Here is a 224,919-nt window from a genome sequence, read left to right as displayed (position 1 = left end):
GTTTTGGCCCGTGGGGGGGCCCTGTTGTGGGGGGGGGGGGGGGGTGCGGGGGCCCCCCCCCCCGGCGGGGGGGGTTTTGTTTTCCCCGCGGGGGGGGGGGGGGCCCCCCGGAACCCCTGCCTGGTCGGGCTGCGTTCGACGGTTCGGGTCTTTCAGGCGGGGCGGCGCATTTGGAGTTCTTGGAGGGTGGGGATGGTGGGGTGCGGGACGCGTACGCCGGTGTCCACGAAGCCCAGTCGCTGGTAGGCCCGGTAGGCGCGGTCGTTGCCGACCACCACTTCGAGCATCAGTTCGTCGCGTCGTTCGGCGCGTGACCAGGTAGCCACGGCCGCGACCAGATCCGCCAGCAGGCCGGTGCCGCGCCAGGCCGGGGTGACGTAGATGGCGTAGAGCAGGGTGACCCCGGGCTCTGCGGGGTGGGCTATGCCGCCGGCCTGTCCGACCAGGCGATCGCCCGGATCGGCGATGAACTGGGCGTTTGTGCGGCCCGTGGAGGTCTGGCGGATCCGGGCCGCGTACTCGGCGTGCGGGCGGGCGGCTGCCTCGGCGAGGGTCTCCAGGAAGGCCAGCGGCGAGTCGGCGAGCATCTCCAGACGCAGCGCACGCATGCGACCGGCGTCGGTGGGCCGGACCCGCCGCACCTCGGTCCGCGGACGAGCCACCCCGCCCGGAGCGCTGATCATGTCCGCATACCTATCACAATGACAGGCGACGATGTGGCTACTCGGATTATGCCCGATTTGCGGTCGTGCGCCGTCGTCACGCTTCGTGTACCGTGCGATTTCGGTCACCCTATTCCGCGGTCGTCGATGACTGCCGAGTGGGTGAGTTTCCGGGTGATCCGGCGTGCCGCCGGCCCCGGGTAGTGGAACGCCGTGCAGAGTGAGGACAACACCGTGGCACAGGGCACCGTGAAGTGGTTCAACGCTGAAAAGGGCTACGGCTTCATCGCCGTCGACGGCGGGCAGGACGTATTCGTCCACTTCTCCGCGATCGAGATGGACGGCTACAAGGCGCTGGACGACGGCCAGCGGGTGGAGTTCGAGATCGCCCAGGGCCAGAAGGGGCCCCAGGCGGAGCGGGTACGCCTCATCGCCTGAGTGCATCCCACCCAAGCCGGCAGATCGCCGGCACGGGTGCGTGGTCGCGGCCGGAGGGGGGCTGCGGGACGGAAACCTCACAAGGGAAGATCATGGACCGGATCCAGCTGTCGCTGAGGAGGGTTCATGTCCGACCAGCCACCCCCGGCAGGTCCGCCGCATTCGTCGCCTGAGGAACCGCCGCCGTCTGTCGGCGCCTCCGGTTGGCAGCCCACTGACCCGACCACGCCTGCCTCACCGCCCGCGGATCCGGCCGGGGTCGGCCCGTTCTCGCCACCGCCCCCTGGTGGGTCCGGTCAGCCCGGGGTCCCGCCAGCGGGTAGCCCACCACCCCATCCCGGCTATTCCGGCCAGCCAGTCCCGCCGGCCCAACCGTGGTACCCAGGTCAGCCGCCCTATCCGAACCAACCGGTGTATCCGGCCCAGTCGCCCTATCCGGGTCAGCCGGTGTATCCAGGTCAGCCGGTGTATCCGGGTCAGGCGGCCTATCCGGGGCAGCCCTTCCATGGCTGGTACGACCCGGCGGCGCACGGGTTCGACCCGGCCGATCCCCTGGTCACCCCGCCCGGGGTGGGGCTGGGTGCGTGGTTCGCCCGCTGCCTGGGTGCGGTGCGCCGGGGTTGGCAGCTGCTGTTGCCGATTCTCCTGGTGACCCAGGTGCTGCCGGCGGTGGCGCTGTCGGTGCTCGGGCTGATCTTCGATCCCTCGGCCCGGTGGGATGCCGAACTCACCGCCGACTCCACGGCCCTGCCCGCCAACTTCGGGATCGACCTGGCCATGTGGCTGGTGGTGCTGCTCGGCGGAAGTCTGATCTTCGGGCTGGTGCAGTGCGTCGGCTGGGCCGCCGGCACCTGGGTGGTCACCCGACAGGCGGCCGGCGAGCATGTCACCCTCGGCGGCGCCTTCGGTTATGGCCTGCGCCGGGCGCTGGGCCTCTGGGGCTGGACGTTGATCTTCACTTTGATCATGACCCTCGGCTTCTGTCTCTGCTTCCTGCCCGGTGTCTACGCGGCCTTCGCGCTGGCCATGGCCGGCCCGGTGTACCTGTTCGAGCGCCGTGACCCGATCGGTCGCTCCCACCGGATGTTGCGTGACCGGCTGGGGCTGCTGCTCGGCCGGGTGGCACTGACGGGCGGGGCGGTGATCGCCCTCGGGATCGCCGTCAGCATGGTGGAGGCGGCGGGGCTGACCCCGTTCGGCACCGAACCCCTCGCCGCCATGGACACCGCCGTCGGTGCGGTTCTGGCGATCAGCGGGGCGGCCCTGCTGGGGCTGCCGGCCTACCTGGCTCAACTGGTCGGGCTGCTGGTCACGTACGCCGAGCAGCGGGCGCACGAGGGGCCGGTGAACAGCGGGCAACTGGCTGCCGAACTCGGCTGAGCCGGGCCATCGTGCTTGCACTCGGCAGGTGAGAGTGCTAAACAAGTCATTGGCACTCGCATGGCGTGAGTGCCAACTGGTCGGGACGGTGGGGCTGCGGTCGCACTCGTGGCATAACTACGGGTGAGCACGTGGCCGGTCGTCGCGGGCTATCCGGCCCGGCCGAGGAGACGTCGTCGTCGCCAGGTGGCGACGTCCCAAGGTGCGTACACCAGACGGTTCATCCGGGGCACACACTCGGGTGGCCCGTGAGTGTCCAGGAGGACAACGCCGTATGGCCAAGATGATCGCGTTCGACGAAGAGGCGCGCCGCGGCCTCGAGCGGGGCATGAACCAGCTCGCCGACGCCGTGAAGGTGACGCTCGGCCCCAAGGGCCGCAACGTGGTGCTCGAGAAGAAGTGGGGTGCCCCCACCATCACCAACGATGGTGTGAGCATCGCCAAGGAGATCGAGCTCGAGGACCCGTACGAGAAGATCGGCGCTGAGCTGGTCAAGGAGGTCGCCAAGAAGACCGACGACGTGGCCGGTGACGGCACGACGACGGCGACCGTCCTGGCCCAGGCTCTCGTGCGCGAGGGTCTGCGCAACGTGGCCGCCGGTGCCAACCCGATGGCCCTGAAGCGGGGCATCGAGGCTGCCGTGGCCAGCGTCTCGGAGGAGCTGCTGAAGCTCGCCAAGGACGTCGAGACCAAGGAGCAGATCGCCTCCACCGCCTCCATCTCCGCCGGTGACAACACCGTCGGCGAGATCATCGCCGAGGCGATGGACAAGGTCGGCAAGGAAGGCGTCATCACCGTCGAGGAGAGCAACACCTTCGGGCTGGAGCTGGAGCTCACCGAGGGTATGCGCTTCGACAAGGGCTACATCTCGGCCTACTTCATGACCGACCCGGAGCGTATGGAGGCCGTCTTCGACGACCCGTACATCCTGATCGCCAACAGCAAGATCTCCTCGGTCAAGGACCTGCTCCCGATCCTGGAGAAGGTCATGCAGTCGGGCAAGCCGCTGCTGATCATCGCCGAGGACCTGGAGGGCGAGGCCCTGGCCACCCTGGTGGTCAACAAGGTCCGGGGCACCTTCAAGTCGGTCGCCGTCAAGGCGCCGGGCTTCGGTGACCGCCGCAAGGCCATGCTGACCGACATCGCCATCCTCACCGGTGGTCAGGTCATCAGCGAGGAGGTCGGCCTCAAGCTGGACGCCGCCGGTCTCGACATGCTGGGCCGCGCCCGCAAGGTCGTGGTGACCAAGGACGAGACCACCATCGTCGACGGTGCCGGTGACGCCGAGCAGATCCAGGGCCGGGTGAACCAGATCCGGGCCGAGATCGACAAGAGCGACTCCGACTACGACCGGGAGAAGCTGCAGGAGCGTCTGGCCAAGCTGGCCGGCGGTGTTGCGGTGATCAAGGTCGGCGCGGCCACCGAGGTCGAGCTCAAGGAGCGCAAGCACCGCATCGAGGACGCCGTCCGCAACGCCAAGGCCGCTGTCGAGGAGGGCATCGTCCCGGGTGGTGGCGTCGCGCTGGTGCAGGCCGGCAAGACCGCCTTCGACAAGCTGGACCTGACCGGCGACGAGGCGACCGGCGCGCAGATCGTCAAGATCGCGCTGGACGCCCCGCTGCGGCAGATCGCCGTCAACGCCGGCCTTGAGGGCGGCGTCGTGGTGGAGCGGGTTCGCAACCTCGACGCGGGTCACGGCCTCAACGCCGCCAGCGGCGAGTACGTCGACCTGCTGGCCGCCGGCATCATCGACCCGGCCAAGGTGACCCGTTCGGCGCTGCAGAACGCCGCGTCGATCGCCGCGCTGTTCCTCACCACCGAGGCTGTGGTGGCGGACAAGCCGGAGAAGACCCCGGCCGCCCCGGCTGGCCCGGGTGGCGGGGACATGGACTTCTGAGTCCAGCTCCAACGCCGAGAAGGGCGGGCCGCGTCAGCGGTCCGCCCTTCTCGTCATCTCGGCAACGGGCGCTGGTTACGCCGCTTCTGCGCCCGGTCGTACGGTGGGCGGTGCGGCACCGGCTCGTCCACCAGGATCAGTGGCTCCTCGGGTGGTTCGGCCGTCCCGGTCATCTCCGCCAGCTGCTCGGCGTCGCCGTAGTCCAGCCGGTCGATCGGAAGTGTGCCCGGCAGTTCAACCGGGACCCAGCTGACAGGCGACGCCTCGTGGGCCTGATCGTCGTCCGTGGTCATGGCTGCCTCCTCTATCCGAAACGGTAGGGGGCGTCGATGATCTGGGCGGGTGAACGGTGCTATAAGCGCTTATGTGCGGTTCACATGCTATGTCTGATCCGAGGTGCAGCGGCACGAAGGCCACTCATGGTGGAGTGCTGATGCCCCCACGCTAGCGAACATCTTGTGACCCCTTGGCGAAGGGCGCTCACGTTGGGTGAGGTCAGTCGCGGGCGGCCCGCACGGCCGCGTAGGCGTCCACCAGGCCGGCGCCGATCACGTTCTGCCTGCCACCGCAGGCGTCGGTCCGCTCTCCCGAGTCGGTACCGGCCTGCACGTCGGTGGCCGTGGCCCGCAGCAGTTGCCGGGTCCGGTCCAGATCGCCGACCAGGTCCGGATTGGCCGACCACATCAGCGCGACCACCCCCGCCACCTGGGGGGTGGCCATGGAGGTGCCGTCCAGCCTGGCGTACCCGCCGCCGGGCATCGCGGAGAGCACCTCCGCTCCGGGGGCCATCAGGTCCGGCTTGGCGGCGCCGGTGGAGGTCGGGCCACGGGAGGAGAAGGCGGTTACCCGGCGCTGCTGGTCCACCGCACCGACCGTGAGCACGTCCGGGTACGGCGCGGGCGGGTCCTGCACCGAGCGGCAGAACGGGCCACTGTTGCCGGCCGCCGCTACGACCAGGATTCCCGCGGCCTCCAAGGCGTCCGTGGCCGGCCGTAGGGCTGCCGGGTCGCAACCCTCGATCGGCGGGCAACCCCACGAGTTGGTCAGGATCTCCGGGGCCCGGGCCGGACGACCATCCGTGAAGGGGTCACCGCCGGACGGGAAGGGCGCCAGCATGAACTGGAGGCAGTCCAGGTAGGCGGCCGGATTGCCGAGGTTGCGGTCCAGATTGACGCAACCCACCCAGCTGGCCCCGGGGGCTACCCCGATGCCGCCCTGCCCGACCGCGCTGCCGGTCGTGTGGGTGCCGTGTCCACTGCGGTCGGTCGGGCTCCGGGTGCCGTTCCAGGGATCGAACCAGGAATCGTCGCCGCCCCGGAAGTTCCCGGCGAGGGCCGGGTGCTCCCCGTCGACCCCGGAGTCGGAACTGCCCACCGTCACCCCGGCTCCGGTGGTCCGCAGCTCGGACCAGACCCGGTCGGCACCGATCATGGTGATGTTCCAGGGTGGTTCGGTGGGCGCCGGGGCCTGACCGGAGGAGGATTGCGCGGGGGAGGGCAACGGCCGCAGCCGCTGACTGACCAGCACCCTGGCCACTTCGGGTCGGCCGGCCAGCCAGGCCCGTACCCCCGGCCCGCCGTCCACCTCGACCGCGTTGACCAGGTAGTAGGGGGTGTGGCCCAGCCGCAGTCGGCGCAGGTCGCGGCGCAGGTCGGCCTGGGTGCGCTCGGCGGTGGCCACCAGGCGTCGGTAGACCTCGTCGGCACGGAGGTCACGGCCCGCCTTGCCCGTGCCGGTCGGCAGTCCGGTGAGATCGGCCTGCTCGCGCAGCATCACGAAGAGTCGCTCGCCGTGCAGGCCGGGTTGGCCGGCAGCGGCACCGACCCCGACGACCGCGATCAACAGGGCCAGGGCGGTCAGCCCGGCCACCGCCGGGCGTGGCGGGCGGGCCGCCGGTCGGGCCAGCAGCAGGCCGTACGCGACAGCCAGCACGAGCGCGACGACCAGCCCGGCACCGGCGGCCACCGCGACCCAGAAGGGCAGGTCCCGGGAGGTGGCCAGCAGCAGGCTGATCTCCTCCGGGTCGGTGAAGGCCAACGGACCGAACACGGTGAGCCCGACCAGCCAGGCGGTCGAGGTACGGCCTGCGATCCCAGGGGCGCGCTGGGCCAGCGCGTGCAGGGCGGCCAGCGCGAAGCCCACCGGGGGCAGCGCCACCAGCAGCGGCAACTGGGCACCGGACTGGCCGGTGCCGGCCCCGACCAGCAACAGCACCACCCCGGCGACCAGTCCGCCCAGCAGGACCAGCCGCACCGGCCGGGGCGACCGGTCGCCGGTGAAGTGGCCCCAGAACCGGGCATCGAGCAGCGCCGCCGCCAGCGCCCCGACGGCCGCGGCGGCCAACCCGGCGAGGAGGGTCTCCAGCAGGCCACCGAGGGCACCGACCCAGACCCAGGGCAGCAGCAGGGCCAGCCCGGCGGCCACCGCTAGCCGGGTGGCCACGGACAGCCGCGGGAGGGCCGGTTGCGCGGGTGCACCCCACTGCTCGGTGCGGCCCAGCCGCCGTGACACCCACCGGGCCGCCAGGGTCAGCAGGGTGGCCGTGATCGCCAGCGCGGCGAGGTACGCCTCGTGGTGCACCGGTGGGATCGCGCGCAGCAGCCCGAGCACCGCCAGGGCCAGGGCGCCGGCCAGCCAGGCCCGACCGGTCCCCCGGACCGCCGCCGAGCGGGGCACCATGGCCAGCGGCAGGGTGGCCGTACCGATCGCCAGGGCGGTGATCAGGCTGGCCAGCGGCCAGAGCAGGGCCACCCGGTCCAGGGCGGCGATCAGCATGATCTGGTCGATGGCCCATCCACCGGCCTGGGACGCGACGGTGACGGCGACCGTGCCGCATCCGACCAGGACCGCGGCGACGACCGTCCAGGGGCTGCCCGGGGCGCCGGATGAGTAGTCCGCCCGCATCCGCACACCCTACGACGCGGGCTGCACCCCGGCTCTGGCCTCGGCACGAGAGCGGGGGCAGGAACCGGCCCGCCCCGGCGGCGAAGGTCGCTGCTGCGACCGGAGGGCTACCGTGGAGCGATGCGCGATCCACATCTGCCGCGATCCGTCGCCGGGCAACTCTCCCCCTCCCGCCGGGCTGATGACCTGCGTCGGCTGCGGAGTGAACGCTTCGATGTGCTGGTCATCGGCGGGGGTGTGACCGGTGCCGGGGCGGCCGTCGACGCCGCCTCCCGGGGCCTGAAGGTCGCCCTGGTGGAGGCGCGGGACTTCGCGGCCGGCACCTCCAGCCGGTCCAGCAAACTGATCCACGGTGGCCTGCGCTACCTGGAGCAGTTGGAGCTCCACCTGGTGCACGAGGCGTTGACCGAGCGAGGGCTGCTGGCCACCCGATTGGCGCCGCACCTGGTACGCCCGGTGCCCTTCCTGGTGCCGCTGCCCGCCGCCGAAGGCGTACGCGGTCTGCCCGCCCGGATCATCCGACGGGCCTACTACGGCGCCGGGGTGGCCGCGTACGACGCCTTCGCGGGTCTGTTCGGTGGTGGCCGGGGGATGCCGCTGCACCGGCATCTGAGTCGGGAGGGTGCCCGCCGGGTCTTCCCGAGTCTGCGGGCCGAAGGGCTGGCCGGTGCGATCCGCTACTACGACGGGCAGGTGGACGACGCCCGGTTGGTGGTCACCCTGGCCCGTACGGCCGCCAGCATGGGCGCGACCGTGGTGAGCAGTGCCCGGGCGGTCGGGCTGATCCGGCAGGCCCGGGAGGTGACCGGGGTCCGGGTGCGTGACCTGGAGGCACCGGAGGGTTCCCCGGAGGCGGAGTTCGAGGTGCAGGCCCGGTCGGTGATCGCCGCCACCGGGGTGTGGACCGATGACATGTCCCGGATGCTCAACGACGTCGGGCTGCGGCCGGGCGTCCGGGTACGGGCCTCCAAGGGGGTGCACCTGGTGGTGCCCCGCTCGGCGATCACCGGCGACACCGGGTTGATCCTGCGCACGGCGACCAGCGTGCTGTTCGTCATTCCCTGGGGTGGGCACTGGATCATCGGGACCACGGACACCGACTGGCGGCTGGACCGTTCCCACCCGGCGGCCTCCGCCAGCGACATCGAATACCTGCTGCGGCAGGTCAACACCGTGCTGGACCGGCCGCTGACCACGGCCGACATCGAGGGGGTCTACGCTGGGCTGCGTCCGTTGCTGGCCGGCGAGGCCGACTCCACCTCCAAGCTCTCCCGGGAACACGCCGTCATCGAACCGATGCTCGGACTGCTGCTGGTCGCCGGGGGCAAGTACACGACCTACCGGGTGATGGCCGCCGACGTGGTCGACCGGGCGGTCCGCCGGCTCGGCTGGCAGCGGCCCTCGCGTACGGCTGATCTGCCGTTGCTCGGTGCCGACGGGTACGCGGCCATGTGGCGGGACCGGGCCGACCTGGCCCGCCGGCACGGGCTGCCGGTCGGTGTGGTGGAGCACCTGTTGGAACGCTACGGCAGTCTGACCCTGGACCTGCTGGCCCTGATCGACGCCGATCCGCTGCTGGCCTCCCCGTTGGCGGGGGCACCGGAGTACCTGGCGGCCGAGGTGACCTACGCGGCCCGGGCCGAGGGCGCGCTGCACCTGGAGGACGTGCTGACCCGGCGGACCCGGATCTCCTTCGAGACCAACCACCGGGGGTTGGAGTCGGCCGAGCACGCGGCCGAGTTGATGGGCGCCGTGCTGGGGTGGGACGCCGACCGGCGGGCCCGGGAGGTGGCGCATTACCGGGCCCGGGTGATGGCGGAACGTCAGTCGCAGTTGATGCCGGACGACGCGACCGCCGACGCGGCCCTGCTCGGTGCCCCGGACGTGCGAGGTTACGCCGCAGACCGAGGTGTCGACGACGCCGGGCTGGCGCGCTGAGGAGTCCATTTAGGGCAGTGTTCACGGTAGATGTCCACCTGACGGGTTACGCGCGCTACCTACGGTGAGGTAAGTTCCGCGCGTGATGGCGCTTTCCTGGTCACGGTTGGCTACCGGCTCCGCTTCCGCCCTGCTGGCGGTCGCCCTCGTCGGGTGCGCCCCGTTCGGCGACCAACGCCAACCGGCGGCGGCCGGCGAGGCGGCCTCCGCCACCAGCGGCAAGCTGCGGGTCAGCCTGTTGCAGAACGAGGGTACGGACGGCCCGCTGCGCACTCTGAACGTGGAGCCGGACGGGCGCTGGGAGTGCGTCGACTGCGCGGGCGACGGGGTGACCTCCACGGGCACCCTGAGCCAGGAGCACTCGGAACGGCTGCAACTCCTGCTGGCCGATCCGGCGCTGGTGATGGAGACCGACGAGGCCCGCGGCTACAAGGTCACCTGCATCGGGGCCCTGACCTCCAGCCTGTTGACCACCGCCGGGTTGATCACCTCCCAGGACTGCCCCGGGGAGGTGCGCCCGCCGGTGGCGGAGGAGATCCTGCTGCTGCTCACCCAGAACACCCCCGCGCAGCTCACCGCGCCCTGAGTCTCAGAGCACCTTGCCGGGGTTGAGCAGACCGGCCGGGTCGAGGGCGGACTTGATCGCCTGGTGCACCCGTACCCCTACCGGCCCGATCTCCCGGGCCAGCCAGTCCCGCTTGAGCAGACCGACCCCGTGCTCACCGGTGCAGGTGCCGCCGAGTTCCAGGCCGAGGCGCATGATCTCGTCGAAGGCCCGCCGGCCGCGTTCCAGGCTGGCCGGGTCGGCACGGTCCACCACGATGTTGGGGTGCATGTTGCCGTCCCCGGCGTGGCCGACGACCCCGATCGGCACCGCGCACTCGGCCGCGATCCGGGACACCCCGTCGAGGAGGGCGGCCAGGGCACCCCGGGGCACCGCCAGGTCGTCGATGATCAGTCCGCCGTTGCCGCCCGGGTAGGCCTCGGCGGCGTACTTCTCCATCGCCGGATGGGCCAGCCGGCGGGCCTGCAACAGGGCGGCGGCCTCCGTCGCGTCGGTGGCCGCGTACACCTGCTCGGCGCCGGCCGCAGTGCAGACCGCGGCCAGTTCGGCCAGGTCCTCGGCGGCCCGGGGGCCGGTGTCGGCGGCGGCCAGCAGCAGCGCCTCGGCGTCGGTCCGCAACCCCATCGGCCGGTACGCCTCGATCGCCACCAGATGGGTGCGGTCGAGCAGTTCCAGCAGGCTGGGGGAGAGGCCCTGGGCGGCGATCCGGGCCACCGCCTCACCGGCCGCGCCGGTCGAGCCGAAGACGGCCACCAGGGTCAGCGAGGCCGCCGGGGCGGGCCGCAGGGCCAGGGTGACCTCGGTGATCACGCCCAGGGTGCCCTCGGAGCCCACGAACAGCCGGGTCAGGTCGTACCCGGCCACCCCCTTGGCGGTACGCCGCCCGGTGCGCAGCACCTCGCCGGAGGCCAGCACCACCTCCAGGCCGAGCACGTACTCCGTGGTGACGCCGTACTTGACGCAGCACATCCCGCCCGCGTTGGTGGCCACATTGCCGCCGATGGTGGAGGACTCCCAGGAGCCCGGATCCGGCGGATACCACAACCCGTGCCCGGCCACCGCCGCGCTCAGGGCCGCGTTGATCACCCCGGGTTGGACCACCGCGATCCGGCTCACCGGGTCGATCTCCAGGATGGCGTTCATCGCGGTGGTGCTGAGCACCACCGCGCCGTCGACCGCGTTGGCCGCCCCGGCCAGCCCGGTCCGCGCCCCCTGCGGCACCACCGGTACGCCGTACCGCCCGGCCGCGCGGACCACGGCGGCCACCTGCTCGGTGCTGCGGGGTCGGGTGACCACCAGGGGGGTGCCGGCGGCGCACAGGTCGGCCTCGTCCCGTTCGTACCCACGCAGCAGGTCCGGATCGGTGAGCACCGCGTCCGGCCCCAGGGCGGCACGCAGGTCTTCCAGCAGGGGTGAGGTGGCCATGTCGCCGAGGCTACGACCGGTCGTCGGTGATCATCAACCGGCCGTCCCCACCCGGTACGGTGGCGGCGTGATCTACCTGGACCGGCCCGCCTGGCCGGCACGCGGTCGGCTCTGGTCCCACCTGATCAGTGACGTCTCCCTGGCCGAGCTGCACGTGTTCGCCGAGGCACTGGGCGCACCCCGGCGCGGCTTCGACCGCGATCACTACGACATCCCCGCCGAGCGGTTCGACATGGCGGTCTGGCTGGGGGCGCAGGTGCGGCCCAGTCGGGATCTGGTCCGCCTGCTGTACGCCGCGAACCTCCGGCGCCCCAAACACCTGCACCGGGTGCCCGCCCAGCCGGTCAGGCGAGACTGACCTGCTCCCTCAGAGCGGTCAGCTCGCGGGTCAGGTTGGCCCGGGCCTGCGGTTCCCACCAGGCCGCCGGCGCAGGGAGACGGAAGAGGGCAGGCAGGGCCAGCAGGTTGCCGAGCACCTGGGCCCGACCGATCCGGTACGCGTCCTGGGGCACGTGGGCGTACTCCCGGCGGATGGCGGCCGCGTACCGGTCGTACTCCGGTGCGGGGGCGGCCAGCACGGCCAGGTCGGCGTCGCAGAGCAGCACCCCGTCGAGGTCCGCCGGGTCCACCTGGTGCCCGGCGGTGAGCATGATCAGCCGGCGCACCTCGGCCACCTCGGGGTCGGGCAGTCCGGTGCGGGCCAGCAGCACCCCGGCCAGTGCGGCGCTGTCGCGTTCGTTGCGGTCACCGGCCGCCCTGGGGTCGTACACCGCGTCATGACCCCAGGCGGCCAGCCGGACCAGGTCCGGCCGCGACCCCTCGGCGGCGTACCGGTCGACGACATCGAGCACGGCGGTCAGGTGGTCGACCGTGTGGTAGTGCCGGTGCGGCTCCCGCCACCGTTGCAGCAGTTCGACACCGGTCGCCTCGATCGCGGCGGGGTCGGTGGCCCCGGCGTCCCGGGCGGCCGTCCGCCACCGTTCGATCAATTCGACCATCGGGCCAGTCTGCCGTACCGGGCCGGGGTCGGTACCGACGGCTGCGCCGAGGATTGTCCCGGCGTTGCGCGGGTAGTCGCGGCCATGGTGGTGGCCCGGGAGCGACGATTTCGACTGGCGCGCCGCGACCGGATGCGCAGGAGACTGCCCGACCGGGACTCGGCGCGGGTGTCCGAGGCCGTGGCCCAGGTGCGCCAACGGGGCAGGGCGACCCTCAGCGACCGGGTGCACCGAGTCCGGATGGCGCTCGGCCTGGCCTTGCAGGCGGGTCTGGCGGCCGGGCTGAGCTGGATCGCCGCGCATGAGTTGCTGGGCCACCCGCAGCCGGTCTTCGCCCCGATCGCCGCGGTGGGCACCCTGGCCGCGTCCGTCGGGCAGCGGTTTCGGCGGACCGTGGAGCTGATCACCGGGGTGGCGGCCGGGGTGGCGATCGGCGATGTGCTGGTCCACTTTCTCGGCACCGGCCCCTGGCAGCTCAGCCTGGTCGTCACCGTGGCCATCCTGCTGACCATCTTCGCCGGGGGCAGCGTCGGCATCGTCATCCAGGCGGCGGCCACCGCAGTGCTGATCGTGACCCTCAGCCCGACGGTCGAAGCCCTGGAGGTACCCCGGTTCGTCGACGCCTTCGTCGGCGGCGGGGTCGCCCTGCTGGTCACCGCGATTCTGCTGCCACTCAATCCGTTGCGGGTGCTCAACCGGGCCGCCCGGCCCGCCCTGGATCTGCTGGCCGACCAACTCGACGCCACCGCCGAGGGGCTGCGCGACCGGGACCGGGAGAAGATCCAGGCGGCGATGGAGCGGCTGCGCAACAACAAGGACGAGTTGGCCACCCTCAACGAGGCGATCGAGGGGGCCAAGGAGACCGCCACCCTCTCCCCGACGCGTTGGCACCGGCGGGGTGAACTCACCCACTATGCCGATTCGGCCGACCCGATCGACCGGACGATGCGTAACAGCGGCACCCTGATCCGGCGCGCGGTCACCATGCTGGAGGACGACGAACCCGTTCCGGAGCCGTTGCCTCAGGCGATCGAGCATCTCGCCGCGGCGGTCCGCCTGCTCAAGCGCGAGTTCGCCCAGGGCCATGAACCCGAGTACGCCCGGGAGCGGTCCCTGCGGGCGGTCAGCGAGGCCGGTCGGGCGTACGCCGTGGGGGTCGGCTTCTCCGGCAGCGTGGTGGTGGCCCAGGTCCGTACCACCGCCAGTGACCTGATGGTGACCTCAGGGATCAGCCAGGAGGAGGCGAACCAACTGGTCCGGCAGTCCTTCGGCGAGATCGACCGGCCCGGTGCGCCGCCCGGCCCTCGGCCCACGACGAACCCCGCCACCGCCCCGCCGGTCGGCTGAGCACGCTGGTGGCCCCCGTTGCCGCCGATGCGCCCGGTGGGGCGAGCCGGGGATGACTACGCTGACCGCATGGCCGACACCCCGTCCGGCGGGCCCCTGCCGCCGTCGCCGCCCGTGCCCGTCGCACCGCCTGGCGGCTTCGGGGCGACCGGAATGCCGCGCCGCCGGCTAGGTTGGCGGCGTGCCCTGGTGCTGAGCGGGGCGATCGTGCTGATCGCGGCCAGCGCGATCTTCATCCTCTTCACCCTCGGCACCAACCTGGGCCCGGAGGCGTTGCTGATCGGCACCGCCGCCGCGGTCCTGCCGGTTCCGGTGCTGGTGGCCTGCTTCCTCTGGCTGGACCGGTACGAACCGGAGCCGCTGAAGTACCTGATCTTCTGCTTCGGCTGGGGTGCCTTCGTCTCCACTGCCGCATCCCTGCTGGTCAACGAGACCGCCGCCGGGTGGTTCGAGGATCAGGGCCTGCCGGTGGCGCTCACCGCCGTGCTGGTCGCCCCCTTCATCGAGGAGTTGACCAAGGCGATCGCGCCGATCCTGCTGCTGGTGTTCCGGCGTCGGGAGTGGTCCGGGATCACCGACGGTCTGGTCTACTGCGGGTTGTCCGCGATCGGGTTCGCGATGGTGGAGAACATCCTCTACCTGGGCGGGCACGGGTACGCCTCGGGTGCGGAACAGTACGGCCCGGCCACCGGGGCCCAGCAGGTGATCGCCATCTTCATCGTCCGGATCCTGCTGTTCGGCTTCGCCCACCCCCTGTTCACCGCGATGACCGGTATCGGGCTGGGCATCGCCGCGCGTACTGCGGACCGGCGGGTCCGGGTGCTGGCCCCGATCGCCGGTCTGCTGCTGGCGATGATGCTGCACGGGGCCTGGAACCTGATCCCTACCCTCACCCAGGCCACCGGCCAGGTGCTGATCTCCCTCTTCGGTTTCATCGGGGTGATGGTGCCGATCTTCTTCGGCATGGTCGGCCTGGCGGTGTGGCTGCGGGCCTGGGAGGGCCGCCTGACCGAGCGGACCCTGCCGGACTACGTCCGCGCCGGCTGGCTCACCCCGCCGGAGGTGGCGGCGTTGAGCAGTCTCGGTCGGCGGCACGCGGCACGGGCCTGGGCCCGCCGGGTGGCCGGTGACGCCGGGCTGCGCGCGATGCGGGGCTACCAGTTCGCGGCCACCCGGCTGGCCCTGCTGCGTGACGGTGCCCTGCGCGGGCTGGACCGCAAACCGGCCGATCGGGAGCGGACGGCGCGGGAGGAACGGGAGCTGCTGGACTCGATCAGCGCGTACCGGTCGTTCTTCGTGGGACGGGACCCGCAGGCACCGGTCGGCGTCTGGGACGGCCACCGCTACCACCTGCGGTTCCCGGACGGGTCGCAGCGGGTGGTGCCGGCCCCGGAGGATCCGGTGGTCCCGATCCCGGTCGTGCTGGCCGCACCCCCGCCCCCGCCGCCCTACCCGTACCACCCCCCGCCGGGCTGGTACGGGCCCCGCCCGCCGGCACCCTGGCCACCGCAGTACTGAGCGGTTCGTCAGGGCCCGCGCGGGGCGGTCAGGTCATCAGGCTGGTGAGGAAGTCGCCGAACCCCTGGGCCATCATCACCAGGGCGCCGCCGATCGCCTTGAACATCTGCGCCGCGCCCTCCGGCCGGAAGGCCATGAAGTAGATCAGGAACGCCAGGCTTCCCCAGGCCAGCACCTTCTTGACAAATACCGGCATCGTCCCTCCCCAGGGCCGGTGGTGCGGTTGGCTTCCCGCCGGGGAGCGCGGCAAACGGCACTGGGGGTCTCACTGCGACGCCGGGGGCGCAAGCCACCGGCCGGGCTGGGCTCAGAGGTAGAGCCCGGTGCCGTTCTCCTCGATCCGTTCGGCGGCCACCGCGTGCACGTCGCGCTCGCGCAGCAGCACGTATCCGCGCCCGTGCAACTCGACCTCGGAACGGTCGTCGGGGTCGAAGAGCACCCGGTCGCCGGAGACGATGGAGCGTACGTTGGGCCCGACTCCCACCGCGGTCGCCCAGGCCAGGCGCTTGCCGACGGCTGCGGTGGCCGGGATCACGATGCCGGCGGTGGAGCGCCGCTCGCCCTCGCTTCCCTCCACCCGCACCAGGACGCGGTCATGCAGCAGCCGGATGGGCAGGCCGGAGTCGAGATTCTGGTCGGCTGTCACGCCGCAGACGCTACCGTGTCCTTTCCGGCAAGCCGCCGGTGGTCTGCGATTCACCGGACCGTCGGCGGGGCAATGTGGGGTGGAAAAACCTGGCCTACCGTCGCGTCTTCGGGCGTATCCTGTCCGCCCTGGCGCCGTTCGCGGGCCGAATCATGCCGGGAGGTGCGCTTGAGCCGATTCGAGCGGTTACGCGGGCGGCTACGCCGCGCCTACGAGTCGGGCCGGGACTCGGTCCGCGCCGCGCGCAACACCCCGCCCTACGTGCCCAAACCGGCCCGGGCGGCCTCTCCGGCGGAACCGGGCCCGGTGGCGCCGCCGGCCGCCACCGTGGTCGGGGCGGAGCCCGGCCCGGCCCTGCACCATTCCACCTCCAGCCGCGACGACGCGGATGTGCCGCACGCCTTGCGCATCGCCGCGGCCTGGTCGTGGCGTCTGATCGTCGTCGGGGTGGTGTTCTGGGCGCTGGTGAAGCTGGTCAGCACGATCAGCATCGTGATCATTCCGCTGGCGGTGGCGATGCTGCTCTCGGCGTTGCTGGCACCGGCGGTGGGCTGGCTGCTGCGGGCCCGGTTACCGAAGTCGCTGGCCACCGCCGTGGTGCTGGTCGCCGGGCTCGGCGCGGTGATCGGCACCCTGACCCTGGTGGTGAACGAGTTCATCAAGGGCGTGCCGGAGTTGGCCGCCAAGTCGAGCCAGGGCCTGCAACAGATCCAGGACTGGCTGAAGACCGGGCCGCTGCACCTGTCGGACAACGACCTCGACCGCTATCTCGAAGAGGCCCAGCAGTGGGTCAACAACAACACCGAGCAGTTCACCAGCGGTGCCCTCTCCACCGCCACCACCCTGGCCGAGGTGCTGACCGGCACGGTCCTGGTGCTGTTCGCGGCGTTCTTCTTCCTGCGTGACGGCAACATGATCTGGCGTTTCGTGGTCCGGCTGCTGCCGGTGGCCGCCCGCTGGAAGGTCGACGACGCCGGGCGGGCCGCCTGGGCCACCCTGGTCGCCTACGTACGAGCCACCGTGCTGGTGGCCTTCATCGACGCCGTGGGCATCGGCATCTTCCTGGTCATCTTCGACATCCCGTTCGCTTTCCCGCTGGCCGCCCTGGTCTTCCTGGGTGCCTTCATCCCGATCATCGGTGCGACCCTCTCCGGCGGGGTGGCCGTGCTGGTGGCCCTCGTCGACAGCGGACCGGTCACCGCTTTGATCATCCTGGGTGTGGTGATCGGGGTACAGCAGATCGAGGGGCACATCCTCCAGCCGTTGATCATGGGCCGGGCGGTGGCCATCCACCCGCTGGCGGTGATCATCGGGTTGGCCGCCGGTGTGGTGCTCGCCGGGATCACCGGCGCCCTGGTCGCGGTCCCGCTGATCGCGGTGCTCAACACCGCGGTACGTCGGCTGGCCGCCCGTACCGTCCCGGACACCCCGCCGGACGCGGTCGTCGTCGCCGCCCGCGCCCCCTGACCCGTCAGCTGTCGGCCAACCGGGCCAGGGCGCCACGGACCACCTCGCGGCGGGTGGTGTACCAGAAGGGGGGCAGCGACCGGCGCAGGAAGGGGCCGTAACCGCGAGCGGTCTCCAACCGCGAGTCGAGCACGGCCACCACACCCCGGTCGCCGGAGGCCCGGATCAGCCGCCCGACCCCCTGGGCCAGCCGGACCGCGGCGATCGGCACACTGACCGCCGCGAAACCCGACCCGCCCTGAGCGTCCACCGCCGCCGCCCGAGCGGCGGCAAGCGGCTCGTCGGGCCGGGGGAACGGCAGCCGGTCGATCACCACGAGCTGGCAGGAGTCACCGGGGACGTCCACCCCCTGCCACAGGGACATCACCCCGAACAGGCAGCTCGCCTGCTCCTGGCGGAACCGGCGGACCAGCAGCGGCAGGGCCTCCTCGCCCTGCAACAGCACCGGCAGGTCGGTGCGGGCCCGCACCAACTCCGCAGCCTGGGTGGCGGCCCGCCGCGAGGAGAACAACCCGAGGGTACGACCACCCAGCGCGGTGACCAGTTCCAGCAACTCCTCCCCGGCGGCGTCCGGTAGCCCGGAGACGCTGGGGCGAGGCAGGTGCGCGGCCACGTAGAGGATCCCCTGCCGGGGGTAGTCGAACGGGGAACCGACATCCAGGGAACGCCAACCCGGCCCCGAGTCGACCCCCTGGCGGGGGGCCTGCGCGCCGCTGCCGCCCGGGGTCGGTGCGGTGCCGCCCGGCCGGACGGTAGCGGCGGCCAGCGCCTCCGCGGCCGGTGAGGGCGGGCTGGGGGTCGGCGCCTCAAGGCCCAACGCCCGGGCCACGGTGTCGAAGCGACCCCCCAACGCCAGGGTGGCCGAGGTGGCCACCACGGTTCGTTCGTCGTAGAGGTGGGTGGCTAGGGTGCCCGCGACCGAGAGGGGGGCCACCACCAGGGCCCGTCGGCCGGTGTTGTCGTTGCGTTCCACCCAGGCGACGTCGTGTTCGGCCTCCTCCAGCAGCCGCTGGGCGGTGGTGGACAACTCGTCGAGGGCGGCCTTGGCCTGTTGCTTGCGCACCGGGTCCGGGTCGTCGGCCTTGATCTCGCCGATGGCGTCCAGGGCGGCCCGGGTCGCGGCGTCCAGCAGGGTGCACGCCTGCTGCAAGGGACCCGGTAGGCCGCCGGTGAGCCGGCCCACCGGAGCCTCGGCCAGCCCGACCGCCAGGGCGTCACCGGCCTCGGTCAGCGCCTCGGCCGTCTCCGGACGCAGCAACGGGCGGGCCCGTCGGGCGGACCTGTCGATCAGTTCCGGGGTCAGCTCCGCCTGGGCGGCCGAGGAGACCCGATCGGCCAGTTCGTGGGCCTCGTCGACGACCAGCAGCCGGTGTGGGGGGACGATGTGCCGCCCGGCGAGCATGTCGACCGCGAGCAGGCTGTGGTTGGTCACCACGACGTCGGCCTCCCGGGCCCGGGCCCGGGAGGCCTCCGCGAAGCATTCCGCGCCGTACGGGCAGCGGCCGGCCCCCACGCACTCCCGGGCCGGCATGGAGACCAGCCGCCAGGCCTGGTCGTCGACGCCCGGATCCAGTTCGTCCCGGTCGCCGGTGTCGGTCTCCAGGGCCCAGTCCCGCAGGCGTTGGATCTGCTTGCCGAGTCGGCCCGCCTCACCGAGCCACCGGGTGCCGCCGCCCGGCCGCTCGGCCGGTGCGTCGAAGAGGGTGTCCGCCGGCTCGTCCTCGGTCGAGTTCTCCAGCCGGGCCAGGCAGAGATAGTGGTGTCGGCCCTTGAGTACGGCGTACGTCGGGCGTCGCTTCAGCAGGGGCTCGACCGCGTCGGCCAGCCGGGGCAGGTCGTGCTCGACCAGTTGGGACTGCAACGCCAGGGTGGCGGTGGAGATCACCACCGGGCCGTCGACGGTGAGGGCGGGAGCCAGGTACGCCAGCGACTTGCCGGTGCCGGTGCCGGCCTGCACCAGCAGGTGCTCACCGGAGGCCACACACTCCTCGATCGCCGCGGCCATCTGCTGCTGGCCCGGCCGAGCGCTGCCACCGGGCACCGCGCCGACCGCGGCGGCCAGCAACTCGGCGCCACCCGGGCGGTCACCGGATCGACGGGCTCTGGTGCGGGTCGAGGCGGGGCCGGGGGAGGTGCGGGGCGGGGTCACCGTGGCACGGTACCCGCCGGGACCGACGTCGGCCGTATCGATCGAGTGGTGTTGCGCCGCCTTGAGCAGGAGATCGCCCTCGCGTCCGGTAACTTCCCGACGGCGCCGCGTGGGCGTAATCGGTTAGGGTGCGAATCATGCCGAGCGACCTGGTCCGTGTGATCTACCGCAAGTACGACGGCAGCGCTCACCGGGACTATCCGGCCCGTCGCCTGACAGAGGACGACCTCGGCATCTGGCTCGGGGTGCCGGCCGGCACCAGTTCGGTCTATCACGGTCGTCCCTCGGTGGAGCAGATCCCCTTCGTCCTGCTGGTGCCGCACCAGGCCTGGTGGACGACGATGTTCAATCCGCCACCGCGCACCAGCGAGGTCTACTGCGACATCGCCACCCCGGCCCGCTGGGAGGGGGAGGACACCGTGCACCTGGTCGACCTGGACCTCGACGTGGTGCGGCGGCGGGAGACCGGCCTGGTCGAGTTGCGCGACGAGGACGAGTTCGCCGAGCACCGGGCCCGGTTCGGCTACCCGGACGATCTCGTGGTCGAGGCCGAGGCGGCGGCCCGTTGGCTGCTCACCGCCCTGGGCGACGGCACGGAGCCCTTCGCCACCTCGTATCGTAAGTGGCTTGCCCTGGTGCTCTGACCCAGGCGAACGGACCTGGCCGGTCTTCGTCCGCCGCGGATTTCGCCGACGCCGAGCGGATGAGTCGGTCACGGGTGATGATGCAGCGATGGCGCACGACGGCGTGAGACGTTCGACACCCTTTCTCCCCGGTATCCACCGCTCGCCTTCGGCCTCCGGCGGCACCAGGGGGCCACTGGTGGGGCCGGCGGGACGACGAAGGTGAACGGAAGTTGAACGGCCGGTGAATGACACCTGACCAGGGGTGGGCCGCCGAATCGCGGGTCCGGGCGTTCCCTAGCATTCCCTCAGCAGGGCGCCGGACAGCGCGCTGACACCCCTTCCGCCGACACGACGAGGTCCGTGCTGTGAGGTTTTCCTTCCGCCCCAACGAGGGCGCCTTCTACGAGCTCTTCACCAGGGCCGCGCAGAACCTGGTCCGGGGTACCGCGCTGCTCAACGAGCTTGCCCTGCCTGATGTCGAGGTGCAGTCGGTCAGTGAGCGGCTGACCGAGGTCGAGCACGACAGCGACAAGATCACCCACGAGCTGTACAAGAAGATCAACTCGACCTTCGTCACCCCGTTCGACCGGGAGGACATCTACCGACTCGGCTCCCTGCTCGACGACGTGATGGACCACCTGGAGGCGGTGGGCAACCTGCTCTACCTCTACGGGCTGACCAAGCTGCCCTCGCTGCCCCGGGAGATGCACGAGCTGGTGAACGTGCTTGACCAGCAGGCGAAGCTGACCGCCGAGGCGATGCCCCGGCTGAAGTCGATGAAGGACCTCGAGGACTACTGGATCGAGATCAATCGGCTGGAGAACGACGGTGACCAGGCGTACCGGATGCTGCTGGTCCGCCTCTTCTCCGGCGAGTACGACGCGTTGACCGTGCTGAAGATGAAGGAGGTCGCCGACGAGTTGGAGGCCGCCTGCGACGCCTTCGAGCACGTGGCCAACACCGTCGAGACCATCGCGGTCAAGGAGTCCTGAGCCTGTGAGTCCCGAGCTCATCGCGGTGCTGGCGGTGATCGGGGTAGCCCTGGTGTTCGACTACACCAACGGCTTCCACGACGCTGCCAACGCGATCGCGACAAGCATCTCCACCCGGGCCCTGACACCACGGGTGGCCCTGGGCATGGCGGCGATCGGCAACTTCATCGGCGCCCACTTCGGCGCCGAGGTGGCCAAGACCGTCGGCAGCGGCCTGGTCGAGTTGCCGACCGGGGTGTCCAGCCTCGGCATCGTCTTCGCCGGTGTGATCGGCGCGATCGTCTGGAACCTCATCACCTGGTACTTCGGCCTGCCCTCCTCGTCCTCGCACGCCCTGATCGGTGGTCTGGTCGGCTCGACCGTCGCGGCCAGTGGCACGGTGCTCTGGAAGGGCATCGGCGAGAGCGTGATCATCCCGATGATCCTGTCGCCGATGGTCGGCTTCGTCCTCGGCTACATCGTGATGGTCGCTGTGCAGTGGATCTTCCGTAACGGCCACCCGGGCAAGCTGAACCGGGGCTTCCGGTGGGCCCAGACCGCCTCGGCGGCGGCCATGTCGGTCGGTCACGGCATGCAGGACGCGGCCAAGACCATCGGCATCGTGGTGCTCGCCCTCTTCGTCGGCGGCTACCAGAACGACCCCACCCACATTCCGGAGTGGGCCTTCTGGACCTCGGCCGCCGTGCTGGCCGCCGGTACCTACGCCGGTGGTTGGCGGATCATCCGCACCCTGGGTCGGAAGATCATCGACCTGCGGCCCCCGGAGGGCTTCGCGGCCGAGACGGTGGCCAGTGGGGTGCTCTACTTCAACGCCCTGGTCCTCGGCGCCCCCATCTCCACCACCCACACGATCACCTCGGCGATCATGGGGGTGGGCGCCACCAAGCGGCTCTCCGCCGTCCGGTGGGGGGTGGCCGGCAACATCGTCGGCGCCTGGATCCTGACCTTTCCGGCCGCCGGCTCGATCGGCGCCCTGATGTACTTCCTGGTCCGCCCCCTGTTCAGCTGAGCGGTAGGGAAAGGGGCCCCTGTCGTAGGACAGGGGCCCCTTATCAACACCCGATCAGAGGTACGAGACCCCGATCTGGGCCCGTACCTCGTCGAGCAGCCCCATGATCTCCAGAGTGGCGGAGTGCGGCACCAGGGGGCTCTCGGTCAGCCCCTCGGCCAGGCAGCGCTGCACCTCGATGGCCTCGTACTGGTAGCCGGAGCCGACCAGGTCGGCGGTGAAGGTCTCCGTCTCGGCACCCTCGCGGTGCAGCTGGACGGCCGCCGGCCGGAAGAAGGGATCGGGCAGGTCGATCCGTCCGGCGGTGCCGGTGATCGACGCGGCGGCTCCGGTGGGACCGACGATTCCGCAGCTCAGGGTGGCGACGGCACCCGAGTCGTACCCGAGGATCATTGCGGTGTTCTCGTCGGTGCCCTCCGGGCCCAGCTTCGCCCAGGAGCGCACCTGCTGGGGCGCCCCGAGCAGCAGGTGGGCCAGGCTCACCGGATAGATGCCGAGATCCAGCAGGGCGCCACCGCCCAGCGCGCGGGCCCGCATCCGGTGCTCCGGCGGGAACGGCCCGGCCAGGCCGAAGTCGGCCCGGACGCTGGTCACCCGCCCGATCGCGCCCTCCGCCACCAGCTCGCAGACCCGCAGGATGAGCGGGTTGCACCGCATCCACATCGCTTCCATCAGGAAGACTCCGGCCGCCCGAGCGGTCTCGACCAGTTCGGTGCTGGTGGGCAGGTCCAGGGTGAACGGCTTCTCCAGCAACACCGGACGCCCGGCGGCCAGGCAGGTGCGGGCCGCGTCGTAGTGCGCCACATGCGGGGTAGCCACATAGATCACGTCCAGGTCGGTGTCCGCGGCCAACTCCTCCCAGGAGGCGTACGCCCGGGCCGCGCCGTGCCGGTCGGCGAAGCGCTGCGCGCTCTCGGCGGTACGTGAGCCGACCGCCACCAGTTCGGCCCCCGGCACCAGCCGGAGGTCCTCGGCGAAACGGGCGGCGATGTGGCCGGTGGCCAGGATGCCCCAACGAGTCATGGCGTGACGCTACCGAAGATCACCACTGGGTCGTACGGCTGATCCACCCGTCGAGACCGGGCCCGGCTAGGCTGCTGGCGATGACGAAAGACCGTGGCTACTCGGCCCCGCCCGCGGTGGTGGAACATGCTCGCCGTTTCTCGACCAGTGGCAACCGGCCGGCGATACCCCGGGTGGCGGCCACCGTGCTGTTGCTGCGCCCGGCCCCGGAGGGCTTCGAGGCGTACCTGATCCGTCGGGTGGCCGCGATGGCCTTCGGCGGCATGTACGCCTTCCCCGGCGGCGGGGTGGACCCCTCGGACTCCACCGTTCATGTGGACTGGGCGGGCCCGGAGCCGGCGAATTGGGGGGAGACCCTGGCCCTGACCCCGGCCGCCGCCCAGGCGGTCGTCTGCGCGGCGGCCCGGGAGGTCTTCGAGGAGGCCGGGGTGCTGCTCGCCGGGCCGGACCCGAGCCGGGTGGTCGGTGATGTCAGCGACGAGGGCTGGGAGGTCGCTCGCGACGATCTGGAGCAGCGCCGTACCGGCTTCGCCGAACTGCTGGCCCGCCGCGGGCTCACCCTCCGGTCGGACCTGCTGTTGCCGTGGAGCCGCTGGGTGACCCCGGAGTTCGAGCCGCGCCGCTTCGACACGTACTTCTTCGTGGCCCTGCTGCCGGAGGGACAACGGACCCGGGACGTCTCCCGGGAGGCCGACCACACCCTCTGGATGCGGCCCGGCGAGGCCTGCGAACGCGCCCGGGCCGGTGAGCTGACCATGCTCCCGCCCACCCTGGTCACCCTGAGTGAGGTGGCCGCCTGCCCGGACCTGGACGCGGTGGTGCGCGCCGCCTCGGCCCGGGACGCGGCCACCCCGATCATGCCCCGGCTGGACCTGTCCGACCCGGACCGACCCCGGTTCTACCTGCGCTGAACCAGCCTCAGTCGAGCTGGTAGTTGACGTGGGCGGACCAGCGGGCGAACCCGGTCCGCTCGTAGAGGGCCATGGCCGCGGTGTTCGACTCGTCGACGTAGAGCATCACCCGATCCAGGCCGCGCTGCTCCCGCAGGTGGTTCAGTCCGGCCGTGGTCAGGGCCCGGCCCAGCCCGCCGCCGTGCGCCGAGGGATCCACCCCCAGCACGTACACCTCACCGATGTGGGCCGAGCCGGGGCGCTCGTGCACCTTCGTCCAGTGGAAGCCGCGTAGCCGGCCGGTCGTCGACTCCACCGCCAGCAGGAATCCGGCCGGGTCGAACCACGGCTCGGCCAGGCGTACCCGCAGGTCATCGGCGCTCCACCGGCCCTGCTCGGGGTGGTCGGCGAAGGCGCGGGCGTTGAGCGTCAGCCAGGCCTCGTCGTCCGCGCCGGGGCGGAAGGCGCGCAGGATCACCCCGTCGGGCAGGCGGGGTTCGGGCTGGGGTGCGGTCAGTGGCCTACGCAGTTGCCAGAGCACCCGGGCCCGACGGAAGTCGAGGTCGACCGCGAGGGCGGCGGCCGAGGGGTGGTCGCCGTGCGCCCACACCCGCAGTGGCCGGGCCTCGGTGGCCAGCACCTGCCGGGCCAGGGCCCGACCGGTGCCCCGCCGCCGGTACGCCGGATGCACGACCACCCCCACCCCCACCCCGGAGTCGGGGTCGGCGGTGTCCAGGTGGGCGTACCCGGTCAAGGTGCCGTCGGCGGCGCGGGCGGTCAGGTGGATCGCCGGGGCCCGCTCGTCGCGGAGCCGGAGCAGGATCTGTTCGTCCAGCGGGTCCGCGCCGTCGGTGTCACCGGCTGCCCCGGCCAGGGCGAGGACCTCGGCGATCTGCGTGGCGTCGAGCCGGTCCAGCCGACTCACCTGGGTTCCGGGTCGGCCGGTCTGTGTCTGCTCACTCATCATCGAAACGGTATCCGCCGAGGGCGGGGGACCGGGAGGTTCCTCAGGTGCCGTGGTTCGGCAGGGCGTGGAGATCGAACCGGGCGGTCAACTCGGGCAGGATGTGGTAGAGCGCGTCGACGGTGCCCTGCCGGTCGCCGCCCGCGTCGTGCAACAGCACGATCGACCCGGCACGGGCCTCCGCCAGCACCACCGCGGCGATCGTGGCCGCGCCGGGGGCCCGCCAGTCCGAGGGGTCCAGGTTCCAGTGCAGGGGGGTCATCCCGAGTTCCCGGCTGGCGGAGATGACCGGGTAGGTCCAGGCCCCACCGGGCTGCCGGTACCAGGTGACGGGTGCCTCCGGCGCGGCGGCGTGGATCGCGGCACTGGTACGCAGCAGGTCGTCCCGGATCCGCTCCGGTGACCGGGCGCCCAGGCCCACGTCATGGTTCCAGCTGTGGTTGCACAGGGTGTGGCCCTCGGCGACGATCTGCTGGACCAGCCACGGGTAGCTCTGGGCGTTCTGTCCGACCACGCAGAAGGTGGCCGTGACGTGGTACTCGCGCAGGATGGCCAGCACCTGCGGGGTGTAGTCCGGGTGCGGGCCGTCGTCGAAGGTCAGTGCTATCTCGTTGGTGCCGGTGCTCAGCCGGGTACCCATCGGACCGAAGTTCGGGTCCTGTCCCGGCGCCTCGGGAACCTCGGCCGGAGGGCTCTCCGTCGGGTGGTCGCGGCCGGGGTCGGGCTCGGCGGGCGCGGACTGGTCGGCGTACTGGGGATGGTCCGCGCCGGTCACGGTGACCGCCGATCCGTGGCGCGGTGGATCGGGGACCAGGCTCCGACCCAGCAGGTACGCCGAACCGAGCACCGCCGTCACGACGAGCGTGATGATCCCGAGCACCCGGGCCGTGCTTCCTTGGTAACCGCGCACCGCTGCCCCTCCCACTGGCCAACTCGGCAGTCACGATATGACTGCCGAGTTGCCCAAAAGGGGCATATAGGGAATTAGCCCTCGACGGTGACCGGTCGGGCGACGAGCGAGGTCGGGTCGGTGGCCTCGGACAGCGAGCCACGCGAGGACGGGACGACGAACTTGTAGCCCACCTGGCGTACCGTGCCGATCATCGACTCGTACTCCGAGCCGAGCTTGGCCCGCAGCCGCCGGACGTGCACGTCGACCGTCCGGGTGCCGCCGAAGTAGTCGTACCCCCAGACCTCGCGCAGCAGCTGGTCCCGGGTGAAGACCCGGCCCGGGTGCTGGGCGAGGAACTTGAGCAGCTCGAACTCCTTGTAGGTCAGGTCGAGCGGGCGACCCTTGAGCTTCGCGGCGTAGGTGTCCGGGTCGATCATCAGCTCGCCGGCCCGGATGGAGCCGCCGACCCCGGCGGTCGCGTTGCTGAGCCGGCCGACCGCGAGCCGCAGCCGGGCCTCGACCTCGGCGGGACCGGCGGAGGCGAGGATGACGTCGTCCACTCCCCAGTCGGCGTTCAACGCGATCAACCCGGCCTCGGTCACCACCGCCACCAGCGGTACGCCGAGCCCGGTCGCGTGCAACATCCGACAGGTGGCCCGCGCCTCGCTCAACTCGGACCGGGCGTCGACCAGAACTGCGTCGGGACTCGGACCGGCGACGAGGGTACGGACGTCGCGAGGTGCGGTGCGCACCGAGTGTGGCAGCAGGTCCAGTGCCGGCAGTACTGCGGATGGTTCGCCTGCTCGTGCGGTAACCAGCAGCAGGATCTCCACGATCACCTCCGTCCCGGCGGCCCCGTGCGGCCGCGCGCGACCAGCGGCACTCCTTGACGGATATGGCGCTGGGAACATCCGTGGGTCCCGGCGTCGCTGACGGGCGGGTTTCGGCAAGAGCGTAACTGATCGGCTGCGCGGGGCCCGGGCGTGATTTCCTGTTCGCCCTATCTGCCCCCGGATCGCGGCCCAGGTTTTAACCTGGCGGAAACCGGGACACCCGCGTTGACGGCCCGGTCTGGCACGATCGGTGGGTGGTTCCCTCCAGCTCACCCGAGACCGGCCGCGAGCCCTGGGCGGACGACCTGCCCCCAGGCGGTGGCGCGGCACCGTCGGCCGGCCCGGCCGTGGCCAACGACGACCGTCGTCGCTCCGGCGGCCCTCGACGCCTGCGCCGTGGCGGCTCGGCACGCCGCTCAGACGAGGCGCTCGACGATGCGGACGAGGAGGAGACGGAGCCGCCGGTCGAGGTGAGTCGGCAACTCTCCCTGGCCATCGCCGGGTTCGCCCTCCTGCTCGGCCTCGGTCTGGTCCTCGGCGCGTACACCTCCGGGCCCGACCACCGGCTGCCCTTCACCATCGTGGTGCTCACGGTGCAACTGCTGTTCGTGCTGGGCTGGACGATGGTCACCCGGCCACCGGCGGTGGCGGTGGTGCTGGGGGTCGGCGCCCTGACCGCCCTGGCCGCCGACGTGGTCGCGGTACGCAGCTCCACAGCCCGGATCGGGCCGCTGTTCCTCATCGCGATCGGCGCGGTGCTGGTAGCCGTGCTGGGGCAGTTGGTGCGCCGGGTGGACCGGGTGCGGGTCACCGACTCCCTGCGGACCACGGCCACCATCATGTTCGGGGCGGTGGCCTTCGCCACCCTGATCGTGCTCAGCCGGATTCCCGCCGGCACCCAGGCCATCGTCGTCTGCCTGACCGCGGGCGCGGTGGCGGTGGCGATAGCCCGCGCGACGGACGCCTTCGCCGCCTGGCCCCGCCTGGCGCCCCAGGTGCCGCGGGGGGCCGCCGGGGTGGTCGGTGGCGCGATGGTGGGCACCCTGTTCGGCGCGGTGCTCGGCAGCTACCTGGTCACCCCCTTCACCCCGACCAGGGCCGCGATCCTCGGGCTGGTCGCGGCGGTCGTCGCCGTGCTGGCCGACCTGGCCGTCAGCTACGCCGAGGCCGGTCGGCTGATGGCGGGTGAACCCCCCACCGCCTGGGCGGCCCAGCACGTGCAGGGGCCGCTGGCCGCCCTCGCGATGACAGCACCGGCGGCCTACCTGATGTGTCGGCTGCTGCTGTGACCGGTCGCGCCGAGGGCGTGATTGAGTGAAACGGACTCCGGGTACCACCGTGCGCGCGGGCAACGGCGTACGTGAAGACGAGACGGCGTACGGGAAGCCAAGGAGGCGGCGTGGACCACGAGCAGACGTCCGGACGGCGACCGCGGCGACGCGGCGGCAGGATACTGATCGGATTCGTCGTCCTGCTGCTGGTCCTGGCCGGGCTGATCTTCATCGCCGACCGGGTGGCGGCCGGGGTGGCCGAGCGCACCATCGCCGACGAGGTCCGCGAACAGGTGGCCCGGCAGAATGCCCAGTCCTCGCCGCCGGAGGTCGAGGTGGGTGGTTTCCCCTTCCTCAACCAGGTCCTCGACGGGCGGTACGAGCGCATCACCATCCGGATGCGCGACGTGCAGGGCGCGGTGCAGGGTGACGCGGTCTCCCTGCCCAGCCTCGACGTGGACGCCCGCAACGTACGGGCCTCGCTGCAGACCCTGCGCACCGGTCAGGGCGACGTGGTGGCCGAGACGGTCAACGGCACCGCCACCATCAGCTACCAGAGCCTGGCCGCCCTGCTCGACCGGGAAGGACTGGTGCTCGGCGAACGCAACGGGCAGCTCGCCGTCACCGCCCCCCTGGAGGTCCTCGGCCAACAGCTCACCGTCACCGGGGTAGCGGACATCGTGGTCAGCGAGGAGGGCCAGATCGCCCTGCGGTTCGCCGACCTGAACGCCGAGGGGCTGCCCAGCGCCCCGCTGGCCCGTACCCTGCTGAACAACTTCGCCCGCAGCATCTCGATCGACGTACCCCTGCCGGAGTTGCCGTTCCAGCTCACCGTCCGGGAGGTGGTCCCGCAGCCCCAGGGCCTGACGGTGACCGCCGACGCGCGAGACGTACCGATCAACTCGGTGGGCTGACCTCGGGCGCAGCATCCCGGATGCTGGTCAGGCCGGTGGAGAAGACTGGGATCGCTGATAGGCTCCGTGCTCATGGGGACGCTCCTCACCAAACGGCGCGCGGTCGACCTGTGCCGCGTGGCCACCTGCCTGTGTCGCCCCGTCATCTGACGGCGGGGCTGCCTCCGGCCGCGTAGCGGCCAATCGGCACTCGGGGTTTGCGTACCTCTATCCCGGTGCACCTCACCGGACGCCCGGCAGCGGCGCCGTCGCACAAACCCGTGATCCGTTCCTAGCTCTGGGTCCCGCGCGTGGTGCGACAACTTCAACATCCCAGACCTCCGCGCGCTGGCTCACCACACCATCCTCACCAGGGAGTGATCTGATGAGTCGCGACACCGCACTCGTCTCGGCCGAATGGGCCGAGAAGAACCTCGACGCCCCGGGCGTCGTCTTCGTCGAGGTCGACGAGGACACCTCGGCCTACGACACCGGCCACCTGGCCGGCGCCATCAAGCTCGACTGGAAGACCGACCTGCAGGACCCGGTCCGGCGGGACTTCGTCAACAAGGCCCAGTTCGAGGCGCTGCTGTCCGAGAAGGGGATCAGCAACGACGACACCGTCATCCTCTACGGCGGCAACAACAACTGGTTCGCCGCGTACGCGTACTGGTACTTCAAGCTCTACGGCCACCGCGACGTGAAGCTGCTCGACGGCGGTCGCAAGAAGTGGGAGCTGGACGCCCGGCCCCTGGTCAAGGACACCGTGACCCGCCCGGCCACCCAGTACGTCGCCAGCGAGCCGGACAACAGCATCCGGGCCTTCCGCGACGAGGTCGTCGCCGCGATCGGCACCAAGAACCTGGTCGACGTGCGCAGCCCCGACGAGTTCGCCGGCCGCCTGCTGGCCCCCGCCCACCTGCCGCAGGAGCAGGCGCAGCGCGGTGGCCACATCCCGACCGCCATCAGCGTGCCGTGGTCCAAGGCGGCCAACGAGGACGGCACCTTCAAGTCCGACGAGGAGCTGCGCAAGCTCTACGGCGAGGCGGGGCTGGACGACGGCAAGGAGACCATCGCCTACTGCCGGATCGGCGAGCGCTCCTCGCACAGCTGGTTCGTCCTCCAGGAGCTGCTCGGCCACCCCAACGTGAAGAACTACGACGGCTCGTGGACCGAGTACGGCTCGCTGATCGGCGTGCCGATCGCGCTCGGCGATGAGCCGGGGGAGGCCTGAGATGACCGCACCCACCGCGGCCGGTTGCGCCGCCCCGGATCAGGCGGCACCCCTGCCCGCCAGCATCGACCTGGAGAAGGAAACCGTCATCACCGGTGTCGTCCGCTCCGCGCAGGGCGATGTGGTGCCGGGTGCGTACGTCCGTCTGCTCGACTCGACCGGTGAGTTCACCGCCGAGGTGGTGACCTCGCAGGCCGGTCAGTTCCGGTTCTTCGCCGCCCCCGGCAACTGGACCCTGCGGGCGCTGTCCCGCCACGGCAACGGCGACATCGCCGTCACCGCCACCCGGGGCATCAACGAGGTGACCGTAACGGTCGCCGACTGACCCACGAACCACCCGCCGCGTGGCCCGGCTCCCCTGATCCGTGGGGGACCCGGGCCACGCGTCATCTCTGCCGCTGACATCGCCGGTCGGCTCTGGGTGCGTTTGTTGCTGCCCTGACGACAACAAACGCACCCAGAGCGGCGCCGGTCAGCGCGGCAGCGGACGCAGCAGGTGGCGGGAACAGCCGCCGCCGTGGCCGGGCCGCAGCAGACAGCGCCGGCCCCGACCCATCGACCGGTCACAGAACACCTGATGCTGTACGTCCGGCGCACCCTCCACCGAGATCGTCGTCTCGCCGGTCACCACCTCGGGCAGGAACCCCAGGGAGCGGGTGAGGGCGCGGGCCAGCAGGTGAGCGGCGGGCAGGTCGGCCGCCCGGATGGTCAGGTGTACGACGAAGCGAGCCCGCTCGTCACCGCCGACCTCCCGCATGTCGCTCACCCCTCTCCGTCTGGCTGGCTGGGTCGGTGTCGCGGGAGCTGTGGCAGTGCAGCTGTGCTTTCTCCCGGGGTGGCGACAGCTGCACTGCCACAGCTCCACCCGCCCATCGAGAACGAGGGGGGTGTCGGGGTGGACCGGCACTGCGGTCCACCCCGACTGGGGGACTGAGCTCTGCTCGTTGCCACGCGAGGAGCGCTCGACAGCCAACTTATATAAGGAAGCCAAGGTATGCAAGGAAGTGGAGAAGCTTGTCGTCCTTGTGTCTCTCGTGATCGAATCGGAGGTGCCACGCAAGGAGTGCCATGCCATCCACGCCGGATTACATCCGCATCTCGGACGAGATCATCGCCGACGTTCGCTCGGGGAAGTACAGGCCGGGTGACAAGCTGCCCTCGATCGCCCAGCTCTGCGAGCAGTTCCAGGTCAGCCCCTCGACGATCCAACTCGTCAACGTGCGACTCGAAGCCCTCGGGGTGATCGACCGGCGGCAGGGTAAGGGTGTGTTCGTGACTGATCCGGGGACCTGGCTGCGTCGGCCGTGAGCTGAGCTGAGAACGGGGACGGCCGCCGGGGGCGTCCCGACGGCCGTACCGTGTGTGGTTCTTGCACCTCAGGCTGGCGCGCTCGATCAGCTGACCTTGCGGCGGGCCTTGGCGCCCCAGTTGGCGACGGTCACCAGCAGGGCACCCAGCCCCAGCAGGATGCTGCCGATCAGGCCGACGGCGGCGGTAGAGGCGCCGGTCAGCGGGAGGTCCTGGTTCGCGGACATGTTCTCACCTCCCTCATCCCTTGGCCCCGACGGCGATGCGGGCCGGGGAGTCCCAGACGCACCGATCGACCGTGGGTTGACGGATCGCCTTCACCAGGGCGTGTACGAGGATCACCCGGTACAACAGGTCAGCGACGATGATCACGGGCAGGAAGAGTGGGAGTTGCCAGTGGCGTAGTCGCCAGGCGGCGATGCCCACCCAGATGCCCTGGCCGATCAGCAGGAACACCAGGCCGGGCAGCAGGCCCGGCCCGGCGGTGGCGAGCAGCCACAGGGTCAGCGGGCCACCGGCGACGTACAGCAGCCAGTGCACCATCAGCAGGACGTACGCATAGTCGAAGCGGGTGGCGTACCGGCCCACCCGGTGGCCGATGACCCCCTGGAAGGTGCCCCACATCCACCGCAGGTTCTGCCGGTACCAGTCGCGCAGGTTGGTGGGGTCCTGGAGGTGGGCCAGGGCGCGGGGCGCGTAGACGACCCGGCCCAGGTTGCGCCGGTGGGTCTCCAACACCCAGTAGGTGTCGTCGACGATGTACGGGGGCTGGGTGGGTAGCACCTCGTCCAGCAGTTCGGTCCGGTAGACGGAGTTCGAGCCGGAGATGCAGTTCATGACGTTGAAGTGGCTCTGGATCCGGCGGATCACCGCCTGGTACATCCAGTAGCTGTAGGCCCGCTTGGCCAGCCACGGGTTCCACCGTCGCTCCGGGGGCCACCAGGTGGCGTTGTGTCCCACCACGATGCTGACCTCGTCGGTCAGCTTGTCCAGGGCCTCGGTGACGAAGTCCGGTGCGATCACCACGTCGTCGTCGAGGATGGCCACCGCACGGTAGCGACGGCCGAGTTCGAAGGCCTCGTACGCGGTGTGCAGGGCGGCCGGCTTGCCGACGTTCTGAAGCAACGGCAGCACCCAGGCGCCGGCCTGGGCGGCGAGTTCGGCGGTGTCGTCCGTGGAGTCGTCCGAGACCAGGTACACGTCGCTGCCGGTGGCCCGGGCGGCCCGTACCGTCGCGCCGATCGTGGCGGCGCCGTTGCGGCAGGCGATCAGGATGGCCACCTCATCCGGGCGTACCGGGCCGAAACGGGGCGGGTGGGCCGCGTGCCGGGGCTGGTAGCCCACCGCCGGGCGGAGAAAGCCGTACCCGAAGGAGCCGACGATGAGGAGCAGCACGAGACTACTCACAGCAATCGTCGCGGTCAGGATGACTTCGGGCATTAGGGGTCGATTCCCAGGCAGCAGGGGATGTGAGGGGGTTCGCGTTGAGGGCCTGCTGGTAACGCTAAGTGATGTTTGGTGGATCGCCAAGGAAGGTGATCATTCTCGCCCGATCGGTCCACCCGGGAATGCCCTGCCGGTGACGCGAGTCCGCAAATGATCGGGGCAAAGCTGGATGGGTGGGCTGCCGGTCAATGCGCCCGGACACTTTGTTGACCAGGTGATCGGCCTGCCGATGGGTCACTTCTGGGCACGGAAGGGGTCTGTGCCCCAAAGGCACATCGGGCGGGCTTGACCGTTACCAACGGGCTCGACTGGCCCGATGAGGCCTGGACTGGCACCAACCGGCTCGACTGCCGCGAAAGCAGTGGCCGCCGGTCGATGCACGACCGGCGGCCACCAGGATGTGTCGGATCAGATTCCGGTTGCTCTGGTGCAGTTGGACGTCGGGTCTAGGGCGAAGTTCAGGGTGCCCACGATGCCGGCCTCGATCTGGTGGCGCTGCACCTGCGGCACCCACCCGTCCTTGGCGACGATCACCTCGTACCGGCCGCGCGGCAGCCACCAGGCGAACTTGCCGGAGGCGTCCGCGGTCAGGGTGGTGCCGGTACCGGCCGAGATCAGGTTCACCCGGACGGTGGCCGGAATCCCCACGGTGACCCCGCCACAGGTGGTGCCCGTGACCGTGCCCTGGATCTTGCCCCAGTTGTTCGGCGGCGACACGTTCATCTCCACCGAGACCGGGGTGACCGGGTAGGGGGTGTCGGAGGCGATCGCCAGCTCACCGGTGTACCGACCCGGTTGGAGCACCCCCGCCTCAGTGGTGGCGTCCAGGGTCACCGTCACCGTCTTCGAGGCGCCCGGGGCCAGCGTGAAGGTGCTCGGTGAACTGCTCAACCAGGGCAGATCCGCCGCGGTCGCGCAGAGCTCCAGGCCACCCAGCCGCTCACTGTCCGCGCTGCCCACGAAGGAGCTGGGCGAACCACCGATCTTGTACGCCCCACAGGCGGCGGCACCCCGGTACCGGGCGAACTTGGCGTTGGGCAGGTCACGCCAGGCCCCGGTGACCGGGTCGAAGCCGACGGTGCGGTTGGTGACCGTGGTCGACCCGGCGGTCACCCCACCGGCCAGCACCAGCAGGCCACCGGCGGCGGCGTACTGGGAACCCCACAGCTCCAGCGGCAGGCTGGGCAGCGGGCTCCAGGAGTCGGCTGCCGGGTCGTACCGGTGGGCGTCGGTGTACTCGGTGCTGCCCGTACCACCGGCGCAGTAGACCGAGGCCCCGATCCCGCCGCAGGACAGCCAGGACACCGGGTGGGGATAGGCGGCACCGGTACGGAAAGAACCCGTAGCGGGGTCGAAGACCACCAACCGGTCGCTGTCCGTGCAGGTGGCATCGGCGCAGCCACCGACCAGGTAGACCTTGCCGCCGAGCACCGCCGTGCCGGCTGCGGCGACCGGGGCCGGGTTGGTGGCACCCGGGACGGTGCTCCACGTTCCGGCGGCCGGGTCGAAGACGTCGACCGTGGCGACCGTGCCGTCGCCGGCACCCCATCCACCGATCACGTAGAGCTTGCCGTTGATCGCCGCCGTGGCCGGCTTGGACCGGGCCACCGGCAGGTCGGGCAGGGCGCTCCAGGCGTTGGCTCCCGGGTCGTACACCCATGCCTTGCGTTCGGTGCCGGTGCTGCCACCGCCACCGACGGAGTAGACCTTGCCGTCCAGCCAGGCCGCCGAGTTGTCGTAGACCGAGGCGGGCAGTTTGGCGATGTCACTCCAGGCGTCGTCGGCGGCCCGGGTGCCGGGCTCCGGCGTGGCTCCGCCGTACGCGATACCGGTGCGGGCCTTGCTGATGCCCTTCATCTTCTGCTCGTGCAGGGCTGCCCCACCCTGGTTGAGCAGCTCGAACTCGCCGGACCGCTCCAGCAGGTCCACCGCGGCCGGCGCGCTGCCGGTGTTGCGGACGGTCACCTTGGTGGTCCGCACCACCCCGTGCCGCTGATGCGACTCGATGGTGGTCGGGCTGACCGTCAACCGACCGGCGCCGAGGGCGAAGTTCGCCCGCTTCACCCCGCCCTGGACCACGGCGACATCCTTCGTCACCGGCTGGTACGGGGTCCGGCTGGCGGTGAAGGGATGAGTACCGGTCAGGGTCGAGAAGATCCAGTAGAAGCCGTCCGGTTGGGCCTCGTCCTCCGGGGTGGCCGCCGACACCGCCCGGTCCTCGGGCTGGTGGACACTGACCACGTTTACCCCGTTGATCGCCTCGCCGGTGTTGCGGTCGGTGGTGTTGCCCACCACCAGTCCGCCCGGCACCGGGGTGCACTCCCGGTTGACCACCTCCACGTCGTCCACCTGCCACCACCAGGCGAAGGTGCCCTTGAACCGGAAGCGGACCAGGGCAGACTCGGCGTTGGCGGCCGGGGTCAGCGGCACCTCCTCCACCCGGGGGCCGCGTCGGCTGGAGGTCTGGTGCCAGACGTTCGTCCAGGTGGCCCCGGCGTCCGTGGAGACGTCGATGTCGGCCGTGTCGGTGATGCCGACCGCCCGCCAGTCACTGCGGAAGCGCAGCACCGGCGCACCCACCCCGGACAACGCCAGCGGCGGGGTGACCAGGTCGGTGTCCTGGGTGTTGCCGCTACCCAGGGCGTCGCTGTCGATGATGGCGAACCCACCCGAGCCGCCGGTCAGGTTGCCGCGTGAGCGGGCGTCGGTGAAGACCCACCCGCCGGAGGCGGTGCGGTTGTTCACCGACCAGCCCGGGGGCGCGGTGGTGCCGTCGAAGCTCTGCGTCAGCAGGGGAGCGCTGAAGCTGCCCGTGTAGCCTGCCGCGACGCAGCCCGCCTCGACCGGTACGGCCACGTTGGCGGTCACGTTCTGCCCGGCCACGGTCACCTCGCGGGTGACGGTCTGATAGCCGGGGTACCGCGCGGTGACGGTCAGCCGGTACGAGGTGCCACCCGGCACGGTGAAGGAGTAGCGCCCGGTTACCGGGTCGGTGAAGACCGGCCCTCCGGGTCGGCCGGGCACCTCGATCCGGGCGTACAGGGGCCAGCCGTGACCGGAACCGTCGGTGACCTTGCCTTGCACGGTGACCGTGGGGTTGGCGGTCAGGGCGAAGTCGCGGGTCACCGCGCCGCCCTCGGCGACGGTGACGGTCGCGGTCTGTCCGGCGTAGCCGTAGGCGCTGACCGTCAGGGTGCTCTCGCCGGCCGGGACGCTCAGCGCGTACCGACCGTCCGGGCCGGTGTTGGTGCTGCGGGTGCCGTCGGTCACGGTGGCGCCGGTGATCGGGTCGCCGTCGGCCGCGTCGGTCACCCGGCCGGTGACCCGACCGATCGGGCCCCGGGGAGCGTCGCGTACGGCCGTGTAGGCGTCCAACCGGCCCTCGCCGAAGACGTTGTTGTCGGCCGGGGTGCCGCCGCAGGTGGTGGCGTCGACGTCGCGGGCGGTGCGGTCCAGCAGTTCCTCGGTGGCGGCGATGTCCCCGCGCAGGCTGGGCGCGGCGGACCACATCAACGCCACCGTGCCGGAGACGTGCGGAGCGGCCATCGAGGTGCCGCTGAACGAGGCGTACCCCCCGTTGCGGACGCTGGAGCGGACCCCGCTGCCGGGGGCGGCGATGTTCGGCTTGATCAGGGCCGTGCCGGAGCCGCGACCGGAGAAGCTGGCGATGGTGTTGTTCACGTCGTAGGCCCCGACCGCGTACGCGTTCGCGTTGTCGCCGGGGGAGCCGGCGCTGCCGCAGCTCGGGCCGTCGTTGCCGGAGGAGAAGACCGGGAACATCCCGGCGGCCCGCCAGGCGGCGATGGTCTGCTGGTACCAGGGGTCACCACCGTCACCGCCCCAGGAGTTGTTCACGATGTCGGGGCGCAGATCCGGCCGGGGGTTCTGGCCGTTGGCGTCGGTCGGCGCGAGCACCCACTGGCCGGAGGCGAGCAGGGAGGCGTCGGAGCAACTGCGGGCCTCGCAACCCTTGGCGGCGATCCACTTCGCGCCCGGTGCCACCCCGATCTGGTTGCCGGCGCCGTCGTCGCCGACCATCGTGCCCATGGTGTGGGTGCCGTGGTCGTTGTTGTCGCAGGGCGCGGTGCCGGTGCAGACCCCGGCCGGGTCGAACCAGTTGTACGCGTGGTCGAAGCCACCGCCGAGGTTGCCCCGGTAGGAGGCGACCAGCGCCGGGTGGTCGTACTGCACCCCGCTGTCGATGTTGGCCACCACGATGCCCTCACCGCGGTCGCCGAAGTCCTCCCACACCCGGGGTGCGCCGATGTTGGTCAGCCCCCACTCGACGGCGGCGGTACGGGCCCGGGTCGCCTCGCTGGAGGTCGGCAGCAGCAGGGGGTAGCTGCGACTCGGCGCGATCCGGGACACCTCGGGCCGACCGGCGATCTCGTCGAGCAACGCTTTGTCGCCCTCTACCCGGATCGCGTTGGCGATCCAGTACGCGGTGTGCGGCACCTTCCGATCGTCGAGCAGTTCGCGCAGGTCGGCCTGACTGCGTTCGGCGGTGCTGGTGAGCAGCCGGTGCACCGTACGGGCCCGGTCGTCGGCATCGCGGGCCTTGGCGGCCTCGGCCAGCGGTGCGGTCTCCCGCAGGTAGACCAGGAAGGCCGTGCTGTCGGTGGTGGCGAATCGGTCCAGCAGGGCCTGGTCGACCGTCGCCCGCTGCGAGGGTTGCGGTGCCGCCGCGGCGACCGCGGGTTGGGCGGTGCAGGCCAGCAGGGCGGCGGTCGACACCGCCACCGCCCGCCACCAGGTGGATCGTGCGGATGGTCGTGTGAACAAAGGTTCCTCCCCACGTCGTCGTCCCCGATCGGGGACGGGCACCCGCGGGTCGGAGCCTGACGCCGCGGAGCGGTCGGACGTGTGGGTGACAGGTGGTGCCCGGCCGCTGAGAGTCATGCTTCTGCGCCGACGATCAGTGATCAATGGAAGGCGTCAGTCAGTACTCGGTCAGTGACGTGGCGCGATCCTGACCGTTAGGCTGAGCGGGCGAAGCCATCGGTGGCCGTCATTGTCGATTGGTGGGAAGTCGCAGGTCAGCGCGGGCTTTCGGGGAGGCAGCGTGTCCGGTGTGGAGATCCCGATCCTGGTCTGCGTCAGTTCTGACGCCGCTGTCAGGCAGCGGGTGGTGCAACGACTCGACGGGGTGGGCCCGGTGGTGATCTGCGCTGACCTGGCCCAACTGCGGGCGATGTTCCCCGAGCCGCCGGGGGAGCCCGACCCGGCGGAGGTCGGCGTTGCCGAGACCCGACCCGGGGCGGTGGGTGGCTGGGCCGATCTGGTGATCGACCGCGCCGGGCACCTGGTCACCTGGCGGGGCGTACCGGTGGGGCTGACCCGTACCGAACGGGAGTTGCTGGCCCGGTTGGCCAGCCCGCCGATGACCCTGTGGAGCTACGAGCGGCTGTTCGCCTCCGTGTGGGGTGGGGCCTACCTCGGCGACACCGCGATCCTGCATTCCGCGATCAAGCGCCTGCGGCGCAAGCTGCGAGCCCTGACCGGCGGCCCTCAGGTGCAGACCGTTCGCGGGGTCGGCTACCGGCTGGCCACGCCCCCCGACGGTCCGCGCCCGGTCGGCGATCTCATCGAAGGCCCGGCCTGAGGCCGAGACCGCCGGGCCTGAGGCGCGAGACCGCCGGGCCGACCCGGGTGGCGCGGTCGCGCGTGACACCATGGCTCGGTGAGCAGTGCAGCCCAGACGGGGTACGCCCCTCCCACCGGCCCTCCGCCACCCGAGCCCGGCAGCCGCTGGCCGCGCTGGCTGGTCGTGGCGACCGTGGCCTGGGCGGTGCTGCTGGCCGGCCTGACCTGGTACTCGGCCCGCAACGATCCACCCACCGTCCGCGAACAGCGCACCCTGGCCCAGGCGGCCCCGCGGGTCGAGGCCGCGATCGGCGAGCTGGCCGCGGCGGCCTCCGGCACGGTGTACGCGCTGGCGCCACCCGAGGTCGAGCAGGGCTGTCGGGTGACCCCGTTCGCCGAGGGTGCGATCCTGCGCAGTCACGTGGAGCTGGCCGTGCCGCCGGGTGAGGAACGGGCCCAGCTGGAACGGATCGCCGACGGACTGCCCTCGGACTGGCGGGCCGGTATCCGACTCACCCCCGGGGGTCCCCGGCTGCGCGCCGACGCGGGGGAGTTCGTCACCGTCCAGGGTCGTGCCGCCGCCGAGGGCTGGGTGCGGCTGAGCGTGGAGACGGGCTGCCGCCCGGCCGACACCATGCCCGCGTCGCTGCTGCCGGGGATCGCTCCGAGCACGGAGTCGAACGCGCTGGCCAGGGCGCTGGCCGCCCTCGGCGCCACGGTCACCGACCCGACCGAGGCGGTGCAGTCCGCCTGCCCCGGGGGCGGGACCGCACGTACCCTGCGCGGCACCGCCCCGGCGGCCGACCGGTCACCGCAGGCCGCCCTGGCGCCGCTGGCCGGTGGCACCCCGGTGGTGGCCACCGACGAGGTGTACGCCTACCGCAGCAACGGGGTGGCGTTGCTCGTCCAACTGCACTCGGACAAGACGATCGTCTCGGCCACCGTCGGATGTGCCGGCTGAGGGGTCCGCGCCCTCACCTGTCGTCGCGGCCGTGGCTGCGACCCAGGGCGTCCACCCGCCCCCACCGGCCGGGGATGTCCAGCAGTTCCACCCGACCCATCCCCTGCGGCACGTACGGGTCGATGATCAGGTGCTCGTCCTCGGGTTCCAGCCCCAGCAGGATCCGCAGCAGCAGCAGGGGGGTCCCCGCCGACCATGCCTGGGGACTGCACGCCGTCGGGTACTGCACCGGGAAGTCGGTGAGGTCGCGTTCGTAGCCGGCGAAGGCCTCCGGCAGTCGACCGTTGAAGTAGTGCGAGGCGGCGAGCATCGACTCGCAGATCTGCGCGGCCTCCTCGCGGAAGCCGTACCTCCACAGGCCCCAGGCGATCAGCGAGTTGTCGAAGGGCCAGACCGTGCCGACGTGATACCCGATCGGGTTGTACCGACCCTGGTCGTCGGCGAGGGTGCGGACCCCCCATCCGGAGAACAGTCGCGGCCCCAGCAGGTGCTCGGCGATCCGTCCGGCCCTCGACTCATCGACGATGCCGCTCCACAGCAGGTGCCCGATGTTGGAGCTGAGGGCGTCCACCGGGGTGCCGTCGCGGTCCAGCGCCAGCGCGTAGTACTCCCGGTCCGGCAGCCAGAAGTCCCGGTTGAACCGCTCCTTGAGCGCGGCGGCCTCCCGCTCCAACTGGTCGGCGTACTGCGGGTCGTTGAAGAACAGCCGGGCCAGCCGGGCGCCGCGCCGCTTGGCGTCGTAGGCGTAGCCCTGGAGTTCGCAGGTGGCCCGGGGAAAGCCGGGCAGCCGCCCGTCCGAGTAGGAGATGCCGTCCCAGGAGTCCTTCCAGCACTGGTTCTCCAGCCCGTTGCGGCTGTTGCGGGTCTCATACCAGAGGTAGCCGGTACCGAGCAGGTCGCCGTACGTGTCGATCCAGTCCAGCGCCAGCCGGGTGGGGTACTCCAGTTCCTTGATCAGTCCGCTGTCGCCGGTCCATCGCTCGTACTCGTCGAGCAGGATCACGAACAGGGCAGTGGAGTCGGCCGAACCGTAGTACGGCGAGTGGGGCTGTTCCTCGAATCCGGAGGTCTCGCCGTAGCGCAGCTCGTGCAGGATCTTGCCGGGCTCCTCGTCGCGGAAGTCGTCGACCCGGTACCCCTGCAACCCGGCCAACATCATCAGGGTGGGCGGAACGATATCCGGCAGGAAGGGCAGCACCTGAAGCGAGGTGATGATGCTGTCCCTGCCGAACAGGGTCATGAACCAGGGCAGTCCGGCGGCCATCAACCGGACCCCCAGGGTGATCGACTCGTACCGCAGCGAGGCCAGATCCTCCAGGCTGCGCCGGTACGCGACGGCCATGGGCTCGCTGCTGCAGTTGAGCTTGGGGGCGTCGGCGATGATCTCCGCGCGCTCGGCCTGGATGGCCGCCGTGCTGCGGCTGCCGGCCAACGGCAGTCGATTGCGGATCTCCTCGCCCCGCGCGCCGTAGATCACCGTGGAGATCTTCAGCCGGGTGGTCCACTCTCCGTGCGGCTCGATCCGGATCGAGAAGGTCATACCCCCGTTGTCGACCTCGACAGGGGTGCTGCTGCGTACCAGGGTCTCGCGGTGGAAGGCCTCCCGGCGGTAGGTCAGCCGCAGCGCACCATCTTCGATCTTGACGGTGCGGCTGCCCTGCTTGGGCTGGACGTCCTTGATCTCGAACAGGTCGGCGAAATCAGCGGCGATCTCCAGACGGACGGTGAAGGTCATCTCCTGGCCGGAGTGGTTCAACACGGTCAGTTCCTCGTCGAAGCCGTCCCCGATGGCCCGGCTGCGGATGATGGAGACCTTCGTGTCCAGGAAATGGCTGGGTTCGCCCGGCACGAGGAAATAGCGGGTCCGGTAGGTCTCGTCGTCGTCGACGGACAGCGGCTGCAACCGCTCGCCGTCGAGCAGCAGCAGCCAGGTGGAGAGGAACCGGGTGTCGAAGGCGAACAGGCCGGTCGGAAAGTCCAGGGAGGGCTCGACGTCCCCACCCCGGTCGCTGACCAGGAAGGTGTTGCCGTCCAGGATGCTGACCAGTTCCTTCACTGCGCCGTCCCGGCCTGCTCGCGGGCCCTCGTGCGCGGATCCTTGGTGCCCGGCACGGGCGGAAACAACCGCCGCAGGACCAGGAACAGCACGACTCTTCCGCTGAAGGTGCTCTCGTTGCGAAACAGCGTGGCCATGGCCTCGGCCCGCCCGGTCACCAACCGGTGGAACAGATCCACGCTGCAGTACCAGATTGATTCGGCCTCGGCCGGTCCCCGGTCGACCTCGATGGCACCCGGCCGCATCCGGACCACCCAGTGCTCCGTGCGGTCGCCGTCGGAGAGGTCGATCCGCAGGGTGCCGACGATCGAGCTGCGCATCTCCCGGGGGGCACGAGCCGGCAAGCTGGCAAAAAACTGCTCGATCGCCTCGTCCACACCCGAATCGTAGACATATGTCCGAGTTGTCGGGCAGGTTCTCCCGTCTTGCCGAGGTCGATGTCCACAGCAGCCGGTCCGGCCCCGCGGCGGCCTCGGGGTCAGTAGACGAGCGCCTGGGCTCCCTCGGTCATCGTCTCCTCCACGAACACGGCCGCCCCGGCGATCCGGATACCCGGGATCACGTCGTCCGGGCCGATGTCCCGGCGGGCCGCACACTGGGTACACGCGGTCACCGTCCCAGTGGTGAGGATCACGTGCAGCAGTTCGGCGAGCGGCGCGGAGTGCGGCAACTCGAAATCCTGCGCCCGCCCCGGCAGCGCGAACCAGGTGGATTCCCCGGTCAACCAGAGGGAGACGGGCACACCTGCGGCGGCGGCCGTGGCCGCCACCGTGAAGGCCTGGGCGCAACGCTCCGGGCCATCCGCTCCGGCGGTGGCCTTGACGACAAGAGTGCGGGCCATGGGGCCAGCATAGGATGAGGCCGATGGTCACCGAGATCGGGTTCGTCAGCTTGCTGGTCGCCGGCCTGGGCGCGCTCGCCGGTGGCCTTATCTATCTGGCCGTGCGCATCTCAAGAGGCAAGTGATGAGTGACGACAACCCGCTGGCACCACCGCCGTGGCTGAACGCGCCGCCGGTCGATCCGTACCCCTTCGAGGAGAGTCACGACCTGCGGGTGGGGCCCAAGCTGCATCCGGCCCTGGACGGCCTGCTGCCGTACGTCGGAGTGTGGCGGGGCCGGGGCCGGGGCGGCTTCCCCACCATCGAGGATTTCGACTACGCGCAGGAGATCCGGATCAGCCACGACGGCCGACCGTTCCTGTCGTACGAGTCCCGGGCGTGGCTGCTCGACGAAGAGTCCCGACCGGTGCGCCCGGCGGGTCGGGAGGTCGGCTGGTGGCGGCCGGTGTTCGACGGTGACCGGGTCACCGACGAACTGGAGGCGCTGCTGACCGTCCCGACCGGGGTGATGGAGCTGCACATCGGGCGGCGCAAGGGCACCCAGATCGAGTTCGTGACCGACGCGGTGGTGCGTACCGCCACCGCCAAGGAGGTCACCGCCGGTCACCGCCTGTTCGGCATCGTCGAGGGCGCCCTGCTGTACGCCCAGGACATGGCCGCCGTGGGCCAGCCGCTGACGCCGCACCTGTCCGCCCGACTCATCCGGGTCGCCGGCTGACCGGTCAGGGCAGCTCGAAGCCGAGCAGCTCCCGCAGCGCGTGGGTACGCGGGCTGCGGGGCAGCGGCTCACCGTCCAGGGCCCGCACCTCCACCAGGCCGCGTACGGAGGAGGCCAGCCAGACGGCGTCGGCCTCCCGCAGCCCGGCCGGGGTGACCATGCGCTCGGCGGGGTAATAGCCGACCTCGGTGGCATGGGCCAGCAGCCAGCCGACCGTGGTGCCGGGCAGGATGCCGGTACGGGCCGCCGGCACGGTGCAGAGGGTGTCGCCGGTCGACCAGAGCAGATTGGCGGTCGGCCCCTCCAGCAGATAGCCGTCGGAGGAGACCCAGAGCACGTCGTCCACCCCGGCTCGGGCGGCCCACCGGCGGGCCGCGGTGCTCGCCCCGTACGAGGTCGACTTGATTCCGGTCGGCAGCCAGTCCAACTCGGGGCGGGCCTCGGCGGGTACCCCCAGATTGAGGGTGGCCACCCGTACCCCCTCGCGCCGGGCCTGCCGGGCGGCGGCCGGCACGGCGGCCAGGGTGGCGTACACCATGGGTGCTCCGCCCCCCTCGGGCCCGCGGGTACAGACCAGTCGCAAGGCGCCCTCGACCTCGCCGGGCCACCCGGCGGCCACGGTGTCCAGCAGCTCGACCAGGGTCGCGTCATCGGGCAGGGTCAGTTCCACCGCGGCGGCGCCGGCCCGCAGCCGGGCCAGGTGCTCCTCGCGCAGCCAGGGCCGTCCACCGCGCAGGTGCATGGTCTCGAACAGTCCGTCGCCGCGCAGCACGCCCAGGTCGTCGCCGCGCAACACCGGCTCGTCGATCGACAGCAGTCCCCGACCCAGTACGCCGATCCGTGTGGCCTCCATAGCTGGGCAGGATAGAGGGGCAGCGGTCTCGACCGGACGCCTCCGAGACGGCCGAACTATGATCGGAGAATGCCCGAAACCTCCCTCGCGGAACTGCTGCGCTCCCGTGGCCTACGGCTGACCGCGCAGCGGCAGCTGATTCTGCAGGCGGTGCTGGACCTGGGGCATGCCACGCCGGAGCAGGTGCACACGGCCGTACGCGAAGTCGCCGCCGGGGTCAACATCACCACCATCTACCGCACCCTCGAACTGCTGGAACGCATCGGCCTGGTCACCCACACCCATCTGTCGCACGGGTCGCCGACCTACCACGCCGCCGGTGAGGATCAGCACATCCACCTGGTCTGCCGAGAGTGCGGCGCCATCGACGAGGTGGATCCGGAGCTGATGCGTCCCCTGGCCGAGCAGTTGGCGCGGGAACGCGGCTTCCGGGTGGACATCGGCCATGTCTCCTTCTTCGGCAACTGCGCACGGTGTGGAGACGGGAGTCAGGAATGATCGACATCGCGGGTGCGGTCGCCGTGGAGCGCCTCGACGAGGCCAGCCGCGACCAGCCGGAACCGGCCCACGCGGCAGCCGGGGTGCGCGGGGTGGCGGCCCACTACGGCGACCCGATGCGCGAGCAACGTCTGCTCGACACCGAGGTCGGCCTGGTGGACCGCTCCCACCGGGGCGTGATCGCGGTGCCGGGTGCGGACCGCATCTCCTGGCTGCACACCGTCACCACGCAACATCTGGCCGAGCTGGGCCCTTGGCAGGGCACCGAGTTGCTGGTGCTCTCGCCGAACGGGCACATCGAACAGCACGCCATGGTCGCCGAGGACGGCGACACCACCTGGCTGGACACCGAACCGGGCGCCACCGAGGGGCTGCTGACCTACCTGGAGAAGATGCGGTTCTTCAGCCAGGTCGAGCCGCGCGACGCCACTGCCGAGCAGGCCCTGCTGTCCCTGGTAGGGCCCCGGGCGGTCGAGGCCCTGGCCCTGCTGGACCTGCCCGCCCTGGCCGAACCGGACCTCATCGGGGTACCCGGGCCCAAGTTCCGTTCCGGTGAGGTGCCGGCCCGACCCACCGCCCGCTACGAGGTCAAGCCCCTGCCGCTGGGCGGGTGGGCCCGGCGCGGGCCCCTGGGGGTGGACCTGCTGGTGCCCCGGGCCGCGATGGACCAGGTGATCACCCGGCTGCGGGACGCAGGGGTGCCGGTCGCCGGCCTGTGGGCGTACGAGGCGGTGCGGGTGGCCGCCCGCCGAGCCCGGGTGGGTGTCGACACCGACCACCGCACCATTCCCGCCGAGGTGAACCTGATCGCCCCGGCCGTACACCTGGACAAGGGCTGCTACCGGGGGCAGGAGACGGTGGCCCGGGTGCACAACATGGGCCGTCCGCCGCGTCGACTGGTCCTGCTGCACCTGGACGGCATCACCACGGATCAACTGCCCACCGCCGGCACCCCGGTCGAGCTGGACGGTCGTACGGTCGGCTTCGTCGGCACCGCGGTGCACCATTACGAGCTGGGTCAGATCACCCTGGCGGTGGTCAAGCGCTCCGTACCTGACGACGCGGTGCTGCGGGTGGCCGAAAGCACCGCCGCCATCGACCGCCCGTGACGCGGCCGGGCCGCCTGTCGGCACCAGCACCCGCACCGGGCGTTCTAGGATCGCCGGCATGACAACAGGGACGTTGATCACGGTTGCCCCCACCGGCGCGGAGTCGGCCAAGACGGAGGTACCGGCGCTGCCGGTGACCCTGGACGAGCTGCTGCTCACCGCGAAGGAGTGCGAGGCGCTCGGCGCCTCGGTCATCCACGTCCACATCCGCGACGACGACGCCCGGCCCACCCTGGACCTGGGTCGACTGCGGGCCACCGTGGCGGCGTTGCGGGAGAGCACCGACCTGATCGTGCAGCTCTCCACCGGGGGCGCGGTCACCGACCCGGAGGCCGACCGGCTCGCCGTACTGGACGCGGCGCCGGACATGGCCTCCTGCACGATGGGTACGGTCAACTTCGGTGACGACGTCTTCCTCAACCGCTGGGAGTTCATCGTCGACCTGCACACCCGGATGCAGGAACGCGGCATCGTGCCGGAGTACGAGATCTTCGACCTGGGTCACCTGACCGCCCTGCGTCGACTGCTCGACAAGTACGGCCTGCCGCACGGCGGCCACGTGCACGTGGACTTCGTGATGGGGGTACCCGGCGGTATGCCCGGCACCACGGCCACCCTGGTGGCGGCCCAGCAGATGCTGCGCGACCTGCCGGAGGGCACCACCTTCTCGGCGACCGGGATCGGGCGCAGCAGCATCCCGGTGATGCTGGCCTCGCTGTCCGCCGGCGGTCACCTGCGGGTCGGCATGGAAGACACCGTCACGTACGCCAAGGGTCGCCCGGTGGAGTCGAACATGCAGCTGGTCGCTCGGGCGGTCGGCTTCGCCCAGCTCGCCCAGCGTCCGCCGCTGAACACCACCCAGGCCCGCGAACTGCTCGGCCTGTAAGGGCTGACCCCGCTCGGCGTGGCTGTACACCCGGAGGTGGAGTACCTGCTCACCCCGGCCTCGGCGGACGATCGATCATCGGTACCGTCCACACCGTGGCAGACACGTACGCGGGTGGGGTTCCGCTTGCCGAGGTGGTCCGGTCCGGCTTCGTGGAGGGCCTGCACCGAGGCTCGGTGGTGGTGCTCGACGCCACCGGTGCGTTGGTCGACGCGGCCGGTGACGTCAGTGCCCCGATCTTTCCGCGCTCCGCCAACAAGCCGATGCAGGCGGTCGGCATGATCCGCGCCGGGCTGCCGCTGACCGACCCGGCCGACCTGGCGTTGGTGGCGGCCAGCCACGCGGGGGAGGAGTTTCACCTGGCCCGGGTGGCCCGGCTGCTCGCCGACGCCGGGCTCGACCAGGAGGCCCTGCACTGCCCGCCGGAGCTGCCGGTCGGGGAGCAGGCACGGGAAGCGGTGCTGCGAGCCGGGGGTGGCCCCACCCGGATCCAGATGAACTGCTCCGGCAAACACGCCGGGATGCTGCTGACCTGCCGGTCGGCCCGCTGGCCGGTGGACGGTTACTGGCGCCCGGAGCACCCCTTGCAGCAGCTGCTGCGCGACGCGGTCGAGGAGTTGACCGGTGAGCAGGCGGCGGCGGTCGGGGTGGACGGGTGCGGCGCACCCGTTCTCGCGGTGTCCCTGACCGGGCTGGCCCGGGCCTACCTGCGCTTGGTGAGCGCCGAGACCGGAACCGTGGAGCGTACGGTGGCCGACGCCATGCGGGCGTACCCGGAGATCGTCGGTGGCACCGAGGCGGACGACACCCGGCTGATGCGCGGGGTACCCGGACTGCTGGCCAAGGTGGGCGCGGAGGGTGTGATCGCCGCGGCCCTGCCCGGCGTCGGCGCCCTGGCCCTGAAAATCGACGACGGCGCGGGCCGGGCCCGGATGCCCGTACTGTCCGCCGCCCTGCGCCGCCTGGGGGTCGAAGCCCCGGTCCTGACCGAGTTCGCCGAAACCCCCCTCTTCGGCGGCGGCCTACCCGTAGGCACCACCCGCCCCCTCTGGTAACCCCCACCCCCCGCCCCTCCCGCCCTCTCCCGCCCCCGCTCCCGAGGGCGATGGTCGACGGGGAAGGCCCGGGCGGTCCACCCCGTCGATCTTGCATTTTCGGTCGCCTAATTGCCCCATTCTGCGGGCTTTCATTCCGACAGAAAGTGCATGATCGACGGGGCGTGGTGGTCGGGTGGGGTGGGTGTGTGCGGGTGTGTGGGTGGGGGGAGACGCTGCTAACTCTGGCTAGCACTTTGCTTGCGGCTGCTAGCAGGGCGAGCTAGCGTTGGGTCATGGCCACTTCCAAGGACCTTCCCGACGTCGGCGGGTTCATTCGTGACCTGCGGCGGAACGCGAAGATCTCACTGCGTCAGCTCGCCGAGCAGGCGGGGGTCAGCAATCCCTACCTGAGTCAGATCGAGCGAGGGCTGCGTCGACCCAGCGCCGAGGTGCTTCAGCAGCTCGCCAGCGCGCTGCGGGTCTCCACCCCGGCGATGTACCTGCGGGCCGGCCTGCTCGATGACAAGGAAGGCCAGGGGGTGCTTGCCGCCATCGCGGTCGATCCGGATCTGACGATGGCCCAGAAGCAGTCCCTCACCCAGATCTACGAGACCTTCCGCCGGGAGAACGCCCGGCTGGCCGAGGCGACCGCCGCGGCCGAAACCGCCACCACCGGCCCCGAGGTCGACTCCGCCGGTGGAGCTGGCGGTGCCGGTGGATCAGACCACGCCGGTGAAGCTGGTGGCGAGGCAGCCCCGGGCGGACCTGTCCGTGCTACGGACACCGTTACCGGCGGCGACGCCAACCCGCCCGTCACCGCGCCCGACGTGGCCAACCTGGCTGCGACCGGGCCCACCACCGCAGAGGGCACCCCGACCGAGGCAGTCCTTGAGTCGGCTGCCGCGACCGAAGCCGGTCCTGCCCCCGCCACCCCGACCGAGGCCGTCCTCGAGTCGGTAGCCGTGACCGAAGCGGGTCCCGCCCCGGCGCCGACCCGCCCTGTCAAGAAGGCCGCCCGCAAGGTGGTCCGCAAGGCCGCCGACGCGGCCGAAGAGGAGAAGCCGTGACCCAGCCGAAGACCAACCGCATCCCCGCTCCGATCTACGCCGCCGCCGGTGCCGGTGAGCTGGCCCTGGAGCAGCTGCGCAAGCTGCCCACCGTGGTCGCCGAGCTGCGCGACCGGGTCGTCAACGACGGCAGCCGGGTGGCCAACGAACTGGGTGGCAAGGCCGTCGTAACCGGTTTCGAGCTGCGCCAGAAGGCCAACGAGAAGCTGCGCAACGCCAACCTGACCGCCGAATCGCTGCGGCGCAACGCCGACCTCAACCGCCTGCGCGAGGCCGCCGACCTCAACCGCCTGCGGGAGGCTGCCGACCTGCACCGGCTGCGCGAGGTGGTCGATCTGGACCGCCTGCGGGAGAACGCCGAGTTCAACCGGTTGCGCGAGGCGACTGACCTGGACCGGCTGCGCGACCTGGCGACCCGCAACGCCGCCGTGGTCGTCGCCGGTGCCCAGGTGGCGCAGGAGCGGGCGCTGGCTGCGTACGGCAAGCTGGTCACGCGCGGTGAGCGGGTGGTCGGTGCGGGTGTGCTGGAGGCCGCCGACACGGTGAACGCCGACATCGAGGCCACCCAGTCCGCGATCACCACGACCGAGTCGACCGCCACGACCGAGCCGGTCACGACCGAGCCGACCGCGACCAAGCGGACCACCGCCAAGCGGGCCACGACTACCAAGAAGGCCACGGTCGGCGAGTCGGAGCAGGTGCCCAGCCCGGCCGAGGTGGCCGAGATCGCCACGGCCAAGCCGGCCAAGAAGGCCACCCGCGCCAAGGCGACCACCCGGCAGCCGGCCGCCAAGCGGACGGCTACGCCGTCGGCGAAGGCACCGGCGACCACCAAGCGGACCCGCCCGGCCGCTGAATGATCACCTGCCGACGATCCCGGTCACCGTCCTGTCGGACGGATCCGGGGTCGTCGGCATAAGCTTGCCGTCATGGCCTACGCCGCGCCGATCTTCGCCTTCGATGTCCGTACCGTGATCGACCTGATCCTGTTCGTGTTCGCACTGATCGTGCAGGGGGTCGCTCTCGTGCACGCCATCACGCAGCGCTCCGACGCCTTCCCCGCCATCGGCACCCTGCCGAAGGGTGGCTGGATCGCCATTCTGGCGGTCACCCTCCTGCTGACTCTGCTCACCCAGACCACCCTCAGCATCTTCGGGCTGATCGGCATCGCGGCGGCCCTGATCTACCTGCTCGATGTCCGGGTCGGCCTGCGGGAACTGGGTGACAACAGAGGATCGTGGTGAGGGCTTTCCGCTGGCCACCACCACCGGACGGCGGGCCTCGCACCTGGGGTCCCGGCCCGGGTGGGCCACGCAGCGGACGCCCGGCGCTACCCGAGCCGGACACGGAACTGGTCGCCACCCCCCACGGCGTACGACTGGAACGGCTGATCACCGGCACCGGTGATCCGGTCACGGTGTTCGCGCACGGGCTGGGCAACGGCATTGCGGTGACCCGCCCCTTCGGCAGCGGGGTCACCGGCCGGAAGGTCTTCTTCCAGTTCCGTGGACACGGTCGTTCGGATGCACCCGACGGGGTGTGGAGCTATCTGGACCTGGCCCGGGACCTGCGGGCGGTCGCCGACCTCTCCGGTGCCACCCGGGCCTTCGGTGCCAGCCTCGGCGCGGGTGCGCTGTGTCGACTGCTCGTCGAGAGCCCGGACCGCTTCGAGCGGCTGGTCTTCTTCCTGCCGGCGGCGCTCGACCGGCCACGAGGCCCGATCGCCCGGACCCGGCTGCTGGAACTGCTGTCCGCAGTGGAGAGCGGGGACGCCTCCGCGGTGGCCGAGGTGGTCGCGACGGAGATACCGCCGGCCGTACGCAACACCCCGGCCGGGTGGGCGTACCTGCGGCAGCGGCTCGATCACCTGTTGCGCGACGGTCTCGCCGTCGGACTGGCCGACCTGCCCGGGCAGACACCCCTCGACGACGCCGGGGCGCTGGCGTCGGTCACCGTACCGGCGCTGGTCATCGCCTGCGAAGGGGACGACCTGCACCCCGTGGAGGTGGCCGAGCAGCTTGCCGCCGCCCTACCCCGGGCCACCCTGCACCGGTACGCCCGCCCCGGCGTGCTCTGGACGGAGCGTGCCGACCTGAGAGGCCGGATCTCCGAGTTCCTCAACGGGTGAGCCGCAGGGTCGGTCCATAACGACTCAAAGCCGGCTAACCGATCAGCGGGGCAGGTGGGCGGCGCGAACGTCGAGCAGCCAGCGCTCCACCGTCTCCTCGTCCGGGCGGTCGGGCAGCGGGGTCCGGATCCGGTCGAAGTCGCTTTCGGCCTCGGCTAGCAGGGCCCGTGCCTCCTCCAGAGCACCCCCGGCCACCCGATCCCCGAAGTCGCGGAACCAGCCCGGATCGGCGAGCCGGATCTCCAGTACCCCGGTGGCGTAGAGCAGTCGACCCTGGTGCACCAACCGGGCCAGGTGTCGGGCGTGCTTGGCGGTGCGCCGCCGGGTGTCCGAGGAGAAGGTCCCGTCACCCCGGGACTCCAACTTGCGGAACTGCTGGGCGGCGTAGCCGAGGTAGGCCTCCCGGACCCGGGGAGCGCTGAGGAAGGCCGACCGGATGCCGATCAGAAGCTCACCGAATTCCGTACGGGTCTCGTAGCAGTCGTCGGGGAGCCAGACCAGCTCGCTGGCGGTCGGATTGCCGCTCAGGGCCAGCCGGCACCACTTGCGGGCCTCGTGCAGGGTGAGGTCCGGGTCGGTGGTGACCACGGACTCCTTCGGCGGGTGCAGACCGTGGAAGGCGACCGTGGGCGCGGCGAAGACCCCGATCCGGTCGACGTCCGAGCCCGGCCCCGCCAGCCCGTACGCCACCGAGCCGACGATGCCGGAGAGCAGCAGGTGCATGTCGGCGAGCATGCCGGATCAACGGTTCTCCGCAAAACCTGACATCGGTTGTCAGTCTCTGCTGGCAGCGTGGCGACCATGACGAAACCGCTTACCGGAACGGTGGCGCTGGTGGCCGGGGCGACCCGGGGCGCCGGCCGACAGATCGCCGTGCAACTGGGTGCCGCAGGCGCCACCGTCTACGCGACCGGCCGCAGCAGCCGGGCGGCCGGACCCTCCGAGCTGGACCGCCCGGAGACCATCGAGGAGACCGCCGAACTGGTGACCGCGGCCGGGGGCACCGGCATCCCCGTCCGGGTGGACCACCTCGTCCCCGACCAGGTGCGCGACCTGGTCGCGCGGATCGACAACGAGCAGGGCCGACTCGACGTGCTGGTCAACGACGTGTGGGGTGCCGACCCCCTGATCAGCTGGGAGAAGCCGGTCTGGGAGCAGCCGCTGGAGGCCGGCTTCCGTACCCTGCGGCTGGCGGTCGACACCCACATCATCACCAGCCACTTCGCGATGCCCCTGCTGATCCGCCGCCCGGGTGGCCTGGTGGTGGAGATCGGCGACGGCACCCGGGCGTACAACGAGCAGAACTACCGCCTGTCGGTCTTCTACGACCTGGCCAAGACCTCGGTGAACCGGCTCGCCTTCAGTTGGGCGCACGAACTCAGGCCGTACGGCGGCACGGCGGTGGCGCTGACCCCCGGCTGGCTGCGTTCCGAGGCGATGCTGGAGCACTTCGGGGTCACCGAGGCCAACTGGCGCGACGGCGCGGCCAAGGACCCGCACTTCCTCATCTCGGAAACCCCGGTCTTCGTCGGCCGGGCGGTCGCCGCCCTGGCCGCCGACCCGGACCGCGCCCGGTGGAGCGGGCAGTCCGTCTCCGCCGGTGACCTGTCCAAGGTGTACGGCTTCACGGACGTGGACGGCAGCCGGCCGGACGCCTACCGCTACATCACCGAGGTGGTCGACCCCGGCAAGCCGGCCGACGTCACCGGCTACCGCTGAGACGAACCACCATCGGGGGTCAGTCGGCGGGGGCGGTGTAGAGGGCGGCCGTGCGGGCCGCCGCCTCGGCCAGCCGGGCCCGCAGCTCGGGTGGGTCCAGCACCTCCACCTCCGGACCCAGCCCGAGCAGTTGGGTGTACGCCACCTCGACGGACTCGACGGGCAGCCGGGTGGTCACCCAGCCCTGCCCGTCGGGTTCCCCGGCGGCGGCGACCGCCTCGGCGTACCCGAAGGGGATGTCGCTGCGGTGCTTGAGCTGGCGCAGGCCGGCGGGGCTCAGCCGGATCCGCACCTCGGCCCGCAGCATCCCCCGCAGGAAGGACTCCGCCTGCGTCCGCCAGTACCCCGGCAGGTCGAAGTCCGGCTCCCGGTCGAAGTTCTCCTCGTGCTGCTCCACCCCGACGATCCGGTCCACCCGGTAGGTGCGCAGGTCCGCGTCGACCCGGCCGACGAGATACCAGATGCCGCTCTTGAGGACCAGACCGTACGGGCAGACCCGGCGGACCACCGACCCGTCCGCGCGCCGGTAGTGCAGAGTCACCACCCGGTCCCGCCAGAGGGCCCCGGCCAGCTCGGCCAGCCACGGCGGCGGCTCGCTGGGCGCGTACCAGCCGGGCACATCCAGGTGGAACCGTTGCCCGGTGCGGGCCGGTGCGTCGCGCAGGCTCGGCGGCAGGGCGGCGAGAACCTTCAACTCCGCCGCCGCCACCGCGTCGGCCAACCCCATGTCCCCGGCCGGTCCGGGCAGCCCGGCGAGGAAGAGGGCCTCCGCCTCGTCCCGGGTCATCCCGGTCAGCCGGGTCCGGTACCCGCCGAGCAGTCGGTACCCGCCGGCCCGCCCCCGGTCGGCGTAGACCGGCACCCCGGCGGCGGAGAGGGCCAGGACATCCCGGTACACCGTCCGCTCGGAGACCTCCAGCTCCCGGGCCAGTTCCGCCGCCGTCATCGCCTCCCGGGCCTGCAACAACAGCAGCAACGAGATCAGTCGGGCCGCCCGCACGGTCAGCGTCCGCCGGGGGTCAGCAGGCCCCGGTCGTACGCGACCGCCACGGCGGCGGCCCGGTCGTTGACCCCGAGCTTGGCGTACACGTGCAGCAGGTGGGTCTTGACGGTGGCCTCGCTGATGAACAGTTGGGCGGCGGCCTCCCGGTTGGTCGAGCCGCGCGCCACCAGGGTGAGCACCTCCAGTTCCCGGTGGCTCAGCGGCTCCTCCGCCGGGGCGCGCAGCCGGCCCATCAGCCGACCCGCCACGGCGGGGGAGAGCACGGACTCGCCCCGGGCTGCGGCGCGTACCGCCCGGACCAACTCGTCGCGGGGGGCGTCCTTGAGCAGGTACCCGGTGGCACCGGCCTCGATCGCGGGCAGCACGTCCGCGTCCGTGTCGTAGGTGGTCAGCACCAGCACCTTCGCCGAACTGTCCGAGCGGACCAGCCGACCGATCGCGGTCACCCCGTCCATGCCGGGCATCCGCAGGTCCATCAGCACCACGTCGGGACGGTGCCGGGCGGCCATCGCCAGCGCCTCGGCCCCGTCGGCCGCCTCACCGACCACCTCGAACCCGGGATCACCGGTGAACATGCCACGCAGCCCGTCCCGCACCACCGGATGGTCGTCGACGATCAGCAGGCGTACCGGATCGGTCATCCCAGACCCCCCGACAGCGCCGGTACGGAGGCGGAGATCGCGGTGCCGCCGCCCGGCTCGGACTCCACATCGAGGCGGCCGCCGACCTCGGTGACCCGTTGCCGCATGGCGGTCAGCCCGTAGCCGCCGTCCGGCTTCGGTGCGGCAGCCTCGGCGTCGAAGCCGGTGCCGTCGTCCCGGACGTCCAGCGTCACCACATCCGACATGTAGGACAGGGTCAGCCCCACCCGGGAGGCGGCGGCGTGCCGGGCCACGTTGGCCAACGCCTCCTGGGCGGCCCGCAGCAGGGTCACCTCGACCTCCGGATGCAGCGGCCGGGGGGTGCCGGTGGTGTTGACCTCGGCCCGTACCCCGTGCCGGGCCGACCAGCGTCCAACCAGCTCAGTCAGGGCATCGGGCAGCCGGGCGGCCTCCAGCGGCTCCGGGCGGATCGCGCGTACCGAGCGGCGGGCCTCGGTGAGGCTCTCCCGGGCCAGCGCCAGGGCATTGTCCACATGCCGTCGCCAGTCGCCGGACCGGTCGCGGGTCTGCTCGGCCGCCTCCAACTGGGTGATGATGCCGGTGAGCCCCTGGGCCAGGGTGTCGTGGATCTCCCGGGCCATCCGCTGCCGTTCGTCCAGCACCCCGGCCTCCCGGGCCTGGGTGACGAGTTGGGCGTGCAGACCCTCGTTCTCCCGTACGGTCTCGGTGAGCTGCCGGTTCGCGGCGGCCAGCTCCGCCACCAGCCGCTTGCGTTTCTCGCCCTCGTGCTCGGAGAGATAGGTGAACCAGCTCACCGCCCCGGCGATCGTCACGTTGAAGATCACCATCACCAGCCAGATCGCCCAATGTGACGAAACGGCCGGTAGGCCGCCGCTCTGCGAGGTGGCCAGCAGCACGGCGGTGACGACCACCCCGGCGATCCGCCACCTGCCCGGCAGGAAGAAGGCGTGCACATAGCCGATCCAGGCGAAGAAGCCGTACCACGGACTGGCGACCACCAGCACGGTGGCGAACGCGAGCAGCCCGAGGTAGTAGACCGTCATCAGCGCACGCCGGCTCTGCCAGCGCGGGTGCAGGGTGATGAACCAGGCGATCCAGCAGGCAGCCGCCACGGCGACGGTCAGGGTGGCCGCCAACGGGAGACTGCGCGGCGTCGGCGCGAAGATGGCCAGCAGCGTGCCTACGATCAGCCCTCCGAAGGGCAGCACCCGGTAGACGTTCGCTTCCCGGACCTGCCAGGCATCCGTTCGGTCGTCGGGTCGGTCGCCGCTGCTGATCATCGGATCCCTGCTTACTGCCAGCGGAACAGTTTCGTCGCGAGAGCACCGGCGGCCACCGCGACCACCGCCATTATCACCAGGTGCAGCGGGTGCGGGGCGGTGCCGGTCCAGGCATCCAGCAGGGCCTGTACGCCCGGCGGGGTGTAGGCGCCGATCTCGGCGATGAAGTCGGGCAGCAGGAACCTCGGCAGGTACGCGCCACCGAAGAACATCACCGCCATGAACATCGGTACGGCCAGCGCCTGGGCCGACTTGGCGGTCGGGGCGACCGCCGCCACCAGCAGTCCCAGGGTGAGCAGGGCAGCCGTGCCGAGGACCAGGGCGGCGGCGAAGCCGAGCGGATGCTGCGGCAGCGGTACGCCGAACGCCAGCCGGGCCACCACCGCGAGCAGCACCGCGCTGGCCAGGATGCCGATCAGCGCCAGCACCAGTTGGGCCAGCAGCAGGGCCAGCGGGCTGGCCGGGGTGGTGGCCAGGCGGCGCAGGATGCCGCGTTCCCGGTAGGTGGCCAACACGGTGGGCAGGACGTTGACCCCGATCATCGCCAGGGTGATCACCAGCAGAGATGGGGTGAAGTAGGTGATGAAGGACTGGCCGCCGAGATCCGGAGTGGGCTGGCGGAGGGTGGGGATGAGTCCGAGGACCACCAGGATCAGGGTGGGCAGCCCGATGGTGGAGATCAGGGTCGAGGTGTCCCGCAGGTAGAGCCGGGCCTCGGTCTTGAGGATCTGGCCGAAGGCGTGCATGGTGTCCCCCTCAGTCGGTGAGTCGGCGCCCGGTCAGCTCGACGAACGCGTCGTCCAACGTGGCCTGCTCCAGCCGCAGGTCGGCGGCGATGATCTGATTACGGGCCAGGACCGAGGTGACCGCGTGCAGCACCTCGCCGGTGCCGGTCACCACCACCTGGGCGCCGCTGCGGGTCACCGAGGTCACCTGCGGCAGTTCGGCGAGGAGTTGATCGTCCAGCGGTGCGGAGGGGCGGAACCGGATGCGTTGCTCCGGCGCCACGGCCGAGACCAGCCCGGCCGGGCTGTCCAGGGCCACCACCCGTCCCTTGTCGATCACGGCGAGCCGGTCGCAGAGCCGCTCGGCCTCCTCCATGAAGTGGGTGACCAGCACGATGGTGACGCCGCGATCCCGGACCCGTTCGATCAGGTTCCAGGTGTCCCGGCGGGCCTGCGGATCCAGCCCGGTGGTCAACTCGTCCAGGATGGCGATCTTCGGGTTGCCGACCAGTGCCAGCGCGATGGACAACCGCTGCTTCTGGCCGCCGGAGAGCTTGTCGTACGGGGTGCTGCGCTTGGCATCCAGCCCCAACTCCTCGATGAGGGCAGCCGGGTCGGCGGGCGCGCGGTAGAACGAGGCGTAGAGGTCCAAGGCCTCGGCCACCCGGAGCCGATCCGGCAGCCGGCTCTCCTGTAGTTGCACCCCCACCAGTTGGCGCAGGCGGGTGGCGTCCCGGCGAGGGTCCAGCCCGAGGACGGACACCTCGCCCCCGTCGGGGACGCGCAGCCCGGCCACACACTCCACAGTGGTGGTCTTGCCCGCACCGTTGGGGCCGAGGATCCCGAAGATCTCGCCCGCCGCGACCTCGAACGACACCTCCTGCACCGCCACCGTCTCGCCGTACCGCTTGTGCAGGTTGGACACCTCGATCACCGGCATCGCGACCCCTTTCCTCGGCTACCCGTTCAGCCTGGCAACGCCGGGCCGGCGGGGGATCGACCAGCTGTAGATGATCTCCATCGGCTCCGGTTGACCCGAACGATCCGTCGATCGGTTGATGCGCTGACCGGTGACTAGGCTCAGCGGCGTGAACGTTTCCGAGATGTCCGGCACCGCCACGAGCACCGCGCGGCGGTTCGCCGGTGGTGCCGGGTTCCTGCTGCGTGGCATCGGTCTCTACGTACGCAATCCCGGTCTGATGCTGCTCGGCGTGGTGCCGGCACTGATCTCCGGCGTGCTGTTCCTGGCCGCGTACGCCGCCCTGTTCTTCTTCGTCGGCGACCTGGCCACGGCGGTGACCCCCTTCGCGGAGGACTGGTCGACGGCGACCCGCAGAGCGTTCCGGGTGATCGCCGCCCTGGCCATCCTCGGCCTGGGCGGCCTGCTCGCCGTGCTCACCTTCACGGCCGTCACCCTGGTCATCGGCGACCCCTTCTACGAGAAGATCTCCGAGCGGGTGGAGCAGCGGTACGGCGGGGCGCCCGACGCGGTCGAGGTGCCGTTCTGGGCGTCCCTGCGGCGCAGCATCATCGACTCGATTCAGCTGGTCGCCCTGGCGGCCCTGTTCGGCATCCCGCTGTTCGCGGCCGGGTTCATTCCGCTGCTGGGCCAGACCGTGGTACCGGTGATGGGTGCCGCCGTCGGTGGTTGGCTGCTAGCTATGGAACTGGTCGGCGCGCCCTTCTACCGGCGGGGCAAAGGGCTGCGGGAGCGCCGGGCGGCTTTGAAGGTCGACCGTCCCACCGCTCTGGGCTTCGGGATGGCGGTCTTCGTCTGCTTCCTGATCCCGCTCGGGGCGGTGGTGCTCATGCCGGCCGCGATCGCCGGCGCCACCCTGCTCGCCCGCCACACCCTCGGCCAACCCGTCACGGAGGACTGACCCATGGACATCACCCTGGTCGAGGGGGACATCACCGCCGAGCGGGTGGAGGTGGTGGTCAACGCCGCCAACTCCTCCCTGCTGGGCGGCGGCGGGGTGGACGGTGCCATCCACCGCCGGGGCGGCCCGGCGATCCTCGCCGAATGCCGGGCGCTGCGCGCCTCCCGCTACGGCCGGGGCCTGCCGACCGGGCAGGCGGTCGCGACCACCGCCGGTGACCTGCCGGCCCGCTGGGTGGTGCACACCGTAGGCCCGGTCTGGTCGGCCAGCGAGGACCGCTCGGGGCTGCTGCGCGACTGCTACACCAACAGCCTCGCGGTCGCCGACGACCTGGGCGCTACCAGCATCGCCTTCCCGCTGATCTCCGCCGGGGTGTACGGCTGGCCGGTCGAGGACGCGGTCCGCCAGGCCCTGACGGTGTTGCGCGCGGCCACCCCGACCAACCTCACCGAGGCCCGGCTGGTGCTCTTCGGCCCCGACACCCACGCCACCGCCGAACGGGTGTCCGCCACCCTCTGACCGGGGCCTCTGGGTGCGTTTGTTGTCGCCTGACGACAACAGACGCACCCAGAAAGCGAATTCAGGAGGCGGGGACGGCGGCGATCGCCTCGACCTCGACGAGTTGGCCGGAGTAGCCGAGCACGGTCACCCCTAGCAGGGTGCTGGGGGCCGCGTGGTCGCCGAAGGCCGCCCGTACCACCTCCCAGACCGTGACCAGGTCCTGCTGGCGGGTGGTGGCCACGTACACCGTGCTCTTGACGACGTCGGCAAGGGTGGCCCCGGCGGCGGCCAGGGCGGTCTCCAGGTTGGCCATCACCTGCCGGGCCTGGGTCGCGTGGTCGCCGGGGGCGACCGTCCGGCCTTCGGCGTCGAGCGGGCAGGCGCCCGCGGTGAAGACCAGGCGGGTGCCGGGTTCCACGGTGGCCAGATAGGCGTACGGGGCGACGTCGGCGAGCGCGGGAACGGGCAGCAGGCGAACCGGGTGGGACATGCGGGGCAGGCTAGCCGCCCGCCGAGCCGGGTGCCACGCGATAAGGGTTTGTTAATAAGGGGCCCTTGCTCTACCGGAGGCGTTAACAAGGTGCCCTTCCTTGCACCTCAGGCGGAGTCGCGGAGGATGAGTTCGGTGGGGAGGATCAGGGCGGGTTCGACCTCCTCGCCGGCCGCGAGGCGCAGCAGCAGACGAGTGCCCTGTCGACCGAGTTCCACGATCGGCTGACGCACGGTGGTCAGCGGCGGCTCGGTGTACGCGGCGGTCTCGATGTCGTCGAAACCGATCACGGCGACATCCTCCGGCACCCGCCGTCCGGCCTCGCGCAACGCCCGCAGGGCGGCGTGCGCCATCAGGTCGGAGGCGGCGAAGACGGCGTCCAGGTCGGGGTGGTCGGTGAGCAGTTCGCGCATCGCCGCCGCGCCGGACTCCCGGGTGAAGTCGCCGACCGCCACCATCTGCGGCAACCCGGCGGCGGCCATGGTGTCCCGGTAGCCGGCCAGCCGTTCGATGCCGGCGACCATGTCCTGCGGCCCGGCGATGGTGGCGATCCGGCGGCGACCCCTGTCGATCAGGTGCCGGATCGCCTTGGTGACCCCGCCGACCTGGTCGACGTCGACATACGGCACGTCCGCGCCGTCCAGGGGCCGACCGCTGCACACCACCGGGATGCCCAGCGCGGCGAGCCGGGCGGGCAGCGGATCGGCACCGTGCAGGGAGGCGAACAGCACCCCGTCGACGTGCCGCCCGGTGGTGTACCGCTCGACCCGTTCGTGCCCGGCCGGTGAGCCGGCCAGCATCAGCACCAACTGCTTGTCGGCGGCCTCCAACTCCTGGGCGGCCCCCCGGATGATGCCGGGGAAGACCTGGTCGTCGGAGAAGACCCGGGTGGCCTCCTCCGGCATGACCAGGGCGATCGAGTCGGTCCGCTGGGTGACCAGGGTGCGGGCGGCCAGGTTCGGCACGTACCCCAACTCGGCCACCGCCTGACGAACCGCCTCCCGGATCGGCTCGGCGACCGTGGTGGAACCGTTCACCACCCGGGACACGGTGGCCCGGGACACCCCGGCCCGCCGGGCCACCGCTTCCAGAGTGGGCCGTTGTGCGCCCGTCATCGGAGAGATCACCGCCTCGTCACAGCCCGTTCCGGGAGATCACCTCCTGGTACCACCGGGCGCTGGACTTCGGTGTACGCCGTTGGGTGAGGTAGTCGACGTGCACGATTCCGAATCGCTTGCGGTACCCCTCGGCCCACTCGAAGTTGTCCAGCAGTGACCATACGAGATAGCCGCGCAGGTCCACTCCCCGGGCGATGGCCTCGTGGGCGGCACGCAGGTGCCCGTCCAGGTACGCGATCCGGTCCTCGTCGTGCACCGGGCTGGTGGCGTCCGAGGTGCCCTTGTCCGGGAACGCCGCCCCGTTCTCGGTGATCATCAGCGGCACCGGGGGGTAGTCGGTGGCGATGCGTTCCAGCAGCCGGGTCAGCCCAGCCGGTTCGATCATCCAGCCCATGTCGGTGAGCGGACCGACCGGCGGCAGGAACTCCACCGCACCCGCCGTGCCCGGGTACGCGCCGCCGCCACCCGCGCCGTCCGACCGCCCGGCGACATAGGTCGGGGCGTAGTAGTTGATCCCCAGCAGGTCGATCGGCGCCGCGATGATCTTCTCGTCGCCCTCGGCGATGAACACCGGCTCGACGATCCGGGCCACGTGCTCGCGGACATCCTCGGGGTAGCCGCCGACCAGCAGGGGATCCAGGAAGATCCGGTTGTGCAGGCCGTCGACCAGGCGTACCGCCTCGGCGTCGGCGGCGCTGTCCGCGTCGGCCGGGCGTACGTCCGCCGGGTTCAGGGTGATGCCGACCCGCCCGGCGCCGCCCGCGCGCAGTGCCTGGGTGGCCAGGCCGTGCGCCAGCAACAGATGGTGTACGGCGCTGAAGGCGGCCCCCGGATCCTGCACCCCCGGGGCGTGCACCCCGTTGCCGTAGCCCAGGTACGCCGAGCACCAGGGTTCGTTGAGGGTGGTCCAGGTGGTGATGCGGTCACCCAGCCGGGTGTACACGGCGGCGGCGTAGGTGGCGAAGTGTTCCGCGGTCTCCCGCGCCGTCCACCCGCCCCGGTCCTGCAGGTTCTGCGGCAGGTCCCAGTGGTAGAGGGTGACGATCGGGTCGATGCCCCGGCTCAGCAGGGTGTCCGTCAGCCGGTCGTAGAAGTCCAGCCCACGGGGGTTGACCGGGCCGCTGCCGTCGGGCTGGATCCGGGGCCAGGACACCGAGAACCGGTACGCCCGCAGACCCAGCTCGGCCATCATCGCCACGTCCTCGGCGTACCGGTGGTAGTGGTCGCAGGCGACGTCACCGGTGTGCCCGGCGTACACCTTTCCCGGGGTGCGGCAGAAGGTGTCCCAGATCGACTCCCCGCGTCCGTCGTCGCGGGCCGCCCCCTCGATCTGATAGGCGGCAGTCGCCGCCCCCCACAGGAAATTCTCCGGGAACCGGATTCCACTCACGATTTGACCGCACCTTCCATGATTCCGCCGATGATCTGGCGTCCGAACAGTACGAACACCAGCAACAGCGGCAGGGTGGCGATTGCCGTACCGGTGAACACCTGGGACATGTCCTGGTAGTAGCCGTCGGAAAGGGCCCGCAGGGACAACTGCACGGTGGGATTCTCCGGATCGTTGAGCACCGCGTACGGCCACAGGAAATCGTTCCAGGTGGTCATGAAGGTGAGTAGCCCCAGCACCGCGATGGCCGGCCGCAGCGCGGGCAGCACCACGTTCCAGTAGATCCGGGCGGTGCCGCAACCGTCCACCCGGGCCGCCTCGATCAGCTCGGTGCTGATCGCCTGACCGGCGTACTGCCGCATCATGAACACCCCGAAGCCGGTGACCAGGGCGGGCAGGATCACCGCGGGCAGCCGGTCGTTGAGGTTCAACCTGGTCATCAGCATGTACAGCGGGATGATGCCGAGCTGGGTGGGCACCATCATCGTCGCGATGATGACCATCAGCAGGGCGTTGCTGCCCCGGAACCGCAGCTTGGCGAAGGCGAACCCGGCCAGGGAGGAGAAGAACACCACCGAGAAGGTGACAGTGGTCGCCACGATCGCCGAGTTGATCAGGCCGGTCAGGAAGTACGCGTCCGTGTTGGCGAACAGTCGGGAGATGTTGGCACCCAGGTTGCCGCCGGGGGTGACCGGCGGGGGTAGTTGCCCCATCGCGTCGCTGGAGCGACTGGCCACCACGAACATCCAGTAGATCGGAAAGAGGGACAGGAATCCGGCGGCGATCAACGCGCCGTAGGTCAGCGGGCTGGCCCGCCACAGTCGGCTCATCGGGAGCCTCCCTTCCGCTCGCCCCTGGGGGGCCGGGCACCCGATCCGACCCGGCGGATGATCAGTACGTTGATCGCCGCGACGATGGCGATCAGGGCGAACAGCAGCCAGGCCACCGCGGAGCCGTAGCCGAAGTTGTAATAGGGCGCGAAGGCGTTCTCGAACATGTACATCGTCATCGTCTGCGACTCGCGCAGCGGCCCACCACGGATGGGGTTGGTGCCGGAGTGGAACAACCGGGGTTCGGTGAACAGTTGCAGCCCACCGATGGTGGAGATGATGACGCAGAAGATGATCGTCGGCTTGAGCAGCGGCACGGTGACCGACCAGAACTGCCGGGCCCGGTTCGCCCCGTCGATCGCGGCGGCCTCGTACAGGTCGCGGGGGATGGCCTGCATGGCGGCCAGGAAGATCAGGGCGTTGTAGCCGGTCCACCGCCAGTCGACCATGGCCGAGATGGCCACCCAGGAGGCGAACCGGTTGGACTTCCACTCGATCCCGTCCACGCCGACCAGGTCCAGCAGCCAGTTGACCATCCCGAACTCGCGGCCGAACAACACCCCGAAGACGATCGCCACCGCGGCCGTGGAGGTCACGTTGGGCACCAGCACCGCCATCCGCCAGCCGGTACGCATCCGCAGTTGACGGTTGAGCAGGTTGGCCAGCCAGAGCGCCAGCAGCAACTGGGGCACCGTACTGATGACGAAGATGCCCAGGGTGTTGACCACGGCGTGCCAGAAGTCGCCGTCGGCCAGCAGCCGGGTGTAGTTGTCCACCCCGATGAAGGTGGGATCGCTGCCGAGCAGGTCCCAGTCGTGCAGAGAGACCCAGAAGGTGTACGCGAGCGGCCAGGCCCCGAAGATCGCGAAGACCACGAAGAACGGGGCGATGTACAGGTAGGGCGAGTACTTCGCGTCGATCCGGCTCAGCCGGCCGGCCCGCGACAGGCGGGACCGGCCCGGTGTCGGCCCGGCCGGCGGTCGCGCGTCGAGCTGCAACGCCATGACCCGTTGACTCCTCTCCACGCCCCACCCCGCGCCGATCCGGCCGGTCATCGCGTACGCCCGGCGAAGGTGGCGGGCCCGGATCGGCGGCGGGGGTGGCGGCTGTCGGGCCGGTTACTTGGCGGCAGCCTTCTTGGCGTTGGTGACGGCGTCCTGCCAGCCCTGTTCGGGAGTGCGCTGCCCCAGCTCGACGGTGCGGACGGCGTTCTCCACCTCGGTGCGGACCGCCTGGTTCTTCGGGCCCATGTAGACCGGCTTCAGGGTCTTGGCACCCTCGGCGAAGATCGTCCCGATCGGCGCTCCGGAGAAGTACGCGTTGGTGGCTTCGGCGATCGCCGGGTCGTTCAGGGCCTGCGGTGAGGAGGGCAGGGGGCCCTTGGCCTTGAAGGCACCGATCTGCCCCTGCGGGCTGGTCAGGAACTTGACCAGCTTGATCGCCTCTTCCTTCTGCTTGCCCTGGGCCGGTACGGCCAGGTGGGAGCCACCCCAGTTGCCGCCGTCGCCGGGGACCCGGGCGATGTCCCACTTGCCACTGGCCTCCGTGCCGGCGTTGCCCTCGATCACCCCGGTCATCCAGGCCGGGCAGGCGATGGTGGCGAACTTGGCCTGCTTGAAGGCCGAGACCCACTCCTCCGACCAGGAGCCGTACTTGCCGGACAGGCCCGCACCGATGATCTTCATGGTGGTGTCCCAGGCCTGCTTGACCGCCGGGTTGCTGTCCACCACGAGGTTGTTGCTGGTGTCGTAGTAGTGGTAGCCCTGCGCCTTGCCGGCGGTCTGCAACACGATGGTGTTGAAGGTGTTGGTCGCCGCGTCCAGGAACGAGGCGCCGGTGTTCGCCGCCTTGAACCGCTCGCCGACCCCGATGTAGTCCTCCCAGGTCGGCCAGAGCTTGGAGACCTCGTCACGCTCGGTGGGCAGCCCCGCCTTGGCGAACAGATCCGTGCGGTAGCACATCGCCATGCCACCCACGTCGGTGCCGAGCCCGATCAGCTTCTGCCCGTCGGCGGTCAGCCCCTGGTTCCACTTCCACTCCAGGAAGTTGCCCTTGAGTTCGCCGGCGCCGTGGTCCAGCAGGTTGACGAAGTTGTCCGGGTTGGCCTTGTACTCGACCATCAGACCTTCTTCGATGGCGACGACGTCCCCGGCGCCCTTGCCCGCGGCGAGCCACTGGGTCAGCCGGGGCGAGTACTCGTCCAGGTTGCTGCCGGTGCCCCGTTCGACGATCTTCACTCCGGGGTTGGCGTCCATGTACTCCTGGTAGAGCTGGTCGTAGCCGAGCTGTCCGAAGACGTCGACCGTGAGGGTTATCTGGCCGTCGTCGGCCGCGTCGTCGCCGGCGCAGCCGCTGGTGGCGAGTAGTGCACCGATCGTTGCCAGGGCCACCGCCGCGAGGCGGTGGCGGGTAAAGGTGCCCATGGTCTGGTGACCCCTCTCAGGTGTCCAGGTGGCGGTGCGGGATTGTGAGAGAGCGCTCTCACGTAGCCTGCGCTCCCCGTCGGGAGGTGTCAAGAGAGCGCTCTCTCGCCCAGAGGTCACAGAACGGCCACGAGCCGTCGACGGGTGTGCTTTCGCCGTTACGGCGGAATGGCGGTTACCTAGAGGTCCGGTAACCGCCATTCCGGCGAAACGGTGTTGATCTGTGGGGTCAGCCGGTGCGTACTCCGTCGAGCAGGGTGGGGTCGCCGGCCACGGTCAGGGATTCGAAGCTGACCCGTCCCCAGAGGGCCAGCAGCAGGTCGCTCGCGGTGCCGCTGACGTGCACCCGGGCGTGGTGCTCGTCGTGGTCGAGGATGGTGCCGGTGTCCAGCAGGGCCACCCCCTCGCCGCGTAGCCGCAGGTACCACTCCTGCGCGGCGTCGGTCGCGCTGAGGCGTACCAACCCCCGCCATTGACCGGTGGCCGCGCGCCGACCGGCCGGCAGCCAGGTGTCGAGCACCTCGCTGACCCCGTCGGCCGCCAGCTTGGCCTCGATCGGGTCACCGGCGGCGATGGCGAGTTGGGCGTCCCAGCGGTGCAACGCCGTCTCGTGCGCCATCCGGCGCGGCCAGAAGCCGGCCTTCTTGGGCTGGGGGGCCCAGTTCCAGGCCGGGGCCTCCGGGTCCAGGGTGTCGAAGAGGACCATCAGATCGTCGTACGCCTGCTGCCACTGTTGCGCGGCCGTGAGCCCCGGGACGGGCTCCGGGCGCTGCGACCTGGGCTGCTCCGGCGCGGTGGTCCGGCCCGCGCCGGCCACGGCGCGTACCCACTGGTAGATGCCGGTGAGGTGCAGGGCCATGTCGGTCACCGTCCAGCCGGGGCAGGAGAGCACCGGTGTCTCGGGTGGGGCCTCGGCCACCGCGGCGGCGAACGCCGGGCCCTCCGCCCGGAGCGCGCCGATCCAGAAGTCCTTGGAGCCGTGCATTCTGCTCATCGCCATCCTCCCGGGGGTGACCCGGCCACCAGTGGGTGCCGCGGCTGCCTCTCAGCCTAGGGTGAAAGCTGTGTCTGACGTCTACGCCCAGCCGACAGCCGCCGCCCAACCCGCTATTCGGGGTGATCTGTCGCAATACACCACATTGTGCCTCGGCGGACCGGCCACGCGGGTCGTCACCGCAGCCACTTCCGACCAGATTGTCACTCACGTACGCGAGGCGGGCGAGCCCGTACTGCTCCTCGCCGGGGGTAGCAACGTGGTGATCGGCGACGCCGGTTTCCCGGGCACGGTGGTCCTCGTCCGATCCCGGGGTCTGCGGGTGCTGACCGAGGACGAGCGGACCGTGACCATCCGGGTGGAGGCCGGCGAGCCCTGGGACGACCTGGTCGCCACTACGGTGCGCAACGGCTGGTCCGGGCTGGAATGCCTGTCCGGCATCCCCGGCTCCACGGGTGCCACCCCGATCCAGAACGTCGGGGCGTACGGGCAGGAGGTCGCCGAGACCATCGTCGGCGTGCAGGTGTACGACCGCATCGCCGGGACGGTCCGTCAGGTGGTGGCGGCCGACTGCGGCTTCGCGTACCGGGGCAGCATCTTCAAGTACAGCGAGCGCTGGGTGGTGCTGGCTGTCGACTTCCGACTGGCCCGCTCGCCGCTGTCCGGCCCGGTCCGGTACGCCGAACTGGCCCGCGCCCTAGGCGTGGAGGTCGGTGACCGGGTGCCGCTGGCGCACGCCCGGGAGACCGTGCTGCGCCTGCGGGCCGGCAAGGGGATGGTGCTGGATCCCTCGGACCCGGACACCCGTTCGGTCGGCTCCTTCTTCACCAACCCGATCCTCGACCCGGCCGGATACGAGGTGCTGCGGCAGCGCGCCGCCGACCTGGGTGAGCCGCCCGCCTGGCCGGGCGCCGGGGACCTGGTCAAGGTCAGTGCCGCCTGGCTGATCGACAAGGCCGGCTTTGGCAAGGGCTATCCCGGCCCCGAGGGGGTCGCCATCTCCACCAAGCACACCCTGGCGCTGACCAACCAGACCGGCACCGCCACCACCCAGGCCCTGCTGACCCTGGCCCGCGAGATCCGCGACGGCGTCCAAGCCCGCTTCGCGGTAACCCTCCACCCCGAACCCGTCCTGATCAACTGCACCCTCTAACCCACCGGGCGCCGCCCACCCCACCCCCTGCCGGCGTCGCCCACCCCACCCCCTGCCGGCGTTGATCAAGAGGTTTGCGTCGCCGAAGGCGATTTTCCAGACGCAAACCTCTTGATCACCTGGTCCGAAGTGGGGTGGTTGGGGTGGGGGCGTTGGGGGCGATGGGGGGCCAGGGGAGGGTCAGTTCGCCCAGGCGCCAGCGGCGGGGGCGGTGGAGGATGGGCCAGCCCTGGGCGCGGACGGCGGCCACGGTGTGCAGCCAGCGTTGGCGAGGGCCGTACGGGGCGTACGCGGCGGCGGCCTGCCAGGCGTCGTCCAGGGCGCGGATCAGGGCGTGGATGGGTTCGCCGGGGACGTTGCGGTGGATCAGGGCCTTGGGTAGGCGTTCGGCCAGTTCGGCCGGGGTCTGCATGGTGGACAGCCGGGCGGCCAGGGTCAGCGAGCGTGGGCCGGTGGCATCGAGCAGCACCCAGGTGGCCAGGCGACCCAACTCGTCGCAGGTGCCCTCGACGAGCAGGCCGCCAGGCGCCAGCCCTGCGGTGAGGAGGGCCCAGGCGCCGGCCACCTCAGCTTCGTCGTACTGCCGCAGCACGTTGAAGGCGCGCACCAGGACCGGGCGCAGGCCGGCCAGTTCGAACCCGCCCCGGGCGAAGGTCAGGCCGGGTGGGTCGGCGGCGGCCTGGGCGACGGCCACCCGGCCAGGGTCGATCTCCAGCCCGACCACCCGTACGTCGGGGCGTACCCCGACGGCCAGCCGGGCGCGCAACTCCACCACGGTCACCGGGCTGGCGCCGTACCCGAGGTCGACCACGAGGGGGTCCGGTGCGGAGCGCAGCATCTCGCCGCAGGTGTCGACGATCCAGTTGTCCACCCGTCGGAGCCGGTTGGGGTTGGTCGTGCCCCGGGTGATCACCCCGAGCGGCCGGGACGCCCGCGTCGGCATGCCGCCTTCCTCAGGCTCCGCTCGTGCGATGCACCTTGTGCTGGGCGGCCTGCGCCAGCGGACGGACCACGAGACGGTCCACATTCACATGCTGGGGTCGAGTAGCGCACCAGGCGATGCAGTCGGCCACATCTTCGGCGACCAAGGGCTCGGCTACCCCGGCGTACACCGCCTCCGCCCGGTCGGCGTCACCGCCGAAACGGACCAGGGAGAACTCGTCGGTCTTCACCATGCCCGGGTCGATCTCGATCACCCGTACCGGTCGGCCGCACAACTCCAGCCGCAGGGTGCCGGCGATCGCCGTCTGGGCGTGCTTCGCGGCGGTGTAACCGCCACCGCCCTCGTACACCGTGAAGCCGGCGGTCGACGAGACGATGACGATCGTGCCGGCGCCGGAGGACTCCAGTGTGGGCAGCAGGGCCTGGGTCACCCGCAGGGTGCCCAGCACGTTCACGTCGTACATCCATTGCCAGTCGCCGACCGACCCGGCTTCCACCGGCTCCAGACCGCGTGCCCCACCGGCGTTGTTGACCAGCAGGGTGACCGGACCGGGCGCCTGCTGCGCGGCCCGCGCCAGGGCCGCCACGGACTCCTCCGAGGTGACGTCACAGGCCACCGCCGTGGCGCTGCCACCCTCGGCGGTGATCCCGGCGACCAGTTCGGCCAACCGGTCGGTACGCCGGGCGGCGGCCAGCACGTGAAATCCCTCGCCGGCCAGTCGGCGTGCGGTGGCGGCCCCGATCCCGCTGGAAGCTCCGGTGACGATGGCGACACGACTCATCCGGCCATTCTCGCCCCTGTCGAGGGGGCATACCCCGGCTACCCCCGCGATGAGGTCGATCACGCCCGTGGCCCCTGGGCGACGTATTACCAGCCGCCGATCGGGAAGATGGCATCTGGCGCGGAGGTTGACGCAGAGGCACGTCGGTCGTGCAGTACGGCATCAACCCTGGCTTAGGGAGCAGAAGTGGCGGATTTGCACACCGGTGTCGGTCGTCAGCGAGGTGCCCTGCCGTGGCCGCGACCTCGGCGGATCGCAACCCTCTCGGTGCACACCTCACCTCTGCACCAGCCGGGCACCGGGGACGCGGGCGGCATGAACGTCTACATCCTGGAGGTCGCCCGGCGGCTGGCCGAGGCCGACGTCGAGGTGGAGATCTTCACCCGCGCCACCTCGGGTGACCTGCCCCCGGTGGTGGAGGTCGTGCCAGGGGTGCACGTCCGGCACGTGATGGCCGGTCCGTTGGAGGGGCTGACCAAGGAGGAACTGCCCGGTCAGCTCTGCGCCTTCACCGCCGGGGTACTGCGGGCCGAGGCGGCCCGCCCGCCGGGTTACTACGACCTCATCCACTCCCATTACTGGCTCTCCGGCCAGGTCGCCTGGCTGGCCAAGGACCGCTGGGGGGTGCCGCTGGTGCACACCGCGCACACCCTGGCCAAGGTCAAGAACGCCCAGCTGGCGGCCGGGGACCGGCCCGAACCCAAGGCCCGGGTGATCGGCGAGGAACAGGTGGTCGCCGAGGCCGACCGGCTGGTGGCGAACACCCGGGTGGAAGCCCAGGACCTGATCGACCGGTACGCGGCCGACCCGACCCGGGTGGCCGTGGTCGAGCCCGGGGTGGATCTGGACCGCTTCCGCCCTCCGGCCGGTGACCGGGACGCCGCCACCCGTACGGCCCGCGCCCGACTGGGCCTGCCCACCACCGGTCACCTGGTGGCCTTCGTGGGTCGGATCCAGCCACTGAAGGCCCCGGACGTGCTGATCCGGGCGATCGCGGCATTGCGCCAGCATGATCCCGCGTTGGCCGGTGAGGTCTCCGTGGTGATCTGCGGTGGGCCCAGCGGCAGCGGACTCGACCGGCCCACCGCCCTGATCGAGTTGGCCGCCTCGCTCGGCGTCGCCGACCGGGTGCACTTCATGCCACCGTGTACCGGGGCTGAGCTGCCCCTGCTGTACCAGGCGGCCGATCTGGTCGCGGTGCCCTCGCACAACGAATCCTTCGGCCTGGTCGCTCTGGAGGCCCAGGCCTGCGGTACCCCGGTGGTGGCCGCCGCCGTCGGCGGCCTGGTGACCGCGGTACGGGACCAGGTCAGCGGGGTGCTGGTGGGTAGCCATGACCCGGTCGACTGGGCGCACACCCTGGCCGGTCTGCTGCCGGACCGATCCCGCCGAGCGCGACTGGCGGTAGGTGCCGCCCAGCATGCCCGTAACTTCTCCTGGCACCGCACCGCCGAAGGCCTGCTCGCCGTCTACGGCGAGGCCCTGGTGACCCACCGCGCCCACCTGACCTCCGCCCTGGCCGCCTCCTGCTGAGGCGTCAGGGCGGTGGCTTGAGGGTGGCCGGGGTCTGGCGACGGGCGGTGTCCTCCGGGCGGCCGTAGAGTTGATCGGATGAGTGACCTGGGTGCTCTGATCGAGTCGGTCTGCGCCGAACGGGAACTGCCCTGCGCGGTTACCGGTCCCGGCTCGTACGCGGTGACCCTGCCCGGTACGCACAAGCTCAAGACGATCTGCAACCTGATCGTCGGTGAGCACGCGCTGCGGATCGAGGCGTTCGTGATGCGCCAGCCGGACGAGCGGCGTGAGGAACTCTGGGCCTGGTTGTTGCAGCGGAACGCCCGGATGTACGCCGTGTCGTTCTCCATCGACGCGGCCGGCGACATCTACCTCACCGGCCGGGTCAATCCCGCCGGAGTCGACGCCGACGAGCTGGACCGTCTGCTCGGCGCGGTGCTCAGCTACGCCGACGAGTCCTTCGACACCATGCTGGAGATCGGCTTCGGTAGTTCCATCCGCCGGGAGTGGGAATGGCGGGTCAAGCGGGGCGAATCGACTGCCAACCTCGCGGCCTTCGCCCATCTGTTCGAGCCGTCGGAGGCGACCGGCACCGAACCCGCCGAACCCGCCGAGACCGGCGACGGCGGCGTGCCGGCGGGGGGCCCGGATCGGTCCTGACCGGGACTGCGGTACCCGATTCGTGGTTTAGCGCGGTTCTGCTGGGTAAGCCGCAGCGCGCGGTGCGGCTTTGGGACCCGCCGTGCGCCGAGACTCCAGTGTCGAGGAGCGTGAGCGTCCATGGCTCAGCGAAGTAGCACTGGTCGCGGCGGGACCGCGACCAGGACCAAACGGCAGGCAGGCAACCAGACCCCGAACACACCACGGATCTCCGAATCGGAGATCTCCCGGATGCGGGTGGACGACATCCGGGGCCAGTTGCGTCGGTACGGGGTCTCCGGCATCTCCGCCCTGCGTAAGCCGGAACTGGTGAAGAGGCTGGCCAGTACCCTCCGGTCGGGCGGGGCGGCCCGCGGCAGCAGTGGACCGGCCGGTCGGGCCAGCACCACGAGGAGTGCCGGGACGACGCAGACCCGTACCACGGCGGGCCGGGCGAAGGCCACGCCCGCCAAGCGGACCGGCCCGGCGCGGTCAGCGGCAACCGGCACCACCCGACAGACCGGTACCGCCCGCAAGTCGACGACGGCCGCCCGCAAGGCCGGCACCGCCGGCACGACGACGGCTACCGCCCGGACGACCACCACCGGGGCCCGGAAGGCGGCCCCCCGTAAGACGACACCGGCCGCGAAGGCCACCTCGGCGGGCAAGGCCACCGCCGCCCGCAAGTCCGCGCCGCCCCGCAAGGCCGCTACCGGCACCACCAAGGCGCGTACGACGACCCGCACGACCACCCAGGCCCCAGCCCGTGCCGCGCGGAAGACGGCCCCAGCCCGTGCCGCAGTGAAGACGGCACCTGCCCGTGGCGCGGCGAAGGTGGCCCCAGCCCGTGCCGCAGTGAAGACGGCACCGGCCCGCACCGCAGCCAAGGCGGCACCGGCCGGTGGCGGGGTGCGGACCGGCAGGTCGACAGCCCGTTCCGCCCGGTCCTCGCAGGTGATCTCCTCGTTGCAGGACCGGCCGGAGCGGCCGGGTCGGAGCCTGGTCACCACCAACCATGAGGTGATCCAACGGTGGGCCCGGGAGCGGGGGGCGAAGCCGGCCACGATCAGCGGTACCGAACGTGAGGGCCGGGTCGGGGTGCTGACCTTCAACATCCCGGGTTATCGGGAGGGTGGCCGGATCCGCGAGATCAGCTGGGATGACTGGTTCCACACCTTCGACCTGCGGCGGCTGAACTTGATCTACCAGGAGCAGCTGCGTGACGGTCGGCAGAGCAACTTCTTCCGTACCGAGTCACCCGATCGGGAGGACGGGTAGCAGGTTTGCGGGAATCCCGGCCGGGTATGCGCTGTTGGCCGGGAGGGAGCAGCCCTCTGGAGGGGACAGGGCCGCTGTGACGGGCGAGACAGCCCATCAGGTTGAATCCGGCCCACGGGGCGAACTAGCTTTATTGCACCGCACCACGCTTGGAACCGTTCGGGGGAGCGGCAGATCGCGCAGATCTGTGCACCAGGTGAGGTGTCGGAGGACGGGTGGATCAACACCGTTGGGGGACGGTGTCCACCTGTTTGGACCGGCGGCGCGAGCGGGCGTCGCTTACGGGGGTGAGTGCCGCCCGCCGCCGCCGGTCGTAACGTACGACACGATGTGCCCGGTGCCCACGCGCCGGGCGCATCGCGTTTTCCGCGCCGAGGGTGCGGGGCCTAGCCGCCGCTGGGCGCGACCGGCTCGGCCGTCTTCAGGGTCGCGGGCGGGGACCCGGCCCCGGTGGTACGCAGTGCGAGGGCCCGCCGCTCCCGGGCCGGCCCGGACACCAGGTGGCCCACCGCCATCACCAGGCCGATGCCGGCGCAGCCGAACCACAGCGTGGCGTTGCCGGCCTGTTCCCGCACCAGGCCGCCGAGGATCGGCGCGATCGCGCCGGCCAACTGCCAGGAGAGGGAGAAGGCGCCCTGGTAGCGGCCCCGCAGTTCACTCGGGGACAGTTCGGCGATGAGGGTGGCGTTGGAGGGTGAGTTGAGCATCTCGCCGACCGTCCAGATCAACACGGTCAGCCCGTAGAACCAGGCCGTGTCGGCGAAGGCGGTCAAGCCGAAGCCGAGGCCCATCACCACCGCCGCCAGCGCGAGGACGTGCGACCGGCTGCGCCCCCGGATCAGCCGGGGTACGAAGAGTTGGCCGACCACGATGAGGACCCCGTTGAGCGCGATCACCGAGCCGTAGGTGGCCGGGCTCAGCCCGGAGTCGGCCATCGCGATCGGCAGCATCGAGATGTGCTGGAGGAAGACCAGCGCGCCGAGCAGGTTCAGCCCCACGAACCACAGGTAGACCCGGTCGTTCAGGATGGCGCGGAAGGCGCCGACGGGGGCGGCACTGGCTCGGGTACTGACCGTTATGGTCCGGGTCTCCCGCACCTTGACGAAGATGATCACGGCGGTGACCAGCGTGGTGGCCGCGTTGATCACGAACAGCAGGAGGTAGCCGGCCTGGGCGGCGAAGCCGGCGAGCACTGCGGCGCAGGCGAAGCCCAGATTGATCGCCCAGTAGTTGAGCGAGAAGGCCCGCAGTCGATCACGTTCGGGCACGACGTCGATCATCATCGCGCCGAAGGCCGGGCGGGCCGCCTCGGCGAACAGGCCGAGCAGCAGGGCACCCAGCCCGACCGCCCAGAGTTCGTGGGCGAAGCCCAGCGCGAGCATCATGACCGCGCCGCCCAGGTGGGCGGTGAGCAGGGTCGGTCGCCGTCCCCACCGGTCGCTCAGGGTGCCGCCGACGGTGGCGCCGACCGCGCCGCCGGCTCCCCAGAGGCCCAGCACGACGCCGGCCTGCGAGGCGGAGAATCCGCGTTCCTGGGTCAGGTAGATCGCTAGGAAGACGAGGACGAAGGAGCCGAGCCGGTTGATCAGGGTGCCGGTCCACAGGTACCAGAAGATCTTCGGCAAACCACCGGTGGTGTCCTGGAGCCAGCCCTTTGCCGCACGCACGCCGGCGCCCCCGTCCGTAATGAGTGATGATCCAATGAACCCTTACAACTTAGTGGCGCTGCGAGAGCAAGGTCATCCCGTTTTCCACGTGGTGGTCGTCACGACCCTTCCCGCGCGTACGTTCCCGGGTTACGGCAGGATGATCGGCATGACAGCGAGCGAGGGACCCACCGTCGGGACGCTGGTCCTGTTGCGGCACGGCGAGAGCGACTGGAACGCCAAGAACCTCTTCACCGGTTGGGTCGATGTGGACCTGACCGAGAAGGGCGAGAACGAGGCGCGCCGCGGCGGCGAGCTGCTGCGCGAACACGACCTGCTGCCGGACGTGGTGCACACCAGCGTGATGCGCCGCGCCATCCGTACCGCCGAACTGGCGTTGAACGCCGCCGACCGGCACTGGATCGCGGTGCGTCGGTCGTGGCGGCTCAACGAGCGGCACTACGGCGCCTTGCAGGGCAAGAACAAGAAGCAGACCCTGGAGGAGTACGGCGAGGAGCAGTTCATGCTCTGGCGCCGCTCGTACGACACCCCGCCCCCACCCATCGCCGACGATGACGAGTGGTCTCAGGTGGGCGACCCGCGGTACGCGCTGCTGCCGACCGAGCTGATGCCCCGTACGGAGTGCCTCAAGGACGTCGTCGAGCGGATGCTGCCGTACTGGTACGACTCGATCGTGCCGGACATCCTGGCCGGTCGGACGGTGCTGGTGGCGGCGCACGGCAACTCGCTGCGCGCCCTGGTCAAGCACCTGGACCAGATCAGCGACGAGGCGATCGCCAAGCTGAACATCCCCACTGGGATTCCGCTGCGCTACGACCTCGACCCGCAGCTGCGTCCGCAGACCCTCGGCGGCACCTACCTGGACCCGGAGGCGGCCAAGGCGGCCGCCGCCGCGGTAGCCAACCAGGGCCGCTGAGCTTTTCCGTTGTTAAGAAGGGCCCCCTGCTATACGCGAGGCGTTAACAGGGGGCCCTTCCTTGCACCTCAGGCGGGTTTGCCGGTGATCAGGTAGACGACGTGTTCCGCGCTGTTGACCGCGTGGTCGGCGAACCGCTCGTAGAAGCGGCCCAGCAGGGTGGCGTCGATGGCGGTCTCCACCCCGTACGGCCAGTCCGCGCCGAGCAGCACCCCGAACAGGCCCCTGTGGAGTTCGTCCATCGCGTCGTCGTCGCTGTCCAGTTCGGCGGCGAGATCGGCGTCCGGGTGGGCCAGCACGGCGGCGATCTTCTCCGCCATCCGGTCGGCGATGGTCGCCATGTCGGTGAAGACCGGCCGCAGTTCCGCCGGCACCGCCGGGGAGGGATGGCGGCGCAGGGCGGTCTTGGCCACATGGTCGGCCAGGTCGCCCATCCGTTCCAGGTCCGCGGCCACATGCAGGGCGGTGATCATGGCCCGTAGGTCGGAGGCGACCGGGGCCTGACGGGCCAGCAGGTCACAGACCCGCTCCTCCACCTGCCGGTACAGCTCGTCGATCTGGGCGTCCTGCTCGATGACGGTCTCGGCGGCCCGCCGGTCGGCGGCGAGCAGGGCCCGGGTCGCCTGTCGTAGCGCCGCCCGTACACCCTCGGCCATCTCCACCAGCAGATGGCTGACGGCTTGCAGTTCGGCCCGGAACTCGTCGCGCATGCTCACGTCCTGTCAGTCGTCGCGGCCGGCCGGTCTCGGCCGGTGGTGCTTTTGCGCAGGTCGGCGCCCAAGTTAGGGCCGCTGGGAGGCCCGGAGGTGAACGCCGGTGAACTGAGCCGGACGGGAAGGTGAACTTTCCCGGAAGTGAGCGTGCTTCGCCCCTTTCGTCCGGTAGTGGGATCAGCATTGACCCTACGATCACCGAGTGACGTGGGCAGTGGCGGCGGCAGTGGCCGGGGCGCTGGCGGCCGGGGTGGTCGTCGGGCTCTGGCTGTCCCGACTGCTGCCCGAGGCGCCTGGTCCGGGCGGCTCCCCCCGCAGGGGATGGGACCGGCTCCGGTTCGGTAAGGGGAGGCACCCGATCGTCGAGGATGTGCAGGCCGGTCTGGGTCGACGAGCGATCGACTCGCTGCGTGCGGGGGTCGTGGTGCTCGACGCCGAGGACCTGCCGGTGCTGGTCAACCCCGCAGCCCGGGCGTTGGGGCTGTTGCGTACCGGGGCGCAGCCGGGTTCGGTCGTCGCGCACCCGTTGGTCCGTACCCTGGCCGGGCAGGTCCGACGCACCGGGGTGCGTCGCGAGATCGAACTCGACCTGCCCCGGGGCCGCGACAACGGCGGGGAGAACCCGCTGGGGGTGCACCTGCGGGCGATGGGGCTGGGCAACGGCCATGTGGCCGTGGAGGCGGTCGACGTCACCGAATCCCATCGACTGGCCCGGGTCCGCCGGGATTTCGTGGCCAACGTCAGTCACGAATTGAAGACGCCGATCGGCGCGCTGCAACTGCTGGCCGAGGCCCTGCTGGACGCCACCGAGCCGACGAGCGCCGGGCCGCCGGACCGATCCGAGGATCTGGTCGCCGCGCGTCGCTTCGCCGAACGGATCCAGCACGAGTCGACCCGGCTGGGCCGGCTGGTGCAGGAGTTGCTGGAGCTGACCCGGTTGCAGGGCGCCGAACCGCAGCCCGCCCCGGAACCGGTCGCGGTGGACTGGGTGATCTCCGAGGTGATGGACCGCACCCGGACCGCGGCCACCGCCCGACGGATCACCGTGGCGGTCGAGGGGCAGCGTGGGCTGACGGTGTACGGCAGCGACAGCCAGTTGGCCACGGCGGTGGCGAATCTGGTGGAGAACGCGGTCAACTACTCGAGCGCGGACACCACCGTCCTGGTCACCGTCCGGGCCACGGCCGATCATGTCGAGATCGCCGTCACCGACCAGGGCATCGGCATCGCCCCCACCGACGTGGACCGGGTCTTCGAGCGCTTCTACCGGACCGACCAGGCCCGTTCCCGCGCCACCGGTGGCACCGGGCTCGGGTTGGCGATCGTCAAGCACATCGCCAGCAACCATGGCGGACGGGTCGAGGTGACGAGCACCCTGGGTGGTGGGTCGACCTTCACCCTCCGACTGCCCGCCCGTCCCCCGGAGGATCTGCTGTCCGCCCTGCCGTCGGTGGGTGTCGATCCCGGTCCGGCCGAGGTCCCGCAGAGTTGAGTGCGAATGGAAAGGAAAGCCGTTGAGCCGCGTACTGGTGGTCGAGGACGAGGAGTCGTTCTCCGACGCCCTGTCGTACATGCTCCGTAAGGAGGGCTTCGAGGTCTCCGTGGCCGCCACGGGCACCGCGGCCCTGACCGAGTTCGACCGCAGCGGCGCCGACATCGTGCTGCTCGACCTGATGCTGCCCGAGATGTCCGGTACCGAGGTCTGTCGTCAGCTACGCCAGCGCTCGCACGTACCGATCATCATGGTCACCGCCCGGGACAGTGAGATCGACAAGGTGGTGGGCCTGGAGATCGGGGCCGACGACTACGTCACCAAGCCGTACTCGCCCCGGGAACTGGTGGCCCGGATCCGGGCGGTGCTGCGCCGCCAGAGCGTGGAGGCCGTGGAGTCGGGCTCCGCGACCCTGGCCGCCGGCCCGGTCCGGATGGACATCGAGCGGCACGTCGTCACGGTCTCCGGGGCTGCGGTGCAACTGCCACTCAAGGAGTTCGAGCTGCTGGAACTGCTGCTGCGCAACGCCGGGCGGGTGCTCACCCGGGGCCAGCTGATCGACCGGGTCTGGGGCGCCGACTACGTGGGCGACACCAAGACCCTGGACGTGCACGTCAAGCGCCTGCGCTCCAAGATCGAGCCGGAGCCCTCCAGCCCTCGGCACATCGTCACCGTGCGGGGCCTCGGGTACAAGTTCGAGCCCTGATCGTCGCAGTCAGGCCGGGCCGTCGCGGTCAGGCCGGGCCGTCGCAGTCAGGCCGGGTCGTCGCGGTCAGGCCGGGTCGTCGCGGTCAGGCCGGGTCGGCGGGGTGCGGGGCGGCCAGGCCCTGCCGCAGCCGGGTCGCGCACAGCTCGGCGAGCTTCGCGTACGCGGAAGCGCCGATGAGGGCGGTCAGCTCCGGACCGTACGACAGGTACATCGGCTCCGCCCCGACGTGCGCGTCCGTGGAGGAGGTGCACCACCAGTCGAGGTCGTGACCACCGGCGCCCCAGCCCCGCCGGTCGAACTCGGCGAGGGTGGAGACCAGCACCTTCGTGTTGTCCGGCCGGGTGACCCAGTCCTGATCCCGGCGGATCGGCAACTGCCAGCACACGTCCGGCTTGTACTCCAGCGGATGCACCCCGTCGCGCAGCGCCTGGGCGTGCAGGGCGCAGCCACCACCGGCCGGGAAGTCCGCGTCGTTGAGGAAGACACAGGGTCCCTCGGTGTCCTGGGTGGCCGTCCGCCGGGCCGGGTTCTTGCCGTCCACGGTGTCGTTCTCGGTCCAGTTCTTGAACCCCCGACGGAAGTGCTGCCAGGTGGCCGGGGTCAGTCGCTTGACCGCCGCCCGGACCCGCTTCTCGTCGTCGGAGTCGGTGAAGAAGGCCCCGTGCGAGCAGCAGCCGTCGGCGGCCCGCCCGGCGATGATGCCGTGGCAGCCCTGACCGAAGATGCACGTCCAGCGGGAGAGCAACCAGGTGAGATCGGCGCGTACCAGGTGCCGCTCGTCCGCCGGGTCGACGAATTCGATCCACTCCCGGGGGAAGTCCAGCGGCACCTCACGGCTGCGCGGGTCCGCCGGGTCGTCCACCAGCACGCGGAGTTCGATCTGCCCTGTCACCCGGCCCAGCGTACGCGGGGTGGGGCGGGTGGGCCGGGCAGTGCCGCGAACGGGTTGCCCTAGGGTCGGGCCCATGCGACTGGGTGTCCTCGACGTCGGTTCCAACACGGTGCACCTGCTGGTGGTCGACGCCCAACCGGGTGGGCATCCCTGGCCGGCGCACTCCGAGAAGACGGTGCTGCGGCTGGCCGAGCAACTGGGGCCGGACGGTGCGCTGCCCCCGGCCGGCGCGGACGCCCTGGTCGAGGCGGTGGGCGCGGCCCGTGCCTCGGCCACCGCGCTGAAGGTCGACGAACTGCTCGCCTTCGCCACCTCCGCGGTGCGCGACGCGACCAACGGCGCCGAGGTGCTCGCCCGGGTTCAGGAGACCACCGGCGTACGCCTGGAGGTGCTCCCGGGCGCCGACGAGGCCCGGATGACCTTCCTGGCGGTACGCCGGTGGTTCGGTTGGTCGGCCGGTCGGCTGCTGGTGCTGGACATCGGGGGTGGCTCGCTGGAGATCGCGGCCGGTGCCGACGAGTACCCCGACCTGGCGGTCTCCCTGCCGCTGGGGGCGGGACGGCTGACCCGGGACCGGCTGGCGGTAGATCCGCAGAGCGCGGCGCCGCCGGGACCCCAGGCGGTCGACGAGCTTCGGGAGTACGTGGAGAGCCTGCTCGAACCGGTGGCCGAGCGGATGGCCGAGGTGGGCTGGGAACGCCCGGTGGCGACCTCCAAGACCTTCCGTACCCTGGCCCGGTTGGCCGGGGCCGCCCCCAGCGGAGCCGGCATCCGGACCCGACGCCGACTCACCCGCGCCGGGCTGCGCCAGGTGCTCGGCTTCATCCGGCACATCGCCCCCGCCCAGTTGGCCGAGTTGGAGGGGGTCAGCCGCGCTCGGGCACACCAGTTGCTGGCCGGTGCGGTGGTCGCCGAGTCGGTGATGCGCCGCCTGGGCGTCGACTCTTTGGACATCTGCCCGTGGGCGCTGCGTGAGGGAGTGATCCTCGATCGGTTGGATCGGTTGGCGCCAGAGTGACACCCTCAGCCGTTTTGACCGGATTGCTGAGCTCTCGTCGCTTTGGTGCAATCGATGGCGGCTACCCTCGGTGGTGTGACTTCCCGCGTTCCCGTACTCCTGTCCACCTCCTCGGTCTTCCCTGAACGCACCGCGGCGGCCTTCCAGCTGGCCGCCGAACTCGGCTACGACGGGATCGAGGTGATGGTCTGGACCGACGCCGTCAGCCAGGACGCCGGGGCGCTACGGGGACTCGCCGAGCACTACGGGGTGCCGGTGCTCTCCGTGCACGCCCCCTGCCTGCTGGTGACCCAGCGGGTCTGGAGCCCGGACCCCTGGGAGCGGCTGCGTCGCTCGGCCATCCTGGCCGAGACGCTCCAGGCGCCGACCGTGGTGGTGCACCCGCCCTTCACCTGGCAGCGGGACTACGCCCGCACCTTCGCCGACGGGCTGGACGAGGTGGCCGGGGAGTTCGGCGGAATACACATCGCGGTGGAGAACATGTACCCGGTTCGGATGGCCGGTCGGCAGTTCGTGCCGTACGCGCCCGGATGGGATCCGACCACGGTCGGCTACGCCTCGTACACCCTGGATCTGTCGCACTGCGCCGCCTCGCACACGGACGCCCTGGGGATGGCCGACCGGATGGGCACGGGCCTGGCCCATGTGCATCTGGGTGACGGCACCGGCGAGGGCCGGGACGAGCACCTGGTGCCCGGCCGGGGCGGTCAACCCTGCGCCGAGCTGCTGCGTTCGCTGGCCGGGCGGGGCTTCACCGGCTCGGTGGCGGTCGAGGTGACCACCCGGGGCGCGAAGAGCCGGCAGGACCGCGAGGCGGACCTGCGTGAGTCCCTGGCCTTCGCCCGCGAGCACCTCAGCGCCACGCCGGTCGAAGCCTGAGCGCCCGGTCGAGGCCTGAGCGCTCGGTCGAGGCCTGAGCGGTGGTCAGGACACCGGGGCCAGCGGATCGGTCTGGGTCGGCACGGCCGCCCGCTTGCGGGCCCGGTGCGCGGCCACGTGGGAGCGGGTGGCGCACCGCTCCGAGCAGAACCGGCGGCAGCAGTTCGACGAGGTGTCCAGGTAGACGTTGCCGCAGCGGTCGTCCGCACAGACACCGAAACGGGCGCTACCGTACTCGCAGAGCCAGACCGACAGCCCCCACACCGCACCGGCGAGGAATTCCGAGCTGACCGAGGAGCCCCGGCTGGTCACATGCATGTGCCAGTCGCTGGAGTCGTGGCCGGAGATGCGCGGCTGCACCGGGAACGCCTCCAGCAGCGAGTTCAACTCGGCCACCGCCTCGGCGTCGCGCCCGGAGGTGCCGTACTCGAAGACGTCGCGCAACCGCTTCTGCATCCGCCGGAAGACCGCCAGGTCGCGCTCCGCGACCTCGTCGCGCATCCAGGCGTTGTCGTCAGGGAAAATAGCCCGTAGGTCGTCGAGGCCGTCCAGGCGGGCGTTGACAAGGTCAACTCCGGTCCGGGCGTACGCGTCGAAGTTCACCCCTCCAAAGGTAGTCCACTCATCCGCCGCGCGGCGCGTCGATGTAGTGCGGCAGGAATCGCGCATAGCCGTCGGTGATCAGGCTCGCGCTCTCCCGCAGCCCCACCCCGGCCGACTCGCCGTCGACGGTCCAGCTGCCCAGCACCAGCCGATTCCCGGCGAATTCCGGCAGGGCCCGGAACTCCTGATAGCAGAAACCCTCGTCGCCGTAGTCACCCGGATTGTCGATTTCGCCGGTGGGGGTGACGATGCGTACCGCCGCACCCTCCCGACCGAGCAGGGGCTTGGCCACGTACTCCGACATCCCGCGCGGTGAGTCGAGGTAGGCCGGCAGCAGCAGCTCGTGGTCGGGGTACAGCTCCCAGAGCACCGCCAGCAACGCCTTGTTGGACAGCAGCAGCTTCCAGGCCGGCTCGATCCAGGTGGTCGGGGTGCCCGGTTCCAGGGCCAGCGGGCCGTACGGCTCGGCGAGCATCCACTCCCAGGGGTACAGCTTGAAGCAGGTGGTGATGGGCTGGTCGGTCCGGTCGACGAAGCGACGGCCGTCCCAACCGATCTGCTGGATCGGCAGCAGGGTGACCTCCAGCCCGGCCTGGCGGGCGGTCTCGGCCAGGTAACCGGCGGTCATGTGGTCCTCGCCGGACTCCTCCTCGTTCGACCAGACCACATGCACCCGGCGATCGTGCAGGCCGGCACCGATCTTGGCCCAGGCGCCGACCAGTCGCTCGTGCAGGCTGTTCCACTGGTCCAGCTCCGGCCGGGTGTGCTCCAGCCAGAACCACTGGATGATGCTCGCCTCGACCAGGGCGGTGGGGGTGTCGGCGTTGTACTCCAGCATCTTCGGCGGCCAACTGCCGTCGTACCAGAGGTCGAACCGGCCGTAGAGGGTGGGCGGGGACTCCCGCAGGGAACGGGCCACCGCCTCGGCCGCCCACTTGGGGATGCCGAACTCGGCGTACCGGTTGCGAGCCACCACATGCTCGGCGGCGGCCACCGACATCCGGTGCAGCTCCTCGGTGGCCTCCTCCAACCGCAGCACCTCGTCCAGGTCGAAGGCGTAGGCGGCGGTCTCGTCCCAGTACGACATCACCTCGCCGTCGGGCAGTTCGGTGTCCACATACACCAGACCCTGTTCCCGGATGGTGCTGTCCCAGTCGGGACGCGGGCTGACCTCGACGCGGCGCATCTCAGCCCCCGCAGGAGGCCTGGTGGGAGCCGAAACCGCCGCGCTCGGGCACGGCCGAGGCCACCGGCTCCGTCACCGGGCGACCGACCCCGATCTCGGCGCCGGGTGACGGGGTACGCACCGCCATCGCCACGGTGTCGCCACCCCCACCCGGACCCATCGCACAGTCGTCGTCATCGTCGTCGGAGGTCATGTTGCAGCCGGAGAGCGCGAGCGCCAGCGCGGTGAGGGCACCGAGTTGCACGGAGGCGGAGCGGAGGCGGCGTCGGGGGAGTTGTTTCACGCCATCGTTGTAACCGATGAACGCCAGGCTCGCCGCCCCGGGCTGGGGTTCAAAGGAGTATGGAAGGCTGCCCTTCCCCCTCGAAGTGTTGAAAGGGGGCCCTTCCTTACAACGCGGGCGGGGTGGGCTGGGGCCGCAATCTGGGGGCGGGGTGGGCGATACCCTCGGCTCATGCTCCGTTCCGTGATTCTCGCCGCCTCCCGGTCATCCCGGGTCGAGCGGCTCGTCGCGACGGCCCCGTTCTCCCGGGACGTCGTGCGCCGGTTCGTCGCCGGTGCGCAGACCGCCGACGCGTTGCGCGTGACCCGCGAACTCGTCAACGGTGGCCTAGCGGTCACCCTGGACCACCTCGGCGAAGACACTGTCAACCCCGAGCAGGCCACTGCCGTACGCGACGAGTACCTCGCCCTGCTGGGGCGGCTGGCCGAGGAGGGGTTGACCCCTGCGGCCGAGGTGAGTGTCAAGCTCTCCGCGCTCGGTCAAGCCTTCGACGAGCAGTTGGCCTACGACAACGCCCGGGCGATCTGCGCCGCCGCCGAGGCCGCGCGGACCACGGTCACCCTGGACATGGAGGACCACACCACCACCGACTCGACTCTCGACATCCTGGCCAAGCTGCGCAAGGACTACCCCTCGACCGGGGCGGTGCTCCAGGCCTATCTGCGGCGTACCGAGTCGGACTGTCGTGACCTGGCCGCCGCCGGGTCCCGGGTGCGGTTGTGCAAGGGGGCCTACAAGGAGCCCGAGTCGGTGGCCTACCAGTCGGCCCGCGAGGTGGACAAGTCCTACGTGCGGTGCCTGAACATCCTGATGTCGGGCGGCGGCTACCCGATGCTGGCCACCCACGACCCCCGACTGATCGCCATCGGGGAGGACCGGGCCCGCTGGTTCGACCGGGCGCCGGACCGTTTCGAGTTCCAGATGCTCTACGGCATCCGGCCCGAGGAGCAGGACCGGCTGGCCGGCGAGGGCTACACCGTGCGTACGTATGTGCCGTACGGCGACGACTGGTACGGCTACCTGATGCGCCGGCTGGCCGAGCGTCCCGCCAACCTGGCCTTCTTCGCCCGCGCCCTGACCTCCCGCAAGTAACCACCCTCGCCCGACGGACCACGGCAGGTTCCACCGGACCCTGCCGTGGTCCCGTCTTGACGTCGGTTGGCTAATGGCATTAGCCTAAGGGCTATGAACACTAGCTTTGTGAAGCGTGGCGACGGGCGAATCGCCTACGAGGTGCACGGTCGGGGGCCGCTGGTGGTGCTCTCGCACGGCATGGGGGAGAACCGCCACTCCTACCGGCACCTGATCCCCCTGCTGGTGGCGGCCGGCTACCGGGTGGCCTCGGTCGACGTACGGGGCCACGGCGACTCCACCACCGGGTGGGCCAGCTACGCCCCGGCCGAGGTGGGAGGCGATCTGCTGGCGGTGATCCGGGAACTCGGCGGTGGGCCGGCCACCCTGGTCGGCAACTCCTCCAGCGCCGCCGCCGTGGTCTTCGCCGCCGCCGAGGAACCGGCCCTGGTCAACGGGATCGTGCTGGTCGGCGCCTTCGTCACGGAGCCGAAGCTCAACCCCTTCATGCGGCTCGGGGTGTGGGCGGTGGTGCACAGTCCCCGGCTGTTCGGCATGTTCCACCGCACCCTGTTCCCGGTCCACCGCCCGGCAGACGACGCGCAGTACCGCAAGAGCCTGGTGACCGCGCTTCGTCGGCCCGGCCGGATGCTGCCGGTCCGCGAGGTGGCCGCCCCGGTAGCGCCACACTGGACCACCCTCGCTCCGCAGGTGAGTCAACCGGTGCTGGTGCTGATGGGCACGAAGGACCCGGACTTCCCCGACCCCGGTGCCGAGGCCCGGGCCGCCCGGCGCCTCTTCCCCCTCGCCGAGGCACGGATGATCACCGACGCCGGGCACTACCCGCACGCCGACCGTCCCGAGGCGATGGCCGCCGAGCTGACCACCTTCATGGCGGTGACCGATCGTGCCTAGGGTCGGGCTGAACCCGCAGATCGTGGTGCGCGAGGCGGCCCTGCTGGCCGACGAGGTCGGCTACCAGCAGCTCACCCTGGCCGCGCTGGCCGGTCGGCTCGGGGTCGCGTTGCCCAGCCTCTACAAGCACATCAAGGGCGCCGAGGCGTTGGCGCAGAAGCTGGCCGCCCTGGCCACGGCCGAACTCGCCGAGGAGATGACCACGGCCGCCGCCGGTCGCAGCCGGGAGGAGGCCCTGCGGGCCGTGGCCACCGCCTACCGGTCGTACGCCCGACGGCATCCCGGCCGCTACCCGATGGCCCAGCGGGTGCCGGATCCGGCCGACCCGGCGCATGTGGCCGCCGGAGAGCGCGCGGTCGGGGTGGTCTACGCCATCCTGCGCGGGTACGGCATCGAGGGCGACAGCGCGGTCGACGGGGTACGCATGTTCCGGGCCGCCGTGCACGGCTTCGTGGCCCTGGAAGCGGAGGGCGACTTCGGCCTGCCCCGGGAGGTCGACCGCTCCTTCGAGCAGATGATCACGGCCCTCGATGTGGCCTTCTCGGCCTGGCCGGGCGGCGCCGACCTGGACTGACGGCATGGCGGGTCATCGACTTACCCGCCGGGGCTCGTAGCATGGGCCGGTGCGCCGCCACGACTCGCCGCGGCTGCTCGCAGCCACGCGGCCCCGCCTGTTCACCGCCCTGCTAGCCGTCACCGTCCTGACCCTCACCAGCGCCGCCTCCTGCGGCGACGACGAGCCACCGATCGCGCTGGCCTCGGCCGTGCGGGCGCCGGTGGCGGAGGAGATCGACGCCCCGGCCACGGTCGTCGCCCGGGCGGCGGCCACCCTGACCGCTCCCGCCGACGGCACCCTGCGCAGCCTCCGCGTCGAGCCGGGGCAGCGGGTCAGGCGCGGCCAGGTGCTCGCCGTGATCGACTCACCCTCGGCCCGGGAGCGCCTGCGGCAGGCCCGGAAGGCGCTCGACGCCGCCAAGCGGGCCGGTGGGGGTGGCGGCGGCAACCTGGTCGGATCGCTGCGGGGCACCGACCGGGCCGCCGCGCAGGCACACGCCGCCGCCCGCGCCGCCGCCGGCAAGATCAGCGACCCGAAGCTGCGCAAGGCACTGCTCGCGCAGGTCGAGTCCGCGCAGCGGCAGTACGACGCCGCCGCGCGCGCCGCCGACCAGGCGGTACGCGAGGTGCAGCGCGGGGTACGCAGTCTCAACTCCGCCGTCGGGGCCCTGGCCACCGCCCAACGCCTACAGGCCCAGCAGGCGTACGACCTGGCCAAGGCGACGGTCGACGCGTTGACCCTGCGGGCACCGATCGCCGGGGTGGTCCAGCCGGGCGGGGTCAGCTCCGGGGATGCCTCGACGAGCGCCCTGGCGGGGTTGCTCGGCGGCGGGGGTGCCCTGCCGCCCGGCCTCGATCCGGGTGCGCTCGGTGCCCCCGCGGCCGGCCCGCCCGCCGGGGTGGACACGGCCGTCCCGGTGGGCGGTCGGGTAACCGCCGGAACCCCGGTGTTGACCGTGGTGGACACCGGGGAGCTGGGTCTGCTGGCCGAGGTGGACGAGACCGACGTGCTGCTGGTCCAGGCCGGTCTCACCGGCACGGTCGAGTTGGACGCCGTCCCCGGCGCCAGCTACCCGACCACGGTCCGCTCGATCGACGTACTGCCCAGCACCTCGGCCCGGGGCGGGGTCAGTTACCGGGTCCGGCTCTCCCTGGGGGCGGGTCAGTTCGGTGAGGCGGAACCGGCACCGACCCCGCGCCCCGGGATGAACGCGGTGCTGCGGTTGCAGGTCCGTCAGGCCAGCGACGCGGTGACCGTGCCCGCCTCCGCGATCTTCTCCGCCGACGGACGGGACACCGTCTGGGTGGTACGCGAGGGCCGGGTGGGACGGGCCTCGGTCACGGTCGGCGTGCAGGGTCAGGATCTGGTGCAGATCGTCGACGGGGTGCAGCCCGGTGACCGGGTGGTGGTGCGCGGCACCGATCAGGTGCGCGACGGCCAGGAGGTCGGGTGAACCCCGCCATCGAGGCGGTCGAGGTGTCCCGGACGTACCAGCTCGACGGGGTGTCCGTACCGGCCCTGCGGGGGGTGACCCTGACCGTGGCGGCCGGTGACTACGTGGCGCTGATCGGGCCCTCCGGGTCCGGGAAGTCCACCCTGATGCATCTGCTCGGGGGCCTGGACCGACCGACCGGGGGACGGCTGGTGATCGGTGGGCGGGAGGTGGGGACCCTGTCCCCGCCCGAGTTGGCCCGACTGCGTAACGAGACCATCGGCTTCGTCTTCCAGGCGTTCCACCTGTTGCCGCGTACCACCGCGGTGGACAACGTGGCCCTGCCGCTGGTGTACCGGGGGGTTGGGGCCCGCCAGCGACGGGCGCGGGCCGCGGCCATGCTGGAACGGGTCGGCCTGGGGCACCGCCTGGACCATCGGCCCAACCAGCTTTCCGGCGGCGAGCAGCAGCGGGTGGCGATCGCCCGTGCCCTGGTCACCGACCCGACCGTGCTGCTCGCCGATGAGCCGACCGGCAACCTGGACAGCACCACCGGGGCCGCCGTACTGGAGCTGCTGGAGCGGCTCAACGCCGAGTCGGGGGTGGCGTTGGTGATGGTCACCCACGACTCGGAGGTGGCCGCCCGGGCCCGCCGCCGGATCACCATGCGCGACGGCGTCGTCGTCGCCGACAGCGCGGTGGCCGGCACTCCCGGTGGGGTCGACTCGGGCGGGGCCGCCTCGTGAGGCTGGCCGAGGCGTGGCGGGTGGCGGCGGACGCGCTGCGGGCCAACCGGATGCGCAGCCTGCTGACCATGCTCGGGGTGATCATCGGGGTCGCCTCCGTGGTGCTGCTGGTGGCGATCGGCACCGGCACCAAACAGACCGTCGAACAGCAGGTCGAGGGGCTGGGCTCCAACCTGCTGCTGGTCGTACCGGGGCGGCTGGACGTGGGCTCGGCCCCGGCGGTCTCCCCGCTGACCCTGCAGGACGCGGAGGCCGTCGGCCGAGTGGTCGGCGACCCTTCCCGGGTGGCCGTGACGGTGGCCTCCGGGGCCACCGTCCGGGCCGGTGGTCGGCAGGATTTCACCACCGTGCAGGGGGTGCTGGAGACCACCCCGACGGTCTTCGCCCGGGAGTTGGCCCGAGGCCGCTACCTGACCCGGTCCGACGTGGACACCGGCCGCCGGGTCGCGGTCCTCGGTGACTCCGTCGCCCGGATCCTCTTCCCCGACCGGGAGGCCGTCGGGCAGCAGGTGAACCTGGCCGGGGTGCGGTTCCGGGTGATCGGGGTGTTCACCCCGCTCGGGCAGAGCCTCGGCGTCGACCGGGACGACGAGGTGCACATTCCGGTGACCGCCGCCCAGCGGCTGTACGGCACCCAGCGGGTGGACGCGATCGCGGTGCGGGCACCGGACCGGGACCGGATCGAGGAACTCGGCCAGCGGATCGTGACCGAGTTGAACGGTCGGCACCCGGGTACGGAGTTCAGTGCCGTCACCCAGGAACAGATCCTCGGTGTCCTCGGCGACATCCTGGGCATCCTGACCGGGGTGCTGGCCGCCATCGCCGGCATCTCGCTGCTGGTCGGCGGGGTGGGGGTCTCCAACATCATGCTCGTCTCGGTACGCGAACGGACCCGGGAGATCGGCCTGCGCAAGGCGGTCGGCGCCCGCCCTCGGGACATCGGGGTGCAGTTCCTGCTGGAGGCGGTGCTGCTCACCTCGATCGGCGGGCTGACCGGGATGGCCCTGGGGGTGGGGGGAGCCCTGCTGGTGGCTGCGGTCTCGCCCATCCCGGCGGCGGTGACCTGGTGGTCGTTGGCGCTGGCCTTCGGCGTCTCGGCGGCGGTGGGGATCATCTTCGGGGTGGTACCCGCCCAACGGGCCGGCCGCCTGGACCCGGTGGTCGCCCTGCGGGCCGAGTGAACCCCGCCATCCCGATGGCCGAAGATGATCACTGTCGGCAATTTGTGCGCACGCCACCCGACCAGGGGTTTTCCGCCGGCCTTCCGGTTCCAGATCGTGATCAGTTGCAGGAAGGGATCGCGCCGGTCACAGCCGTCCCGCTACCGTACTGGTAACACGCGCGTCGCCGGCCGCGCGGGAGGACCCGTGGGGCGGCACGCGCAGGGCATGGGATTGGTCGGGTGAGCCATGGCCGGGTCACCGTCCGACGGTCGGCTGTCGGATGTCAAGTTCCTGACCGTCGCCGAGGTGGCGACCGTCATGCGAGTGTCGAAGATGACGGTCTACCGTCTCGTGCACAGCGGCGAGTTGGCCGCTGTGCGAGTCGGCAGGTCGTTCCGGGTGCCGGAGCACGCCGTACACGAGTACCTCCGTGGCGCCTTCCAGGAGACCGCCTGACCCGGGTGTCAGGCCGTCCGGGTAGGGCCCCGTAACCGGCATCGACCGGGGGTGCGTTGGTCCGGATGACGTGGTCCCGCTACGCTGGACAGCGATCGTGACCGTTGGTGCGCCCGCCGCCCACCCCGCCGGTCCGGTCCATTGTCCGTAAGCGGTCGCCGACGTCACCGGTTCGTGGCGTCTTCCGGTCGCGCCGCATGTTGCATCGAAAGGCTTTCGTATGGGCTCGGTGGTCAAGAAGCGCCGCAAGCGCATGGCTAAGAAGAAGCACCGCAAGCTGCTGCGCAAGACCCGCGTCCAGCGTCGCCGTCTCGGCAAGTGACGGATGCCGGGCGCTGACCCGGCCTTCGCCGCTTGCCAACTGTCGACCCTCGGAGGCTCAGGTGATCAGGCCGTGGCTGTCCCGGCTCGGTCTCAGCCGCCGGGGTAGGTGCGAGACATGACCCCCGGTGGCTCGTCGAGCCTTCCGGGGGTCGTCGTCGTGACCGGGGTCAGCCGATACCTCGGTGCCCATGTCGCCGCCCGACTGGCTGCCGACCCGCGCATCGAGCGGGTCATCGGCATCGACCTGCCCGACCCGAGTCCGGAGGTCGCCGGCCTGCTGGAGCAGGTGGAGCGGATCCGGCTGGACACCGGTTCGGTCAGTGGCCTCCTCGCCGACCTGGATGTCGACACGGTGGTGCATCTGGCCCTGGTCAGCGCCCCGGATCAGCAGCAGGGCGGCCGGTCGGCGATGAAGGAACAGAACGTCATCGGCACCATGCAGCTCCTCGCCGCCTGCCAGCGGGCACCCCGGCTGCGCAAGCTCGTGGTCCGGTCCTCGACCGCGGCGTACGGGGCCTCCTTCCGGGACCCGGCGGTCTTCACCGAGGAGACCGAGCCCCGTGAGGTGCCGCGCGGCGGTTTCGGTCGGGACATCCTCGACATCGAGGGCTACGTGCGTGGCTTCCGGCGCCGACGGCCCGATGTCACCGCCACGGTGCTGCGGTTCGCCCCGTTCATCGGATCGACGGCCGACACCACCCTGACCCGCTACTTCTCGCTGCCGGTGGTGCCCACGATCCTCGGCCGGGACGCCCGGTTGCAGTTCCTGCACTTCGACGACGCCCTTGAGGTGATTCACCGCTCGGTGACCGAGGAGCACCCGGGCACGTACAACGTCGCCGGTCCGGGGGTGCTCGCGATGTCCCAGGCGATCCGCCGGGCCGGCCGGGTGGCCGTGCCGATCCTGGAACCGGGCCTGTCCGGAGCTGCGGCCCTGGCCCGGACCATGGGGCTCGGTCGCTACGGCCTGGACCAGGTGGACCTGCTCGTGCATGGCCGGGTGGTGGACATCACCCGCCTGGAGCGGGAGTACGGCTTCACCCCCCGGTCCACCGCAGCCGCATTCGACGACTTCATCCGGGCCCACCACGGGCGGTCGGTGGTGACGCGCGAGCAACTGGCCGCCGCCGAGAAACTCGTGCTGGAGCAGATCCGGCGGGTCCGCGCGGCCGTGCGGGAGCAGCAGTGAGCGAGCCGGAGATGCGCAGCGACGACGAAACACGCCTGGAGAATCCGCCCTCGGCGGTCGACCCTCCTCGGCACAACGGGCACCACCCGGCGCCCCGGCAGTCGGCGGTGCCGGAAAGCCCCGGGGACCTCTGGGACAAGCGGATCGCGGGCGGACTGGCCTTCCTGCGTCGGCGGCTGGCCGGCGACTACGAGGTCGACGAGTTCGGCTTCGACCCGGAGCTGACCGAGGCGGTCTTCCATCCGCTGCTGCGTCGGCTCTACCGGGACTGGTTCCGTACCGAGGTCACCGGGTTGGAGCACATCTCCGCCGAGGGGGCGGGGCTGGTGGTCGGCAACCACTCCGGCACGGTGGCGCTGGACGCCCTGATCCTCTCCACCGCCCTGCACCACGAGCACCCGGCCCACCGCTACCTGCGGCTGCTCGGTGCCGACCTGGTCTTCCGGATGCCGGTGGTCTCCGAGATCGCCCGCAAGACCGGGGGCACCATGGCCTGCAACCCGGACGCCGAACGGCTGTTGCGCGGCGGCGAACTGGTCGGGGTCTTCCCGGAGGGCTTCAAGGGCATCGGCAAGCTGTACGCGGAGCGTTACAAGCTGCAACGCTTCGGCCGAGGGGGTTTCGTCTCGGCGGCCCTGCGTACCGGCACCCCGATCATCCCGGTGGCGATCGTCGGTGGCGAGGAGATCTACCCGATGCTCGCCGACCTCAAGCCCCTGGCCCGGCTGCTCAAGCTGCCCTACTTCCCGGTGACCCCGACCTTCCCCTGGCTGGGGCCGCTGGGCATGGTGCCGCTGCCGAGCAAGTGGCTGATCGAGTTCTGCCCGCCGATCCCCACCGCACATCTGGTCGATTCCGCGGACGACCCCCTCGTCGTGTTCAACCTCGCCGACCAGGTTCGCGAGACCATCCAGCAGACCCTGCACGAACTCCTCGAACGACGCCCGGACCCCTTCGGTCCCTAGGGCCTGCCTGGGGCGACCCGGCGGGTCAGCGTACGGGGCGCCGTTCCCCGGAGGGGCGGTCACCGCGGCGACGGCGCTGCAACGCCATGCCGGCCGTGACCGCTCCCGCCACCAGCCCGGCAGCGGCCGTGGAGGGCACAGCGATCTTGATGGCCCGGCGGCCGGTGCGGAAGTCCCGTACCTCCCAGCCGCGCTGGCGTGCCTGGCGTAGCAGGGCGGTATCCGGATTGACCGCGACCGCCCGGCCCACCGCCGACAGCATCGGCAGGTCGTTGGCCGAGTCGCTGTAGGCGCTGCAACGGCTGAGGTCCAGCCCCTCCACCGCAGCCAGGGCGGTGACCGCCTCGGCCTTGACCGGCCCGTGCATGAGGTCACCGACCAACCGGCCGGTGTACGCCCCGTCGACCACCTCGGCGACGGTACCGATCGCGCCGGTCAGGTTGAGTCGGGCGGCGATCACCCGGCCGATCTCCACCGGCGCTGCGCTGACCAGCCAGACCCGCTCACCGGCGTCCAGGTGGCCCTGCGCCAGCCGCCTGGTCCCGGTCCAGATCCGGGGGGCCATCAGCTCGTCGAAGATCTCCTCCGCCAGGCGTTCGATGTCCTCGACCCGCCAGCCCTCGATGAAGGCCAGGGCGGCCTCCTTGGCCTGCGACATGTCCCCGGCGTGCTCGCGGGCCAGGAGCCGGAAGCGGAGTTGTTGCCAGGCGAACCGGGCCAGATCGGCCGTGGTGAAGTAGTTGCGGGCGGCCAGACCGCGAGCGAACCAGTAGATCGAGGCACCCTGCATCATCGTGTTGTCCACGTCGAAGAAGGCCGCCGCGCGTGGATTCGGCGCGACCGGGGGAGCCGGCTCGGTCTCGGCCCAACCTGTGGTGTGCCCGTGCACATCCGTGCTGACGGTCACCTTCCGGTTGCGCGCCACCGACGCCCCCTCACCTCGTCCGGATCTCTGCTGCCCCTCCGCGAGGGTAACCGTCGGCCGCGGTGCCGACCGGGGAGTTGTCCGGCCGGGAGGTGTCACACGCTGTTCAGTCGCAGGTGCCGGGCAGTGGGCCCAGGCTGTCGCTACCGGTGCCGACCGGTTGGCCGCAGGCGATCGTGGTACGCAGGGCCTCGGCGCGTTCGGTCACCGAGGCCAACAGCAGCAGGGACTGGGCGGTCCGCTCCCGGTGGGCACGGGAGCCGTTGTCCAGCAGGGCGTTGAGCGCCCGTCGCTGCCGGACGAGGAAGGTGTCCACCGCGTCGAGCGCCGCCGGATCGGAGCGCTGCGCCGCGGTCTCGGTCAGCAGGCGTACGCCCTGCCGGGTGTCGGCGTCCATGTCATCGAGCACCGCGCGGTAGCCGGACCGGCTGCCGCCCAGGGCCGAGGCTTCGGCCAGTCGGGTGCGGGCGAAGTCGAGGAAGAGTTGCCCACGACTGATCTCGGAGTTGGCCAGCGCGAGCTGGGCCCGCTCGGTGCTGCGCTTCATGCCGTACAGCGCGTCGCCGGGTACGGCGTTCTCGCTGGCGGCCGAGATGCCGGAGACCGCGATGGCACCGGCCGCGATGCCGACCAGGATGGCACCCCGGGCGCGAGCCCGACGCGCGCTGACGGCCGGCAGCAAGGCCCGGTTGGTGCTGACCTTCTCGGCCGGGGCGCTGATGCCCTCGCGCTCCGCGGTGGCCACCAACATGGCCCGCAGGCCGGTCCGGAACTCCGGATCCACCTCGGGCTTCAGCGGGTCGGCACGCAACTGCCGACCCAGCCCCACCAAGGGCGTCAGCTGGTCGTCTAGCCGGGAGCGGACATGATGGCGTCGGCCACCGTTCGCTTCGTCGAGAAGCTGCGCGAAGCGCTCGGCGCGCCGTCGGGAGAAGAGGGTGTCGTCCACCGCGGCACCTCCTCTCGCTGGGCGCGGCCGGTCGGCCGCGATCGCCACCAGCGACCGGTGAGCGCGTGACATCACGGCGGACTTGCCGGCGTCGTTGCCCGTCGTCCGTAGCCCGAGGCCAGGCTGTCACCGGTCGCACCCGGAGAAACGCGCCGTGCCGGGATGGGGTTACGGGCCGGCCGGAGTCGGAAATCACCCAAAGTGATGGCGGTGAGTGCCAGGTCGGGACCGGCGTCGGCCGGATGACCGGCCGGTCTGCGCCGGGCCGGTCACGCCTGGAAACCGTCCGGCAGCAGCCGGGCCAGCGCGCGGACCGCACGGTACTGGAGGGCCTTGATCGCCCCCTCGTTCTTGCCCATCGCCCGGGCCGTCTCGGCCACCGAGAACCCCTGGAGGAAGCGCAGCACGATGCACTCCTGCTGCTCCGGGTTCAGCCGTTTGACGGCGGTCAGCAGGGCGACATTGGTGATGTGCTCCACCACGGCCGCCTCCGGGCTGCCCTCCGGGCCACGATCCTCCCGGTCGGCGTCGAGCACGTCCCCGGTGGTCACCTCCAACCGGTACCGACCCGACTTGAAGTGGTCGGCGACCAGGTTGCGGGCGATGGTGACCAGCCAGGCACCGAGGTCACGGCCCTGCCAGGTGAAGCTGCCGATGCGTTTGAGGGCCCGCAGGAAGGTGTCCGAGGTCAGGTCCTCGGCGAGTTGCCGGTTGCCGACCCGGAAGTAGACGAAGCGGAAGACGGTGTCGACATAGCGGTCGTAGATCAACCCGAAGGCCTCGGCCTCACCGGCCTGGGCCCGTTCCACCAGGGCCCACACCTCGATGGCCGGATCGGAGGGATCCGGACGGCTCGGGTATCCGGTGGAGGTGCCCACCGAGGCGGTTACCGCGGGGATCACCGCCGTCTCGGCTGTCGGCAGGTCGGCGACCGGGGCGTCACCGCCGCTGCGTCGGGCCTGGGCCGGCATGGTCGGTCGACTCGGGGTGGCTACCCCGCCGCCGGCCGGCATCGCGTTGGCCCCGGGCACCGCTGGTCGGTGTGGTGGCTCGTTCGGGTGTGGTCGGTTGCCGTACCGACGCGTGGTGCTCTCACCTCGGCTGGCCAGGTTGCCCGTCGTGCTCTGCGGGGCGTGGGCGGCCTCGCGTTCGTTCACCGGGACCCGCGTCGCCGGACCGGTGAGGCCCGTCGGACGGTGCGCGAAACCGAAGGTGGTCATCGGGCCACCTCCATTCCATCGCTGACGAGGACGTCGGCGGTGGCCGGTTGACCGGCCGGATCACCGCCGGACAGGTCGACTCCGGGGCGTGCCGACTTGCGGCAGTACCCCTTGAGGTGCAGGTCCAAAGCGCTGACGGGCACGGGGGCCTCCTCGGGCTGAGGGGTGTCGACTCACGGCAAATGGGGTGAGCCGACCCGAGTGATGATAGGGCCAACGTCACCCGCGCGTGGCAAGTCCGTTACACAGGGCCAAAGTATTTCCCTACGTGTCGCACCACTGCCGGACCGGTTGTCCGTCGAGTGTGGTTGACAATCGCCGGTCCACCTGATCTGAAGCAGTTGTGCAGGTCAGGTCGATGATGGAGGGTGCCGCCAGGCGCTACCGCAGGGGTTGGGTAGGGCCGGTCAGTCTCCCTCGTCCGGGTGAACTCGACGCCGCTGCGCCGTACCCTCGGTGACGTTCGCAGGTTCCGTCAACGGGACTGTCGCGCTTGCGGCAGCCGGGTCGATGAGTGCACCCGGGGACCGATCGCCGACCGCGCGCGTAACCTGGCGAGGTTGAAGTGCCCGACCGAGGTCGGACCGAGCAGCCGACATCACCCCGGCACGACGGAGGAGAGCGATGCCTGAGCCCCGCCTGATCCTGATCACCCGCCCTGGCTGTCACCTGTGCGAGGACGCCAAAGCAGCGCTGGACCGGGTGGTCGCGGTCACCGGCGACCAGTGGACCGAGCGGGACGTCAGCGGTGACATCGAGCTGGAGCGTGAGTACGGCGACCGGCTGCCGGTGGTGCTGCTCGACGGCAAGGAGCACGGTTACTGGCGGGTCGAGGAGGAACGGCTGCTGCGCGACCTGACCACGCCGCAGCTCTAGCGGGGGCCCGACGAGGTGAGGGGCGCCGATAGAGTGCCGCGATGACCCCTTCGCACCCCCACCTGGTCTGGGACTGGAACGGGACCCTGCTGGACGATCTGAGTCTCGTGGTGGCCTGCACCAATACCGTCTTCACCCGCGAGGGTGGGCCGACGGTGACGGCGGAGGAGCACCGGGTCCGGTTTCGTCGACCGATCGCCGACTACTACGCCGAGGTGCTCGGTAGGGCGGTGGACGACGAGGCCTTCGGCCGACTGGACCGGATCTTCCATGAGGCGTACCGGCGGGGTCTGACCAGCTGTGCCCTCGCCCACGACGCGGTGGACGCGATGGCGGCCTGGCCGGGCAGCCAGTCCCTGCTGTCCATGTGGTTTCACGACGAACTGGTGCCGACGGTGCAGACCTACGGCCTGACCAGCCGATTCGCCCGGGTAGACGGACTGCGGGCCACGGTCGGCGGCGACCGTAAGGCCGAGTCGCTGGTGCGGCACCTGGCCGAACTCGGCGTCGACGGCCGCTCGGTGGTGCTGGTCGGCGACTCGCTCGACGACGCCGATGCGGCTCTCGCCGTCGGGGGCCGTGCCGTGCTCTATTCCGGTGGCTTCACGGACCGCGCTCGCCTGATCGCTTCCGGTCATCCGGTGGCCGAGACCCTGACCGAGGCGGTGACTCTCGCCACCAGCCTGGCCGCCCCGGCGCGCTGATCATGAATTCGTACGGCGACAACATCATGATCAACGAATTGGGTGGGGGCCGGTGGAGCGCGGGTAATTGGTCAGAGAAGTCGGGATTGAGGGATAATCGCGCCGATGTTCCGCGGGAAGCGGGAGCAAGCGTCGATCTTGTCGGGCGGAGGGGCTGGTGGGGACGGGGGAGGAAAGAGCAAGATCGCGATTTGTGCACGTCTTCACAGGCGCCTACTCTGTAATTCCGACGCGCCCCTGCTAGCACAGCCGGCAACTCCGGTCGCCAGCGGGAGTCCCAAACGGCCGGCCCGTGGAGTTGGTCAAGGATCGCACCGCACGGAGTCTCATGAGTCAGCACCGTCACCCTGGCGCGCCCGGCCGCGCCGGTGCCGTACCGGCGCTTCCGGATCTTCCCGAGGCGACGGTGGCACGGCTCCCCGAGTACCTTCGTGCCCTGCACAACCTGACTGAAACCGGTAATGAGACGGTTTCCAGTGAAGGGCTCGCCAACGCCGCCGGGGTCAACTCCGCCAAGCTCCGCAAGGACCTGTCCCACCTGGGCTCGTACGGCACCCGTGGGGTCGGCTACGACGTGGCCCTGCTGATCGAGCAGATCGAGTACGTGCTCGGGCTCACTCAACGTCGGGCGGTCGCCCTGGTCGGGGTGGGTAATCTCGGTCACGCCCTGGCCGGCTACGACGGCTTCGCCAGTCGTGGTTTCCGGATCGCCGCCCTGTTCGACGCCGATCCGGCCCGGGTCGGCGAGGAGATCCACGGGATGATCGTCCGGCACATCGAGGAACTGCCCCGGGTGGCGGCCGAGGAGTCGATAGCGATCGGCGTCATCGCCACCCCCGCGTCGGCCGCCCAGCGGGTCGCCGACCAACTCGTCGCCGTCGGCGTGACGAGCATCCTGAACTTCGCACCCTGCGTACTCTCGGTGCCGGACGGGGTCGACGTACGCAAGGTCGACCTCGCCATCGAGTTGCAGATTCTGTCGTTCCACGAGCACCGCAAGGCGTCCTTGACCGGTCTGCCCCGCACGGGGGGATCCGCCCTGACCGCCCTGCCCGGTGGTCTCGCGGTCACTGAGGGCCAGGAGGCGATCGGAACGTGAAGCTTCTCGTCGTGGGTGCCTCCTACCGCACCGCACCGGTCGACACCCTGGAGCGGCTCGCGGTCGCCCCGGGGGATCTCACCCGCATCCTGGGCCGCCTGGTCGCCCAGCCGTACGTCAGCGAGGCCGTGCTGGTCTCCACCTGCAACCGGGTGGAGGTCTACGCGGCGGTGTCCGGTTTCCACGGTGGCCTCGGTGACATCTGCGCCGTTCTGGCCGAACAGGCCGACTGCCAGCCGTCCGCGCTGGCCACCCACCTCTACGTGCACTTCGACTCCGCCGCGGTCGACCACGTCTTCCGGGTCGCCGCCGGGTTGGACTCGATGGTGATCGGCGAGGCGCAGATCCTCGGTCAGCTCCGGGACGCCTATCACGGCGCCACCAACGCGGACACCGCCGGTCGGCTGCTGCACGAGCTGATGCAGCAGGCCCTGCGGGTGGGCAAGCGGGCCCACTCCGAGACCGGCATCGACCGGGCCGGGCAGAGCGTGGTCACCGCCGCCTTGGGGCTGGCCGCCGGTCATCTCGGCGACGAACTCGCCGGTCGACCCGCGCTCATCGTCGGCGCGGGGGCGATGGGCTCGCTGGGGGTGGCGACGCTGTCCCGGCTCGCTGCCGGCCCGTTGACCGTGACCAACCGCAGCGCCGAGCGGGCGGTACGGCTGGCCGAGTCGTACGGCGCCACCGCGCGACCGATGGCCGAGCTGGCCGACACGCTTTCCACAGTGGACATCGTAGTGGCCGCCACCGCGGCCACGGAGCCGGTCCTCACCCGGGAGATCGTCGCCGGTGCGGTGGCTGGTCGGGCCCCCGGACGCGGGCCCCTGGTCCTGCTGGACCTGGCCGTACCCCGGGACGTCGGGCCCGGGGTGGCCGAGCTGCCCGGCGTCGAGGTGATCGACATCGACCGGATGGGCGCGCTGCTCGCCGACGGCCCGGTCGCCACGGACGCGGCCGCGGTCGAACGGATCGTGGCCGGTGAGGTCGAATCCTTCCTGACCTGGCTGCGTGGCGCGGACGTGGCACCCACCGTGGCCGCCCTGCGTGGCCGGGCCGAGGACGTGATCAGCGCCGAACTGCGCCGCCTGGCCCAGCGCCGTTCCGACCTCACCGACGACCAACGCGCCGAGGTGGCCCGCACGGTGCACCGGGTGGTGCAGCGGCTGTTGCACCAGCCGACCGTACGGGTCCGCCAGCTCGCCGCCGAGCCCGGCGGTGACCAGTACGCCGCCCTGCTGCGCGAACTGTTCGACCTGGAAGTACCACAGACCTCCCCGGTGGACACGGTCCCCGACATCACCCCAACCAACGGAGGTGAACGATGAGCCGGCGGCAACCCAGTGACCCGCTGCGTCTCGGCACCCGGGGCAGCAAGCTGGCGATGGCCCAGTCCGGGCACGTCGCCGAGGCCCTGACCGCCCGCACCGGACGCCCGGTGGAACTGGTCGAGGTGATCACCGCTGGTGACCGGTCCACCGCGCCGGTGCACCGCCTCGGGGTCGGGGTGTTCGTCTCCGCGCTGCGCGACGCGCTGGTCGCCGGAGAGATCGACTTCGCGGTCCACTCGTACAAGGACCTGCCGACCGCGATGCCGGCCGACCTGCACATCGCGGCGGTGCCCCCGCGCGAGGACCCGCGTGACGCGCTCGTCGCCCGCGACGGGAAGACGCTGGCCGAACTCGCCTCCGGGGCGCAGGTCGGCACCGGGGCGCTGCGCCGGATCGCCCAGTTGCACGCCCTGGGCATGCAACTGTCGGTCATCCCCATTCGCGGCAACATCGACACCCGGCTGGCTCGGGTGCTCGGCCCGGAGACCGACCTGGACGCGGTCGTCCTGGCTCGGGCAGGGCTGGCCCGAATCGGCCGGCTCGACGTCATCAGCGAGACCCTCGACCCGATGCTGATGCTGCCGGCTCCCGCCCAGGGTGCGCTGGCGGTGGAGTGCCGTGTCGACGACCCGGAGATGCTCGAACTGCTAGGTACGCTTGACCACGCACCGTCACGCGCCGCTGTCACTGCGGAGCGGGCGATGCTGGCCACCCTGGAGGCCGGGTGCTCCGCCCCGGTCGCCGCCTACGCCGTCGTCGCCGAAGGTGAGCCCACCGGCTCCGGTGACGACGGTGATGTTGTCCAGGAGATCTACCTGCGCGGGGCGGTGATCAGCCCGGACGGCGTCCGCGACATCCGGCTGTCCCGCACCGGAACGCTCGCCGAAGCTACGGAGATCGGTAAGGCACTCGCCACCGAACTCCTCGACCTCGGCGCCGACTCGATCCTCGGCCCGCAAGGACACAACGGCCCGGGGAACCAGCAATTTGGGAGCACAGAATGACCCGCACCCGTAAGCCCGTAGGCCGTATCGCGTTCGTCGGGGCTGGACCCGGCGACCCGGGCCTGCTGACCCGCCGGGCGCACGACGCCCTGGTCGACGCCGATCAGGTGGTGTACGACCGGGGAGTCCCCGAGTCGTTGCTCGACGTGGTCCGGGCCGAGGCCAAGGCCGAGACCGAGTTCACCCCGGCCGAAGGGGTGCCGGGTGACGTGGCGAAGGTGCTCATCTCGGCCGCCCGCGCCGGGCAGAACGCGGTGCATCTCGTGGCCGGCGACCCCTTCGGCCACGACTCGGTGGTCAAGGAGGTGCAGGCGGTGGCGCGTACCGCCGCCCACTTCGAGGTGGTGCCCGGGGTCAGCCAGGCCGAGGGGGTGTCCACCTACGCCGGGGTGCCCCTGCCCGGCGTACGCACCACCGCCGACGTGGAGGACGTCAGCACCCTGGACTTCGACGCGCTGGCCTCGGCGGTGCAGCGTGGCTCGCTGGCGCTCGCCGTGGACGCCGGTGACCTGGCCGCGATCCGGGACGGGCTGCTGGCCGCCGGGGTGGACGGCACCACCGCGGTCGGAGTCACCGGTGACGGCACCGGGGAGACCCAGTACACCACCACCTCGACGGTCGACTCGTTCGTCGCGGCGGCACTCGGCTTCACCGGCCGGGTGGTGTTGACCGTGGGCGACGGGGTCACCCAGCGGGACAAGCTCAGCTGGTGGGAGAATCGCCCGCTGTACGGCTGGAAGGTGCTGGTTCCCCGGACCAAGGAGCAGGCCGGGGTGATGAGTGCCCGGCTGCGCGCCTACGGTGCCATCCCGTGCGAGGTGCCGACCATCGCGGTGGAGCCGCCGCGTACCCCGGCCCAGATGGAGCGGGCGGTCAAGGGCCTGGTCGACGGCCGGTACGCCTGGGTGATCTTCACTTCGGTCAACGCGGTACGCGCGGTCTGGGAGAAGTTCGCCGAGCACGGCCTCGACGCCCGGCACTTCGGCGGCGTGAAGATCGCCTGCATCGGTGAGGCTACCGCCGAGGCGGTCCGCGCCTTCGGCATCCAGCCGGAACTGATCCCCACCGGGGAGCAGTCCTCCGAGGGGCTGCTGGCCGAGTTCTCGCCGCACGACGAGGTGCTCGACCCGGTCGGCCGGGTGCTGCTGCCCCGCGCCGACATCGCCACCGAGACCCTCGCCGCCGGGCTCACCGAGCGCGGCTGGGAGGTCGACGACGTGACCGCCTACCGTACGGTCCGGGCCGCCCCGCCGCCCGCCGAGATCCGGGACGCCATCAAATCCGGTGGGTTCGACGCCGTTCTCTTCACGTCAAGCTCGACAGTGCGCAATCTTGTCGGTATCGCCGGCAAGCCGCACGCGCGTACCGTTGTCGCAGTGATCGGGCCCAAGACCGCGGAGACCGCCACGGAGTTCGGCCTGCGGGTCGACGTCCAGCCGCCGCACGCCTCCGTACCCGACCTGGTGGAGGCGCTCGCCGGCTACGCCGTCGAACTGCGGGAGAAGCTCGCCGCGATGCCGGCGAAGCAGCGCCGTGGCTCGAAGGTCCAGGGGCCGACCGCGCTGAGGTTCCGGTAGCCGCTAGGAGACCCACCATGCCGTACCCCGAGCACCGGCCCCGCCGGCTGCGTCGTAACGCAGCCGTGCGGCGGCTGGTCGCCGAGACCCGTCCCGCCCCGGCCGAGCTGGTCGTACCGATGTTCGTCAAGGAGGGGCTGACCGAGCCCCGCCCGATCGGCTCGCTGCCGGGTGTGCTTCAGCACACCCGGGACTCCCTGCGCAAGGCCGCGGCGGAGGCGGTGCAGGCCGGGGTCGGCGGGATCATGCTCTTCGGGGTGCCGGCGGCGCGTGACGAGTGCGGGGCCGGCGGCATCGACCCCAACGGCATCCTCAACGTGGCCATCCGGGACGTGGTCTCCGAGGTCGGCGACGCGACCGTGGTGATGAGCGACCTGTGCCTGGACGAGTTCACCTCGCACGGGCACTGTGGGGTGCTCACCCCCGACGGCTCGGTGGACAACGACGCCACCCTCGCCGCGTACGCCGAGATGGCGGTCGCCCAGGCCGCCGCCGGGGTGTCGGTGGTCGGGCCCTCCGGGATGATGGACGGCCAGGTGGGCGCGGTACGCCGGGCGCTGGACGCGGCCGGGTACACCGACGTGGCGGTCCTGGCCTACGCGGCCAAGTACGCCTCCGCGTTCTACGGCCCGTTCCGGGAGGCGGTCGAGTCGTCGCTGGACGGGGACCGGCGCACCTACCAGCAGGATCCGGCCAACCTGCGCGAGTCGCTGCGTGAGGTCGAGCTGGACGTGGCCGAGGGCGCCGACATGGTGATGGTCAAGCCGGCCCTGCCCTACCTCGACGTGGTCTCGGCGGTCCGGGCCGCGGTGCAGGTGCCGGTCGCCGCCTACCAGGTCTCCGGGGAGTACGCGATGGTCGAGGCGGCCGCCGCGAACGGCTGGATCGACCGCGAGCAGGTGATGCTGGAGACCCTGACCTCGATCCGGCGCGCGGGCGCGCAGATCATCCTCACCTACTGGGCCGTCGAGGCCGCCGAACTGCTCCGCCAGCGCTACTGACCCCCCGTCGAGCCGCCGGTCCCCGCCGTCCGCCCGCCTGTCCGGCCCCGCCGACCTCACCTACTCCGGCCCCTTTGCTCTGCTTCACTCCACGCACCAGATCCGGGCCTGAACCTGTGCGTGGGTTGAAGCAGAGCAAAGGGGCCGACTGAGAGGTGGCCGGAGGGCTAGTTATCCCCGTCGACCGTCGCGCGGGTCGAGGCCGGGACCCTGACGCCCAGCCTGGGGTGCTGGAACGGCTACTCGGCTCAGCCGGGCTCTACCTGGTGGCCGTCGACCAGGAGGGGCGGGTCGTGCTCCCGATGGAGGTGTGGGACGACACGCGCGACGGCGCGGACCGTCGTTACCCGGCGCACCTGAACACCATTCTCGATCCGGAGCCGGGTGAGTGGTGGGCGGACATCTACGGGCTGGCCCGGCCGCCGGAGACCTTTCATCGCTGCCGATTCGATCGGGAGGCCCGGCGACGGCGCAGCCAGTGGGAGGTACGGGTGGCGAAGTACCGCAACGTGCCACCGCCACCGAACCCGGCAGCCTGGGACTACTGACCCGGGCTCAGCGGGTGGGGTCCAGGCGGTGCACCAGTTCGGCGACGTCCACGCTGTACTCACACCACTCGCGGTCCGGCCGGTAGCCCAGCTCGGCGTTGACCTTGAGCATCGCCTCGTTGGCCTGGGCGTTCCAGGTCTGGACCTCCTCCAGTTGCGGCTCGGCCGAGCGCAACTCCAGCAGCATCCGAGCCTTGATCGCCCGGTCGATGCCGTAGCCCTGGTGATCCTGCACCACGATGGTGTCGTACTGGTCGGCGCGGGTGGGGTGCTGGGCCGGCACCACCACCTCGGTCAACCCGGCCACCTCCCCGGTCTGCTCGTGCAGAGCGAGCACGATGTACGGCTTCATGCCGCGTCGGTGCAGGCAGTCCAGGCTGTCGCGCAGTCGCTGGGGGTCGTACGAACTCGGCCGCAGCTCGCCGTCCTCGACGTCCCGGATCTCGGCCTTGGCCCGCGCGTACGCCTCGATCAGTTCGTCCGGTGGCCCGCCCGGGTGGAACTGGACGTGGTAGCCCGTCCCGAGGCCGGTGGACATCTGCGCCAACTCGGCCCAGTCGACCTCGTTCAGGTCGAGCACGCTGCGGGTCTCGACGTACTCCCGGGCGAAGCCCAAGGACTCGTAGAAGGCGATCGCCGGGGTGCCGCCGACGACCTCCACCCCGATCGACTCGAAGCCCTCCTGGTAGACCCGACGGGCGGCGCGTAGCACCAGGTCCCGGCCGATCCCGCGGCGCCGCACGGAGGGGTGCACCAGCACTTCGAGCACGCCGATGCTGCCGAGCAGCAGTACGTGCACATGCCCCAGGATCGGCCCGGGGGTGCCGTCTGCGGCCGGCTCGGCCTGAGCCACCCAGGAAATTCGCCGCTCGCCCGGCATCACTTCGGCGAGATACTCCCGTAGACAGGTCTCACGCCATGGCGGATCCTGCGGGAGATCGGTCGCCAAGATCGCGTTGAGCGTCTCCAGCAGCGATGCGATCTCAGCGGACGACGCGTTCCTGGGGTCCCACTCGCGCACCATCACCCGTCTAGCTTGCCGTCAAGTGCAGCCTGGGGGAAGTGTCCAGTTCTCCAATGTGTGGAAACGATCAATTTAAGTGCGGCTGGCCTGTCCGTACCGGTTGGCGGTGTTGAAGACATCTTGGGCGTATGGCCGGACGTTGTTGTACGACAGGATGGCGTTCCACCAGTCCCCGGGAATCGTCAGGTTGCGATTGCCCCGGCACAGGTAGACCCCGGCGGCCAGCGCGGCGTCATGGATGTTGTGCGGGTCCTTGCGTCCGTCGTTGTCGGCATCCGCGCCCACCTCCTGCCAGGTGGTCGGGATGAACTGCATCGGTCCGATCGCCCGGTCGTAGGTGGTGTCCCCGTCCAGTGCACCGCGGTCGGTGTCGGCGATCCGCATCCGGCCGCCCTGCCCGTCCAGCGGCAGGCCGATGATCTCCGGGATGGCCCGACCGTCCGCTCCCAGGCGGGCGTTGTTGGCCTGCCCGTGCCGTGATTCGACGAAGCCGATCGCGGCCAGGGTCGTCCAGCTCAGTCCGCAACTGCGGTTGGTCTCGGCGAGGACCATCTCGGCGTAGCCGTACGCCTGCATTGCGACCGGATCGATGCCGACCTTGGCGCCGACCTCCCGGGCCCAACCGGCGAGCGCGTCGGAGGGCCGCCCACCGACCGGCACGGCACCGGGCGGCGCGGCGGTGCCCGGCGCGTTCGGCGGTGTCATGCCGGGGGGCAGGGTGGCGAGGGGCGGAAGGGCACCGGGCGGGGGCGCCACCTCGGACGAGGGGGGCGCGTCGGCCGCCCCGGGTCCGTCGGTGGCGGCGACCGGCGAAGGCCCGCCGATGGTCGCCGGTACCAGCATCGCGCCGGCCGTGGCGGTCGCGGCCACCAGCGCCAGGAGGAACACCCCGGGCAGGGTGAGCCGCCCACTCGGCCGCTTCGACCACTCCCGGGCAGCCCGAGCTGCCGCCCGAGGACCCGGCACCCGTACGGCGTGCGCGAAGCGCGTCCGGCGGCGTCGGGCGACCAGTGCCGTCGAGTCCGGCGTGGACGCCGCCGGAGCCGTGGCCTCCTCGGTCTTGCCGGTCGCTGGGGTGTCGCTCGCGGAGTCGGTCTTGCCGGGCGTTGGGGTGTCGCTCGGGGTCTCGGTCTTGCCGGGCGTTGGGGTGTCGCCGCCGGACTTGCCGGTTCCGGCCGACGGCTCGGTCGGGGGGCGTTCGCCGATGGCCTGGGGTGCGGGATCGTCCTTGGGCGTCGGCCGGGACTTCCCGGTCGGCTCGGTGGAGCGCAGCCAGGGTCGGCGAGGTCGGGGCAGCCTGCTGATCCGGCCCTCCGGCGCGACATCGGAGTCGGCACGCGGAGTGGCCGACCGTAGGGGGCGGTGGGGGGTGTTCTGGTCGCCGTCTGCCACCTGTCGAGTATCACCCATGTTTTCGTGGGTGCCAGGTTCGGCCGTACCCTGATGCCATGCCCCGGTACGAGTTCCGTTGCCGCGCTTGCGGCGACACCTTCGAGGTCAACCGTCCGATGGCCCGGGCCGGTGAGCCGGCGTCCTGCCCGCAGGGGCACTCCGACACAGTCAAGCTGCTCTCCACTGTCGCGGTCACCGGCCGCGGCGCCGGTGCCACCGGTGCTGCTCCGGCACCCGGGGGTGGATGTTGCGGCGGTGGCTGCGGCTGTTAGGCCGTTCTGCGGGAAAGGCTGATGGCCGTCTTGCCCGGATGCCGGGTCTGATGGCACCTTGGGGCGGAGCCTCGACCGGCCGTTCTCGCGATGCGTGACGATTCGGCTTCGTGGAGTATGGGTCGAGGCCAGGGGGAGGTGTCGCGCGGGTGTCGTCAAGGATGCACCTCCCGGCCGGCTGGGTGACTTTCGTCTTCACCGACATCGAGGGCTCCACCCGGCTGGCGCAGCTGCTCGGCCCGGGCTACCGACCGGTGCTGGCCGAGCATCGTCGGCTGCTGCGCCGGACGATCGCCGCCACCGAGGGGGCGGAGCTGCTGACCGAGGGCGACTCCTTCTTCCTGGCCTTCGACGACGCCAGTGCGGCCATCACCGCCTGCCTGACCGCCCAACGTGCCCTCCGGGAGCACGAGTGGCCGACCCCGGAGTCGGCGCCCCGGGTGCGGATGGGCCTGCACACCGGTTGGGCCGAGCCACGCGACGGTGAGTACGCCAGCCCGGAGGTGCACCGGGCCGCGCGAGTGGCCGCCGCCGCGCACGGTGGACAGGTGCTCTGCTCGGCGGCGACCGCCCGGCACGCCGACCCGTTGCCGACCGGCGCCTCCCTGCTGGACCTCGGGCTGCACCGGTTGCGGGGGTTCGACGACCGGGAACGCCTCTTCCAACTCGTCGCGCCCGGACTGGAGCGGCAGTTCCCCCGGCCGCGTACCGCCGACGCCGAAGCCCACAACCTGCCCGTCCAGGTCACCTCCTTCGTCGGTCGGCAGGCTGAGCGCGCCGACCTCCGCGAGCTTGTCGTGCGGCATCGGCTGGTCACCGTGCTGGGTGCCGGTGGCGGCGGCAAGACCCGGCTGGCTGTGGAGGTCGCCACCGACCTGGTCGAGGAGTACCCGGACGGGGTCTGGTTCGTCGACATCGCCTCGGTCACCGACTCGGGGTTGGTGGCCTTCGCGATCGCCGCGGTGCTCGGGCTGCGTCCCGAGCCAGGACGTCCGATGATCGACACCCTGGTGGAGTACGCCGCCAACCGCCGGATGCTGATCGTGCTGGACACCTGCGACGCCCAGCCGTCCGCCTGCGCGGAAGCGGTCACCCGGCTGCTGGCCGGTGGCAGTGGGGTGCGGGTGCTGGCCACCACCCGGGAACCCCTGGCCCTGCCCGGCGAGCTGGTGTGGCGGATTCCGCCGCTGTCGGTCGACCCGCCCGCGGACGGTTCCGAGAGCGACGCGGTCGCGTTGCTGCTGGACCGTACGGCGGCGGCCCGGGGCGGTCGAAAGCCCGATCCGGCCGAGTCCGCCGACCTGCGTCGGGTGGTACGGCGGTTGGACGGCCTGCCCCTGGCCATAGAGCTGGCCGCTGCGCGGCTGCGGGTGCTCTCGGTCGGGCAGCTCGCCGAACGACTGGACGACGTGCTCGGCACCCTGGACGCCGGTCGGGACGACCCACCCCAGTCCCCGGCCGCCGACCGCCCGCAGTCGCCGGTCGGGTCGACCGGCGACGAGCAGCCGGAGCTGTCGGTGCGTACGGCGGCCGAACGGCACCTGACCATGCAGGCCACCGTCACCTGGTCGTACCGGACCCTGGGCCCGCGGGCCGCGCGGCTGCTGCGCTGGTTGGCGGTGTTCGCCGGTCCGGTCGATCTGGAGACGGTGGAGTGGCTGCTCGGCGACGATCCACTGGACCCCCTCTCGGTGCTGGTGGACAAGTCCCTGGTCCTGGCCGAGCCGCACGCTTCGGGTTACACCTACCGGATGCTGGATCCCATCCGGGCGTACGCGGCCCGGCGGCTGGCCGAGGCCGGGGAGGAGCGGGACGCCCGCAACCGCCATGTGGCGTGGTCCGCGCACGCCCTCGAACAGGCCCATCTCGGCCCGGACGGGGAACCGGTGACCCTGTCGCTGTACGCGCTGGATCCCCTGGCCGGGGAGGTGCGGGCCGCCCTGCGGTGGTGCGCCACCGGGGGCAGCGCCCGGATCGGGCTGCGGTTGGCCGGCGGCCTGGAACAGTGGTGGCGCGAGCGGGGGCTGGCGCGGGAGGGCCGACTCTGGCTGTTCCGCCTGTACGGCCGACTCGCGGAGACCGGCGAGGTGGTCCCGGAAGGAGAGCTGGCGGCGGCGTACCACCTGCATTCGCTGCATGCCGGCGCCGATGGCGAGTACGCCGAGGAACTGCGGTACTCACAGCGGGCGGAGGCCGCTGCCCGGCAGGCCGGTGATGTCGGCCTGCTGGCCCGGGTGCTCGCCGGTCGGGCGGCGCCGCTGGTCGACCTGGGACAGTTCGCCGAGGCGGAGCGGATCTGTCGGGAGGTCATCGACTGGGCGCACGAGCAGGGGGTGGACTCCGAGGCCTTGTTCGCCGTGTTCCGGCTGGCCGAGCTGCTGTGGCTGCGGGGCGAGCTGGACGAGGCGGCGGAGCTGCTCGGCGCGGCCCGGCCGGTCGAGGCGGCCCGGCCGGTCGAGCGGGGGCGCCGCTCGGTGGACATGCTGCTCGGCATGGTCGCCTTGGCCCGAGGTGACCTGGTGGCGGCGCACGAGCACCTGCTGGCGGCGCTGCGGTCCCGGATGCACCACGGCTTCCACGGCCGTGCCTGCGACACCCTGAACGCCATCGCCGTACGGTGTGCCGTGGGGGGTGCGCCGCTGACCGCGGCCCGGCTGTTCGGCGCGGCGCAGGTGACCCGGGCGACCCTGCGGTCCACCCCCGGGATCTACGACGCCTACTGGATGCAACAGCAGGCCGCGCTGCGGCGGATCCTCGGCGACACCGCCTTCGACGAGGCGTACGGCGAAGGCGCCGAGTTGGGTCTGGACGAGGCGGTGGCGCTGGCGCTCGGTGTCGAACATCCCGACCTGGCGGCCGACTCGGACTGGTTCGCGGCCGAGGACTGCCGTAGCGGGCCCTGTCAGTCCGCTGCCACCGCCGACTGACCTGTTCGCGGGCCCTCCGCTGCGGGCACCCCCACCGCGGGCCCGGCGATCGTGGTCGGCCGGGCCCGCAGTGGGCTGCGGTGGTCAGGATCGGGCGTATCGCTCGGCTTCGGCCTTCATCCGGGCGGCCCGGTCGATGTCGGCCTGCGACACCGCGGCGACCGAGCCGAAGACGGAAACGGCCTGGTAGTAGGTCCAGGCGAGGCTGGTGCAGGCCGGGCGGACGACGGAGTTGTAGGTGGCGCAGACCCGCTTCAGGTCCTCGTAGAAGGCGCTGTCCAGGCGGGACTTGTTGGCGCTGAACTGGCCGACCGCCTTGTAGTTGCGGTAGCCGAAGTCGTGCCGGAAGCAGGCGTTGGAGAACTTGAATCCGAGGGGGTTGTCCGGGCTGGACGAGCAGTAGTCGGTGGACCAGTCGAACTTGTACTCCGCCCAGGCGGCGCGGTTCTGCCGGGCCGAGTTCCAGGCGTTGTAGCTGCTGGCGCTGGTCTGCGTCCAACTGGACAGCACGGACAGCTTCTGTGCCGGGGTCACGGCGGCGGCCGCCGGGGAGGCGGCGGAGACCACGGTGAGCAGCGCAAATACGCCCGAGGCGAGGAGGGTGGCGAGTCGTCTGGGCACTGGGGGAACCTCCGCTGGGGGTGGGGGCGGTGGGGGTTACCGGCGAGTCACCGGTGCCATCAGTGTCGATCAATACTTTGGCGGCTCGGTGTTACTCGCGGGAAATATTGATGACCGGTGCTGAAACAGACGAATCCCCGGGAGCTCAGGCTCCCGGGGATTCGGCCACCAGGTGGCGGCGCTGCGGACCTAGTCGAAGAAGCGGGCCAGATGGGCGGGGGAGGGGGCGGGATCGTCGGGCCCGAGGGGGGTCAGGTCCGCGAAGATGGAAGCGCCGTCGGTGCCGGCGTGCAGCGGATACCACCGGGGGGTGCCCGGCGGGCGCATCACGCAGACCCCTTTGATCGTCTGTACGTCCAGCAGCCGCACATGGGTGGGGTCGGCGACCGCGTTCACATGCCCCCACCAGGGACTCATCACATGCAGGACCCCGCCGGGGCGGAGCACCCGGTGGCACTCGTCCAGCAGCGGCAGAAAATCGATCAGGTGCTCCAGGATGTGCACCGCGAACAGCACGTCCACGGAGTCGTCGGCCAGCGGGAGGGAACCCGACAGGTCGGCCACCGCATCCACTCCGGGCGCCGGGAAGATGTCCAATCCCAGATTGCCGGGCCACTGCTTGGTGGCCCCGCACCCCAGGTCCACCACCACCGGGTCGCGCCCGCCCACCCGTACCCGGCACCAGATGCCGAAGACTCCGGCCAGGCGGCCCACCCGGTCGCGTACCAGCCGTAGTTGGGCCGGGTCGTCCACCTCCCCGCTCAGGTGGGCGACGCCCCGGTCGAAGCGGACGTCGACTCGTAGCGGGTGCAGCCGATCGTCGTGCCGGACCTGGTCCGTCCACGCCTCGGTGAGGAACTCGTCCACCGCCCGTAGCCGCTCGCCCGAGGGCGCAGTGCGTGCCAGTGCCACCATCCAGGCCACCTCCGGCGGCCCGTTACCCGGATAGCTGCCCGGTATGCGTCGGTTGTTCCAGAAAAAGCCTCTGGCCTCGGGTCAGGACTCCACGATCCGGCCCGCGGTCACCTCCAGTCGGCGGTCCAGGCGCACCGCGTCGAGCATCCGCCGATCGTGGGTCACCAGCAGCAAGGTGCCCGGGTAGCTGTCCAGGGCCGACTCCAACTGCTCGATGGCCGGAAGATCCAGATGGTTGGTCGGCTCGTCCAGCACCAGCAGGTTGACCCCGCGCCCCTGCAACAACGCCAACGCGGCCCGGGTCCGCTCGCCGGGAGACAAGGTGGCGGCCGGACGCAACACATGCTGGGCCCGCAGCCCGAACTTGGCCAGCAGGGTCCGGGCATCGGCGGGGGACAGATCCGGTACGGCCGCCCGGAAGGCGTCCAGCAGTGGCACGTCCCCGAGGAACAGCCCTCGGGCCTGGTCCACCTCGCCGACCACCACCCCCGGTCCCAGGGCGGCCTGCCCGGCGGCCAGCGGCAGCCGGCCGAGCAGGGCGCCCAGCAGGGTCGACTTGCCGGACCCGTTCGCCCCGGTCACCGCGACCCGGTCGGCCCAGTCGATCTGGAGGTTCACCGGGCCCAGGGTGAACTCGCCCCGGCGTACCACGGCGTCGCGGAGGGTGGCCACCACGGCGCCGGCGCGGGGCGCGGCGGCGATCTCCATCCGCAGCTCCCACTCCTTGCGGGGCTCCTCGACCACGTCCAGCCGTTCGATCAGCCGCTCCGTCTGCCGGGCCTTGGCGGCCTGCTTCTCGCTGGCCTCGGAGCGGAACTTCCGGCCGATCTTGTCGTTGTCGGTGGCCTTGCGCCGGGCGTTACGGACCCCCTTGTCCATCCACGACCGCTGGGTCCGGGCCCGCGCTTCCAGATTCGTCAGAGTGTCGGCGTACTCCTCGAACTCGGCGCGTGCCTGGCGGCGCGCCACCTCCCGCTCCTCCAGGTACGCCCCGTACCCGCCGCCGAACTGGTTCACCTGCTGCTGATGCAGGTCCAACTCCAGCACCCGGGTCACCGTCCGGGACAGGAACTCCCGGTCGTGGCTGACCAGCACCGTGCCGGCCCGCAACCCGGTGACGAACCGCTCCAACCGGTCCAACCCGGCCAGGTCCAGGTCGTTGGTGGGCTCGTCGAGCAGGAACACGTCGTATCGGCTGAGCAGCAGTGAGGCCAGTCCGGCGCGGGCCGCCTGCCCACCGGAGAGGCCGGTCATCTCCTGATCGAGGTCGACGCCGAGGCCCAACTCGGCGGCCACCTCCTCGGCCCGCTCGTCCAGATCCGCCCCGCCCAGTCCGAGCCAGCGTTCCAGGGCGTCGGCGTAGGCGTCGTCCGCGCCTGGCCGACCGACGGTCAGGGCCTCGGTCGCCGCGTCGAGGGCGGCCTGCGCGCCGGTCACCCCGGTACGCCGGGCCAGGAAGGCCCGTACCGTCTCACCAGGTCGTCGCTCCGGCTCCTGGGGCAGGTGTCCGATGCTCGCGCCGGGCGGGCTCACCGTGACGCTGCCGCCCTCCACCGGCGACAACCCGGCGAGGGTACGCAGCAGGGTCGACTTGCCCGCCCCGTTCGGCCCGACCAGGCCGATCACGTCCCCCGGGGCCACCACCAGGTCCAACCCGGTGAACAGGGTCCGGTCCCCGTGGCCGGCGGCCAGGTCCTTGACGATCAGTGTGGCGCTCACAAGCAGCCGAGCCTACCCGTGGCACGGTCAACGGTCTGCGGATTAACCACCCCTTGGTCCCTCGTGCTCTTGGTCCCTCGTGCCGGCCGGCGGCACGAGGCAGACTCAGGTCGTGCAGACCACTCTGGCGATCGACTGCGGTGGCGGTGGGATCAAGGCATCCGTCCTGGACGGCGCGGGCACCATGCGGGCGCAACCGCTGCGGGTACCCACGCCGTACCCCCTGCCCCCGGAACTGTTCGTCAAGACCCTGCTGGACCTGGGCGCCCGGCTGCCCTCGGCGGACCGGGTGACGGTCGGGATGCCGGGCATGATCCGGCACGGCGTGGTCGTGGCCACCCCGCACTACGTGACCCGCTCCGGCCCGCGTACCCGGGTCGACCCGACGCTGCTCGCCGAATGGTCCGGGTACGACGCCCGCAGCGCCCTGGCCGGCGCCTTCGGGCTGCCGACACTGGTGCTCAACGACGCCGAGGTGCACGGTGCCGGGGTGGTCGCCGGCACCGGCTGCGAGCTGGTGCTGACCCTGGGCACCGGGCTGGGCAGCGCGCTGTTCGACGGCGGGGTGCTCGCCCCGCACCTGGAGCTGTCGCACGCCCCGGTGCGCTGGGGCACCACCTACGACACCTACGTCGGCGAGCCGGAACGCCGGCGGCTGGGCGACGCCTTCTGGTCCCGACGGATCCGCCAGGTGGTGGAGGGGCTGCGCCCGGTGTTCCGCTGGGACCGGCTCTACCTCGGCGGCGGCAACTCCCGACTGATCCGCCCGGAACAACTCGCCCGGATGGGCGACGACGTCGTCGTGGTACCCAACAGCGCCGGCATAGTCGGCGGGGTTCGCGCCTGGGACCTTAAGCCCCGGTGAAAGGAAGGGCACCTTATTAACGCCTCGTGTAGAGGAAGGGCCCCTGCTTAACACCGCTGCCTGCGCGGGGCGGGACAAGAGTGCGGGAACAGTCGCGGTCCGGCCGTTGTTGTGCGAGCGTCAGAACAGCGCTGCGACGGGAGAGGTGGTCAAGATGGATCTTCTGGCCGAGTACCGACGGGCGACCCTGTTCTTCGAGTCGGGCGACCCCACCGGGGCGGCCCGGCTGCTCGAACCGATCATCGAGGCCGAGCCGGACAACGCCGCCGTACGGCAACTGCTGGCTCGGGCGTACTTCCAGTCCGCTCAGCTCGGTCGCGCCGAGGAGCACCTGCGGGAGCTGGTCGACCGCAACCCCAGCGACCACTACGCCCACCACGTGCTGGGCCGGACGCTGGAGCGGCTCAACCGGCACTTCGACGCGCTGCGCCACCTGCGCATCGCAGCGGCCATGCATGGCGCCAACGACGACTACCGGACCGCCCTGCGCCGGGTCGAGACCCGGCTGGGGGCAACCACCCGCTGAACATCGGAACCGCCGAAGGGGCAGCCCACCCGGGCTGCCCCTTCGGCGCGTCCGGACCCGATCACCGCCCTGCCTACCATGGGCACATGGGAGCCGACCGGACGGTGGACGCGGCATGAAGCTGAAGCTGGACCTGCACGAGATCTTCAACAAGGGTCACGACATCGACCGCGCGCTGCGCGGGATCATGGACGAGGCGGTCGCGAAGAAGGCCACCCTCGTCGAGATCATCCCCGGCAAGGGCTCCGGCCAGCTCAAGAAGCGGGTGCTGCGCTTCCTCGACCAGAAGGACGTCAAGCAGCTCTACCACCGCGTCGAGAAGGACTCCAAGAACTTCGGCCGCCTCTTCGTCCACTTCCGCTGGAAGTAACCCACCCCACCCCACCCCACCCCGCCCGACTCTCCCGCCGATCTTGCACTTTTGGTCGCTCTTCTGCGAGGTATACCCGTTTTGCGGAGACAAAAAGTGCAAGATCGCGGGGAGGGGAAGGGGCTCAGAGGGGGTAGGTGCGGGCTACGGCGAGCATTTCGGAGGTGTGGGAGCCGACTACGCCTACGTGCGGCGGGCGGGGGCGGAATCCGGGGAGCTGGTCCAGGCCGTCGCTGACGTCTTGGGCGCGTAGCGCTACCTGTGCCGCCCTGGGTTCGATGGTCAGGGTGATCTCGATGCCCTCCGGGGGTGGGGCGTGGAAGACCACCCCGAAGCCCCACCGGCCCTCGCGTGTCTCGATCGGCACCGGTCGGCCGGCCACCTGGGCGCTGCGGACCGTGGCCGTCGAGGTGTCCACGTGCAGGGTGGCCAGCCGTACCTGTCGTTGGGGGGTCAGCCGCAGGCGCAGGGTGCGCTGCCCGGCCGTGCTGGTGTCGGCCAGTACCTCCAGCCGGGGTGCGGGCAGCGGGGCCGCCTGCGCCGGGCCGCCCAGCAGGTCGGTGTGGGCCAGGCCGGGGAAGTCGTCCGCGATGGAGACCGGCCCCTCGACGTACTGCGCGGTCCAGGGTTGTGGGTCGGATTCGCGGCTGAGCCAGCGGGCCTGTCCGGTGTCGGCGTCGAGGGCGTACATCAGGTGGGTGGGTGTGGGGTGCGCGGCGTCGAACCGGTCGACGGCCAGCCCGACCCCGGCGAGCACGACCGCGGCCAGGGTGGCGGCCCCGGCGGGCAGCGCGCCGAGCCGCCGGGCCCGCAGGGCCACCAGGCCCCGCTGACCGCCGGCCTCGGGGTGCAGCAGGTCCACCACCGGCAGGGCGGCGAGGCCGAGCAGTACCGCGAACAGTGCCGCGACACCCCCCATGGTCATGCCCAGCGCCGGGAAGAGCAGCACCACCACGGGCAGCAGGACGACCACGGCGACCGCGCCGGCCAGGGTCACCGCGATCACCGGTACCGGGCCGTCGATGCGGACGGCCACCGCGACCAGCCCGGCGAGAGCACCGGCCAGGGCGGGCAGGGTCGCCAGGTACGCCCCACCGGGCACCAGCACCGCCAGCAGTACGCCGAGCAGCGCCAGCCAGCCCAGTCCACCGATGGCCAGCGCGGCGGGACCGACCCGTCGACGGGCCAGGGCGTACCAGGTGAACAGCACGGCGGCGGCCAGCGCCAGCACCGCCAGTCGGTACCAGGTCGGCCGGTACGGGTCGAGCAGCATCGCGTAGCCGGGCCGGATGGCGGTGATCGCGGCCCAGAGCAACTGCGCGCCCAGCGGGGCTAGGACGATCGGCACCAGAGCCAGCCCGAACCCGGCTGCCAGTCGGCCCCCGGTGACCCGACCTCGACGCCGAGCCAGCCAGGCCAGCACGATCACCCCGGCCAGGGCCAGCAGGGCGAGCGGCAGCACCAGCGGCCCGGGGTAGCGGGCCAGGCCGCCGGGGATCGGGAAGTAGGTGGCGTCGTGTCCGGCGTCCAGATCGGTCAGGTCGATCCGGCCGAATTCGCGGGCCAGGGCGAGGGTGTTGGCGCCGTGGTGCTGGAGGCTGGCGCGGTCCATCGATGCGGGGGTGTCCAGCGGGGTGTGGTAGATCGCGCCCCCGTCCAGATAGGCAGAGTTCAGCCCGACGAACCCGTGGTCGAGGAAGGCGGTGAAGTCGGTGTCGTTGGGTAGGGCGCGGTATACCTCCACGGCGAAGGAGGTGCCGACGGGATGCGGCGCGGCCCGACCGAAGACCTCGACCAGCGCGGCGTTCCGCGGCGAGGTCTCGAACATGATCACCGGCCCGGTGCGCCCCCGCGCCTCCAGGTTGAGCACCACCCCCTTGTCGGCGGCCAGGGGATGGTCGGCGGCGAAGGCGGAGGCTCCGCACAGGCAGGCCTCCTCCGCGTCGGTGAGCACGAACACGACCTCGTTGCGCAGGGCCGACCCGTTGGTCAGCGCGCGGGCCACCTCCAGGATGGCGGCCACCCCGGCCCCGTTGTCGTTGCCGCCGGGCCCGGTCTGCACGGCGTCGTAGTGGGCGACCAGGAACACCGTGCCGGTCGGGTCGGTGCCGGGCAGCCGGGCCACCACGTTGCGGACCCGGGCCAGGGTGGCACCGGCGGCGGCTCCGCTGAGCTGACCGGCCTCCTCGGCGACGGTGTCCTGTACTTCCGGGGTCAGGCCCAGCTTGCGGAGTTCGGCCTCCAGGTAGGCGCGGACCTCGTCGTTGGCCGGGCTGCCGGCGACATGCGGCCTACCGGCGACGACAGCCACATGGGCGTACGCCCGACCGGCGCTGAACTCCTCGGCCGGTGCGTCCGTGGGCCGGGGTGTCGGGGGGCGGATGTCGAGCAGGGCCAGGGTGCCGACGGCGGCCAGGGCGACCAGGGCCGCCAACGCGGCCAGGCCGCGGCGACGTGGTCGGGACAGGGCACGATCGGCAGCGGGGCTGGGGGGTGCGCCCACGGACGGCTCCTCGGGGGTGGGACCTGGGGGTGCACATCATCCTCTATGCCACGCCAGGGCGCTCCGTCGTGTTGTGTGCGAACGTTGTCTAATACAGGATCAGCGGGGCACTCGGAAGGAGCCCGACATCACCAGCGAACTCCCGCCGGTCACGGCGGTGGCCCGGGCACACCGGGGGACCGGCACGACCGGTCCCTCCGTCGTGTCGTGGCCGTACCCGCGAGGTGGCCTGGGTGGAAATCCCAACCTCCCGCCGGGGGAGCGGCTGCGGGTGCTGCTGGTCGAGGACGACGAGGGCGACGCCTTCCTGGTCGGTGAGCTGCTGGCCGAGACGAACTCCGGAATCGACCTGGTGGTCGCCACCAGTCTGCGCGAGGCCCGTCGGCGGATGACCGGGGTGGACTGCGTACTGCTGGATCTTGGCCTGCCGGACGCTCAGGGGCTGGACGGCCTGCGGCAGGTGTTGGAGATGTCCGGCAGCGCGGCCGTCTGTGTGCTGACCGGCCGCAGCGACGAGCACCTGGGCATCGTCGCGGTCGCCGAGGGGGCCCAGGACTACCTGGTCAAGGGTCAGGTCGACGGGGTGCTGCTGACCCGGGCGTTGCGCTATGCGGTGGAGCGTAAACGCGCCGACGAGAACGCCCGCCGACTGCGCGAGGTGGAGCTGCGGCAGGCCGAGTCGGCCCGGCTGGAGCGGGGTCTGCTGCCCCAACCACTGATGTCCACCGACAAGATCGCCGTGCACACCTTCTATCGGCCCGGCCGACACGCCGCCCTGATCGGTGGCGATTTCTTCGACGTTGTGCAGACCCGTCCGGATCGGGTCGACCTGATCGTCGGTGACGTGTGCGGGCACGGGGTGGACGAGGCGGCGCTCGGGGTCGAGTTGCGGGTGGCCTGGCGGGCCCTGATCCTGGCCGGGGTGCCGGACGACGAGGTGCTGCCCGCCCTGGAGCAGGTGCTGATGAGTGAGCGCCGACTCCGGGAGATCTTCGCCACGGTCGCCACGGTGCGCCTGGACCTCGACGCCAACCGGGGAATCGTCCGGCTGGCCGGTCATCCTCCGCCGGTCCTGCTCTCCGGGGGGCGGGTGGCCCCGGTGCCGGCACCGGGCGGCCTGCTGCTCGGGGTACGCCCACGGCGCCCGGTCGCCTTCGATCTGAAGTTCGACACCGAGGACTGGTCTCTGCTGATGTACACCGATGGTCTGATCGAGGGCCGGGTGGGCGAGGGCGACGAACGTCTCGACGTGCCCGGTCTGACCCGACTGTTGCAGGAGCCGGACGGCCGCCGCGTCGCCCTGCCCGAACTGCCGGCCTGGCTGGTCGGGCGGGCTGAACAGCTCAACGGCGGCCCGTTCGCCGACGACGTGGCGATGCTGCTGGTCACCCGGGGCGGTGGCCGGTGAGCGTAGGGGTCAGCTGGTGGACGCTGCGTCGGCGGGTGCTGGCGCTGCTGGGTGTGGTCGGGGTGCTGCTGCTCAGTGTCGCGGTGGCCGAGGCGGTAGTGGCCTCCAAGAACCGCGAGTACACCGACGTGCTGTTGATGGAGGTCGGCCCGCTGCGGGTGCAGGGCCAGGAGATGCTCAACGCGCTGCTGGACCAGGAGACTGCGGTACGCGGGTACGCGGTGACGGCGGATCCTGAGGACCTGGCCCCGTACGAGCAGGGCCTGGCCCAGGAACGGGCCACCGCGCAGGAGATCCGGCAGTTGTCCGCCAAGTACCCCGAGATCGTGGCGGATCTGCAGGCGGTGGAGCAGCAGGCGGACGAGTGGCGACGCGCCGTCGCCCAGCCGGTGATCGAGACCACCAGGACCAGCGGCATCGAAGCCGGCCAGGCACTGCTGACCGACGAGACCCGGCAACGTTTCGACGAGGTACGGGGCTCGGTCGCCGCGCTCCAGGAGGAGATCCTCACCGCCCGGGAGGCCACCGCCCGCAACGTGGAGCAGACCGGCAATCTCCTGGTCATCCTGCTCATCGTCGCCGCCCTCGTGGTGGCCCTGGCGGGTATCGCCCTGCTGCTGGCGCTGGACCGGATGGTGCTGCGACCGTTGACCGCCCTGGCCGGGCAGGTCAGGGAGGTCGTCACCGGCGACTACACCCGTCGGATCGCCGGTGGTGGGCCGCCGGAGTTCCAACGACTCGGTGCGGACGTGGACGCCATGCGCCAGCGGATCGCGGCGGACCTCGCCGAGGTACGCGAGGCGCGGGAGCGGATCGAGTGGGTCAACACCCAGTTGCAGAAGCAGGCCGAGGAGTTGACCCGGTCCAACCGTGACCTGGAGCAGTTCGCCTACGTCGCCTCGCACGACCTCCAGGAGCCGCTGCGCAAGGTGGCCAGCTTCTGCCAGTTGCTGCAACGCCGGTACGCGGGCCGCCTCGACGAGCGGGCCGACCAGTACATCGCCTTCGCGGTGGACGGGGCGCAGCGGATGCAGCGGCTGATCAACGATCTGCTGGCCTTCTCCCGGATCGGTCGTCTCACCGCCGGTTTCACCGACGTCAACCTGAACAACCTGATGGCCGAGGTCGCCGCCCAGACCGAGCCGGCCCGGCAGTACGCCGACGCCGAGCTGACCTGGGACAATCTGCCGGTGATCCGGGGCGAGGAGCCCCTGCTGACCAATCTGCTGGTGAATCTGGTCAGCAACTCGGTCAAGTTCCGTCGACCCGAGGTGCCGCCGAAGGTGCACATCTCAGCCCGCCTGGTCGGCGAGGAGTGGGAGATCAGCTGCCAGGACAACGGCATCGGGATCGAGCCGGAGTTCGCGGACAAGATCTTCGTGATCTTCCAGCGGCTGCATGCCAAGGACGCCTATCCCGGGACGGGCATCGGGCTGGCCATCGTCAAGAAGATCGTGGAGTATCACGGGGGTCGGGTCTGGGTGGACACCGACGTACCCGAGGGCACGGCCATCCGTTTCACCCTGCCCGCCCGGGCGGAGGATGTGGCGGCGGCCCGCACCGACCAGCCGGCCGGCACGGCGGATTCGGACGTGGAAGGCCGCGACGCAGGCGAGCAACCCGAGGGTACGGGTACGGTCGGCGCGGACGCTGACCCGGATTCGGTGACCGAGGCGAACGACCAGGCCACCGGGGCGCAGCGGACCGGGGTGGCCCGCCAGGGCGGCTCGCAGGAGTTCGCCGGCGGGGATGCCGGGTCGGGCAGCGGTGACACAGGTGGGATGAAGGAGGCGGTGAGATGACCGCGCCAGCGGACGGCAACAGCCCGATCGAGGTGCTGCTCGTCGAGGACGACCCGGGCGACGTGCTGATGACGCGGGAGGCGTTCGAGGAGCACAAGCTGCGTAACCGGCTCAATGTCGTCTCCGACGGTGCCGAGGCGCTGGCCTACCTGCGCCGCGAGGGCCAGTACGCCGACGCGGTGCTGCCGGATCTGATCCTGCTCGACCTGAACCTGCCCCGCCGGGACGGCCGGGAGGTGCTGGAGGAGATCAAGAACGACGAGCAGTTCCGCCGGATCCCGGTGGTCGTGCTGACCACCTCCCAGGCCGACGAGGACATCCTGCGTAGCTACCAGCTGCACGCGAACGCGTACGTCACGAAGCCGGTGGACTTCGAGCGGTTCATCTCGGTGGTCCGACAGATCGACGAGTTCTTCGTCAGTGTGGTGAAACTGCCGCCGCGTGGCTGACACCCTGCTCGACGACGTCGCCGGATTGCTGCGGGAGACCGCCGACCGGATCGTACTGCCGTCGTTCCGTCATCTCGACGCCGCCGACGTGATCGAGAAGGCACCCGGTGAGCTGGTCACGGTCGCTGACCGTCGGGCCGAGGAGGCGATCACCGCCGGGCTGCGCCGGCTACGGCCGAACTCGCTGGTGGTAGGCGAGGAGGCGGTGGCGGAGGACCCCAGCCTGCTGCGCCATCTGCGGTCCTCAGGGGACGTGTGGCTCGTCGACCCGATCGACGGCACGGCCAACTTCGCGGCCGGTCAACGCCCCTTCGCGCTGATGATCTCGCTGCTCTCCGGCGGTGAGCCGGTGGCCGGTTGGATCTTCGATCCGCTGGCGGAGACCCTGGCGACGGGTTGGCTGGAGACCGGGGTCCACCTGGACGGTCGCCCGTTACGTCTGCCGACGGAGGCGCCGTCGCTGGGCAGCCTGCGGGGTGCGGCGATGACCAGGTTCCTGCCGCCGTCCTCGCGGCGGACGGTCGAGGCCGGTGGTGCACGGGTAGGCGAACTGCTGCCGGGTCAGCACTGCGCCGGCCGGGAGTATCTGGACCTGCTGACCGGGGCCCAGCAGTTCGTCATCTTCTGGCGCACTCTGCCCTGGGATCATGGTCCGGGCACCCTGCTGGTGCGGGCCGCAGGCGGGGTGGCCCGCCGCTTCGACGGTACGGACTACCACCCCGCCGACACCGAGCACGGCCTCCTGGTCGCCATCAACGACCAGGTCTGGCACACCGTCCACGAAACCCTCCTCCCCACCCCACCCTCCCCACCCCCGCCGCCGCCGCCGAGTTGATCAAGAGGTTTTGGTCTTCCTCAGCCCGGATCTCGACCAAAACCTCTTGATCACCGGAGCAAGAGGCCGGCCCGGGTGGGCCGGGGTGGGCGGAGGGTCAGGTGAGGGTTGCGGTGGGTTGATGATTGACGGGTGTGGGGGTCGGGGGACTGGTCGGGAGTGCTGGTTCCGGTATTCTGACCGGCGGTTCATCGCCAGCAGGCCGCCGATCGGCGCCGGCGGGGACCGCCGCCGCGCAGTGATCTCACCAAGGGGGCCGGCGGACGACGAGAGGATGCTTTCGTGCGCAGGTCCATGCCCGTGCGGCGGCGCTCGCATCGAACGCTGATCGCCCTGCTCGCCGCCGTCGTGATGTTGTTCGGCCTCGGCGCCGTGCCGGCGTACGCGGAGCCCAACGAGGGGGGCAGCAAGAAGCTGCGGGACACCCTGGAGGCCACCGCCAAGGCGCACATCGAGGCCAAGCGCAAGCTCGACGGCTCCAAGAAGCGGCAGAAGAAGCTGGCCAAGGAGCTGTCCGAGTTGGAGGAGCGGCTGGCCGAGCTGAGTCTGGTGGTCGGTGAGGTGGCCGCGCAGTCGTACCGGATCGGTCGGCTCAGCGCCGCCGCCGCCCTGCTGGACAGCGGCACCCCGGAGGCCTTCGTGCAGCGGGCCGCCAGCCTGGACATGATGGCCCAGCGGGACGGCCGTCGGGTGCGCGAGCTGGCCGAGGCCCGTGCGCAGACCCGCCAGGCCAAGCTGGCGATCAACGCCGAGGTACGCGAGCAGACCAAGCAGCTCGCCGTGATCGCCAAGAAGAAGAAGGAGACCGAGGCGGCCCTGGCCGCGGTCAGTTCGGGCAGCAGCGGCGGCTTCAGCGGCGGCAACTCCACCTCGGCCAAGCCGGCACCACGCAACGCCAACGGCTCCTGGCCGTCGGAGTCCTGTTCGGTGAACGACCCGACCACCTCAGGCTGCATCACCCCGCGCACCCTGCACGCCCTGCAACAGACCCAGGCCGCCGGATACAAGCGGTACGTCTCCTGCTATCGCAGCGGTGGCTCGGGTGAGCACCCCAAGGGCCGGGCCTGTGACTTCTCCGCCGCCACCAACGGCTTCGAGGACCGCACGGCCACCGGCGGGGACAAGGCGTACGGGGACAGCCTGGCCGCCTGGCATGTACGCAACGCCGATCGGCTGGGTGTGCTGTACGTCATCTGGTACCGGCAGATCTGGCACCCGGGCACCGGTTGGCGGTCGTACGGCGGCAGTGGCAGTCCCGCCGCAGACCACACGAACCACGTTCATCTCTCGATGTACTGACCCGGGGCCGTCGCGACGCTGCGTACCATCCCCACGATGAACTCTCCATCGCCTGACCTCGTGGCACCGGCCACCTCGGCCGATTCGACGACCCCACGGGCCCTGCCCAACGGGCTCGCCGCCTTTCTGGTCTTCTACTCCAGCGGCGCCGTCCTGGTGCTGGAGACCGCGGCGCTGCGCCTGGTCGGGCCGTACGTCGGGGTGACACTTCAGGTGACCAGTTCGGTCATCGGCATCGCCCTGGCCGCGATCGCCTACGGGGCCTGGGCGGGAGGTTGGCTGGCCGACAAGCGCAATCCGCGTACGCTGCTGGCCCCTGCCCTGGTGCTCTCCGGCATCGCCACCGCGATCACCCTGCCGGCGGTGCGGTACGCCGGTGAGGTGCTCACCGGCGGCACGGCCGGGGCCATTCTGCTGCTGGTAGCGGTCGCCGTGTTCGCCCCGGCGATGCTGCTGTCGGCAGTCACCCCGCTGGTGGTCAAGCTGCAACTGGCCGACCTGCGCCGTACCGGTCAGGTGGTCGGCCGGCTCTCCGGCATCGGCACCCTGGGCGCGGTCACGGCGACCCTGGGCACCGGGTTCGTGCTGGTCGCCGCGCTGCCCAGCACGGTCATCCTGTTCGGGCTGGCCGCCTCCCTGGGGATCACCGGGATCGCCCTGGGGGTGTACCTGCACCGCCAGGACCGGGCCACCCTGCCCGGTCCGGCCCGGGTGAAGGCGGCGCTGGCGGTGCTCGGCCTGGTCGGTGCCGGGCTGACCACGGTCGCCCCGAATCCGTGTGACGTGGAGACGGCGTACCACTGTGCCCGGGTCGAGGCCGACCCCGACCGGGAGAACGGACGCACCCTGCTGCTCAACTCGGCCCAGCACTCGTACGTGGATCTCGCCGACCCGACCCACCTCCAGTACGCGTACACCCGGTGGATCGGCGCGGTGGCGGACGTGATGGCTCCCGAGGGACAACGGCTGGACGCACTGCACCTGGGCGGCGGGGGGTTCACCATCCCCCGTTATCTGACCGCCACCCGGCCCGGCACCGACAACCTGGTCTTCGAACTCGACGGTGGCCTGGTCGCTCTGGGCGAGCAGCACCTCGGCGTACGCCAGGGGCCGGATCTTCAGGTGATGGTGGGGGACGCCCGGCTGTGGACGGGCCGGCAAGGGACGGACAGCCGGGACTTCGTGGTCGGCGACGCCTTCGGACATCTGGTGGTGCCCTGGCATCTGGCCACCCGGGAGATGGCCGCGGACATCCGGCGGGTCACCCGGCCGGGTGGGGTGTACGTGCAGAACGTCATCGACTATCCGCCGCTGCGGTTCATCCGCAGCGAGGTGGCCACCGTGGCGGCCGAGTTCCAGCATGTGGCCCTGATCGCCCCGCCGGAGGCCCTGGCCGGGGAGCGGGGCGCGAACTTCCTCATCGTCGCCTCCGACACCCCGCTGCCGCTGGCCGCCCTCCGAGCCCGGCTGGACGCAGACAACGAGCCGGTCAGCCTGCTCAGCGGCGGGGATCTGACGGACTTCGTCGGGGAGGCGCTGGTGCTCACGGACGACTACGCCCCGGTGGATCAACTGCTGGCGACCGCCTGATCGGGTGAATCCTCGACCGAATCCGTTCAGAAAGGTGTAGGCGGGTTCGCATCGGGCAACAAGGCCGACCATGGGTGCAGAGGTACGCAGGGGCGCGCAGCTGCTCGGTGAGCGGTACCGGCTGATCGAGCAACTCGGCACGGGCGGGATGTCCGTGGTCTGGCGCGGCTACGACGAGGTGCTCGGCCGGCAGGTGGCGGTCAAGGTCCTCGCCTCCCGGCTGGCCAGCGACCGGGCCTTCCGTCACCGGCTCCGCACCGAGGCCCAGGCCGCGGCCCGGCTCTGCCACCCCAACATCACCAACGTGTACGACTACGGCGAGTCCCAGCAGGTGGGGCTGACCCTGCCGTACGTGGTGATGGAGCTGATCGACGGTGCTCCGCTGACCGCCCGGCTCGCCGGTGCGGGCACCCTGCCCTGGCGGGAAGCGGTGACCATCGCGGCCGAGGTGGCCTCCGCCCTGGCCACCGCGCACGCCCGTGGGGTGGTGCACCGCGACGTCACCCCGGGAAACGTCATGCTCACCGCCACCGGGGTGAAGGTGGTCGACTTCGGTATCTCCGCCCTGGTGGGGGAGAGCGAGAAGGGCACGGACGGCACCCTGCTGGGCACCCCCGCCTACCTGGCCCCGGAACGCCTGGACAACGGCCAGGTCAGCCCCGCCACCGACGTGTACGCGGTGGGACTGCTGCTCTACCGGATGCTGACCGGACGGCTGCCCTGGCAGGTCGAGACCACCACCCAGATGCTGCGGGCGCACATGTACCGCGAACCCGAGCCCATGCCCTCGGTGCCGGAGTTGCCGGCCGGAGTGGCTGAGCTGATCCACCGCTGCCTGGCCAAGCGGCCAGCGGACCGGCCCGGCACGGCCGAGGTGGCCCGGACCCTGGCCGAGGTGATCGGGAAGGTGCCCCGGGTGCCGGTGTCCCCGGCCGACCAGCCGGCCGATGCGATGTCGCTGGCCAGTGCGGGTACCACCATCCTGCCCTGGTCGGCGGCGACGGATGCCGTGCCGCTGGTGGGTCTGCGTACCCGGCGGCGGTTGGACCGTCGGCGGCGGGCCGAGGCGGCGGTGGCCGCGGTAGCGCTGATGGCCGTCACCGCGGCGGTGTGGGGGGTCACCTCCCGCAGCCCGGCCAGCGGCGGCATCGACCAGCCCACCCAGGCGCGGATGGGCGGTGAGCAGCGCATCCCGTGCCAGGTCTCGTACGCGCTGCGTAAGGACTCCGGCAAGGAGTTCACGGCCGAGTTGAGCCTGACCAACACCGGGGAGCGGGAACTGCGGGACTGGACGGTCCGCTTCGCCTTCCCCGGTGAGCAGCAGGTGACTGAGGCCAGCCCAGTGCCGGCCCGCCAGCAGGGGCGCGCGGTGGCACTGCAAGCCACCCCGCAGCGTCCCGCCCTGGCTCCCGGTGCCACCGAGAAGTTGAACCTGACCGGCACCTACACCGGCACCAATCCGTTGCCGGTGGAGTTCCGCCTGGGTGACGAGCATTGTGGGGTGCAGGTGTCCGGCATCGCCGGCAGCGCCCCGACCCCGAAGCCGGTGAAGGTCACCGCCGGCAAGGCCGGTTCCGGTGGCAAGGCCGGCTCGGGGGGCTCGGGTAGCTCCGGCAAGTCGAAGGGCAAGCCGGAGAAGGCCAAGCCGGAGAAGAAGGGCGGCAAGAAGGGTGGCCCCGGCAAGAAGGAGCAGCAGGCCAAGGGCACCCCGGCCAAGGGCAAGCCGGAGAAGAGCAAGGCGGCCAAGCGGGGCAAGTCGCACCGGCCACCCGGCCGGAAGGGCTGAGGATCTGCGGTACGCCCCGGGTCAGGACAGCGAGGCGAAGGCCTGGACCTGCTCGATGGTCCCCTCGACGATGACGAGGTCCTCGGGGCCCAGGCGCAGGCTGTCCGAGACGTAGCGGTACCCCTGCTCGTGCGCCGGCTTGATCCCGATGATCCGTACCCCGTGGCGGTCGAGCAGTTGTTCCTCATTCAGGCGGTGTCCGGCCAGGGCCGCGGGTACCGGCATCTTCGCGATGGCGAAGGCGTCCCCGAACTCCATGAAGTCGAGCATCCGGCTGGCGATCAGGTGCGCCAGCCGTTCGCCGGTCTCCTTCTCGGGGAAGATCACATGGTGCGCCCCGACCGCGGAGAGGATCTTCGCGTGCTGGGTCGAGGTGGCGCGTGCCCAGATCTGCGGCACCCCCAACTCGACGAGCGCCAGCACGGTGAGCACGCTGGACTCCACGGAGGCCCCGATGGCCACCACGACCCGACTCAGGTCGGTCAACCCGAGTTGGCGCAGGGCCCGCTCGTCCGTGGAGTCGGCCTGGGTCACCTGGTCGAGCAGGCTCGACCACTTCTGCACCCGCTGGGCGTCATGGTCGATGGCGAGTACCTCGTGACCCAGGGCGCTGAGCGATTCGGCCAGGCGGGAGCCGAACCGGCCCAGGCCGATCACGGCGATGGGCCCCGGATCCGGGCGGTTAGCCGACAATGGGTTGCTCCTCTGGATAGCGGTAGAGCCGACGCCGGGTGTTCAGCGCGATCGCCGAGCCGAGGGTCAGCGGCCCGACCCGGCCGATGTACATCAGCACGGTCAGCAGGAGTAGACCCGCGTCGGACAGGGCCGAGGTCACGCCGACGGAGAGGCCGGTGGTGCTGAAGGCCGAGGTGATCTCGAACAACGCCGCGTAGAACGGCACCCGGTGGGTCATGGCGATCAGCAGGAGGGTGCCCACGGCCACGATCGCGACGCTGAGCAGGGCTACCGTCAGGGCCTGCCGTTGGCTGGCGGTGGCCACCCGACGATGCCCCACGGTGACGTCCGGCTCGCCCCGCATCTCCGCCCAGATGATGAAGGCGAGCAGGAAGAAGGTGGTGACCTTGATGCCGCCGGCGGTGCTGGCGCTGCCGCCACCGATGAACATCAACCCGGTCAGCAGTGGATAGGTCTCCTCCCGCAGGCCGGTGATGGGCACCACCTCGATCCCCCCGGTGCGTGACAGTGCGATCTGGGTGAAGGCGGCGAGGATCTTGTCGCCGACGGCGTACGGGCCGATGGTCCGGGCGTTGCTCCACTCGATCAGCAGGAGGACCAGGAAACCGAGGAGGAGCAGGGCGAGGCTGCCCCAGATGGTCAGCTTGGTGGTGACCGCCCACCGGATCGGGTGGCGCCACTCGCGGACCGCCTCGAACAGGGCCGGGAAACCGAGCCCGCCGATGATGCTGCCCAGTGCCAGGGGCAGACAGATCCAGGGGTCGCGGGCCAGGGACAGCAGGCCGTGCGGGTAGAGCGAGAAGCCGGAGTTGTTGAACGCCTGGATGGCGTGGAAGCCACCCGACCACAGGGCACGCCCCAACGGGTAGTCGTACCCCAGCCAGAGCCGTACGGTGACGACGGCCGTCATCGCCGCCTCGCAGGCCAGCACGGTCGCACCGATGCGCAGCAGCAGGCGACCCAGGTTGCCGATGCCGTACTCCAGGGTCTCGGCCTGCACCAGCATCCGGTTGTGCAGGCCGAGCCGCCGGGAGACCGTCAGGACCACCAGGGCGGCGCCGGTGAGGATGCCCAGCCCACCGATCTGGGTGAGCACCATGATCACCACCAGGCCGGTGGTGGACCAGAAGGTCGGGGTGTCCACCGAGGTCAGCCCGGTCACCGAGATCGCCGAGGTGGCGGTGAACAGGGCGGTGAGCAGCGGCGCCGGCTCGTGTCGGGGGGCCGTCATCGGGGGCAGCATCAGCAGCCCGGTGCCGATTCCGATCGCCACCAGGAACGCGATCGGCACCAGCCGTACGGGGTGACGAAAGAACCGGTGCACCAGGCAATCTTCCGATCTCCGGCGATCTCGAACGGGAGAAACCGGAATCCCGAGGTCAGGCCCCGCCCAACGCGCCAACGCCCCCGCCGCCGAGCCCCGCCACCGGCGGCCCGGGTCCGCCACCGGACCTGAACCGCGCCGATCTCACTAGATCTTGGACAGTTGCCGTTACGCGAAAACGGAAACTGTCCAAGATTGGCTGGCCGACGGGCGGTCGGGCGGGTGGCGGTGGACGACACAGGGTGGGAGGTGGCCGTGGGATGTGGCCATGGTCTTCCCGAGAGGGCGCTGCCGGGTACTCCTGGCTGTAACCGGAAGCCATCCACCTCCGGTCACTTGTGTGCACGAGCCACATAGCCCGTGGGTGATGTCACTTCTAGCGTGAGCCGACACATACGGTTTCTCTCCCTCTGAGTCCTCACGTGGAGTGGCAATGACGGTCCGGACGACACGGCGGGTGTTCCTGTCCGCCGCAACGATGTTGGCCGCGGCGATGGTCGCCACGGCCTGTGGTAGTCCGAAGGACACCGCCAACGGTGGTGGCGACAGCGCCGCCCCGGTGAAGGTCGGCCTGGTCTACTCCCAGTCGGGAGCGCTGGCCAGTTACGGAAAGCAGTACATCGAAGGGTTCCGGGCCGGTCTGGACTTCGCCACCGGCGGCACCAACAAGGTCGGCGACCGGGCGATCGAGGTCACCGAGGTCGACGACGCCGGTGACCCGGCGAAGGCGGTCTCGGCGGCCAAGGATCTGATCGGCAAGGGCAGCAAGATCATCGCCGGTTCGACGGCCTCCGGTGTGGCGCTTCAGGTAGCCCCGATCGCCGCCCAGAACAAGGTGCTGTTCATCTCCGGCGCGGCCGCCACCGACGCGGTGACCGGCGTCAACAAGTACACCTTCCGCTCCGGTCGGCAGTCGTACCAGGACGTGGTGACCGCCAGGTCCTTCATCGGCGACCCGACCGGCAAGAAGGTCGTGGTGTTCGCCCAGGACGGGGCGTTCGGTGACGCCAACGAGGCGGCGGTGAAGGAGATCATCGGCGGGGCCGGGGCGACCGTCAGCGCGGTCCGGGCACCGGCCAGCGCGACCGAGTTCACCCCCTTCGCCAGCCAGATCAAGTCCGCCAAGCCGGACCTGCTCTTCGTCGCCTGGGCCGGCACCACCGCCCCGGCGATGTGGCAGACCCTCGACCAGCAGGGAGTGCTCAGCTCCACCACGGTGGTCACCGGCCTGGACATCCGCGCCTCCTGGCCCACCTTCGGGGCGGCCGGCAGCAAGATCTCCTTCCTCTCGCACTACTTCGACGGGGCCAGCGACACCGAGGCGGCCAGGGCTGCGAAGGCGAAGATCCCCGGTGGCACCCTCGACCTGTTCCACCCGGACGGCTTCGCCGCCGCCCAGATGGTGGTCCGGGCCGTGCAGGAGGGCGGGGACGACGTCGAGAAGATGATCACCGCGCTGGAGGGCTGGAGCTTCGAGGGTGTGAAGGGCACCATGACCATCCGCGCCGAGGACCACGCCCTGCTCCAGCCGATGTACCAGGCGAACCTCACCGGCAGCGGCGACACCTTCACCGCCACCGCCCAGAAGGCGCTCACCGGTGACGAGGCCGCCCCGCCGGTCCAGGCGATGAAGGGCTGAGGATGCTCGCCACCCGCGGTCTGACCTGGCGGATCGGTGAGGTCGCCATCGTCGACGCCGTCGACGTCGACCTGGCCCCCGGGGAGTTCCTCGGGGTGATCGGGCCCAACGGCGCCGGCAAGACCTCACTGTTCAACCTGATCACCGGTCTGCGTCGGCCCACCGAGGGCCAGGTCACCCTGGACGGGCAGGACATCTCCACCCTGCCGCCGCACCGGCGGGCCCGGCTGGGCCTGGGGCGTACCTTCCAGGCCTCCTCGGTCTTCGGATCGCTGAGCGTGCGGGAGAACGTCCGGCTGGCCGTACAGGCACACCGCGGGGGCTCGATGAAGCTGTGGCGGCGGGCGGCAGCCGATCGGGAGGTGGCCACCGCCGCCGACACGGCGCTGAACCGGGTCGGTCTGGCCCACCGGGGTACGGCGTTGGCCGGCACCCTGGCCCACGGCGAGAAGCGCAAGCTGGAGATCGCCCTGCTGCTGGCCGGGGAGCCGCGGGTGATGCTGCTCGACGAGCCGATGGCCGGGGTCAGCGCCGAGGACGTACCGGAACTGGTCCAGGTCATCCGGTCCCTGACCGGGGACAGTGGCCGGTCGGTGCTGATGGTCGAGCACCACATGGACGTGATCCTCGACCTGGCCGACCGGATCGCGGTCATGCACCACGGCGCCCTGCTGGCCTGCGACACCCCGCAGACGGTGATGGCCAACCCGACCGTGCAAGAGGCCTACCTGGGGGAGGAGCTCTGATGGAGCCGATCTTGACGGTCGAGGATCTGTCGGTACGGATCGCCGGGCTGCACATCCTGCAAGGGGTGTCGTTCACGGTCGCGCCGACCGGGGTCACCGTGCTGCTCGGTCGCAACGGCGTCGGCAAGACCACCACCCTGCGCGCCCTGGTCGGGCTTACTCCCCCGGGCGGCGAGGTCCGCGGCGTCGTCCGGATGCAGACCGGGGCCCTGCTCGGCCAACCCACCCACCGGCTGGTCCGGGGTGGGCTCGGCTACGTGCCGGAGGACCGCTGCGTCTTCACCGGACTGACCGTCGCGGAGAACCTGCGCCTCGCCGAGCGGCGGGGCGGCACGGCGGCGTACGACCGGGTCTTCGCGCTCTTTCCGGAGTTGCAACGGCGGGCCCGGCAGCGGGCCGGTTCCCTCTCCGGCGGGCAGCAGCAGATGCTCGCCATCGGTCGGGTGCTGCTCAACGACAACCGGCTGCTGCTGGTGGACGAGCCGACCAAGGGGTTGGCGCCGAAGGTGGTGACCGAGGTGGCGGAGGTGTTGGCGCGGGTCGCCGAATCCGTGCCGGTGCTGCTGGTGGAGCAGAACCTGGCCGTGGTCCGGCGACTGGCCCGGGACGCCGTGGTGCTGGCCGCCGGCCAGGTGGCCTGGACCGGCGACGCCCAGCGGCTGCTGGCCGAGACCGAGCTGACCCGGTCCCTGCTCGGGGTCGGTTCGGCGGAGGGCCACCACGCCGCGCCCGGCAGCCACCACGCCGCGCCCGGGGCCGGACGGAAGGACGGGCACTGATGGACGCGGTCATCCTGTTGACCCTGACCGGGCTCGGTCTGGCGGCGCTGTACTTCCTGGTGGCCTCCGGCCTGTCGCTGGTCTTCGGCCTCGCCGACGTGCTCAACTTCGCGCACGGACTGTTCCTGGGTGTCGGGGCGTACGCGACCTGGTGGGCGGCGGGGAACCTGCCCGGCGCCGGCGCGGACGGCTTCGGTTTCGTGGTTGCGGTCGCCTTCGGGGTGGCCGCCGGCACCCTGATGGCGGTGCTGGTCGAGCTGGTGCTGATCCGGCCGCTCTACTCCCGCACCATCGAGCAGGTGCTGGTCACCGTCGGTCTCTCCCTGGCCGGGGTGGCGTTGTTGCAGGCCACCTGGGGTGCGGACGCCCGGCCCTTCCCCCGTCCGGAGTGGACCCGCCAGGTCACCACGATCCTGGGCGCCCAGGTGCCCAACGGCGGGCTGCTGCTGATCGCCGCCGCGGTGCTGGTGCTGGCTGCGATCCTGGCCTTCCTCCAGTGGACCCGGTACGGCCTGATCATCCGGGCCGGGGTGGAGAACCGGGAGATGGTCACCGCGCTGGGCATCGACGTCCGCAAGGCCTTCACCCTGGTCTTCGCCATCGGTGGCGCGGCGGCGGCCCTGGCCGGTGCACTGGGCAGTGTCTACTTCGGCACGGTCTCGCCCCAGCAGGGCGGCTCCCTGCTGATCTTCGCCTTCATCGTGGTGGTCATCGGCGGTATGGGCTCGGTGGTCGGGTCCGCGTACGCGGCCGTGGCGGTAGGGCTGCTGCAACAGTTCGTCAACTACTACGGCACCTCCGGGCTGGGCGACATCTGCGTGGTCGCGCTGCTGGCCGTGGTGCTGCTGCTGCGCCCGCAGGGCATCGCCGGAAAGGTGGCTACGGCATGACCGAGGTCAAGAGTCCCGAGATCCCGGCACCTGCGGCGGAGGTGCCGGCCCAGCCGACCGGTGGGTCCCGGCTGCGCCCCTTCCTGCCCCTGGTCGTGCTGGTGGTGGCGCTGGTCCTGCCGTACTCGACCCTGCACCTGCCGGGCCTGTTCGAGGGTGCCCTGAACTCGCCCGGCACCCTGCAACTGCTCGCCGTCTGCCTGGTCTTCGGTGGCCTGGCGGCCGGCTACGACCTGCTGTTCGGGCGGACCGGGATGCTCTCCTTCGGGCACGCCCTCTACTTCGCCGCCGGGGTGTACGGCACGGACATCCTGATCACCCGGGCCGGGCTGCCGCTGTGGCAGGCCGCGCCGTTGGCGATCGTCGGCGGGACCATCCTGGCCGCACTGGTCGGGGCGGTGGCCCTGCGTACGGTCGGCATCGCCTTCGCCATGGTCACCCTGGCCTTCGCCCAGGTCGGGGCGATCCTGGTGGCCCGCGACTTCGGTGGACTGACCGGTGGTGAGGAGGGGCTGCCGCTGGATGTGACCGGGGTGCCCGCCGGGCTGGTCGGGGTGGCCAACACGGTCAACCTGTACTGGCTGGCGTTGGCGTACCTGGTCGTGGTGGTCTTCGTGGTGCACCGGGTCAGCGGCTCCCCGACCGGACGGGTGCTGGCCGGAGTGCGCGACGACGAGCGGCGCATCGGGGTGCTCGGGCTGGACCCGTACCGGTTCAAGTTGGTCGCCTTCACCCTGGCCGGTGGTCTGGCTGCGGCGGGCGGGGTGGTCTACTGCCTGATCGTCGGCGGTGCCTCCCCGCACATCACCAGCAGTGAGCTGACCCTGTCGTTGCTGGTGATGGTGGTGCTCGGCGGCCCCGGCACCCGCTGGGGCCCGGTGCTGGGCGGGATCCTCTACATGTACCTGGACCACCGCCTGGTCTCGGTCGGCAGTTCCGGTGCGGTGGACGCCCTGCCAGCCTTCCTCAGCCGACCCCTGTCCCAGCCCCTGTTCGTCCTCGGCACCGTCTTCATCCTGGCGGTCTACTTCTTCCCCGGTGGCCTGGCCAGCCTGGCTCCCCGCCTGGCCCTGCTGCGCAACGCCCTGCGCCTGGGCCCGTGTAGGGAGAGTTGACCAGAAGGCCGGCGGGCGGCCCGCTAGCCTTGGTGATCAATGGACCGACGACGATAGGGGACCTGGGGTGGCCGAGCGGTTGGCTGTGGTCAGCGGCGGTGGTACGGGAATCGGGGCGGCCGTGGCGCGGACCCTCGTCGCCGACGGGTGCTCGGTGCTCGTGCTCGGTCGACGGGCGGAGGTGCTGGCGGCGACGGCCGACCGGATCGGGGCCCAGACCGGCCGACCGGAGGCGGTACGCCCGGTGCCGGTCGACCTCACCGACCCCGAGCAGATCGGCAGGGTGCTGGAGGCGGTCGGGGACCGACCGGTCGACGTGCTGGTCAACAATGCCGGCGCCTTCCACAGCGCGCAGGAGGACACCCTGGCCGGGATCGCCGCCTACTGGCGGGCCACTCTGGACACCAATGTGCTCACGGCCGTACTGCTCACCGAGGCGCTGCGGCCCATGCTGCGCCGCCCCGGCGGACGGGTGATCCTGATCAGCTCGATCGCCGCCCAACGGGGTGGCGATGAGGCGTACGCGGCGGCGAAGGCGGCACTGCACGGCTGGGCGTACAGTCTCGCGGCCCAACTGGGTCCGGAGCAGATCACGGTCAACGTGGTAAGCCCCGGCTACGTCGCGGAGACGGAACTCTTCCTCGGCCGGATGACCCCCGAGGGCCACGCCAAACGGGTGGCCGCGACCCTGGTCGGCCGGGCCGGCACCCCGGACGACATCGCCGAGTCCATCCGCTACCTGGCCAGCCCCGCCGCAGGCTACGTCACCGGCCAGATCCTGGGCGTGAACGGCGGCTCCGTCCTCGGCCGCTGACCCCACCCCGCCCTCACCTCACCCCCGCTCACCGCGCGTCGATCAAGAAGTTTGCGTCTCCGGCGGGGCCGATCCAGACGCAAACCTCTTGATCAACACGGCGATACGGGGAGGGGTTAGCCGTTCAGGAGGTCGTAGGCGGAGGTGGGGGCCGGTTGGGCCTCGTCGGGGGTGAAGGCGACGATCTGCGGGGTGCTGCCGAAGTCGGAGTACTCGACCACGTACTCGCTGGCCTTCTTCTTGCCGGCGGGCGGGATCTCCAGGGTGAGCGAGGCCAGGTTGCCGTCCGGGCCGACGACGGCGGTGAACGGGATCGGCTCGTCGCCGTCCCCGAAAGTGACCAGCCCTTCCAGGGCCTCCGTCAGGTCCGGCTGGGTGGACAGGTCGATCACCCCGGTGTACGTCCCACCCTCGCCGGCCTGGACCTCGCTGGCCGCGCGGATGATCGCCTCGGCGTTGCCGGGATCGGTGCCCTGGTAGGTGGGCAGGGTGTCCGGGCTCTCGATCTTCGCCGGATCCATCTCCATCCACTTGGTGGGCAGCTTCATCAACTTCTGGATGTCCTTCGACCCCTTGAAGTTGACCTTCATCCAGGTGCGTGAGTCGACCATCCGGAAGGACATCTCCAGGGTGAAGTCCTTGTCCTTGGTGACGGTGTCGATGTCCATGCCCCGGTTCGCCGGATCCACCACCCCGGAGACGTCGCCGGAGGTGTCACGGGTGACGAAGCGGAAGGCCGGGTCCTCGTCGGTCGGCACCGCGGCCAGCAGCTCCTGCTTCGGGTCCGGCGGAGGTGGGGCCGCCTGCGGCGTATCGTCGTCGCAGCCGGTCACCATGGCGGCGGTGAGCAGGGCCACCACGGCGACCGCGATCCGCCGGCTCGTGACGGTGGTGCCGGTTGGCTGTGTCATGTCGTCCTCTCTCATGGATCGAACGGCATCGTATGCCAGCAGGTCGGGCCGGGCCGGAGGGACATCAGCCCGCTACCGCCCGCACTGGTAGAAAGGCCGAATGAGCCAGGAACGCAGCATGGTCCGGGATCGCGCCGAACAGGTGCTGCGGCGGTTGGCCGGCGAGCACGCCACCCTCCGTGAGGATCAGTGGCGGGCGATCGAGGCGTTGGTGGTCGACCGGCGGCGGGTGCTCTGCGTGCAACGTACCGGCTGGGGCAAGTCGGCGGTCTACTTCGTGGCCACCGCCCTGCTGCGCGACCAGCCCCGTCCCGCCGGGCCGACGGTGATCGTCTCCCCGCTGTTGGCGTTGATGCGTAACCAGGTCGAGGCCGCCGCCCGCGCCGGCATCCGGGCCCGCACCATCAACTCCGCCAACCTGGACGAGTGGGAGGAGATCACCGCCGAGATCCACGCCGGGACGGTGGACGTGCTGTTGATCAGCCCGGAACGGTTGAACAATCCGGACTTCCGGGACGGTGTGCTGCCGCAGTTGGCCGCCACCACCGGGCTGCTGGTGGTCGACGAGGCACACTGCGTCTCCGACTGGGGGCACGACTTCCGGCCGGACTACCGCCGGCTGCGGACCTTCCTCGGCAACCTGCCGGCCCACACGCCGGTGCTGGCGACGACGGCCACCGCCAACGCCCGGGTGACCCGGGACGTGGCCGAACAGCTCGGCACCGAGGTGGCCGCCCCCGGGCCGGAGGTGCTGGTGCTGCGGGGCAGCCTGGACCGTGAGTCCCTGCGGCTGGGCGTACTCGACCTGCCCACCCCGGCGCACCGACTCGGCTGGCTCGCCGACCACCTGGACCGGCTGCCCGGGTCCGGCATCATCTACACCCTGACCGTCGCCGCGGCCACGGAGACCGCCGAGTTCCTGCGGGCCCGGGGGTGGTCGGTGGCGGCGTACACCGGGCAGGCGGAGGACACCGACCGGCGCGCCGCCGAACAGGACCTGCTGGACAACAAGATCAAGGCCCTGGTGGCCACCAGCGCCCTCGGCATGGGCTTCGACAAACCGGACCTGGGGTTCGTGGTGCACCTGGGCGCCCCACCCTCACCGATCGCCTACTACCAGCAGGTCGGCCGGGCCGGCCGGGCCGTCGACCACGCCGAGGTGTTGCTGCTGCCCGGCCCCGAGGACGTGGCCATCTGGCGGTACTTCGCCTCACTGGCCTTCCCGCCGGAGGATCAGGTCCGCGCGGTGCTCGCCGCCCTGCACACCGACCGGCCGCTCTCCACCCAGGCCCTGGAGCCGCTTGTCGACCTGCGTCGGGCCCGCCTGGAGATGATGCTCAAGGTGCTCGACGTCGACGGCGCGGTCCGCCGGGTGCGCGGCGGCTGGCTCGCCACCGGCGAGCCCTGGAACTACGACGCCGAGCGGTTGCGCCGCGTCGCCACCGCCCGCACCGCCGAGCAACAGGCCATGCTGGAGTACGCCTCGACGCCCGGTTGCCGGCTGCGTTACCTGCGGGAGTGCCTGGACGACGCCGAGGCGACCGACTGTGGCCGCTGCGACCGGTGTGCCGAGCCCCTGTTCACCGCCGAGGTGTCACCGGCGGCCTTGACGGCCGCACAGACCTTCCTCGGCCGACCCGGGGTGCAGATCGCGCCGAAGAAGCTCTGGCCGACCGGGCTGGCGGCGGTCGGCGTACCCCTGAAGGGGCGCATCGCCCCGACGGAGCAGGCGCTGCCCGGTCGGGCCGTGGGCCGGCTCTCCGATCTCGGTTGGGGTGACCGGCTGCGCGGTCTGGTCGGGCCGGGCACCCCGGACGGGCCGGTGCCGGACGACGTGGTCGCGGCCGTCATCGAGGTCCTGAAGGCGTGGGCGCACGGGGACGACCCCTGGCCCAGTCGCCCGGTGGGGGTGGTCACGATGGACTCGGCCAGCCATCCGCTCTTGATCACCTCACTGGCCGAGCGGATCGCCGCCGTCGGGCGGATGCCGCTGCTGGGCCGGGTGGCGGTCGCCGCCCCGCCCGGTGCCGCCCGCGGAAACAGCGCCCAGCGGGTACGCGCCCTGCACGGCACCCTGACCGTGCCCGCCCCCCTGGCCGCCGCCCTCGCCGACCTGACCGGCCCCGTTCTGCTCGTCGACGACCTGGTCGAGACCGGCTGGACCCTGACCCTGGCCGCCCGCGAACTCCGCCGCGCCCACGCCCCCGCCGTCCTCCCCCTAACCCTGGCCCTAACCTCCTAACCTCCTAACCTCCTGACCTCCCCCGCGATCTTGCACTTTCTGTCGGGGCATAGCGGGTGAATGCCGCATCTCAGCGACAAAAAGTGCAAGATCGCGGGGGAGGTGGGGTGGGGGTGCGGGGGTGGTGGCTACGGTGGGTGGGTGCCGGGGGAGCGAGAAGGGGATGTGGCGGTGCGGGGGGATGACGGAACGGCTGAGCAGGTGGGGGCCGGGGAGGTTGGGGGCGGCGGCGAGGCTGCGGTGGACAGACCCGATCCGGGTACGGTGCGGCTGGCGCTCGTGGTCGGTGGGCTGATCCTGGCCGTACTGCTCGGGTTCGGGCTCGGTCGGCTGAACACCGGCGGAGCCCTGGCTGCGGGCGGGGTGCCGCAGAACGCCCTGACCGGCCACACCCACGCCCCGGGCACCGGTGCCCACTCGCACGAGGCCGGGCAGGCGGAGGCGGCCGAGGCGGGTGGCCTGGCGGTCAGCCGGGCCGGCTACACCCTCACCCCGTTGGCCGCCGAGTTCACTCCGGGGCAGGCCGATGAGCTGCGGTTCCGGATCCAGGACGCGCAACGGCGGACGGTCACCCGGTTCGCGGTGGTCCACGACAAGCCGATGCACCTGATCGTGGTACGCCGTGACCTGACCGGCTACCAGCACCTGCATCCCAGCATGGCGGCCGACGGCACCTGGTCGGTGCCGCTGACCCTGCCCCAGCCCGGCATCTGGCGCGCATACGCCGACTTCACCGCCCTTGCCGAGGACGGCCGACAGACCGCGACCACCCTGGGCGTGGACCTGGTGGCCCCCGGTGAGTACGCGCCGCGCCCCCTACCCGCCCCAGCGACCAGCGACACGGTCGACGGCCTGACCGTCAGCTACCAGGGCGACCCCGAGCCCGACCTGACCGTGCCGGTGAGCTTCCGGGTCACCGCTGCGAACGGCAGCAGCCCGAACCTGGAGCAGTACCTGGGGGCGTACGGCCACCTGGTCGCGCTGCGCGAAGGTGACCTCGGCTACCTGCACGTACACCCGGAACCGGAACTCGTGGACGGGGCGATGCAGTTCTGGCTGACCGCACCCGGACCGGGGCGGTACCGCCTCTACCTGGACTTCGCCACCGGGGGTGAGGTCCGCACCGCCGAGTTCACCGTGCTGGTGCGCTGACCAGCCGGGCCCGCGCTGACCAGCCGGGCCCATGTAGGTCAGCCCGGCCCACGTAGCCGGCCGGGCCTGCGCAGGTCAGCCGGCGCGGCGGATCGGGCGGCGGGCCAGGTAGCGCAGCAGATCGCGGATGTGGTGCTTCTCCTCGGCCGGTACGGTCGGGTCGGCCAGTCGTTGCAGGATCACCCGCACGTCCGCCTCGACCGAGCCTTCGCTGCCCCGGGGGAGGCTTCCCGAGCCGGTGTCCGGCAGCCCCAGCGCGCGGAAGGCCGCCGCTACCGGGAGGTCCAGGGCGGCACAGAAGCCCCGCACCTTGGCCAGCTCCGGGTAGTCCTGCCAGTCACCGGCCAACCAGCGGAAGATGGTGGACCGACCGACTCCGGTGTGGGCGGCCAGGTCGGTGACGGTCCATCCGCGTTCCTCGCGGGCGTCGTCGATAGCCCGGCGCACGAAGCGCGCGAACGCCATCTGTGGCGATACTTCTGCCGAACCCATCCGGTGGGTCTTCCCTCCCGACGGCACCTGACGGTGCACTTATCCGAGAGTAGTACGGGTTTCGCCGGAAGATACTGACTGACTGATCAGGCAGGCACGGCTGGCGGCATCGGCCAGGTGCTAAAGAGCCGTTGTGGTCCGGTTGATCAGGGTTTCCAGCCGGGGTGTGATTCGCCACTGCTCGACCAGTTCCGCGTACTCCGCACGCTGCTCGGCGGTGGGGGCCACATCCGTACGGCGGGCCCGGATGAGCAGGTTGCGGGGAGTGTGCGCGGAGTCCACGAACTCGACCACCTCGGCCCGGTAGCCGTGCAGCCGCAGCAGCCCGGCCCGCAGCGCGTCGGTGAGGACGTCCGCGAAGCGCTCCCGCAGGATGCCCTGCCGGGTCAGCAGACCGTACGGGTTGGGTACCCTACCGGCGCGCAGTTGTGCCGCCACATCGTGATGGCAGCAGGGCGCGGCCAACACCCAGCGGGCTCCCCACCGCACCGCACGGGCCAACGCCTCGTCAGTGGCGGTGTCGCAGGCGTGCAGGGCGAGGACGAGATCAGGTGCCGGCTCGACGACAGCGTCGGTGATGGTGCCGGCCACGAACCGCACCCGATCTGCCCAGCCGAGCCGTTCGGCCAGCTCGGTGTTGCGGCGGCGCTGATCCTCGCGTACGTCCACCCCGACCAGCTCCACCTCCAGCCCGCGCTGGGAGAGGTACCGGTACGCGGCGAAGGTCAGGTACGCGTTGCCGCACCCGAGGTCCACCACCCGCAGTGGGCCGGTCAGCCCGGCGGGCAAGGTGGCGACCAGCGCCCGCAGGAAGGCGTCCACCTGCCGACGCTTCGCCGCCGAGCCGCCGATCTCGGCGAAGATCGGGTCACCGGGATCGAGCAGGTACTCCTTGGCTCGGTCGTGCCGCACCGCAGCCTGCTGCGATGCGCTCGGCTGGTCTCCGTCGGCCGGGGCGACCGGCCTGCGGTGCACCTGGGCCTCGCCCGACTTGGTGACCCGCAGTTGCAGGGTGGCGTCCGTGGTCTCGACATGCCAGTTGCCGAACGGCTCGGCCAGCAGGGCCTCGACCGCCGCATCCGACTCCGGCCCCGGCGCCACATTGCGGGTGTACGGCCGGGCGCCGTCCGAGGTGGCGATCTGCAACCGTGGCCCGGCCTTGAGCACCACCGGCCGTAGCTCGGCCCGGACCACGGAAGGGCGCTGACCACGCCGTCGACCGGCGGCCACGGCCCGGGTCAGCCCGGACCCGAGCAGCATCGAACGGACCTCGGCCAGGGCAACATCCAACGGTTCGGGCATGACTCCATCTTTCCTCTCGGGCCACCTCGCCCCGCCACCAGCCTGCCCAGTCGCTCGCCGCTGCCGCGCTGCCGCGCTGCCGCGCTGCCGCGCTGCCGCGCTGCCGCGCTGCCGCGCTGCCGCGCTGCCGCGCTGCCGCGCGCTGCCTCCGCTCAAGGTCACGCTCGATGCGGGATCGAGTGGCCTCAGGCGCGAACGAGGCCACTCGATCAAAGATCGAGCGTGACCTTGCCGACCCGGCGGGGGCAGGGGTGGTGAACGCACTGCCGCACCGCCCGACAGGGACGGTGTCCGGTCAGGGCGGCGGCCGAGCGGCGAACGCAGAGCCGCACCGCCCTGGACGGACGGTGCGGCATGGGTGTTGGTGAGTGGGGTCAGTCGGTCGCTTCGGCTGCCGTACCTGCGGTGGATGCGGCGCCACGGCGGCGTCGGCGGCGACGGGGTCGTGCCGCCTCGCCTGCGGCACCCTCGGTGCCGGCGCTGGACTCGACGGTCGTGACCGCACCGGCGGTGGCGGTCGCGTCCACACCGGCGATGACCTCGCCGTCGCGGAGACGTCGACGACGGCGGGGGGTACGGCTGCCGCCCTCGGTGGCCTCGGTGGTCTCCGGCGTGGTCTCGCCCTCCTGGGGAGAGCGGCCCACGGAACGCCTACGACCCTCACCGCGCCCGCTCTCACTGCGCCCGCTCTCACTGCGCCCGCTGTCGCTGCGGCCACGATCCTGGCGGCGTCCGCCGCGTGGCTCGCCCCGGCGCGACCGGCCGCCACCCAGGTCCTCCTCGACCTCGGCGGAGAGCCCGGCGCGGGTGCGCTCGGCGGTCGGCAGGGTGCCGGTCACGTCGGTCGGGATGTGCAGGTCGGTGTAGAGGTGCGGGGAGGTGTGGTACGTCTCCTGCGGCTCGGGCATGTCCAGCCCGAGGGTCTTGTCGATGATCCGCCAGCGCGGCATGTCGTCCCAGTCGACGAAGGTCACCGCGACACCGGTAGCTCCCGCCCGGCCGGTGCGGCCGATGCGGTGGGTGTAGGTGTCCTGATCTTCCGGGCAGTCGTAGTTGATCACGTGGGTGACGCCGCTGACGTCGATGCCTCGGGCCGCGACGTCGGTGGCGACCAGGGTGTCGATCTTCCCGGCGCGGAAGGCCCGCAGGGCCCGCTCGCGGGCACCCTGGCCGAGGTCACCGTGCACGGCGGCGACCGCGAAGCCACGGAAGTCGAGATCCTCGGCGACCCGGTCGGCGGCACGCTTGGTCCGCGTGAAGATCATCGTCAGGCCGCGGCTCTCCGCCTGGAGGATTCGGGCGACGATCTCGACCTTGTTCATCGAGTGGGTGCGGTAGACCAACTGCTCGGTCTGCGGCGACGGACCGGTCTCCGCGGTGTGGCCGGCGTGGATCGTGACCGGGTGCCGCAGGAAGCGCCGGGACAGGGTCACGATCGGATCGGGCATGGTCGCCGAGAACAGCATGGTCTGCCGGTCCTCGGGCAGCATCGCCAGGATCCGCTCGACGTCGTCGAGGAAGCCCAGGTCCAGCATCCGGTCGGCCTCGTCCAACACCAGCGCGTGTACCCCGTGCAGGCGCAGGTGCTTCTGCTTGGCGAGGTCGAGCAGGCGACCCGGGGTGCCGACGAGGATCTCCGCGCCCTTGCGCAGCGCCTCGACCTGCGGCTCGTACGCCACCCCGCCGTAGATCGGCAGTACGCGCACGCCTCGGGTGCGACCGGCGGCCGCGATGTCCTTGGCGACCTGGATGCCCAGCTCGCGGGTGGGTACCACGACGAGCGCCTGGGGCAGCCCGTCGCCGCCCTCGCCGGGAGCGAAGACCCGCTCCAGCAGCGGTACGCCGAAGCCGAGGGTCTTGCCAGTGCCCGTCGGGGCCTGCCCGATCAGGTCGGCCCCGCGCAGCGCGATCGGCAGGGCGTACTCCTGGATGGCGAAGGCGCGGGTGATGCCGGCCGCGGCCAGCGCCTCGACGGTCTCGGCGCGGGCGCCCAGCTCGGCGAAGGTCGGTGCCTCCGGTCGGACCGGGGCGGTGGGGGCCAGTTCCTGGCCGTCTGTGAGGTCTTGAGTCAGCTCACTCATGTGGATTTGGGGGTGCCCTCTCGTGGGTGCGCCCCGTCATGTCCTCAGGGCGCGTTCGGTTTGGCGCGGGCCACACGGTCGGCGGCAGAAAGCCGAGCGGACCGGGCCGCACGCGCGCCGTGGGTCGGACTTCGACTCGGAATCACCTGCGAATCGGGAAGCAATGCCATCCCAGATCCACTACGACTCCGGCCGGATCGGCGCCTACGGCAACGCCTCCATACTACCTGAACGGGCCATACGCTGTCCTGATTCCGAGCAAGCAAGCGTCACCGGGCAGGCTCTTACGTGATGTGTATCACCAGCCAGCCCGGTCTGTCACCAGGTCGGGGCCCTCGAAGTCTCGCCCGCAGATCCCGGTGTGTCCCCGTTCGGCGAAAACCTGCGGGTTGCCCGTCTCGACCGCGCCTTACGGGTCACGATGGGTCGACCGCGCTCTATGCCGCTGTGGACCGACCGGCTCGATGCGCCGGGCGTACGGCGGGGCTACGACGAGATGCGCTGGGTCTCGGGCCGGGCTGTGTCGATAGCCGAAACCGGGCCTCGTCATCTCGGCCGACCGTGCCCAAGCGGCCGTCGATGGGCGTGGCGTCTGGTGGGTGTGGCGCTGTCCCGGGTCGGGCGGGGATCGTCGCCGACCGTGGGGCGCTCACCACCCGAATCCGTCAGGGCGAGCAGCCGGGGGGCTCGATCCGGCGGCTGACCTGTGCGCGCACCGCGCGGATGGTCGCCGCCGGACCTACCAACTGGACCGTCAGCGGACGGTGAAACCCACCGCCCGGGGAGATGCCTCCGCGATCTCCACGTAGGCGACCTTGCCGACCGGCACGATGATCCGCCGGCCCTTCTCGTCGGTCAGGGACAGGGTGCCCTCACCCCGGGCGACGGCGTCGGTCACGATCCGCTCGATCTCGGCCGGCGACTGCGCGCTCTCCAGAACCAGTTCGCGGGGCGCGTACTGCACGCCGATCTTGACCTCCACTGTGCCTCCTCCGTCGGGCGATATGGCCGCCGTGCGAAGGCTATCCGATCACAAGGTGCTAGTTCAGGCTGACTCACCTTGCAGCGGAAAGCTGGCGATGCCCCGCCAGGAGAGCGCCGCCACCAGCGCCTCCGCCTCGGCCTTGGGCACCGGACGGCCCCCGGCCAGCCAAAACTGTGCGGCGGTCTCGGCGGCACCGACCAGACCGGAGGCGAGCAGTTCGGCGTGGGCCCGGCTCACCCCGGTGTCGGAGATGATGGTGTCGGTGATGGCGGCGATGCAGCCCTGCTCCACCCGCTCGACCCGCTGCCGTACGGCGGGATCGTTGCGAAGATCCGACTCGAAGACCAGTCGGAAGGCTTCGCTCTCGTGGTCGACGAAGTCGAAGTAGGCCCGTACGGACGCGCCGACCCGCTCCTTGTTGTCGGTGGTGCTGGCCATCGCATCGTGCACCTTGGCGACGATGGCGTCACAGTGCGTGTCGAGCAGGGCCAGATACAGCTCCATCTTTCCGGGGAAGTGTTGGTACAACACCGGCTTCGAGACTCCCGCCCGCTCGGCGATGTCGTCCATGGCTGCGGCGTGGTAACCCTGCGCGACGAACACCTCCTGAGCTGCGGCGAGCAGCTGCTTGCGGCGTGCCGAACGAGGTAGGCGCGTGGGCCGGCCGGCGGTCTGGGCGCCGTTCCCCGCAGCGGTCATCAGAACCTCCGAGGTCGTCGTGCGGACCGGCATTTCTGTCAAACCGACCAGGGCCTGGAGGGCCCCGGGCGGAATTGGCCCGCCGCTGTAACTTATCGCCACTGTCGCCACACGGTAGCCTCAGCGGGGGCGACCAAGGAGCGCGCGGTGAGTGAAACAGGACAGCCCGGTGCCGCCACCCCGGGAGAGCACGGCGACGGTACGGGTCAGCAGGATGACCTGGGCCGTTCCGGCAACGGGTGGGCTCCGCCGACCGGGGGTTGGTCCTGGAGCGCGGAAAGCTCCCAGGAGACCGGGGAACGTTGGCGGGTGATTCCGCCGCCGACCGGCTGGTCCACGGCCTCGCCACCCTACGCCGACCTGCCGGCCCCGCCCGGAGAGCCGGTGCCGCAGCGGTCCGAGGGGGTCAACGGCCACCAGGTCAACGGCAGGTACCCCGGTGCGAACGAGCCATCCGCCGATTGGCACGCCCCGGTGAGCGCCCCGCCCGGGTCCCGTGATTCCGGCCACCATCCCGGTCACGAGCGCCTGGTGCTGCCGGCACCGCGTCCCGTACCGGCCAGTGAGCACTCCGCACCGCCCACCGGCCTACCGACTTCCGCGCCACCGGCCGGGGGCCTGTCGGCCCCTGTGTACGCTGCCCCGACCTCGGCCCCGCCGATGACCGGCCTGCCCACTTCGGCGCCGCCGGTCAGTGGCCCGCCGACCTCTGGGCCGCCGGCGAGTGGCCTGCCGACCTCGTCGCCGACCGTGCAGGTGCCGCCGGTCGGCACCGCCGCCTCGGGCTTCGAAATGCCCCCTGGGCTGCACGCGCCGACCGCCGAGCGCCACCGGGACGAGTCGGCCGGCCCGGCGCCGCACGGGTGGGAGGACTCCAGCGGGGCCAACCGGTGGGGGCCCGCCGAGGCCGTTGCCGCCGAACCGGCTGACCCGACACCGACCGACCAGGCCGGGCTCCGGCTACCGGCGGCCGCCGAGCAGCCGGACTGGGCCCGGTCGACTCCGACCAGCGAATGGGCTCCATCGTGGGCCCGGGGTGAGGGTGACTCACCGGGTCGACGCTCGCGTGAGACTCCGGCCCAGACCTGGGCCCACGAGCCCAACCGGCCGTACGAGCCGGTGCGCGCCGAGCCGAGCCGTCCCTACGAGCCGGTACCTGTGCAACCACCCCGACCGTACGAGGGATTCCGCTCCTCGGGTCAGGGGCCGGAGCCGACCACCGGTCGGCCTGAGCCGGCCCTCCCCGGTTGGGCTCAATCCGACCCCAGCGTCACGGCCGGGCAGAACCCGCCCAGTAGGGCCGAGCAGGATCCCCCCGGCAGGGCCGAGCACGATCCAGCTGAGCACGACATGACCGGCAGGACTGAGCAGGATCCGCCCGTTGGAGCTGAGCAGGACCTGCCCGGTAGGGCTGAGTCGGACTTACCCGGGCGGGCTGAGCAGACCTTCTCCGACCGGCCGAGTTGGGCGATGCCGCCGACCAGCACCCCGGTGGAGCGACCGACCTGGGCTCCTCGGGCCGCCGACGAACGGTCGGCGACCGGCCCGACCGCGCAGCCGCCGGAGCGTCCGGCCTGGGCCCGCCCGGTCAGTGCCGCGCCGGCTGAGGAGGGGCTGCCCTGGGGCGCCCAGCCGCCGACGGACAAGCAGGCGCCTTGGGGCACCCGAGCAGTTCAACCCCCGACGGAGGAGCAGGCGCCTTGGGGCACCCGAGCAGTTCAACCGCCGACGGAGGAGCAGGGGCCCTGGGCTCACGGCCCGACCAGCGCCCCACCGGCCGGCGGGTCGACCTACCGGGAGGCACCCGGGGCCCACTCGACGGCCGCCGCCCCGGAAGCCACGCCCGATCCATGGGCCGCCTCCGCGGCCAGATCCGCCGCTGAACTCAGGCCCGCTGCTGAACTCAGCCCGACCGCCGACCTCAGGCCGACCAACGACCCGATGCCGACCGCCGACCTCAGGCCGACCTCTGGTGCCGGGCCGGTCTCCGATCACCGGGAGCCGACCGACCTGTCTGTTCACCGACCCTTTCGGCTTCGTCCGGTCTCCGACGAGCCGGTCCCGACTCGTTCCGCGGCGACCCCCGCCCAGCCTGATCCGACCCCGGTTCCCGCCGATGCGCTGACCGGGATGAACGCCGCAGGGTCGGGGCGCCACGAGCAGAGCCATGCCGCCAACGGGTCGACGAACGCGGCACCCTACGCGGCACGTCGGTCCGCGCCTGAACCCGTACCGCCGGTGGAACCGGGCGGGGGGCGGTCACCGGACGGCACAGCGGCGGTGTTGCCCCAGCGCGTCCCCGCCGAACCGGACGTGCCCCTCGTTCCGGAGCCGCCTGCCGTGGATCCACCTGCCGAAACGCCGGAACTCGCCCGGATCGCCACCCACCTGCGCCGCGATGACGAGCCGGCACCGCTGCGCGATCGGCCGGAGGGCTTCGACGTCAACGCGATCCTCGACGCGGTCCGAGGGGTCGAGGGCGTACGCGATGCGTCGCTGCGCCGTACCCCGGCGGGGGCCCACAGCCTGCGTCTCGACCTCGCCGACGGTGCCGATCCGGCCGAGGTGAGCCGGCAGGTGGCCCGGCTGCTCCAGGAGCGGATGGGACTCGCCGCCGCGCCGAGCGGCGTGCCGGTGGCACCGGCCGCGCCGGTGCGACGTCGGTCTGCCGACAATCGGGGCGGCGACGGCGAGAGCCGGGCCGGCGGCGAGCCTCGACGCCCGACCAACCGACCGGCGGGCGCCCGCCCGGAAGCCGTGGCGACCCGCACCGAAGCCGCACCGGATCAGTTGCGGCGTAGACGTCCGGCGCCCTCACCCAACAGTGGCCGGGCCGCCGTGGAGGAGCCCGGCGCGACCGGGAGCCCGGCGACCCTCGGCGCGTCGTACTCCGGTGGGCAGTTGACCACCACGGAATCCGCGCCGTCGCGGCCGTTGGACACCGGCGGGCGACCCGGTCCCCGGGTGGTGCTCGACCACGTGCAGGTCAGCACCTTCGGACTGGATGCCACCGTCGAGGTCCGGCTGGTAGCCGGGGAACGCAGTGCCGCCGGGTACACCACCGGCCCCGCAGTCGACGGTTACGTGCTGCGGCTCTGTGCGGTAGCCGCCGCGGCCTCGATCGACGAGTTGCTGCGGGGTGCCGGCGGTCCCGTCGAGGGCGGACGATGCTTCGTCGAACACGCCGCCGTGGTGCCCTTCGGTAACTGTGAGGTGGCCACCGTCGTGGTGTTGCTGGTCTGCGACGGGTGGGTGGAGCAACTCGCCGGGTCCGCCCTGGTCGCCGGTGATCCCCGACAGGCGGTGGTACGCGCCACACTGGCTGCGGTGAATCGTCGGCTGGAGGCCCTGCTGGCCTGACGGGTACCCGGGCAGACTGGAATGGTGAAGCCTGCTCGCCTCTCCTCCGACCGGCTGCTGCCCGCCCACTCGATTCCACCACCCTGGCCGGGCCGGGAGGTACGGCTCGACGGCACGGTCACCTACGTCCGCGACACCCCGGCCACCGGGCCGGACGCCGAACCGGCGCTGTACGTACACGGGCTGGGTGGTTCCTCGCAGAACTGGACCGACCTGGCCGGTCTGCTGGCCGACCGGCTGGACGGTCAGGCCATCGACCTGCCGGGCTTCGGGCGCAGCGAACCGGGTCTGCGGTACACCGTGCCGTTCTTCGCGCAACGGGTCATCCGCTGGATCGAGCACTCCGACCGGGGGCCGGTGCACCTGTTCGGCAACTCGCTGGGCGGGGCCATCTCGGTCCGGGTGGCCGCGCTGCGCCCGGACCTGGTCCGCACCTTGACCCTGGTCTCGCCGGCCCTGCCGTTCCTGAACTTCCGCCGGTCGTTGCAGGGCCGGATGCTCCCCGTGCTGGCTGTTCCCCGGGGCGAGCGGCTGGTCGCCTGGCGGCTGGCCCAGATGGCCCCGGAGGTGATGGCGCAGCAGGTGATGGAGGCCTGCGTGGCCGACCTGAGCCGGATCTGCGATCAGCGTCGACAGGAGGCGCTGGAGGAGATCCGGGTGCGCTACCAGGCGGAGCACTACGCGGCGGCCTATGTGCGTACCTTCCGGGGGTTGGTCCACAGCTTCCTGCGGTCGTACCTGCCCGGGGCGGACTCGCTGTGGCGGCTGGCCCGTTCCGTGCAGGCGCCGACACTTGTCGTCGGTGGTCGGCGGGATCGGTTGGTCGACGTCCGGGTGGCGCCGCAGACCGCACGGGCCATCCCGGACAGTCGACTGTTGATGCTCGACGGGGTGGGCCATGTGGCCCAACTGGAGGTGCCGCGCCTGGTGGCTCGGGCCGTGGTCGGGCTGCTCACCGAGACGGGGGACGCGAGGTACCGGTCAGACCTGGCAGGATGACCGGGATGGTCACCCCTCGTAACCACCGTCGCCAGCCTGGCCGACACACCCGTCGCGCGGCTTCCTCCGGGCAGGGTGTCGACCGGCGGGCCGGCCACAGGCCCAGGGTCGCCGTCCGGGCGGGGGTGCTGGCGGCGGTCGGTGCCGCGGTGATGCTGGTGGCCGGGGGTACGGGTTGGCTCCCCGGTCCGGCCGACGCCGACGAGGTGCAGGCGGTCCCGCCACCGGTGTCGGCGGTCGTGCCGTCACCGGCGACGCCGTCCTCCGCGCCTGCGGTGGTCACGCCGTCCCCGGCAGCGCCGATGTTGCAGCAGCCCGGGCGGGTGCCCTCGGCGGGGCGGGGTCGCTTCGACTACGACGAGCGGACCGGCCCGGTGCTGGGAAAGGCCGGTGGGCTTCAGCGGTACCGGGTGGCGGTGGAGTCCGGCGCGAAGGTCGATCCGGGCGAGTTCGGGCAGGCCGTGCAGGAGGCGTTGACCGGGCCGGGTAGCTGGGTGGACAGTGGCCGACTGCGGTTGCGTCAGGTGCCGACCTCGTCCCGGTACGACTTCACCGTCTACCTGGCCACGGCGGCGACGGCCGGCCGGATGTGCGCGGCCGGCGGGGTGGACATCCGGGTCGGTGGGCGGCCCTACACCTCCTGCCGGGCCCCCGGGAAGGTGATCATCAACCTGGAGCGGTGGCGGCGGTCGGTGCCGCACTTCGTCGAGGCGAAGGTGCCCCTGTCGGTCTACCGCACGTACGTGATCAACCATGAGGTCGGGCACCAGTTGGGCAACCGGCACGAGCGTTGCCCGGGGCGGGGCCGACCGGCCCCGGTGATGATGCAGCAGACCCTGTTCCTCAAGGGCTGCAAGGCCAACCCCTGGCCGTACCTCGACGGTCGCCGCTACGCCGGCCCACCCCTGTGACCTGAAGTATTTTCAGTTTGCGCCATTTCGACCTGATATGGGTGCGACGATCAGGTCATGCCCTTTTCACCCCTTGCTGGGCGCCCGAGCAGCTCGAATCCCGCAGCGCGGCTGCGGCGGCCCGGGCTGGCCGTACCCCTGGGTCTGTTGGTGCTCGCGGTCGTCGTGGTGGCCGTGCTGGCCCCGGGGGGTGACCCGCCGGGGGAGCCGGACGGCGGGAGCCGGCCCGCGCAGGGCCTGGTGCAGCAGCTACCGGAACCGAGCCCGAGCCCGTACCCGAGCGCCGGCAGCGGAGAGTTCCTGGTCGCCGGCGGGGAGTCCCCGGTGTACGGGCTGGACGGGCCGGTCGTGCGCTACCGGGTGGCCGTCGAACAGGAGGCCGGTACGGAGGCGGCCGATTTCGCGGCCGAGGTCGACGGGGTGCTGTCCGATCCGCGTAGCTGGATCGGGTCGGGGGGCCTGCGGGTGCAGCGGGTGGCCGAGTTCGACCGGGCCGACTTCACCGTCTACCTGGCCACCCCGCTGACCTCGGAGCGGATGTGCGCCGCCGGTGGCCTGAGCACCGAGGGCTACACCTCGTGTCGGCTCCCCGGCGAGGTGATCATCAATTTGGCGCGGTGGCGGGAGGCGGTGCCGGACTACGGGGCGCCGCTGGCGGTCTACCGGGCCTACGTGATCAACCACGAGGTCGGGCACGAGTTCGGTGAGTGGCACGAGGACTGCCCGGGCCCGGGGCTGCCGGCCCCGGTCATGCAACAGCAGACGTACGGCCTGGTCGGTTGCCTGGCCAACGCCTGGCCCTACCCCGACGGCCCCCGGTACGCCGATGACCTGATCCCCTGACCCGCCCTCTGGCCGGTCTCCGGTTATTCCCGCTCCCGTATGCCGGGCTAGGTGTCCCCGCTCATGGCCGACCGCCATGTCGGCGAGCAACAATGGCCCGGTTGTCCGCCATCGATTCCGGGGAGTTCACCGTGTCGTTGCCCCCGCTCGTCGAACCCGCCGCCGAGCTGACCGTTGACGAGATCCGTCGCTACTCCCGTCACCTGATCATTCCGGATGTCGGGGTGACCGGTCAGAAGCGGCTGAAGAACGCCCGGGTGCTCTGCGTCGGCGCCGGTGGCCTCGGCTCTCCCGCCCTGATGTACCTGGCCGCCGCCGGAGTCGGCACCCTGGGCATCATCGACTTCGACACCGTCGACGAGTCGAACCTCCAGCGGCAGATCATCCACGGGGTCTCCGACATCGGCCGGTCCAAGGCCGAGTCGGCCGCGGCGAGCATCCGCGAGATCAACCCCCTGGTCAACGTGGAGATCCACAACACCGCGCTGGACCGGGAGAACGTCCGCGAGATCTTCGCCCAGTACGACCTGATCGTCGACGGTACGGACAACTTCGCCACCCGGTACATGGTCAACGACGCGGCGGTGCTGCTCGGCAAGCCGTACGTCTGGGGGTCGATCTACCGGTTCGACGGCCAGGCCTCGGTGTTCTGGGCCGAGCACGGTCCCTGCTACCGCTGCCTCTACCCGGAGCCCCCGCCGCCCGGCATGGTCCCCTCCTGCGCCGAGGGCGGAGTGCTGGGTGTGCTTTGCGCCTCGATCGGTTCGATCCAGGTCAACGAGGCGATCAAGCTGCTCGCCGGTATCGGTGAGCCGCTGGTCGGCCGGCTGATGGTCTACGACGCCTTGGAGATGAGCTACCGCAAGATCAAGGTCCGCAAGGACCCGAACTGCGTGCTCTGCGGCGAGAACCCGACCCTGACCGACCTGATGGAGGACTACGAGGACTTCTGCGGCGCGGTGTCGGTCGAGGCCCAGGAGGCCGTGGTCGACGCCACCATCACCGCCGCAGAGCTGAAGGAGTGGCAGGACGCCGGCAAGGACATCTTCCTGGTCGACGTACGGGAACCGGCCGAGTACGAGATCGTCCGCATCCCCGGCGCCACCCTGATCCCCAAGGGCGAGATCCTCTCCGGGGAGGCGCTGTCCAAGTTGCCGCAGGACAAGCAGGTCGTGCTGCACTGCAAGTCCGGGGTCCGCTCCGCCGAGGCCCTGGCCGCGCTGAAGGCGGCCGGTTTCCGCGACGCCGTGCACGTGCAGGGCGGGGTGCTCTCCTGGATCAAGCAGATCGACCCCTCCCTCCCGACCTACTGAGGTGTAAGGAAGGGCCCCTTCTTAACGCCTCCGGTAGAGCAGGGGCCCCTTCTTAACATCCGCCGCAACGCCCTGCTCGCACCTGCCGTCCGGGCCGATGTCGGCTGCCCGATTCACCGAGGCGAGATCAGGTACGCGCCGGTAGCCTGACCGCCGTGGTCGACATCGACGCCGCGATCGGATTCGTGGTGGCACACGGAGACGGGGTGGAACGTGCCCGTCTGTCCTGGTTGCGTACCGGCGTGCCGCCATCACCCGAGACGCTCGACAGCGCCGAGGTCGGGCAGACCCTGGGGGGAGGCTGGCCGGCCTCCTGGGGCGACGAGATCGCTTCGGTCGACGCCACCTGCTTCCGCCTGGCCGAGCTGGACGACCTGGGCGCCCTCAGCCGCCCGGCCGCCCGCCGGGCCCTGGACTGGCTGGCCGCCTCCCAGCGGCGGGACGGCTGCTGGGAGGAGGACGAGGCCCTGGCCGAGGTCGCCCCGGAGTGGGCCCGGCCGGGTGACCCGGAGGCCCGGCTCTACCTGACCGCCAACGCGGCCTTCTGGCTCACCGTGGCCGGGCTGGACGCCCGCGCCGCCGGGCCGCTGGACCACCGGGTCGGTGGGGCGTACGCCGGGGTGGTGCAGGCCGCAGGGCAGGCGCTCGCCGCCCACCTCAACCCCGACGGCAGTTGGCCGTCGTTCCTGGCCACCGGATGGCTGACCGCAGCGGTGCTGCACCGCCAGCAGCTGTTCTACGAGTCGGCGCGGATCAAGGCCGTGCTCGCCGAACGTCTCCCGCAGGCCTCACCCGCCGACGCGGCCTGGCTCGCCTCGACCCTGCGTCGGGTCGGCGTCGACGAACAGGAGTGGACCCTGGTGGCGGCCCGCCGCCGCCTTGCCGAGACCCAACGCAGCGACGGCGGCTGGACCAGCGACGACGGCCACCAGTTCGACGTACACACCACCCTCGCAGTAATCCGCGCCTTCCGCTGACCCACCCCCACCACCCCGCCGCCCCCGCACGCCGCGCGCCCTCCGCCCTCCCGCGATCTTGCACTTTCTGTCGGGACAAATCCGCCATACCGGGGCAGACCGCCGACCAAAAGTGCAAGATCGCGGGGGCGAGGGCGGGTGGGCAAGATCGCGAGGGCGGGGGTGGGTCAGCGGAGGTGGCCGGTGCCGGTTACGACGTACTTGGTGCTGGTGAGTTCGGGCAGGGCCATGGGGCCTCGGGCGTGCAGCTTCTGGGTGGAGATGCCGATCTCGGCGCCGAAGCCGAACTCGCCGCCGTCGGTGAACCGGGTCGAGGCGTTCACCATCACCGCGGCCGAGTCGACCCGGGCCACGAACTCCCGGGCGGCCGCCTGCGAGTCGGTGACGATGGCCTCGGTGTGGCCGGTGCCGTACTGCCGGATGTGCGCGACCGCCGCGTCGAGGGAGTCGACGACGGCGACCGAGATGTCCGCGGAGAGGTACTCGGTGGCGAAGTCCTCCTCGGTGGCCGGGACCACCGCCTCGGAGTAGGTGGCGGTCCGGGTGTCGCCGTGCACGGTGACCCCGGCCTCGGCGAAGGCCGTCAGCATCGCCGGCAGGAAGTCGTCGGCGACGGCCGCGTGCACCAGCAGCGACTCTGCGGTGTTGCAGGTCGACAGCCGCTGCGTCTTGGCGTTCAGGGCGATCGACAGGGCCATCGACAGGTCGGCGGCGGCGTCGACGTAGACGTGGCAGTTGCCGACCCCGGTCTCGATCACCGGCACGGTGGACTCCTCGACCACGGCCCGGATCAGTGACGCCCCGCCGCGCGGAATCAGCACGTCCACCAGGCCCCGGGCCCGCATCAGCTCCTTGACTGATTCGCGGGAACTGGAGTCGAGCAGTTGCACTGCGTCCGCCGGCAGACCGGCACCGACGATCGCGTCCCGCAGCACCGCGACCAGCGCGGCGTTGGAGTGCGCGGCCGAGGAGGAGCCGCGCAGCAGCGCCGCGTTGCCGGACTTCAGGCAGATGCCGGCGGCGTCCACGGTGACGTTCGGCCGTCCCTCGTAGACGATGCCGACCACCCCGAAGGGCACCCGGATCTGCCGCAGTTCCAGCCCGTTGGGCAGGGTCGAGCCGCGTACCACCTCACCCACCGGGTCGGGCAGGGCGGCCATCTGACGCAGCGCGTCGGCGATGCCGGCCATCCGGCTCTCGTCGAGGGCGAGCCGGTCCAGCACGGCCGCGCTCAGCCCGGCTTCGCGTCCGGCCGCCAGGTCCGCGGCGTTCGCCGCGAGGATCTCGGGGGTACGCGCCAACAGCGCCTCGGCCATCGCGTTCAGCGCGGCATCCTTGGCGGTACGCGTCGCCGTCGCCAGTGTCTCCGCCGCGATCCGCGCCCGACGGGCCTGCTCGCTAACGCTCATCCCATGCTCCTCACAGTGTTAGGAGGGGTCCCTTTTAGTACGCCAGGCGTTAATAAGGGGCCCTTCCTTACCGGCTTCTACAGCAGTACGAGGTCGTCGCGGTGGACGACCTCCCGTTCGTACGCCGGGCCCAGCGCCGCGGCCAGGTCGGAGGTGGAACGTCCCAGCAGGCCGGGTAGCTCGACCGCGTCGTAGTTGACCAGCCCTCGGGCGACCGGCGCGCCGTGGTCGTCGACCAGGTCGACCGGGTCACCGGCGGTGAAGGCCCCGTCCACGGCGGTGATCCCGGCCGGTAGCAGCGACTTGCGTCGGCCCACCACGGCGGCCACCGCACCGGGGTCGAGGTGCAGCCGCCCTCGGGGCGAGGTGGCGTGGGCCAGCCAGAACAGGCGGGCCGCCGGCCGTCGGGGACTGGGGTGGAAGAAGGTGCCGACCGGCTCGCCGGAGAGCGCCGCCACCGCCTGAGCGGCGGAGGTCAGCACGACCGGGATGCCGAACCCGGTGGCGATGCGGGCCGCCTCGACCTTGGTCACCATGCCGCCGGTGCCGACCCCGGAACGGCCGGTGCCGCCGATGTCGACACCGGCCAGGTCGGACTCGTCGCGTACCTCGGCGATGCGGCGTGCACCGGGTCGGGCCGGGTTGCCCGTCCAGAGGGCGTCGACGTCGGAGAGCAGCACCAGCAGGTCGGCGTCGACCAGGGCGGCCACCAGGGCGGCCAACCGGTCGTTGTCACCGAACCGGATCTCCTGGGTGGCCACGGTGTCGTTCTCGTTGACGATCGGTACGGCCCGCAGGTCGAGCAGTTTGCGCAGGGTGCGGTACGCGTTGCGGTAGTGCGCGCGCCGGGTCACGTCGTCGACCGTCAGCAGCACCTGGCCCACGGTGCGACCGTGTCGGGCGAAGGCGGCGGCGTACCGTCCGATCAGCAGGCCCTGCCCGACGCTGGCCGCCGCCTGCTGGGTGGCCAGGTCACGCGGTCGCCGGGCCAACCCGAGCGGCGCGAGACCGGCGGCGATCGCGCCGGAGGAGACGAGCACCACCTCGCGGCCGTCGACCGTACGCGTGTCGAGGGCGTCGACCAGCGCGTCGAGACGCTCGTCGTCCAGACCGCCGGTGGCGGTGGTCAACGAGGAGGATCCGATCTTGACGACGACCCGCCGGGCCGTGGTTACCGCGTCGCGCACCCGCCTATTCTGCGCTGTCGTCCTTGGGAGACCTCTCGGCGTTCCCATACTCTGGCTGGTCGTGACCCCTGAGGAGTACATCGAGGCGGTACTGGACCTCGTCGACCGGATTCCCCCCGGCCGGGTGATGTCGTACGGGGCGGTGGCCGACGCGCTGGCCGAGCGCTCGGGTCGGGCCTCCGCCCGACTGGTCGGGGCGATCATGGCCCGGCACGGTGGGGCCGTGGGCTGGCATCGGGTCGTCAACGCTGCCGGGGCGATGCCGCCGGAGTTGGTGGCGCAGGCGCGAGAGCGGTGGCTGGCCGAGGGTACGCCGATGCGCCGGGACCGGGTGGACATGCGAGCGGCCGGTTGGTGGCCGGCCGAGGGGATGTGACGAGGGCCATAATCTGAGTACGATTCGGCGTCATGACCGCACCGCCCAGTGGCGCCGACGCGGCCCTGCCGCGCAAAGTGCACGCCGGATACGCGCTCGGCTCGCTGGCCACCGGGGCCTTCGGCACCGTACCGGGGCTGTTGCTGCTGCCGTACCTGACCGACACCCTGGGGGTGGCCGCCGGTGTCGCGGCCCTGCTGGTGCTCCTGCCGAAGGCGTGGGACGTGCTGGTCAACCCGGTGGCCGGGCGGATCTCGGATCGGACCCGCTCCCGCTGGGGTGCCCGTCGGCCGTACCTGCTCATCGGTGGACTGGCCCTGGCCGTACTCTTCGGGTCGATCTTCGCCGCCCCCTTCGGTGCCGGGTCGGCGGCCGGGGCGTACGTCGCGATCGCCTTCCTGGCCACGGCGACCGCCTTCGCCTTCTTCCAGGTGCCGTACGTGGCCATGCCGGCCGAGTTGACCAGCGACTACGCCGAACGTACCCGGATGATGACCTGGCGGATCGCGGTGCTGGCGCTGGCCATCCTGGTCTCCGGTGCGGTGGCCCCCCTGGTCCGGGACGCCGCCGGGGGTGGGGTGCCGGGACACCGCTGGATGGGGGTCTTCGTCGCCGCCCTGATCGCCCTCGGTGCGGTCGGTGCCTTCCTGGGCACCCGGTCCGCTCCCCAGCAGGTGGTCACCGAGAGCGAACCCAGCCTGCGCGTCCAACTCGCGGTGGCCGGCCGCAACCGGCCGTTCCGGGCGCTGCTGCTCTGCTTCGTGGTGCAGTCCGCCGGGGTGGCGACCATTCTCGCCGGGGTGCAGTACTTCGCCGACCAGATTCTGCGCGACCCGAAGACCGGTCCCACCCTGCTGTTCGCCTGCTTCGTCGGCCCCGCCCTGGTGGTGATGCCGCTGTGGTCGCGGGTGGGTGCCCGGCTCGGCAAGCTGGCCGGGCTGGTGATCGCCTCGCTGATCCTGTCGATCGGCGGGCTGCTGCTGGTAGCCGCACCGCTGCTGCCCACCCTCGTGATCTACCTGCTGGTCGCGTCGATCGGGGTCGGGTACGCCGGGCAGCAGGTGTTCGCGCTGGCCATGCTGCCGGACTGCATCGCGTACGACACCGCCCGTACCGGCCGTCGTCAGGCCGGGGTCTTCACCGGCCTGTGGACCGCCGGGGAGACCTTCGGCCTGGCCCTGGGCCCCGGCATCTACGGCCTGGTGCTCGCCCTGACCGGCTACGTCTCCTCCACCACCGGCACCGCCGCCGCCCAGTCCGACACCGCCCGCCTCGGCGTCCTCCTCGGCTTCACCGTCCTCCCCGCCCTCCTCATCGCCCTGCCCACCCTCCTCCTGCGCCCCTACGACCTGACCGAAGCCCGCCTAACCACCCCCGCCCCCACCCCTTTTGCCGCCGATCATGCACTTGTCGTCGGGGCGAAAGGTGCCAATCAGCACGAAGAGGAGACCAAAACTCCATGATCGACGAAGGAACGGGGGCCCTACCCGCGCAAGGGGTGGCCGCGGAGCGGGTGTTGGGGGAGATCCGGGAGCTGCGAGGGCTGGATCGGCCCACGCACGGGGGGCGGTTGTTCGCCTACGTGTACGACCCGGGGGTGCCCGGGTTGGACGAGTTGGCCGCCGCCGCGTACGCGGAGAGCGCCCATGTCAACGGGCTGGACCCGACCGCCTTCCCGTCCCTGCTGGCGATGGAGAACGCGCTGGTCGGGGCGGCGGCCCGGCTACTCGGGGGTGGGCCCGGCACCAGTGCCCCGGAGGTGGTCGGCAGCATCACCGGTGGCGGCACGGAGTCGCTGATCCTGGCCGTCAAGGCGGCCCGGGACGCCCGGCCGGAGATCACCGCACCCCGCATCGTGGTGCCGACCAGCGCCCACGCGGCGTTCGCCAAGGCGGCGCACTACCTGCGGATCCAGGTCGATGCGGTGCCGATCGACCCGGACACCCTGCGACCGGCGGTCGCCGACATCGCCGCCGCGATCCGCCCCGACACGGTCCTGGTGGTCTGTTCCGCCCCCTCGTACGCGCACGGGGTCATCGACCCGGTCGCGCAGATCGCCGAGACGGCCGCCGCAGCGGGGGTACGCTGCCACGTCGACGCCTGCTTCGGCGGCTGGACCCTGCCCTACCTGCGTCGTCTCGGCGAGCCGGTGCCCGAATTCGACTTCGCCGTACCCGGGGTCACCTCGATCTCGGTGGACCTGCACAAGTACGCGTACGCCCCGAAGGGGGTCTCGGTGCTGCTGCACCGCGATCCGGCCCTGCGGGCACCGCAGTACTTCGCGTACGCCGACTGGCCCGGGTACACGATGATCAACCCGGTGATCTCCTCGACCCGCTCGGGTGGGCCGATCGCGGCCGCGTACGCCACCCTGCGACACCTGGGTGACGAGGGCTACCTGGAGTTGACCCGGCGGACCCGCGAGGCCGTGCGGGTGCTGGCCGAGGCCGTACGCGGAGTCGACGGGTTGCGGCTGATCGCCGAGCCGGAGTCGACAGTGGTCTGCTTCACCGCCACGGACTCCGGGCCGGACCTGTTCGTCCTGGTGGACGAGTTGACGGCCCGGGGCTGGCACACCCAACCCCAGCTCCGGTACGCCGGACTGCCGCCCAGTGTGCACCTGACGGTGACCGCCGCGGTGGCCCCCCGGGCGGCCGAGTTCGCCGCCGACCTGGCCGAGGCGGTGGCGGCGGCCGATGCCGCCGGGCCGGTCACCCTGCCACCGGAACTGCTGGCCCTGGCCGGCGCCCTCGCCCCGGAGGCGCTCACCGCCGAGCTGGTCGCGAGCCTGGCCGCCGGGCTGGGCCTCGGCGCAGGCAGCGGGCAGGGCTTCGGCGCGAGCGGCGGGCCGGGCTCCGGCGCCGGTGACGGGCTGGGTCACGGCGCGGGCGGTCTCGGCGCAGGCGCGGGGCTGCCGGAGCGGATGGCGCCGGTGAACACCCTGCTGGACGCCGCGCCACCGGCGCTGCGGGAGCGGCTGCTGGTCGAGTTCGTCAGCCTGCTGCAACGCCCGTCGTACTGACCCGCCGCTGTTAGGAGGGGTCCCCTGTACAACGCCAGGCGTTAACAGGGGGCCCTTCCTTACCCGAAGGGCTGTGGTTGACTGTCGAGGAACGGGAAAGGGGGCGATCGTGCAGCTGCCGGCGGTGCTCGGCGAGCCGATCCGGTTCGTGCTGAACTGGGGTCGGCGGTACTCGCTCTGGGTCTTCAACTTCGGGTTGGCCTGCTGCGCCATCGAGTTCATCGCCACCAGCATGTCCCGGCACGACTTCATGCGGCTGGGCGTCATCCCCTTCGCGCACGGTCCCCGCCAGGCCGACCTGATGGTGGTCTCCGGCACGGTCACCGACAAGATGGCCCCGGCCATCAAGCGGCTGTACGACCAGATGCCCGAACCGAAGTACGTCATCTCCTTCGGCGCCTGCTCCAACTGCGGCGGCCCCTACTGGGACTCCTACTCGGTGACCAAGGGGGTCGACCAGATCATTCCGGTCGACGTCTACGTGCCGGGTTGCCCGCCCCGACCGGAGGCGCTGCTGCACGGCATCCTCCTCCTTCAGGAGAAGATCGCCGCGGAGCAGTCCGGCCCCGGGGGCGTATCCCGCCCCGACCCGCTGGCATCGCCCACCGACGCGCCCTCCGCGGAGGGGCCGACGCCCCGCTCCACTGCCTCGCTCACCGCCCCGCCGGTTCGCCCGCCGGGCACCTGACATTCGGCGTACCGGGCCGCCGGGCAGCACGCTCCGGGTAGGGCGGAGCCGGCGCTACTTTAACGATCTCCTATGTGGACAGCCGTCACTATGTTGAGCGGATGAGGATCCTACGGACAACGGTGGCCGCCCTGACGGCGGCGCTTGTCATGATTCCGTTGGCTGCCGCTCCGGCAGCAGCCGACACAGCCGGGTACACCGGCCTCGTCACCGATTCCGACGCTGTTCCGGTAGCGAACGCCTGCCTGGCCCTGCACACCTCGCCCACCGAGGTCGCGGCGGAGTACTGCACGGACGCCGACGGTCGTTACACGATCCCCTGGCAGGGCGAGGACCGCGAATACAAGATCCGGGTGTACGCCGAGGGCTTCCGCACCCAGTGGTGGTACGCCGCCCCCGACCACCTGAACGCCGAACGGACCTGGATCCCGTCGTACGACCTCGTCGAGCGCAACGTGACCCTGGGCCGGGGCTCCGCCGGCCTCCGGGGCCGGATCACCGACCCGGAGGGGGCACCCGCCGAGGTCACCGTCGAGGTCAACGGGGTGGACGGTGACTACCGGGCCATCGCCTACACCTGGGACCTGGGCGACGGGCGCTACCAGTTCGAGAATCTGCCGCCGGGGCGGTACCGGGTGTCGGTGTACGACAACCGACGCGGCACCCAGTGGGTGCCCGGCCGGGAGAGTCCGGGCGAGGCCACCGTCTACGACCTCGCCGCCGGCGACACCCTCGTGGTGGACGAGCAGTTGCTGCCCCTCGGCGTCGTCGAGGCCCGGGTCGTCGACGCGGTGACCGGTGCACCGGTGGCTCGGCCGTGCCTCCATGTCGCCGGTGAGCAGGGCTGTGGCAGCGATGGTGTGGTGCGCCTGACCGACGTCCGGCCGGGCAGTTGGGAGATCTCGGTCTCCGGTGGCGCCGCCTACTTCCCGTTGGATCCCTCGCCCTGGATCGAGGTCACCCGTGGCCAGACCACCCGGGTGTCGTACGAGTTGGAGCCGGCGGGTGCCATCGTCACCACCGTGCAGGACGCCGCGACCGGTACGCCGGTCGGGGGCATCTGCGTCCGGCTGGTCACGCCGAAGTTCGTCGGTCAGTCGGCCCGGATGGGCAGTACCTGTTCCGACACCGACGGCCGGTTGGAGATCGGCCCCTTCGGCGAGGGCTCGCACACCTGGAACCTGTACGCCTTCCAGCCCACCGGCCCGTACAACCCGCCTCCCGTCCGGTACGGCGAGCAGTGGGTCACCGCCAACGGTGGCAGCGGTGACCAGCGCCAGGCGTTGGCGGTGACCGTGACGGCCCGCCAGACCACGACCATCCCGCCGATCAAGGTGGACCCGCCCGGCGCCATCACCGGCACGATCCGGGACGCGGCCGGTCAACCGGTCTCCGGTGTCTGCGCCTACCCGTTCGCGTTCAACCCCAACCAGGGACACGTCTTCGCGGCGCACTGTTCCAACGGCTCGGGGGTCTACACGATCGGCAACCTCGGGCCGTACCGCTGGCCGGTGGCGTTCACCCCGACCGCCAACAGCGGGTACGCCTGGCAGTGGTCCGGTGACGCGGCCGACCGGTTCACCGCGAAGTACACCCGGGTCCGGCCGGGGGTCACCGCCAGGGTCGATGCGAACCTGGTCGCCGGTGGCCTGCTCACCGGCACCGTGACCGACGGGGACCGCCCGGTCGACGCGGGATACGTGTGGTCGTACAACGCCCGCACCGGTGACGTCGCCGGTGCCGCATTCGCCAACATCACCCGTGATGGCACCTTCACCCTGCGGGGACACCGCACCCAGAAGGTGTACGTCGAGTACTGGAGCCTCACCGACGGGTGCTGGTACTCCTCTCGGGGCGGAACGCCCAGCAAGGTGGCGGTGACCGCGGGGGCGAGCGTCTCGATCGCCGCGGACATGACCCGGACCTGCGGGGCCAAGCCCTGAAGCAGGTGGCCGGCCCGGGGAGGACGCACCGAACCGGGCCGGTCATCGGCCGACTCGATCGCGTTGGACGGTTGCGGTGGCGGCCGGGGATTAGCGTACGGATCATGACCGATGCCGCGGAGAAACGTTCCGCCTTCATCGTCGAGGTGCTGGCCCAGGAGTTCGGCGCGCTGATGGCGCTCGACCCGGCAGCCTTCCGACGTAAGTTCCGCAAGATGGCCGCCTCCCCGTTCGCCTTCTACCGGGGCAGTGCCAGTCTCTTCTACGCCGACCAGCGCGGCGACTTCGCCGACGACCGTTTCCTCGACGCCCAGACCAGTCGGGTGTGGATCCACGGGGACCTGCACGCGGAGAACTTCGGCACGTACATGAACGGCTCCGGCCAGCTCGTGTTCAACGTCAACGACTTCGACGAGGCCTACGTCGGGCCCTTCACCTGGGACCTGCGGCGTTTCGTCGCCAGCGTGGCCCTCATCGGCTACACCAAGGCGCTCTCCGACCGGGTGATCAGCGAGCTGGTGACCGGTTTCGCGGAGAGCTACCTGACCGAGCTGCGGGCCATCGCCGAGGGCGGCGACGACGCCATCGGGTCGATCACCCTCGACAACGCCGACGGGGTGCTGCGCCGGGTACTCCAGCAGGCTCGGCTCAACACCCGGGTCGATCTGCTGCGGGAGCAGACCACCATCGACGCGTACGAGCGGCGGTTCTCCCTGCGCGACGGGGTGTACGAGATCGACGACGAGGTGCGGGCCAGGGTCTGTGCCGCCTTCGAGGCATACCTGGACACACTGCCGGCGGCCACCGTGCAGGCCCGGCCGCTGGCCACACAGATCAAGGACGTGGTGCTGCGCAAGGGGGTGGGCATCGGCTCGGCCGGGCTGCCGTCGTACAACCTCCTGCTGGAGGGGCACACCCAGGCGTTGGAGAACGACGTCGTGATCTACATGAAGCAGGCCCAGGTGCCGGCGGTCGCCCGACATGTCGACGACGAAGGGGTCCGCAGCTACTTCCGGCACCAGGGTCACCGCACCGCCGAGTCGCAGCGGGCCCTTCAGGCGCACGCCGATCCCTGGGTGGGCTACACCGAGCTGGACGGGGTGGGTCAACTGGTCGCCGAGGTCTCCCCGTACGCCGCCGACCTGGACTGGGCCGACGTCAACGAACCGGAGGAACTGGCCGGGGTGCTGGCCGACCTGGGTCGGGCCGTCGCCCGGATGCACTCGGTGGCCGACGACGAGTCCAGCCACGACCTGGTCGACTACTCCACCGAGGAGGCGATCGTCGCCGTGGTGGCCGCCGACCCGGCCGGCTTCGTCGGGCACCTGGTCGACTTCGCCCACGCGTACGGCATCCGGGCCCGCCAGGATCACCAGCTCTTCGTCGACCTGTTCCGCAACGGCAGGTTGCCGGGAATCTGAGGCGTCGCCCTCCCCCGGCCGGTGCGGGTCAGGCGGTGAAGTCGAGGATCACCTTGATGTCCTGCGGGCCGGGGGAGTACGCCGAGGCGTACTCCGACAGCGGCACCCGGCGGGTGATCAACGAGGCCAGCCAGGACTGGTCGGCCTGGGACAGCGCCTCGGCGGCGGCGTTCCAGTGCCGCCGGTTGGCGTTGACGGAACCGAACACCACATTGTTCTCCAGGACCAGGGTGCGGTTGAGGGAGCCGGCGTCGAGGTCGACCGTCCGGCCCCCACTGGAGACCCCGGCCAGGCAGACGATCCCGGCGGGGGCGACCTTGTACATCGCTTCGAGCACGACCGCCGGCGCGCCGGTGCACTCGACGATGACATCCGGTGTGAAGTCCAGCTGGTCGATCGAGCCGGCATGGTAGGTGGCCCCCAGGGCACTGGCCAGCGCCGGCTTGGGACCCTCGGTGACCAGGTCGAGCACATGGACGGAGAGACCGCGCTGGCTGGCCAGCAGGGCGGCCAGCAGGCCGATCGGACCGGCTCCGGTGATCAACGCGGTACGCGGCTGCCACTGCGCCCGCTGACCCATGCGGAAGATGTGGTCCCACGCCTTGACCACCACACTCGTCGGTTCCAGCAGCACCCCCACCTCGCCCAGGGCCGGGTCCAGTCCGACGGCGAAGCGGGGTTGGAGCCGCCAGCGTTGCCGGGCGAAGCCGGGCAGGGCCTTGATGCCGTGCTCGGTGAACAACCCGTTGCGGCACATGTCCCACTCGTCGACCGCGCAGTTCGGGCAGGGCACCGGATCGGGGTGCCGGACTATCCCGGCCACCAGATCGCCGGGTTGCAGGGTGCCGGTCGAGTCCTCGATCACCCGGCCCAGCGACTCGTGCCCGAGCACCAGGTGATCCTGGCCGGGCGGGGCCTCGCCGTACTTGCCCTCGATGATCTCCAGGTCCGTGCCGCAGATCCCCACCGCGAGGGCCTCCACCAGGATCGACCCCTCATCGGTGGTCGGCTCCGGGTAGTCCTCGAGCAGCCGCAGGGAGCCGGGCACCCCGGGAATGACGGTGACAGCGCGCACGGGCCCATCCTGGTGCGTGCGGGTCGACCCCCGCCGGCAAAGCGGGTATCTCCACCCGGCCGCGTGGTGTCGGCATCACACCGGGGCGGCGCGTCGGGCCGGGTACGGCCATAGGATCAGTGCCATGACACCGGAAGAGGCCGGCCGGCGGCTAGTCACGCTGATCGCACCCGTCGAGGCCACCGCGACGGTTTCCGGAGGTCAGGCACACGCTCGGGCCACGGTCGACGTACCCCCCTCGGCCTGGCGGGCGGCGCTGCTGGCCGCGCGGGACGACACCGAGCTGGCCTGCGACTTCTTCGACTGGCTCTCCGCGGTGGACGAGCTGGCCGAGGGTTTCGACGTGGTGGCCCACCTCTGGTCGACCACCCACCGGCACGGTCTGCTGCTGCGGGCGCGGGTGCCCCGGGCGACCCCGACGATCGACTCGGTGGTGCCGGTCTATCCGGGTGCCGCCTGGCACGAGCGGGAGACCCACGAGATGTTCGGCATCGACTTCGCCGGACATGAGGGCCTGCTGCCGCTGCTGCTGCCCCCGGAGTTCGAGGGGCATCCGCTGCGCAAGGAGTTCGTGCTCGCCTCCCGGGTGGCCAAGCCCTGGCCCGGGGCGAAGGAGCCGGGCGAGTCGGAGGCCGGGGGTGGCCGACGGCCGATCCGACCACCCGGGGTACCGGCACCGGGCGAGTGGGGGACCACCCCGACCCCGGCCGGTGCCGGTGGCGTCGGGGAAGGGCCGCGCGGCGGCACCCCGGCCCGACCGGCCCGCGAACGACCAGCCCGTCCGGCTGCGGGGGCGCGCGCTCCCCGTACCCCCACCGCCGCGCCTGCGCCCGGTGACCCGGCGACCCCGGCCGAGGGCGGGCAGCCCGAGGAGGAAGGTACGACCTGATGCCACTGTGGCTGGAGCTGGTGATCCGGATCGGCGGCGTGGTGGTCGCCTTCCTCGTGCTGCCGCTGCTGGTGGGGCAGGCCGAACACAAGGTGATGGCCCACATGCAGGGTCGGCTGGGGCCGATGTACGCCGGTGGGTTCCACGGCTGGGCACAGCTCGTCGCCGACGGGGTCAAGTTCGTACAGAAGGAGGACATCACCCCGCGCGCGGCCGACCGGCCGGTGTTCCGGCTGGCTCCGGCGGTGGCCCTGGTGCCGTACCTGCTGGCTCTGCTGGTCATCCCACTGGGCCCGAACGACCTGGTGGGGCAGCCGCTGGACATCGGTCTGTTCTTCGTGCTCGCGGTGGTCGGGGTTGGCGTGCTGGCGGTGCTGATGTCGGCCTGGGCCTCCGCCAACAAGTACAGCCTGCTCGGCGGGGTACGCGGGGCCGCCCAGTTGCTCGGCTACGAACTGCCGCTGGTGTTGGCCGCCGCCTCGGTGGCGATGGCCGCCGGCACCCTGAACCTGTCCGGCATCGTCGAGGCGTGGCAGCCCTGGTGGCTGATCTGGCAGGCCCCCGCCATGGTGGTCTTCTTCCTGGCCGGGCTGGCCGAGATCCGTCGACCGCCGTTCGACATGCCGGTGGCCGACTCGGAGCTGGTCTTCGGCTACCTGACCGAGTACACCGGCCTGCGTTTCGCCTTCCTGCTGCTCGCCGAGTACGTCGGCATCGTGGTGATCGCCGCGCTGACCACGGTGCTGTTCCTCGGTGGCTGGCAGGGCCCCTTCGCCGACGCCCAACTCGGCTGGCTCTGGACCCTGCTGAAGGTCGCCGCCGTCAGCTTCGTGATCATCTGGATGCGGGTCTCCTTCCCCCGCCTGCGCGAGGACCAACTCCAACGCCTCTGCTGGCTGATCCTCGTCCCCACCGCCCTGGCCCAACTGGTCCTGACCGCCACCATCCGCCTAACCCTCTAACCCTCTAACCCCACCCTCCCCGCGCGCCCCCACCCCGCCCTTTCCCCGCGATCTTGCACTTTTGGTCGCTGTTCTGCGGCTTTTGCCCCATTCGCGGCGACACAAAGTGCAAGATCGCGGGGCTGAGGGCGGGGGCGAGCGCGGGTGCGGGGGCGGGGGCGGGGGCCCGGGGTGGGGTTGTTAGGGGAGGGGGGTGTGGGTGGGGTCTACCGGGTCGGTGGGGGGTGGTGGGGGAGTGCCGTCGCCGAAGGGGCGGCCGCCGAGGGCTTCCCGGCCGTGCGGGGTGAGCCAGTTCGACAGGTCGGGGCCCAGGGGCACGATCCCGGTCGGGTTGATGTCCCGGTGCACCTCGTAGTAGTGCCGCTTGATGTGGTCGAAGTCGACCGTGTCGCCGAAGCCGGGGGTGGTGAACAGATCCCGGGCGTACGCCCACAGCACCGGCATCTCGGACAGCTTCTGCCGGTTGCACTTGAAGTGGCCGTGGTACACCGGATCGAAGCGGACCAGGGTGGTGAACAGCCGGATGTCGGCCTCGGTGATGGTGTCACCGACCAGGTAACGCTGCCCGGCCAGCCGCTCGCTGAGCCAGTCCAGCCGGTCGAAGAGCCGGTGGTACGCCTTGTCGTACGCCTGCTGGCTGCCGGCGAAGCCGCACCTGTACACCCCGTTGTTGACATCGCGGAAGACCACCGCGTTGACCTCGTCGATCTCGGCCCGCAGGTGCTCGGGATACAGATTCGGGGCACCGGGCCGATGGTGCGCGGTCCACTCGGTGGACAGGTCCAGGCTCATCTGGGCGTAGTCGTTGGTCACCACCTGCCCGGTCGGCACATCCACGATGGCCGGCACGGTGATCCCGCGCGGATAGTCGGGGTAGCGGGCGAAGTAGGCCTCCTGGATGCGCTCGATGCCGAGCACCGGGTCCCGCCCGCCCTGGTCGAGGTCGAAGGTCCAGCTCCGCGCGTCGTGGGTGGGCCCGGTGATGCCCATCGACAGCACCTTCTCCAACCCCAACAGCCGCCGTACGATGATCAGCCGGTTCGCCCAGGGACAGGCCCGGCTCACCACCAGCCGGTACCGTCCGGGCTCCACCGGATAGCCGTCCCGCCCGTCGGCGGTGACCCGGGTGGTGATGTAGTTCTGGTCCCGGTTGAACTCACCTCCCGGCTCCACGTACTTTCCGCCGGTCTGTCTCTGGCCCGCGTCGTCTTCCACAATCATCGCCCTGCTCCTCGCCTGTGCCGCCTGCCATGCCGCTCCCATCATGGCCGAGACTTCGCCCACTGGTCGGGCAGAAGGAGCGGAAGATCGACGGAGGCGACGAAGATCGGGCGATGACCCGGGGCGGTCAGAGGTACCTGGGCGTCAGGTGGGCCACGGACAGGTTCACCGGGAAGGGCTCATCCGGGATGAAGGAACGGGTGCGGTTGATCCGCACCTCGACCCCCTGGGTCACCTCGTACTCGTCCGGGCACTCCGCTTCGAGCGCGACCATGAGGCGGCCGGCGATGCTCTGGTGGGCGGCGGGGGAGGGGGACACGAGCAGCACTCCATCGAGCAGTTCGCGGCGGCGGCCGTCGTCGGGCAGGGCGTCGAGGTCGTCCGTCGTCCACTCGCCCGACGGCGGTTGGCCGTCGTGCAGCGCGGCGGTCATCTGACGGGTCCTTTCCGATGTGTCGTTCGCTCCCCGCGGTCACGGTACTAACGGCAGAGCCCGGGTGGTGGTCGCGCGCGCCGTGGCCACAGGGCAGGATGGTCGACATGAGCGAGCGTGAGCGAGCGGACGATCGGCTCGGCGAGCGAGGCGAGTCGGCGGGGGTGCCGGGCAGCGGGCTGGTCAAGGGGCTGGCGGTCACGCTCAAGACGATGACGAAGCGGTCCACCACCCAGCAGTATCCGGACGTCGCTCCCGAGTTGCCGCCCCGCTCACGTGGGGTGATCGCCCTGCTGGAGGAGAACTGCACGGTCTGCATGCTCTGCTCCCGGGAGTGTCCGGACTGGTGCATCTACATCGACTCGCACAAGGAGGAGGTGGTGGTGCCCGGCGCCGCCCGCCCCCGCCAGCGCAATGTGCTCGACCGGTTCGACATCGACTTCTCACTCTGCATGTACTGCGGCATCTGCATCGAGGTCTGCCCCTTCGACGCCCTCTACTGGTCGCCGGAGTTCGAGTACGCCGAGTACGACATCAAGGATCTGCTGCACGACAAGGATCACCTGGGCGAGTGGATGGCGACCGTACCGCCGCCACCGGCGCACGACCCCAACGGTGAGCCGGCCAAGGAGGAGACCGCCGCCGCGCGCAAGGCCGCGATCCCCGCCGCGCCCGCCGCCCGTCCGACCGCCCCGCCGGTACGCCCCGAGCCGGCACCCGGGGAAGGTGCTTCCGAGTGACCGGGGTGGACGCGCTGCTGCTCGCCTTGGGGGCGGTGGCCGTCGGGTCCGGGGTGCTGGTGGTGTCGACCCGGCACCTGGTCCGCGCCGGGCTCTACCTGGTGACCTGTCTGGGTGCGGTGGCCGGGATGTATCTGGTGCTCACCGCCGAACTGGTGGCCTGGGTGCAGGTGCTGATCTATGTGGGCGCGGTGGTGGTGCTGCTGCTGTTCGCGGTGATGCTGACCCGCGCGCCGATCGGCGCCTCGGACGACCTGGACCGTCCGGGCTGGCCGGCCGCCCTGATCGGCGGCGGGGTCGGGCTGGGGCTGGCCGCCCTGCTGATCGACGCGTACCGGTGGACGAAGGTGGACCTGCCCGAGGCGGGCACCGCCGAGCGCATCGGTGAGCAGGTCTTCGCCAGTTGGGTGCTGCCCTTCGAGGTGCTGTCGATCCTGCTGCTGTCCGCGCTGGTCGGCGCGATCGTGCTGTCCCGCCCCGACATCGGCCGGACGGCGGAGGACCAGGACCAGACGGCCGAACGGACCGGTTCGGGTGGCGAGGGAGGAGCCCGGTGAGACCGGTCATCCCGTACGTCACGGCCGCCCTGCTGTTCGGCCTGGGGGTGTACGGCGTACTGCGGCGACGCAACGCGGTGCTGGTGCTGATGGGGGTCGAGCTGATGCTCAACGCGGTGAACCTGATCCTGATCACCGCCGACACCACCACCCGGGCCCTGCTGCCGCACAGCGGCCAGGTCTTCGCCCTCTTCGTGATCGTGTTGGCGGCGGCCGAGATCGGGGTGGGGCTGGCGATCGTGCTCCAGCTGTACCGGATGCGGGCCAGTGTCGCCGTCGACGAGGTGCCGCTGGAGCAGGTGCCACGGGAGGGGCAGCGGTGAGCACCACGACCCTGCTGGGTGTCCTGCTGCCGGTCGTACCCCTGGTTGCCGGTCTTGGCGGCCTGCTGCTGCCACCGGCCGGGCCCGGCGCCTCCGAGGGCGGGGGCACCGCCCGACGTGCGGCCGTGGCCCTCGGCGTGGCCGGTGCGGCCGGAGCGCTGGTGCTGGCGGTGGCGCTGCTGGTGACCCTGGAGGCGCCGGCGGAGTCCTCGACCACCTGGATCCGCTTCGGCGACCTCACCGTCACCCTGGGGGTACGCCTGGACGGCGCCGCCGCCCTGGTCGCCGTGGCGGTAGCCGCCGTGGCCCTGGCCGTGCAGGTCTACTCGGTCGGCTACCTAACCCGGGGTCCGCACGACGAGGCGGAGGTCGACCACCGCTACCCGCCGTACGCGGCACAGATCAGCCTCTTCACCGCCGCCATGCTGCTGGTGGTGGTCTCCGGGGATCTGATCATGCTGCTGGTCGGCTGGGAGGTGATGGGCATCTGCTCCTACCTGCTGATCGCCCATGACCGGCGGCTGCCGCAGGCCCCGGCCGCCGCCCAGAAGGCGTTCCTGGTGACCCGGGTAGGCGATGTGGGGTTCCTGCTCGGCATCGCCCTGCTGGGCGTCTCGGCGGGCAGCTTCCGGATCGCCGAGGTGCTCGCCCACGATCACGGCACCGCCACCCGCACCGCCGCCGGTCTGCTGCTGCTGGCCGGGGTGGCCGGCAAGAGCGCCCAGTTCCCGCTGCACACCTGGCTGCCGGACGCGATGGCCGGCCCCACCCCGATCTCCGCCCTGATCCACGCCGCCACCATGGTGGCCGCCGGGGTGTACGCCCTGACCCGGCTGTGGCCGCTGTTCGAGGCCACCCCCACCGTGTTGGCGGTGCTCGGGGTGATGGCCTCGGTGACCCTGCTGCTCGGGGCCCTGGCCGCCACCGCCCAGGACGACCTCAAACGGGTACTGGCCTGGTCGACGGTCTCCCAACTCGGCTACATGACCGGCGCGCTGGCCGTCGGCTCGCCGCCCGCCGCCCTGTTCCACCTGCTCACCCATGCCGCCTTCAAGGCGCTGCTGTTCCTCGCCGCCGGGGTGGTCATCCATGCCCTGGGCACCGCGGCGATGTCCCGGATGGGCGGGCTGCGGCACACCATGCCGGTCACCTTCTGGTGCACCCTGATCGGGCTGGGCGCGCTGGCCGGAGTGCCGCCGCTGTCCGGGTTCTGGAGCAAGGAGGGGGTGCTGGCCGCCGCCGAGGGTGCCGCCCTGCACGGCGACGGCCCGGCACCGGCCTGGGTGGGGTGGCTGGTCTGGCTGGCCGGGCTGGTAGGGGTGGCCGTCACCGCCTGGTACGCCACCCGCCTGCTGCTGCGCACCTTCTTCGGCACCCCCCGCGATCCGTCGACCCACCCGCATGATCCGCCTGCCCTGCTGCGCTGGCCGGTGCTGGCGCTGGCCGTGCCGGCGGCCCTGCTCGGCCTGGCCGGTTTCCCGGGCTGGTTCGCCACCCAACTGCAACGCACGACCCCGGTCGACGCCGAGGGGGTGTCGGATCTGATGCCGCCGGAGGGGCTGGTCCACCTCACCCCGACCGTCCTGCTGCCGCTGGCGTTGCTGCTGCTCGGGGCCGGGCTGGCCTGGGCCGGTTGGCGTCGGGACACCGCCGCCGATCCGGCGGCGGCGCTGGGTCCGCTGCGACCGGTCTTCGCCCGCGCCTTCCGCCTCGACGACCTTCAGCACACCCTGGTGGTACGCCCCACGACCGCCCTCGGCCGGGCCGCGCGGGTGGCCGACGAGCGGGTCGTCGACGGTGCGGTTACCGGCACCGGTCGGGGCGCGGGTGCCCTCGGTAGCGGGCTGGCCACCCTGCACCGGTCGGCGCTGCCCCGCGCCGTCGTCGCGGTGCTCGGGGGTGCGCTGCTGATCGCCCTGGCCGCCACCCTGATCGGAGCGATGTGATGAGCCGCAGAGCGGCACGGGCCGGGCGTCGCGGATCGGAGCCCTGCTGATGAGCCTCGGTGAGTTCCTGCTGGTAGCGGTCCTGGCGGTGCCGGTGCTCGGCGCCCTGGTCGTGGCGGCGATCCCCCGGGACCTGCCCGCCCGGATGGCCGGTACGGTGGCCGCCGCCCTGACCCTGGTGGCGGCCCTGGCCCTGGCCGCAGACCGGTCCGGCGACTGGACCGCCTACTCGGCCACCCCACCGGCCGTACGCCCCTGGCACGCCCTGGATCTGCCCTGGGTGCCCGGGCTGGACCTGCGATTCCACCTGGGGGTGGACGGCATCTCCTGGCCCCTGGTGGTGCTGACCGCCCTGCTCACCCTGCTCTGCTGCGGGTACACCTGCTGGCGGGTACCACCCGGTGGCAGCGGACGGGCCCTGGTGGTCCTGCTGCTGGTGGTCGAGGTCGGCATCCTGGGCACCTTCCTGGCCCTGGACCTGGTGCTGTTCTTCCTCTTCTTCGAGGTAGTCCTGCTGCCGATGTACGCGATCATCGTCGGCTGGGGTGGCGACGGCACCGACCCGGCGGCGGTGGCGGCGCGGCGTCGGGCGGCCCGCAAGTTCGCCCTCTACACCCTGTTCGGTTCGGTGCTGCTGCTGGTCGGGGTCTACGTGGTGGTGGCCGCCGCCGGTACCGCCGACATGGTCGCGCTGACCGGGGGCACCGGGCTGTCCCGGGGCACCCAGTTGGCCGCCTTCACCCTGCTGGCGGTGGCCTTCGCGGTGAAGAGTCCGCTCTGGCCGCTGCATTCCTGGCTGCCGGACGCGCACACCCAGGCCCCCACGGTCGGCAGTGTGCTGCTCGCCGGGGTGCTGCTCAAGATGGGCACCTACGGCCTGATCCGGGTGGCCGTCGGGGTGGCCCCGGAAGGGGCCCGCTGGGCGGCACCGGTGCTGGGGGTCCTGGCCGTCGCGGCCATCCTGATCGGGTCGCTGGTGTGTCTGGCGCAGACCGAGCTGAAGCGGCTCATCGCGTACTCCAGCGTGGGGCACATGGGGTTCGTGCTGCTCGGCATCGCCACCCTGACCGCCACCGGCATCCAGGCGGCGCTGATCGGCAATGTCGCGCACGGCATCATCACCGGACTGCTGTTCTTCCTGGCCGGAGCGATCAAGGACCGGACCCACACCGGGGCGCTGAGCGAACTGTCCGGGTTGCGGGAGACCGCCCCCCGGCTGTCCGGGCTGCTGGCCTTCGCGGCGGTCGCCTCGCTGGGGCTGCCCGGCCTGGCCGGGTTCTGGGGAGAGGCGTTCGCCGTGGTCGCCGCCGTCGAGGTGGGCGGCCCGCTGTGGATCACCCTGGCGGTGCTGGCCGCCTTCGGTGGTGCGCTGACGGCGGCGTACCTGCTGCGGTTGCTACGGCAGGTCACCCACGGCCCTGCGACGCCCGCGGTGGCCGGGCTGAAACCAGGGCTGGCCGGGGCCGAGCTGGCCGCCTGGACACCGCTGGTGCTGCTGGCCCTGGCCGTCGGGTTGGCACCGACCCTGGTGCTGGGTGTCGCCGAGGCACCGGTGACCGCCCTGGTGGAGGTCCTGCGATGACGACGACCCGCGACCGGGCCGACGGGAGGCAGCCGTGAGCAGGGTGCAGAGCGTCGACAGTGTGGCGCTGCTGCCGGCGTACCTGGCGGCCGGGACGGCCGTGCTGGCGTTGCTGGTCGACCTGGTGCTGGCCCGCCGGGCGGCGACGATCGTGGCGACGGCCACCGGAGCACTGGCCACCATCGTCGCGGCCGTCGCGGTCGGGGCAGGCGGCGAACGCCGTACCTTCTGCGTCGGGGCCGACTGCTCGTACGTCTTCGGGGGGCGGGCCGCGCTGGTGGCCGGGCTGGTGGCCCTGCTGGCCCTCGGCGTGTTGGCGCTGTCCGGGCCGCTGCTGCGCGACGGGGTGACCCCGGTGGGGGAGTTCTGCTTCCTGCTCGCCTGTTCGATGACCGGTGGCGTGGTGCTCGGTGCGGCCGGCGACCTGATCACCCTGATCGTGGCCGTGGAAGCCCTGACCCTGCCGCTGTACGTCCTGGTCGGGCTGCGTCGGGGGAGCCTGGCCAGTGCCGAGGCGGCGGTGACCTTCTTCGTGGTCAGCGTGGTGGCCACCACGCTCACCCTGCTCGGTGCGGCACTGCTCTACGCGGTCACCGGCAGCCTGCACCTGGAACGGCTGGGGGTGATCCTGGCCGACCGCTCGGAGCTGCTGGACCTGCCGCTGACCACGGTCGCGGTGGTCCTGGTGCTGGCCGGGCTGGCGTTCAAGGTGGCTGCGGTGCCGTTCCACGCCTGGGCCCCGGCCACCTACGACGGGGCCCCGCTGCCGGTGGCCGCGTACCTGTCGACCGCCTCGAAGCTCGGTGGGCTGGTCGCCCTGCTGGCCGTGGTGCAGCACGCCCTGCCGCCCAGCGTCGCCGGGCCGGTGCTGGCCCTGGTCGCCGCGCTGACCATGACCGTGGGCAACCTGGTGGCCCTGCGCCAGCGGCGTACCGTGCGGCTGCTGGCCTGGTCCTCGGTGGCCCAGGCGGGCTACATCCTGGCTCCCCTCGGTGCCCTGGCCCTGGCCGATGTCGACGCCCGCTCCGCCGCGTACGCCGCCGCCCTGGCGTACGCCGTCTTCTTCGTGCTTCTGGAACTGGCCGCCTTCGCCGGGGTGGTGGCCCTGCGCCCGGCCGGGGCGGACGGCGGGCACCTGGACGACCTGCGCGGCGCGGCCCGGCGGCATCCCTGGGTCGGTACGGGCCTGGCCTTCGCCCTGATCGGGCTGGCCGGTCTGCCGCCCGGGCTGGCCGGACTGTTCGCCAAGGTGACCGTGGTGCGGTCGCTGCTGGGCGGGGAGGCGGCCTGGCTGGCCCTGCTGGTGGCCCTGAACGCCGTCATCGGCCTGGCCTACTACCTGCGCTTCGCCGCCCTGCTGTACGCCCCGGCCGACGGCACCCCCGCCGTGGCCGTGCGACCGGCCCGGATGGTGGCCGCCGCCCTGGGCGTGGCGACCGCCCTGGCCGTGCTCGTCGGCTTCGCACCGCAACTGGTGCTCGATCTCACCGGGAGCTGAACCCGCTCCGACCTGCCGTTTCATTCCCGAACATGACTGTCATTCAGGTAACTCTCAGTCATGAGACGGATGGTTGACGGGTACCGGGTTGTTGTACCGGTCAGCGGATCCAGGCATCCGTGCACCGAAGGAGTGATCGTGCACCACAACCGTCTGAAGACCGCCGCGCTGCTCGGCCTGCTCACCTCGCTGATCCTGGCGGTGGGCTACTGGTTCGGCGGCAGTGGCGGCCTGGTCATCGCCGTCGTCATCTCGCTGGTGATGAACGGCGTCACCTACTTCTACTCCGACAAGCTGGCGCTGCGCTCGATGCGGGCGCAACCGGTCAGCGAGGCACAGTTCCCCGAGCTGTACCACATGGTGCGGGAGTTGGCGGCCGAGGCGCGGCAGCCGATGCCTCGCCTCTACCTCAGCCCGACCGCCCAGCCCAACGCGTTCGCCACCGGCCGTAACCCGCAGAACGCGGCGGTCTGCGTGACGCAGGGAATCGTCCAACTGCTCGACTACCGGGAGTTGCGGGGCGTCATCGGCCACGAGCTGTCACACGTCTACAACCGGGACATCCTGATCTCCAGCGTGGCCGCCGGCCTGGCCGGCATCATCACCATGGTGGCCAACCTCGCCCTGTTCATCCCGCTCGGGGGCAACGACGAGGACGGCCCGAACCCGATCGTGCTGCTGCTCACCATCATCCTGGGCCCGATCGCGGCGAGCATCATCCAGTTGGCGATCAGCCGCAGCCGGGAGTTCCAGGCGGACGCCTCCGGCGCCGAACTCACCGGTGACCCGTTGGCCCTGGCCAGCGCGCTGCGGAAGATCCATATGGGGGCCCAGCGTCGGCCCCTGCCGGCCGAGGGGCAGCTCACCAGCACCGCCCACCTGATGATCGCCAACCCCTTCAAGGGCGGCGGAGTCGCGGCGATGTTCGCCACCCACCCGCCGATGGAGCAGCGGGTCGCCCGACTGGAGCAGATGGCCCGCAACATGGGCCCGGTCCGCTACCAGCGCTGACCTGCGCTAACCTCTCGCCGCCCGCGCCCGGTAGACCCGGCGCGGGCGGCACCCTGTCCGGTTGCTGGTCACCCGGGCAGCGTTAGGGTTCAACCCGCTCTCACTCATTACACTTGTGGAGGTCCTCGGTGGCTGGTCTGCGCCGTTACCTGGGTGTTTGGCACCTTCCCGGGGCGCCGACCCTGTTGATCACCGGCATCATCGGGCGACTCGGGATCGGCATGACCCCGCTGGCCCTGCTGCTGGTCATCGAGGAGGTCACCGGCCGCTACTCGCTGGCCGCCCTGGCCGGCGGCTGCTACGCCCTGGCCGGTGCCGCCCTCAGCCCGGTGGCCGGGCGCATCGCCGACCGCATCGGCCCCACCCCGGTACTGATCGGCACCGCGATCGCCCACCCCCTGGCCCTGATCGGCCTGCTCTGGTCGGCCCGCTCCGAGCAAACCCCCTTCGCCCTGGTCCTGGTGGCCGCCTCCGTGGCCGGCGCCACCTACCCGCCGCTGACCGCCGCGATCCGAGGCGCCTGGAACGACCTGACCAGCGTGGCCTCCGGCCGGTACCACCTGCGCAACACCGCCCTGGCCGCGGAGACCACCCTGTTCGAAGTCGTCTTCGTGCTCGGCCCACTGCTGGTCGCCGGCTTCGTCCTGTTCGCCGACGCCGGTGCCGCCCTGATCGGCGCGGCCGTGGTGACCCTGTTCGGCACCGTGGCCGTGGCGCTGGGACAGACCATGCGTGGCTGGCAGCCGCACTCCCGGGACCACCGCACCCGAGGACTGGGCCCACTGCGGGTCGGCGGATTCCCGGCCCTGCTGCTCTGCGTGGCCAGCCTCGGCATCGCCTTCGGCGCGGCCGGGGTGACCGTGCCCGCCTTCGCCACCCGCTACACCCCCGACGACCCGGACAGCCTGGCCGGGATACTCCTGGCCGTCTGGGGCATCGGCAGCGCGGTCGGCGGCTTCTGGTTCGGGATCCGCCGCCCGGCCCGCAACATGACCCGACAGTTCGCCTGGCTACTGGCGGCGGTGGCGGGCAGCTTCGTCGTCTTCGCCGTCATGCCCACCCCCTTGGCCCTCGGCGCCGCCCTGATCGTCGGCGGGGCCACCATCGCGCCGGCCCTGACCCTGGAGAACACCCTGGTCGGGCGGATCTCACCGGCCGGCATGCTGAACGAGGCGTACACCTGGGTGGTCACCATGTCCGTCGGAGCCAGCGCCGTCGGTGGCGCGGTGGCCGGCCTGATCATCGACCACGCCGGTGGAGTGCCCTGGGCCTTCCTGTTCGCCGGTGCGGCGGTCGCCGCCGGGGCCGCCCTCGCCGCCCTGCCCGCCGGCCCCATCGCCCGAGCAGAAGCCGCCACCGTACGGGTGGAAACCCCCGCCCCGGTCTGACCGGGCCGCCGGCGGGTATCACCGAGGCATGTTCGCCTTCTTCTCGAACCGCCTCGGCTGCCTGGGCTCGCTCGTGGTCAGCGCCATCGGCACCATCGTGCTCCTACTGATCTTCAATCGCTGACCTGCGCCGCTGCCCAACGCCCGGGGTCGCCCAGAAGCGACCCCGATCGGGCCGGCGGTCGACCGAAGCGCGGTGATCGACTCCGTTACGCCGTAGTGGCGGTTTCCCACCGCCGCGCACCCCGCCGTTTCGGCGATACGGCGCGCCCACGCCGCACCCTGCACCAACCGAACTCGGGCGGGCGGGAATGATGGGGGGTGCCTCCCCCCACATCCCGGCCTGTCGCCGGTCGTCTCGAGTCGCTCGCGACCCGGACGGCCCGATGACGATCAACCAGCTCGCCCGCACCCTCGGCGTGATCTGCCCATGACCACCGACAGTTCAGACGGAACCAGGCCGGCGCCGGTGGTCATGAGCAGCAGTGCCGACGACAGTCGTTCGGCAACGCCGTCTGCCTGGGACGCAGTTCCACGGACGGCCGGGTCACGCTTACCGGTAGTTGGTGAACTGGAGGGCGACGCCGAAGTCCTCCGCCTTGAGCAGGGTGATGACGGCCTGGAGGTCGTCCTTCTTCTTGCCTGTCACCCGCAGCTGGTCGCCCTGGATCTGCGCCTGTACGCCCTTCGGCCCCTCGTCGCGGATCTTCTTGCTGATCGCCTTGGCCTTCTCCTGGTCGATGCCCTGCACCACCTTAGCGTCGATCTTGAAGATCTTGCCCGACGAACGAGGATCGCCGGCATCCAGCGACTTCAGCGAGATGTTCCGCTTGATCAGCTTCTCCTTGAAGACCTCCAGCGCGGCCCGCACCCGCTCCTCGGTCTCCGCCTGGAGGCTGATCGCCTCCTCGCCCGACCAGGAGATCTCCGCACCCGTCCCCCGGAAGTCGAACCGCGTCGCAAGCTCCTTCTCTGCCTGGCGAAGGGCGTTGTCGACCTCCTGACGGTCAACCTTGCTGACGATGTCGAACGACGGGTTCGCTGCCATGCTCATACTCCTGCTGTCCGGCTGTTTGTGATCGTTTGCCCCTGGATGACCAGGGGCGCGACCCCCTGACGGTACCCGGTTGCGGCGAAGCCAGTAGGAACCGCTATCCTTGCTTCCGCCGCCGCACCACGGTGCGGAGGTGTGCCCTGGCGGGTTGCCCGAGCGGCCAATGGGAGCGGACTGTAAATCCGTCGCGAAAGCTACAGAGGTTCGAATCCTCTACCCGCCACCAGGTGTAGAGATGGGCCCTCGAACAGCAGAGATGCTGATCGGGGGCCCATCTCGTTGGCCTCACCGGGTCCTATCTAGGGTCCCTCGGTCTCACTGGCTGTGTCGCATGCGTGTCGCCGCTTTGTCCTTGTGCCGTCCGGGGACGGCACGCCAGTGCCTCGGGGCCGAGACTGTCATTGTCTTCGATTTCGCTCGCCGAGACATGACCGACCCCTACGCGCTTCGCACGCTGTCGATCGCGGTGGATCCGCAGACTGGTAGTGCAGACATGCTGCGGTGAGCGCCGGCGTTGGGCGTGGGTGGATTCCGGCAGGCTAGAGACATGGCGCGAGGGTCTGCGGAACGCGGTGCTCGACTTCGAAGACCGTTACGGGTACACGCCGGGTGAGAACTTCGTCGGCGACCGGACACGATCGCTGCTGTCCGTCCCGCCATCCCCGCCGATTTCGTAGACCTGTACGCAACGGTCGGTGCCGTCGACCTACCGGACATCGGTAACGGTTTCTTCCTGAACGCTATCCGCCTTTGCTGCGGTCGCCCCTCAGACACGGCGTAGATCGTGAATGGCGAAATGCAGGTCCAGTTCGTCGCCGGGCTCGAACCACAGACCCTCGGCAGCCAGCACGTCGGCAGCGACGATCCTGGCCTGGGCCACCGGCCTCTGCTCGGCACGGAAGCTCCGCGACATCAACAAGGGGAAGGCGCGCTCTTCGCCGTAGCGGCGAACGTCGGTGATGTCACCGAGCACCGCCGGTGGGAATGAGTCGTTGGCCCAGGACCACAACCACGTCTGTTGGACGTGGTCCAGGCTGCCGATCACCGTGATCCGGCCGTGGAGGAAGTCCCGGCCGCCGCGCGACCAGGAGATGGTGGCGTCGTCCATCGACCAGTGGTACTGCACATCGCCGCTGAGCCCGTGGTCGGAGACCATCGCTGCTTGCCGCTGCCCGACCCTGTCGCGAGCCGCCGAGGCCACCGACTCCCACAACTCATGGTCATGCGCAGCTTGTTCCACGTGACCCATGCCCCTCCCGCCCTCGCGGCACAGCCCGCACAGTCGGCGGCCAGAGCCTACCGACTCCGCGACGTCGGCACGATGAACCTAGATCAACGGTCAAGCATGTCCTGTGACGGATTCGTCAAGCATGTGGTGGGACTACATGTGAGGCACGCGCCAGGGCCTGGGAGAGGCGGGAGTGGATGTCACCCTTACAGCCTCTGCGCAGCAGGTACGCCTTGTTCGGTTCGGTCGCCAGCTCGCCGTACCACCTGTCCCGCACTCGCTGGTGCGGCACGGTCCGATGTGGTCGCTGTCGACAGGTGCCCGCTGGCCCACGCCCGCCCCCTTGGAGCGACGACTGCCCCGTTTGCTGCTGATGCCCTTCCTCCTCGGTCGGGGGCTGTTCCGCAGCCCAGCGGCAGTGGCGATGGTGGTGGCGGTGGCAACCGCAGACTGGCTGTGCCGGCCACTGGCTGTTGGTGGCGACGGACCAGAGAAGTGGGCGAGGGCTTCTGCGGGGTGTCAGCACATCTTCACGGCCGCCTCAGCAGTGTATTTCCTGACTGAGCGGTTGAATCATCCATTCATGGGGGTGACTGAACTGGTTCGTCACGCCTACTCTGGTCGTGGTCGGCTGAGGCTGGCTGTCGGTAGTGGGCGTTGGGACGTCGGGGCGGGCGGCGGCCGGGAGGGGGAGACGGTCGTCGGGTGTATTGACTGGACGTCCGTAATGATGTTATAGAGCACTATCGATAAGAAATCATTGGCCGGAAGGTGGGTCCGCTAGACCCGCTAAGCCGCCTAAGTAACGTATGCGCGGTTGGTGTGTTCTTCCGGCAGGCGGTGGCCGTGGCGCCCCTGACCTGGTCGAAAGTGGTGCGACGGGGAACGTATGGGCAGAGTCGGGCGACAACCCGACCGACATCGGGTTTGTGAACTTTCCACCGCCCGGCTGGCTGTGGCACCATCGGATAGCCCCGTTACGCACATCCGTCACCCCGCCAGGAGCGCTCATGTCTGCTCACCGTCTGGGCCGGCTACTCGGCTCCCTTCTGCTTGTCTCCGGTCTGGTGGTCGCGGCCGGTGTCGCCAGCGAGTTCGAGGTTCGGACCCACGGCATCGAATGGCAGATGCCGACGTTGGGTTCGCAGGTGCGCTGACGCGCTCCCCGTCCTGACCGGGCTCGCCACCTCGAGCACCCCACGTCGCGAGGAGAGCCATGACGTCGCCTAAGTCTGGCTCTTCTCGTGGACGGACCGAGCGGGCCTGGCTTATCACGGCTCCGCTCGCGCTCTGTGCGGTCCTCTTCTCACTTCTGCTGGGCCTGACCGCTCGGCCCGCACTCGGTGACTGGCTGCTCACGCTGCTGCTCACGGCGGCGATGATCGTTGCCGCGATTCCCACCATCAACGTGGTGGTACGCAGGCAGGCGCTGGGCACCACCTTCACCGAGATTCCGCTCGTCGTCGCGCTGTACGTGCTGCCACCGCTGTCGGTGGTGCTGGCGTACACCGTGGCCACTCTCGTGGTGCAGTGGCGCCGCAAGCTGCTGCCGCCGAAGCTCTGGTTCAATGTGGCCCTGGCGGCGGCGGCGACCGCCCTGGCCACGACGGTCTACACCGTTCTGCCGACCCCGGAGAATGCCGGGCCGGCGACCTGGGGGCTGCTGCTCGCGGCGATCGGCACCCACGCCCTCGTCGGGTTCGTCGCCGTGGTCGCGGTGATCTCCGTCGTGCAGGGGTGGCAGTCCGGCCGGGAGCTGATCCGGGCTGTCCCACCGATGTCGCTGACCGTGGCGATCAACCTCTCCATCGGCATCCTGATCATCATCGGCCTGGAGACCACGCCGTGGGCGCTTCTCCTCTTCGCCGGTCTGGCGGTGGCGTTCGCCCTCGTCTACGACACCTACACGCAGGTCATCCGGCAGCACCGCACGCTGACGGAGATGTATGAGCTGACCAAGGCGATCACCGAGAGCGGGTCGGACGGCAATCTCATCGACGCCCTGCTGGTTCGCATCCGCGGCCTCATGCAGGCCGAGTACGCCACCTTGTGGCTGCCCGCCCAGGGGCGGCACCCGGAGGTGCTGCTGACCGCCCAGGAGGGCAAGTCCGGTCTGCTCGACTCGGCGCTGACCCCGCAGGCGTTGCGGGAGGCGGCGGTTGCCCGTCAGGCGACGGTGGCGGTGGGTAGCCGCTTCGCCGCCGACCCCAAGCTTCGGGAGTCGTTGGGACGTGCCGCCAAGGACGTGATCGTGGTGCCGCTGCGGTCGGGCAAGGCGGTCATCGGCACCCTGGAGGTGGCGAACCGCCTCGGTGACGTCAACTCCTTCCGTCCGGCGGACGTGCCGGTCCTCCAGACGGTCAGCGCCCACGCCGCGGTCGCCCTGGAGAACTCCCGCCTGGTCGACCGGCTGCGCCACGACGCGTACCACGACGGGCTCACCAAACTGCCGAACCGGCGCCGGATCCTCGGCGCGCTCGCCGAGGCGGTCCGGATCCGGGCCCCCGGTGAGGTGGTCGCGCTGCTGCTGTTCGACGTCGACCGGCTGCGTCAGGTCAACGAGTCGCTGGGGCACGCCGCCGGGGACAAGGTCCTGACCGAGGTGGCCAACCGGTTGCGGGGCTGCGTGCCGTCGGCCGCCCTGGTCGGCCGGGCCGGTGGCGACGAGTTCCTGGTGACCCTGCGGCTGGAGAGCGCCGAAGCGGCGGTGGAACTCGCCGGTCAGGTCCGCGAGCAGATCCGCGACGAGATGGTCTTCGACGCCCTGACCCTCGACGTGGACACCGCCGTCGGGGTCGTCGTACATCCGGATCACGGCAGCGACCCGGCCACCCTGCTGCAACGGGTGGACGTTGCGGCGAGTGCCGCGAAGTCGGTGCCGGGCAGCGTGCAGCTGTACAACCCGGCGCTGGAGTCGCGTTCGCTGCGCCGCCTGGGGCTGGCCGGAGACCTGCGTAGCGCCCTGGACAACGGCGCTCTGGAGATCTACTACCAGCCCAAGGTGACCCTGCGGGACCGCCGGCTGGTCGGGGTGGAGTGCCTGGCCCGCTGGGAGCATCCGACCCACGGCACGGTCTCCCCGGCGGACTTCGTCGCGGTCGCCGAGCACACCGGCCAGCTCGGTCGGCTCACGGAGTTCGTGCTCCGGGAAGGACTGCGGCACAGCCGCGACTGGGCGCACGGCGGCCAGGCGCTCGCCGTCGCGGTCAACCTGTCCGCGCGTACGCTCAACGACGAGCATTTCCCCGAGCGGGTCCGGGAACTCCTGGCGGAGTACGACGTACCACCGCAGTTGTTGACCCTGGAGATCGAGGAGGCCGGGGTGCTCGACGGCACCGACCGGCCGATCCCGAGCCTGCGTCGGCTGCGTGATCTGGGCGTACGGCTGTCGGTGGACGACTTCGGCACCGGCAGTTCCTCGCTGGCCCATCTGCGCCGACTGCCCGTGCACGAGGTCAAGGTGGACCGCTCCTTCGTGCAGGGCATGGCGACCGATCCGGGGGACCTGGCGATCGTCAACGCGGTGGTCACCCTCTCCCAGCAGTTCGGGCTGACCGTGGTGGCCGAGGGCGTGGAGAGCGAGCTGACCCTGGAGTTGCTCCAGGACATCGGCTGCGAGATCGGGCAGGGGTTCCTGTTCAGCCGGCCCCTGCCGTACGAGCGGTTGGAGGCCTGGTTCGGTGCCCGGGTCGACCCCGACTCGATCTCCAACCGGGAGCTTCCGCGCCTGCGCGCAGTGCCCTGAGCTGGGCATACGCTGACACCGGGGATCCGATTTCACCAGCACGGCATGGCCGTGTACTCTTACCTCTGCGCGGCCACGGAGTGATCGCGCAGGCCCCCTTAGCTCAGTCGGCAGAGCGTCTCCATGGTAAGGAGAAGGTCTACGGTTCGATTCCGTAAGGGGGCTCAGAGGGTCCGGCTGGGCCCACCACGGCGGTGTAGCTCAGATGGTAGAGCAAGCGGCTCATAATCGCTGTGTCGCCGGTTCAAGTCCGGCCACCGCTACTCTCCGCCGCCGGGTGAATCCGGTGGTCAGTGGGATGGGCGCCATAGGCGCCCACTTTGCGTGTCCGCCCCGGCGGCGCGTAGGCTTTGATGCCGTAGTTGTATCCGTTAGCGAGGAAGGCACTCCGCCGTGGCGAAGGCGACCGATGTCCGGCCGAAGATCACTTTGGCGTGTGTGGAGTGCAAGGAGCGCAACTACATCACGCGCAAGAACCGTCGTAACGACCCGGACCGCATCGAGCTGAAGAAGTTCTGCCCCCGGGACGGGCGGCACACCGTTCACCGCGAGACGCGCTGAACCTCGCCGGGCATCGCCCGGCACCCTGAACATCACGATCGCCGGTTCACCCGGTCGGCACGGCCTCAAGCCGCCCCGACCGGGTGGATCGGCGATCTTGTTGTGCGTGTAGGTTCGGCGGCATGTCCCTGGACCACTCCTTCATCGGCCGGGCTTACCCGCCGACCGCCCCCTATCAGGTGGGCCGCGAGAAGATCCGTGAGTTCGCGCGTGCGATCGGCGCCACCGATCCCGCCCACCACGACCCGGAGGCTGCCCGTGCCCTGGGCCACCCGGACGTGGTCGCGCCGCCGACCTTCCCGATCGTGCTCACCATGGCCGCCAACCAGCAGATGATCGAGGACCCGGAGCTGGGCATCGACTACAGCCGGGTGCTCCACGGCGATCAGCGGTTCGCGTACACCCGGCCGGTGGTGGCCGGCGACGAGCTGGTCTGTGTCAACAACATCGAGGAGATCACCAGCCGGGGTGGCCACGATTTCGTGACCAGTCGGACCGAGGTCCACACGACCGCCGGCGAGCCGGTGGTCACCGCCTGGATGAAGCTCGTCGTACGCGGGGAGGCCTGAGATGGAACTGCCCACCCAGACGTTCCGGGTGACCCGGGCGGACCTGGTCCGCTACGCGGGCGCCTCCGGCGACTTCAACCCGATCCACTGGAGCGACCGCTTCGCCACCGGAGTCGGCCTGCCCGGGGTGATCGCGCACGGCATGTTCACCATGGCCCTGGTCGGTCGCGCGGTCACCGCCTGGGCCGGCACGCCCGACGCGGTCGTCGACTACGGGGTCCGGTTCACCCGCCCGGTGGTGGTTCCCGATGACGACGCCGGCACCGAGATCGTGGTGACCGCGGTGGTCCGCGAGGTGACCGAAGCGGGTCTGACCAGGCTAGACATCACCGCGACCTGTCAGGGAGACAAGGTGTTGTCGCAGGCTCGGGCAACCGTGCGGACGGCGGGCTGACCTGCTCCGCAGGGCGCGATGGCCAGACCGGTTGGGAAACTCGGGTTCGTACCCGTACACTGGTCCGCCGTGGGGCAAGTGACTTCTGCCTGGTCGTGTGACCTGGTGGGACGAGCGTTGCCACATAGGGGTGTAGCTCAATTGGCAGAGCAGCGGTCTCCAAAACCGCAGGCTGCAGGTTCAAGTCCTGTCACCCCTGCGCCTCAGGCCTGACCGTTCCGTGGGTCGCGCCACCGAAAGGTGGCGTCCGGCCCGTGGTGGTGGCATCGGCGGGGAGGTTCCGAGGCATCGGGGCCTTCCGGCTGATCCGCCGGCCGCGGCCCGTCCCGGGACGGTTGGGTCCGGCTGGCGTGACCAGACGCCGCGTACGCGAACCGCGTACGACCCCGATATCCCGCGACGGAGGGCGAAGTGGCCGACAACAAGCGGCGCGGCGAGGACGCCGACGACGACCGCCTGAACGACGAGGTCGTCAGTGACGGCGCCGACGACGACGCCACCGACGCGGACGAGCCGGTAACCCGGGGCGGCACCGCCACCCGGGAGCGGGCCAAGGCGGATTCCGCCGACAGCCGGTCGAAGACGCGTGCCGATGGCGAGAAGGTGGGCCTGTTCGGCCGCATCGCGCGTTTCATCCGCGAGGTCGTGGCGGAACTGCGTAAGGTCATCTGGCCGACCCGCAAGGAGTTGCTGACCTACACGGGCGTGGTAGTCGCGTTCGTGTCGATGATGCTGGCGATCGTGGCCCTCCTTGACTTCGCTTTCGCGAAGGGCGTGCTGTGGGTCTTCGGCAACCCCAGCTGACCGGCTGACTGTGCCGATAGTGACGGAAGTGAGCGAGCGTGCCTGAGTACGACGAGACCGCCGAGACCCCGGACGAGCAGTCCACGGTGGCGACGGCGGCTGGCGACGAGTCGGTCGAGGCCGCCAACGAGCCGGAGTTCGCGATGACCGAGCCCGCGCCCGAGGAGGACTACGACCCGGTCGCCGAACTGCGCCAGAAGCTGCGCTACGCGCCCGGCGACTGGTACGTGGTGCACTCGTACGCCGGTTACGAGAACAAGGTCAAGACCAACCTCGAAACCCGGATCACCTCCCTCGACATGGAGGACTACATCTACCAGGTCGAGGTGCCGACCCGGGAAGAGGTCGAGGTCAAGAACGGCAAGCGGTCCCAGGTGCAGGCCAAGGTCTTCCCCGGCTACATCCTGGTCCGGATGGAGTTGACGGCCGAGTCGTACTCCTGCGTACGCAACACCCCCGGGGTCACCGGCTTCGTGGGGGCCACGGACCGGGCCGACCGCCCGGCGCCGCTGAGCCTCGACGAGGTGCTGAAGTGGCTGGCCCCGGCGGTGGAGACCGAGCAGAAGAAGGCCAAGCCGGAGATCAGGGTCCTCGACTTCGAGGTCGGCGACTCGGTCACGGTCACCGACGGTGCCTTCGCCTCCTTGCCGGCCACCATCAGCGAGATCAACGCCGACCAGCAGAAGCTCAAGGTGCTGGTGTCGATCTTCGGCCGTGAGACGCCGGTGGAGCTGAACTTCAACCAGGTCGCGAAGATCTGATTCAACGACCGCTGGCGATGGCTACCGGGCCGTCGCCAGCGGTCGTTGTCTGTCTGTTTCGCCCGCCGGGCAACCTCCGTGGGTGAGCCGCCACCCGTCTGCGCTACCCTAGAACGTCGCCGCTGCCTTCCCGCGCTGACCGTGCGCGCCCGGTGGTGGTGTCGGTGCGAACCATTCCCAGTTCCAAGCCCCAGGAAGAGACATGCCTCCGAAGAAGAAGCTCGTCAAGACTTTCACGCTTCAGCTGCCGGCGGGCCAGGCCACTCCGGCGCCGCCGGTCGGTCCCGCGCTCGGTCAGCACGGCGTGAACATCATGGAGTTCTGCAAGTCGTACAACGCGCAGACCGAGTCGCAGCGGGGCGATATCGTCCCCGCCGAGATCAGCGTGTACGAGGACCGGTCCTTCACCTTCGTGCTGAAGACCCCGCCCGCCGCCCGGCTGCTGATCAAGGCCGCCGGTGTGCAGAAGGGCTCGGGCGTCCCGCACAAGGAGAAGGTCGGCTCGGTGTCCCGCGCCCAGGTGCGGGAGATCGCCGAGAAGAAGATGGCTGACCTCAACGCCAACGACCTCGACCAGGCTGAGAAGATCATCGCCGGCACCGCCCGGTCGATGGGCCTCAACGTCACCGACTGACCTCGGCCACCACCGACCCGTACGGATCGTGGGAGGGCGCGCGAGCATCGCGGCCCGCCAGAGACCACAGGAGTAGACAGAACATGCAGCGCAGCAAGAGCTACCGCAAGGCCGCCGAGGTCATCGACCGGTCCAAGTTCTACACCCCCGCCGAGGCCGTGAAGCTGGCCAAGGAGACCACCAACGTCAAGTTCGACGCCACGGTCGAGGTCGCCATGCGCCTCGGCGTCGACCCCCGCAAGGCGGACCAGATGGTCCGCGGCACGGTCAACCTGCCGCACGGCACCGGTAAGACCGCCCGCGTGATCGTGTTCGCCGCCGGCGCGAAGGCCGAGGAGGCCGTCGCCGCCGGTGCCGACGAGGTGGGCACCGACGAGCTGGTCGCTCGCATCCAGGGTGGTTGGCTGGACTTCGACGCGGCCATCGCCACCCCGGACCAGATGGCCAAGATCGGCCGGATCGCGCGGATCCTGGGCCCGCGCGGTCTGATGCCGAACCCGAAGACCGGCACGGTGACCATGGACGTCACCAAGGCGGTGGCCGACATCAAGGGCGGCAAGATCACCTTCCGGGTGGACAAGCACTCGAACCTGCACCTGATCATCGGCAAGGCCTCCTTCACCGAGGCCCAGCTGGTGGACAACTACGCTGCGGTGCTCGACGAGGTGCTGCGGGCCAAGCCGTCCGCGGCCAAGGGCAAGTACCTCAAGAAGGTCACCCTGACCACCACCATGGGCCCGGGTGTCCCGGTCGACCCGAACGTGGTGAAGAACCTGCAGGAAGGCTCGGCCGACAGCTGAGCACGACGCACCGGAAGGGCCCTGTCACGTGTACGTGGCGGGGCCCTTCCGTCGTCGCAGGCGCACGGCGGTGGCGGTCAGCGTGCTGATCGACTCCGTATCGCCGAAACGGCGGTGTCCAGTCGTGGCGTACCCCGCAGTTTCGGCGATACGGGCGGGCACCAGCGAAGCCGGCGGGGCGAGGGTGGGAGGCGATTTGGCGAGTACGGGTGGGGTCGCGTAGCCTGTTGACGTCGCACGATTCTGTCGTGCGTGAAGTTCCACCCAGAGACCGCTGGTCACCGTGCCCCGGCACGGTCGAAGGTTCCGCGAAGACGGGCGACCCGCGCAGGGCGGTAAGCGAACATTGGCAGCATCCCGTGGTCCGCCGACTGCGGTGAGCGTTGCCCGTCTCGCCCCGTGCGCCCTGCGCCGGGGCTTTTCTGTTGTCGCGATGCCCTCGCTCCAGTCGTAGGCGACCGCCTGCGCTGGCGACCAGCCTCGAGTAACGAGAGAGGAGGGACATGGCGGACAAGCCGATCCGGGCCGACAAGGCCACGGCTGTTGCTGAGCTGACCGAGAGCTTCCGCAGCGCGGGTGCCACCGTGCTGACCGAGTACCGCGGACTGACGGTTTCCCAGCTCACCCAGCTGCGGCGCTCGCTCGGTCAGGAGACCAGCTACACGGTCGCCAAGAACACGCTGGCCAAGCGTGCCGCGGCGGACGCGGGCATCTCCGGCCTCGATGAGCTGTTCACCGGTCCTACCGCGCTGACTTTCGTTTCGGGCGACGTCGTCGAGGCGGCGAAGGGGCTTCGCGACTTCGCGAAGGCCAACCCGAAGCTCGTCATCAAGGGCGGTGTCTTCGAGGGCAAGGCCATTTCCGCGGCCGAGGTCACGAAGCTCGCCGACCTGGAGTCCCGTGAGGTGCTGCTGGCCAAGCTGGCCGGCGCGATGAAGGGCAACCTGAGCAAGGCTGCGGCCCTGTTCCAGGCCCCGTTGTCGAAGACCGCCCGTCTGGCGGCTGCCCTTCAGGACAAGCGCGAGAAGGAAGACGCCGAGGCGGCCTGAGGCCGTACGGCGCACCCACGTTCTTAGTTAAACCTTTAGGAAAGGACGCCAGACATGGCGAAGCTCAGCACCGAAGAGCTGCTCGGCGCGTTCAAGGAGATGACGCTGATCGAGCTCTCCGAGTTCGTGAAGCAGTTCGAGGAGACCTTCGAGGTCACCGCCGCCGCCCCGGTCGCCATCGCGGCGGGTGCCCCGGCCGCCGCCGCAGCCGAGGCCGAGCCGGAGAAGGACGAGTTCGACGTCGTCCTCGACGCCGACGGTGGCAAGAAGATCCAGGTCATCAAGGTCGTGCGTGAGCTGACCGGCCTGGGCCTCAAGGAGGCCAAGGACCTGGTCGAGGCGGCCCCCAAGGCCGTCCTGGAGAAGGTCAACAAGGAGACCGCGGACAAGGCCAAGGCCAAGCTGGAGGGTGAGGGCGCCAAGGTCACCCTCAAGTGACCTGAGCACCACCTGGCCGTCCCGACTCACGTGAGCCGGGGCACACCATGTCGCGGCGGGCGGCGATCCGATCTGACGGATTGCCGCCCGCCGTGCTGGTGGACGCAAGGCGCAGCGGGCATGAGCAGGCCGTGGGGATCTGATGACCCCTGCGGAGGGCCGGCCCTTCGGTGGGAAAGAGCAGCGGATGGCAATCTCGGCCCTTGACGCGACCATGGGCTGACAGGCACGCTGACATAGCAAGACCTTCCGCGCTTGCGACGGCCACCGCGTGGGTAGATCAGCGGCAGCACCAACTGCCGCAGGCACCTGAGCGGCCCGGCGGGAACGTTGCGTTCCGAGCGGTCCGGTACGACCCGATCCAGGGTCCCGAGACCAGTTCCGCGACGTCCTGCGGGATGGGCTGGACAGCGGTTAGCCTCTCGGCTACACTGCTAGTTTGCGCTGCCTTCCGACTTGACCCCTGCTCGGAAATGTCCGGTTATGGATATTTTCTGGTGGGGTCATTGGAGTGCACGCGTACCAGCCGTTCTGCAGCACCGGTCCTCGGAAGGACGCATCTTGGCAGCTTCCCGCCCTGCGAAGACCAGTCGTACGTCGAGCGCATTCGCTCCCCGCCGAGTTTCCTTCGGCCGGATCACCGAACACCTCGAGGTCCCCAACCTTCTTGCCATTCAGAACGAGTCCTTCGACTGGCTCGTCGGCAACGAGGCTTGGCAGGGCCGGTCGGCGGACGACCCGCACGCACGCTCGGGTCTCGCGGAAATTCTCGACGAGATCAGTCCCATTGAGGACTTTTCCGGCACCATGTCGCTTTCCTTCTCGGCTCCGCGCTTCGACGAGGTCAAGGCCTCGATCGAGGAGTGCAAGGAGAAGGACCTCACCTACTGCGCGCCACTGTTCGTGACCGCAGAGTTCACCAACAACACCACCGGCGAGATCAAGAGCCAGACGGTGTTCATGGGTGACTTCCCGATGATGACGCCGAAGGGCACCTTCATCATCAACGGCACCGAGCGGGTGGTGGTCAGCCAGCTCGTCCGTTCGCCGGGCGTCTACTTCGACAAGCAACCGGACAAGACCTCCGACCGCGATCTTTCCAGCGTCAAGGTCATCCCGAGTCGGGGTGCCTGGCTGGAGTTCGACATCGACAAGCGCGACACGGTCGGTGTCCGCATCGACCGCAAGCGTCGGCAGGCCGTCACGGTGCTGCTCAAGGCCGTCGGATGGTCGGCCGAGCGGATCCGTGAGAAGTTCGGCTGGTCCGAGCTGATGATGACCACGCTCGAGAAGGACCACATCGCCGGCCAGGACGAGGCGCTACTCGACATCTACCGGAAGTTGCGCCCTGGCGAGCCGCCGACCCGCGAGAACGCCCAGACCCTGCTCGACAACCTCTTCTTCAACCCGAAGCGGTACGACGTAGCCAAGGTCGGTCGGTACAAGTTCAACAAGAAGCTCGAAGTGAACGTGCCGATCACCACCGGCACTCTGACCGAGGACGACATCGTCGCCACCGTGGAGTACCTCTGCCGGCTGCACGCCGGTGAGGAGGGCTACGAGGCCGACGACATCGACCACTTCGGCAACCGGCGGCTGCGTACCGTGGGCGAGCTGATCCAGAACCAGGTTCGGGTCGGCCTGTCCCGGATGGAGCGGGTCGTCCGCGAGCGGATGACGACTCAGGATGTCGAGGCGATCACGCCGCAGACCCTGATCAACATCCGCCCGGTGGTGGCCGCGATCCGGGAGTTCTTCGGCACCTCGCAGCTGTCCCAGTTCATGGACCAGACCAACCCGCTGGCGGGCCTGACCCACCGGCGCCGGCTGAGCGCGCTCGGCCCGGGTGGTCTGTCCCGGGAGCGGGCCGGCTTCGAGGTCCGCGACGTGCACCCGTCCCACTACGGCCGGATGTGCCCGATCGAGACGCCGGAAGGCCCGAACATCGGCCTGATCGGCGCCCTGTCCACCTTCGCCCGGGTCAACCCGTTCGGCTTCATCGAGACGCCGTACCGGAAGGTCGTCGACGGTCGGGTCACCGACCAGATCGACTACCTGACCGCGGACGAGGAGGATCGGTTCGTCAAGGCGCAGGCCAACGCGCCGCTGCGGGCCGACGGCACCTTCGCCGAGGATCGGGTCCTGGTCCGTCGTAAGGGCGGCGAGACCGAGGACGTCGCACCGGCGGCCGTGGACTACATGGACGTGTCGCCGCGGCAGATGACCTCGGTCGCGACCGCGATGATCCCGTTCCTGGAGCACGACGACGCCAACCGGGCCCTGATGGGCGCGAACATGCAGCGCCAGGCGGTGCCGCTGGTCAAGGCCGAGTCCCCGCTCGTCGGCACCGGCATGGAGTACCGCGCCGCCGTCGACGCCGGTGACGTGGTCGTGGCCGAGGTCGGCGGGGTGGTCGAGGACCTCTGCGCCGACTACATCACCGTCCACCAGGACGACGGCCACCGCCGGACCTACCTGCTGCACAAGTTCCGCCGCTCCAACGCCGGCTCCTGCGTCAACCAGAAGCCGGTGGTCTTCGAGGGCGACCGGGTCGAGGCCGGCCAGGTCATCGCCGACGGTCCGTGCACCGACGAGGGCGAGATGGCGCTCGGGCGCAACCTGCTGGTGGCGTTCATGTGCTGGGAGGGCCACAACTACGAGGACGCGATCATCCTGTCGCAGCGCCTCGTGCAGCAGGACGTGCTCACCTCGATCCACATCGAGGAGCACGAGGTCGACGCCCGGGACACCAAGCTCGGCCCGGAGGAGATCACCCGCGACATCCCGAACGTCAGCGAGGAGATGCTCGCCGACCTCGACGAGCGCGGGATCATCCGGATCGGTGCCGAGGTCGTCCCCGGCGACATCCTGGTCGGCAAGGTCACCCCCAAGGGTGAGACCGAGCTGACCCCGGAGGAGCGGCTGCTCCGCGCGATCTTCGGTGAGAAGGCGCGTGAGGTCCGGGACACCTCGCTGAAGGTGCCGCACGGCGAGACCGGCACGGTCATCGGTGTGCGTACCTTCTCCCGCGAGGACGGCGACGAGTTGCCGCCGGGCGTCAACGAGCTGGTCCGGGTCTATGTCGCCCAGAAGCGGAAGATCCAGGACGGTGACAAGCTCGCCGGCCGGCACGGCAACAAGGGCGTCATCTCCAAGATCCTGCCGGTCGAGGACATGCCGTTCCTGGAGGACGGCACCCCGGTCGACATCGTGCTCAACCCGCTGGGTGTGCCCAGCCGGATGAACATCGGTCAGGTGCTGGAGACCCACCTGGGCTGGGTGGCCAAGACCGGTTGGAAGGTCGAGGGCGACGACGCCGAGTGGAAGCGTCAGCTGCAGAGCATCGGCGCGGACACCTCGGAGCCGGACACCAACGTGGCCACTCCGGTCTTCGACGGTGCCCGCGAGGAGGAGATCTCCGGTCTGCTCGCCTCGACCCTGCCCAACCGGGACGGCAAGCAGCTGATCGGGGCCACCGGCAAGGCGCAGCTGTACGACGGTCGCTCCGGCGAGCCGCTGCCCGACCCGATCGCGGTCGGCTACATCTACATCCTGAAGCTCAACCACCTGGTCGACGACAAGATCCACGCCCGGTCGACCGGTCCGTACTCGATGATCACTCAGCAGCCGCTGGGTGGTAAGGCGCAGTTCGGTGGCCAGCGCTTCGGTGAGATGGAGTGCTGGGCGATGCAGGCCTACGGTGCCGCGTACGCCCTGCAGGAGCTGTTGACGATCAAGTCCGACGACGTCCTCGGTCGGGTCAAGGTCTACGAGGCCATCGTCAAGGGCGAGAACATCCCCGAGCCGGGCATCCCGGAGTCGTTCAAGGTGCTGCTCAAGGAGCTGCAGTCGCTGTGCCTCAACGTTGAGGTGCTCTCCAGCGACGGCGTGGCCCTGGAGATGCGCGAGACCGACGACGAGGTGTTCCGCGCCGCGGAGGAACTCGGCATCGACCTGTCCCGGCGTGAGCCGAGCTCGGTCGAAGAGGTGTGACTGGGGAGGTTGGGGGCCGTCCGGTTCGCTCTGGGCGGTCAGGCTTGATCCCGACGCGAGTCGGCCGGCCCCCAACCCCGCCGAGGGCTAGCTACAGATCAGACACGACACGAGGGATATAACGTGCTCGACGTCAACTTCTTCGACGAGCTGCGCATCGGCCTTGCGACTGCGGACGACATCCGCCAGTGGTCGCACGGTGAGGTCAAGAAGCCCGAGACCATCAACTACCGCACCCTCAAGCCGGAGAAGGACGGACTCTTCTGCGAGAAGATCTTCGGTCCGCAGCGGGACTGGGAGTGCTACTGCGGTAAGTACAAGCGGGTCCGCTTCAAGGGCATCATCTGTGAGCGCTGCGGCGTCGAGGTGACCCGCTCGAAGGTCCGCCGGGAGCGGATGGGCCACATCGAGCTGGCCGCCCCGGTGACCCACATCTGGTACTTCAAGGGTGTGCCGAGCCGGCTGGGCTATCTGCTGGACCTCGCCCCGAAGGACCTCGAAAAGATCATTTACTTCGCCTCGTACGTCGTGACGAGCGTTGACGCCGAGTCGCGTCACCGTGACCTCTCGACCATCGAGAACGAGATCCTGGCCGAGAAGCGGCAGTCGGAGAACAGCCGCGACTCGGAGATCGAGAAGCGGGCCGCCAAGCTTGAGGCCGACCTGGCCGAGCTGGAGGCCGAGGGCGCGAAGGCGGACGTCCGGCGCAAGGTCAAGGAGGGCGGAGAGCGCGAGATGCGCCAGATCCGCGACCGGGCCCAGCGCGAGATCGACCGCCTGGACGAGGTGCTGGACACCTTCCGCAAGCTGGACTCGAAGCAACTGGTCACCGACGAGCTGCTCTACCGTGAGCTGCGCGACCGGTTCGGTGAGTACTTCACCGGCGGCATGGGTGCCGAGGCGATCAAGGCCCTGGTGCAGAACATGGACCTCGACGCCGAGGCGGAGAGCCTGCGGGAGACCATCCGCACCGGCAAGGGCCAGCGGAAGATCCGGGCGCTCAAGCGGCTGAAGGTCGTGGCGGCGTTCCAGAACACCCGCAACTCGCCGCTCGGCATGGTGCTGGACTGCGTACCGGTGATCCCGCCGGACCTGCGTCCGATGGTGCAGCTCGACGGTGGCCGGTTCGCGACCAGCGACCTGAATGACCTCTACCGCCGGGTGATCAACCGGAACAACCGGCTCAAGCGGCTGATCGACCTCGGCGCGCCCGAGATCATCGTCAACAACGAGAAGCGGATGCTCCAGGAGGCCGTCGACGCGCTGTTCGACAACGGTCGCCGGGGCCGGCCGGTCACCGGCCCGGGTAACCGTCCGCTGAAGTCGCTGTCCGACATGCTCAAGGGCAAGCAGGGCCGGTTCCGCCAGAACCTGCTGGGCAAGCGCGTCGACTACTCCGGCCGTTCGGTCATCGTGGTCGGCCCGAAGCTCAAGCTGCACCAGTGCGGTCTGCCCAAGCAGATGGCGCTGGAGCTGTTCAAGCCGTTCGTGATGAAGCGGCTGGTCGACCTGAACCACGCGCAGAACATCAAGTCCGCCAAGCGGATGGTCGAGCGGCAGCGGCCGGTCGTGTGGGACGTGCTGGAAGAGGTCATCGGCGAGCACCCGGTGCTGCTCAACCGGGCGCCGACCCTGCACCGACTGGGCATCCAGGCCTTCGAGCCGCAGCTGGTCGAGGGCAAGGCCATCCAGATCCACCCGCTGGTCTGCACCGCGTTCAACGCCGACTTCGACGGTGACCAGATGGCGGTGCACGTGCCGCTGTCCGCCGAGGCCCAGGCCGAGGCGCGGATCCTGATGCTGTCGTCGAACAACATCCTCAAGCCGGCCGACGGCAAGCCGGTCACCATGCCCACCCAGGACATGGTCATCGGCCTGTACCACCTGACCCACCTCACCACCGGTGAGCGTGGCGAGGGCCGGGCGTTCAGCTCGGACGCCGAGGCGCGGATGGCGTACGACAACGGCGAGCTGCACCTGCAGGCACCGGTCAAGATCCGGCTGCGCAACGTGGTCGAGGTCGACAACGGCGTCGGCGGGCAGCCGTGGACCCCGCCGGAGGACTGGACCCCGGGTGAGCCGCTGACGGTGGAGACCACCCTCGGCCGGGTGCTGTTCAACGAGACCCTGCCGCAGGGCTACCGGTACGTGAACTACGAGATCCGTAAGGGTCAGCTCTCCGCGATCGTCAACGACCTCGCCGAGCGGTTCCCGAAGGTGGCCCTGGCGGCCACCCTCGACGGGCTCAAGGAGGCCGGTTTCCACTGGGCCACCTGGTCCGGCGTGACCATCGGCATGGAGGACGTCATCGCTCCGCCGCGCAAGCGGGAGATCCTGGAGAAGTACGAGAAGGAAGCCGACCGGATCGACAAGCAGTACCAGCGTGGTCTGATGACCGCCGAGGAGCGTCGCGGCGAGCTCATCGAGATCTGGACCAAGGCGACCAACGAGGTCGCCAAGGAGATGGATACCGCGCTGCCGCAGGAGAACCCGCTGTGGAAGATGATCAACTCGGGTGCTCGCGGTAACCTGCTCCAGCTCCGGCAGATCGCGGCGATCCGTGGTCTGGTGGCCAACCCGAAGGGTGAGATCATCCCGCGGCCGATCAAGGCCAGCTACCGGGAGGGTCTGTCCGTGCTGGAGTACTTCATCTCCACCCACGGTGCCCGTAAGGGTCTCGCGGACACCGCCCTGCGTACCGCCGACTCGGGTTACCTGACCCGTCGTCTGGTGGACGTCTCGCAGGACGTCATCATCCGCGAGGAGGACTGCGGCACCGACCGGGCCATCCCGATGCAGATCGGTCAGCAGCTCGACGGCCGGCTCGTGGTGCACGAGCACGCGGAGACCAGCGTGCACGCCCGTACCCTGGCCGACGACATCAAGGGGCCGGACGGCACCGTCGTCGCCGAGCGGGGCTCGGACATCAACTCGATCCTGGTCGACAAGATCGTCGCCGCCGGGGTGGAGACCGTCCGGGTCCGCAGCGTGCTCACCTGCGAGTCGAAGCTGGGCGTCTGCGGTGCGTGCTACGGCCGTTCGCTGCCGACCGGCAAGATCGTGGACGTCGGCGAGGCGGTCGGCATCATCGCCGCCCAGTCGATCGGTGAGCCGGGTACCCAGCTGACGATGCGTACCTTCCACACCGGTGGTGTCGCGGGTGAGGACATCACCCAGGGTTTGCCCCGTGTCCAGGAGATCTTCGAGGCCCGGATCCCGAAGGGCAAGGCGCCGATCGCCGACACCCCCGGCCGGATCCGGATCGAGGACGGCGAGCGGTCGCGCAAGATCGTCGTGATCCCGGACGACGGCAGCGACGAGATCGTGTACGACAAGATCTCGAAGCGGGTCCGGCTGCGGGCGCACGACGGCGACCACGTCGAGGTCGGCGAGAAGCTCACCGAGGGCACCATCGACCCGCACGAGCTGCTGCGCATCCTCGGCCCGCGGGCGGTACAGGTCCACCTGACCCAGGAGGTCCAGGAGGTCTACCGCTCGCAGGGTGTGCTCATCCACGACAAGCACATCGAGATCATCATCCGCCAGATGCTCAAGCGGGTGACGGTCATCGACTCCGGCTCGACCGAGTTCCTGCCGGGTGTGCTGGTCGACCGGGCGCTGTTCGAGTCGGAGAACCGCCGACTCGTCTCCGAGGGCGGCGAGCCCGCGGCAGGCCGTCCGGTGCTGATGGGTATCACCAAGGCCTCGCTGGCCACCGACTCCTGGCTCTCGGCGGCCTCCTTCCAGGAGACCACCCGGGTGCTGACCGACGCGGCGATCCACGCCCGCAGCGACTCGCTGATCGGTCTCAAGGAGAACGTGATCATCGGTAAGCTCATCCCGGCCGGTACCGGCATCAGCAAGTACCGCAACGTCCGGGTCGAGCCGACCGAGGAGGCCAAGGCCAAGGTCTACTCGATGACCGGATACCCGGAGACCGACTACGGCTTCGGGCCGGCCAGCGGCCAGGCGGTTCCGCTGGACGACTTCGACTTCGGGTCGTACCGCTGATCATCCGCTGCACCGACGAGGCCCCCGGCATCCGCCGGGGGCCTCGTCGTCGGTGGTCCTCCCGATTCGCTCCGGGCGGGGCATGATGGAGCCATGACGACCGCCGCCGGACCGATGCCGGTCGCTTCCCCGCCCGGCCCCCCACGGCACCCACTGGACCCGGACCCGGTTCGGGCTACGAAGGCGCGGGCCGTCTTCGCGCTCGGCCTGATGGGTGCGCTGACCGGATTGTTCATCGGGGGAGTGGTACCGGCCACGATCGCCCTCCAGTTGGCCCGGCAGGCCCGCCGTGAGGCGTACGCCTCAGGGGGTTTTCTTACCGGCGCGGCCTGGCTGCGGCGGGGGGAGAGCCTGGCCCGGACGGGTCTGATGCTGGTCGCGGTGAGTGTGGTCGTCGTGGTGGTGATCGGCGTGATCCGGCTCGCCGAAGCGCCCTACGGGCAGGATTTCGCGCCGAACGTGGACTGAGGTCCGCGCCGCCGATGCCGTTTCCGGTAGCCGGGTCGGGCGCTCGGCTGAGGTGCCGCCGTCTCCCGCACCGGTGGGCTGATCGGCGACGGTAGCCTGACGGTGTCCACCGCGCGGCGGTGGACGCGGTCGATGAGGAGGATCCCCGTGACGGAACCGGCGCGTCCCGAGAGCGGCGAACCCGCTCAGTCCGCCGCCGGGCCTCCGGGGCCTGAGACACCCGAACCGGGCCGGTGGGCACCACCGGGGCCGTGGGCGGCGAACCAGCCCGCCGGGTACGCCCCGTCTCCGCCGGCCCCGTTCCCGTCCGTACCGGGTGGGCCATCGTCGGGGCCGCCGGGTGGGCCCGGTGCCGGCGCGCCTGTGGGCTGGGGTGCCACGGCGGGGCGGGGTGCTGCCGTCCCGCCGCCGCAGGAACGGCCCCGGCCACCGAGCCGGGTGGAGCCCGTGCCGGGCACCCCCTTCGCCATGGTGCACCTGGATGTGCCGCCGGTCACCTCGGGCCTGGCAGTCGGCTCGCTGGTCGCGGGCATCGTCTCCATCCTGGTGTCTTTCCTGGTCCTCTGCGTGGGTGGGGTGGGGGGTGGGCTGAACGGAGTCTGGGCTGCCGGCTCCTTCGCCACTCTCGGCGGCCTGACCGGGGCCGGTGCCCTCGTCGCCGGCCTGCTGGGCATGCGGCAGATCCGCCGACCGGCGCCCCCGCCGGGGGTGCGGTTCACCGGCCGGGGTCTGGCCATCGCCGGAGTCAGCTGCGGCGGTGTCGGACTGCTGTTGAGCCTGCTGGGCGTGGGTCTGGCCCTGCTGATGACGCTCGCCTGACCGGGCCGGCCGACCCGGGAGGCGGGCGGGTGTGGTCGGGCTCGGGGGCTCGGCGGGTGGTTTCCGGTGGAGCCGGTACACTTGGCGTCGTAGGTGCCCATCACGGGCGGGCGGAGCGACGGAGTCGACGGCCGAGCGGTGAGAAGTTCGGCGGGTCTCCCGTTTTGACCTGCACGGCTGTGGTAGGTACTCTTTCCCCTTGTGCCCGGCTAGCCCGGGCAAATCGTGCGTGCGCTGGATCCGGCCTCCGGTTTCCGGAAGGCGCCACGACTGAGCCAAAGATCCGGCGTGCGGGCCTCCGTGTGCCGGTGACAGACCCCGGGACTGCGCTTCATCCGCGCGGAATCGGGACCGTGATCGGGCGACACGCCCGACCGCGGGTGCCGGGACCTCCGTGAGGTGGCCCTGGTCGGAATGTAGGAGAGCCGGTCATCAGGTCGGCTACGACAGACGGCGCGGTCGCGACAGCGGCCGAAGGGAGCGGAGAAACCCGGTGCCCACGATCCAACAGCTGGTCCGAAAGGGCCGCCAGGCGAAGACCACCAAGACCAAGACCCCGGCGCTGAAGGGTTCCCCTCAGCGGCGCGGCGTGTGCACCCGCGTGTACACCACCACCCCGAAGAAGCCGAACTCGGCGCTGCGCAAGGTTGCTCGTGTCAAGCTCAGCAGCCAGGTCGAGGTGACCGCCTACATCCCGGGCGTCGGGCACAACCTGCAGGAGCACTCGATCGTGCTCGTCCGCGGTGGCCGTGTGAAGGACCTCCCCGGCGTGCGTTACAAGATCGTCCGCGGCTCGCTGGACACCCAGGGTGTCCGCAACCGCAAGCAGGCGCGCAGCCGTTACGGCGCGAAGAAGGAGAAGAGCTGACATGCCGCGTAAGGGACCTGCCCCGCGTAAGCCGCTGGTCGCTGACCCGGTGTACAACTCGCCGCTGGTCACCCAGCTGGTAAACAAGATCCTGCTCCGCGGCAAGCGTCAGCTCGCCGAGCGCATCGTCTACGCCGCCCTGGAGGGCTGCCGCGAGAAGAGTGGCACCGATCCGGTCGTCACCCTCAAGCGCGCGATGGACAACGTCAAGCCGACCCTCGAGGTCCGCAGCCGCCGTGTCGGTGGCGCGACCTACCAGGTTCCGGTCGAGGTGCGTCCGGCCCGGGCCACCACCCTGGGCCTGCGCTGGCTGGTCACCTACTCCCGCGCCCGGCGCGAGAAGACCATGGTCGAGCGACTGATGAACGAGCTGCTGGACGCGAGCAACGGCCTTGGCGCCGCCGTCAAGCGGCGTGAGGACACCCACAAGATGGCGGAGTCCAACAAGGCCTTCGCGCACTACCGCTGGTAACACCTGAGGTCCCGGCGCCTACCGGCGCCGGGGCCGCCACCAGTTGTGTCGGGACGACGATAAGTAGGGATTGAAGTGGCCGCCGCAGACGCGCTCGCCAACGTACGCAACATCGGCATCATGGCGCACATCGATGCCGGTAAGACCACTACCACCGAGCGGATCCTGTTCTACACCGGTATCACGTACAAGATCGGTGAGGTTCATGAGGGCGGCGCCGTCATGGACTGGATGGAGCAGGAGCAGGAGCGCGGTATCACCATCACTTCCGCCGCCACGAAGTGCGAGTGGAAGGGCCACACGATCCAGATCATCGACACGCCCGGCCACGTCGACTTCACCGTAGAGGTGGAGCGGTCGCTTCGGGTGCTGGATGGTGCGGTTGCGGTCTATGACGGTGTGGCCGGCGTGGAGCCGCAGACGGAGAACGTCTGGCGTCAGGCGGACAAGTACAACGTCCCCCGGATGTGTTTCGTCAACAAGCTCGACCGTACCGGCGCGGACTTCTTCCGCTGCGTGCAGATGATGATCGACCGGCTGAACGCCACTCCGCTGGTGCTTCAGATCCCGATCGGCGCCGAGAGCGACTTCATCGGCGTGGTCGACCTGATCGAGATGCGCGCCCTCACCTGGCGTGGAGAGACCCAGAAGGGTGAGGACTACGCGGTCGAGGAGATCCCGGCCGACCTGGCCGACTCCGCTGCCGAGTGGCGCGAGAAGCTGATGGAGACCCTGGCCGACGTCGACGACGCGGTGATGGAGAAGTACCTGGAGGGCGAGGAGATCTCCGTCGAGGAGATCAAGGCCGCCATCCGTCGGGCCACCATCGCCGGCAAGGCCAACCCGGTCCTCACCGGCACCGCCTTCAAGAACAAGGGCATCCAGCCGATGCTGGACGCGGTCGTCGCGTACCTGCCCTCGCCGCTGGACATCCCGGCGATCGAGGGTACGGCCACCGACGGCGAGACCCCGATGCAGCGCCAGCCGTCGGTGTCCGAGCCCTTCTCCGGCCTGGCCTTCAAGATCCAGACGGACAAGCACCTCGGCAAGCTCACCTACGTGCGGATCTACTCCGGCACCCTTGAGTCCGGCTCCCAGGTGGTCAACTCCACCAAGGACCGCAAGGAGCGGATCGGCAAGATCTACCAGATGCACGCCAACAAGCGGGAAGAGCGCAGCACCGCGAAGGCCGGCGACATCATCGCGGTGCAGGGTCTGAAGCAGACCACCACCGGTGACACCCTGGCCGACTCGGCGAACCCGGTCATCCTGGAGTCGATGACCTTCCCGGAGCCGGTCATCGAGGTGGCCATCGAGCCGAAGACCAAGGCCGACCAGGAGAAGCTCAGCACCGCCATCCAGCGGCTGGCCGAGGAGGACCCGACCTTCCGCGTCAAGCTGGACGACCAGACCGGTCAGACGGTCATCTCCGGCATGGGCGAGCTGCACCTGGACATCCTGGTCGACCGGATGCGCCGCGAGTTCAACGTCGAGGCGAACATCGGTAAGCCGCAGGTGGCGTACCGCGAGACCATCCGCCGCAAGGTGGAGAAGGTCGAGTACACCCACAAGAAGCAGACCGGTGGTTCCGGCCAGTACGCCCGGGTGATCGTCAGCCTGGAGCCGCTGCCGCTGGGCAACGACGCACCGACCTACGAGTTCGCCAACGCGGTCACCGGTGGCCGTATCCCCCGGGAGTTCATCCCCTCGGTGGACGCGGGTGCACAGGACGCCATGCAGTACGGCATCCTCGCCGGCTTCCCGCTGGTGGGCGTCAAGCTGACGCTGCTCGACGGGCAGTACCACGAGGTCGACTCGTCGGAAATGGCGTTCAAGATCGCCGGCTCGATGGTGATGAAGGACGCGGCCCGCAAGGCCGATCCCGCGCTGCTCGAGCCGATGATGGCCGTTGAGGTCACCACTCCTGAGGAGAACATGGGTGACGTCATCGGCGACCTGAACTCCCGCCGTGGCATCATCCAGGCGATGGAGGAGCGCAGCGGCGCCCGCGTCGTCCGGGCTCTGGTGCCGCTGTCGGAGATGTTCGGCTACGTCGGCGACCTGCGGTCGAAGACCCAGGGCCGGGCTAGCTACAGCATGCAGTTCGACTCCTACGCCGAGGTTCCGGCCTCGGTGGCCAAGGAGATCATCGCCAAGGCGACGGGTGAGTGACGTCCGCCTGAGCTGAGCCGAAGGTGGTCGCGGGAGGAATCCCCGACCGTGACCACCTCGGTCGGATCGGGTCAATTCCGGGCCTGTAGGCTTCATCGCCGCAGAGCCCACAAAAGCTTCCCGGCCGTCAGGCCGGAAAGGCTGTCGACAGAGTCCTAAGCGCCACTCGTGGCGTACCGGGGCGAACGAACCAAGAAGTCCACAGGAGGACACCAGTGGCGAAGGCGAAGTTCGAGCGGACTAAGCCGCACGTCAACATCGGCACCATTGGTCACATCGACCACGGTAAGACGACGCTGACGGCGGCCATCACCAAGGTCCTGCACGACCAGTACCCCGACCTGAACCCGTACACGCCGTTCGACGAGATCGACAAGGCGCCGGAGGAGAAGGCCCGGGGCATCACGATCTCGATCGCACACGTCGAGTACCAGACCGAGGCGCGGCACTACGCGCACGTCGACTGCCCCGGTCACGCCGACTACATCAAGAACATGATCACCGGTGCCGCCCAGATGGACGGCGCGATCCTGGTGGTCGCGGCGACCGACGGCCCGATGCCGCAGACCCGCGAGCACGTCCTGCTGGCCCGCCAGGTCGGCGTGCCGTACATCGTCGTGGCGCTCAACAAGAGCGACATGGTCGACGACGAGGAGCTGCTGGAGCTCGTCGAGCTCGAGGTCCGCGAGCTGCTCTCGGCGCAGGAGTACCCGGGCGACGACCTGCCGGTCGTGCGCGTCTCGGCGCTCAAGGCCCTGGAGGGTGACCCGGAGTGGACCGGGCGCCTGCTGGAGCTGATGAACGCCGTCGACACCGCGATCCCGCAGCCGGAGCGCGAGACCGAGAAGCCGTTCCTGATGCCGATCGAGGACGTCTTCACGATCACCGGCCGTGGCACCGTCGTCACCGGTCGCGCGGAGCGTGGCATCCTCAAGCCGAACGAGGAGGTGGAGATCGTCGGTATCCGCGAGAAGTCGCAGAAGACGGTCTGCACCGGCATCGAGATGTTCCGCAAGCTGCTCGACGAGGCCCGCGCGGGTGAGAACGTCGGTCTGCTGCTGCGTGGCATCAAGCGCGAGGACGTCGAGCGCGGCATGGTGGTCGTCAAGCCGGGCACCAGCACGCCGCACACGGAGTTCGAGGCGACCGTCTACATCCTCTCCAAGGAGGAGGGTGGCCGGCACACCCCGTTCTTCCAGAACTACCGTCCGCAGTTCTACTTCCGGACCACGGACGTCACCGGTGTCGTCACCCTTCCCGAGGGCACCGAGATGGTCATGCCGGGCGACAACACCACGATGAGCGTGAAGCTGATCCAGCCCATCGCGATGGAGGACAACCTCAAGTTCGCGATCCGCGAGGGTGGCCGCACGGTCGGCGCTGGTCGCGTCACCAAGATCATCAAGTGAGCTGGGTAACCCCGATTAGACCCGCCGCCGGTCGTGCGGCATACTAGTCAGGTTGCGTAACGACAGTTCGCTGCCCGCGTTCGACTAACGTCGAACCTCCGGGTAGGCAGGGCAGTCGGGCGTGGGGTGGTTGACGGCCCGTTCGTCAACCACCCTCGCGCGGCGTTCAGGTCGCGGGAGTGCGATCGGCGCCTGGACCCACCACGGTCAGGATCGCTCCGGAGGATCGGGGCGGAGCTAGGCCACAGGGCGCGACACGCCCGACCGCGGGGGTGGGCGAAGAGGGTCTGTACCAGCCGGTACAGGACACCCGCAACACAGCGGCATCGAGAGAAGGAACAGAAGCCACCATGGCGGGACAGAAGATCCGCATCCGGCTCAAGGCCTATGACCACGAGGTCGTCGACTCCTCGGCTCGGAAGATCGTCGAGACGGTGACGCGCACCGGGGCGCAGGTCGCGGGCCCGGTGCCGCTGCCCACGGAGATCAACCGTTTCTGCGTCATCCGCTCGCCGCACAAGTACAAGGACTCGCGCGAGCACTTCGAGATGCGTACGCACAAGCGGCTGATCGACATCATCGACCCGACCCCGAAGACGGTCGACTCGCTCATGCGCCTCGACCTGCCGGCTGGCGTCGACATCGAGATCAAGCTGTAGGGACCGGACACATGGACAGGCAAGTTAAGGGGATCCTGGGCGCTAAGCTCGGCATGACCCAGGTCTGGGACAACAACAAGGTTGTTCCGGTGACCGTGGTTCAGGCCGGCCCGTGCGTCATCAGCCAGGTTCGTGACGCCGACAAGGACGGTTACTCCGCGGTCCAGCTGGCGTACGGCACGATCGACCCGCGCAAGGCCAAGAAGCCGCTGCGTGGTCACTACGCCAAGGCTGACGTGGCGCCGCGCCGACACATCGTCGAGCTGCGCACCAGCGACGCTGCGGACTACTCGCTCGGCCAGGAGGTCACGGTCGAGGAGTTCCCGGCCGGTGTCTCGATCGACGTCACCGGCAAGACCAAGGGCAAGGGCTTCGCCGGCCCGATGAAGCGGCACGGCTTCCACGGTCTGCGCGCCAGCCACGGTGTCGAGCGCAAGCACCGCTCGCCGGGCTCCATCGGCGCCTGCGCCACCCCGGGTCGCGTCTTCAAGGGCACCCGGATGGCGGGTCGCATGGGTGGCGTGCGCTACACCGTGCAGAACCTGACCGTCCAGGCGGTCGACACTGAGAACAACCTGCTGCTCGTCCGCGGTGCCATTCCCGGCCCGAAGGGCGCGCTGGTCCTGGTCCGTACCGCGGCCAAGGCTAAGGTGAAGAAGGGCGGTGTGGCCAAGTGACCACGGTTGACGTCTTGAACTCCGAAGGCACCAAGACCGGCTCGGTCGAGCTGCCCGGTGACATCTTCGACGTGCAGGCCAACGTGCCCCTGATGCACCAGGTCGTGGTGGCGCAGCTGGCTGCGGCCCGGCAGGGCACCCACAAGACCAAGACCCGGGGCGAAGTCTCCGGTGGCGGCAAGAAGCCTTACAAGCAGAAGGGCACCGGTCGGGCCCGGCAGGGCTCGATCCGCGCGCCGCAGTTCGCCGGCGGTGGCGTGGTGCACGGCCCGGTGCCGCGCGACTACAGCCAGCGCACCCCGAAGAAGATGAAGGCCGCCGCGCTGCGTGGCGCCCTGTCGGACCGGGCCCGCGCCGGGCAGGTGCACGTCGTCGAGGCGTTCGTCTCGGGCGAGAAGCCGTCGACCAAGGCCGCCCTGGCCACGCTCACCAAGCTGACCGAGGCCCGCCGGGTGCTGGTCGTGCTGAGCAGTGTCGACGAGCTGAACTGGGTGTCGCTGCGCAACGAGCCGCGGGTGCACCTGATCGAAGCCGGCCAGCTGAACACGTACGACGTGCTGGTGGCCGACGATGTGGTCTTCACCAAGGAGGCCCTGGACGAGTTCCTGGGCGTTCCCGCCGAGACCACCGAGGAGGGTGGCAAGTGAGCACGATCGCCGACCCGCGCGACATCATCGTGGCGCCGGTCGTCTCGGAGAAGAGCTACAGCGAGCTGAACCGCAACTGGTACACCTTCCTGGTGCACCCGGACGCGAACAAGACCGCGATCAAGATCGCTATCGAGCAGATCTTCAACGTCCGTGTCCTGACGGTCAACACGCTCAACCGCGAGGGCAAGCGCAAGCGGACCCGTACCGGGTTCGGTAAGCGCAAGAACACCAAGCGCGCGATGGTGAAGCTGGCTGAGGGCGACCGTATCGAGGCCTTCGGCGGCCCGGTCAGCTGAGGGGTGTAGACAATGGCTATCCGTAAGTACAAGCCGACGACGCCGGGCCGGCGTGGCTCCAGCGTCGCCGACTTCGCCGAGATCACCCGGTCTACGCCGGAGAAGTCGCTGCTGGCACCGCTGCCGAAGAAGGGTGGGCGTAACGCTCACGGGCGGATCACCGCCCGGCACCAGGGCGGCGGCCACAAGCGGCAGTATCGGATCATCGACTTCAAGCGGGTCGACAAGGACGGCGTGCCGGCCAAGGTCGCGCACATCGAGTACGACCCGAACCGCACCGCGCGAATCGCGCTGCTGCACTACGCCGACGGCGAGAAGCGGTACATCATCGCGCCGAAGGACCTGAAGCAGGGCGACCGGGTCGAGTCCGGTCCGGGCGCCGACATCAAGCCGGGTAACAACCTGCCGCTGCGCAACATCCCGGTCGGTACCACCATCCACAACGTGGAGCTGCGTCCGGGTGGCGGGGCCAAGCTGGCCCGCTCGGCCGGCGTCGGCATCCAGCTGCTCGGCCGCGAGGGCGTGTACGCGACCCTGCGTATGCCCTCGGGTGAGATCCGGCGGGTGGACGTGCGGTGCCGCGCCAGCATCGGCGAGATCGGCAACGCTGACCAGTCGAACATCAACTGGGGTAAGGCCGGCCGGATGCGGTGGAAGGGCAAGCGCCCGACCGTCCGTGGTGTGGCCATGAACCCGGTCGACCACCCGCACGGTGGTGGCGAGGGCAAGACCTCCGGTGGTCGCCACCCGGTCAACCCGCAGGGTAAGCCCGAGGGCCGCACCCGTCGTAAGGGCCAGCCGAGTGACCGGCTGATCGTCCGCCGTCGCTACGCCACGCGTAAGCGCGGCTGAGGGAGATAAGACATGCCTCGCAGCCTGAAGAAGGGCCCGTTCATCGACGACCACCTGCTCAAGAAGGTGGAGACGCAGAACGAAAAGGGCTCGAAGAACGTCATCAAGACTTGGTCTCGGCGCTCGACGATCATCCCGGAGATGCTCGGGCACACGATCGCGGTGCACGACGGACGCAAGCACGTCCCGGTGTTCGTGACCGAGGCGATGGTCGGGCACAAGCTCGGCGAGTTCGCGCTGACCCGTACGTTCAAGGGTCACGAAAAGGACGACCGGAAGAGCCGCCGGCGCTGACGCCGCGGGCATACGGATAGAGGATCAAGGGGTTACAGCGATGCCAGGAAAGGGCGACGCTCCGGTGCTTCCGGGCGCGCGGGCGGTTGCGCGGCACGTGCGCATCTCGCCGATGAAGGCGCGCCGGGTGGTCAACCTCGTCCGCGGCCTGCCCGCGAAGGAGGCGCTAACGGTGCTGCAGTTCGCGCCGCAGGCTGCGAGCGAGCAGGTGTACAAGGTGCTCGCGAGTGCGATCGCCAACGCGGAGAACAACGAGCGGCTGGACCCCGACGCGCTGCTCGTCAGCGAGGCGTTCGTGGACGAGGGACCGACCATGAAGCGGTTCCAGCCACGGGCGCAGGGCCGGGCGTACCGGATCCGTAAGCGCACCTGCCACATCACGGTGGCGGTCGAGGCGGTGGCGCCGGCTGCGCCGAAGAAGTCGGCGAAGAAGGCGGCCCCGGCGGCGCAGACCGCACCGGCCGAGACGCAGAGCAACACGGAGGGCGCCGAGTAATGGGTCAGAAGGTTCACCCGCACGGGTTCCGTCTCGGCATCTCGACCGACTGGAAGTCCCGCTGGTTCGCGGACAAGCTCTACAAGGACTACATCGGCGAGGATGTCAAGATCCGCCGAATGATGTCCAAGGGTTTGGAGCGGGCCGGCATCTCCAAGGTCGACATCGAGCGCACCCGCGACCGAGTCCGCGTCGACATCCACACCGCTCGGCCGGGCATCGTCATCGGCCGTAAGGGTGCGGAGGCCGACCGGATCCGTGGCGAGTTGGAGAAGCTCACCGGCAAGCAGGTGCAGCTGAACATCATCGAGGTGAAGAACCCCGAGTCGGACGCGCAGCTGGTTGCCCAGGGCGTGGCCGAGCAGCTCTCCAGCCGGGTCAGCTTCCGTCGGGCGATGCGCAAGGCGATGCAGTCGGCGATGAAGAACCCGATGTGCAAGGGCATCCGGGTGCAGGTCTCGGGTCGCCTCGGCGGCGCCGAGATGAGCCGCACGGAGTTCTACCGCGAGGGTCGGGTTCCGCTGCACACGCTGCGGGCCAACATCGAGTACGGCTTCTTCGAGGCCCGTACCACCTTCGGCCGCATCGGCGTGAAGGTCTGGATCTACAAGGGTGACGCGGTGCCGGGTCGGGAGACCCCGGCCGAGGCGCCGTCGCGCCCGCGCCGGGATCGTGGTGACCGCCCTGAGCGGCCGCGTCGTGGTCGCTCCGGTTCGTCCGGTACGACCTCCGGTGGTACCGAGGCCGGCCGGGCTGCCGCGACGACCGTCGCGCAGCAGGCCGAGACGCCGAGTGGCGAGCCGGTGGACACGTCCGCCGTCGCCGCCGCGGCAGAAACGCAGCAGGAGGGCTGACAGATGCTGATGCCGCGCAAGCCCCCGAAGGGCTTCCGCAAGCCGCACCACCCGGACCGCAGTGGCGCGTCCAAGGGCGGCAACCGGGTGGTGTTCGGCGAGTTCGGGATCCAGGCTCTCGAGCCGGCGTACGTGACCAACCGGCAGATCGAGTCGGCGCGTATCGCGATGACCCGCCACATCAAGCGTGGCGGCAAGGTCTGGATCACCATTTTCCCGGACCAGGCCCTCACCAAGAAGCCGGCCGAAACGCGGATGGGTTCCGGTAAGGGCTCGCCGGAGTGGTGGGTCGCCAATGTCAAGCCGGGGCGGGTTCTCTTCGAGATGTCCTTCCCGAACGAGCAGATCGCGCGAGAGGCGATGCGTCGCGCGATCCACAAGCTCCCGATGAAGTGCCGGATTGTGACGCGCGAAGTGGGTGAATCCTGATGGCAGCGGGCGTTAAGGCCTCCGAGCTGCGTGAGCTCTCCGAGGAGGAGCTGGTCACGAAGCTGCGTGAGGCCAAGGCGGAGCTGTTCAACCTCCGCGTGCAGGCCGCAACCGGGCAGCTGGACAACAACCGGCGGCTGCAGGTCATCCGTCGGGAGATCGCCCGGATCTACACGATCATGCGTGAGCGCGAGCTGGGGCTCTCGGTCGCGCCGACTGAGGTGGCTTCATGAGCGAGAACACGACGACCGCGGGCGCGGAGCTCGTGCGGGGACGCCGTAAGGTCCGTGAGGGCCTGGTGGTCAGCGACAAGATGGACAAGACCGTCGTGGTCGAGGTCGAGGACCGGGTCAAGCACGCGCTGTACGGCAAGATCATGCGCCGGACCAGCAAGCTCAAGGTCCACGACGAGCAGAACTCTGCCGGCATCGGTGACCGGGTCCTGATCATGGAGACCCGTCCGCTGTCCGCCACCAAGCGGTGGCGGATCGTGGAGATCCTCGAGAAGGCCAAGTAGCGAAGGCTCGAGCTCGGCCGGTTAGGTCGGGCGCAGGTTCCGCCAGGCTCCGGCCGCTCCGGCGGCCGGAGAACCGGCAGACATAGGAGATAGACGTGATTCAGCAGGAGTCGCGACTGCGCGTCGCCGACAACACGGGTGCCCGGGAGATCCTGTGCATCCGAGTTCTCGGTGGCTCGGGTCGGCGCTACGCGAGCATCGGCGACGTCATCGTCGCCACCGTCAAGGACGCCATCCCCGGTGCTGGTGTGAAGAAGGGTGACGTCGTCAAGGCGGTCATCGTCCGCACCGCCAAGGAGAGGCGCCGGCCGGACGGGTCGTACATCCGCTTCGACGAGAACGCCGCCGTCATCATCAAGGACGGCGGGGACCCGCGGGGTACCCGCATCTTCGGCCCGGTCGGTCGTGAGCTGCGGGACAAGCGGTTCATGAAGATCATCTCTCTCGCGCCGGAGGTGTTGTGACCGTGAAGGTCAAGAAGGGCGACACGGTCGTCGTCATCGCCGGCAAGGACAAGGGTGCCAAGGGCAAGGTCATTGCGGCCTACCCGCGGCAGGACAAGGTCCTGGTCGAGGGCGTGAACCGGGTCAAGAAGCACACTCGCATCAGCACCACTCAGCGTGGCGCCAAGACCGGTGGCATCGTCACCCAGGAGGCCCCGATCCACGTCTCGAACGTGATGGTCCTGGACTCCGACGGCAAGCCGACTCGTGTCGGTTACCGCATCGACGAAAACGGCCAGAAGGTCCGCATCGCGCGTAGCACCGGTAAGGACCTGTGATGACCACGGCTACCGAAACCAAGTCCATGCCGCGCCTCAAGGAGCGGTACCGCAACGAGATCGTGGCGAAGCTGCGCGAGCAGAACGACTACGCCAACGCGATGCAGGTGCCGCGGTTGGTGAAGATCGTCGTCAACATGGGTGTCGGCGAGGCTGCTCGCGACGCCAAGCTCATCGACGGTGCGGTCCGCGATCTGGCCACGATCACCGGCCAGAAGCCGCAGGTCCGGCGGGCGAAGAAGTCCATCGCGCAGTTCAAGCTGCGTGAGGGGATGCCGATCGGCGCGAAGGTGACCCTGCGCGGCGACCGGATGTGGGAGTTCCTGGACCGGCTGCTGTCCATCGCGCTGCCGCGTATCCGTGACTTCCGCGGCCTCGACGGGCGCAAGCTCGACGGGCACGGCAACTACACGTTCGGTCTGACCGAGCAGTCGGTGTTCCACGAGATCGATCAGGACAAGATCGATCGCCAGCGGGGCATGGACATCACGGTGGTCACGACCGCCACGACCGACGACGAGGGCCGGGCGCTGCTCAAGCTCCTGGGCTTCCCGTTCAAGGAGAACTGAGATGGCCAAGAAGGCGCTGATCATCAAGGCGGCCGCGAAGCCGAAGTTCTCGGTTCGCGCGTACACCCGCTGCCAGCGGTGCGGGCGTCCCAAGGCGGTCTACCGCAAGTTCGGGCTCTGCCGGGTGTGCATCCGGGAGATGGCCCACCGCGGTGAGCTGCCCGGCGTGTCCAAGGCTTCCTGGTAATAGCCCGGCGCCGCGCCCCGCGCGTTAGCTGGACTGTCTCTTCGCCGTAGGCCTGCGCGAGTCGCGGGAACCCCGGCGAGAAAGGTTGACGAGTTACATGACGATGACCGACCCGATCGCAGACATGCTCACGCGTCTGCGTAACGCCAACCAGGCGTACCACGACCGGGTGACGATGCCCTACTCGAAGATCAAGGCGAACATCGCCGAGGTCCTCAAGACCGAGGGTTACATCGCCACCTGGTCGGTCGAGGAGCCCGAAGAGGGTGCCGTCGGCAAGCGACTGGTCGTCGAGCTGAAGTACGGCCAGAACCGGGAGCGGAGCCTGGCCGGTATCAAGCGTGTCTCCAAGCCCGGTCTGCGGGTTTACGCCAAGTCGGACGGGCTCCCGCGGGTGCTCGGCGGGCTGGGCGTGGCGATCATTTCGACGTCCCAGGGGCTGCTCACCGACCGGCAGGCCCGCAAGCGGAGCGTTGGCGGGGAAGTCCTCGCCTTCGTCTGGTAACGGGAGACAGGTAGAAATGTCGCGTATTGGACGTAAGTCGATCCCGGTACCTTCCGGCGTCGACGTGACGATCGACGGCCGGACCGTCAAGGTCAAGGGCCCCAAGGGCGAGCTGTCGCACACTCTGGCCGAGCCGATCTCCATCGAGCGGGCCGAGGACGGGCAGCTGAGCGTCAACCGCCCGAACGACGAGCGCAAGGCCAAGGAACTGCACGGCCTGAGCCGTACCCTGGTCGCCAACATGATCGTCGGAGTCACCGAGGGCTACCGCAAGAGCCTGGAGATCTCCGGCACCGGTTACCGGGTCACCGCCAAGGGTAAGGACCTCGAGTTCGCGCTCGGGTTCTCGCACCCGGTCACGGTCCCCGCGCCGGACGGCATCACCTTCACGGTGGAGAAGCCGACGCTGTTCCACGTGGCCGGCATCGACAAGCAGCAGGTCGGTGAGGTTGCCGCCAACATCCGGAAGATCCGCCCGCCGGAGCCCTACAAGGGCAAGGGTGTCAAGTACCAGGGCGAGGTCATCCGCCGCAAGGCTGGAAAGGCAGGTAAGAAGTGAGCGCCACGCTGCTCAAGCGCCGCCGCGGCGTCGCCGCCAAGCGTGCCGTCGGGCGTGCGCGTCGGCACTTCCGGGTCCGCAAGAGCGTCAGCGGTACGCCCGAGCGCCCGCGCCTGGTCGTCACCCGTTCGCTGCGGCACATCGTCGCCCAGATCGTGGACGACACCAAGGGGCACACCCTGGCGTCGGCCTCGACCCTGGACGCCTCGCTGCGCGGCACGGAGGGCGACAAGAGCGCCCTGGCCGGCAAGGTCGGCACCCTGCTCGCCGAGCGGGCCAAGGCTGCCGGCATCTCCAAGGTCGTCTTCGACCGCGGTGGCAACCGGTACGCGGGGCGGGTAGCCGCGCTTGCCGACGCCGCCCGCGAAGCCGGGCTCGAGTTCTGACAATCCCCGTCACGAGAGAAAAGGAAGGCTGCTGATGCCAGGTCAACAGCGCCGTGGCGGCGGGTCCGGTGGCAACGAGGGTGGTCGCCGCGACAACCGCCGTGAGGGCGGCCGCGGAAACGCGCCCGCCGAGAAGACCCCGCACCTTGAGCGGGTCGTCGCGATCAACCGTGTCGCCAAGGTCGTGAAGGGTGGTCGTCGCTTCAGCTTCACCGCCCTGGTGATCGTGGGCGACGGCGACGGCACCGTGGGCGTGGGCTACGGAAAGGCCAAGGAGGTGCCCGCGGCGATCGCCAAGGGCGTCGAGGAGGCCAAGAAGCACTTCTTCAAGGTGCCGCGGATCGGCTCCTCGATCCCGCACCCGGTGCAGGGCGAGGCCGCTGCCGGTGTGGTGCTGCTCAAGCCGGCCTCGGCCGGTACGGGTGTCATCGCCGGTGGCCCGGTGCGTGCCGTGCTGGAGTGCGCGGGCATCCACGACGTGCTCTCCAAGAGCCTCGGGTCGTCGAACCCGATCAACATCGTGCACGCCACCGTGGCTGCGCTGAAGGGGCTCGAGTCCCCTGAGGCCGTGGCCGCGCGTCGGGGCCTGCCGGTGGAGGATGTTGCGCCGGCCGCCATGCTGGCGTCCCGGGCGGGGGTGGCTTCCTGATGGCACGTCTCAAGGTCACCCAACTCCGGTCCGTGATCGGGACCAAGCACAACCAGCGTGAGTCGCTGCGTTCGCTCGGTCTCAAGCGGATCAACGACGTGGTGGTCAAGGAGGACCGGCCCGAGATTCGCGGGATGATCTTCACGGTGAACCACCTCGTGAAGGTCGAGGAGGTCGAGTAATGACGATCAAGGTTCACCACCTGCGCCCGGCGCCGGGGGCCAAGACCGCGAAGACCCGTGTGGGTCGTGGTGAGGGCTCCAAGGGCAAGACCGCCGGTCGCGGTACCAAGGGTTCCAAGGCCCGAAAGAACATCTCGGCGGCGTTCGAGGGTGGGCAGATGCCCATCCACATGCGACTGCCGAAGCTCAAGGGCTTCAAGAACAAGTTCAAGGTGGTCTTCCAGGTGGTCAACCTGGACCGACTGGCTGAATTGTTCCCCAACGGCGGTCAGGTCGGCCCGGCCGAACTGGTCGAGGCCGGCGCGGTCCGCAAGGGCCAGCCGATCAAGGTTCTCGGTTCCGGGGACTTGGGCGGTGTCTCGCTCCAGATCTCGGCGCACGCCTTCAGTGCGTCGGCCAAGGAGAAGATCGCCGCCGCCGGTGGCTCGGTAACAGAGCTGTAGGGCGGTACGGGCGGTACGTCGGAAGACGTGCCGCCCGTCGTTCTCAGCGTTACAGTTCATAGGTTTGGGCCCGGCATCTGCCGGGCCCAAACCTATGAACTGGCTCGGATTAGCAGGACACCCTGATCTGGTTGGATTCCTTGAACTTGTAGCCGCCCCCGATGGTGCTGCCCTCGATGATGGTGCGGTAGGTTTGGGTGCCAGTGCCACTGCAGTTGTAATACACGTACTGGTCGTAGCCGGGTCCGTTAACAGTTGCTGACTTCACGGTGTCCCAGCAGCCGATGCAGGTCCGCTTTTGGATCCGCACATACGCGACCGAGCTGCTTGAGCAGCCCTCGATGCTGCCGTAGCCAACGATCTGGCTGCCACTCTTGTACGTCGTGCCGATGTGGACATCGCAGGCTGCGGCTGCGGATGAGGTTGCCGCTGAGGTCGCGGCTGATGCTGAGGTTGCGGGTGGAAGGGCTATGCCTCCGACCAGCAACACAACTGCGGTGGCCAGCCTGGCGGTTGCACGTTGAAACTTCACTGAGCGTACTCCCGTTGTAGCGCTTGGTAACAGGACGCTATCGATGGCTCCGGATCGGGATCAATCGACATGGATCATCGTTACCTCCTTGTTACCTTGCAGCTCGTGAGCCTCGGTTGTTGATGGTCGGATGTGAATACCTACGAGTGGGCTCAAATGGCCTGCCCGGTCCGTCGGCCTCGGACCTTCGTCCACGTCGAGACGGATGGGTGAGCTCTGGCCCGTGCACCCTGTGGTGCTACGTTGGGTGAGGCTGTTAAGGTGTGTCCTCGGCGTCGTCAAGGTCGCCAGTCTGATGGTGCCCGTGGTGGCGAAGCAGCCACGCGGCCTTCGCGCAGGAGGATTCGTTGCTGTCCGCCTTTCTCAGTGCGTTCCGTACGCCTGACCTGCGTAAGAAGATTCTCTTTACCGTCGGCATCGTTGCGATCTATCGGCTTGGCGCGACAGTGCCCAGCCCGGGTGTCTCGTACGGCAACGTGCAGAAGTGCATCCAGGCCACCGAGGGCTCGACAGGTGTACTGAACCTGCTTGACCTCTTCTCGGGCGGCGCATTGCTCCAGCTGTCGGTCTTCGCGCTGGGCATCATGCCCTACATCACCGCGTCGATCATCCTGCAGCTGCTGACGGTGGTGATCCCGCGGCTCGAGCAGCTTCGCAAGGAGGGCCAGGCCGGTCAGGCGAAGATCACCCAGTACACCCGCTACCTGACCCTGGGCCTCGGTGTCCTCCAAGCCTCGGCATTCGTGGCGCTGGCTCGCTCCGGTCAGCTGTTCAACAACATGTGCGACGAAGAGATCATCCCGTCGAGCACTGACATCCCGGACTGGCTGACGCTGTCCATCCTGGTGATGACGATGACCGCCGGTACCGGTGTGGTCATGTGGCTCGGCGAGCTGATCACCGACCGCGGCGTCGGCAACGGCATGTCCGTCCTGATCTTCACCTCGATCGCCGCCCGGCTCCCCAGCGAGGGCTGGCGGATCAAGGAGAGCCAGGGCTGGTGGAAGTTCTTCCTCGTCATCGCTCTGGTCCTGGTGGTCATCACCGCGGTCACCTTCATCGAGCAGGCCCAGCGCCGCATCCCGGTGCAGTACGCCAAGCGCATGATCGGCCGGCGGATGTACGGCGGCACCTCGACCTACATCCCGCTGAAGGTCAACCAGGCGGGTGTCATCCCGGTCATCTTCGGTTCCTCGCTGCTCTACCTGCCGCAGCTGGCGCTCCAGTTCTTCGACCAGAACGACCCGGGCAAGACCCAGGCGTGGATCCAGAACAACCTGGTCGACCCGACCAGCCCGATCTACATCTCGGTCTACTTCCTGCTGATCATCTTCTTCACCTACTTCTACGTCTCGATCACGTTCAACCCGACCGAGGTCGCGGACAACATGAAGAAGTACGGCGGGTTCGTGCCGGGCATCCGCCCCGGCAAGCCCACCGCCGACTACCTGGACTTCATCCTCAGCCGCATCACCCTGCCGGGGGCGCTGTACCTCGCGATCATCTCGATCCTGCCGAACTTCTTCTTCATCTGGCTGGACCGGCAGCAGTACCTCAACTTCCCGTTCGGTGGTACCGCTGTGCTGATCATGGTTGGTGTTGCTCTCGAGACCAGCAAGCAGATCGAGAGCCAACTGATGCAGCGGAACTACGAAGGGTTCCTGCGGTAGATGAGACTGGTTCTGGTTGGCCCGCCGGGTGCGGGCAAGGGCACACAGGCAGAGTTCATCGCCGCGCACCTGTCCGTCCCGAAGATCTCGACCGGCGACATCTTCCGGGCCAACGTCTCACAGGGCACGCCGTTGGGCGTCGAGGCCAAGCGGTACATGGACGCCGGCAAGCTGGTCCCGGACGAGGTGACCATCAACATGGTCCGGGACCGGCTGGCCGAGCCGGACACCGCCGAGGGTTTCCTGCTCGACGGTTTCCCGCGGACCACTCCGCAGGCCGCGGCGCTGGACAAGCTCCTCGCTGACCTGGGCACCGCCCTGGACATCGTGCTGGAGTTGGTGGTCGACGACGACGAGGTGATCCGGCGGTTGTCCGGCCGGCGCACCTGCCGGGGTTGCGGCAAGATCTGGCACGTCGAGTTCGACGCGACCAGCCGGGAGGGCATCTGCGACCGTTGCGGCGCCGAGCTGTTCCAGCGCGACGACGACAAGCCGGAGACCATCGCCGCCCGGCTGCGGGAGTACGCGGAGAAGACCGCGCCGTTGGTGGACTACTACGGTGCCCAGGGCAAGCTGGTCGGCATAGACGCCACCGGCCCGGTGGAGGACGTCACGGTCCGCGCGATCGACGCCCTGCGGTCCTACGGGAGCTGACTGGCCTCGGCTCACCGCCGCCCGGATAGAGAGTGCGAACAGCGGGGTACGCTCAGCGTGCCCCGCTGTTCGTGGCAACGAAAGGTAGCGCCTCAATGCGTCGTCCCCAGCTGGACATCCAGCTGAAAACCCCCGAGCAGATCGAGAAGATGCGAGCCGCCGGCCTGGTGGTCGCAGAGGCGTTACGCAGGATGCGGGAGGCGGTCGCGGCCGGGGTCACCACGGCCGACCTGGATGCCATCGCCGAGTCGACGATCCGCGAGGCGGGCGCGGTCCCCTCCTTCAAGGGCTACCACGGCTTCCCGGCGTCGATCTGCTCCTCGGTCAACGAGCAGATCGTGCACGCCATCCCGTCGTCCGAGCAGGCCCTTGCCGAGGGCGATCTGATCTCGATCGACTGCGGCGCGGTGCTCGACGGCTGGCACGGCGACGCGGCGATCACCGTAGGGGTGGGCGAGGTCGACCCGGCGCTGCTGCGGATGGCCAAGGTCGCCGAGGACGCCATGTGGGCAGGTATCGCCGCCGCCGCCCGGGGCGCCGCCAGCGGGAAGGGCCGGCTGACCGACATCTCGCACGCCGTGGAGAACGCCGTACGCAAGGCGGGCCGGTACGGCATCGTCGACGGCTACGGCGGCCACGGCATCGGCACCGAGATGCACCAGGACCCGCATGTGCTCAACCACGGCCGGCCGGGCAAGGGACCCCGTCTGGTGCCGGGCATGGCGCTGGCCATCGAGCCGATGATCACCATGGGTTCTCCGCGTACGGTCGAATTGGCCGACGGTTGGACGGTCGTCACCCGGGACGGGTCGCGTGCGGCGCACGTGGAGCACACCATGGCGCTGCTGCCGGACGGGGTCTGGGTGCTGACCGCCCCCGACGGTGGCCGGGGCCGCCTCGGTGACCTGGTCACCGCCCGGCAGCCGAGCAACGCCCCGACCGCCTGAACCCACCCTGCGGCCCGGTCCTCCGGGCCTGCGGTGCGCCGGCCCGGGTAGGGGACTGGCGGCGTGGTGGCATGCTTGCCGGCATGGAAGTGCGCGACGGCCTGCGGGCAGGGGACTCCGACCGACAGGCCATCGCCGAGCGGCTGCGGGTCGCGCTCGACGAGGGCCGACTGGATCTGCACGAGTACGACGAACGACTGCAACGCGCCTATGCCGCTCGTACCTACACCGACCTGGATGCGCTGGTGCGGGACCTGCCGGCGGTGGGTGTCGAGGCACCGGTGCCGGCACAGCGGCACAGCGCGGGGTCTGCGGTGTTGCCCGGTCCCGCCGGGCGGCAGGTGACGGTGCGCTGGCTGGCCGATGTCTGGGAGTCCTGGCTACAGACGGTCGGGATCGTGGTCGCGATCTGGGCGCTGACCTCGCTCGCCGCCGGTGACCTGCTCTACTTCTGGCCGGGGTGGATCGCCGGGCCCTGGGGTGCGCTGCTGCTGGTCGAGACCGTCACCGGCCTGGCCAACGGCGAACCTCGGCGGTGGGCGGCCGAGCAGGAGCAGCGGCGGCAGCGGCGGGCGGCGAAGAAGGCCCTCAAACGGCAGCGTAAGGCCGCCGGCCGCCAGCAGGCTCTCGACCGGCCCGCTCTCGACCAGGCGGCCGAGTTCGGTGCCGAGGGAACGGAACTGCAGGGTGATCCGGGCTACCCGACGGTCGCGCTCCCGCAGCGGTCAATTCCGGAGCGGGAGGCCTGAAAGTCACGTTTGTCGTATCGGATCGGGGGTGTTGGCCGGTCGGTTTGGCGACGGCGTGCAGGCGGGCGTAGACTTTCTGATCGGCGCACAGCGTCCACTCCGCCATGCCCACCAAGCGCTTCGGTGGGACGCGGAGCCGCGGCTGGCGCGGGTCACCTGATCTTGATCAGGCACCCGTGTAAGGCGTTGTGAGCCGGTCCGGAGTAACCGACGTCAGGACAGCGGAGGACATGCCGAAAAAAGACGGAGCCATCGAGATCGAAGGTCGGGTCATCGAGCCCCTGCCGAACGCCATGTTCCGGGTGGAGCTCGCCAACGGCCACAAGGTGCTGGCTCACATCAGTGGCAAGATGCGGCAGCACTACATCCGCATCCTGCCGGAGGATCGGGTCGTCGTCGAACTCTCGCCGTACGATCTGACCCGCGGGCGCATCGTCTACCGCTACAAGTAGTCCTGACGACGGCCGGAAACGTCCCGTGTCCGTCTTCGACGTCCGGTGTCGCGCCTCGTGGCAACGGGCCAGATGGGAAGTAAGGCAACCGTGAAGGTCAAGCCGAGCGTCAAGAGGATCTGCAACAAGTGCCGGGTGATCCGCCGGCACGGCCGGGTCATGGTCATCTGCACCGACCCGCGCCACAAGCAGCGCCAGGGCTGATCGTCACGGCCGACCGGTGACCGCCGGTCGGCCGAGGGCGTGATCCGGGCCGCAGATCCAGCCAGCACATCACACATGCTCGTCCCAGCCGCGAGCGGTGCGCAGCGCGTACTTCTTCGTGGTTGACCCCCGGTCGGAGGCCGGGGCCCGCTTGGGCAGCGACCGAACCTGGTCGCCGGCGCAGCACGCGCCGGAGGAGACAGGTCGGCCGGTAGCGGGGTGGAACGGGTCCACACCTCCGCGAGACACCACAAGGAGTACGCCCACAGATGGCACGTCTAGTCGGCGTCGACCTCCCCCGCGAAAAGCGGCTGGAGATCGCGCTCACCTACATCTTCGGCGTGGGTCGCACCCGCGCCCTGGAGACGCTCGCTGCCACCGGCATCTCGCCGGACAAGCGCGCCCGGGACCTCACGGACGAGGAGCTGGTCCAGCTCCGTGACCACATCGAGGCCAACTACAAGGTTGAAGGCGACCTGCGCCGCGAGGTCGCCGCTGACATCCGCCGCAAGGTCGAGATCGGCTGCTACGCGGGCATCCGGCACCGCCGGGGTCTGCCCGTCCGTGGTCAGCGGACCCGTACCAACGCCCGCACCCGCAAGGGCCCGAAGCGGACGGTCGCCGGCAAGAAGAAGCCCGGCAAGAAGTAATTCTCTTTCACCGGAGTGCGGGTCCGGGTCTGCCCAGGTAGGCCAGGCCGCAACCCGTGCCGGGAAGTCAACTAGGAGCGCACAGACTTATGCCACCGAAGGCTCGTGCCGGGGCCGCTGTAAAGAAGGTCCGGCGCAAGGAACGCAAGAACGTCGCCCACGGGCAGGCGCATATCAAGAGCACCTTCAACAACACCATCGTGTCCATCACGGACCCGACCGGTGCCGTCATCTCCTGGGCCTCCGCGGGCCAGGTCGGCTTCAAGGGTTCGCGCAAGTCGACCCCGTTCGCCGCGCAGCTGGCCGCCGAGGCCGCCGCGCGTCGGGCGATGGAGCACGGCATGCGCAAGGTCGACGTGTTCGTCAAGGGCCCCGGCTCCGGCCGGGAGACCGCCATCCGTTCGCTGCAGGCGGTGGGTCTGGAGGTCGGGCAGATCTCCGACGTCACCCCGCAGCCGCACAACGGATGCCGTCCGCCGAAGCGTCGTCGGGTCTGAGAGGTTAGAGAGAGATGGCTCGTTACACCGGTGCTGACTGCCGCCGTTGCCGGCGGGAGAAGATGAAGCTGTTCCTCAAGGGCAGCAAGTGCGATGGTCCGAAGTGCCCGTTCGAGTCCCGGCCGTTCCCGCCCGGGCAGCACGGCCGCGGCCGCACCAAGGAGACGGAGTACCTGCTCCAGCTCCGTGAGAAGCAGAAGGCTCGCCGGGTCTACGGCGTGCTGGAGAAGCAGTTCCGCGGTTACTACGAGGAGGCCGTGGCCAAGCAGGCCAAGACCGGTGAGGTCCTCCTGCAGATCCTCGAGTCGCGGCTGGACAACGTGGTCTACCGGGCCGGCTACGCCAAGTCCCGGGACATGGCCCGTCAGCTGGTCAAGCACGGTCACTTCACGGTGAACGGCAAGAAGGTCGACATCCCGTCGTACCGCGTCAGTGCACACGACATCATCGAGGTTCGGGCGAAGAGCAAGGAGCTCACCCCGTTCATCGTGGCTCAGGCCGAGGCCGGTTCCAAGACCGTGCCGGCGTGGCTGGAGGCCATCCCGAGCCAGATGAAGGTTCTCGTGCACTCGCTCCCGGCCCGCCAGGTGATCGACACCCAGGTCCAGGAGCAGCTGATCGTCGAGCTCTACTCCAAGTAAGGGCTCGTTGCGGTGGCCCGCCCGGCGACGGGCGGGCCACCGGAACAGTTTGTGTCGTGGGCGTCATATGGCGGGCGCCCCGGAAGAGAAGAGAAGACATGCTCATCAGCCAGCGACCGACCCTCTCCGAGGAGTCGATCAACGAGACCCGGTCCCGGTTCACCATCGAGCCGCTGGAGCCGGGCTTCGGCTATACCCTGGGCAACTCGCTGCGGCGTACGCTGTTGTCGTCCATCCCGGGCGCGGCCGTCACCTCGATCAAGATCGACGGTGTGCTGCACGAGTTCACCACGATCCCCGGTGTCAAGGAGGACGTGGTCGAGCTCGTCATGAACATCAAGGAGCTCTGCGTCAGCTCCGAGCACGACGAGCCGGTCAGCATGTACCTGCGCAAGCAGGGTCCGGGCGACGTGACCGCCGGTGACATCCAGCCCCCGGCCGGTGTCTCCGTGCACAACCCGGATCTGAAGCTCGCCACCCTCAACGGCAAGGGCCGGCTCGACATGGAGCTGACCGTCGAGCGGGGTCGTGGTTACGTCACCGCGGCGCAGAACAAGCAGGCCGGCGCGGAGATCGGCCGGATCCCGGTCGACTCGATCTACTCGCCGGTGCTCAAGGTGACGTACCGGGTCGAGGCGACCCGTGTCGAGCAGCGGACCGACTTCGACCGGCTGATCATCGACGTCGAGACCAAGCCGTCGATGGGCCCGCGTACCGCCCTGGCCTCGGCCGGTTCGACGCTGGTGGAGCTGTTCGGGCTGGCCCGGGAGCTGGACGAGACGGCGGAGGGCATCGACATCGGCCCGTCGCCGCAGGACGCGCAGCTGGCGGCGGACCTGGCCCTGCCGATCGAGGAGCTGGACCTCACCGTCCGCTCCTACAACTGCCTCAAGCGCGAGGGCATCAACTCCGTTGGTGAGCTGATCGGGCGTACCGAGGCCGACCTTCTCGACATCCGCAACTTCGGCCAGAAGTCGATCGACGAGGTCAAGATGAAGCTCGCCGGGATGGGTCTGGGGCTGAAGGATTCGGCTCCGAACTTCGACCCGGCGCACGTCGTGGACGCCTTCGGCGAGGCCGACTACGACACCGACGACTACCGCGAGACCGAGCAGCTCTAGTCCGCGCTGCCGCCACACCTGAGGAGCACCAAGCATGCCCACGCCCACCAAGGGCCCCCGCCTCGGCGGCAGCCCCGCGCACGAGCGGCTGATGCTGGCCAACCTGGCCACCGCGCTGTTCCAGCACGGCAAGATCCAGACCACCGAGACGAAGGCCCGGCGGCTGCGTCCGCTGGCCGAGCAGCTCATCACCAAGGCCAAGCGCGGCGACCTCGCCTCGCGTCGGCGGGTACTGGGCGTCGTCAAGGACAAGGACGTGGTCTACTCCCTGTTCGACCAGATCGCGCCGCGGTACGCCAACCGTAACGGTGGCTACACCCGGATCGTGAAGACCGGCCCGCGCAAGGGTGACGCCGCTCCGATGGCGATCATCGAGCTGGTCGAGGAGCTGCAGGTCACCGAGCCGACGGCGAACCGCAAGACCGCCGCCCGCAAGGCCGCCCAGCAGGACAAGGTCGAGGCGCTGGCCCCGGCCGAGGAGGCCCCGGCCGCGCGTTCGGCCGACCAGGACTCCGAGGCTCCGGTGTCGGCGTCCGGTGACACCGCCGCTGCCCGCGAGGACAGCGACCTGGCCACCGAGGAAGGCAAGGCCTGATCCAGGCCGTCGTCGGGCCCGGCATCCCCCACGGGGTGCCGGGCCCGAGTCGTCGTGAGGAGGTACGAGGTGGACGAGCGGATCCGGCTGCGTCTGGATGTCGCCTACGACGGCGGAGACTTCTCCGGCTGGGCCGCCCAGCCGGGTCGGCGTACGGTCGCCGGGGTCCTGATGGAGACGCTGGACCTGGTGCTCGGCGCCGGGATCGCGACCGGGTTGACGGTGGCCGGGCGTACGGACGCCGGGGTGCACGCCTCCGGGCAGGTCTGCCATCTCGACCTGCCCACCGAGGTCTGGCAGGAACACCGGGACCGGCTGCTGCGTCGGCTGGCCCGGCTGCTGCCGGGCGACGTGCGGGTCCGGGCGATGACCGAGGTGCCGGACACCTTCGACGCCCGCTTCTCGGCCACCTTCCGGCGGTACGAGTACCGGGTGACCGACGCCCCCTGGGGTGCCGAGCCGTTACGTCGGCACGAGGTGCTGGCCTGGCCACGCCCGCTGGACACCGATCGGCTGGCCGCGGCCTCCGCCGGGCTGGTGGGGGAGCACGACTTCGCCGCGTACTGCCGGCGTAAGGAGAACGCCACCACCCTGCGGGAGGTGACCCGGCTGGACTGGCGACGTGACCCGGACGGAATCCTGGTCGCCACCGTGCAGGCCGACGCCTTCTGCCAGGCCATGGTGCGCAGTCTGGTCGGCGCGATGCTGGTGGCCGGGGACGGCCGCCGACCGGTGGAGTGGCCGGCCGGGCTGCTGACCCGGCGGGAACGGTCCAGCGAGGTGACCGTGGCCCCGGCGCACGGGTTGACCCTGGTGGCGGTGGGCTACCCGGAGGATCCGGCCGAGTACGCCCGCCGGGCCGAGGCCACCCGACGGCTGCGGGTGCCGGCCGAGGCCTGAGCCTCAGTCCTCGTCGGACCCGTTCTGGCTGCCGGTGTCGTCGGTGGGCGCGGGGGTGGGCTGGCTGGCGGCACCCCCGTTGGCCCGGCGCTCCAGCACCTCCCGGTTCAGGTGCAGTTCCAGCAGGTCGAACAGGATTTCGCGGACCACGGTGTCGCCGGAGCGGATGGTGTCGCCGTCGGCGCGGGTCACCACCGCGTACGCGACATAGTGGCCGCGTACCTGCCAGCCGACCCGGGCGGGGGCGGTGGCGATCACCTCGGTGCCGTCGCCCGCCGGCATACCGCGGAAGCGGCCCTCCCGCTCGTCGAGCACCTGGCGGATGCGGTCGCGGGCCCGTTCGGCGCTGGACCGGTCGGTCAGGTTGAACAGCCCGGCGGTGACCAGATGCTCCTGGTCGCTGGAGCGCAGGGTGGCCCGGACGACCTGGTTGCAGCCGAGCCGGACGAGCAGGGCCGAGACCTCCCCGGTGGCCGCCACCGCGCAACTGGCGCTCGACTGGGCGCGCAGCACCTCGTATGCGTGTCGGCCGTCGCCGAGGGTGAGGGTGCCGCTGGGGAAGACCTCCCGGCCGGTCAGCGGCGCCTGGTCGGTGTCGCGGGAATCCAGGTCGCTGGCCCGGGGGGAATCCGTGCCCGGAGTGTTGTCGTCCGATGGGGTGCTCGGCGCGGCCTGCTGGCCGATCAGCTGCCGACCGTCGAGCAGCGCGGCACCGGCCAGTCCACAGAGGGCGAGCAGCACCAGGGCGGCGGCGCCGCCGATCAGCACCTGCCAGGTACGTCCACCACCGCGGCGGGGTGGCGGGGCGGCCGACTCCGGTGCGGGCTGGGGCACGGCGGGGGAGGGGTCGTATGGCGCCGTCGGGGCGGCCTGGTAGCGGGGTGGCGGGTCCTGCGGCGGCGGGGGAACCGCTGCCGGGGCCGTCGTCGAGGGCAGCACCACCTGGTTGGGCCGCGGCAGCGACGGGGCCGGGAAGCGGGACCGCGAGGGGCCCGCCGGTACCGCATCGGTCGCGGGCGGTGCCTGCCCCTCGGGTTCGTCCTCCCGGTACGGGCCGTAGGCGTCCTCATCGGAGTCGTACCGATATACCATGCCGACCAGAGTAGGGACTTTTATCCCTTTAGTAGGTTTTTTGGGCAAAACACCTTGCGGCGGGTCGCTTCACCGAGGGGCGGCGTCTCGCCGGGGAGTTCGGGACCGGTGCGAGAATGACCGGCGTGACCGGGGACCACTACTTCACCACCACACCAAGCGCCTCCGCCAAGCCGCGCGAGGTGCAGTTCGCCGTCGCCGGCCGCGATTTCACCCTGGCCTCGGCGGCCGGGGTGTTCTCAGCCAACCGCCTGGATCCGGGTACGGCCGTGCTGCTGCGCAAGGCCGACCTACCACCGGCCTCGACCGAGGGGGCCCTGCTCGACCTCGGCTGCGGCTTCGGCCCGATCAGCTGCGTGCTCGCGACCGTCGCCCCGACCGCGAGGGTGTGGGCGGTGGATGTCAACGAGCGGGCCCGGCAACTCACCGCCGCCAACGCGGACCGCCTGGGACTGGCCGACCGGGTACGGGTGGCGGCACCCGAGGAGGTGCCCGCCGACCTGGTTTTCACCCAGATCTGGTCCAACCCGCCCATCCGACCCGGCAAGGACGAGCTGCACGAACTGCTGCTGCACTGGCTGCCCCGGTTGACCCCGGAGGGGGTGGCCTGGCTGGTAATGGGTCGCCACCTAGGCGGTGACTCGCTGCACCGCTGGCTGGTCGAGCAGGGCTGGCAGGTGGAGCGGCACGCCAGCCAGAAGGGCTTCCGGGTGCTTCGCGCCACGCGGTGAGTGGCCGGGGCCGGTAATCGGTTGGCTCCTCCGCCGGGCTCCGGGAGGATGCCCGCGTGGGATACGTGGACGTGGCAGCGGTCGGACACCACCTGCCGGACGGGCGGGAACTCTTCGCCGACGTGTCGTTCCGGGTCGGTGAGGGCGCCAAGGTGGCCCTGGTCGGGCCGAACGGCGCCGGCAAGACGACCCTGCTGCGGATGGTCGCCGGTGACCTGCCGGTGCGTACCGGCACCATCGCCCGTACCGGTGGGCTGGGCGTGATGCGGCAGTTCATCGGCATGATCGGTGACGAGTCCACCCTGGCCGACCTGGCGTTGTCGCTGGCCCCGCCGCCGCTACGGGAGGCCGGTCGCCGACTCGCTGAGACCGAGGCGGCCATGCGCGCGGCCGAGCTGCGCGGCAAGTACAGCAGCGCCGCCGGCAAGGCCCAACTGGCGTACGCGGAGGCCCTGGCCGCCTGGGGGGAGACCGGCGGGTACGACGCGGAGGTCCTCTTCGACACCGTCGCCACCATCGTGCTCGACCTGCCCTGGGAGACCGCGCGGCAGCGACCGGTACGCACCCTCTCCGGCGGTCAGCAGAAGCGCTTCGCCCTGGAACTGCTGCTGCGCGGCACCGACGAGGTGCTGCTGCTCGACGAGCCGGACAACTTCCTCGACGTGCCCGGCAAACGGTGGCTGGAGGCGCGACTGCGGGAGTCCGGCAAGTCCGTGCTCTACGTCTCGCACGACCGGGAGTTGCTGGCGCACACCGCCGACCGGGTGGTCGCCGTGGAGGGCGGCAGTGCCTGGGTGCACCCAGGTGGCTTCGCGAGCTGGCACGAGGCGCGGGTGGCCCGGCACGACCGCCTCGACGAACTGCGCAAGCGGTGGGACGAGGAGCACGAGAAGCTGCGCGAGTTGATGCTGATGTACAAGCAGAAGGCCGCGTACAACTCCGGCATGGCCTCGCGCTACCAGTCGGCGCAGACCCGGTTGCGCAAGTTCGAGGAGGCCGGGCCGCCGCCCGTACCGCCGAAGGACCAGGACATCCGGATGCGGCTGACCGGCGGGCGTACCGGCAAACGCGCGTTGATCTGCGAGCAGCTGGAACTCGACGGCCTGACCTACCCGTTCGACCTGGAGGTCTGGTACGGCGACCGGGTGGCGGTGCTCGGTGCCAACGGCACCGGCAAGTCCCACTTCCTGCGGCTGCTGGCGCGCGGCGGCACGGACCCCGACCCGGCCAACCCGCCGGTCGACGGCGCGGCGGCGCTGGCGCCGGTGGCGCACGGCGGCCTCGCGCGGCTCGGCGCCCGGGTGCGCCCCGGGCACTTCTCGCAGACCCACGACCGGCCGGAGTTGACGGCCAAGACGTTGGTGGAGATCCTCTGGCGGGGTGACGAGCACCGTGACGGGATGGACCGGCACGCGGCGATGGCGGCGCTCAGCCGGTACGAGTTGGCCGGCCAGGGCGACCAGCGGTTCGGCACCCTCTCCGGCGGGCAGCAGGCCCGCTTCCTGGTGCTGCTGCTGGAGCTGTCCGGGGCGACCCTGCTGCTGCTCGACGAGCCCACCGACAACCTGGACCTGGCCTCCGCCGAGGCGCTGGAAGCCGGGCTGGCCGCCTTCTCCGGCACGGTGGTCGCGGTCACCCACGACCGCTGGTTCACCCGGACCTTCGACCGGTTCCTGCTGTTCCGGGGAGACGGCGAGGTGGTGGAGACCGACGAACCGGTGTGGGAGGTGTCCTCCGGGCGGTGACCGGTGAGGTCACTCGGAGGTCCTCCGCGCGTCATATGGTGGATCACGTGAGTGAGATGACCTATCGCCGGCTGGGCGACTCCGGGCTCGTGGTGTCCGTGGTCGGAATCGGCTGCAACAACTTCGGCCGCAAGCTCGACCTGGACGGCACCCGGTCGGTGGTCGACGCCGCCCTCGACGTCGGGATCAACTTCTTCGACACCGCGGACATCTACGGCGAGCCGCACGGTGCCTCGGAGGCCCAGCTAGGTGCCGCCCTCAAGGGACGCCGGGACGAGGTGGTGCTGGCCACCAAGTTCGGCATGTCGATGAGCGGTGCGAACGGGCGGGACTTCGGGGCCCGCGGGTCACGGCGGTACCTGATCCGGGCGGTGGAGGCCTCGCTGCGCCGACTGGACACCGACCACATCGACCTGTACCAGTTCCACGAGCCCGACCCGGCCACCCCGATCGAGGAGACCTTGGCCGCCCTGGACGACCTGGTCCGCGCCGGGAAGGTGCGCTACCTGGGCAACTCCAACTTCACCGGCTGGCAGATCGCCGACGCCGACTGGACGGCCCAGACCCGGGGATTCCACCGGTTCATCAGCGCCCAGAACAACTACAGCCTGCTCAACCGGGACGTCGAGATCGAGGTGCTGCCCGCCTGTGAGCGTTTCGGGCTGGGCATGTTGCCCTTCTTCCCGCTGGCCAACGGCCTGCTCACCGGCAAGTACAAGCGTGGCGAGGCCCCGCCGGCGGGCAGCCGACTGGCCGGTGGCGGCCGGTACGCCCAACGGCTGGCCGCCGCCGACTGGGACACCATCGAGGCCATCGAGGGGTACGCCGCCGAGCGGGGGGTGTCCATGTTGCACGTGGCCATCGGCGGGCTGGCCGCCCAACCCTCGGTGACCTCGGTCATCGCCGGGGCGACCACCCCCGAGCAGGTACGCGCCAACGCGGCGGCCGGCTCCTGGCAACCCACCGAGGCCGACCTGGCGGCCCTGCGCGAGGTGCTCGACAGTCAGTAGCCCAGCCTGCGAAGTGGCCTGGGTGTGAGGCGGGGCCCCCCCCCGGGGGGGGGGGGGGGCGCCGGGGGGGGGGGGGGGGGGGGCGCCGGCGGGGGGGGGGGCGCGGGG

The 224,919-nt window shown here is 70.7% G+C and carries 222 protein-coding genes, 4 tRNA genes and 4 pseudogenes; 162 read left to right on the top strand and 68 right to left on the bottom strand.

Features of this window, described 5'->3' with window-relative positions:
* Window positions 1-152: 152 nt before the first annotated feature.
* Window positions 153-683 carry a GNAT family N-acetyltransferase gene (locus tag ACLQ2T_RS04280; protein ID WP_425764650.1) on the bottom strand — a complete coding sequence of 177 codons (531 nt, stop codon included), beginning with the start codon at window positions 681-683 and terminating at the stop codon, window positions 153-155.
* 213 nt (window positions 684-896) lie between these two features.
* On the opposite strand from ACLQ2T_RS04280, the gene ACLQ2T_RS04275 reads away from it, so the two are divergent.
* The 3 genes from ACLQ2T_RS04275 (at window position 897) to groL (ending at window position 4,377) form a co-directional block, all read left to right on the top strand.
* The gene (locus tag ACLQ2T_RS04275; RefSeq protein WP_018787966.1) at window positions 897-1,100 is read left to right on the top strand and encodes a cold-shock protein; all 204 of its coding nucleotides are present in this window, start codon (window positions 897-899) and stop codon (window positions 1,098-1,100) included.
* A 465-nt stretch (window positions 1,101-1,565) separates the two neighbouring features.
* The gene (locus tag ACLQ2T_RS04270; RefSeq protein ID WP_425764649.1) at window positions 1,566-2,480 is read left to right on the top strand and encodes a hypothetical protein; all 915 of its coding nucleotides are present in this window, start codon (window positions 1,566-1,568) and stop codon (window positions 2,478-2,480) included.
* A 274-nt stretch (window positions 2,481-2,754) separates the two neighbouring features.
* The gene (gene groL / locus ACLQ2T_RS04265) at window positions 2,755-4,377 is read left to right on the top strand and encodes a chaperonin GroEL (protein ID WP_425764648.1); all 1,623 of its coding nucleotides are present in this window, start codon (window positions 2,755-2,757) and stop codon (window positions 4,375-4,377) included.
* A gap of 53 nt (window positions 4,378-4,430) precedes the next feature.
* Here the strand turns inward: groL and ACLQ2T_RS04260 are convergent, their stop codons facing one another.
* A complete protein-coding gene (locus ACLQ2T_RS04260; protein ID WP_357530397.1) occupies window positions 4,431-4,670 on the bottom strand; it encodes a hypothetical protein in 240 nt (79 codons plus the stop codon).
* Between the two features lie 202 nt (window positions 4,671-4,872).
* Window positions 4,873-7,281, bottom strand: coding sequence for a S8 family serine peptidase (locus tag ACLQ2T_RS04255; RefSeq protein ID WP_425764647.1), 2,409 nt, complete (start codon window positions 7,279-7,281; stop codon window positions 4,873-4,875).
* 120 nt (window positions 7,282-7,401) lie between these two features.
* Between ACLQ2T_RS04255 and ACLQ2T_RS04250 the strand changes: the two genes are divergently transcribed.
* Both ACLQ2T_RS04250 and ACLQ2T_RS04245 read left to right on the top strand, forming a co-directional pair.
* On the top strand, window positions 7,402-9,219 hold the full coding sequence (locus tag ACLQ2T_RS04250) for a glycerol-3-phosphate dehydrogenase/oxidase (RefSeq protein ID WP_425764646.1): 1,818 nt from the start codon (window positions 7,402-7,404) through the stop codon (window positions 9,217-9,219).
* Between the two features lie 85 nt (window positions 9,220-9,304).
* Complete coding sequence (locus ACLQ2T_RS04245) at window positions 9,305-9,805, top strand: hypothetical protein (protein ID WP_425764865.1); 501 nt, start codon at window positions 9,305-9,307, stop codon at window positions 9,803-9,805.
* A 3-nt stretch (window positions 9,806-9,808) separates the two neighbouring features.
* On the opposite strand, the gene ACLQ2T_RS04240 is transcribed toward ACLQ2T_RS04245, so the two are convergent.
* Window positions 9,809-11,209: an FAD-binding oxidoreductase gene (locus tag ACLQ2T_RS04240; protein ID WP_425764645.1), complete on the bottom strand. Its 1,401-nt coding sequence runs from the start codon at window positions 11,207-11,209 to the stop codon at window positions 9,809-9,811.
* A 67-nt stretch (window positions 11,210-11,276) separates the two neighbouring features.
* On the opposite strand from ACLQ2T_RS04240, the gene ACLQ2T_RS04235 reads away from it, so the two are divergent.
* Window positions 11,277-11,567: a DUF4031 domain-containing protein gene (locus tag ACLQ2T_RS04235; protein ID WP_425764644.1), complete on the top strand. Its 291-nt coding sequence runs from the start codon at window positions 11,277-11,279 to the stop codon at window positions 11,565-11,567.
* Here the strand turns inward: ACLQ2T_RS04235 and ACLQ2T_RS04230 are convergent.
* The gene (locus ACLQ2T_RS04230; RefSeq protein WP_425764643.1) at window positions 11,554-12,207 is read right to left on the bottom strand and encodes an HD domain-containing protein; all 654 of its coding nucleotides are present in this window, start codon (window positions 12,205-12,207) and stop codon (window positions 11,554-11,556) included. The two genes, ACLQ2T_RS04235 and ACLQ2T_RS04230, sit on opposite strands and share 14 nt — an antisense overlap.
* A 132-nt stretch (window positions 12,208-12,339) precedes the next feature.
* Here ACLQ2T_RS04230 and ACLQ2T_RS04225 point away from each other — a divergent pair, with 132 nt between their 5' ends.
* Together ACLQ2T_RS04225 and ACLQ2T_RS04220 are read left to right on the top strand one after the other, a co-directional pair.
* Window positions 12,340-13,554, top strand: coding sequence for an FUSC family protein (locus ACLQ2T_RS04225; protein WP_425764642.1), 1,215 nt, complete (start codon window positions 12,340-12,342; stop codon window positions 13,552-13,554).
* A 27-nt stretch (window positions 13,555-13,581) separates the two neighbouring features.
* Window positions 13,582-15,072 (top strand): PrsW family intramembrane metalloprotease, encoded by a 1,491-nt coding sequence (locus ACLQ2T_RS04220; RefSeq protein WP_425764641.1) that lies wholly within the window; start codon window positions 13,582-13,584, stop codon window positions 15,070-15,072.
* Window positions 15,073-15,100: 28 nt separating this feature from the next.
* Here ACLQ2T_RS04220 and ACLQ2T_RS04215 read toward each other — a convergent pair whose 3' ends face one another.
* Both ACLQ2T_RS04215 and ACLQ2T_RS04210 read right to left on the bottom strand, forming a co-directional pair.
* Window positions 15,101-15,268 carry a hypothetical protein gene (locus ACLQ2T_RS04215; protein WP_013736159.1) on the bottom strand — a complete coding sequence of 56 codons (168 nt, stop codon included), beginning with the start codon at window positions 15,266-15,268 and terminating at the stop codon, window positions 15,101-15,103.
* 111 nt (window positions 15,269-15,379) lie between these two features.
* Entirely contained in the window at window positions 15,380-15,718 is a 339-nt protein-coding gene (locus ACLQ2T_RS04210; protein ID WP_425764640.1) for a GroES family chaperonin, read from the bottom strand.
* Window positions 15,719-15,886: 168 nt separating this feature from the next.
* Between ACLQ2T_RS04210 and ACLQ2T_RS04205 the strand changes: the two genes are divergently transcribed.
* Window positions 15,887-17,185 (top strand): AI-2E family transporter, encoded by a 1,299-nt coding sequence (locus ACLQ2T_RS04205; protein WP_425764639.1) that lies wholly within the window; start codon window positions 15,887-15,889, stop codon window positions 17,183-17,185.
* A 4-nt stretch (window positions 17,186-17,189) separates the two neighbouring features.
* On the opposite strand, the gene ACLQ2T_RS04200 is transcribed toward ACLQ2T_RS04205, so the two are convergent.
* Entirely contained in the window at window positions 17,190-19,403 is a 2,214-nt protein-coding gene (locus ACLQ2T_RS04200) for an ATP-dependent DNA helicase (RefSeq protein ID WP_425764864.1), read from the bottom strand.
* A 68-nt stretch (window positions 19,404-19,471) separates the two neighbouring features.
* Here ACLQ2T_RS04200 and ACLQ2T_RS04195 point away from each other — a divergent pair, with 68 nt between their 5' ends.
* The 3 genes from ACLQ2T_RS04195 (at window position 19,472) to ACLQ2T_RS04185 (ending at window position 21,961) form a co-directional block, all read left to right on the top strand.
* Window positions 19,472-19,978, top strand: a complete 507-nt coding sequence (locus tag ACLQ2T_RS04195) for a DUF402 domain-containing protein (RefSeq protein WP_425764638.1) — start codon at window positions 19,472-19,474, stop codon at window positions 19,976-19,978.
* Window positions 19,979-20,325: 347 nt separating this feature from the next.
* Window positions 20,326-20,952 (top strand): DUF47 domain-containing protein, encoded by a 627-nt coding sequence (locus tag ACLQ2T_RS04190; protein WP_425764637.1) that lies wholly within the window; start codon window positions 20,326-20,328, stop codon window positions 20,950-20,952.
* 4 nt (window positions 20,953-20,956) lie between these two features.
* Entirely contained in the window at window positions 20,957-21,961 is a 1,005-nt protein-coding gene (locus ACLQ2T_RS04185) for an anion permease (protein WP_425764636.1), read from the top strand.
* Between the two features lie 54 nt (window positions 21,962-22,015).
* Here the strand turns inward: ACLQ2T_RS04185 and ACLQ2T_RS04180 are convergent, their stop codons facing one another.
* Window positions 22,016-22,984 (bottom strand): Gfo/Idh/MocA family protein, encoded by a 969-nt coding sequence (locus ACLQ2T_RS04180; protein WP_425764635.1) that lies wholly within the window; start codon window positions 22,982-22,984, stop codon window positions 22,016-22,018.
* 80 nt (window positions 22,985-23,064) lie between these two features.
* Here ACLQ2T_RS04180 and ACLQ2T_RS04175 point away from each other — a divergent pair, with 80 nt between their 5' ends.
* Window positions 23,065-23,895, top strand: coding sequence for an NUDIX hydrolase (locus tag ACLQ2T_RS04175; RefSeq protein ID WP_425764634.1), 831 nt, complete (start codon window positions 23,065-23,067; stop codon window positions 23,893-23,895).
* Window positions 23,896-23,902: 7 nt separating this feature from the next.
* On the opposite strand, the gene mshD is transcribed toward ACLQ2T_RS04175, so the two are convergent.
* From mshD to ACLQ2T_RS04160, 3 genes are all read right to left on the bottom strand, one after another.
* Window positions 23,903-24,838, bottom strand: a complete 936-nt coding sequence (gene mshD / locus ACLQ2T_RS04170) for a mycothiol synthase (RefSeq protein ID WP_425764633.1) — start codon at window positions 24,836-24,838, stop codon at window positions 23,903-23,905.
* 43 nt (window positions 24,839-24,881) lie between these two features.
* Entirely contained in the window at window positions 24,882-25,748 is an 867-nt protein-coding gene (locus tag ACLQ2T_RS04165; protein WP_425764632.1) for a polysaccharide deacetylase family protein, read from the bottom strand.
* Window positions 25,749-25,822: 74 nt separating this feature from the next.
* Window positions 25,823-26,563 carry a winged helix-turn-helix transcriptional regulator gene (locus ACLQ2T_RS04160; protein ID WP_327023883.1) on the bottom strand — a complete coding sequence of 247 codons (741 nt, stop codon included), beginning with the start codon at window positions 26,561-26,563 and terminating at the stop codon, window positions 25,823-25,825.
* Window positions 26,564-26,817: 254 nt separating this feature from the next.
* Here ACLQ2T_RS04160 and ACLQ2T_RS04155 point away from each other — a divergent pair, with 254 nt between their 5' ends.
* The 5 genes from ACLQ2T_RS04155 to ACLQ2T_RS04135 all read left to right on the top strand — a co-directional run bounded on the left by ACLQ2T_RS04155 (window position 26,818) and on the right by ACLQ2T_RS04135 (window position 30,286).
* Window positions 26,818-27,852, top strand: a complete 1,035-nt coding sequence (locus ACLQ2T_RS04155) for a hypothetical protein (protein WP_425764631.1) — start codon at window positions 26,818-26,820, stop codon at window positions 27,850-27,852.
* 110 nt (window positions 27,853-27,962) lie between these two features.
* Window positions 27,963-28,748 (top strand): DUF2993 domain-containing protein, encoded by a 786-nt coding sequence (locus ACLQ2T_RS04150; protein WP_425764630.1) that lies wholly within the window; start codon window positions 27,963-27,965, stop codon window positions 28,746-28,748.
* 72 nt (window positions 28,749-28,820) lie between these two features.
* Window positions 28,821-28,898 carry an Ms5788A family Cys-rich leader peptide gene (locus ACLQ2T_RS04145; protein ID WP_311202345.1) on the top strand — a complete coding sequence of 26 codons (78 nt, stop codon included), beginning with the start codon at window positions 28,821-28,823 and terminating at the stop codon, window positions 28,896-28,898.
* Between the two features lie 214 nt (window positions 28,899-29,112).
* A complete protein-coding gene (locus ACLQ2T_RS04140) occupies window positions 29,113-29,961 on the top strand; it encodes a sulfurtransferase (RefSeq protein WP_425764629.1) in 849 nt (282 codons plus the stop codon).
* Window position 29,962: 1 nt separating this feature from the next.
* Window positions 29,963-30,286, top strand: coding sequence for a DUF1416 domain-containing protein (locus ACLQ2T_RS04135; RefSeq protein ID WP_425764628.1), 324 nt, complete (start codon window positions 29,963-29,965; stop codon window positions 30,284-30,286).
* 147 nt (window positions 30,287-30,433) lie between these two features.
* Here ACLQ2T_RS04135 and ACLQ2T_RS04130 read toward each other — a convergent pair whose 3' ends face one another.
* Window positions 30,434-30,718, bottom strand: coding sequence for a hypothetical protein (locus ACLQ2T_RS04130; protein WP_425764863.1), 285 nt, complete (start codon window positions 30,716-30,718; stop codon window positions 30,434-30,436).
* Between the two features lie 311 nt (window positions 30,719-31,029).
* On the opposite strand from ACLQ2T_RS04130, the gene ACLQ2T_RS04125 reads away from it, so the two are divergent.
* On the top strand, window positions 31,030-31,269 hold the full coding sequence (locus tag ACLQ2T_RS04125) for a winged helix-turn-helix domain-containing protein (RefSeq protein WP_425764627.1): 240 nt from the start codon (window positions 31,030-31,032) through the stop codon (window positions 31,267-31,269).
* Window positions 31,270-31,355: 86 nt separating this feature from the next.
* Here ACLQ2T_RS04125 and ACLQ2T_RS04120 read toward each other — a convergent pair whose 3' ends face one another.
* From ACLQ2T_RS04120 to ACLQ2T_RS04110, 3 genes are all read right to left on the bottom strand, one after another.
* The gene (locus tag ACLQ2T_RS04120; RefSeq protein ID WP_425764626.1) at window positions 31,356-31,496 is read right to left on the bottom strand and encodes a hypothetical protein; all 141 of its coding nucleotides are present in this window, start codon (window positions 31,494-31,496) and stop codon (window positions 31,356-31,358) included.
* A 13-nt stretch (window positions 31,497-31,509) separates the two neighbouring features.
* Window positions 31,510-32,676 carry a glycosyltransferase gene (locus ACLQ2T_RS04115; protein WP_425764625.1) on the bottom strand — a complete coding sequence of 389 codons (1,167 nt, stop codon included), beginning with the start codon at window positions 32,674-32,676 and terminating at the stop codon, window positions 31,510-31,512.
* A 447-nt stretch (window positions 32,677-33,123) separates the two neighbouring features.
* Entirely contained in the window at window positions 33,124-37,497 is a 4,374-nt protein-coding gene (locus tag ACLQ2T_RS04110; RefSeq protein WP_425764624.1) for a S8 family serine peptidase, read from the bottom strand.
* A gap of 280 nt (window positions 37,498-37,777) precedes the next feature.
* Here ACLQ2T_RS04110 and ACLQ2T_RS04105 point away from each other — a divergent pair, with 280 nt between their 5' ends.
* Window positions 37,778-38,317, top strand: a complete 540-nt coding sequence (locus tag ACLQ2T_RS04105) for a winged helix-turn-helix domain-containing protein (protein ID WP_425764623.1) — start codon at window positions 37,778-37,780, stop codon at window positions 38,315-38,317.
* 78 nt (window positions 38,318-38,395) lie between these two features.
* Window positions 38,396-39,259, top strand: a complete 864-nt coding sequence (locus ACLQ2T_RS04100) for a hypothetical protein (protein ID WP_425764622.1) — start codon at window positions 38,396-38,398, stop codon at window positions 39,257-39,259.
* Window positions 39,260-39,272: 13 nt separating this feature from the next.
* Here the strand turns inward: ACLQ2T_RS04100 and ACLQ2T_RS04095 are convergent, their stop codons facing one another.
* From ACLQ2T_RS04095 to ACLQ2T_RS04085, 3 genes are all read right to left on the bottom strand, one after another.
* Window positions 39,273-41,315, bottom strand: coding sequence for a glycogen debranching N-terminal domain-containing protein (locus ACLQ2T_RS04095; protein WP_425764621.1), 2,043 nt, complete (start codon window positions 41,313-41,315; stop codon window positions 39,273-39,275).
* Complete coding sequence (locus tag ACLQ2T_RS04090) at window positions 41,312-41,692, bottom strand: SCP2 sterol-binding domain-containing protein (RefSeq protein ID WP_425764620.1); 381 nt, start codon at window positions 41,690-41,692, stop codon at window positions 41,312-41,314. The genes ACLQ2T_RS04095 and ACLQ2T_RS04090 overlap by 4 nt, the downstream gene beginning before the upstream one ends.
* Window positions 41,693-41,793: 101 nt before the next feature.
* Entirely contained in the window at window positions 41,794-42,156 is a 363-nt protein-coding gene (locus ACLQ2T_RS04085; protein ID WP_425764619.1) for a DsrE family protein, read from the bottom strand.
* A 23-nt stretch (window positions 42,157-42,179) separates the two neighbouring features.
* On the opposite strand from ACLQ2T_RS04085, the gene mtfM reads away from it, so the two are divergent.
* Together mtfM and ACLQ2T_RS04075 are read left to right on the top strand one after the other, a co-directional pair.
* On the top strand, window positions 42,180-42,281 hold the full coding sequence (gene mtfM, locus ACLQ2T_RS04080) for a small membrane protein MtfM (protein WP_013736135.1): 102 nt from the start codon (window positions 42,180-42,182) through the stop codon (window positions 42,279-42,281).
* The gene (locus tag ACLQ2T_RS04075; protein ID WP_425764618.1) at window positions 42,281-42,874 is read left to right on the top strand and encodes an FABP family protein; all 594 of its coding nucleotides are present in this window, start codon (window positions 42,281-42,283) and stop codon (window positions 42,872-42,874) included. Before mtfM ends, ACLQ2T_RS04075 begins: the two co-directional genes overlap by 1 nt.
* 4 nt (window positions 42,875-42,878) lie before the next feature.
* On the opposite strand, the gene ACLQ2T_RS04070 is transcribed toward ACLQ2T_RS04075, so the two are convergent.
* Window positions 42,879-43,727: an aminotransferase class IV gene (locus ACLQ2T_RS04070; RefSeq protein ID WP_425764617.1), complete on the bottom strand. Its 849-nt coding sequence runs from the start codon at window positions 43,725-43,727 to the stop codon at window positions 42,879-42,881.
* A 69-nt stretch (window positions 43,728-43,796) separates the two neighbouring features.
* On the opposite strand from ACLQ2T_RS04070, the gene ACLQ2T_RS04065 reads away from it, so the two are divergent.
* The 8 genes from ACLQ2T_RS04065 to ACLQ2T_RS04030 all read left to right on the top strand — a co-directional run bounded on the left by ACLQ2T_RS04065 (window position 43,797) and on the right by ACLQ2T_RS04030 (window position 50,452).
* Window positions 43,797-44,225, top strand: a complete 429-nt coding sequence (locus tag ACLQ2T_RS04065; protein ID WP_425764616.1) for a Fur family transcriptional regulator — start codon at window positions 43,797-43,799, stop codon at window positions 44,223-44,225.
* Window positions 44,222-45,334 (top strand): YgfZ/GcvT domain-containing protein, encoded by a 1,113-nt coding sequence (locus ACLQ2T_RS04060; protein ID WP_425764615.1) that lies wholly within the window; start codon window positions 44,222-44,224, stop codon window positions 45,332-45,334. The genes ACLQ2T_RS04065 and ACLQ2T_RS04060 overlap by 4 nt, the downstream gene beginning before the upstream one ends.
* A 58-nt stretch (window positions 45,335-45,392) precedes the next feature.
* Window positions 45,393-46,220 carry a 3-keto-5-aminohexanoate cleavage protein gene (locus ACLQ2T_RS04055; protein WP_425764614.1) on the top strand — a complete coding sequence of 276 codons (828 nt, stop codon included), beginning with the start codon at window positions 45,393-45,395 and terminating at the stop codon, window positions 46,218-46,220.
* Between the two features lie 74 nt (window positions 46,221-46,294).
* Complete coding sequence (locus ACLQ2T_RS04050) at window positions 46,295-47,275, top strand: asparaginase (protein ID WP_425764862.1); 981 nt, start codon at window positions 46,295-46,297, stop codon at window positions 47,273-47,275.
* Between the two features lie 275 nt (window positions 47,276-47,550).
* A complete protein-coding gene (locus tag ACLQ2T_RS04045; protein ID WP_425764613.1) occupies window positions 47,551-48,324 on the top strand; it encodes a helix-turn-helix domain-containing protein in 774 nt (257 codons plus the stop codon).
* Window positions 48,321-49,184 (top strand): hypothetical protein, encoded by an 864-nt coding sequence (locus tag ACLQ2T_RS04040; RefSeq protein WP_425764612.1) that lies wholly within the window; start codon window positions 48,321-48,323, stop codon window positions 49,182-49,184. The genes ACLQ2T_RS04045 and ACLQ2T_RS04040 overlap by 4 nt, the downstream gene beginning before the upstream one ends.
* A 69-nt stretch (window positions 49,185-49,253) precedes the next feature.
* Window positions 49,254-49,568: a DUF2516 family protein gene (locus ACLQ2T_RS04035; RefSeq protein WP_327023903.1), complete on the top strand. Its 315-nt coding sequence runs from the start codon at window positions 49,254-49,256 to the stop codon at window positions 49,566-49,568.
* Window positions 49,565-50,452, top strand: coding sequence for an alpha/beta fold hydrolase (locus tag ACLQ2T_RS04030; protein ID WP_425764611.1), 888 nt, complete (start codon window positions 49,565-49,567; stop codon window positions 50,450-50,452). Before ACLQ2T_RS04035 ends, ACLQ2T_RS04030 begins: the two co-directional genes overlap by 4 nt.
* Before the next feature lie 42 nt (window positions 50,453-50,494).
* On the opposite strand, the gene ACLQ2T_RS04025 is transcribed toward ACLQ2T_RS04030, so the two are convergent.
* Complete coding sequence (locus tag ACLQ2T_RS04025; protein WP_425764861.1) at window positions 50,495-51,175, bottom strand: nucleotidyltransferase domain-containing protein; 681 nt, start codon at window positions 51,173-51,175, stop codon at window positions 50,495-50,497.
* A 78-nt stretch (window positions 51,176-51,253) separates the two neighbouring features.
* Between ACLQ2T_RS04025 and ACLQ2T_RS04020 the strand changes: the two genes are divergently transcribed.
* Window positions 51,254-52,171: an SDR family oxidoreductase gene (locus tag ACLQ2T_RS04020; protein ID WP_425764610.1), complete on the top strand. Its 918-nt coding sequence runs from the start codon at window positions 51,254-51,256 to the stop codon at window positions 52,169-52,171.
* 19 nt (window positions 52,172-52,190) lie between these two features.
* On the opposite strand, the gene ACLQ2T_RS04015 is transcribed toward ACLQ2T_RS04020, so the two are convergent.
* The 5 genes from ACLQ2T_RS04015 to ACLQ2T_RS03995 are packed head-to-tail and all read right to left on the bottom strand — an operon-like array spanning window position 52,191 to window position 56,742.
* Window positions 52,191-53,171 carry a helix-turn-helix transcriptional regulator gene (locus tag ACLQ2T_RS04015; RefSeq protein ID WP_425764609.1) on the bottom strand — a complete coding sequence of 327 codons (981 nt, stop codon included), beginning with the start codon at window positions 53,169-53,171 and terminating at the stop codon, window positions 52,191-52,193.
* A 2-nt stretch (window positions 53,172-53,173) separates the two neighbouring features.
* Entirely contained in the window at window positions 53,174-53,815 is a 642-nt protein-coding gene (locus tag ACLQ2T_RS04010; protein ID WP_425764608.1) for a response regulator, read from the bottom strand.
* The gene (locus ACLQ2T_RS04005) at window positions 53,812-55,077 is read right to left on the bottom strand and encodes a sensor histidine kinase (protein ID WP_425764607.1); all 1,266 of its coding nucleotides are present in this window, start codon (window positions 55,075-55,077) and stop codon (window positions 53,812-53,814) included. The genes ACLQ2T_RS04010 and ACLQ2T_RS04005 overlap by 4 nt, the downstream gene beginning before the upstream one ends.
* An 11-nt stretch (window positions 55,078-55,088) precedes the next feature.
* Entirely contained in the window at window positions 55,089-55,823 is a 735-nt protein-coding gene (locus ACLQ2T_RS04000; RefSeq protein ID WP_425764606.1) for an ABC transporter permease, read from the bottom strand.
* Between the two features lie 10 nt (window positions 55,824-55,833).
* Window positions 55,834-56,742, bottom strand: coding sequence for an ABC transporter ATP-binding protein (locus ACLQ2T_RS03995; RefSeq protein WP_425764605.1), 909 nt, complete (start codon window positions 56,740-56,742; stop codon window positions 55,834-55,836).
* 163 nt (window positions 56,743-56,905) lie between these two features.
* Between ACLQ2T_RS03995 and ACLQ2T_RS03990 the strand changes: the two genes are divergently transcribed.
* Together ACLQ2T_RS03990 and ACLQ2T_RS03985 are read left to right on the top strand one after the other, a co-directional pair.
* Window positions 56,906-57,682, top strand: coding sequence for an EI24 domain-containing protein (locus ACLQ2T_RS03990; protein WP_425764860.1), 777 nt, complete (start codon window positions 56,906-56,908; stop codon window positions 57,680-57,682).
* Window positions 57,683-57,685: 3 nt separating this feature from the next.
* Window positions 57,686-58,201, top strand: a complete 516-nt coding sequence (locus tag ACLQ2T_RS03985) for an O-acetyl-ADP-ribose deacetylase (protein WP_425764604.1) — start codon at window positions 57,686-57,688, stop codon at window positions 58,199-58,201.
* A 61-nt stretch (window positions 58,202-58,262) separates the two neighbouring features.
* Here ACLQ2T_RS03985 and ACLQ2T_RS03980 read toward each other — a convergent pair whose 3' ends face one another.
* The 7 genes from ACLQ2T_RS03980 to ACLQ2T_RS03950 all read right to left on the bottom strand — a co-directional run bounded on the left by ACLQ2T_RS03980 (window position 58,263) and on the right by ACLQ2T_RS03950 (window position 65,428).
* Window positions 58,263-58,673, bottom strand: a complete 411-nt coding sequence (locus ACLQ2T_RS03980; protein ID WP_425764603.1) for a RidA family protein — start codon at window positions 58,671-58,673, stop codon at window positions 58,263-58,265.
* Between the two features lie 107 nt (window positions 58,674-58,780).
* Window positions 58,781-59,788, bottom strand: coding sequence for a LacI family DNA-binding transcriptional regulator (locus ACLQ2T_RS03975; RefSeq protein WP_425764602.1), 1,008 nt, complete (start codon window positions 59,786-59,788; stop codon window positions 58,781-58,783).
* A 19-nt stretch (window positions 59,789-59,807) separates the two neighbouring features.
* Window positions 59,808-61,181 carry a GH1 family beta-glucosidase gene (locus ACLQ2T_RS03970; RefSeq protein ID WP_425764601.1) on the bottom strand — a complete coding sequence of 458 codons (1,374 nt, stop codon included), beginning with the start codon at window positions 61,179-61,181 and terminating at the stop codon, window positions 59,808-59,810.
* Window positions 61,178-62,011, bottom strand: a complete 834-nt coding sequence (locus tag ACLQ2T_RS03965) for a carbohydrate ABC transporter permease (protein ID WP_425764600.1) — start codon at window positions 62,009-62,011, stop codon at window positions 61,178-61,180. The genes ACLQ2T_RS03970 and ACLQ2T_RS03965 overlap by 4 nt, the downstream gene beginning before the upstream one ends.
* A complete protein-coding gene (locus tag ACLQ2T_RS03960; RefSeq protein WP_425764599.1) occupies window positions 62,008-63,015 on the bottom strand; it encodes a carbohydrate ABC transporter permease in 1,008 nt (335 codons plus the stop codon). Before ACLQ2T_RS03960 ends, ACLQ2T_RS03965 begins: the two co-directional genes overlap by 4 nt.
* A 114-nt stretch (window positions 63,016-63,129) precedes the next feature.
* Window positions 63,130-64,434 carry an extracellular solute-binding protein gene (locus ACLQ2T_RS03955; protein ID WP_425764598.1) on the bottom strand — a complete coding sequence of 435 codons (1,305 nt, stop codon included), beginning with the start codon at window positions 64,432-64,434 and terminating at the stop codon, window positions 63,130-63,132.
* Between the two features lie 229 nt (window positions 64,435-64,663).
* Entirely contained in the window at window positions 64,664-65,428 is a 765-nt protein-coding gene (locus tag ACLQ2T_RS03950; RefSeq protein WP_425764597.1) for a maleylpyruvate isomerase family mycothiol-dependent enzyme, read from the bottom strand.
* A gap of 70 nt (window positions 65,429-65,498) precedes the next feature.
* On the opposite strand from ACLQ2T_RS03950, the gene ACLQ2T_RS03945 reads away from it, so the two are divergent.
* Window positions 65,499-66,581, top strand: coding sequence for a UDP-N-acetylmuramate dehydrogenase (locus tag ACLQ2T_RS03945; protein WP_425764596.1), 1,083 nt, complete (start codon window positions 65,499-65,501; stop codon window positions 66,579-66,581).
* Window positions 66,582-66,696: 115 nt separating this feature from the next.
* Here ACLQ2T_RS03945 and ACLQ2T_RS03940 read toward each other — a convergent pair whose 3' ends face one another.
* Window positions 66,697-67,524, bottom strand: coding sequence for a class I SAM-dependent methyltransferase (locus ACLQ2T_RS03940; RefSeq protein ID WP_425764595.1), 828 nt, complete (start codon window positions 67,522-67,524; stop codon window positions 66,697-66,699).
* A gap of 10 nt (window positions 67,525-67,534) precedes the next feature.
* On the bottom strand, window positions 67,535-68,305 hold the full coding sequence (locus ACLQ2T_RS03935; RefSeq protein ID WP_425764594.1) for an SDR family NAD(P)-dependent oxidoreductase: 771 nt from the start codon (window positions 68,303-68,305) through the stop codon (window positions 67,535-67,537).
* Window positions 68,306-68,491: 186 nt separating this feature from the next.
* On the opposite strand from ACLQ2T_RS03935, the gene mshA reads away from it, so the two are divergent.
* The 3 genes and pseudogenes from mshA to ACLQ2T_RS03920 all read left to right on the top strand — a co-directional run.
* On the top strand, window positions 68,492-69,838 hold the full coding sequence (gene mshA, locus ACLQ2T_RS03930) for a D-inositol-3-phosphate glycosyltransferase (RefSeq protein ID WP_425764593.1): 1,347 nt from the start codon (window positions 68,492-68,494) through the stop codon (window positions 69,836-69,838).
* Window positions 69,839-69,916: 78 nt separating this feature from the next.
* On the top strand, window positions 69,917-70,480 hold the full coding sequence (locus ACLQ2T_RS03925) for a YbjN domain-containing protein (RefSeq protein ID WP_425764592.1): 564 nt from the start codon (window positions 69,917-69,919) through the stop codon (window positions 70,478-70,480).
* 654 nt (window positions 70,481-71,134) lie between these two features.
* Window positions 71,135-71,737 (top strand): annotated as a pseudogene (locus tag ACLQ2T_RS03920) (hypothetical protein); the annotation flags it as partial.
* A 386-nt stretch (window positions 71,738-72,123) separates the two neighbouring features.
* Here the strand turns inward: ACLQ2T_RS03920 and ACLQ2T_RS03915 are convergent.
* Window positions 72,124-73,404, bottom strand: a complete 1,281-nt coding sequence (locus ACLQ2T_RS03915) for an MDR family MFS transporter (protein ID WP_425764591.1) — start codon at window positions 73,402-73,404, stop codon at window positions 72,124-72,126.
* Window positions 73,405-73,552: 148 nt separating this feature from the next.
* On the opposite strand from ACLQ2T_RS03915, the gene ACLQ2T_RS03910 reads away from it, so the two are divergent.
* Window positions 73,553-74,320, top strand: coding sequence for a phosphoglyceromutase (locus tag ACLQ2T_RS03910; protein ID WP_327023925.1), 768 nt, complete (start codon window positions 73,553-73,555; stop codon window positions 74,318-74,320).
* Between the two features lie 68 nt (window positions 74,321-74,388).
* Here the strand turns inward: ACLQ2T_RS03910 and phoU are convergent, their stop codons facing one another.
* Window positions 74,389-75,030: a phosphate signaling complex protein PhoU gene (gene phoU / locus ACLQ2T_RS03905; protein ID WP_425764590.1), complete on the bottom strand. Its 642-nt coding sequence runs from the start codon at window positions 75,028-75,030 to the stop codon at window positions 74,389-74,391.
* Window positions 75,031-75,235: 205 nt separating this feature from the next.
* On the opposite strand from phoU, the gene ACLQ2T_RS03900 reads away from it, so the two are divergent.
* On the top strand, window positions 75,236-76,525 hold the full coding sequence (locus tag ACLQ2T_RS03900; RefSeq protein ID WP_425764589.1) for an ATP-binding protein: 1,290 nt from the start codon (window positions 75,236-75,238) through the stop codon (window positions 76,523-76,525).
* A 22-nt stretch (window positions 76,526-76,547) separates the two neighbouring features.
* Window positions 76,548-77,231: a response regulator gene (locus tag ACLQ2T_RS03895; RefSeq protein ID WP_425764588.1), complete on the top strand. Its 684-nt coding sequence runs from the start codon at window positions 76,548-76,550 to the stop codon at window positions 77,229-77,231.
* A gap of 85 nt (window positions 77,232-77,316) precedes the next feature.
* On the opposite strand, the gene ACLQ2T_RS03890 is transcribed toward ACLQ2T_RS03895, so the two are convergent.
* A complete protein-coding gene (locus ACLQ2T_RS03890; protein WP_425764587.1) occupies window positions 77,317-78,126 on the bottom strand; it encodes a hypothetical protein in 810 nt (269 codons plus the stop codon).
* 73 nt (window positions 78,127-78,199) lie between these two features.
* Here ACLQ2T_RS03890 and ACLQ2T_RS03885 point away from each other — a divergent pair, with 73 nt between their 5' ends.
* Both ACLQ2T_RS03885 and ACLQ2T_RS03880 read left to right on the top strand, forming a co-directional pair.
* Window positions 78,200-79,144, top strand: coding sequence for a Ppx/GppA phosphatase family protein (locus ACLQ2T_RS03885; protein ID WP_425764586.1), 945 nt, complete (start codon window positions 78,200-78,202; stop codon window positions 79,142-79,144).
* A gap of 75 nt (window positions 79,145-79,219) precedes the next feature.
* The gene (locus ACLQ2T_RS03880) at window positions 79,220-80,023 is read left to right on the top strand and encodes a sugar phosphate isomerase/epimerase family protein (RefSeq protein WP_425764585.1); all 804 of its coding nucleotides are present in this window, start codon (window positions 79,220-79,222) and stop codon (window positions 80,021-80,023) included.
* Between the two features lie 45 nt (window positions 80,024-80,068).
* On the opposite strand, the gene ACLQ2T_RS03875 is transcribed toward ACLQ2T_RS03880, so the two are convergent.
* Genes ACLQ2T_RS03875 through ACLQ2T_RS03865 form a run of 3 tightly spaced genes read right to left on the bottom strand, consistent with a single transcriptional unit; the run spans window position 80,069 to window position 82,095 of the window.
* Window positions 80,069-80,626 (bottom strand): CGNR zinc finger domain-containing protein, encoded by a 558-nt coding sequence (locus ACLQ2T_RS03875; protein ID WP_425764583.1) that lies wholly within the window; start codon window positions 80,624-80,626, stop codon window positions 80,069-80,071.
* 19 nt (window positions 80,627-80,645) lie between these two features.
* The gene (locus ACLQ2T_RS03870) at window positions 80,646-81,812 is read right to left on the bottom strand and encodes a glutathionylspermidine synthase family protein (RefSeq protein ID WP_425764582.1); all 1,167 of its coding nucleotides are present in this window, start codon (window positions 81,810-81,812) and stop codon (window positions 80,646-80,648) included.
* 1 nt (window position 81,813) lies between these two features.
* On the bottom strand, window positions 81,814-82,095 hold the full coding sequence (locus ACLQ2T_RS03865; RefSeq protein WP_425764581.1) for a hypothetical protein: 282 nt from the start codon (window positions 82,093-82,095) through the stop codon (window positions 81,814-81,816).
* Window positions 82,096-82,266: 171 nt separating this feature from the next.
* Here ACLQ2T_RS03865 and ACLQ2T_RS03860 point away from each other — a divergent pair, with 171 nt between their 5' ends.
* From ACLQ2T_RS03860 to ACLQ2T_RS03815, 10 genes are all read left to right on the top strand, one after another.
* Window positions 82,267-83,187, top strand: coding sequence for a proline dehydrogenase family protein (locus tag ACLQ2T_RS03860; protein WP_425764580.1), 921 nt, complete (start codon window positions 82,267-82,269; stop codon window positions 83,185-83,187).
* A 93-nt stretch (window positions 83,188-83,280) separates the two neighbouring features.
* Window positions 83,281-84,081, top strand: coding sequence for an alpha/beta fold hydrolase (locus ACLQ2T_RS03855; RefSeq protein WP_425764579.1), 801 nt, complete (start codon window positions 83,281-83,283; stop codon window positions 84,079-84,081).
* On the top strand, window positions 84,074-84,655 hold the full coding sequence (locus ACLQ2T_RS03850) for a TetR/AcrR family transcriptional regulator (RefSeq protein WP_425764578.1): 582 nt from the start codon (window positions 84,074-84,076) through the stop codon (window positions 84,653-84,655). Before ACLQ2T_RS03855 ends, ACLQ2T_RS03850 begins: the two co-directional genes overlap by 8 nt.
* A 49-nt stretch (window positions 84,656-84,704) precedes the next feature.
* Complete coding sequence (locus ACLQ2T_RS03845) at window positions 84,705-86,090, top strand: efflux RND transporter periplasmic adaptor subunit (protein WP_425764577.1); 1,386 nt, start codon at window positions 84,705-84,707, stop codon at window positions 86,088-86,090.
* Complete coding sequence (locus ACLQ2T_RS03840) at window positions 86,087-86,815, top strand: ABC transporter ATP-binding protein (RefSeq protein ID WP_425764576.1); 729 nt, start codon at window positions 86,087-86,089, stop codon at window positions 86,813-86,815. Before ACLQ2T_RS03845 ends, ACLQ2T_RS03840 begins: the two co-directional genes overlap by 4 nt.
* Window positions 86,812-87,996: an ABC transporter permease gene (locus ACLQ2T_RS03835; RefSeq protein WP_425764575.1), complete on the top strand. Its 1,185-nt coding sequence runs from the start codon at window positions 86,812-86,814 to the stop codon at window positions 87,994-87,996. Before ACLQ2T_RS03840 ends, ACLQ2T_RS03835 begins: the two co-directional genes overlap by 4 nt.
* Before the next feature lie 228 nt (window positions 87,997-88,224).
* Window positions 88,225-88,434, top strand: a complete 210-nt coding sequence (locus tag ACLQ2T_RS03830) for a helix-turn-helix domain-containing protein (protein ID WP_013736082.1) — start codon at window positions 88,225-88,227, stop codon at window positions 88,432-88,434.
* A gap of 220 nt (window positions 88,435-88,654) precedes the next feature.
* Entirely contained in the window at window positions 88,655-88,756 is a 102-nt protein-coding gene (locus ACLQ2T_RS03825) for a 30S ribosomal protein bS22 (protein WP_007465623.1), read from the top strand.
* A 117-nt stretch (window positions 88,757-88,873) separates the two neighbouring features.
* On the top strand, window positions 88,874-89,947 hold the full coding sequence (locus ACLQ2T_RS03820; RefSeq protein ID WP_425764574.1) for an NAD-dependent epimerase/dehydratase family protein: 1,074 nt from the start codon (window positions 88,874-88,876) through the stop codon (window positions 89,945-89,947).
* Window positions 89,944-90,912 carry a lysophospholipid acyltransferase family protein gene (locus tag ACLQ2T_RS03815; protein WP_425764573.1) on the top strand — a complete coding sequence of 323 codons (969 nt, stop codon included), beginning with the start codon at window positions 89,944-89,946 and terminating at the stop codon, window positions 90,910-90,912. Before ACLQ2T_RS03820 ends, ACLQ2T_RS03815 begins: the two co-directional genes overlap by 4 nt.
* A gap of 25 nt (window positions 90,913-90,937) precedes the next feature.
* Here the strand turns inward: ACLQ2T_RS03815 and ACLQ2T_RS03810 are convergent, their stop codons facing one another.
* The 4 genes from ACLQ2T_RS03810 to ACLQ2T_RS03795 form a co-directional block, all read right to left on the bottom strand.
* A complete protein-coding gene (locus tag ACLQ2T_RS03810) occupies window positions 90,938-91,837 on the bottom strand; it encodes an HAD family hydrolase (RefSeq protein WP_425764572.1) in 900 nt (299 codons plus the stop codon).
* Between the two features lie 106 nt (window positions 91,838-91,943).
* The gene (locus ACLQ2T_RS03805; RefSeq protein WP_425764571.1) at window positions 91,944-92,786 is read right to left on the bottom strand and encodes a DUF5667 domain-containing protein; all 843 of its coding nucleotides are present in this window, start codon (window positions 92,784-92,786) and stop codon (window positions 91,944-91,946) included.
* A gap of 269 nt (window positions 92,787-93,055) precedes the next feature.
* Window positions 93,056-94,006, bottom strand: coding sequence for an ECF subfamily RNA polymerase sigma factor, BldN family (locus ACLQ2T_RS03800; protein ID WP_425764570.1), 951 nt, complete (start codon window positions 94,004-94,006; stop codon window positions 93,056-93,058).
* Window positions 94,003-94,149 carry a hypothetical protein gene (locus ACLQ2T_RS03795; protein ID WP_425764569.1) on the bottom strand — a complete coding sequence of 49 codons (147 nt, stop codon included), beginning with the start codon at window positions 94,147-94,149 and terminating at the stop codon, window positions 94,003-94,005. The genes ACLQ2T_RS03800 and ACLQ2T_RS03795 overlap by 4 nt, the downstream gene beginning before the upstream one ends.
* A 481-nt stretch (window positions 94,150-94,630) precedes the next feature.
* Here ACLQ2T_RS03795 and ACLQ2T_RS03790 point away from each other — a divergent pair, with 481 nt between their 5' ends.
* The 8 genes from ACLQ2T_RS03790 to ACLQ2T_RS03755 all read left to right on the top strand — a co-directional run bounded on the left by ACLQ2T_RS03790 (window position 94,631) and on the right by ACLQ2T_RS03755 (window position 102,143).
* On the top strand, window positions 94,631-94,882 hold the full coding sequence (locus ACLQ2T_RS03790; RefSeq protein ID WP_425764568.1) for a glutaredoxin family protein: 252 nt from the start codon (window positions 94,631-94,633) through the stop codon (window positions 94,880-94,882).
* 41 nt (window positions 94,883-94,923) lie between these two features.
* On the top strand, window positions 94,924-95,586 hold the full coding sequence (locus tag ACLQ2T_RS03785) for an HAD family hydrolase (RefSeq protein ID WP_425764567.1): 663 nt from the start codon (window positions 94,924-94,926) through the stop codon (window positions 95,584-95,586).
* Between the two features lie 328 nt (window positions 95,587-95,914).
* Window positions 95,915-96,685, top strand: coding sequence for a redox-sensing transcriptional repressor Rex (locus tag ACLQ2T_RS03780; RefSeq protein ID WP_425764566.1), 771 nt, complete (start codon window positions 95,915-95,917; stop codon window positions 96,683-96,685).
* The gene (locus ACLQ2T_RS03775; protein WP_425764565.1) at window positions 96,682-98,010 is read left to right on the top strand and encodes a glutamyl-tRNA reductase; all 1,329 of its coding nucleotides are present in this window, start codon (window positions 96,682-96,684) and stop codon (window positions 98,008-98,010) included. Before ACLQ2T_RS03780 ends, ACLQ2T_RS03775 begins: the two co-directional genes overlap by 4 nt.
* The gene (gene hemC / locus ACLQ2T_RS03770; RefSeq protein ID WP_425764564.1) at window positions 98,007-99,017 is read left to right on the top strand and encodes a hydroxymethylbilane synthase; all 1,011 of its coding nucleotides are present in this window, start codon (window positions 98,007-98,009) and stop codon (window positions 99,015-99,017) included. Before ACLQ2T_RS03775 ends, hemC begins: the two co-directional genes overlap by 4 nt.
* The gene (locus tag ACLQ2T_RS03765; protein ID WP_425764563.1) at window positions 99,014-100,594 is read left to right on the top strand and encodes a uroporphyrinogen-III synthase; all 1,581 of its coding nucleotides are present in this window, start codon (window positions 99,014-99,016) and stop codon (window positions 100,592-100,594) included. The genes hemC and ACLQ2T_RS03765 overlap by 4 nt, the downstream gene beginning before the upstream one ends.
* 17 nt (window positions 100,595-100,611) lie before the next feature.
* Window positions 100,612-101,595, top strand: a complete 984-nt coding sequence (gene hemB / locus ACLQ2T_RS03760; RefSeq protein ID WP_425764562.1) for a porphobilinogen synthase — start codon at window positions 100,612-100,614, stop codon at window positions 101,593-101,595.
* 227 nt (window positions 101,596-101,822) lie between these two features.
* The gene (locus tag ACLQ2T_RS03755; protein ID WP_425764561.1) at window positions 101,823-102,143 is read left to right on the top strand and encodes a hypothetical protein; all 321 of its coding nucleotides are present in this window, start codon (window positions 101,823-101,825) and stop codon (window positions 102,141-102,143) included.
* A 7-nt stretch (window positions 102,144-102,150) separates the two neighbouring features.
* Here the strand turns inward: ACLQ2T_RS03755 and ACLQ2T_RS03750 are convergent, their stop codons facing one another.
* Window positions 102,151-103,167, bottom strand: coding sequence for a GNAT family N-acetyltransferase (locus ACLQ2T_RS03750; RefSeq protein WP_425764859.1), 1,017 nt, complete (start codon window positions 103,165-103,167; stop codon window positions 102,151-102,153).
* 72 nt (window positions 103,168-103,239) lie between these two features.
* A complete protein-coding gene (locus ACLQ2T_RS03745) occupies window positions 103,240-104,559 on the bottom strand; it encodes a lytic murein transglycosylase (protein ID WP_425764560.1) in 1,320 nt (439 codons plus the stop codon).
* 56 nt (window positions 104,560-104,615) lie between these two features.
* On the opposite strand from ACLQ2T_RS03745, the gene ACLQ2T_RS03740 reads away from it, so the two are divergent.
* Together ACLQ2T_RS03740 and ACLQ2T_RS03735 are read left to right on the top strand one after the other, a co-directional pair.
* Entirely contained in the window at window positions 104,616-104,831 is a 216-nt protein-coding gene (locus ACLQ2T_RS03740) for an FmdB family zinc ribbon protein (RefSeq protein WP_425764559.1), read from the top strand.
* Window positions 104,832-104,980: 149 nt separating this feature from the next.
* Window positions 104,981-107,758 (top strand): ATP-binding protein, encoded by a 2,778-nt coding sequence (locus ACLQ2T_RS03735; protein WP_425764558.1) that lies wholly within the window; start codon window positions 104,981-104,983, stop codon window positions 107,756-107,758.
* A gap of 84 nt (window positions 107,759-107,842) precedes the next feature.
* Here the strand turns inward: ACLQ2T_RS03735 and ACLQ2T_RS03730 are convergent, their stop codons facing one another.
* The 3 genes from ACLQ2T_RS03730 to ACLQ2T_RS03720 all read right to left on the bottom strand — a co-directional run bounded on the left by ACLQ2T_RS03730 (window position 107,843) and on the right by ACLQ2T_RS03720 (window position 111,013).
* Window positions 107,843-108,379, bottom strand: coding sequence for a phospholipase (locus ACLQ2T_RS03730; protein ID WP_425764557.1), 537 nt, complete (start codon window positions 108,377-108,379; stop codon window positions 107,843-107,845).
* A 189-nt stretch (window positions 108,380-108,568) separates the two neighbouring features.
* A complete protein-coding gene (locus ACLQ2T_RS03725) occupies window positions 108,569-109,294 on the bottom strand; it encodes a methyltransferase domain-containing protein (RefSeq protein WP_425764556.1) in 726 nt (241 codons plus the stop codon).
* Window positions 109,295-109,375: 81 nt separating this feature from the next.
* Window positions 109,376-111,013: an ABC-F family ATP-binding cassette domain-containing protein gene (locus ACLQ2T_RS03720; RefSeq protein ID WP_425764555.1), complete on the bottom strand. Its 1,638-nt coding sequence runs from the start codon at window positions 111,011-111,013 to the stop codon at window positions 109,376-109,378.
* A 112-nt stretch (window positions 111,014-111,125) separates the two neighbouring features.
* Here ACLQ2T_RS03720 and ACLQ2T_RS03715 point away from each other — a divergent pair, with 112 nt between their 5' ends.
* The 3 genes from ACLQ2T_RS03715 to ACLQ2T_RS03705 all read left to right on the top strand — a co-directional run bounded on the left by ACLQ2T_RS03715 (window position 111,126) and on the right by ACLQ2T_RS03705 (window position 112,774).
* Entirely contained in the window at window positions 111,126-111,878 is a 753-nt protein-coding gene (locus ACLQ2T_RS03715) for an ROK family protein (protein ID WP_425764554.1), read from the top strand.
* 154 nt (window positions 111,879-112,032) lie between these two features.
* Window positions 112,033-112,404 (top strand): tetratricopeptide repeat protein, encoded by a 372-nt coding sequence (locus ACLQ2T_RS03710; RefSeq protein WP_425764553.1) that lies wholly within the window; start codon window positions 112,033-112,035, stop codon window positions 112,402-112,404.
* Window positions 112,405-112,519: 115 nt separating this feature from the next.
* On the top strand, window positions 112,520-112,774 hold the full coding sequence (locus ACLQ2T_RS03705) for a Smr/MutS family protein (protein WP_030329768.1): 255 nt from the start codon (window positions 112,520-112,522) through the stop codon (window positions 112,772-112,774).
* 124 nt (window positions 112,775-112,898) lie between these two features.
* Here ACLQ2T_RS03705 and ACLQ2T_RS03700 read toward each other — a convergent pair whose 3' ends face one another.
* Window positions 112,899-115,277 (bottom strand): M28 family peptidase, encoded by a 2,379-nt coding sequence (locus tag ACLQ2T_RS03700; RefSeq protein ID WP_425764552.1) that lies wholly within the window; start codon window positions 115,275-115,277, stop codon window positions 112,899-112,901.
* Between the two features lie 202 nt (window positions 115,278-115,479).
* On the opposite strand from ACLQ2T_RS03700, the gene ACLQ2T_RS03695 reads away from it, so the two are divergent.
* The 7 genes from ACLQ2T_RS03695 (at window position 115,480) to ACLQ2T_RS03665 (ending at window position 124,446) form a co-directional block, all read left to right on the top strand.
* Window positions 115,480-116,685: a PP2C family protein-serine/threonine phosphatase gene (locus ACLQ2T_RS03695; protein ID WP_425764551.1), complete on the top strand. Its 1,206-nt coding sequence runs from the start codon at window positions 115,480-115,482 to the stop codon at window positions 116,683-116,685.
* Window positions 116,682-118,487 carry a sensor histidine kinase gene (locus ACLQ2T_RS03690; protein WP_425764550.1) on the top strand — a complete coding sequence of 602 codons (1,806 nt, stop codon included), beginning with the start codon at window positions 116,682-116,684 and terminating at the stop codon, window positions 118,485-118,487. Before ACLQ2T_RS03695 ends, ACLQ2T_RS03690 begins: the two co-directional genes overlap by 4 nt.
* Window positions 118,484-118,936, top strand: a complete 453-nt coding sequence (locus ACLQ2T_RS03685) for a response regulator (RefSeq protein WP_013736029.1) — start codon at window positions 118,484-118,486, stop codon at window positions 118,934-118,936. Before ACLQ2T_RS03690 ends, ACLQ2T_RS03685 begins: the two co-directional genes overlap by 4 nt.
* Window positions 118,929-119,771: an inositol monophosphatase family protein gene (locus tag ACLQ2T_RS03680; RefSeq protein WP_425764549.1), complete on the top strand. Its 843-nt coding sequence runs from the start codon at window positions 118,929-118,931 to the stop codon at window positions 119,769-119,771. The genes ACLQ2T_RS03685 and ACLQ2T_RS03680 overlap by 8 nt, the downstream gene beginning before the upstream one ends.
* Window positions 119,772-120,065: 294 nt before the next feature.
* Window positions 120,066-121,070, top strand: a complete 1,005-nt coding sequence (locus tag ACLQ2T_RS03675) for a coiled-coil domain-containing protein (RefSeq protein ID WP_425764858.1) — start codon at window positions 120,066-120,068, stop codon at window positions 121,068-121,070.
* A gap of 36 nt (window positions 121,071-121,106) precedes the next feature.
* Window positions 121,107-122,660: a fused MFS/spermidine synthase gene (locus tag ACLQ2T_RS03670; protein ID WP_425764548.1), complete on the top strand. Its 1,554-nt coding sequence runs from the start codon at window positions 121,107-121,109 to the stop codon at window positions 122,658-122,660.
* 70 nt (window positions 122,661-122,730) lie between these two features.
* Window positions 122,731-124,446: a serine/threonine-protein kinase gene (locus tag ACLQ2T_RS03665; protein ID WP_425764547.1), complete on the top strand. Its 1,716-nt coding sequence runs from the start codon at window positions 122,731-122,733 to the stop codon at window positions 124,444-124,446.
* A 21-nt stretch (window positions 124,447-124,467) separates the two neighbouring features.
* On the opposite strand, the gene ACLQ2T_RS03660 is transcribed toward ACLQ2T_RS03665, so the two are convergent.
* Together ACLQ2T_RS03660 and ACLQ2T_RS03655 are read right to left on the bottom strand one after the other, a co-directional pair.
* Entirely contained in the window at window positions 124,468-125,139 is a 672-nt protein-coding gene (locus ACLQ2T_RS03660; protein WP_425764546.1) for a potassium channel family protein, read from the bottom strand.
* Window positions 125,129-126,466, bottom strand: coding sequence for a TrkH family potassium uptake protein (locus ACLQ2T_RS03655; protein ID WP_425764545.1), 1,338 nt, complete (start codon window positions 126,464-126,466; stop codon window positions 125,129-125,131). The genes ACLQ2T_RS03660 and ACLQ2T_RS03655 overlap by 11 nt, the downstream gene beginning before the upstream one ends.
* A 433-nt stretch (window positions 126,467-126,899) precedes the next feature.
* Between ACLQ2T_RS03655 and ACLQ2T_RS03650 the strand changes: the two genes are divergently transcribed.
* The 6 genes from ACLQ2T_RS03650 to ACLQ2T_RS03625 all read left to right on the top strand — a co-directional run bounded on the left by ACLQ2T_RS03650 (window position 126,900) and on the right by ACLQ2T_RS03625 (window position 132,449).
* Window positions 126,900-128,105, top strand: a complete 1,206-nt coding sequence (locus ACLQ2T_RS03650; RefSeq protein ID WP_425764544.1) for a substrate-binding domain-containing protein — start codon at window positions 126,900-126,902, stop codon at window positions 128,103-128,105.
* A gap of 2 nt (window positions 128,106-128,107) precedes the next feature.
* Entirely contained in the window at window positions 128,108-128,851 is a 744-nt protein-coding gene (locus tag ACLQ2T_RS03645) for an ABC transporter ATP-binding protein (protein WP_425764543.1), read from the top strand.
* Window positions 128,851-129,630 (top strand): ABC transporter ATP-binding protein, encoded by a 780-nt coding sequence (locus ACLQ2T_RS03640; RefSeq protein WP_425764542.1) that lies wholly within the window; start codon window positions 128,851-128,853, stop codon window positions 129,628-129,630. Before ACLQ2T_RS03645 ends, ACLQ2T_RS03640 begins: the two co-directional genes overlap by 1 nt.
* On the top strand, window positions 129,630-130,520 hold the full coding sequence (locus ACLQ2T_RS03635; protein WP_425764541.1) for a branched-chain amino acid ABC transporter permease: 891 nt from the start codon (window positions 129,630-129,632) through the stop codon (window positions 130,518-130,520). The genes ACLQ2T_RS03640 and ACLQ2T_RS03635 overlap by 1 nt, the downstream gene beginning before the upstream one ends.
* Entirely contained in the window at window positions 130,517-131,635 is a 1,119-nt protein-coding gene (locus ACLQ2T_RS03630) for a branched-chain amino acid ABC transporter permease (protein ID WP_425764540.1), read from the top strand. The genes ACLQ2T_RS03635 and ACLQ2T_RS03630 overlap by 4 nt, the downstream gene beginning before the upstream one ends.
* Window positions 131,636-131,702: 67 nt before the next feature.
* A complete protein-coding gene (locus ACLQ2T_RS03625; RefSeq protein ID WP_425764539.1) occupies window positions 131,703-132,449 on the top strand; it encodes an SDR family NAD(P)-dependent oxidoreductase in 747 nt (248 codons plus the stop codon).
* 116 nt (window positions 132,450-132,565) lie between these two features.
* Here the strand turns inward: ACLQ2T_RS03625 and ACLQ2T_RS03620 are convergent, their stop codons facing one another.
* A complete protein-coding gene (locus ACLQ2T_RS03620) occupies window positions 132,566-133,360 on the bottom strand; it encodes a hypothetical protein (protein WP_425764538.1) in 795 nt (264 codons plus the stop codon).
* A gap of 100 nt (window positions 133,361-133,460) precedes the next feature.
* On the opposite strand from ACLQ2T_RS03620, the gene ACLQ2T_RS03615 reads away from it, so the two are divergent.
* Both ACLQ2T_RS03615 and ACLQ2T_RS03610 read left to right on the top strand, forming a co-directional pair.
* Window positions 133,461-135,602, top strand: coding sequence for a DEAD/DEAH box helicase (locus ACLQ2T_RS03615; protein ID WP_425764537.1), 2,142 nt, complete (start codon window positions 133,461-133,463; stop codon window positions 135,600-135,602).
* Between the two features lie 240 nt (window positions 135,603-135,842).
* Window positions 135,843-136,754 carry a hypothetical protein gene (locus ACLQ2T_RS03610; protein ID WP_425764536.1) on the top strand — a complete coding sequence of 304 codons (912 nt, stop codon included), beginning with the start codon at window positions 135,843-135,845 and terminating at the stop codon, window positions 136,752-136,754.
* 75 nt (window positions 136,755-136,829) lie between these two features.
* On the opposite strand, the gene ACLQ2T_RS03605 is transcribed toward ACLQ2T_RS03610, so the two are convergent.
* The 5 genes from ACLQ2T_RS03605 to ACLQ2T_RS03585 form a co-directional block, all read right to left on the bottom strand.
* Window positions 136,830-137,246 carry a helix-turn-helix domain-containing protein gene (locus ACLQ2T_RS03605; RefSeq protein ID WP_425764535.1) on the bottom strand — a complete coding sequence of 139 codons (417 nt, stop codon included), beginning with the start codon at window positions 137,244-137,246 and terminating at the stop codon, window positions 136,830-136,832.
* A gap of 120 nt (window positions 137,247-137,366) precedes the next feature.
* Entirely contained in the window at window positions 137,367-138,548 is a 1,182-nt protein-coding gene (locus tag ACLQ2T_RS03600) for a class I SAM-dependent methyltransferase (RefSeq protein ID WP_425764534.1), read from the bottom strand.
* A 374-nt stretch (window positions 138,549-138,922) separates the two neighbouring features.
* The gene (locus tag ACLQ2T_RS03595) at window positions 138,923-140,629 is read right to left on the bottom strand and encodes a DEAD/DEAH box helicase (RefSeq protein ID WP_425764533.1); all 1,707 of its coding nucleotides are present in this window, start codon (window positions 140,627-140,629) and stop codon (window positions 138,923-138,925) included.
* A 754-nt stretch (window positions 140,630-141,383) separates the two neighbouring features.
* Window positions 141,384-141,611 carry a DUF3107 domain-containing protein gene (locus ACLQ2T_RS03590; RefSeq protein WP_099849490.1) on the bottom strand — a complete coding sequence of 76 codons (228 nt, stop codon included), beginning with the start codon at window positions 141,609-141,611 and terminating at the stop codon, window positions 141,384-141,386.
* 63 nt (window positions 141,612-141,674) lie between these two features.
* Entirely contained in the window at window positions 141,675-142,313 is a 639-nt protein-coding gene (locus ACLQ2T_RS03585) for a TetR/AcrR family transcriptional regulator (protein ID WP_327023982.1), read from the bottom strand.
* Between the two features lie 1,887 nt (window positions 142,314-144,200).
* Between ACLQ2T_RS03585 and ACLQ2T_RS03580 the strand changes: the two are divergent.
* The 6 genes and pseudogenes from ACLQ2T_RS03580 to ACLQ2T_RS03555 all read left to right on the top strand — a co-directional run.
* Window positions 144,201-145,673, top strand: a pseudogene (locus ACLQ2T_RS03580) (hypothetical protein); the annotation flags it as partial.
* 24 nt (window positions 145,674-145,697) lie between these two features.
* Window positions 145,698-146,672, top strand: a complete 975-nt coding sequence (locus tag ACLQ2T_RS03575; RefSeq protein ID WP_425764532.1) for an alpha/beta fold hydrolase — start codon at window positions 145,698-145,700, stop codon at window positions 146,670-146,672.
* A 5-nt stretch (window positions 146,673-146,677) separates the two neighbouring features.
* The gene (locus tag ACLQ2T_RS03570; RefSeq protein WP_425764531.1) at window positions 146,678-147,583 is read left to right on the top strand and encodes a DUF3152 domain-containing protein; all 906 of its coding nucleotides are present in this window, start codon (window positions 146,678-146,680) and stop codon (window positions 147,581-147,583) included.
* A gap of 57 nt (window positions 147,584-147,640) precedes the next feature.
* Window positions 147,641-148,426: a DUF3152 domain-containing protein gene (locus tag ACLQ2T_RS03565; RefSeq protein ID WP_425764530.1), complete on the top strand. Its 786-nt coding sequence runs from the start codon at window positions 147,641-147,643 to the stop codon at window positions 148,424-148,426.
* Between the two features lie 63 nt (window positions 148,427-148,489).
* Window positions 148,490-149,739: pseudogene (moeZ, locus tag ACLQ2T_RS03560) on the top strand (adenylyltransferase/sulfurtransferase MoeZ).
* A 155-nt stretch (window positions 149,740-149,894) separates the two neighbouring features.
* Complete coding sequence (locus ACLQ2T_RS03555) at window positions 149,895-150,716, top strand: prenyltransferase/squalene oxidase repeat-containing protein (protein ID WP_425764529.1); 822 nt, start codon at window positions 149,895-149,897, stop codon at window positions 150,714-150,716.
* A gap of 167 nt (window positions 150,717-150,883) precedes the next feature.
* Here ACLQ2T_RS03555 and ACLQ2T_RS03550 read toward each other — a convergent pair whose 3' ends face one another.
* Window positions 150,884-152,125, bottom strand: coding sequence for a glutamate-5-semialdehyde dehydrogenase (locus ACLQ2T_RS03550; RefSeq protein ID WP_425764528.1), 1,242 nt, complete (start codon window positions 152,123-152,125; stop codon window positions 150,884-150,886).
* Between the two features lie 77 nt (window positions 152,126-152,202).
* Window positions 152,203-153,360: a glutamate 5-kinase gene (gene proB / locus ACLQ2T_RS03545; RefSeq protein WP_425764527.1), complete on the bottom strand. Its 1,158-nt coding sequence runs from the start codon at window positions 153,358-153,360 to the stop codon at window positions 152,203-152,205.
* A gap of 13 nt (window positions 153,361-153,373) precedes the next feature.
* Between proB and ACLQ2T_RS03540 the strand changes: the two genes are divergently transcribed.
* The 6 genes and pseudogenes from ACLQ2T_RS03540 to ACLQ2T_RS03515 all read left to right on the top strand — a co-directional run bounded on the left by ACLQ2T_RS03540 (window position 153,374) and on the right by ACLQ2T_RS03515 (window position 160,762).
* Window positions 153,374-153,688, top strand: coding sequence for an MGMT family protein (locus tag ACLQ2T_RS03540; RefSeq protein WP_425764526.1), 315 nt, complete (start codon window positions 153,374-153,376; stop codon window positions 153,686-153,688).
* A 32-nt stretch (window positions 153,689-153,720) separates the two neighbouring features.
* The gene (locus ACLQ2T_RS03535; RefSeq protein WP_425764525.1) at window positions 153,721-155,151 is read left to right on the top strand and encodes an MFS transporter; all 1,431 of its coding nucleotides are present in this window, start codon (window positions 153,721-153,723) and stop codon (window positions 155,149-155,151) included.
* Window positions 155,148-156,507: pseudogene (locus ACLQ2T_RS03530) on the top strand (pyridoxal phosphate-dependent decarboxylase family protein); the annotation flags it as partial. The gene ACLQ2T_RS03535 and the pseudogene ACLQ2T_RS03530, both read left to right, overlap by 4 nt.
* Before the next feature lie 312 nt (window positions 156,508-156,819).
* Window positions 156,820-157,398 (top strand): NADH-quinone oxidoreductase subunit B, encoded by a 579-nt coding sequence (locus ACLQ2T_RS03525; protein WP_425764524.1) that lies wholly within the window; start codon window positions 156,820-156,822, stop codon window positions 157,396-157,398.
* A 101-nt stretch (window positions 157,399-157,499) separates the two neighbouring features.
* Window positions 157,500-159,341, top strand: a complete 1,842-nt coding sequence (locus ACLQ2T_RS03520) for a hypothetical protein (protein ID WP_425764523.1) — start codon at window positions 157,500-157,502, stop codon at window positions 159,339-159,341.
* Between the two features lie 104 nt (window positions 159,342-159,445).
* Window positions 159,446-160,762 carry a DUF2252 domain-containing protein gene (locus tag ACLQ2T_RS03515; protein WP_425764522.1) on the top strand — a complete coding sequence of 439 codons (1,317 nt, stop codon included), beginning with the start codon at window positions 159,446-159,448 and terminating at the stop codon, window positions 160,760-160,762.
* Between the two features lie 28 nt (window positions 160,763-160,790).
* On the opposite strand, the gene ACLQ2T_RS03510 is transcribed toward ACLQ2T_RS03515, so the two are convergent.
* Entirely contained in the window at window positions 160,791-161,837 is a 1,047-nt protein-coding gene (locus ACLQ2T_RS03510) for a glucose 1-dehydrogenase (RefSeq protein WP_425764521.1), read from the bottom strand.
* Window positions 161,838-161,961: 124 nt separating this feature from the next.
* Here ACLQ2T_RS03510 and ACLQ2T_RS03505 point away from each other — a divergent pair, with 124 nt between their 5' ends.
* Entirely contained in the window at window positions 161,962-162,726 is a 765-nt protein-coding gene (locus ACLQ2T_RS03505) for an NADH-quinone oxidoreductase subunit C (protein ID WP_425764520.1), read from the top strand.
* Window positions 162,726-163,688: a complex I subunit 1/NuoH family protein gene (locus ACLQ2T_RS03500; protein WP_425764519.1), complete on the top strand. Its 963-nt coding sequence runs from the start codon at window positions 162,726-162,728 to the stop codon at window positions 163,686-163,688. Before ACLQ2T_RS03505 ends, ACLQ2T_RS03500 begins: the two co-directional genes overlap by 1 nt.
* A gap of 180 nt (window positions 163,689-163,868) precedes the next feature.
* Here ACLQ2T_RS03500 and ACLQ2T_RS03495 read toward each other — a convergent pair whose 3' ends face one another.
* Window positions 163,869-164,909 (bottom strand): glutathione S-transferase family protein, encoded by a 1,041-nt coding sequence (locus ACLQ2T_RS03495; RefSeq protein ID WP_425764518.1) that lies wholly within the window; start codon window positions 164,907-164,909, stop codon window positions 163,869-163,871.
* Between the two features lie 127 nt (window positions 164,910-165,036).
* Window positions 165,037-165,342 (bottom strand): Uma2 family endonuclease, encoded by a 306-nt coding sequence (locus tag ACLQ2T_RS03490; RefSeq protein WP_425764517.1) that lies wholly within the window; start codon window positions 165,340-165,342, stop codon window positions 165,037-165,039.
* Window positions 165,343-165,449: 107 nt separating this feature from the next.
* Between ACLQ2T_RS03490 and ACLQ2T_RS03485 the strand changes: the two genes are divergently transcribed.
* From ACLQ2T_RS03485 to ACLQ2T_RS03450, 8 genes are all read left to right on the top strand, one after another.
* Entirely contained in the window at window positions 165,450-166,082 is a 633-nt protein-coding gene (locus ACLQ2T_RS03485; protein ID WP_357531545.1) for a NuoI/complex I 23 kDa subunit family protein, read from the top strand.
* Entirely contained in the window at window positions 166,079-166,639 is a 561-nt protein-coding gene (locus ACLQ2T_RS03480; RefSeq protein WP_425764516.1) for an NADH-quinone oxidoreductase subunit J family protein, read from the top strand. Before ACLQ2T_RS03485 ends, ACLQ2T_RS03480 begins: the two co-directional genes overlap by 4 nt.
* On the top strand, window positions 166,636-166,962 hold the full coding sequence (gene nuoK / locus ACLQ2T_RS03475; protein WP_425764515.1) for an NADH-quinone oxidoreductase subunit NuoK: 327 nt from the start codon (window positions 166,636-166,638) through the stop codon (window positions 166,960-166,962). Before ACLQ2T_RS03480 ends, nuoK begins: the two co-directional genes overlap by 4 nt.
* Window positions 166,959-168,908 carry an NADH-quinone oxidoreductase subunit L gene (locus ACLQ2T_RS03470; protein ID WP_425764514.1) on the top strand — a complete coding sequence of 650 codons (1,950 nt, stop codon included), beginning with the start codon at window positions 166,959-166,961 and terminating at the stop codon, window positions 168,906-168,908. Before nuoK ends, ACLQ2T_RS03470 begins: the two co-directional genes overlap by 4 nt.
* A 49-nt stretch (window positions 168,909-168,957) precedes the next feature.
* Window positions 168,958-170,490, top strand: a complete 1,533-nt coding sequence (locus tag ACLQ2T_RS03465; protein WP_425764513.1) for a complex I subunit 4 family protein — start codon at window positions 168,958-168,960, stop codon at window positions 170,488-170,490.
* A 34-nt stretch (window positions 170,491-170,524) separates the two neighbouring features.
* Window positions 170,525-171,988, top strand: a complete 1,464-nt coding sequence (locus tag ACLQ2T_RS03460; RefSeq protein ID WP_425764512.1) for an NADH-quinone oxidoreductase subunit N — start codon at window positions 170,525-170,527, stop codon at window positions 171,986-171,988.
* A 138-nt stretch (window positions 171,989-172,126) separates the two neighbouring features.
* On the top strand, window positions 172,127-172,999 hold the full coding sequence (gene htpX, locus ACLQ2T_RS03455) for a zinc metalloprotease HtpX (RefSeq protein ID WP_425764511.1): 873 nt from the start codon (window positions 172,127-172,129) through the stop codon (window positions 172,997-172,999).
* Between the two features lie 128 nt (window positions 173,000-173,127).
* A complete protein-coding gene (locus tag ACLQ2T_RS03450) occupies window positions 173,128-174,387 on the top strand; it encodes an MFS transporter (RefSeq protein ID WP_425764510.1) in 1,260 nt (419 codons plus the stop codon).
* Between the two features lie 553 nt (window positions 174,388-174,940).
* Here the strand turns inward: ACLQ2T_RS03450 and ACLQ2T_RS03445 are convergent.
* Window positions 174,941-175,435 (bottom strand): YajQ family cyclic di-GMP-binding protein, encoded by a 495-nt coding sequence (locus ACLQ2T_RS03445; protein WP_425764509.1) that lies wholly within the window; start codon window positions 175,433-175,435, stop codon window positions 174,941-174,943.
* Between the two features lie 148 nt (window positions 175,436-175,583).
* Between ACLQ2T_RS03445 and ACLQ2T_RS03440 the strand changes: the two genes are divergently transcribed.
* Window positions 175,584-175,667, top strand: a tRNA-Tyr gene (locus ACLQ2T_RS03440).
* Between the two features lie 540 nt (window positions 175,668-176,207).
* Here the strand turns inward: ACLQ2T_RS03440 and ACLQ2T_RS03435 are convergent.
* Window positions 176,208-176,690 carry a DUF6882 domain-containing protein gene (locus ACLQ2T_RS03435; protein ID WP_425764508.1) on the bottom strand — a complete coding sequence of 161 codons (483 nt, stop codon included), beginning with the start codon at window positions 176,688-176,690 and terminating at the stop codon, window positions 176,208-176,210.
* 989 nt (window positions 176,691-177,679) lie between these two features.
* Between ACLQ2T_RS03435 and ACLQ2T_RS03430 the strand changes: the two genes are divergently transcribed.
* From ACLQ2T_RS03430 to rplO, 43 genes are all read left to right on the top strand, one after another.
* On the top strand, window positions 177,680-177,826 hold the full coding sequence (locus ACLQ2T_RS03430) for a hypothetical protein (protein WP_327024015.1): 147 nt from the start codon (window positions 177,680-177,682) through the stop codon (window positions 177,824-177,826).
* A 59-nt stretch (window positions 177,827-177,885) separates the two neighbouring features.
* Window positions 177,886-180,414 (top strand): putative bifunctional diguanylate cyclase/phosphodiesterase, encoded by a 2,529-nt coding sequence (locus tag ACLQ2T_RS03425; protein WP_425764507.1) that lies wholly within the window; start codon window positions 177,886-177,888, stop codon window positions 180,412-180,414.
* Window positions 180,415-180,506: 92 nt separating this feature from the next.
* A tRNA-Thr gene (locus ACLQ2T_RS03420) sits at window positions 180,507-180,579 on the top strand.
* Between the two features lie 25 nt (window positions 180,580-180,604).
* Window positions 180,605-180,677 (top strand) — tRNA-Met (locus ACLQ2T_RS03415).
* A 130-nt stretch (window positions 180,678-180,807) separates the two neighbouring features.
* The gene (rpmG, locus tag ACLQ2T_RS03410; protein ID WP_007073056.1) at window positions 180,808-180,975 is read left to right on the top strand and encodes a 50S ribosomal protein L33; all 168 of its coding nucleotides are present in this window, start codon (window positions 180,808-180,810) and stop codon (window positions 180,973-180,975) included.
* A 122-nt stretch (window positions 180,976-181,097) separates the two neighbouring features.
* A complete protein-coding gene (locus tag ACLQ2T_RS03405) occupies window positions 181,098-181,544 on the top strand; it encodes an FAS1-like dehydratase domain-containing protein (RefSeq protein ID WP_425764506.1) in 447 nt (148 codons plus the stop codon).
* 1 nt (window position 181,545) lies between these two features.
* Window positions 181,546-181,938: a MaoC family dehydratase gene (locus ACLQ2T_RS03400; RefSeq protein WP_425764505.1), complete on the top strand. Its 393-nt coding sequence runs from the start codon at window positions 181,546-181,548 to the stop codon at window positions 181,936-181,938.
* Window positions 181,939-182,064: 126 nt separating this feature from the next.
* A tRNA-Trp gene (locus tag ACLQ2T_RS03395) sits at window positions 182,065-182,137 on the top strand.
* Between the two features lie 212 nt (window positions 182,138-182,349).
* The gene (secE, locus tag ACLQ2T_RS03390) at window positions 182,350-182,742 is read left to right on the top strand and encodes a preprotein translocase subunit SecE (protein ID WP_425764504.1); all 393 of its coding nucleotides are present in this window, start codon (window positions 182,350-182,352) and stop codon (window positions 182,740-182,742) included.
* 38 nt (window positions 182,743-182,780) lie between these two features.
* Window positions 182,781-183,503 carry a transcription termination/antitermination protein NusG gene (gene nusG, locus ACLQ2T_RS03385; RefSeq protein ID WP_425764503.1) on the top strand — a complete coding sequence of 241 codons (723 nt, stop codon included), beginning with the start codon at window positions 182,781-182,783 and terminating at the stop codon, window positions 183,501-183,503.
* 202 nt (window positions 183,504-183,705) lie between these two features.
* Window positions 183,706-184,137 carry a 50S ribosomal protein L11 gene (rplK, locus tag ACLQ2T_RS03380; RefSeq protein WP_013735966.1) on the top strand — a complete coding sequence of 144 codons (432 nt, stop codon included), beginning with the start codon at window positions 183,706-183,708 and terminating at the stop codon, window positions 184,135-184,137.
* An 83-nt stretch (window positions 184,138-184,220) separates the two neighbouring features.
* Complete coding sequence (gene rplA, locus ACLQ2T_RS03375) at window positions 184,221-184,937, top strand: 50S ribosomal protein L1 (RefSeq protein WP_425764502.1); 717 nt, start codon at window positions 184,221-184,223, stop codon at window positions 184,935-184,937.
* Window positions 184,938-185,440: 503 nt separating this feature from the next.
* Window positions 185,441-185,986 carry a 50S ribosomal protein L10 gene (gene rplJ, locus ACLQ2T_RS03370; protein WP_327024023.1) on the top strand — a complete coding sequence of 182 codons (546 nt, stop codon included), beginning with the start codon at window positions 185,441-185,443 and terminating at the stop codon, window positions 185,984-185,986.
* 54 nt (window positions 185,987-186,040) lie between these two features.
* Window positions 186,041-186,424, top strand: coding sequence for a 50S ribosomal protein L7/L12 (gene rplL, locus ACLQ2T_RS03365; RefSeq protein ID WP_425764501.1), 384 nt, complete (start codon window positions 186,041-186,043; stop codon window positions 186,422-186,424).
* A gap of 561 nt (window positions 186,425-186,985) precedes the next feature.
* Window positions 186,986-190,417 carry a DNA-directed RNA polymerase subunit beta gene (locus tag ACLQ2T_RS03360; RefSeq protein WP_425764500.1) on the top strand — a complete coding sequence of 1,144 codons (3,432 nt, stop codon included), beginning with the start codon at window positions 186,986-186,988 and terminating at the stop codon, window positions 190,415-190,417.
* A gap of 123 nt (window positions 190,418-190,540) precedes the next feature.
* Window positions 190,541-194,428 carry a DNA-directed RNA polymerase subunit beta' gene (locus tag ACLQ2T_RS03355; protein ID WP_425764499.1) on the top strand — a complete coding sequence of 1,296 codons (3,888 nt, stop codon included), beginning with the start codon at window positions 190,541-190,543 and terminating at the stop codon, window positions 194,426-194,428.
* 93 nt (window positions 194,429-194,521) lie between these two features.
* Entirely contained in the window at window positions 194,522-194,896 is a 375-nt protein-coding gene (locus ACLQ2T_RS03350; RefSeq protein ID WP_425764498.1) for a hypothetical protein, read from the top strand.
* A 447-nt stretch (window positions 194,897-195,343) separates the two neighbouring features.
* Window positions 195,344-195,715: a hypothetical protein gene (locus ACLQ2T_RS03345; protein WP_425764497.1), complete on the top strand. Its 372-nt coding sequence runs from the start codon at window positions 195,344-195,346 to the stop codon at window positions 195,713-195,715.
* 493 nt (window positions 195,716-196,208) lie between these two features.
* The gene (rpsL, locus tag ACLQ2T_RS03340; RefSeq protein WP_013735958.1) at window positions 196,209-196,583 is read left to right on the top strand and encodes a 30S ribosomal protein S12; all 375 of its coding nucleotides are present in this window, start codon (window positions 196,209-196,211) and stop codon (window positions 196,581-196,583) included.
* 1 nt (window position 196,584) lies between these two features.
* Window positions 196,585-197,055 carry a 30S ribosomal protein S7 gene (gene rpsG, locus ACLQ2T_RS03335; RefSeq protein WP_013735957.1) on the top strand — a complete coding sequence of 157 codons (471 nt, stop codon included), beginning with the start codon at window positions 196,585-196,587 and terminating at the stop codon, window positions 197,053-197,055.
* 75 nt (window positions 197,056-197,130) lie between these two features.
* Window positions 197,131-199,227 carry an elongation factor G gene (gene fusA, locus ACLQ2T_RS03330; RefSeq protein ID WP_425764496.1) on the top strand — a complete coding sequence of 699 codons (2,097 nt, stop codon included), beginning with the start codon at window positions 197,131-197,133 and terminating at the stop codon, window positions 199,225-199,227.
* Between the two features lie 215 nt (window positions 199,228-199,442).
* Window positions 199,443-200,636, top strand: coding sequence for an elongation factor Tu (gene tuf, locus ACLQ2T_RS03325; protein ID WP_425764495.1), 1,194 nt, complete (start codon window positions 199,443-199,445; stop codon window positions 200,634-200,636).
* Between the two features lie 350 nt (window positions 200,637-200,986).
* A complete protein-coding gene (gene rpsJ, locus ACLQ2T_RS03320; RefSeq protein WP_007073037.1) occupies window positions 200,987-201,295 on the top strand; it encodes a 30S ribosomal protein S10 in 309 nt (102 codons plus the stop codon).
* A gap of 11 nt (window positions 201,296-201,306) precedes the next feature.
* On the top strand, window positions 201,307-201,972 hold the full coding sequence (gene rplC / locus ACLQ2T_RS03315) for a 50S ribosomal protein L3 (RefSeq protein ID WP_425764494.1): 666 nt from the start codon (window positions 201,307-201,309) through the stop codon (window positions 201,970-201,972).
* Window positions 201,969-202,619: a 50S ribosomal protein L4 gene (rplD, locus tag ACLQ2T_RS03310; RefSeq protein WP_425764493.1), complete on the top strand. Its 651-nt coding sequence runs from the start codon at window positions 201,969-201,971 to the stop codon at window positions 202,617-202,619. Before rplC ends, rplD begins: the two co-directional genes overlap by 4 nt.
* Window positions 202,616-202,918 carry a 50S ribosomal protein L23 gene (gene rplW, locus ACLQ2T_RS03305; protein ID WP_013735952.1) on the top strand — a complete coding sequence of 101 codons (303 nt, stop codon included), beginning with the start codon at window positions 202,616-202,618 and terminating at the stop codon, window positions 202,916-202,918. The genes rplD and rplW overlap by 4 nt, the downstream gene beginning before the upstream one ends.
* 12 nt (window positions 202,919-202,930) lie before the next feature.
* Entirely contained in the window at window positions 202,931-203,770 is an 840-nt protein-coding gene (gene rplB, locus ACLQ2T_RS03300; protein ID WP_013735951.1) for a 50S ribosomal protein L2, read from the top strand.
* A 12-nt stretch (window positions 203,771-203,782) separates the two neighbouring features.
* Entirely contained in the window at window positions 203,783-204,064 is a 282-nt protein-coding gene (gene rpsS / locus ACLQ2T_RS03295; protein ID WP_013735950.1) for a 30S ribosomal protein S19, read from the top strand.
* 40 nt (window positions 204,065-204,104) lie between these two features.
* The gene (gene rplV / locus ACLQ2T_RS03290; protein WP_425764492.1) at window positions 204,105-204,560 is read left to right on the top strand and encodes a 50S ribosomal protein L22; all 456 of its coding nucleotides are present in this window, start codon (window positions 204,105-204,107) and stop codon (window positions 204,558-204,560) included.
* Window positions 204,560-205,414, top strand: a complete 855-nt coding sequence (gene rpsC / locus ACLQ2T_RS03285; RefSeq protein ID WP_102658911.1) for a 30S ribosomal protein S3 — start codon at window positions 204,560-204,562, stop codon at window positions 205,412-205,414. The genes rplV and rpsC overlap by 1 nt, the downstream gene beginning before the upstream one ends.
* Window positions 205,415-205,417: 3 nt before the next feature.
* Window positions 205,418-205,843 (top strand): 50S ribosomal protein L16, encoded by a 426-nt coding sequence (gene rplP / locus ACLQ2T_RS03280; protein WP_007465292.1) that lies wholly within the window; start codon window positions 205,418-205,420, stop codon window positions 205,841-205,843.
* The gene (gene rpmC / locus ACLQ2T_RS03275; RefSeq protein WP_327024032.1) at window positions 205,843-206,076 is read left to right on the top strand and encodes a 50S ribosomal protein L29; all 234 of its coding nucleotides are present in this window, start codon (window positions 205,843-205,845) and stop codon (window positions 206,074-206,076) included. Before rplP ends, rpmC begins: the two co-directional genes overlap by 1 nt.
* Window positions 206,073-206,360: a 30S ribosomal protein S17 gene (gene rpsQ, locus ACLQ2T_RS03270; RefSeq protein ID WP_425764491.1), complete on the top strand. Its 288-nt coding sequence runs from the start codon at window positions 206,073-206,075 to the stop codon at window positions 206,358-206,360. The genes rpmC and rpsQ overlap by 4 nt, the downstream gene beginning before the upstream one ends.
* A 95-nt stretch (window positions 206,361-206,455) precedes the next feature.
* Window positions 206,456-206,824 (top strand): 50S ribosomal protein L14, encoded by a 369-nt coding sequence (gene rplN, locus ACLQ2T_RS03265; protein WP_023358185.1) that lies wholly within the window; start codon window positions 206,456-206,458, stop codon window positions 206,822-206,824.
* Window positions 206,821-207,141, top strand: a complete 321-nt coding sequence (gene rplX, locus ACLQ2T_RS03260; protein ID WP_207228005.1) for a 50S ribosomal protein L24 — start codon at window positions 206,821-206,823, stop codon at window positions 207,139-207,141. Before rplN ends, rplX begins: the two co-directional genes overlap by 4 nt.
* The gene (gene rplE / locus ACLQ2T_RS03255; protein WP_425764490.1) at window positions 207,141-207,710 is read left to right on the top strand and encodes a 50S ribosomal protein L5; all 570 of its coding nucleotides are present in this window, start codon (window positions 207,141-207,143) and stop codon (window positions 207,708-207,710) included. The genes rplX and rplE overlap by 1 nt, the downstream gene beginning before the upstream one ends.
* A gap of 1 nt (window position 207,711) precedes the next feature.
* Window positions 207,712-207,897, top strand: coding sequence for a type Z 30S ribosomal protein S14 (locus ACLQ2T_RS03250; RefSeq protein ID WP_007465272.1), 186 nt, complete (start codon window positions 207,712-207,714; stop codon window positions 207,895-207,897).
* 97 nt (window positions 207,898-207,994) lie between these two features.
* Window positions 207,995-208,402 (top strand): 30S ribosomal protein S8, encoded by a 408-nt coding sequence (gene rpsH / locus ACLQ2T_RS03245; protein ID WP_007073022.1) that lies wholly within the window; start codon window positions 207,995-207,997, stop codon window positions 208,400-208,402.
* Between the two features lie 16 nt (window positions 208,403-208,418).
* Window positions 208,419-208,961: a 50S ribosomal protein L6 gene (rplF, locus tag ACLQ2T_RS03240; RefSeq protein WP_013735942.1), complete on the top strand. Its 543-nt coding sequence runs from the start codon at window positions 208,419-208,421 to the stop codon at window positions 208,959-208,961.
* Window positions 208,958-209,347, top strand: a complete 390-nt coding sequence (gene rplR, locus ACLQ2T_RS03235; RefSeq protein WP_425764489.1) for a 50S ribosomal protein L18 — start codon at window positions 208,958-208,960, stop codon at window positions 209,345-209,347. The genes rplF and rplR overlap by 4 nt, the downstream gene beginning before the upstream one ends.
* 34 nt (window positions 209,348-209,381) lie before the next feature.
* Window positions 209,382-209,996 carry a 30S ribosomal protein S5 gene (gene rpsE / locus ACLQ2T_RS03230; protein ID WP_013735940.1) on the top strand — a complete coding sequence of 205 codons (615 nt, stop codon included), beginning with the start codon at window positions 209,382-209,384 and terminating at the stop codon, window positions 209,994-209,996.
* Window positions 209,996-210,178 (top strand): 50S ribosomal protein L30, encoded by a 183-nt coding sequence (gene rpmD / locus ACLQ2T_RS03225; RefSeq protein ID WP_425764488.1) that lies wholly within the window; start codon window positions 209,996-209,998, stop codon window positions 210,176-210,178. Before rpsE ends, rpmD begins: the two co-directional genes overlap by 1 nt.
* The gene (gene rplO / locus ACLQ2T_RS03220; RefSeq protein ID WP_013735938.1) at window positions 210,178-210,621 is read left to right on the top strand and encodes a 50S ribosomal protein L15; all 444 of its coding nucleotides are present in this window, start codon (window positions 210,178-210,180) and stop codon (window positions 210,619-210,621) included. The genes rpmD and rplO overlap by 1 nt, the downstream gene beginning before the upstream one ends.
* Before the next feature lie 109 nt (window positions 210,622-210,730).
* Here rplO and ACLQ2T_RS03215 read toward each other — a convergent pair whose 3' ends face one another.
* Window positions 210,731-211,153 (bottom strand): hypothetical protein, encoded by a 423-nt coding sequence (locus ACLQ2T_RS03215; protein WP_425764487.1) that lies wholly within the window; start codon window positions 211,151-211,153, stop codon window positions 210,731-210,733.
* A gap of 347 nt (window positions 211,154-211,500) precedes the next feature.
* Here ACLQ2T_RS03215 and secY point away from each other — a divergent pair, with 347 nt between their 5' ends.
* The 12 genes from secY to truA all read left to right on the top strand — a co-directional run bounded on the left by secY (window position 211,501) and on the right by truA (window position 220,233).
* Window positions 211,501-212,823: a preprotein translocase subunit SecY gene (secY, locus tag ACLQ2T_RS03210; RefSeq protein WP_425764486.1), complete on the top strand. Its 1,323-nt coding sequence runs from the start codon at window positions 211,501-211,503 to the stop codon at window positions 212,821-212,823.
* On the top strand, window positions 212,824-213,477 hold the full coding sequence (locus ACLQ2T_RS03205; protein WP_327024040.1) for an adenylate kinase: 654 nt from the start codon (window positions 212,824-212,826) through the stop codon (window positions 213,475-213,477).
* Window positions 213,478-213,572: 95 nt separating this feature from the next.
* Window positions 213,573-214,424: a type I methionyl aminopeptidase gene (map, locus tag ACLQ2T_RS03200; protein WP_425764485.1), complete on the top strand. Its 852-nt coding sequence runs from the start codon at window positions 213,573-213,575 to the stop codon at window positions 214,422-214,424.
* Window positions 214,425-214,507: 83 nt separating this feature from the next.
* The gene (locus ACLQ2T_RS03195) at window positions 214,508-215,173 is read left to right on the top strand and encodes a DUF1707 SHOCT-like domain-containing protein (protein ID WP_425764484.1); all 666 of its coding nucleotides are present in this window, start codon (window positions 214,508-214,510) and stop codon (window positions 215,171-215,173) included.
* Window positions 215,174-215,403: 230 nt separating this feature from the next.
* The gene (infA, locus tag ACLQ2T_RS03190) at window positions 215,404-215,625 is read left to right on the top strand and encodes a translation initiation factor IF-1 (protein ID WP_007073013.1); all 222 of its coding nucleotides are present in this window, start codon (window positions 215,404-215,406) and stop codon (window positions 215,623-215,625) included.
* A gap of 90 nt (window positions 215,626-215,715) precedes the next feature.
* Window positions 215,716-215,829 carry a 50S ribosomal protein L36 gene (gene rpmJ, locus ACLQ2T_RS03185; RefSeq protein ID WP_012184307.1) on the top strand — a complete coding sequence of 38 codons (114 nt, stop codon included), beginning with the start codon at window positions 215,716-215,718 and terminating at the stop codon, window positions 215,827-215,829.
* A gap of 269 nt (window positions 215,830-216,098) precedes the next feature.
* Complete coding sequence (gene rpsM, locus ACLQ2T_RS03180) at window positions 216,099-216,479, top strand: 30S ribosomal protein S13 (protein WP_117226239.1); 381 nt, start codon at window positions 216,099-216,101, stop codon at window positions 216,477-216,479.
* A gap of 89 nt (window positions 216,480-216,568) precedes the next feature.
* On the top strand, window positions 216,569-216,976 hold the full coding sequence (gene rpsK / locus ACLQ2T_RS03175) for a 30S ribosomal protein S11 (protein WP_007073011.1): 408 nt from the start codon (window positions 216,569-216,571) through the stop codon (window positions 216,974-216,976).
* Between the two features lie 14 nt (window positions 216,977-216,990).
* Entirely contained in the window at window positions 216,991-217,617 is a 627-nt protein-coding gene (gene rpsD / locus ACLQ2T_RS03170; protein WP_013735932.1) for a 30S ribosomal protein S4, read from the top strand.
* A 98-nt stretch (window positions 217,618-217,715) separates the two neighbouring features.
* Entirely contained in the window at window positions 217,716-218,738 is a 1,023-nt protein-coding gene (locus tag ACLQ2T_RS03165) for a DNA-directed RNA polymerase subunit alpha (RefSeq protein WP_013735931.1), read from the top strand.
* Between the two features lie 34 nt (window positions 218,739-218,772).
* Window positions 218,773-219,333, top strand: coding sequence for a 50S ribosomal protein L17 (gene rplQ, locus ACLQ2T_RS03160; RefSeq protein WP_102658916.1), 561 nt, complete (start codon window positions 218,773-218,775; stop codon window positions 219,331-219,333).
* A gap of 69 nt (window positions 219,334-219,402) precedes the next feature.
* Window positions 219,403-220,233, top strand: a complete 831-nt coding sequence (truA, locus tag ACLQ2T_RS03155) for a tRNA pseudouridine(38-40) synthase TruA (RefSeq protein ID WP_425764483.1) — start codon at window positions 219,403-219,405, stop codon at window positions 220,231-220,233.
* A 3-nt stretch (window positions 220,234-220,236) separates the two neighbouring features.
* Here the strand turns inward: truA and ACLQ2T_RS03150 are convergent, their stop codons facing one another.
* On the bottom strand, window positions 220,237-221,325 hold the full coding sequence (locus ACLQ2T_RS03150) for a hypothetical protein (RefSeq protein WP_425764482.1): 1,089 nt from the start codon (window positions 221,323-221,325) through the stop codon (window positions 220,237-220,239).
* A 125-nt stretch (window positions 221,326-221,450) separates the two neighbouring features.
* Between ACLQ2T_RS03150 and ACLQ2T_RS03145 the strand changes: the two genes are divergently transcribed.
* Genes ACLQ2T_RS03145 through ACLQ2T_RS03135 form a run of 3 tightly spaced genes read left to right on the top strand, consistent with a single transcriptional unit; the run spans window position 221,451 to window position 224,811 of the window.
* Window positions 221,451-222,056: a class I SAM-dependent methyltransferase gene (locus tag ACLQ2T_RS03145; protein ID WP_425764481.1), complete on the top strand. Its 606-nt coding sequence runs from the start codon at window positions 221,451-221,453 to the stop codon at window positions 222,054-222,056.
* 56 nt (window positions 222,057-222,112) lie between these two features.
* Window positions 222,113-223,801: an ABC-F family ATP-binding cassette domain-containing protein gene (locus tag ACLQ2T_RS03140; protein ID WP_425764480.1), complete on the top strand. Its 1,689-nt coding sequence runs from the start codon at window positions 222,113-222,115 to the stop codon at window positions 223,799-223,801.
* A 38-nt stretch (window positions 223,802-223,839) separates the two neighbouring features.
* On the top strand, window positions 223,840-224,811 hold the full coding sequence (locus ACLQ2T_RS03135; protein WP_425764479.1) for an aldo/keto reductase: 972 nt from the start codon (window positions 223,840-223,842) through the stop codon (window positions 224,809-224,811).
* The last annotated feature ends 108 nt before the right edge of the window (window positions 224,812-224,919 follow it).

This window comes from Micromonospora sp. DT229, from assembly GCF_049844505.1.
Lineage (GTDB): Bacteria > Actinomycetota > Actinomycetes > Mycobacteriales > Micromonosporaceae > Micromonospora.
This window is presented reverse-complemented; position numbering and strand designations above follow the sequence as displayed.

Bases quoted from the DNA above. Each gene is read 5' to 3' on its own strand.
- ACLQ2T_RS04280 (WP_425764650.1), bottom strand. From the start codon at position 683: ATGATCAGCGCTCCGGGCGGGGTGGCTCGTCCGCGGACCGAGGTGCGG.
- groL (WP_425764648.1), top strand. From the start codon at position 2,755: ATGGCCAAGATGATCGCGTTCGACGAAGAGGCGCGCCGCGGCCTCGAG.
- ACLQ2T_RS04260 (WP_357530397.1), bottom strand. From the start codon at position 4,670: ATGACCACGGACGACGATCAGGCCCACGAGGCGTCGCCTGTCAGCTGG.
- ACLQ2T_RS04255 (WP_425764647.1), bottom strand. From the start codon at position 7,281: ATGCGGGCGGACTACTCATCCGGCGCCCCGGGCAGCCCCTGGACGGTC.
- ACLQ2T_RS04250 (WP_425764646.1), top strand. From the start codon at position 7,402: ATGCGCGATCCACATCTGCCGCGATCCGTCGCCGGGCAACTCTCCCCC.
- ACLQ2T_RS04245 (WP_425764865.1), top strand. From the start codon at position 9,305: ATGGCGCTTTCCTGGTCACGGTTGGCTACCGGCTCCGCTTCCGCCCTG.
- ACLQ2T_RS04240 (WP_425764645.1), bottom strand. From the start codon at position 11,209: ATGGCCACCTCACCCCTGCTGGAAGACCTGCGTGCCGCCCTGGGGCCG.
- ACLQ2T_RS04230 (WP_425764643.1), bottom strand. From the start codon at position 12,207: ATGGTCGAATTGATCGAACGGTGGCGGACGGCCGCCCGGGACGCCGGG.
- ACLQ2T_RS04225 (WP_425764642.1), top strand. From the start codon at position 12,340: ATGCGCAGGAGACTGCCCGACCGGGACTCGGCGCGGGTGTCCGAGGCC.
- ACLQ2T_RS04220 (WP_425764641.1), top strand. From the start codon at position 13,582: ATGCGCCCGGTGGGGCGAGCCGGGGATGACTACGCTGACCGCATGGCC.
- ACLQ2T_RS04215 (WP_013736159.1), bottom strand. From the start codon at position 15,268: ATGCCGGTATTTGTCAAGAAGGTGCTGGCCTGGGGAAGCCTGGCGTTC.
- ACLQ2T_RS04195 (WP_425764638.1), top strand. From the start codon at position 19,472: ATGCCGAGCGACCTGGTCCGTGTGATCTACCGCAAGTACGACGGCAGC.
- ACLQ2T_RS04180 (WP_425764635.1), bottom strand. From the start codon at position 22,984: ATGACTCGTTGGGGCATCCTGGCCACCGGCCACATCGCCGCCCGTTTC.
- ACLQ2T_RS04175 (WP_425764634.1), top strand. From the start codon at position 23,065: ATGACGAAAGACCGTGGCTACTCGGCCCCGCCCGCGGTGGTGGAACAT.
- mshD (WP_425764633.1), bottom strand. From the start codon at position 24,838: ATGAGTGAGCAGACACAGACCGGCCGACCCGGAACCCAGGTGAGTCGG.
- ACLQ2T_RS04145 (WP_311202345.1), top strand. From the start codon at position 28,821: ATGGGGACGCTCCTCACCAAACGGCGCGCGGTCGACCTGTGCCGCGTG.
- ACLQ2T_RS04140 (WP_425764629.1), top strand. From the start codon at position 29,113: ATGAGTCGCGACACCGCACTCGTCTCGGCCGAATGGGCCGAGAAGAAC.
- ACLQ2T_RS04135 (WP_425764628.1), top strand. From the start codon at position 29,963: ATGACCGCACCCACCGCGGCCGGTTGCGCCGCCCCGGATCAGGCGGCA.
- ACLQ2T_RS04130 (WP_425764863.1), bottom strand. From the start codon at position 30,718: ATGCGGGAGGTCGGCGGTGACGAGCGGGCTCGCTTCGTCGTACACCTG.
- ACLQ2T_RS04125 (WP_425764627.1), top strand. From the start codon at position 31,030: ATGCCATCCACGCCGGATTACATCCGCATCTCGGACGAGATCATCGCC.
- ACLQ2T_RS04120 (WP_425764626.1), bottom strand. From the start codon at position 31,496: ATGTCCGCGAACCAGGACCTCCCGCTGACCGGCGCCTCTACCGCCGCC.
- ACLQ2T_RS04085 (WP_425764619.1), bottom strand. From the start codon at position 42,156: ATGGCCCGCACTCTTGTCGTCAAGGCCACCGCCGGAGCGGATGGCCCG.
- mtfM (WP_013736135.1), top strand. From the start codon at position 42,180: ATGGTCACCGAGATCGGGTTCGTCAGCTTGCTGGTCGCCGGCCTGGGC.
- ACLQ2T_RS04075 (WP_425764618.1), top strand. From the start codon at position 42,281: ATGAGTGACGACAACCCGCTGGCACCACCGCCGTGGCTGAACGCGCCG.
- ACLQ2T_RS04070 (WP_425764617.1), bottom strand. From the start codon at position 43,727: ATGGAGGCCACACGGATCGGCGTACTGGGTCGGGGACTGCTGTCGATC.
- ACLQ2T_RS04065 (WP_425764616.1), top strand. From the start codon at position 43,797: ATGCCCGAAACCTCCCTCGCGGAACTGCTGCGCTCCCGTGGCCTACGG.
- ACLQ2T_RS04060 (WP_425764615.1), top strand. From the start codon at position 44,222: ATGATCGACATCGCGGGTGCGGTCGCCGTGGAGCGCCTCGACGAGGCC.
- ACLQ2T_RS04055 (WP_425764614.1), top strand. From the start codon at position 45,393: ATGACAACAGGGACGTTGATCACGGTTGCCCCCACCGGCGCGGAGTCG.
- ACLQ2T_RS04045 (WP_425764613.1), top strand. From the start codon at position 47,551: ATGGCCACTTCCAAGGACCTTCCCGACGTCGGCGGGTTCATTCGTGAC.
- ACLQ2T_RS04035 (WP_327023903.1), top strand. From the start codon at position 49,254: ATGGCCTACGCCGCGCCGATCTTCGCCTTCGATGTCCGTACCGTGATC.
- ACLQ2T_RS04025 (WP_425764861.1), bottom strand. From the start codon at position 51,175: ATGCACCTGCTGCTCTCCGGCATCGTCGGCTCGGTGGCGTACGGGCTG.
- ACLQ2T_RS04020 (WP_425764610.1), top strand. From the start codon at position 51,254: ATGACGAAACCGCTTACCGGAACGGTGGCGCTGGTGGCCGGGGCGACC.
- ACLQ2T_RS04010 (WP_425764608.1), bottom strand. From the start codon at position 53,815: ATGACCGATCCGGTACGCCTGCTGATCGTCGACGACCATCCGGTGGTG.
- ACLQ2T_RS04005 (WP_425764607.1), bottom strand. From the start codon at position 55,077: ATGATCAGCAGCGGCGACCGACCCGACGACCGAACGGATGCCTGGCAG.
- ACLQ2T_RS04000 (WP_425764606.1), bottom strand. From the start codon at position 55,823: ATGCACGCCTTCGGCCAGATCCTCAAGACCGAGGCCCGGCTCTACCTG.
- ACLQ2T_RS03995 (WP_425764605.1), bottom strand. From the start codon at position 56,742: ATGCCGGTGATCGAGGTGTCCAACCTGCACAAGCGGTACGGCGAGACG.
- ACLQ2T_RS03990 (WP_425764860.1), top strand. From the start codon at position 56,906: ATGTCCGGCACCGCCACGAGCACCGCGCGGCGGTTCGCCGGTGGTGCC.
- ACLQ2T_RS03985 (WP_425764604.1), top strand. From the start codon at position 57,686: ATGGACATCACCCTGGTCGAGGGGGACATCACCGCCGAGCGGGTGGAG.
- ACLQ2T_RS03980 (WP_425764603.1), bottom strand. From the start codon at position 58,673: ATGTCCCACCCGGTTCGCCTGCTGCCCGTTCCCGCGCTCGCCGACGTC.
- ACLQ2T_RS03975 (WP_425764602.1), bottom strand. From the start codon at position 59,788: ATGACGGGCGCACAACGGCCCACTCTGGAAGCGGTGGCCCGGCGGGCC.
- ACLQ2T_RS03965 (WP_425764600.1), bottom strand. From the start codon at position 62,011: ATGAGCCGACTGTGGCGGGCCAGCCCGCTGACCTACGGCGCGTTGATC.
- ACLQ2T_RS03960 (WP_425764599.1), bottom strand. From the start codon at position 63,015: ATGGCGTTGCAGCTCGACGCGCGACCGCCGGCCGGGCCGACACCGGGC.
- ACLQ2T_RS03955 (WP_425764598.1), bottom strand. From the start codon at position 64,434: ATGGGCACCTTTACCCGCCACCGCCTCGCGGCGGTGGCCCTGGCAACG.
- ACLQ2T_RS03950 (WP_425764597.1), bottom strand. From the start codon at position 65,428: ATGAGCAGAATGCACGGCTCCAAGGACTTCTGGATCGGCGCGCTCCGG.
- ACLQ2T_RS03940 (WP_425764595.1), bottom strand. From the start codon at position 67,524: ATGCCGACGCGGGCGTCCCGGCCGCTCGGGGTGATCACCCGGGGCACG.
- ACLQ2T_RS03935 (WP_425764594.1), bottom strand. From the start codon at position 68,305: ATGAGTCGTGTCGCCATCGTCACCGGAGCTTCCAGCGGGATCGGGGCC.
- ACLQ2T_RS03925 (WP_425764592.1), top strand. From the start codon at position 69,917: ATGAGTGACCTGGGTGCTCTGATCGAGTCGGTCTGCGCCGAACGGGAA.
- ACLQ2T_RS03910 (WP_327023925.1), top strand. From the start codon at position 73,553: ATGACAGCGAGCGAGGGACCCACCGTCGGGACGCTGGTCCTGTTGCGG.
- phoU (WP_425764590.1), bottom strand. From the start codon at position 75,030: ATGCGCGACGAGTTCCGGGCCGAACTGCAAGCCGTCAGCCATCTGCTG.
- ACLQ2T_RS03885 (WP_425764586.1), top strand. From the start codon at position 78,200: ATGCGACTGGGTGTCCTCGACGTCGGTTCCAACACGGTGCACCTGCTG.
- ACLQ2T_RS03870 (WP_425764582.1), bottom strand. From the start codon at position 81,812: ATGCGCCGCGTCGAGGTCAGCCCGCGTCCCGACTGGGACAGCACCATC.
- ACLQ2T_RS03860 (WP_425764580.1), top strand. From the start codon at position 82,267: ATGCTCCGTTCCGTGATTCTCGCCGCCTCCCGGTCATCCCGGGTCGAG.
- ACLQ2T_RS03855 (WP_425764579.1), top strand. From the start codon at position 83,281: ATGAACACTAGCTTTGTGAAGCGTGGCGACGGGCGAATCGCCTACGAG.
- ACLQ2T_RS03830 (WP_013736082.1), top strand. From the start codon at position 88,225: ATGGCCGGGTCACCGTCCGACGGTCGGCTGTCGGATGTCAAGTTCCTG.
- ACLQ2T_RS03825 (WP_007465623.1), top strand. From the start codon at position 88,655: ATGGGCTCGGTGGTCAAGAAGCGCCGCAAGCGCATGGCTAAGAAGAAG.
- ACLQ2T_RS03820 (WP_425764574.1), top strand. From the start codon at position 88,874: ATGACCCCCGGTGGCTCGTCGAGCCTTCCGGGGGTCGTCGTCGTGACC.
- ACLQ2T_RS03800 (WP_425764570.1), bottom strand. From the start codon at position 94,006: ATGACCACCTTCGGTTTCGCGCACCGTCCGACGGGCCTCACCGGTCCG.
- ACLQ2T_RS03790 (WP_425764568.1), top strand. From the start codon at position 94,631: ATGCCTGAGCCCCGCCTGATCCTGATCACCCGCCCTGGCTGTCACCTG.
- ACLQ2T_RS03785 (WP_425764567.1), top strand. From the start codon at position 94,924: ATGACCCCTTCGCACCCCCACCTGGTCTGGGACTGGAACGGGACCCTG.
- ACLQ2T_RS03780 (WP_425764566.1), top strand. From the start codon at position 95,915: ATGAGTCAGCACCGTCACCCTGGCGCGCCCGGCCGCGCCGGTGCCGTA.
- hemC (WP_425764564.1), top strand. From the start codon at position 98,007: ATGAGCCGGCGGCAACCCAGTGACCCGCTGCGTCTCGGCACCCGGGGC.
- ACLQ2T_RS03765 (WP_425764563.1), top strand. From the start codon at position 99,014: ATGACCCGCACCCGTAAGCCCGTAGGCCGTATCGCGTTCGTCGGGGCT.
- hemB (WP_425764562.1), top strand. From the start codon at position 100,612: ATGCCGTACCCCGAGCACCGGCCCCGCCGGCTGCGTCGTAACGCAGCC.
- ACLQ2T_RS03750 (WP_425764859.1), bottom strand. From the start codon at position 103,167: ATGGTGCGCGAGTGGGACCCCAGGAACGCGTCGTCCGCTGAGATCGCA.
- ACLQ2T_RS03740 (WP_425764559.1), top strand. From the start codon at position 104,616: ATGCCCCGGTACGAGTTCCGTTGCCGCGCTTGCGGCGACACCTTCGAG.
- ACLQ2T_RS03725 (WP_425764556.1), bottom strand. From the start codon at position 109,294: ATGGTGGCACTGGCACGCACTGCGCCCTCGGGCGAGCGGCTACGGGCG.
- ACLQ2T_RS03710 (WP_425764553.1), top strand. From the start codon at position 112,033: ATGGATCTTCTGGCCGAGTACCGACGGGCGACCCTGTTCTTCGAGTCG.
- ACLQ2T_RS03705 (WP_030329768.1), top strand. From the start codon at position 112,520: ATGAAGCTGAAGCTGGACCTGCACGAGATCTTCAACAAGGGTCACGAC.
- ACLQ2T_RS03685 (WP_013736029.1), top strand. From the start codon at position 118,484: ATGACCGCGCCAGCGGACGGCAACAGCCCGATCGAGGTGCTGCTCGTC.
- ACLQ2T_RS03675 (WP_425764858.1), top strand. From the start codon at position 120,066: ATGCCCGTGCGGCGGCGCTCGCATCGAACGCTGATCGCCCTGCTCGCC.
- ACLQ2T_RS03670 (WP_425764548.1), top strand. From the start codon at position 121,107: ATGAACTCTCCATCGCCTGACCTCGTGGCACCGGCCACCTCGGCCGAT.
- ACLQ2T_RS03665 (WP_425764547.1), top strand. From the start codon at position 122,731: ATGGGTGCAGAGGTACGCAGGGGCGCGCAGCTGCTCGGTGAGCGGTAC.
- ACLQ2T_RS03650 (WP_425764544.1), top strand. From the start codon at position 126,900: ATGACGGTCCGGACGACACGGCGGGTGTTCCTGTCCGCCGCAACGATG.
- ACLQ2T_RS03645 (WP_425764543.1), top strand. From the start codon at position 128,108: ATGCTCGCCACCCGCGGTCTGACCTGGCGGATCGGTGAGGTCGCCATC.
- ACLQ2T_RS03640 (WP_425764542.1), top strand. From the start codon at position 128,851: ATGGAGCCGATCTTGACGGTCGAGGATCTGTCGGTACGGATCGCCGGG.
- ACLQ2T_RS03635 (WP_425764541.1), top strand. From the start codon at position 129,630: ATGGACGCGGTCATCCTGTTGACCCTGACCGGGCTCGGTCTGGCGGCG.
- ACLQ2T_RS03630 (WP_425764540.1), top strand. From the start codon at position 130,517: ATGACCGAGGTCAAGAGTCCCGAGATCCCGGCACCTGCGGCGGAGGTG.
- ACLQ2T_RS03620 (WP_425764538.1), bottom strand. From the start codon at position 133,360: ATGACACAGCCAACCGGCACCACCGTCACGAGCCGGCGGATCGCGGTC.
- ACLQ2T_RS03615 (WP_425764537.1), top strand. From the start codon at position 133,461: ATGAGCCAGGAACGCAGCATGGTCCGGGATCGCGCCGAACAGGTGCTG.
- ACLQ2T_RS03605 (WP_425764535.1), bottom strand. From the start codon at position 137,246: ATGGGTTCGGCAGAAGTATCGCCACAGATGGCGTTCGCGCGCTTCGTG.
- ACLQ2T_RS03600 (WP_425764534.1), bottom strand. From the start codon at position 138,548: ATGCCCGAACCGTTGGATGTTGCCCTGGCCGAGGTCCGTTCGATGCTG.
- ACLQ2T_RS03595 (WP_425764533.1), bottom strand. From the start codon at position 140,629: ATGAGTGAGCTGACTCAAGACCTCACAGACGGCCAGGAACTGGCCCCC.
- ACLQ2T_RS03585 (WP_327023982.1), bottom strand. From the start codon at position 142,313: ATGACCGCTGCGGGGAACGGCGCCCAGACCGCCGGCCGGCCCACGCGC.
- ACLQ2T_RS03570 (WP_425764531.1), top strand. From the start codon at position 146,678: ATGGTCACCCCTCGTAACCACCGTCGCCAGCCTGGCCGACACACCCGT.
- ACLQ2T_RS03565 (WP_425764530.1), top strand. From the start codon at position 147,641: ATGCCCTTTTCACCCCTTGCTGGGCGCCCGAGCAGCTCGAATCCCGCA.
- ACLQ2T_RS03550 (WP_425764528.1), bottom strand. From the start codon at position 152,125: ATGAGCGTTAGCGAGCAGGCCCGTCGGGCGCGGATCGCGGCGGAGACA.
- proB (WP_425764527.1), bottom strand. From the start codon at position 153,360: ATGGGAACGCCGAGAGGTCTCCCAAGGACGACAGCGCAGAATAGGCGG.
- ACLQ2T_RS03535 (WP_425764525.1), top strand. From the start codon at position 153,721: ATGACCGCACCGCCCAGTGGCGCCGACGCGGCCCTGCCGCGCAAAGTG.
- ACLQ2T_RS03520 (WP_425764523.1), top strand. From the start codon at position 157,500: ATGAGGATCCTACGGACAACGGTGGCCGCCCTGACGGCGGCGCTTGTC.
- ACLQ2T_RS03515 (WP_425764522.1), top strand. From the start codon at position 159,446: ATGACCGATGCCGCGGAGAAACGTTCCGCCTTCATCGTCGAGGTGCTG.
- ACLQ2T_RS03505 (WP_425764520.1), top strand. From the start codon at position 161,962: ATGACACCGGAAGAGGCCGGCCGGCGGCTAGTCACGCTGATCGCACCC.
- ACLQ2T_RS03500 (WP_425764519.1), top strand. From the start codon at position 162,726: ATGCCACTGTGGCTGGAGCTGGTGATCCGGATCGGCGGCGTGGTGGTC.
- ACLQ2T_RS03495 (WP_425764518.1), bottom strand. From the start codon at position 164,909: ATGATTGTGGAAGACGACGCGGGCCAGAGACAGACCGGCGGAAAGTAC.
- ACLQ2T_RS03490 (WP_425764517.1), bottom strand. From the start codon at position 165,342: ATGACCGCCGCGCTGCACGACGGCCAACCGCCGTCGGGCGAGTGGACG.
- ACLQ2T_RS03485 (WP_357531545.1), top strand. From the start codon at position 165,450: ATGAGCGAGCGTGAGCGAGCGGACGATCGGCTCGGCGAGCGAGGCGAG.
- ACLQ2T_RS03465 (WP_425764513.1), top strand. From the start codon at position 168,958: ATGAGCCTCGGTGAGTTCCTGCTGGTAGCGGTCCTGGCGGTGCCGGTG.
- ACLQ2T_RS03445 (WP_425764509.1), bottom strand. From the start codon at position 175,435: ATGGCAGCGAACCCGTCGTTCGACATCGTCAGCAAGGTTGACCGTCAG.
- ACLQ2T_RS03435 (WP_425764508.1), bottom strand. From the start codon at position 176,690: ATGGGTCACGTGGAACAAGCTGCGCATGACCATGAGTTGTGGGAGTCG.
- ACLQ2T_RS03430 (WP_327024015.1), top strand. From the start codon at position 177,680: ATGTCTGCTCACCGTCTGGGCCGGCTACTCGGCTCCCTTCTGCTTGTC.
- ACLQ2T_RS03425 (WP_425764507.1), top strand. From the start codon at position 177,886: ATGACGTCGCCTAAGTCTGGCTCTTCTCGTGGACGGACCGAGCGGGCC.
- ACLQ2T_RS03405 (WP_425764506.1), top strand. From the start codon at position 181,098: ATGTCCCTGGACCACTCCTTCATCGGCCGGGCTTACCCGCCGACCGCC.
- ACLQ2T_RS03400 (WP_425764505.1), top strand. From the start codon at position 181,546: ATGGAACTGCCCACCCAGACGTTCCGGGTGACCCGGGCGGACCTGGTC.
- rplK (WP_013735966.1), top strand. From the start codon at position 183,706: ATGCCTCCGAAGAAGAAGCTCGTCAAGACTTTCACGCTTCAGCTGCCG.
- rplA (WP_425764502.1), top strand. From the start codon at position 184,221: ATGCAGCGCAGCAAGAGCTACCGCAAGGCCGCCGAGGTCATCGACCGG.
- rplJ (WP_327024023.1), top strand. From the start codon at position 185,441: ATGGCGGACAAGCCGATCCGGGCCGACAAGGCCACGGCTGTTGCTGAG.
- rplL (WP_425764501.1), top strand. From the start codon at position 186,041: ATGGCGAAGCTCAGCACCGAAGAGCTGCTCGGCGCGTTCAAGGAGATG.
- ACLQ2T_RS03350 (WP_425764498.1), top strand. From the start codon at position 194,522: ATGACGACCGCCGCCGGACCGATGCCGGTCGCTTCCCCGCCCGGCCCC.
- rpsG (WP_013735957.1), top strand. From the start codon at position 196,585: ATGCCGCGTAAGGGACCTGCCCCGCGTAAGCCGCTGGTCGCTGACCCG.
- rpsJ (WP_007073037.1), top strand. From the start codon at position 200,987: ATGGCGGGACAGAAGATCCGCATCCGGCTCAAGGCCTATGACCACGAG.
- rplC (WP_425764494.1), top strand. From the start codon at position 201,307: ATGGACAGGCAAGTTAAGGGGATCCTGGGCGCTAAGCTCGGCATGACC.
- rplB (WP_013735951.1), top strand. From the start codon at position 202,931: ATGGCTATCCGTAAGTACAAGCCGACGACGCCGGGCCGGCGTGGCTCC.
- rpsS (WP_013735950.1), top strand. From the start codon at position 203,783: ATGCCTCGCAGCCTGAAGAAGGGCCCGTTCATCGACGACCACCTGCTC.
- rplV (WP_425764492.1), top strand. From the start codon at position 204,105: ATGCCAGGAAAGGGCGACGCTCCGGTGCTTCCGGGCGCGCGGGCGGTT.
- rpsC (WP_102658911.1), top strand. From the start codon at position 204,560: ATGGGTCAGAAGGTTCACCCGCACGGGTTCCGTCTCGGCATCTCGACC.
- rplP (WP_007465292.1), top strand. From the start codon at position 205,418: ATGCTGATGCCGCGCAAGCCCCCGAAGGGCTTCCGCAAGCCGCACCAC.
- rpmC (WP_327024032.1), top strand. From the start codon at position 205,843: ATGGCAGCGGGCGTTAAGGCCTCCGAGCTGCGTGAGCTCTCCGAGGAG.
- rpsQ (WP_425764491.1), top strand. From the start codon at position 206,073: ATGAGCGAGAACACGACGACCGCGGGCGCGGAGCTCGTGCGGGGACGC.
- rplE (WP_425764490.1), top strand. From the start codon at position 207,141: ATGACCACGGCTACCGAAACCAAGTCCATGCCGCGCCTCAAGGAGCGG.
- ACLQ2T_RS03250 (WP_007465272.1), top strand. From the start codon at position 207,712: ATGGCCAAGAAGGCGCTGATCATCAAGGCGGCCGCGAAGCCGAAGTTC.
- rpsH (WP_007073022.1), top strand. From the start codon at position 207,995: ATGACGATGACCGACCCGATCGCAGACATGCTCACGCGTCTGCGTAAC.
- rplF (WP_013735942.1), top strand. From the start codon at position 208,419: ATGTCGCGTATTGGACGTAAGTCGATCCCGGTACCTTCCGGCGTCGAC.
- rpsE (WP_013735940.1), top strand. From the start codon at position 209,382: ATGCCAGGTCAACAGCGCCGTGGCGGCGGGTCCGGTGGCAACGAGGGT.
- rpmD (WP_425764488.1), top strand. From the start codon at position 209,996: ATGGCACGTCTCAAGGTCACCCAACTCCGGTCCGTGATCGGGACCAAG.
- rplO (WP_013735938.1), top strand. From the start codon at position 210,178: ATGACGATCAAGGTTCACCACCTGCGCCCGGCGCCGGGGGCCAAGACC.
- ACLQ2T_RS03205 (WP_327024040.1), top strand. From the start codon at position 212,824: ATGAGACTGGTTCTGGTTGGCCCGCCGGGTGCGGGCAAGGGCACACAG.
- map (WP_425764485.1), top strand. From the start codon at position 213,573: ATGCGTCGTCCCCAGCTGGACATCCAGCTGAAAACCCCCGAGCAGATC.
- ACLQ2T_RS03195 (WP_425764484.1), top strand. From the start codon at position 214,508: ATGGAAGTGCGCGACGGCCTGCGGGCAGGGGACTCCGACCGACAGGCC.
- infA (WP_007073013.1), top strand. From the start codon at position 215,404: ATGCCGAAAAAAGACGGAGCCATCGAGATCGAAGGTCGGGTCATCGAG.
- rpsM (WP_117226239.1), top strand. From the start codon at position 216,099: ATGGCACGTCTAGTCGGCGTCGACCTCCCCCGCGAAAAGCGGCTGGAG.
- rpsK (WP_007073011.1), top strand. From the start codon at position 216,569: ATGCCACCGAAGGCTCGTGCCGGGGCCGCTGTAAAGAAGGTCCGGCGC.
- rpsD (WP_013735932.1), top strand. From the start codon at position 216,991: ATGGCTCGTTACACCGGTGCTGACTGCCGCCGTTGCCGGCGGGAGAAG.
- ACLQ2T_RS03165 (WP_013735931.1), top strand. From the start codon at position 217,716: ATGCTCATCAGCCAGCGACCGACCCTCTCCGAGGAGTCGATCAACGAG.
- rplQ (WP_102658916.1), top strand. From the start codon at position 218,773: ATGCCCACGCCCACCAAGGGCCCCCGCCTCGGCGGCAGCCCCGCGCAC.
- ACLQ2T_RS03150 (WP_425764482.1), bottom strand. From the start codon at position 221,325: ATGGTATATCGGTACGACTCCGATGAGGACGCCTACGGCCCGTACCGG.